Origin of the sequence: Amycolatopsis melonis, from assembly GCF_040064235.1 — a bacterium.
In the GTDB taxonomy this organism is placed as follows: Bacteria; Actinomycetota; Actinomycetes; order Mycobacteriales; family Pseudonocardiaceae; genus Amycolatopsis; species Amycolatopsis melonis.
In genome coordinates this window covers 1-225,192 of the sequence record NZ_JBDZYD010000013.1, presented here as the reverse complement: position 1 = coordinate 225,192, position 225,192 = coordinate 1, and the positions used below count along the sequence as shown (strand labels likewise).

Annotated in this window: 206 protein-coding genes, 1 rRNA gene, 1 other RNA gene and 2 pseudogenes (1 of these 210 only partly in view); 130 read left to right on the top strand and 80 right to left on the bottom strand. The window is 71.9% G+C overall.

Going from position 1 to position 225,192, the window contains the following annotated elements:
* A protein-coding gene (locus tag ABJI51_RS32425; RefSeq protein WP_348954860.1) for a DNA-3-methyladenine glycosylase family protein crosses the window boundary here: on the top strand, positions 1 to 231 show its end. The gene continues 666 nt to the left of window position 1, outside the view; only the last 231 of its 897 coding nucleotides appear in the window; its start codon lies off the left edge, out of view; the stop codon is at positions 229 to 231.
* Between the two features lie 31 nt (positions 232 to 262).
* On the opposite strand, the gene ABJI51_RS32420 is transcribed toward ABJI51_RS32425, so the two are convergent.
* The 7 genes from ABJI51_RS32420 to ABJI51_RS32390 are packed head-to-tail and all read right to left on the bottom strand — an operon-like array spanning position 263 to position 5,226.
* Positions 263 to 712, bottom strand: a complete 450-nt coding sequence (locus tag ABJI51_RS32420) for a hypothetical protein (RefSeq protein WP_348954859.1) — start codon at positions 710 to 712, stop codon at positions 263 to 265.
* Complete coding sequence (locus ABJI51_RS32415; protein WP_348954858.1) at positions 712 to 1,077, bottom strand: GntR family transcriptional regulator; 366 nt, start codon at positions 1,075 to 1,077, stop codon at positions 712 to 714. The genes ABJI51_RS32420 and ABJI51_RS32415 overlap by 1 nt, the downstream gene beginning before the upstream one ends.
* Positions 1,074 to 1,589, bottom strand: a complete 516-nt coding sequence (locus ABJI51_RS32410) for a hypothetical protein (RefSeq protein WP_348954857.1) — start codon at positions 1,587 to 1,589, stop codon at positions 1,074 to 1,076. Before ABJI51_RS32410 ends, ABJI51_RS32415 begins: the two co-directional genes overlap by 4 nt.
* A gap of 26 nt (positions 1,590 to 1,615) precedes the next feature.
* Positions 1,616 to 2,161 carry an NUDIX hydrolase gene (locus ABJI51_RS32405; RefSeq protein ID WP_348954856.1) on the bottom strand — a complete coding sequence of 182 codons (546 nt, stop codon included), beginning with the start codon at positions 2,159 to 2,161 and terminating at the stop codon, positions 1,616 to 1,618.
* Positions 2,158 to 3,552: a coenzyme F420-0:L-glutamate ligase gene (locus tag ABJI51_RS32400; RefSeq protein ID WP_348954855.1), complete on the bottom strand. Its 1,395-nt coding sequence runs from the start codon at positions 3,550 to 3,552 to the stop codon at positions 2,158 to 2,160. Before ABJI51_RS32400 ends, ABJI51_RS32405 begins: the two co-directional genes overlap by 4 nt.
* Positions 3,488 to 4,477 carry a 2-phospho-L-lactate transferase gene (gene cofD, locus ABJI51_RS32395; protein ID WP_348954854.1) on the bottom strand — a complete coding sequence of 330 codons (990 nt, stop codon included), beginning with the start codon at positions 4,475 to 4,477 and terminating at the stop codon, positions 3,488 to 3,490. Before cofD ends, ABJI51_RS32400 begins: the two co-directional genes overlap by 65 nt.
* Entirely contained in the window at positions 4,474 to 5,226 is a 753-nt protein-coding gene (locus ABJI51_RS32390; protein ID WP_348954853.1) for a GNAT family N-acetyltransferase, read from the bottom strand. Before ABJI51_RS32390 ends, cofD begins: the two co-directional genes overlap by 4 nt.
* Before the next feature lie 9 nt (positions 5,227 to 5,235).
* Here ABJI51_RS32390 and ABJI51_RS32385 point away from each other — a divergent pair, with 9 nt between their 5' ends.
* The 3 genes from ABJI51_RS32385 to dapC all read left to right on the top strand — a co-directional run bounded on the left by ABJI51_RS32385 (position 5,236) and on the right by dapC (position 6,978).
* The gene (locus ABJI51_RS32385) at positions 5,236 to 5,460 is read left to right on the top strand and encodes a hypothetical protein (protein ID WP_348955021.1); all 225 of its coding nucleotides are present in this window, start codon (positions 5,236 to 5,238) and stop codon (positions 5,458 to 5,460) included.
* A gap of 109 nt (positions 5,461 to 5,569) precedes the next feature.
* The gene (fdxA, locus tag ABJI51_RS32380) at positions 5,570 to 5,890 is read left to right on the top strand and encodes a ferredoxin (RefSeq protein WP_285455838.1); all 321 of its coding nucleotides are present in this window, start codon (positions 5,570 to 5,572) and stop codon (positions 5,888 to 5,890) included.
* On the top strand, positions 5,887 to 6,978 hold the full coding sequence (gene dapC / locus ABJI51_RS32375; RefSeq protein ID WP_348954852.1) for a succinyldiaminopimelate transaminase: 1,092 nt from the start codon (positions 5,887 to 5,889) through the stop codon (positions 6,976 to 6,978). Before fdxA ends, dapC begins: the two co-directional genes overlap by 4 nt.
* On the opposite strand, the gene ABJI51_RS32370 is transcribed toward dapC, so the two are convergent.
* Positions 6,972 to 7,580: a TetR/AcrR family transcriptional regulator gene (locus tag ABJI51_RS32370; protein WP_348954851.1), complete on the bottom strand. Its 609-nt coding sequence runs from the start codon at positions 7,578 to 7,580 to the stop codon at positions 6,972 to 6,974. The two genes, dapC and ABJI51_RS32370, sit on opposite strands and share 7 nt — an antisense overlap.
* A gap of 80 nt (positions 7,581 to 7,660) precedes the next feature.
* On the opposite strand from ABJI51_RS32370, the gene ABJI51_RS32365 reads away from it, so the two are divergent.
* Positions 7,661 to 9,067 carry an FAD-dependent monooxygenase gene (locus ABJI51_RS32365; RefSeq protein WP_348954850.1) on the top strand — a complete coding sequence of 469 codons (1,407 nt, stop codon included), beginning with the start codon at positions 7,661 to 7,663 and terminating at the stop codon, positions 9,065 to 9,067.
* A 15-nt stretch (positions 9,068 to 9,082) separates the two neighbouring features.
* Here ABJI51_RS32365 and ABJI51_RS32360 read toward each other — a convergent pair whose 3' ends face one another.
* From ABJI51_RS32360 to ABJI51_RS32350, 3 genes are read right to left on the bottom strand one after another with little or no spacing between them, the layout of a single operon-like run.
* On the bottom strand, positions 9,083 to 10,018 hold the full coding sequence (locus ABJI51_RS32360; RefSeq protein ID WP_348954849.1) for a CHAD domain-containing protein: 936 nt from the start codon (positions 10,016 to 10,018) through the stop codon (positions 9,083 to 9,085).
* Between the two features lie 17 nt (positions 10,019 to 10,035).
* Complete coding sequence (dapD, locus tag ABJI51_RS32355) at positions 10,036 to 11,019, bottom strand: 2,3,4,5-tetrahydropyridine-2,6-dicarboxylate N-succinyltransferase (RefSeq protein WP_348954848.1); 984 nt, start codon at positions 11,017 to 11,019, stop codon at positions 10,036 to 10,038.
* Positions 11,020 to 11,047: 28 nt separating this feature from the next.
* Positions 11,048 to 11,479 carry a hypothetical protein gene (locus ABJI51_RS32350; RefSeq protein WP_348954847.1) on the bottom strand — a complete coding sequence of 144 codons (432 nt, stop codon included), beginning with the start codon at positions 11,477 to 11,479 and terminating at the stop codon, positions 11,048 to 11,050.
* A 23-nt stretch (positions 11,480 to 11,502) separates the two neighbouring features.
* On the opposite strand from ABJI51_RS32350, the gene dapE reads away from it, so the two are divergent.
* Both dapE and ABJI51_RS32340 read left to right on the top strand, forming a co-directional pair.
* Entirely contained in the window at positions 11,503 to 12,573 is a 1,071-nt protein-coding gene (gene dapE, locus ABJI51_RS32345) for a succinyl-diaminopimelate desuccinylase (RefSeq protein ID WP_348954846.1), read from the top strand.
* A gap of 125 nt (positions 12,574 to 12,698) precedes the next feature.
* Positions 12,699 to 13,487 (top strand): DUF3152 domain-containing protein, encoded by a 789-nt coding sequence (locus ABJI51_RS32340; RefSeq protein ID WP_348954845.1) that lies wholly within the window; start codon positions 12,699 to 12,701, stop codon positions 13,485 to 13,487.
* A 110-nt stretch (positions 13,488 to 13,597) separates the two neighbouring features.
* Here ABJI51_RS32340 and ABJI51_RS32335 read toward each other — a convergent pair whose 3' ends face one another.
* The 6 genes from ABJI51_RS32335 to ABJI51_RS32310 all read right to left on the bottom strand — a co-directional run bounded on the left by ABJI51_RS32335 (position 13,598) and on the right by ABJI51_RS32310 (position 24,230).
* A complete protein-coding gene (locus ABJI51_RS32335) occupies positions 13,598 to 14,641 on the bottom strand; it encodes a chitinase (RefSeq protein ID WP_348954844.1) in 1,044 nt (347 codons plus the stop codon).
* A 201-nt stretch (positions 14,642 to 14,842) separates the two neighbouring features.
* On the bottom strand, positions 14,843 to 16,447 hold the full coding sequence (locus ABJI51_RS32330; RefSeq protein ID WP_348954843.1) for a M28 family peptidase: 1,605 nt from the start codon (positions 16,445 to 16,447) through the stop codon (positions 14,843 to 14,845).
* 78 nt (positions 16,448 to 16,525) lie between these two features.
* The gene (locus ABJI51_RS32325) at positions 16,526 to 18,790 is read right to left on the bottom strand and encodes a M4 family metallopeptidase (RefSeq protein ID WP_348954842.1); all 2,265 of its coding nucleotides are present in this window, start codon (positions 18,788 to 18,790) and stop codon (positions 16,526 to 16,528) included.
* A 304-nt stretch (positions 18,791 to 19,094) separates the two neighbouring features.
* Positions 19,095 to 20,360 carry a helix-turn-helix domain-containing protein gene (locus ABJI51_RS32320; RefSeq protein WP_348954841.1) on the bottom strand — a complete coding sequence of 422 codons (1,266 nt, stop codon included), beginning with the start codon at positions 20,358 to 20,360 and terminating at the stop codon, positions 19,095 to 19,097.
* 71 nt (positions 20,361 to 20,431) lie between these two features.
* Entirely contained in the window at positions 20,432 to 22,447 is a 2,016-nt protein-coding gene (locus tag ABJI51_RS32315; protein WP_348954840.1) for a M4 family metallopeptidase, read from the bottom strand.
* A 493-nt stretch (positions 22,448 to 22,940) separates the two neighbouring features.
* On the bottom strand, positions 22,941 to 24,230 hold the full coding sequence (locus ABJI51_RS32310) for a helix-turn-helix domain-containing protein (protein WP_431605682.1): 1,290 nt from the start codon (positions 24,228 to 24,230) through the stop codon (positions 22,941 to 22,943).
* A 96-nt stretch (positions 24,231 to 24,326) separates the two neighbouring features.
* Between ABJI51_RS32310 and ABJI51_RS32305 the strand changes: the two genes are divergently transcribed.
* The 4 genes from ABJI51_RS32305 to ABJI51_RS32290 all read left to right on the top strand — a co-directional run bounded on the left by ABJI51_RS32305 (position 24,327) and on the right by ABJI51_RS32290 (position 29,132).
* Positions 24,327 to 26,159, top strand: a complete 1,833-nt coding sequence (locus ABJI51_RS32305; RefSeq protein ID WP_348954838.1) for a glycoside hydrolase family 9 protein — start codon at positions 24,327 to 24,329, stop codon at positions 26,157 to 26,159.
* Positions 26,160 to 26,168: 9 nt separating this feature from the next.
* The gene (locus ABJI51_RS32300; protein WP_072474475.1) at positions 26,169 to 26,954 is read left to right on the top strand and encodes an LOG family protein; all 786 of its coding nucleotides are present in this window, start codon (positions 26,169 to 26,171) and stop codon (positions 26,952 to 26,954) included.
* Positions 26,954 to 27,532, top strand: coding sequence for an LOG family protein (locus ABJI51_RS32295; protein ID WP_348955013.1), 579 nt, complete (start codon positions 26,954 to 26,956; stop codon positions 27,530 to 27,532). The genes ABJI51_RS32300 and ABJI51_RS32295 overlap by 1 nt, the downstream gene beginning before the upstream one ends.
* Positions 27,533 to 28,055: 523 nt before the next feature.
* Complete coding sequence (locus ABJI51_RS32290) at positions 28,056 to 29,132, top strand: response regulator (protein ID WP_348954837.1); 1,077 nt, start codon at positions 28,056 to 28,058, stop codon at positions 29,130 to 29,132.
* On the opposite strand, the gene ABJI51_RS32285 is transcribed toward ABJI51_RS32290, so the two are convergent.
* Positions 29,129 to 29,803, bottom strand: coding sequence for a lysophospholipid acyltransferase family protein (locus ABJI51_RS32285; protein WP_348954836.1), 675 nt, complete (start codon positions 29,801 to 29,803; stop codon positions 29,129 to 29,131). The genes ABJI51_RS32290 and ABJI51_RS32285 overlap by 4 nt on opposite strands.
* Positions 29,804 to 29,854: 51 nt before the next feature.
* On the opposite strand from ABJI51_RS32285, the gene ABJI51_RS32280 reads away from it, so the two are divergent.
* Positions 29,855 to 30,757, top strand: coding sequence for a glucosyl-3-phosphoglycerate synthase (locus ABJI51_RS32280; RefSeq protein ID WP_348954835.1), 903 nt, complete (start codon positions 29,855 to 29,857; stop codon positions 30,755 to 30,757).
* Here the strand turns inward: ABJI51_RS32280 and cydC are convergent.
* From cydC to ABJI51_RS32260, 4 genes are all read right to left on the bottom strand, one after another.
* Positions 30,693 to 32,339, bottom strand: a complete 1,647-nt coding sequence (cydC, locus tag ABJI51_RS32275) for a thiol reductant ABC exporter subunit CydC (RefSeq protein WP_348954834.1) — start codon at positions 32,337 to 32,339, stop codon at positions 30,693 to 30,695. The two genes, ABJI51_RS32280 and cydC, sit on opposite strands and share 65 nt — an antisense overlap.
* A 714-nt stretch (positions 32,340 to 33,053) precedes the next feature.
* Positions 33,054 to 34,616, bottom strand: a complete 1,563-nt coding sequence (cydD, locus tag ABJI51_RS32270; protein ID WP_348954833.1) for a thiol reductant ABC exporter subunit CydD — start codon at positions 34,614 to 34,616, stop codon at positions 33,054 to 33,056.
* An 11-nt stretch (positions 34,617 to 34,627) separates the two neighbouring features.
* A complete protein-coding gene (gene cydB, locus ABJI51_RS32265; RefSeq protein WP_348954832.1) occupies positions 34,628 to 35,614 on the bottom strand; it encodes a cytochrome d ubiquinol oxidase subunit II in 987 nt (328 codons plus the stop codon).
* A gap of 3 nt (positions 35,615 to 35,617) precedes the next feature.
* Positions 35,618 to 36,778: a cytochrome ubiquinol oxidase subunit I gene (locus tag ABJI51_RS32260; RefSeq protein WP_348954831.1), complete on the bottom strand. Its 1,161-nt coding sequence runs from the start codon at positions 36,776 to 36,778 to the stop codon at positions 35,618 to 35,620.
* 141 nt (positions 36,779 to 36,919) lie between these two features.
* Between ABJI51_RS32260 and ABJI51_RS32255 the strand changes: the two genes are divergently transcribed.
* Genes ABJI51_RS32255 through ABJI51_RS32235 form a run of 5 tightly spaced genes read left to right on the top strand, consistent with a single transcriptional unit; the run spans position 36,920 to position 39,233 of the window.
* Complete coding sequence (locus ABJI51_RS32255; RefSeq protein WP_348954830.1) at positions 36,920 to 37,237, top strand: helix-turn-helix transcriptional regulator; 318 nt, start codon at positions 36,920 to 36,922, stop codon at positions 37,235 to 37,237.
* On the top strand, positions 37,234 to 37,902 hold the full coding sequence (locus ABJI51_RS32250; RefSeq protein ID WP_348954829.1) for a permease prefix domain 1-containing protein: 669 nt from the start codon (positions 37,234 to 37,236) through the stop codon (positions 37,900 to 37,902). The genes ABJI51_RS32255 and ABJI51_RS32250 overlap by 4 nt, the downstream gene beginning before the upstream one ends.
* Positions 37,899 to 38,222, top strand: a complete 324-nt coding sequence (locus ABJI51_RS32245) for a DivIVA domain-containing protein (protein ID WP_348954828.1) — start codon at positions 37,899 to 37,901, stop codon at positions 38,220 to 38,222. Before ABJI51_RS32250 ends, ABJI51_RS32245 begins: the two co-directional genes overlap by 4 nt.
* Entirely contained in the window at positions 38,219 to 38,677 is a 459-nt protein-coding gene (locus ABJI51_RS32240; RefSeq protein ID WP_348954827.1) for an SRPBCC family protein, read from the top strand. Before ABJI51_RS32245 ends, ABJI51_RS32240 begins: the two co-directional genes overlap by 4 nt.
* A complete protein-coding gene (locus tag ABJI51_RS32235) occupies positions 38,670 to 39,233 on the top strand; it encodes a DNA-3-methyladenine glycosylase I (protein ID WP_348954826.1) in 564 nt (187 codons plus the stop codon). The genes ABJI51_RS32240 and ABJI51_RS32235 overlap by 8 nt, the downstream gene beginning before the upstream one ends.
* A gap of 56 nt (positions 39,234 to 39,289) precedes the next feature.
* On the opposite strand, the gene ABJI51_RS32230 is transcribed toward ABJI51_RS32235, so the two are convergent.
* Positions 39,290 to 40,084, bottom strand: a complete 795-nt coding sequence (locus ABJI51_RS32230; protein ID WP_348954825.1) for an enoyl-CoA hydratase-related protein — start codon at positions 40,082 to 40,084, stop codon at positions 39,290 to 39,292.
* A 198-nt stretch (positions 40,085 to 40,282) separates the two neighbouring features.
* On the opposite strand from ABJI51_RS32230, the gene ABJI51_RS32225 reads away from it, so the two are divergent.
* Both ABJI51_RS32225 and ABJI51_RS32220 read left to right on the top strand, forming a co-directional pair.
* Positions 40,283 to 40,450, top strand: a complete 168-nt coding sequence (locus tag ABJI51_RS32225; RefSeq protein WP_013222969.1) for a DUF3117 domain-containing protein — start codon at positions 40,283 to 40,285, stop codon at positions 40,448 to 40,450.
* Between the two features lie 90 nt (positions 40,451 to 40,540).
* A complete protein-coding gene (locus ABJI51_RS32220; RefSeq protein WP_348954824.1) occupies positions 40,541 to 41,992 on the top strand; it encodes a leucyl aminopeptidase family protein in 1,452 nt (483 codons plus the stop codon).
* On the opposite strand, the gene ABJI51_RS32215 is transcribed toward ABJI51_RS32220, so the two are convergent.
* Positions 41,917 to 42,687 (bottom strand): alpha/beta fold hydrolase, encoded by a 771-nt coding sequence (locus tag ABJI51_RS32215; RefSeq protein WP_348954823.1) that lies wholly within the window; start codon positions 42,685 to 42,687, stop codon positions 41,917 to 41,919. The two genes, ABJI51_RS32220 and ABJI51_RS32215, sit on opposite strands and share 76 nt — an antisense overlap.
* 107 nt (positions 42,688 to 42,794) lie before the next feature.
* On the opposite strand from ABJI51_RS32215, the gene ABJI51_RS32210 reads away from it, so the two are divergent.
* Positions 42,795 to 43,136: a winged helix-turn-helix transcriptional regulator gene (locus tag ABJI51_RS32210; RefSeq protein ID WP_348954822.1), complete on the top strand. Its 342-nt coding sequence runs from the start codon at positions 42,795 to 42,797 to the stop codon at positions 43,134 to 43,136.
* Here ABJI51_RS32210 and ABJI51_RS32205 read toward each other — a convergent pair.
* Entirely contained in the window at positions 43,133 to 44,032 is a 900-nt protein-coding gene (locus ABJI51_RS32205; protein ID WP_348954821.1) for a LysR family transcriptional regulator, read from the bottom strand. The genes ABJI51_RS32210 and ABJI51_RS32205 overlap by 4 nt on opposite strands.
* Positions 44,033 to 44,094: 62 nt before the next feature.
* Here ABJI51_RS32205 and ABJI51_RS32200 point away from each other — a divergent pair, with 62 nt between their 5' ends.
* Complete coding sequence (locus ABJI51_RS32200; protein ID WP_348954820.1) at positions 44,095 to 45,270, top strand: MFS transporter; 1,176 nt, start codon at positions 44,095 to 44,097, stop codon at positions 45,268 to 45,270.
* Positions 45,271 to 45,695: 425 nt separating this feature from the next.
* Here the strand turns inward: ABJI51_RS32200 and ABJI51_RS32195 are convergent, their stop codons facing one another.
* Complete coding sequence (locus ABJI51_RS32195; protein ID WP_348954819.1) at positions 45,696 to 46,340, bottom strand: O-methyltransferase; 645 nt, start codon at positions 46,338 to 46,340, stop codon at positions 45,696 to 45,698.
* A 190-nt stretch (positions 46,341 to 46,530) separates the two neighbouring features.
* Here ABJI51_RS32195 and sigE point away from each other — a divergent pair, with 190 nt between their 5' ends.
* The 5 genes from sigE (at position 46,531) to ABJI51_RS32170 (ending at position 50,374) form a co-directional block, all read left to right on the top strand.
* Positions 46,531 to 47,142, top strand: coding sequence for an RNA polymerase sigma factor SigE (sigE, locus tag ABJI51_RS32190; protein WP_348954818.1), 612 nt, complete (start codon positions 46,531 to 46,533; stop codon positions 47,140 to 47,142).
* Positions 47,139 to 47,780, top strand: coding sequence for an anti-sigma factor family protein (locus ABJI51_RS32185; protein WP_348954817.1), 642 nt, complete (start codon positions 47,139 to 47,141; stop codon positions 47,778 to 47,780). Before sigE ends, ABJI51_RS32185 begins: the two co-directional genes overlap by 4 nt.
* Before the next feature lie 236 nt (positions 47,781 to 48,016).
* Entirely contained in the window at positions 48,017 to 49,534 is a 1,518-nt protein-coding gene (locus ABJI51_RS32180; protein WP_348954816.1) for a S1C family serine protease, read from the top strand.
* 78 nt (positions 49,535 to 49,612) lie between these two features.
* Complete coding sequence (gene tatB / locus ABJI51_RS32175) at positions 49,613 to 50,020, top strand: Sec-independent protein translocase protein TatB (protein WP_348954815.1); 408 nt, start codon at positions 49,613 to 49,615, stop codon at positions 50,018 to 50,020.
* A gap of 183 nt (positions 50,021 to 50,203) precedes the next feature.
* The gene (locus ABJI51_RS32170) at positions 50,204 to 50,374 is read left to right on the top strand and encodes a GNAT family N-acetyltransferase (protein WP_348954814.1); all 171 of its coding nucleotides are present in this window, start codon (positions 50,204 to 50,206) and stop codon (positions 50,372 to 50,374) included.
* Positions 50,375 to 50,517: 143 nt separating this feature from the next.
* Here ABJI51_RS32170 and ABJI51_RS32165 read toward each other — a convergent pair whose 3' ends face one another.
* From ABJI51_RS32165 to ABJI51_RS32150, 4 genes are read right to left on the bottom strand one after another with little or no spacing between them, the layout of a single operon-like run.
* Complete coding sequence (locus ABJI51_RS32165) at positions 50,518 to 51,663, bottom strand: Mrp/NBP35 family ATP-binding protein (protein ID WP_348954813.1); 1,146 nt, start codon at positions 51,661 to 51,663, stop codon at positions 50,518 to 50,520.
* Positions 51,664 to 51,673: 10 nt separating this feature from the next.
* Positions 51,674 to 52,174, bottom strand: a complete 501-nt coding sequence (locus tag ABJI51_RS32160; RefSeq protein WP_348954812.1) for a DUF1003 domain-containing protein — start codon at positions 52,172 to 52,174, stop codon at positions 51,674 to 51,676.
* Entirely contained in the window at positions 52,167 to 53,444 is a 1,278-nt protein-coding gene (locus ABJI51_RS32155) for a magnesium transporter MgtE N-terminal domain-containing protein (RefSeq protein ID WP_348954811.1), read from the bottom strand. The genes ABJI51_RS32160 and ABJI51_RS32155 overlap by 8 nt, the downstream gene beginning before the upstream one ends.
* A gap of 10 nt (positions 53,445 to 53,454) precedes the next feature.
* Complete coding sequence (locus ABJI51_RS32150; protein WP_348954810.1) at positions 53,455 to 54,366, bottom strand: aminoglycoside phosphotransferase family protein; 912 nt, start codon at positions 54,364 to 54,366, stop codon at positions 53,455 to 53,457.
* Between the two features lie 93 nt (positions 54,367 to 54,459).
* Between ABJI51_RS32150 and ABJI51_RS32145 the strand changes: the two genes are divergently transcribed.
* Positions 54,460 to 55,278 carry a slipin family protein gene (locus ABJI51_RS32145; protein ID WP_348954809.1) on the top strand — a complete coding sequence of 273 codons (819 nt, stop codon included), beginning with the start codon at positions 54,460 to 54,462 and terminating at the stop codon, positions 55,276 to 55,278.
* Here ABJI51_RS32145 and ABJI51_RS32140 read toward each other — a convergent pair.
* Together ABJI51_RS32140 and ABJI51_RS32135 are read right to left on the bottom strand one after the other, a co-directional pair.
* On the bottom strand, positions 55,275 to 56,012 hold the full coding sequence (locus ABJI51_RS32140; RefSeq protein ID WP_348954808.1) for a DUF4190 domain-containing protein: 738 nt from the start codon (positions 56,010 to 56,012) through the stop codon (positions 55,275 to 55,277). The two genes, ABJI51_RS32145 and ABJI51_RS32140, sit on opposite strands and share 4 nt — an antisense overlap.
* Before the next feature lie 34 nt (positions 56,013 to 56,046).
* Complete coding sequence (locus ABJI51_RS32135) at positions 56,047 to 56,403, bottom strand: DUF4190 domain-containing protein (RefSeq protein WP_348954807.1); 357 nt, start codon at positions 56,401 to 56,403, stop codon at positions 56,047 to 56,049.
* A 141-nt stretch (positions 56,404 to 56,544) separates the two neighbouring features.
* Here ABJI51_RS32135 and ABJI51_RS32130 point away from each other — a divergent pair, with 141 nt between their 5' ends.
* From ABJI51_RS32130 to ABJI51_RS32105, 6 genes are all read left to right on the top strand, one after another.
* The gene (locus tag ABJI51_RS32130; RefSeq protein ID WP_348954806.1) at positions 56,545 to 57,741 is read left to right on the top strand and encodes an acyl-CoA dehydrogenase family protein; all 1,197 of its coding nucleotides are present in this window, start codon (positions 56,545 to 56,547) and stop codon (positions 57,739 to 57,741) included.
* A 118-nt stretch (positions 57,742 to 57,859) separates the two neighbouring features.
* Positions 57,860 to 58,381 (top strand): YflT domain-containing protein, encoded by a 522-nt coding sequence (locus ABJI51_RS32125; protein ID WP_348955012.1) that lies wholly within the window; start codon positions 57,860 to 57,862, stop codon positions 58,379 to 58,381.
* Between the two features lie 243 nt (positions 58,382 to 58,624).
* Complete coding sequence (locus ABJI51_RS32120; protein WP_348954805.1) at positions 58,625 to 59,947, top strand: ABC transporter substrate-binding protein; 1,323 nt, start codon at positions 58,625 to 58,627, stop codon at positions 59,945 to 59,947.
* A complete protein-coding gene (locus tag ABJI51_RS32115; RefSeq protein ID WP_348954804.1) occupies positions 59,944 to 60,903 on the top strand; it encodes a carbohydrate ABC transporter permease in 960 nt (319 codons plus the stop codon). Before ABJI51_RS32120 ends, ABJI51_RS32115 begins: the two co-directional genes overlap by 4 nt.
* Positions 60,903 to 61,742 carry a carbohydrate ABC transporter permease gene (locus tag ABJI51_RS32110; protein ID WP_348954803.1) on the top strand — a complete coding sequence of 280 codons (840 nt, stop codon included), beginning with the start codon at positions 60,903 to 60,905 and terminating at the stop codon, positions 61,740 to 61,742. Before ABJI51_RS32115 ends, ABJI51_RS32110 begins: the two co-directional genes overlap by 1 nt.
* Before the next feature lie 4 nt (positions 61,743 to 61,746).
* Positions 61,747 to 62,922 carry an ABC transporter ATP-binding protein gene (locus ABJI51_RS32105; RefSeq protein WP_348954802.1) on the top strand — a complete coding sequence of 392 codons (1,176 nt, stop codon included), beginning with the start codon at positions 61,747 to 61,749 and terminating at the stop codon, positions 62,920 to 62,922.
* A 45-nt stretch (positions 62,923 to 62,967) separates the two neighbouring features.
* Here the strand turns inward: ABJI51_RS32105 and ABJI51_RS32100 are convergent, their stop codons facing one another.
* Positions 62,968 to 63,867: a hypothetical protein gene (locus ABJI51_RS32100; protein WP_431605681.1), complete on the bottom strand. Its 900-nt coding sequence runs from the start codon at positions 63,865 to 63,867 to the stop codon at positions 62,968 to 62,970.
* 221 nt (positions 63,868 to 64,088) lie between these two features.
* Between ABJI51_RS32100 and ABJI51_RS32095 the strand changes: the two genes are divergently transcribed.
* Together ABJI51_RS32095 and ABJI51_RS32090 are read left to right on the top strand one after the other, a co-directional pair.
* Positions 64,089 to 64,286, top strand: a complete 198-nt coding sequence (locus ABJI51_RS32095) for a PspC domain-containing protein (RefSeq protein WP_348954801.1) — start codon at positions 64,089 to 64,091, stop codon at positions 64,284 to 64,286.
* Positions 64,287 to 64,303: 17 nt separating this feature from the next.
* The gene (locus ABJI51_RS32090) at positions 64,304 to 66,082 is read left to right on the top strand and encodes a HEAT repeat domain-containing protein (RefSeq protein WP_348954800.1); all 1,779 of its coding nucleotides are present in this window, start codon (positions 64,304 to 64,306) and stop codon (positions 66,080 to 66,082) included.
* A gap of 4 nt (positions 66,083 to 66,086) precedes the next feature.
* On the opposite strand, the gene ABJI51_RS32085 is transcribed toward ABJI51_RS32090, so the two are convergent.
* Positions 66,087 to 66,752: a TetR/AcrR family transcriptional regulator gene (locus ABJI51_RS32085; RefSeq protein WP_348954799.1), complete on the bottom strand. Its 666-nt coding sequence runs from the start codon at positions 66,750 to 66,752 to the stop codon at positions 66,087 to 66,089.
* A 119-nt stretch (positions 66,753 to 66,871) separates the two neighbouring features.
* On the opposite strand from ABJI51_RS32085, the gene ABJI51_RS32080 reads away from it, so the two are divergent.
* The gene (locus tag ABJI51_RS32080; protein WP_348954798.1) at positions 66,872 to 68,371 is read left to right on the top strand and encodes an MFS transporter; all 1,500 of its coding nucleotides are present in this window, start codon (positions 66,872 to 66,874) and stop codon (positions 68,369 to 68,371) included.
* Positions 68,372 to 68,402: 31 nt separating this feature from the next.
* Here the strand turns inward: ABJI51_RS32080 and ABJI51_RS32075 are convergent, their stop codons facing one another.
* From ABJI51_RS32075 to ABJI51_RS32065, 3 genes are read right to left on the bottom strand one after another with little or no spacing between them, the layout of a single operon-like run.
* Positions 68,403 to 69,059, bottom strand: coding sequence for a response regulator (locus ABJI51_RS32075; protein WP_348954797.1), 657 nt, complete (start codon positions 69,057 to 69,059; stop codon positions 68,403 to 68,405).
* A complete protein-coding gene (locus ABJI51_RS32070) occupies positions 69,056 to 70,186 on the bottom strand; it encodes a sensor histidine kinase (RefSeq protein ID WP_348954796.1) in 1,131 nt (376 codons plus the stop codon). The genes ABJI51_RS32075 and ABJI51_RS32070 overlap by 4 nt, the downstream gene beginning before the upstream one ends.
* Positions 70,183 to 71,016 (bottom strand): CPBP family intramembrane glutamic endopeptidase, encoded by an 834-nt coding sequence (locus ABJI51_RS32065; RefSeq protein ID WP_348954795.1) that lies wholly within the window; start codon positions 71,014 to 71,016, stop codon positions 70,183 to 70,185. Before ABJI51_RS32065 ends, ABJI51_RS32070 begins: the two co-directional genes overlap by 4 nt.
* 188 nt (positions 71,017 to 71,204) lie before the next feature.
* Between ABJI51_RS32065 and ABJI51_RS32060 the strand changes: the two genes are divergently transcribed.
* Positions 71,205 to 71,690 (top strand): SigE family RNA polymerase sigma factor, encoded by a 486-nt coding sequence (locus tag ABJI51_RS32060; protein ID WP_348954794.1) that lies wholly within the window; start codon positions 71,205 to 71,207, stop codon positions 71,688 to 71,690.
* The gene (locus ABJI51_RS32055; RefSeq protein ID WP_348954793.1) at positions 71,690 to 72,424 is read left to right on the top strand and encodes a hypothetical protein; all 735 of its coding nucleotides are present in this window, start codon (positions 71,690 to 71,692) and stop codon (positions 72,422 to 72,424) included. Before ABJI51_RS32060 ends, ABJI51_RS32055 begins: the two co-directional genes overlap by 1 nt.
* A gap of 24 nt (positions 72,425 to 72,448) precedes the next feature.
* Here ABJI51_RS32055 and ABJI51_RS32050 read toward each other — a convergent pair whose 3' ends face one another.
* Positions 72,449 to 73,501: a zinc-binding dehydrogenase gene (locus ABJI51_RS32050; RefSeq protein ID WP_348954792.1), complete on the bottom strand. Its 1,053-nt coding sequence runs from the start codon at positions 73,499 to 73,501 to the stop codon at positions 72,449 to 72,451.
* 68 nt (positions 73,502 to 73,569) lie between these two features.
* Here ABJI51_RS32050 and ABJI51_RS32045 point away from each other — a divergent pair, with 68 nt between their 5' ends.
* Entirely contained in the window at positions 73,570 to 74,331 is a 762-nt protein-coding gene (locus ABJI51_RS32045) for a helix-turn-helix transcriptional regulator (RefSeq protein WP_348954791.1), read from the top strand.
* Here ABJI51_RS32045 and ABJI51_RS32040 read toward each other — a convergent pair.
* The 3 genes from ABJI51_RS32040 to corA all read right to left on the bottom strand — a co-directional run bounded on the left by ABJI51_RS32040 (position 74,328) and on the right by corA (position 77,075).
* Complete coding sequence (locus ABJI51_RS32040) at positions 74,328 to 75,167, bottom strand: chromosome partitioning protein ParB (RefSeq protein ID WP_348954790.1); 840 nt, start codon at positions 75,165 to 75,167, stop codon at positions 74,328 to 74,330. The genes ABJI51_RS32045 and ABJI51_RS32040 overlap by 4 nt on opposite strands.
* On the bottom strand, positions 75,167 to 75,814 hold the full coding sequence (locus tag ABJI51_RS32035; protein ID WP_348954789.1) for a metallophosphoesterase family protein: 648 nt from the start codon (positions 75,812 to 75,814) through the stop codon (positions 75,167 to 75,169). Before ABJI51_RS32035 ends, ABJI51_RS32040 begins: the two co-directional genes overlap by 1 nt.
* A gap of 178 nt (positions 75,815 to 75,992) precedes the next feature.
* Positions 75,993 to 77,075, bottom strand: coding sequence for a magnesium/cobalt transporter CorA (corA, locus tag ABJI51_RS32030; RefSeq protein WP_348954788.1), 1,083 nt, complete (start codon positions 77,073 to 77,075; stop codon positions 75,993 to 75,995).
* Positions 77,076 to 77,395: 320 nt separating this feature from the next.
* On the opposite strand from corA, the gene ABJI51_RS32025 reads away from it, so the two are divergent.
* The 3 genes and pseudogenes from ABJI51_RS32025 to ABJI51_RS32015 form a co-directional block, all read left to right on the top strand.
* A complete protein-coding gene (locus ABJI51_RS32025; RefSeq protein ID WP_285455763.1) occupies positions 77,396 to 77,899 on the top strand; it encodes a MaoC family dehydratase in 504 nt (167 codons plus the stop codon).
* Between the two features lie 7 nt (positions 77,900 to 77,906).
* Complete coding sequence (locus tag ABJI51_RS32020; protein WP_348954787.1) at positions 77,907 to 79,004, top strand: DUF2332 domain-containing protein; 1,098 nt, start codon at positions 77,907 to 77,909, stop codon at positions 79,002 to 79,004.
* A gap of 155 nt (positions 79,005 to 79,159) precedes the next feature.
* A pseudogene (locus tag ABJI51_RS32015) lies at positions 79,160 to 79,952 on the top strand (IS110 family RNA-guided transposase); the annotation flags it as partial.
* Between the two features lie 52 nt (positions 79,953 to 80,004).
* Here ABJI51_RS32015 and ABJI51_RS32010 read toward each other — a convergent pair.
* Positions 80,005 to 80,418: an NUDIX hydrolase gene (locus tag ABJI51_RS32010; RefSeq protein WP_348954786.1), complete on the bottom strand. Its 414-nt coding sequence runs from the start codon at positions 80,416 to 80,418 to the stop codon at positions 80,005 to 80,007.
* A 184-nt stretch (positions 80,419 to 80,602) separates the two neighbouring features.
* On the opposite strand from ABJI51_RS32010, the gene ABJI51_RS32005 reads away from it, so the two are divergent.
* From ABJI51_RS32005 to ABJI51_RS31975, 7 genes are all read left to right on the top strand, one after another.
* Positions 80,603 to 80,767 carry a hypothetical protein gene (locus tag ABJI51_RS32005; RefSeq protein WP_348954785.1) on the top strand — a complete coding sequence of 55 codons (165 nt, stop codon included), beginning with the start codon at positions 80,603 to 80,605 and terminating at the stop codon, positions 80,765 to 80,767.
* Between the two features lie 22 nt (positions 80,768 to 80,789).
* On the top strand, positions 80,790 to 81,350 hold the full coding sequence (locus ABJI51_RS32000) for a PH domain-containing protein (protein ID WP_348954784.1): 561 nt from the start codon (positions 80,790 to 80,792) through the stop codon (positions 81,348 to 81,350).
* A 44-nt stretch (positions 81,351 to 81,394) separates the two neighbouring features.
* On the top strand, positions 81,395 to 82,258 hold the full coding sequence (locus tag ABJI51_RS31995; RefSeq protein ID WP_431605680.1) for a PHP domain-containing protein: 864 nt from the start codon (positions 81,395 to 81,397) through the stop codon (positions 82,256 to 82,258).
* 1 nt (position 82,259) lies between these two features.
* Positions 82,260 to 82,889: a MarC family protein gene (locus ABJI51_RS31990; RefSeq protein ID WP_348954782.1), complete on the top strand. Its 630-nt coding sequence runs from the start codon at positions 82,260 to 82,262 to the stop codon at positions 82,887 to 82,889.
* 123 nt (positions 82,890 to 83,012) lie between these two features.
* Positions 83,013 to 85,475, top strand: a complete 2,463-nt coding sequence (locus ABJI51_RS31985; protein ID WP_348954781.1) for an alpha-L-rhamnosidase-related protein — start codon at positions 83,013 to 83,015, stop codon at positions 85,473 to 85,475.
* 61 nt (positions 85,476 to 85,536) lie between these two features.
* Positions 85,537 to 86,388: a RecB family exonuclease gene (locus tag ABJI51_RS31980; protein ID WP_348955010.1), complete on the top strand. Its 852-nt coding sequence runs from the start codon at positions 85,537 to 85,539 to the stop codon at positions 86,386 to 86,388.
* Positions 86,389 to 86,399: 11 nt separating this feature from the next.
* Entirely contained in the window at positions 86,400 to 87,029 is a 630-nt protein-coding gene (locus ABJI51_RS31975; protein WP_348954780.1) for a hypothetical protein, read from the top strand.
* Positions 87,030 to 87,251: 222 nt separating this feature from the next.
* On the opposite strand, the gene ABJI51_RS31970 is transcribed toward ABJI51_RS31975, so the two are convergent.
* Together ABJI51_RS31970 and ABJI51_RS31965 are read right to left on the bottom strand one after the other, a co-directional pair.
* Positions 87,252 to 88,562, bottom strand: a complete 1,311-nt coding sequence (locus ABJI51_RS31970; protein ID WP_348954779.1) for an Rv3212 family protein — start codon at positions 88,560 to 88,562, stop codon at positions 87,252 to 87,254.
* Between the two features lie 23 nt (positions 88,563 to 88,585).
* Positions 88,586 to 90,187 carry a DEAD/DEAH box helicase gene (locus ABJI51_RS31965; RefSeq protein ID WP_348955009.1) on the bottom strand — a complete coding sequence of 534 codons (1,602 nt, stop codon included), beginning with the start codon at positions 90,185 to 90,187 and terminating at the stop codon, positions 88,586 to 88,588.
* Between the two features lie 422 nt (positions 90,188 to 90,609).
* On the opposite strand from ABJI51_RS31965, the gene ABJI51_RS31960 reads away from it, so the two are divergent.
* Positions 90,610 to 91,263: a ferritin-like fold-containing protein gene (locus ABJI51_RS31960; protein WP_348954778.1), complete on the top strand. Its 654-nt coding sequence runs from the start codon at positions 90,610 to 90,612 to the stop codon at positions 91,261 to 91,263.
* Positions 91,264 to 91,382: 119 nt separating this feature from the next.
* Positions 91,383 to 91,613 (top strand): DUF3107 domain-containing protein, encoded by a 231-nt coding sequence (locus tag ABJI51_RS31955; protein ID WP_348954777.1) that lies wholly within the window; start codon positions 91,383 to 91,385, stop codon positions 91,611 to 91,613.
* A gap of 47 nt (positions 91,614 to 91,660) precedes the next feature.
* Here ABJI51_RS31955 and ABJI51_RS31950 read toward each other — a convergent pair whose 3' ends face one another.
* Positions 91,661 to 92,017, bottom strand: coding sequence for a YybH family protein (locus ABJI51_RS31950; RefSeq protein ID WP_348954776.1), 357 nt, complete (start codon positions 92,015 to 92,017; stop codon positions 91,661 to 91,663).
* A gap of 25 nt (positions 92,018 to 92,042) precedes the next feature.
* Here ABJI51_RS31950 and ABJI51_RS31945 point away from each other — a divergent pair, with 25 nt between their 5' ends.
* Positions 92,043 to 92,414, top strand: coding sequence for a winged helix-turn-helix transcriptional regulator (locus ABJI51_RS31945; protein WP_348954775.1), 372 nt, complete (start codon positions 92,043 to 92,045; stop codon positions 92,412 to 92,414).
* On the opposite strand, the gene ABJI51_RS31940 is transcribed toward ABJI51_RS31945, so the two are convergent.
* Positions 92,404 to 92,721 carry a DUF4873 domain-containing protein gene (locus tag ABJI51_RS31940; RefSeq protein ID WP_348954774.1) on the bottom strand — a complete coding sequence of 106 codons (318 nt, stop codon included), beginning with the start codon at positions 92,719 to 92,721 and terminating at the stop codon, positions 92,404 to 92,406. The two genes, ABJI51_RS31945 and ABJI51_RS31940, sit on opposite strands and share 11 nt — an antisense overlap.
* On the bottom strand, positions 92,718 to 93,485 hold the full coding sequence (locus ABJI51_RS31935) for a TetR/AcrR family transcriptional regulator (RefSeq protein WP_348954773.1): 768 nt from the start codon (positions 93,483 to 93,485) through the stop codon (positions 92,718 to 92,720). Before ABJI51_RS31935 ends, ABJI51_RS31940 begins: the two co-directional genes overlap by 4 nt.
* Before the next feature lie 54 nt (positions 93,486 to 93,539).
* Here ABJI51_RS31935 and ABJI51_RS31930 point away from each other — a divergent pair, with 54 nt between their 5' ends.
* Both ABJI51_RS31930 and ABJI51_RS31925 read left to right on the top strand, forming a co-directional pair.
* A complete protein-coding gene (locus ABJI51_RS31930; RefSeq protein ID WP_348954772.1) occupies positions 93,540 to 94,448 on the top strand; it encodes an AurF N-oxygenase family protein in 909 nt (302 codons plus the stop codon).
* Complete coding sequence (locus ABJI51_RS31925) at positions 94,445 to 95,335, top strand: alpha/beta fold hydrolase (RefSeq protein WP_348954771.1); 891 nt, start codon at positions 94,445 to 94,447, stop codon at positions 95,333 to 95,335. The genes ABJI51_RS31930 and ABJI51_RS31925 overlap by 4 nt, the downstream gene beginning before the upstream one ends.
* A 45-nt stretch (positions 95,336 to 95,380) precedes the next feature.
* Here the strand turns inward: ABJI51_RS31925 and ABJI51_RS31920 are convergent, their stop codons facing one another.
* Positions 95,381 to 96,007: a TetR/AcrR family transcriptional regulator gene (locus ABJI51_RS31920; protein WP_285999752.1), complete on the bottom strand. Its 627-nt coding sequence runs from the start codon at positions 96,005 to 96,007 to the stop codon at positions 95,381 to 95,383.
* A gap of 113 nt (positions 96,008 to 96,120) precedes the next feature.
* Here ABJI51_RS31920 and ABJI51_RS31915 point away from each other — a divergent pair, with 113 nt between their 5' ends.
* The 11 genes from ABJI51_RS31915 (at position 96,121) to ABJI51_RS31865 (ending at position 110,318) form a co-directional block, all read left to right on the top strand.
* Positions 96,121 to 97,098 (top strand): alpha/beta fold hydrolase, encoded by a 978-nt coding sequence (locus ABJI51_RS31915; protein WP_348954770.1) that lies wholly within the window; start codon positions 96,121 to 96,123, stop codon positions 97,096 to 97,098.
* 81 nt (positions 97,099 to 97,179) lie between these two features.
* The gene (locus ABJI51_RS31910) at positions 97,180 to 98,307 is read left to right on the top strand and encodes a DUF3152 domain-containing protein (RefSeq protein ID WP_348954769.1); all 1,128 of its coding nucleotides are present in this window, start codon (positions 97,180 to 97,182) and stop codon (positions 98,305 to 98,307) included.
* A 94-nt stretch (positions 98,308 to 98,401) separates the two neighbouring features.
* Entirely contained in the window at positions 98,402 to 99,577 is a 1,176-nt protein-coding gene (gene moeZ / locus ABJI51_RS31905) for an adenylyltransferase/sulfurtransferase MoeZ (RefSeq protein ID WP_348954768.1), read from the top strand.
* Between the two features lie 144 nt (positions 99,578 to 99,721).
* Entirely contained in the window at positions 99,722 to 100,522 is an 801-nt protein-coding gene (locus tag ABJI51_RS31900) for a TIGR02569 family protein (RefSeq protein ID WP_348954767.1), read from the top strand.
* 208 nt (positions 100,523 to 100,730) lie between these two features.
* A complete protein-coding gene (locus ABJI51_RS31895; RefSeq protein ID WP_348954766.1) occupies positions 100,731 to 102,779 on the top strand; it encodes a molybdopterin oxidoreductase family protein in 2,049 nt (682 codons plus the stop codon).
* The gene (locus ABJI51_RS31890; RefSeq protein WP_348954765.1) at positions 102,776 to 104,203 is read left to right on the top strand and encodes an FAD-dependent oxidoreductase; all 1,428 of its coding nucleotides are present in this window, start codon (positions 102,776 to 102,778) and stop codon (positions 104,201 to 104,203) included. The genes ABJI51_RS31895 and ABJI51_RS31890 overlap by 4 nt, the downstream gene beginning before the upstream one ends.
* Positions 104,200 to 105,591, top strand: coding sequence for a nitrate/nitrite transporter (locus ABJI51_RS31885; protein ID WP_348954764.1), 1,392 nt, complete (start codon positions 104,200 to 104,202; stop codon positions 105,589 to 105,591). The genes ABJI51_RS31890 and ABJI51_RS31885 overlap by 4 nt, the downstream gene beginning before the upstream one ends.
* 1 nt (position 105,592) lies before the next feature.
* On the top strand, positions 105,593 to 108,100 hold the full coding sequence (gene nirB, locus ABJI51_RS31880; protein WP_348954763.1) for a nitrite reductase large subunit NirB: 2,508 nt from the start codon (positions 105,593 to 105,595) through the stop codon (positions 108,098 to 108,100).
* Positions 108,097 to 108,441 (top strand): nitrite reductase small subunit NirD, encoded by a 345-nt coding sequence (gene nirD, locus ABJI51_RS31875; protein WP_348954762.1) that lies wholly within the window; start codon positions 108,097 to 108,099, stop codon positions 108,439 to 108,441. The genes nirB and nirD overlap by 4 nt, the downstream gene beginning before the upstream one ends.
* Positions 108,438 to 109,541: a uroporphyrinogen-III synthase gene (locus ABJI51_RS31870; RefSeq protein WP_348954761.1), complete on the top strand. Its 1,104-nt coding sequence runs from the start codon at positions 108,438 to 108,440 to the stop codon at positions 109,539 to 109,541. The genes nirD and ABJI51_RS31870 overlap by 4 nt, the downstream gene beginning before the upstream one ends.
* Before the next feature lie 111 nt (positions 109,542 to 109,652).
* Positions 109,653 to 110,318: a DUF4097 family beta strand repeat-containing protein gene (locus ABJI51_RS31865; protein ID WP_348954760.1), complete on the top strand. Its 666-nt coding sequence runs from the start codon at positions 109,653 to 109,655 to the stop codon at positions 110,316 to 110,318.
* Between the two features lie 270 nt (positions 110,319 to 110,588).
* On the opposite strand, the gene ABJI51_RS31860 is transcribed toward ABJI51_RS31865, so the two are convergent.
* Together ABJI51_RS31860 and ABJI51_RS31855 are read right to left on the bottom strand one after the other, a co-directional pair.
* Complete coding sequence (locus ABJI51_RS31860; protein WP_348954759.1) at positions 110,589 to 111,689, bottom strand: DNA glycosylase AlkZ-like family protein; 1,101 nt, start codon at positions 111,687 to 111,689, stop codon at positions 110,589 to 110,591.
* Between the two features lie 9 nt (positions 111,690 to 111,698).
* Positions 111,699 to 112,094, bottom strand: a complete 396-nt coding sequence (locus tag ABJI51_RS31855; protein WP_348954758.1) for a DUF3224 domain-containing protein — start codon at positions 112,092 to 112,094, stop codon at positions 111,699 to 111,701.
* Positions 112,095 to 112,156: 62 nt separating this feature from the next.
* On the opposite strand from ABJI51_RS31855, the gene ABJI51_RS31850 reads away from it, so the two are divergent.
* Both ABJI51_RS31850 and ABJI51_RS31845 read left to right on the top strand, forming a co-directional pair.
* Positions 112,157 to 113,125, top strand: coding sequence for a helix-turn-helix transcriptional regulator (locus ABJI51_RS31850; protein WP_348954757.1), 969 nt, complete (start codon positions 112,157 to 112,159; stop codon positions 113,123 to 113,125).
* On the top strand, positions 113,118 to 113,930 hold the full coding sequence (locus ABJI51_RS31845; protein ID WP_348954756.1) for a uroporphyrinogen-III synthase: 813 nt from the start codon (positions 113,118 to 113,120) through the stop codon (positions 113,928 to 113,930). Before ABJI51_RS31850 ends, ABJI51_RS31845 begins: the two co-directional genes overlap by 8 nt.
* Before the next feature lie 181 nt (positions 113,931 to 114,111).
* On the opposite strand, the gene ABJI51_RS31840 is transcribed toward ABJI51_RS31845, so the two are convergent.
* Positions 114,112 to 114,435 carry an MGMT family protein gene (locus tag ABJI51_RS31840; protein ID WP_348954755.1) on the bottom strand — a complete coding sequence of 108 codons (324 nt, stop codon included), beginning with the start codon at positions 114,433 to 114,435 and terminating at the stop codon, positions 114,112 to 114,114.
* A 172-nt stretch (positions 114,436 to 114,607) separates the two neighbouring features.
* Here ABJI51_RS31840 and ABJI51_RS31835 point away from each other — a divergent pair, with 172 nt between their 5' ends.
* Together ABJI51_RS31835 and ABJI51_RS31830 are read left to right on the top strand one after the other, a co-directional pair.
* Positions 114,608 to 117,781 carry an ATP-dependent helicase gene (locus ABJI51_RS31835; protein WP_348955008.1) on the top strand — a complete coding sequence of 1,058 codons (3,174 nt, stop codon included), beginning with the start codon at positions 114,608 to 114,610 and terminating at the stop codon, positions 117,779 to 117,781.
* 49 nt (positions 117,782 to 117,830) lie between these two features.
* Positions 117,831 to 121,073, top strand: a complete 3,243-nt coding sequence (locus tag ABJI51_RS31830; protein ID WP_348954754.1) for an ATP-dependent helicase — start codon at positions 117,831 to 117,833, stop codon at positions 121,071 to 121,073.
* A gap of 166 nt (positions 121,074 to 121,239) precedes the next feature.
* On the opposite strand, the gene ABJI51_RS31825 is transcribed toward ABJI51_RS31830, so the two are convergent.
* Positions 121,240 to 121,608, bottom strand: a complete 369-nt coding sequence (locus ABJI51_RS31825; RefSeq protein WP_348954753.1) for a DoxX family protein — start codon at positions 121,606 to 121,608, stop codon at positions 121,240 to 121,242.
* Positions 121,609 to 121,699: 91 nt separating this feature from the next.
* On the opposite strand from ABJI51_RS31825, the gene ABJI51_RS31820 reads away from it, so the two are divergent.
* Both ABJI51_RS31820 and ABJI51_RS31815 read left to right on the top strand, forming a co-directional pair.
* Positions 121,700 to 122,782, top strand: coding sequence for a potassium channel family protein (locus ABJI51_RS31820; protein WP_348954752.1), 1,083 nt, complete (start codon positions 121,700 to 121,702; stop codon positions 122,780 to 122,782).
* Positions 122,783 to 122,871: 89 nt separating this feature from the next.
* A complete protein-coding gene (locus ABJI51_RS31815; RefSeq protein WP_348955007.1) occupies positions 122,872 to 123,291 on the top strand; it encodes a hypothetical protein in 420 nt (139 codons plus the stop codon).
* Here the strand turns inward: ABJI51_RS31815 and ABJI51_RS31810 are convergent.
* Positions 123,284 to 124,303, bottom strand: coding sequence for a neutral zinc metallopeptidase (locus ABJI51_RS31810; protein WP_348955006.1), 1,020 nt, complete (start codon positions 124,301 to 124,303; stop codon positions 123,284 to 123,286). The genes ABJI51_RS31815 and ABJI51_RS31810 overlap by 8 nt on opposite strands.
* A 253-nt stretch (positions 124,304 to 124,556) precedes the next feature.
* On the opposite strand from ABJI51_RS31810, the gene ABJI51_RS31805 reads away from it, so the two are divergent.
* From ABJI51_RS31805 to ABJI51_RS31780, 6 genes are all read left to right on the top strand, one after another.
* The gene (locus tag ABJI51_RS31805) at positions 124,557 to 125,948 is read left to right on the top strand and encodes a hypothetical protein (RefSeq protein ID WP_348954751.1); all 1,392 of its coding nucleotides are present in this window, start codon (positions 124,557 to 124,559) and stop codon (positions 125,946 to 125,948) included.
* Complete coding sequence (locus ABJI51_RS31800; protein ID WP_348954750.1) at positions 125,942 to 126,583, top strand: DUF4129 domain-containing protein; 642 nt, start codon at positions 125,942 to 125,944, stop codon at positions 126,581 to 126,583. Before ABJI51_RS31805 ends, ABJI51_RS31800 begins: the two co-directional genes overlap by 7 nt.
* The gene (locus ABJI51_RS31795; protein ID WP_348954749.1) at positions 126,580 to 127,719 is read left to right on the top strand and encodes a DUF4350 domain-containing protein; all 1,140 of its coding nucleotides are present in this window, start codon (positions 126,580 to 126,582) and stop codon (positions 127,717 to 127,719) included. Before ABJI51_RS31800 ends, ABJI51_RS31795 begins: the two co-directional genes overlap by 4 nt.
* Positions 127,716 to 128,681 carry an AAA family ATPase gene (locus ABJI51_RS31790; protein ID WP_348954748.1) on the top strand — a complete coding sequence of 322 codons (966 nt, stop codon included), beginning with the start codon at positions 127,716 to 127,718 and terminating at the stop codon, positions 128,679 to 128,681. Before ABJI51_RS31795 ends, ABJI51_RS31790 begins: the two co-directional genes overlap by 4 nt.
* 1 nt (position 128,682) lies before the next feature.
* Positions 128,683 to 129,975, top strand: a complete 1,293-nt coding sequence (locus tag ABJI51_RS31785; protein ID WP_348954747.1) for a DUF58 domain-containing protein — start codon at positions 128,683 to 128,685, stop codon at positions 129,973 to 129,975.
* Between the two features lie 107 nt (positions 129,976 to 130,082).
* Entirely contained in the window at positions 130,083 to 130,847 is a 765-nt protein-coding gene (locus ABJI51_RS31780; protein WP_348954746.1) for a hypothetical protein, read from the top strand.
* Here the strand turns inward: ABJI51_RS31780 and ABJI51_RS31775 are convergent.
* Positions 130,839 to 131,846 (bottom strand): stage II sporulation protein M, encoded by a 1,008-nt coding sequence (locus ABJI51_RS31775; RefSeq protein WP_348954745.1) that lies wholly within the window; start codon positions 131,844 to 131,846, stop codon positions 130,839 to 130,841. The genes ABJI51_RS31780 and ABJI51_RS31775 overlap by 9 nt on opposite strands.
* 43 nt (positions 131,847 to 131,889) lie before the next feature.
* Between ABJI51_RS31775 and ABJI51_RS31770 the strand changes: the two genes are divergently transcribed.
* Positions 131,890 to 132,864 carry an RDD family protein gene (locus ABJI51_RS31770; RefSeq protein WP_348954744.1) on the top strand — a complete coding sequence of 325 codons (975 nt, stop codon included), beginning with the start codon at positions 131,890 to 131,892 and terminating at the stop codon, positions 132,862 to 132,864.
* A gap of 562 nt (positions 132,865 to 133,426) precedes the next feature.
* Positions 133,427 to 133,936 (top strand): annotated as a pseudogene (locus ABJI51_RS31765) (transposase family protein); the annotation flags it as partial.
* Between the two features lie 81 nt (positions 133,937 to 134,017).
* On the opposite strand, the gene ABJI51_RS31760 reads toward ABJI51_RS31765, so the two are convergent.
* Positions 134,018 to 135,088, bottom strand: coding sequence for a neutral zinc metallopeptidase (locus ABJI51_RS31760; protein WP_348954743.1), 1,071 nt, complete (start codon positions 135,086 to 135,088; stop codon positions 134,018 to 134,020).
* A 656-nt stretch (positions 135,089 to 135,744) separates the two neighbouring features.
* Here ABJI51_RS31760 and ABJI51_RS31755 point away from each other — a divergent pair.
* From ABJI51_RS31755 to nudC, 5 genes are all read left to right on the top strand, one after another.
* Entirely contained in the window at positions 135,745 to 137,475 is a 1,731-nt protein-coding gene (locus ABJI51_RS31755; protein ID WP_431605679.1) for a DUF2207 domain-containing protein, read from the top strand.
* Between the two features lie 2 nt (positions 137,476 to 137,477).
* Positions 137,478 to 139,034, top strand: a complete 1,557-nt coding sequence (locus ABJI51_RS31750) for a DUF2207 family protein (RefSeq protein ID WP_348954742.1) — start codon at positions 137,478 to 137,480, stop codon at positions 139,032 to 139,034.
* A 63-nt stretch (positions 139,035 to 139,097) separates the two neighbouring features.
* A complete protein-coding gene (locus ABJI51_RS31745) occupies positions 139,098 to 140,390 on the top strand; it encodes a M16 family metallopeptidase (protein ID WP_348954741.1) in 1,293 nt (430 codons plus the stop codon).
* The gene (locus ABJI51_RS31740) at positions 140,387 to 141,766 is read left to right on the top strand and encodes a M16 family metallopeptidase (RefSeq protein WP_348954740.1); all 1,380 of its coding nucleotides are present in this window, start codon (positions 140,387 to 140,389) and stop codon (positions 141,764 to 141,766) included. Before ABJI51_RS31745 ends, ABJI51_RS31740 begins: the two co-directional genes overlap by 4 nt.
* On the top strand, positions 141,766 to 142,782 hold the full coding sequence (gene nudC / locus ABJI51_RS31735; protein WP_348954739.1) for an NAD(+) diphosphatase: 1,017 nt from the start codon (positions 141,766 to 141,768) through the stop codon (positions 142,780 to 142,782). The genes ABJI51_RS31740 and nudC overlap by 1 nt, the downstream gene beginning before the upstream one ends.
* Before the next feature lies 1 nt (position 142,783).
* On the opposite strand, the gene ABJI51_RS31730 is transcribed toward nudC, so the two are convergent.
* Both ABJI51_RS31730 and ABJI51_RS31725 read right to left on the bottom strand, forming a co-directional pair.
* Positions 142,784 to 143,239 (bottom strand): hypothetical protein, encoded by a 456-nt coding sequence (locus ABJI51_RS31730; protein WP_348954738.1) that lies wholly within the window; start codon positions 143,237 to 143,239, stop codon positions 142,784 to 142,786.
* Complete coding sequence (locus ABJI51_RS31725) at positions 143,236 to 143,688, bottom strand: hypothetical protein (RefSeq protein WP_348954737.1); 453 nt, start codon at positions 143,686 to 143,688, stop codon at positions 143,236 to 143,238. The genes ABJI51_RS31730 and ABJI51_RS31725 overlap by 4 nt, the downstream gene beginning before the upstream one ends.
* 258 nt (positions 143,689 to 143,946) lie before the next feature.
* Here ABJI51_RS31725 and ABJI51_RS31720 point away from each other — a divergent pair, with 258 nt between their 5' ends.
* The 6 genes from ABJI51_RS31720 to ABJI51_RS31695 are packed head-to-tail and all read left to right on the top strand — an operon-like array spanning position 143,947 to position 150,625.
* Positions 143,947 to 145,146: an ROK family transcriptional regulator gene (locus ABJI51_RS31720; RefSeq protein WP_348955004.1), complete on the top strand. Its 1,200-nt coding sequence runs from the start codon at positions 143,947 to 143,949 to the stop codon at positions 145,144 to 145,146.
* Positions 145,147 to 145,157: 11 nt separating this feature from the next.
* Positions 145,158 to 146,516, top strand: a complete 1,359-nt coding sequence (locus ABJI51_RS31715; RefSeq protein ID WP_348954736.1) for an extracellular solute-binding protein — start codon at positions 145,158 to 145,160, stop codon at positions 146,514 to 146,516.
* Entirely contained in the window at positions 146,513 to 147,508 is a 996-nt protein-coding gene (locus tag ABJI51_RS31710; RefSeq protein WP_348954735.1) for a carbohydrate ABC transporter permease, read from the top strand. The genes ABJI51_RS31715 and ABJI51_RS31710 overlap by 4 nt, the downstream gene beginning before the upstream one ends.
* On the top strand, positions 147,505 to 148,398 hold the full coding sequence (locus ABJI51_RS31705) for a carbohydrate ABC transporter permease (protein WP_348954734.1): 894 nt from the start codon (positions 147,505 to 147,507) through the stop codon (positions 148,396 to 148,398). The genes ABJI51_RS31710 and ABJI51_RS31705 overlap by 4 nt, the downstream gene beginning before the upstream one ends.
* Entirely contained in the window at positions 148,395 to 149,660 is a 1,266-nt protein-coding gene (locus ABJI51_RS31700; RefSeq protein ID WP_348954733.1) for a 6-phospho-beta-glucosidase, read from the top strand. The genes ABJI51_RS31705 and ABJI51_RS31700 overlap by 4 nt, the downstream gene beginning before the upstream one ends.
* Complete coding sequence (locus ABJI51_RS31695) at positions 149,657 to 150,625, top strand: N-acetylglucosamine kinase (protein WP_348954732.1); 969 nt, start codon at positions 149,657 to 149,659, stop codon at positions 150,623 to 150,625. The genes ABJI51_RS31700 and ABJI51_RS31695 overlap by 4 nt, the downstream gene beginning before the upstream one ends.
* 55 nt (positions 150,626 to 150,680) lie before the next feature.
* Here ABJI51_RS31695 and ABJI51_RS31690 read toward each other — a convergent pair whose 3' ends face one another.
* The 4 genes from ABJI51_RS31690 to ABJI51_RS31675 form a co-directional block, all read right to left on the bottom strand.
* Positions 150,681 to 151,193, bottom strand: coding sequence for an SRPBCC domain-containing protein (locus ABJI51_RS31690; RefSeq protein ID WP_348954731.1), 513 nt, complete (start codon positions 151,191 to 151,193; stop codon positions 150,681 to 150,683).
* Complete coding sequence (locus ABJI51_RS31685; protein ID WP_348954730.1) at positions 151,190 to 151,513, bottom strand: ArsR/SmtB family transcription factor; 324 nt, start codon at positions 151,511 to 151,513, stop codon at positions 151,190 to 151,192. The genes ABJI51_RS31690 and ABJI51_RS31685 overlap by 4 nt, the downstream gene beginning before the upstream one ends.
* A gap of 80 nt (positions 151,514 to 151,593) precedes the next feature.
* Positions 151,594 to 152,961, bottom strand: a complete 1,368-nt coding sequence (locus ABJI51_RS31680) for a GntT/GntP/DsdX family permease (protein WP_348954729.1) — start codon at positions 152,959 to 152,961, stop codon at positions 151,594 to 151,596.
* Positions 152,958 to 153,452, bottom strand: coding sequence for a gluconokinase (locus tag ABJI51_RS31675; protein ID WP_348954728.1), 495 nt, complete (start codon positions 153,450 to 153,452; stop codon positions 152,958 to 152,960). The genes ABJI51_RS31680 and ABJI51_RS31675 overlap by 4 nt, the downstream gene beginning before the upstream one ends.
* 102 nt (positions 153,453 to 153,554) lie before the next feature.
* On the opposite strand from ABJI51_RS31675, the gene ABJI51_RS31670 reads away from it, so the two are divergent.
* Positions 153,555 to 154,259, top strand: a complete 705-nt coding sequence (locus tag ABJI51_RS31670) for a FadR/GntR family transcriptional regulator (RefSeq protein WP_348954727.1) — start codon at positions 153,555 to 153,557, stop codon at positions 154,257 to 154,259.
* Positions 154,260 to 154,300: 41 nt separating this feature from the next.
* Positions 154,301 to 155,188: a cobalamin biosynthesis protein CobD/CbiB gene (locus tag ABJI51_RS31665; RefSeq protein WP_348954726.1), complete on the top strand. Its 888-nt coding sequence runs from the start codon at positions 154,301 to 154,303 to the stop codon at positions 155,186 to 155,188.
* A 349-nt stretch (positions 155,189 to 155,537) separates the two neighbouring features.
* On the opposite strand, the gene ABJI51_RS31660 is transcribed toward ABJI51_RS31665, so the two are convergent.
* From ABJI51_RS31660 to ABJI51_RS31645, 4 genes are all read right to left on the bottom strand, one after another.
* On the bottom strand, positions 155,538 to 156,155 hold the full coding sequence (locus ABJI51_RS31660) for an FMN-binding negative transcriptional regulator (RefSeq protein ID WP_348954725.1): 618 nt from the start codon (positions 156,153 to 156,155) through the stop codon (positions 155,538 to 155,540).
* A gap of 50 nt (positions 156,156 to 156,205) precedes the next feature.
* Positions 156,206 to 157,054, bottom strand: a complete 849-nt coding sequence (locus tag ABJI51_RS31655) for an SURF1 family cytochrome oxidase biogenesis protein (RefSeq protein ID WP_348954724.1) — start codon at positions 157,052 to 157,054, stop codon at positions 156,206 to 156,208.
* Positions 157,055 to 157,126: 72 nt separating this feature from the next.
* The gene (locus ABJI51_RS31650) at positions 157,127 to 157,588 is read right to left on the bottom strand and encodes a low molecular weight protein-tyrosine-phosphatase (RefSeq protein ID WP_348954723.1); all 462 of its coding nucleotides are present in this window, start codon (positions 157,586 to 157,588) and stop codon (positions 157,127 to 157,129) included.
* A gap of 224 nt (positions 157,589 to 157,812) precedes the next feature.
* Positions 157,813 to 158,376 (bottom strand): chorismate mutase, encoded by a 564-nt coding sequence (locus tag ABJI51_RS31645; protein WP_348954722.1) that lies wholly within the window; start codon positions 158,374 to 158,376, stop codon positions 157,813 to 157,815.
* Between the two features lie 31 nt (positions 158,377 to 158,407).
* Here ABJI51_RS31645 and ABJI51_RS31640 point away from each other — a divergent pair, with 31 nt between their 5' ends.
* The 4 genes from ABJI51_RS31640 (at position 158,408) to ABJI51_RS31625 (ending at position 163,040) form a co-directional block, all read left to right on the top strand.
* Complete coding sequence (locus ABJI51_RS31640) at positions 158,408 to 159,238, top strand: Nif3-like dinuclear metal center hexameric protein (protein ID WP_348954721.1); 831 nt, start codon at positions 158,408 to 158,410, stop codon at positions 159,236 to 159,238.
* A 10-nt stretch (positions 159,239 to 159,248) separates the two neighbouring features.
* Positions 159,249 to 159,986, top strand: coding sequence for a zinc ribbon domain-containing protein (locus ABJI51_RS31635; RefSeq protein WP_348954720.1), 738 nt, complete (start codon positions 159,249 to 159,251; stop codon positions 159,984 to 159,986).
* Positions 159,983 to 161,113 carry a bifunctional RNase H/acid phosphatase gene (locus ABJI51_RS31630; protein ID WP_348954719.1) on the top strand — a complete coding sequence of 377 codons (1,131 nt, stop codon included), beginning with the start codon at positions 159,983 to 159,985 and terminating at the stop codon, positions 161,111 to 161,113. The genes ABJI51_RS31635 and ABJI51_RS31630 overlap by 4 nt, the downstream gene beginning before the upstream one ends.
* A gap of 184 nt (positions 161,114 to 161,297) precedes the next feature.
* Positions 161,298 to 163,040 carry a hypothetical protein gene (locus tag ABJI51_RS31625; RefSeq protein ID WP_348954718.1) on the top strand — a complete coding sequence of 581 codons (1,743 nt, stop codon included), beginning with the start codon at positions 161,298 to 161,300 and terminating at the stop codon, positions 163,038 to 163,040.
* A gap of 212 nt (positions 163,041 to 163,252) precedes the next feature.
* Here ABJI51_RS31625 and ABJI51_RS31620 read toward each other — a convergent pair whose 3' ends face one another.
* The 4 genes from ABJI51_RS31620 to ABJI51_RS31605 all read right to left on the bottom strand — a co-directional run bounded on the left by ABJI51_RS31620 (position 163,253) and on the right by ABJI51_RS31605 (position 168,722).
* Entirely contained in the window at positions 163,253 to 164,494 is a 1,242-nt protein-coding gene (locus ABJI51_RS31620; RefSeq protein ID WP_348954717.1) for an SLC13 family permease, read from the bottom strand.
* A gap of 368 nt (positions 164,495 to 164,862) precedes the next feature.
* The gene (locus ABJI51_RS31615; protein WP_348954716.1) at positions 164,863 to 167,652 is read right to left on the bottom strand and encodes an AAA family ATPase; all 2,790 of its coding nucleotides are present in this window, start codon (positions 167,650 to 167,652) and stop codon (positions 164,863 to 164,865) included.
* A gap of 234 nt (positions 167,653 to 167,886) precedes the next feature.
* Positions 167,887 to 168,147 carry a hypothetical protein gene (locus ABJI51_RS31610; RefSeq protein WP_348954715.1) on the bottom strand — a complete coding sequence of 87 codons (261 nt, stop codon included), beginning with the start codon at positions 168,145 to 168,147 and terminating at the stop codon, positions 167,887 to 167,889.
* Positions 168,144 to 168,722 carry a sigma-70 family RNA polymerase sigma factor gene (locus ABJI51_RS31605; protein WP_348954714.1) on the bottom strand — a complete coding sequence of 193 codons (579 nt, stop codon included), beginning with the start codon at positions 168,720 to 168,722 and terminating at the stop codon, positions 168,144 to 168,146. Before ABJI51_RS31605 ends, ABJI51_RS31610 begins: the two co-directional genes overlap by 4 nt.
* Before the next feature lie 248 nt (positions 168,723 to 168,970).
* On the opposite strand from ABJI51_RS31605, the gene ABJI51_RS31600 reads away from it, so the two are divergent.
* The 13 genes from ABJI51_RS31600 (at position 168,971) to ABJI51_RS31540 (ending at position 184,165) form a co-directional block, all read left to right on the top strand.
* Entirely contained in the window at positions 168,971 to 169,639 is a 669-nt protein-coding gene (locus ABJI51_RS31600) for a DUF4142 domain-containing protein (RefSeq protein WP_348954713.1), read from the top strand.
* A gap of 6 nt (positions 169,640 to 169,645) precedes the next feature.
* On the top strand, positions 169,646 to 170,464 hold the full coding sequence (locus ABJI51_RS31595; RefSeq protein ID WP_348954712.1) for a 4Fe-4S domain-containing protein: 819 nt from the start codon (positions 169,646 to 169,648) through the stop codon (positions 170,462 to 170,464).
* Positions 170,461 to 171,693, top strand: coding sequence for an NAD(P)/FAD-dependent oxidoreductase (locus ABJI51_RS31590; RefSeq protein WP_348954711.1), 1,233 nt, complete (start codon positions 170,461 to 170,463; stop codon positions 171,691 to 171,693). Before ABJI51_RS31595 ends, ABJI51_RS31590 begins: the two co-directional genes overlap by 4 nt.
* Positions 171,694 to 172,090: 397 nt before the next feature.
* Positions 172,091 to 172,489: RNase P RNA component class A (gene rnpB, locus ABJI51_RS31585), an RNA gene on the top strand.
* A 262-nt stretch (positions 172,490 to 172,751) separates the two neighbouring features.
* Complete coding sequence (locus ABJI51_RS31580; protein ID WP_348954710.1) at positions 172,752 to 173,606, top strand: SCO6745 family protein; 855 nt, start codon at positions 172,752 to 172,754, stop codon at positions 173,604 to 173,606.
* A gap of 455 nt (positions 173,607 to 174,061) precedes the next feature.
* Positions 174,062 to 174,331, top strand: a complete 270-nt coding sequence (locus ABJI51_RS31575; protein ID WP_348954709.1) for a hypothetical protein — start codon at positions 174,062 to 174,064, stop codon at positions 174,329 to 174,331.
* 12 nt (positions 174,332 to 174,343) lie between these two features.
* A complete protein-coding gene (locus ABJI51_RS31570; protein WP_348954708.1) occupies positions 174,344 to 174,823 on the top strand; it encodes a hypothetical protein in 480 nt (159 codons plus the stop codon).
* A gap of 3 nt (positions 174,824 to 174,826) precedes the next feature.
* Positions 174,827 to 177,769 (top strand): ATP-binding protein, encoded by a 2,943-nt coding sequence (locus tag ABJI51_RS31565; protein ID WP_348954707.1) that lies wholly within the window; start codon positions 174,827 to 174,829, stop codon positions 177,767 to 177,769.
* A gap of 70 nt (positions 177,770 to 177,839) precedes the next feature.
* A complete protein-coding gene (locus ABJI51_RS31560; RefSeq protein WP_348954706.1) occupies positions 177,840 to 179,918 on the top strand; it encodes a magnesium transporter in 2,079 nt (692 codons plus the stop codon).
* Between the two features lie 3 nt (positions 179,919 to 179,921).
* A complete protein-coding gene (locus ABJI51_RS31555) occupies positions 179,922 to 180,521 on the top strand; it encodes a hypothetical protein (protein ID WP_348954705.1) in 600 nt (199 codons plus the stop codon).
* Positions 180,522 to 180,538: 17 nt separating this feature from the next.
* Positions 180,539 to 181,525 carry a C40 family peptidase gene (locus ABJI51_RS31550; RefSeq protein WP_431605685.1) on the top strand — a complete coding sequence of 329 codons (987 nt, stop codon included), beginning with the start codon at positions 180,539 to 180,541 and terminating at the stop codon, positions 181,523 to 181,525.
* Between the two features lie 1,708 nt (positions 181,526 to 183,233).
* The gene (locus ABJI51_RS43620; protein WP_431605678.1) at positions 183,234 to 183,509 is read left to right on the top strand and encodes a hypothetical protein; all 276 of its coding nucleotides are present in this window, start codon (positions 183,234 to 183,236) and stop codon (positions 183,507 to 183,509) included.
* 458 nt (positions 183,510 to 183,967) lie between these two features.
* Positions 183,968 to 184,165: a hypothetical protein gene (locus ABJI51_RS31540; RefSeq protein ID WP_348954702.1), complete on the top strand. Its 198-nt coding sequence runs from the start codon at positions 183,968 to 183,970 to the stop codon at positions 184,163 to 184,165.
* Here the strand turns inward: ABJI51_RS31540 and ABJI51_RS31535 are convergent.
* Positions 184,162 to 185,106 (bottom strand): ATP-binding protein, encoded by a 945-nt coding sequence (locus ABJI51_RS31535; protein ID WP_348954701.1) that lies wholly within the window; start codon positions 185,104 to 185,106, stop codon positions 184,162 to 184,164. The two genes, ABJI51_RS31540 and ABJI51_RS31535, sit on opposite strands and share 4 nt — an antisense overlap.
* A gap of 129 nt (positions 185,107 to 185,235) precedes the next feature.
* Between ABJI51_RS31535 and ABJI51_RS31530 the strand changes: the two genes are divergently transcribed.
* Both ABJI51_RS31530 and ABJI51_RS31525 read left to right on the top strand, forming a co-directional pair.
* The gene (locus ABJI51_RS31530) at positions 185,236 to 186,642 is read left to right on the top strand and encodes an RNB domain-containing ribonuclease (protein ID WP_348954700.1); all 1,407 of its coding nucleotides are present in this window, start codon (positions 185,236 to 185,238) and stop codon (positions 186,640 to 186,642) included.
* On the top strand, positions 186,639 to 187,415 hold the full coding sequence (locus ABJI51_RS31525) for a helical backbone metal receptor (protein ID WP_348954699.1): 777 nt from the start codon (positions 186,639 to 186,641) through the stop codon (positions 187,413 to 187,415). Before ABJI51_RS31530 ends, ABJI51_RS31525 begins: the two co-directional genes overlap by 4 nt.
* Here ABJI51_RS31525 and ABJI51_RS31520 read toward each other — a convergent pair.
* Both ABJI51_RS31520 and gabT read right to left on the bottom strand, forming a co-directional pair.
* Complete coding sequence (locus ABJI51_RS31520; RefSeq protein ID WP_348954698.1) at positions 187,387 to 188,814, bottom strand: aldehyde dehydrogenase family protein; 1,428 nt, start codon at positions 188,812 to 188,814, stop codon at positions 187,387 to 187,389. The two genes, ABJI51_RS31525 and ABJI51_RS31520, sit on opposite strands and share 29 nt — an antisense overlap.
* Positions 188,811 to 190,166 carry a 4-aminobutyrate--2-oxoglutarate transaminase gene (gene gabT / locus ABJI51_RS31515; protein ID WP_348954697.1) on the bottom strand — a complete coding sequence of 452 codons (1,356 nt, stop codon included), beginning with the start codon at positions 190,164 to 190,166 and terminating at the stop codon, positions 188,811 to 188,813. Before gabT ends, ABJI51_RS31520 begins: the two co-directional genes overlap by 4 nt.
* A 100-nt stretch (positions 190,167 to 190,266) precedes the next feature.
* Between gabT and ABJI51_RS31510 the strand changes: the two genes are divergently transcribed.
* Positions 190,267 to 191,712 carry a PucR family transcriptional regulator gene (locus ABJI51_RS31510; RefSeq protein ID WP_348954696.1) on the top strand — a complete coding sequence of 482 codons (1,446 nt, stop codon included), beginning with the start codon at positions 190,267 to 190,269 and terminating at the stop codon, positions 191,710 to 191,712.
* 253 nt (positions 191,713 to 191,965) lie between these two features.
* On the opposite strand, the gene ABJI51_RS31505 is transcribed toward ABJI51_RS31510, so the two are convergent.
* Positions 191,966 to 192,673: a cache domain-containing protein gene (locus ABJI51_RS31505; protein WP_348954695.1), complete on the bottom strand. Its 708-nt coding sequence runs from the start codon at positions 192,671 to 192,673 to the stop codon at positions 191,966 to 191,968.
* A 35-nt stretch (positions 192,674 to 192,708) separates the two neighbouring features.
* Entirely contained in the window at positions 192,709 to 193,452 is a 744-nt protein-coding gene (locus ABJI51_RS31500) for a FadR/GntR family transcriptional regulator (protein WP_348954694.1), read from the bottom strand.
* A 111-nt stretch (positions 193,453 to 193,563) separates the two neighbouring features.
* Between ABJI51_RS31500 and ABJI51_RS31495 the strand changes: the two genes are divergently transcribed.
* The 5 genes from ABJI51_RS31495 to ABJI51_RS31475 all read left to right on the top strand — a co-directional run bounded on the left by ABJI51_RS31495 (position 193,564) and on the right by ABJI51_RS31475 (position 198,989).
* Positions 193,564 to 194,985, top strand: a complete 1,422-nt coding sequence (locus ABJI51_RS31495) for a gamma-aminobutyraldehyde dehydrogenase (RefSeq protein WP_348954693.1) — start codon at positions 193,564 to 193,566, stop codon at positions 194,983 to 194,985.
* Between the two features lie 8 nt (positions 194,986 to 194,993).
* Positions 194,994 to 196,055 carry an ABC transporter ATP-binding protein gene (locus ABJI51_RS31490; protein WP_348954692.1) on the top strand — a complete coding sequence of 354 codons (1,062 nt, stop codon included), beginning with the start codon at positions 194,994 to 194,996 and terminating at the stop codon, positions 196,053 to 196,055.
* A 16-nt stretch (positions 196,056 to 196,071) separates the two neighbouring features.
* Positions 196,072 to 197,274: an ABC transporter substrate-binding protein gene (locus ABJI51_RS31485; protein ID WP_348954691.1), complete on the top strand. Its 1,203-nt coding sequence runs from the start codon at positions 196,072 to 196,074 to the stop codon at positions 197,272 to 197,274.
* A gap of 77 nt (positions 197,275 to 197,351) precedes the next feature.
* Positions 197,352 to 198,191, top strand: coding sequence for an ABC transporter permease (locus ABJI51_RS31480; protein ID WP_348954690.1), 840 nt, complete (start codon positions 197,352 to 197,354; stop codon positions 198,189 to 198,191).
* Positions 198,192 to 198,200: 9 nt separating this feature from the next.
* Positions 198,201 to 198,989, top strand: coding sequence for an ABC transporter permease (locus ABJI51_RS31475; RefSeq protein ID WP_348954689.1), 789 nt, complete (start codon positions 198,201 to 198,203; stop codon positions 198,987 to 198,989).
* Between the two features lie 180 nt (positions 198,990 to 199,169).
* Here the strand turns inward: ABJI51_RS31475 and pip are convergent, their stop codons facing one another.
* Positions 199,170 to 200,165 carry a prolyl aminopeptidase gene (gene pip / locus ABJI51_RS31470; RefSeq protein WP_348954688.1) on the bottom strand — a complete coding sequence of 332 codons (996 nt, stop codon included), beginning with the start codon at positions 200,163 to 200,165 and terminating at the stop codon, positions 199,170 to 199,172.
* A gap of 374 nt (positions 200,166 to 200,539) precedes the next feature.
* Between pip and ABJI51_RS31465 the strand changes: the two genes are divergently transcribed.
* Both ABJI51_RS31465 and ABJI51_RS31460 read left to right on the top strand, forming a co-directional pair.
* On the top strand, positions 200,540 to 201,466 hold the full coding sequence (locus tag ABJI51_RS31465; RefSeq protein ID WP_348954687.1) for an undecaprenyl-diphosphate phosphatase: 927 nt from the start codon (positions 200,540 to 200,542) through the stop codon (positions 201,464 to 201,466).
* A 1-nt stretch (position 201,467) separates the two neighbouring features.
* Positions 201,468 to 202,325 carry a cytochrome c oxidase assembly protein gene (locus ABJI51_RS31460; protein ID WP_348954686.1) on the top strand — a complete coding sequence of 286 codons (858 nt, stop codon included), beginning with the start codon at positions 201,468 to 201,470 and terminating at the stop codon, positions 202,323 to 202,325.
* 17 nt (positions 202,326 to 202,342) lie between these two features.
* Here the strand turns inward: ABJI51_RS31460 and panB are convergent, their stop codons facing one another.
* On the bottom strand, positions 202,343 to 203,218 hold the full coding sequence (gene panB / locus ABJI51_RS31455; RefSeq protein WP_348954685.1) for a 3-methyl-2-oxobutanoate hydroxymethyltransferase: 876 nt from the start codon (positions 203,216 to 203,218) through the stop codon (positions 202,343 to 202,345).
* 238 nt (positions 203,219 to 203,456) lie between these two features.
* On the opposite strand from panB, the gene lysX reads away from it, so the two are divergent.
* Both lysX and ABJI51_RS31445 read left to right on the top strand, forming a co-directional pair.
* Positions 203,457 to 206,780, top strand: a complete 3,324-nt coding sequence (gene lysX, locus ABJI51_RS31450) for a bifunctional lysylphosphatidylglycerol synthetase/lysine--tRNA ligase LysX (RefSeq protein WP_348954684.1) — start codon at positions 203,457 to 203,459, stop codon at positions 206,778 to 206,780.
* 74 nt (positions 206,781 to 206,854) lie between these two features.
* Positions 206,855 to 207,433, top strand: a complete 579-nt coding sequence (locus ABJI51_RS31445; protein WP_348954683.1) for a DinB family protein — start codon at positions 206,855 to 206,857, stop codon at positions 207,431 to 207,433.
* Between the two features lie 137 nt (positions 207,434 to 207,570).
* On the opposite strand, the gene ABJI51_RS31440 is transcribed toward ABJI51_RS31445, so the two are convergent.
* Positions 207,571 to 208,104: a methylated-DNA--[protein]-cysteine S-methyltransferase gene (locus ABJI51_RS31440; protein ID WP_348954682.1), complete on the bottom strand. Its 534-nt coding sequence runs from the start codon at positions 208,102 to 208,104 to the stop codon at positions 207,571 to 207,573.
* Positions 208,105 to 208,187: 83 nt separating this feature from the next.
* Here ABJI51_RS31440 and ABJI51_RS31435 point away from each other — a divergent pair, with 83 nt between their 5' ends.
* Both ABJI51_RS31435 and ABJI51_RS31430 read left to right on the top strand, forming a co-directional pair.
* Entirely contained in the window at positions 208,188 to 209,546 is a 1,359-nt protein-coding gene (locus ABJI51_RS31435; protein WP_348954681.1) for a S8 family peptidase, read from the top strand.
* 7 nt (positions 209,547 to 209,553) lie between these two features.
* Positions 209,554 to 210,168: a VOC family protein gene (locus tag ABJI51_RS31430; protein WP_348954680.1), complete on the top strand. Its 615-nt coding sequence runs from the start codon at positions 209,554 to 209,556 to the stop codon at positions 210,166 to 210,168.
* A 6-nt stretch (positions 210,169 to 210,174) separates the two neighbouring features.
* Here the strand turns inward: ABJI51_RS31430 and ABJI51_RS31425 are convergent, their stop codons facing one another.
* Positions 210,175 to 211,896, bottom strand: coding sequence for an NAD+ synthase (locus ABJI51_RS31425; RefSeq protein ID WP_348954679.1), 1,722 nt, complete (start codon positions 211,894 to 211,896; stop codon positions 210,175 to 210,177).
* A gap of 117 nt (positions 211,897 to 212,013) precedes the next feature.
* On the opposite strand from ABJI51_RS31425, the gene ABJI51_RS31420 reads away from it, so the two are divergent.
* Positions 212,014 to 212,541 (top strand): hypothetical protein, encoded by a 528-nt coding sequence (locus tag ABJI51_RS31420; RefSeq protein WP_348954678.1) that lies wholly within the window; start codon positions 212,014 to 212,016, stop codon positions 212,539 to 212,541.
* A gap of 157 nt (positions 212,542 to 212,698) precedes the next feature.
* Here ABJI51_RS31420 and secA2 read toward each other — a convergent pair whose 3' ends face one another.
* Positions 212,699 to 215,038 carry an accessory Sec system translocase SecA2 gene (gene secA2 / locus ABJI51_RS31415; protein ID WP_348954677.1) on the bottom strand — a complete coding sequence of 780 codons (2,340 nt, stop codon included), beginning with the start codon at positions 215,036 to 215,038 and terminating at the stop codon, positions 212,699 to 212,701.
* A gap of 143 nt (positions 215,039 to 215,181) precedes the next feature.
* On the opposite strand from secA2, the gene ABJI51_RS31410 reads away from it, so the two are divergent.
* Positions 215,182 to 216,756, top strand: a complete 1,575-nt coding sequence (locus ABJI51_RS31410; RefSeq protein WP_348955003.1) for an alpha/beta hydrolase — start codon at positions 215,182 to 215,184, stop codon at positions 216,754 to 216,756.
* The gene (locus tag ABJI51_RS31405) at positions 216,741 to 218,231 is read left to right on the top strand and encodes an alpha/beta hydrolase (protein ID WP_348954676.1); all 1,491 of its coding nucleotides are present in this window, start codon (positions 216,741 to 216,743) and stop codon (positions 218,229 to 218,231) included. The genes ABJI51_RS31410 and ABJI51_RS31405 overlap by 16 nt, the downstream gene beginning before the upstream one ends.
* On the opposite strand, the gene ABJI51_RS31400 is transcribed toward ABJI51_RS31405, so the two are convergent.
* Positions 218,228 to 218,890, bottom strand: coding sequence for an LppX_LprAFG lipoprotein (locus tag ABJI51_RS31400; RefSeq protein ID WP_348954675.1), 663 nt, complete (start codon positions 218,888 to 218,890; stop codon positions 218,228 to 218,230). The genes ABJI51_RS31405 and ABJI51_RS31400 overlap by 4 nt on opposite strands.
* A gap of 98 nt (positions 218,891 to 218,988) precedes the next feature.
* Here ABJI51_RS31400 and ABJI51_RS31395 point away from each other — a divergent pair, with 98 nt between their 5' ends.
* From ABJI51_RS31395 to ABJI51_RS31380, 4 genes are all read left to right on the top strand, one after another.
* Complete coding sequence (locus ABJI51_RS31395) at positions 218,989 to 220,269, top strand: MFS transporter (protein ID WP_348954674.1); 1,281 nt, start codon at positions 218,989 to 218,991, stop codon at positions 220,267 to 220,269.
* Between the two features lie 61 nt (positions 220,270 to 220,330).
* The gene (gene glnA / locus ABJI51_RS31390) at positions 220,331 to 221,674 is read left to right on the top strand and encodes a type I glutamate--ammonia ligase (protein ID WP_348954673.1); all 1,344 of its coding nucleotides are present in this window, start codon (positions 220,331 to 220,333) and stop codon (positions 221,672 to 221,674) included.
* A complete protein-coding gene (locus ABJI51_RS31385) occupies positions 221,674 to 223,224 on the top strand; it encodes an amidase (RefSeq protein ID WP_348954672.1) in 1,551 nt (516 codons plus the stop codon). The genes glnA and ABJI51_RS31385 overlap by 1 nt, the downstream gene beginning before the upstream one ends.
* Positions 223,225 to 223,650: 426 nt before the next feature.
* A 16S ribosomal RNA gene (locus ABJI51_RS31380) occupies positions 223,651 to 225,172 on the top strand.
* Positions 225,173 to 225,192 lie beyond the last annotated feature (20 nt).

The window sequence follows — 225,192 nt, the reverse complement described above, 5'->3', positions numbered from 1 at the left end:
GCCCAGCGCGCCTGGGGCGACCCGGACGCGGTGAGTTTCGGCGACTACAACATCCCGTCGATGGTGGGAAACGCGTTGCTGGGCACGAAACTCGACGACGCGGGCATGGCCGAGCTGCTGGCACCGTACGCCCCGCAGCGGCAGCGGGCCGTGCGGTACCTGGAGGCGGCCGGGTATGCGCGGCCGCGGTTCGGGCCGCGGATCGGGCTGCGCGACTATCGCGCCATGTGAGGACCCCTGGAGCCTCGCTTTAGGGCTGGGCTTACTGCGGCGGGGGATAGCCGCCCTGCTGGGGCGGGAACGGGGGTTGGCCGGGGTTGCCCTGCTGGCCCGGTAAGTTCTGCTGCTGGCCGGGGTGGCCTGGCTGCTGCTGTTCCGGGAAGTTCTGCTGGGCTGGAAAGCCTTGCTGCTGGCCGGGGTAGCCCTGCTGTGGGGGCTGCTGGCCCGGGAAGGCCTGCTGCGGCGGGAAGTCCTGCTGGCCGGGAAAGGGCTGCTGGGCCGGGTACTGCTGCTGGGCCGGGTAGCCCGGGGGCTGCTGGCCCGGATAACCCTGCTGGCCGGGATAGCCCTGCTGGGGTGGGTAGCCCGGCTGCTGGTACCCCGGGTACGGCGGCTTCGGCTTGCTCGACTTCACGATCAGCAGCACCACGCCGACGATCACCGCCACGACCACCAGGCCGATCAGCAGCATCAGGACCGAAACTCCGAGCATCAGGCAGTTCCCTCGTCGAGTGCGGCGCGGACGATCGACAGCGCCTCGGCGTCGTCGAGGCCGAGCTTACGGGTCGTCCTCGCGTACTCGGCCGCCGCCTGCTGGGCCCGGCGGCGGCTCTGGTCGCCCGAGGCCGCCACGAAGCTGCCAGCCCGGCCTCGCGTCTCGATCAGGCCCGCTTCCTCCAGTTCGCGGTACGCGCGGGCCACCGTGTTCGGCGCTATGCCGAGGTCGGCCGCCAGCTGCCGGACCGTCGGGAGCTTCGTGCCCACCGCCAGGCTCCGGTCGTTGATCCGCGCCGCCAGCCCGGACCGCACCTGCTCGAACGGCGGGACCGGCGAACTGCTGTCGAACGGGACGATCACCAGCTCTGCGGACCCGCTCCCGGCCCCGGCAACGGCTGTTGCGGGAACGACTGCCCCTGCGGCGCATACTGCTGCGGCGCGGGCGGATACCCCGGCTGCTGCTGCGGGAACCCGGGTTGCGCGGGGAAGCCCGGTTGCGCCGGGAAGCCCTGCTGTGGCGAAGCCGGAAAGCCCTGCGGCGAAGCGGGGAACCCTTGCTGCGCCGGAAATCCCTGCGACGGCGAACCAGGCTGCTGCGCCGGAAAACCCTGCGACGGCGGCGGCGAACCCGGCTGCGCGAAGCCAGCCTGCTGAGCCGGGAAGCCACCCTGTGGGAAGCCACCCGCCGGCGGGAACTGCCCGCCGTTCTTCATCGCCTCCTCGCGGCGCATCTTCGTCACCCGGACGATCACCGCGATGATGAACACGATGATGCCCAGGACGATCAGGCCGAGCACGATGTAGCCGAACACGCCGGTGTCGCCGCCGCCTCCGGAGTGGTAGTGCACCCGCTCGGGGAACTGCGTTGCCATGTGGTCCTCCCTGTCCGCTGCCCAGGCTAGTGCCCGGCACCGACAGGAATGGCCGCTTTCACCGGATCGGCCAGATCTTCCGACCCCGCGGGCAGCGCGTCCACCGGCCACCACCGCAGGTCGTCGGACTCCTCGCTGCGCACCGGCGCCGCTCCCGGCGGGGCGTGCACCGCGAACCGGACGTCGAAGTGCCGCGTCGGCACGCCGAGCGAGCACGTGATCGGGTGGACGTCCAGGTGCACCGGCGCGGCGGAGATCCGCAGCCCGGACATCCCGGACTCCTCGGTGGCCTCCCGCAGCGCCGCGCCCGCCAGCGTCGTGTCCGACGGCTCGCAGTGCCCGCCGAGCTGCAGCCACCGGCCGACGCGCGGGTGCAGGGTCAGCAGCACCCGCGTGCCCGTGTGGTCCAGGACCACGGCCGACGCGGTCAGGTGCCCGGCCGCGCACGAACGCTGACAGGCATCCTCACGCGCGGCCAGGAACCCCAGGAACGCCTGCCGCAGCGATTCCTGCGCCGGGTCCGCGGGCCGCCACGACTCCAGTGTCGTGACGGCGTCCGCGTGCAGGCTCACAGCTCCAGCAGCCCGTCGCCGGGCGAAACGGGACCACGCGATCCCGGATCGGACGCCGGTACGCCGATCGCCACCGAACCCAGGGGCTGCCAGCGTTCGTCGAGGCCGAGGACGTCCCGGACGACGTCCGCGGCGAAGATCGTCGACCCGATCCAGCACGAGCCCAGCCCTTCGGCCGCCAGCGCGACCAGCAGGCCCTGCACCGCCGCGCCGCCGGCGACGGTGAACATCGTCTTCTCGCAGTCGTTGCGGCGGGCGTCGCGGTAGGTGTGCGCGCCGTCCGGGACCAGGAACGGCAGCACGACTTCCGGTGCCCGGTACAGGATGTCGCCGCGGCTGAGCCGCTTCGCGATCTGCTCCGGCGTGAACTCGTCGCCGGACAGGTCGGCCCGCCACGACTCGCGCATCGCGTCCAGCAGCTTCTGCCGCAGGCCCGGGTCGCGCAGCCAGACGAACCGCACCGGGTGCGTGTGGTGCGGCGCGGGCGCGGTCAGCGCCGAACCCACCGCGCGGCGCAGCGCCTCGGGGTCGACCGGCTCGTCGGAGAACTGCCGCACCGACCGCCGCGCCGGGACGGCTTCCCGGCGCCCCTGCGCGATCGCCTCGTTCGTGCCGAGCCGGAAGAGGTCCTCCTCCAGCGGGCGGACCAGGTCGCGCGCGGTCGAGCCGTCGTCATCGGGGAACAGCCCGCGGACGACCGCGACCGGCGTCCCGCCGAGCTTGCCCTTGACCAGGTCGGCGGCCGCGGCCAGCTCGTCGGCGACGGCGACCTCGGTGACGGCCAGCTCGTTGCCCTGGCCGTCGACCTGCCCGCGGTAGGCGTGCAGCACGCGCAGCCCGGACGCGCCGATCGCCGCGTCGGTCTGCCCGACCCGCCAGGCGCGGCCCATGGTGTCGGTGATCAGCACCGCCACCTCGACGCCGAGCCGTTCACGCAGGCCGTTGCGCAGCGCCAGCGCCGAGGCGTCCGGGTCGGCGGGCAGCAGCGCGACCTCGTCACCGGCCACATTGGACGCGTCGATCCCGGACGCCGCCTGCACGATGCCCAGGTGGTTCTCGGTGATCACCGTCCGCGCGATCCGCGCGACGACCCGCACCGCCTCTTGCTCGACGAGCTTGCGGCGCTCGGCGTCGCGGGCCTCGGGGTCGGCGGGGACGCGGACCAGCCTGCCCTCGGCCTTCGAGACGATCTTGCTGGTCACGACCAGGACGTCGCCCGAGCGCAGCCAGGGCGCGGCCGCCACGATCGCACCGGTCAGGTCGTCGCCGGGCCGGAACTCGGGCAGCCCGGTGACGGGCAGGATCTCCAGCTTCGGGGAAGCGTGGTCAGTCAACGGGGGCTCCAGCCAGGTCGAGGGCGGCGCGGGCCATCGCCGCGGTCGCGTCCACATCGGACATCAGCAGCGGCACGTCGCGGACGGTCACGCCCGGCACGTCGGCGGTCTCGCCCTCGGCGATCAGCCAGCCGTCGAGCACGCCGCCGTCCTTGCGCGAGCCGTAGTGGCGGCCGACGGCCTCGGCCGAGGTCTCGACGCCGATCGCGGTCAGGCACGCGTCGGCCATCCCGCGCAGCGCCTTGCCGCCGATGATCGGGGACACGCCGACGACACCGGCGGACGTCTTGCGCAGCGCGTCCCGCACGCCCGGCACCCCCAGCACGGTGCCCACCGAGACGACCGGGTTGGACGGCGCGAACAGCACCGCGTCCGCGCCCGAGATGGCCTCCAGGACACCCGGCGCGGGCTTGGCCTCGTCGTTGCCGACCGCGACGATCGAGTGCGCCTTCGGCTCGGCGCGGTAGCGCACCCACCACTCCTGGAAGTGGATGGCCTTCTGCTGCCCGTCCTGCTCGGGGTCGTCGATGACGACGTGCGTCTCGACGCGGTCGTCGGACATCGGCAGGAGCCGGACGCCGGGCTGCCAGCGGTCGCACAGGGCTTCGGTCACCGCCGAGAGCGGGTAGCCCGCCCGCAGCATCCGCGACCGGATCAGGTGGGTGGCGATGTCCTTGTCGCCGAGGCCGAACCAGGTCGGCTCGGCGCCGTAGGCGGCCAGCTCCTCCTTGACCACCCAGGTCTCGCCCGCGTGCCCCCAGCCGCGTTCTTTGTCGATCCCGCCGCCCAGGGTGTACATGCAGGTGTCCAGGTCGGGACAGATCCGCAGGCCGTGCATCCAGACGTCGTCGCCGGTGTTGACCAGCGCCGTCACCTCGTGCGGCGACTCGCCACTTCCCTCGGCGGGCATGCCCAGCGCCGCCTTGACACCCAGCAGGAAGCGGGCCCCGCCCACTCCGCCGACCACTACCACGATCTTCACGACGTCGAATCCTCGCACGAGCCGGGTGCGGGCACCCAGTACCGGTATCTGTGGTGCAGGGCGTAGCCGAGCCCCGCGTAGAGCGCGAGCGCGCCCGAATTGCCCTCCGCGACCTGCAACACCGCGCGGCCGGCTCCCTGTTCCGCGCCCCAGGCGTGCAGCGCGCCCATCAGCACCGACGCCAGCCCGCGCCGCCGGAACTCCGGCCGCACGGCGAGCCGTCCGACGTGCAGCCAGCCGTCCACCAGGGCACCCCGGACGGCGGCCGCGGTGACGTCGCCGTCCACGACCACGCCATAGCCGACCTTCCCGCCGGTCAGCACCTGCCGGGCCGCGGGCGAGTCCTCCCCGGACCCCAGCACCAGCTCCCACCAGCCCGTCGTCGGTTCGTCCAGCACCGCGGCGCCGGGACCGGCGGGCCCGCCGGTCAGGGCACCGGTGAGGACGGCGACCTCGTGCCCGGCGCCGTGGCCGGTCGCCGGGACCCAGCCCGCCGCCGCGATCGCGTGCTCGTTCGGGCTGTCCCGGACCACCTGGACCATCGGGGCGATCCCCCGATCGTGGGCGAAGTCACACACCGCGCGCAGGGCCTCCGGCACCGGACGGCCGGGGCCGCCCACGGCCAGCACGCTGTTCGCGCGGCCGGTGAACCCGTCCGCCCAGCGCAGCCGCCAGTCGCCGAGTGGCTCCTCGACCAGCGGCGGCCATGCTCTGCTGCAGGCGATTTCGAGCGTCTCGGGCGCGTTCACGGCTAGATTGTGACCGAGGCGGTGAACGCCGCGGGAACGGATTTCCTGGAGGAGGTGGCCGTGGGCATCCAGCGCAAGGACGAGCGGCACAGCGAGAAGCTCGTCGACGAGATCTCCGAAGGGTTCAACCGGGCCGTGGGGGAGAAGAAGACCGAGGACGAAGCGCCCAAGCCGCGGTTCGTCATCACCGGCGACGCGCGGGCGACCCCGCCCCCGCGCCGTCGGCAGAGGTGAGCGCCATACCCGGGGTATGGCTAAGGCTTGCCTCACCAACCGAACGGGTGCCCGAACCGCGTAGTGTCGGCACCGACTGGCTGTTTGCAGAGAAAAGCAGGAGTGCGCAGTGACCTACGTGATCGCCGAGCCCTGCGTCGACGTGCTCGACAAGGCGTGTATCGACGAGTGCCCCGTGGACTGCATCTACGAGGGCGAGCGGATGCTGTACATCCACCCGGACGAGTGCGTCGACTGCGGCGCCTGCGAGCCGGTCTGCCCGGTCGAAGCGATCTACTACGAGGACGACGTCCCGGACAACTGGTCGGACTACACCAAGGCCAACGTCGACTTCTTCGACGAGCTGGGCTCGCCCGGCGGCGCGTCCAAGGTGGGCAAGACCGCCAACGACCCGGCCTTCGTCAAGGCGCTGCCCCCGCAGGGCGAATGAGCCGCATCTCGCTGCCCGACTTCCCCTGGGATTCGCTCGCCGAGGTCAAGGCCACGGCGCAGGCGCATCCCGGCGGGGTCGTCGACCTGTCCATCGGCACCCCGGTCGACCCGGTCCCGGACCGCATCCGCGCCGCGCTCGCGTCGGTGTCGGAGATCCCCGGGTACCCGACCACGCACGGCATCCCGGCGCTGCGCGACGCCGCCCGCGCGGCGCTCGCGCGGCGGCACGGCGTCGAGGGCATCGACCCGGACGCCGTCCTGCCGACGATCGGGTCCAAGGAGGCCGTGGCCTGGCTGCCGCGGCTGCTCGGCTTCGGGCCGGGCGACCTCGTCGTCATCCCGGAGCTGTCCTACCCGACCTACGAGGTCGGGGCACTGCTGGCGGGCGCGTCGATCCTGCGGGCCGACGGCCTGACCGCGCTCGGCCCGCAGCGGCCGGCGATGATCTGGCTGAACTCGCCGTCCAACCCGACCGGCAAGGTGCTGCCGGCCGAGCACCTGCGCAAGGTCGTCGAATGGGCGCGCGAGCGCGACGTCGTCGTGGTCTCCGACGAGTGCTACCTGGCGCTGGGCTGGGAGACCGACCCGCTGTCGGTGCTGCACCCGGACGTCTGCGGCGGCCGCACGGACGGCCTGATCGCGGTCCACTCGCTGTCGAAGTCGGCGAACCTGGCCAGCTACCGCGCCGGGTTCCTGACCGGTGACCCGCGGCTGATCAAGCGGCTGCTGGAGGTCCGCAAGCACGCGGGCATGATCGTGCCGCGCCCGGTCCAGGAGGCGATGGTCGCCGCACTGGCCGACGACGACGCGCTGGCCGTCCAGCGCGAGCGGTACGCCCGCCGCCGGCTCGCCCTGCGGAAGGCGTTGCAGGACAACGGCTTCCGCATCGACCACTCCGAAGCGGGCCTGTACCTGTGGGCCACCCGCGACGAGGACGCCGCCGCGACGGTCGGCTGGCTGGCCGAGCGCGGGATCCTGGTGGCACCGGGCACGTTCTACGGCCCGAAGGGCGGCAGGCACGTCCGCGTCGCGCTGACCGCGACCGACGAGCGCGTCGACACCGCCGTGGAGCGGCTGACTCAGTAGTCCCGGCCGGTCAGTCCCCGGTAGACGAACCGGGTGAGCAGCTCGACCGCCTCCTCGTCCGTCGGCGGTGTCCAGTCCGGCGGGGAGCCGTGCAGCCAGGTCGCCGCGAACGAGTCGACGAGGTTGTACATCAGCATGCCGCAGCGGTCCGGTGTGGTCGGCAGCCGCAGGCCCGCGCGGGTGACGTGGGCGAGGTGGTCGTCGAGGTCGGCCGCCTGGGACGCGCCGAACTTCGCCAGCGTGCGCGCGAACGAGTCGCTGACCATTGCCGCCTGGCGCAGGGCGAGCATGGTCGCGGCGTTCTCGCGGTAGAAGTCCCAGTACTGCTTGACGTGCCAGCGCACCGCGGCCGGGTCGCTGAAGTCGGCGAGGTGGTCGGCCCGCTCGGCGTTCTCGTCGCCCGAGGCCGCGATGTCGGCCAGGAGCGCTTCGAGCAGCTCTTCCTTGCTCGCGAAGTGGTTGTAGAACGACCCCGCGGCCCGGCCCGCCTCGGCGGTGATGTCGGTGATCTTCGTGTTCAGGTAGCCCTTGCGGGCGAAGACGCGCTTGGCCGCGGCCTTGAGCGCCGCCTCGGTCTCCGCGGCCATCTCCCTGCGGCTCATCGGCACCTCCCTTGACACGGGACGCTAGCAGCGTCATTCTGAATCCAGATTCACTGAATCAGAATTCACTGGAGGATGGCATGGACGTGCGGGTGCTGATCGCGGGGGCGGGACCGACCGGGCTGACGCTGGCCATCGAGCTGGCGCGGCGCGACGTCGCCGTGCGGATCGTCGACCAGGCGCAGGCGTACTTCGCCGGCTCGCGCGGCGACGGGATCCAGCCGCGCACGCTGGAGGTGTTCGAGGACCTCGGCGTGCTCGACGCGGTGCTCGCCGCGGGCGGGCCGCCGGTGCCGATGAAGATCCACGTCGGCGGCGAGGTCGTCGGCGAGCGGATGATGGCCGACCCGGTCGAGCCGACGCCGTCGAAGCCGTACCCGAACGGCTGGTTCCTGGGGCAGTCGCAGACCGAGGGCATCCTGCGCGACCGGCTGGCCGAGTTCGGCGTGCGCGTCGAGCTGGGCACCGCGCTGACCGGCTTCGAGCAGGACGCCGACGGCGTCATGGCGAGACTGAGCACGGGCGAGACCGTCCGCGCGGAATACCTGGTCGGCGCCGACGGCGGGAAGAGCTTCGTGCGCAAGGCGCTGGGCATCCCGTTCGAGGGCAGCACGGACGAGTCGATCCGGATGCTGCTCGGCGACGTCCGGGCCGACGGCCTCGACCGCGGCTACGGCCACTGGTTCGGCGCGCCGGAGGATCCGATGCGCGGCATGATGTTCAGCCCGCTGCCGGGCACGCCGCACTTCCAGTTCGGCGCCCCGCTCGGCGACGGCGAAGTCGAGGTGGAGACGGCTTTGCCGGCGATCCAGGCGCGGCTCGACGCGCTCTCCGGCGGCGGGGTCACGCTGTCCGACCTGGCGTGGTCGACCGTGTGGCGGCCGAACGTCCGGCTGGCGGCGCGCTTCCGCGAAGGCCGGGTCTTCCTGGCAGGCGACGCGGCGCACGTCCACCCGCCGACCGGCGGCCAGGGCCTGAACACCGGCATCCAGGACGCCTACAACCTCGGCTGGAAGCTGGCGGACGGCGCACCGGAGCTGCTCGACAGCTACGAGGCCGAGCGGCGGACGGTCGCGGCCCGCGTGCTCGGCATCGCGACCGGGCTGCTGCAGAAGTACGTCGACGGCGACGAGGACGCCCACCGCCGCGGCGAGGAGACCCGGCAGCTGGACATCACCTACCGAGGCGGCCCGCTGTCCCCGGCCGGGACGGGAGCGCTGCGGCCGGGGGACCGGGCACCGGACGCGCCGCTGGTGGACGCCAACGGCAAGCGGGTCCGGCTGTTCGAGCTGTTCCGCGGGCCGCACGCGACGGAACTGCGCTTCGGCGACGTTCCCGGGTCCGGCGTCCGGATCCTGCCCGCGGGGAGCGTGGCGACGGGAACGGACCTGCTCGACGAGGGCGGCCACGCCTACGCGGCCTACGACGTGCGGCCGGGCACGCGGGTGCTGATCCGGCCGGACAACCACGTCTGGTCGATCTCCTGAAGGCCCGTTGGCCCTTCAGGCGTGGAGGGCCTTCGCGGCCGCGTCCACCGCTTCCCAGGCGTCCCGCCAGGCCGCGCGGGCTTCGGCGCGGCGGGCCAGTTCGCGCTCGGCGATGCGGCCGGCGACGAAGCCGACCGGGCCGTCCGCGGTGTCCAGGACCGTGCGCATCCGCTCGGCCGCGACCACCGCGTCCTGGTGGTCGCCCAGCACGGTCTGGAACTCCTTCGTCGCCTTGATCAGGGTCTTGAGCCGCGCGGCCTGCTTCTTCTTCGCCGCCGTCTGGGCCAGCTCGGCGGCGTAGCGCAGCTTCTTGCCGTGGATGCGCAGGGCGTGCAGGTCGTCGTCCGGCGGGTCGGCGGGCAGCGCCCGGACGGCCTTGGCCAGCTTGCGGTGCGGCTTCGCCAGCCCGGCGACCAGGTCGTGCGGCCGTCCGGGGTCCGGCGGCACCGCGCGGTCGCGGGTCAGGAGGCTGACCTCCCGCAGCAGCGTCGAATAGCGGGCGCTGGACAGCGCGCGGGTCAGCCGCCGCTTCGCCGTGGCGCGCTCGGCGACGAACCGGGACACCAGGCGGCGCCCGGCGGCCTGGTCGCGGACCTCGAAGCCGGCGATGACCTCGCGCAGGTGCCCGATGAGGACGTCGTAGTCGCGCACCTCGCCCAGCGACTGGCCGAGCCAGCCCAGTTCCGCGCGCACCGGCTCGGCGCCGTCCCCGACCAGCCGTCCGGACAGCTTGAGGATGCTGCGCATCCGCCGCAGTGCGACGCGCATCTGGTGCAGGTCCTCGGGATCGGCGCCGGAGCGCGTGCCGGGTTCGTACGCCAGCAGCGCGCGGATCTCCCGGTCGAGCTTGGCCCGCACGTGGTGGACCGCCGGATCGGCCGGGCCCGCTTCGACCGGCCGGTCCGGCAGGCCCAGCTCGGCCGGGGTACGCGGCAGCGATCCGATGGTCACGCCATGAATTCTAGGCTTCAGTCGTTGGCGTGCAGGGCCGCGTTCAGCTCGACGCCGGCGCCGGTCCGCGGCACGACCTCGACCGCGCCCGTCGCGGAGTTGCGGCGGAACACCGCGCCCGAGATGCCGTTCAGCTCGCGGGCCTTCACGACCTTGCCCTCGACGACGACCTTCGTGCCCGCCGTGACGTACAGCCCGGCCTCGACGACCGTGTCGTCGCCCAGCGAGATCCCGACGCCGCCGTTCGCGCCGATCAGGCAGCGCTCGCCCAGGGAGATCGTCTCCTTGCCGCCGCCGGAGAGCGTGCCCATGATCGACGCGCCGCCGCCGACGTCCGAGCCGTCGCCGACCACCACGCCCGCCGAAATCCGGCCTTCGACCATCGACGCGCCGAGCGTGCCGGCGTTGAAGTTGACGAAGCCCTCGTGCATCACCGTCGTGCCGGAGGCCAGGTGCGCGCCGAGCCGGACGCGGTCCGCGTCGCCGATCCGCACGCCCGAAGGCAGCACGTAGTCGACCATCCGCGGGAACTTGTCCACGCTGTACACGGTCACCGGGCCGCGCGAGCGCAGCCGCAGCCGGGTCGTCTCGAACCCTTCGACCGGGCACGGGCCGTGGTTGGTCCACACGACGTTGGCGAGCAGGCCGAAGATCCCGTCGAGGCTCTGCCCGTGCGGGCGGACCAGCCGGTGCGAGAGCAGGTGCAGCCGCAGGTAGACGTCGTGGGTGTCCGCGGGCGCGTCGGCGAGCCTGCCGATCGTGGTGCGGACGGCGACGACCTCGACCCCGCGGTCGGTGTCGGGGCCGAGCAGCGCCGCGGCGGCCTCGCCGAGCAGCTCGGTGGCCTCTTCCGCGCTCAGGCGCTCGGTGCCGGACGCGCCGGTCTCGGTCAGCTTGGGCTGCGGGTACCAGGTGTCGAGAACCGTCCCGTCGGCGGTGACGGTGGCCAGCCCGACGCCGCTGGCGCCGGTCGTTTCGGGGTTCGGGCTCTGCTCGCTCACGGCCCTCACCGTAGTCGAGTGACGCGGATCAACCACTCGTGGGCCGCGCGTCCACCTGCTTCTTCAGGTCCGAAAGCGCGCCCGCGATGTCGACGAGAGCCTGTGTGCAGGGACCGCCCGCGGCGGGCACGGTGGTGCAGCCCGCGCTGCGGAACGAGCCGACGGCCTTGTCGAGCGCGTCGGCACCCGCGGTCAGCAGCGGATCGCGGTCGCCCGCGCGCTTGCGGGCCGCGCCCGGCACGTTGCCGACCTCCGTGACGTACTTCTCACAGCCCTTCGGCAGCTGGGTGCGCGGGCTCGCGTAGCACTGGTCGACGGTCAGCGCGGCCAGCTTCGTCGGCAGGGCGTCCGGACCCGGCTCGCCGCCCTGGCGCGGGGGTGTCGGCCCGGCCTCGTTCCCGCAGGCGGACAGGGTCAGGACCAGCAACGCACCGCCGACGGCGACCGGGAACCTACGCACGTCCCCACGGTAGCGTGCGGGGTATGAGCCTCGACCTGCACGCCGACCCCGTAGACCTGACCGCGGCGCTGGTGGACACCTTCAGCGTGTCCGGCAGCGAAGCCGAACTCGCCACGGCCGTGCAGGAAGCGCTCGAGAAGCAGGCCCCGCACCTGGAGGTCGTCCGCAACGGCGACGCCGTCCTCGCGCGGACGAACCTCGGCCGCAATTCGCGGATCGTGCTCGCCGGGCACCTGGACACCGTGCCGGAGAACGCCAACTTCCCGTCACGGCGCGAGGGCACCGGCGACGACGAGGTCCTGCACGGCCTCGGCTCGGTCGACATGAAGGGCGGCGACGCGGTCTTCCTGCACCTGGCGGCGACGCTGCCGGAGCCCCGGCACGACGTCACCTTCGTCTTCTACGACAACGAAGAGGTCGAAGCGGTCAAGAACGGCCTCGGCCGGATCGAGCGCGAGCTGCCGGAGTGGCTGGCCGGGGACCTGGCGATCGTCGGGGAGCCGTCGAACGCGGTGATCGAGGCAGGCTGCCAGGGCACCATGCGCGTCGAGCTGCGGTTTTCCGGCAAGCGCGCGCACACCGCGCGGGCGTGGATGGGCGAGAACGCGATCCACGCGCTCGCCGAGCCGCTGCGGCGGCTGGCGGAGTACACGCCGCGGATCGTCGACATCGACGGCCTCACCTACCGCGAGGGCCTGCAGGCGACGGCGATCAGCGGCGGCGTCGCGGGCAACGTCGTCCCGGACGCGGCCGTGCTGACGGTCAACCACCGCTTCGCCCCGGACCGCGACCCGGCGGCCGCGGAACGGCACCTGCGCGAGGTGTTCGACGGTTTCGAGCTGTCCGTTGTGGACGTTTCGCCGGGCGCGCTGCCGGGCCTGTCGGCGCCGGCGGCGGCGGAACTGGTGGCCGCGGCGGGCGGCCGCGCGGCAGCGAAGCTGGGCTGGACGGACGTCGCGCGCTTCGCGGCACTGGGCATGCCGGCGGTGAACTTCGGCCCGGGCAACCCGACCCTGGCGCACACGCAGGAGGAGAACGTCCGGGTGGCGGAAATCCGCCAGGTGACCGAGGTGCTGCGCAAGTTCCTGGGCTGAACCGGGGTGTGGCCGTCGTCACAGACGCACGGCTGAGCTGCGGTGACGCACAGTCGTCGGGCGTCACCGCAACTTTTCGCCGCCGCCGCCCGTATCTCCCGGTGAAAGCGCATCCGGGAGGGACCATGCCGAAGACCGTCAGCCGGGCCGCGGCCGTCGCCGTGCTTGTCCTGGCGGTTGCCGGCTGTGAAAGACAGCCCGTCGCCGCGCCCGCGGCCGGGCCGGTCGTCACGGCGATCGGGGACGCCACCTCGATCCCGCCGCCGCCGGCCGAACGCGAGCCGGTGACGCAGCCCGCGCCCGTCGAGGTCGCCGTCACGTTCCCGCAGACCGGGTCCGGACAGTGGATGTTCACCCCGGGCAGCGACGAGGTGGCCGGTGCCCGGGGACGGCTGATGCGCTACCGGATTGCCATGGAGACCGACATCGACGGCGTCGGGCCTGCCGAGTTCGCCGCCCGGATCCGCGCCATCCTCGGCGACCCGCGCGGCTGGACGGCAGGCGGCCAGTGGCGGCTGCAGCACGTCGGTCCCGACGAGCCCGCCGACTTCACGATCTACCTGGCGACGCCGTCGAGCCGGAACAAGCTGTGCGGCGGCACCCCGGACGGCTACACCTCGTGCCGCAACGGCAGCAACGTCGTCCTGAACGTGGCCCGCTGGGCCAACGCGGTGCCGAACTACGGCGCCTCGCTGGAGGTCTACCGCCAGTACATGGTCACGCACGAGACCGGGCACCGGCTCGGCCGCGGCCACGAGCTGTGCCCCGGCCCTGGCCGTCCGGCGCCAGTGATGGAGCAGCAGACGCTCGGCCTGCACGGCTGCGTCCCGAACCCGTGGCCCTTCCCCGACGGCCGCGCCTACGCCGGCCCGCCGGGCGAGTACGACGACCCGATCCCGGCGGGCACTTCCTGAAGCTCAGCGGCCCTGCCCGGCCCTGGCGGTGGCCCGCTCGACGTCATGAACGACTCGTTCATGTCGTCGGACGAGGTGAACGACTCGTTCATGTCGTTTCGCCGCCCGGTTCAGCGGCCCTGCAGGGACTTGACGTTGTTCCCGAACGTCCAGCCCTTCGAGCCGTCCCAGTTGATCGACCAGTCCATCAGGCCCTTCAGGCCCGGAACCGACCGCCACGCCTGGGAAACCAGGCTCGGCGACATGTACCCGCCACCCGCGCCGGGCTGGGCGGGCAGGCCCGGGACCTGCTTGTCGTACGGCACGCGGATCGTCGTGCCCTGCACGACCAGGCCATTGTTGAGGCACTGCGTCTGGACGGTGAAGCCCTGCACGGTCCCGGCCTGGTAGGAATCGCCGCTGCAGCCGTACATGGATCCGTTGTAGTACTGCATGTTCAGCCACCACAGGCGGCCGTTGTCCGCGTACTTCTTGATGATCGGCAGGTACGCGCCCCAGATCGAGCCGTAGGTGATGCTGCCGCCGGTCACGTACGCCGTCTCCGGCGCCATCGTCAGCCCGAAGTTCGACGGCATCTGCGCGAGCACGCCGTCGATGATGCGGATCAGGTTGGCCTGTGACGCCGAAAGCGTCTTGATGTTGCCGCTGCCGGTGAGCCCGGTCTCGATGTCGATGTCGATCCCGTCGAAGTTGTACCGCTTGAGGATCGGCACGACCGTGGCGACGAACCGGTCCGCGACCGTCGCCGACGACAGGTCGATCCCCGCGGCCGCGCCGCCGATGGACAGCAGGATCGTCGCGCCCGCGGCCTTGGCCGCGCACATCTCGGCCGGGGTGGACACCTTGACCCCGGCGTCCATCCCGTCCTCCCACAGCACCGTGCCGTCGGAGCGGATCACCGGGAACGCGGCGTTGACGACGTTGTAGCCGTGCTGCGCGATGCGTGTGTCGGTGATCGGGATCCAGCCGAGGCCGGGGTGGACGCCGTTCGCGGCGCCGTCCCAGTTCTCCCAGTATCCCTGCAGGACCTTGCCGGCGGGCCGGGACTTCACCGGGCACGTGTCGGCCTGGACCGTCCCGTGCGCGGGGGCCGCCACGAGCAGGGGAACGGCGAGCAGTGCCGCCAGAATGCCGCCGAGCCAACGGGTTTTCATACCGGCTCCCATCGTCGTTGAGGGGCGTCCCCTCACGATAGAAGCCACCTCCCAAGCCGGCTACCGACGATCGGGTGGTCTAGACAAATCTCCGGGGCGGCCCCGTGCCGGGCAAGTTCCCCCCCCCGCGCGGGGTCGGGGGGGTATAAAAAAACCCGGGGGGGCGACAGACCCCGCAAACCGCCCCGCCCCCGGAGAGGGTCAGACGGTGAGCGTCCAGCTGGACAGGTAGCCGGTGTCGGCCGGGCCGACGTCGCGGATGCGGAGCCGCCAGGCCCCGTTCGCGGCTTCGGAGGAGGCGTCGACCGTGTAGGTGGTGTCGAGGTTCGGCGTCGAGTCGCTGCTGGAGTTCTTCAGCCGGTACGCCGTGCCGTCCGGGGCGACGAGGTCGATCACCAGGTCACCGCGGTAGGTGTGGGTGATGTGGACTTCGACCTTGGTGGTGCCGGACGCGTTGCGCGCGCAGCCCGCCACGTTCGCGGTGCTGCTGACCGCGGCACCCGGGTAGTCCGGGATGTCCAGCCGGGCCGCGTTCGTGACCGGGGCGCACGACGAGCTGCCGACGCCGAGGGAGAACGTCGCCGTGTGGTCGGCGTTCGCGCCGTCGGCGGTCACCGTGACCGGGAACGTGCCGGTCGGCGTCGACGACGACGTCGTGATGGTCAGGGTCGACGAGCCGCCCGAGGAGATGGTCGCCGGGCTGAAGGACGCCGTCGCCCCGGCGGGCAGGCCGGACGCGGACAGCGCAATCGACTGCGCGCTGCCGGACGTCGTCGCGGTGCTGACGGCCACCTGCAGCGACTGTCCCGGCTGGACAGTGCCGGACGCCGGGTTCAGCGAGACGGAGAAGTCGTTGCCCTGCGTCGGGGCGACTGCCAGCTTCCACAGCGCGTACGCGATCGCGTCGCTGTTCTTCTCCAGCGGCGCGTCCGGGATGTTCGACGTCGTGTCGCAGGCGCGGTGGTAGCAGTTGTCGAACGGCGCACCCGCGGTGCCGCCCCACTTCTGCGCCTGCGCCGAACTCTTGATGTCGCCCGCGCCGGTGGCCAGGCCGCCGACCGGGATGCCCGCGTTCTTGAACGACGCGTGGTCGGAGCGGCCGTCGCCTTCGCTGTCGCCCTCGGTCGGGATGCCGATCGAGGTGAAGTACTCGTCGAAGACCGCCTTGATCGACGCGACGTCGTCGTAGACGAAGTAGCCCCAGTTCTTGGAGCCGATCATGTCGAAGTTGAGGTAGGTCTTGATCTTCGTGCGTTCGGTGCTCGGCAGATTGTTGACGTAGTACTTGGAGCCGACCAGGCCGGACTCCTCGTCGGCCCACCAGCCGAAGCGGACGCGCTTGGCCATCGCCGGGTTGGTGCGGGCCAGCGTCAGCGCGACCTCGAGGATCGACGCGCTGCCCGAGCCGTTGTCGTTGATGCCCGGGCCGGCGCTCACGCTGTCCAGGTGCGCACCGAGCATGATGACCTGGCTCGCGTCGCCCTGCGGCCACTCGGCGATGAGGTTCTGCGACTGCCCGAGGCAGCTGGTGCACGTCTGCCGGGTCGTGGTGTACCCGGCCTGCTTGAGCAGGTTCTCCACATAGGACACCGACGCCGCGTACCCGCCACCGCGGGCCGAACGCGTGCCGCCGTTGTTGTTCGCGATGGCCTGCAGCTGGTTGAGGTGGGCCTTGACGTTGGCGAGCGAGATGTCGGGCGCGGCGAGCGTCGCGGCCGGAGCGGCGGTGGCCGCTGGTGCGGTGACGGCACCCAGCACGGCGGCGAGGGCGGTGACCCCGGCGCCGAGTCGTGTCTTCCACTTCATGGCGGTGATTTCCTTCGGTGGGGTGGGGAGAAAAACCCGGGGCGGCCCTTTCACGGGAAAGTGCCGCCCCGGGGTGGATCAGACGGTGAGGGTCCAGCTGGAGAGGTAACCGGTGTCGGCGGGGCCGGCGTCGCGGATGCGCAGCTGCCACGCGCCGTTGGCCGCCTCGGTGGCGGCGTTCACGGTGTAGGTGGTGTTGATGTCCGGAGTGGACGTGCTGCTGGAGTTCTTCATCCGGTACGCCGTGCCGTCCGGCGCGACGAGGTCGAGGACCAGGTCACCGCTGTAGGTGTGGGTGATGTGGACTTCGACCTTGGTGGTGCCGGACGCGTTGCGCGCGCAGCCGGACACGGTCACCGTGCTGCTGACCGCGGTACCCGGGTAGTCCGGGATGTCGAGCCGGGTCGAGTTGGTCACCGGCGCGCACGACGACGTGGTGCCGACGCTCAGCGTGTACTGCACGGTGTGGTCGGTGCTGGCGCCGTCGGCGGTGACGGTGACCGGGAAGGTGCCGGTCGGCGTCGACGACGACGTCGCGATGGTCAGCGTCGAGGAGCCGCCGGAGGAGATGGTTGCCGGGCTGAACGTCGCGGTGGCGCCGGCGGGCAGGCCGGAGGCGGACAGCGTGATCGACTGGGCCGCGCCGGAGGTGATCGCGGTGCTGACCGTGGTGGTCGCCGAGGCACCCGGCTGCACCGAGCCCGAGGCCGGGTTCAGCGCGACCGAGAAGTCCGGCCCGCCGCCGCTGCACGAGGCCGGCTCGCCGCTGACGGCCGGGACGGAGACGGCGTCCCATGCGGCCTTGGTGGCGGTGTACTCGGTGCAGCTGCCCGGGAAGAGCGCGATCGCGGCTTCCAGCGTCGCCTTGCGGGCGGCCTTGTGGTTCCACGACGAGGTCTTCTTCAGCAGGCCGTTGTAGAAGATCTTTCCGGCCTTCTGGATGCCGATGCCGGTGACCGACGAGTTGTTGCAGGTCGGGCTGGACGGCTTGCCGCCACCCGGGTTCGAGCCCTCGGCGAGCAGGTAGAACCAGTGGTTCTGCGGGCCGGCCGCGGCGTGCACCTCGGTGCTCGGGATCGACGACGAGTAGCAGTTCGGGTCGCCCACCTTGGACGGCTGGTACATGTAGCGGATCGGGCCCTGGCCGACCAGGTTGACGCCCTCGCCGACCTCGTAGTCCGGAGTGTCCTTGGCATTGCCGGCGTACGCCTCGGTGAGCGCACCGAAGATGTCGCCGGTGGACTCGTTCAGGCCGCCGTTTTCGTTGCCGGAACCGGCGCCACCCGGGGTGAACTGGAAGATGCCGTGCCCGAACTCGTGCCCGACGACGTCCATCGAAGTGGCCTGGCGCTTGTTGTCCTGCGAGTGCCCGAAGTGCGTCGACGAGCCGTTCCAGTAGGCGTTGACGTCGGACAGGCCCACCGAAGCCGGGTAGCCGGTGCCGCTGCCGTTGATGCCGTTGCGGCCCAGCCAGTCGGCGAGCATCTTCCACTCGGTCTGGACGCTGTAGAGGACGTCGACGCAGCCGGTCTCGAGGTCGGTGCCGGAGCCGTTGCCCCAGTCGTTGTCCGGTCCACTGTAGACGGAACCGCCCTCGCGGCCGCAGCTGATGCCGGTGCGGCCCGGGTCGCGCATCGTGTACGTGCTGCCGGACTGCGTCGTGTCGATCGAGACGTTGCCGACGTAGAAGCTGTTGCCGGTCCCCGCGACCTCCACGCTGTCCGGCCGGGCCTGGCCCTTGGCGCCGGAGGCGAACGTCCTGACGTCGTCGCGCTTGTCGAGCACCGCGCCGGTCGCGGCGTCGACGAAGACGTGCAGGTTGCTCGGGGCGGTGGCGGTGTGCCCGGAGACGACGACTTCGTAGGCCAGCTTCGGCGTGGCCCCGGCCAGGACCACCTTCTCCGGGGTGGACACACTGTCCACAGTGGGCAGCTGGGCGCGCGCGGTGGCGGCGGCCTTCGCGGCGTCGACCAGCGCCTGCGTCCCGACGGTGATCGGCGCGGTCTCCGCGGCGCTGGTGCCGCGGACCCGGCCCGCGCCGTCGGCGACGACGACCGCGTCCCCGCCGACGACCCGCAGGCCCGAGTAGGTCCGCTGGTAGGCGCCGTAGAACAGGCCACCGCCGCCGGCGGTCAGGGCGACCCGCTGGAACGCTTCGGCCGGGCCGCGCTTGAGCGCGTCGAGCCCGGCGACGGCGGCCTGGTCGGCGGCGCGCGCGGCGGCCACGTCCGGAGCGGCGGGTGGTGCCTGGGGAGCCGCGGTGGCCGGGGCCACCGGCACGGCGAGCGTCATGGCGAGCCCGGCGGCGGCCGCCAGGCCCGTCCTGAACCCACGATGGGTCATCGAGGTCTTCCTTCCATGAAGGCAGAATCGTGGACCGGTAAGGGAAAGAGGGGAGACGTGTCCGGCGGGACAACAGCAGGTATGCGTCCGGACGCATCCGAGTAAAGGATCAGCGGATCGGGGCGTCAATGCGCCGAACGGACCAACACCGCGTTCGTGATTATCGAATCAATTCGTACAAACCCCGCCGCAGCAGGGCATTCCCGTCGCGTTCCGCGCCGGAACGACTTTCGTAGGGTTTGTCGCCGACACCATCCGAACGCCGGACGATCTCGATCACCGGGATTCCCGCCCTGCCCCGGATTCAGCCGGTTTCCGCGCCGAGGGCGATCAGCCCGTTGCGCAGCACGTCCGCCGCCTCGGTCTGCTTTCCGGTTTCGGCGAGCAGTTCGCTCAACGGCCGCAGCGCGCGCACCAGCACCCCGCGGGCCCCGAGCCCGGTGGCCAGCTCGACCGCGGCGCGGAGGTCCTCGGCCGCGCCGCGGGCGTCACCGCGGGCCCTGGCCAGCGATCCGCGCTGCAGCCGCAGCTCCGCCGCCAGTGCCGTGCCCGCCACGACCGCCGGGCGGACCTGCTCCAGCAACGTCGCCGCCGTCTCCAGCCGTCCCGCCGCCAGGTACTCCCCGGCCAGCTCGACGGTGATCGCCGGGACGTCGTCCGGCCACGCCGTTTCCCGCGCCGCGGCGAGGTCGGCCAGCGCGCCCTCGCCGTCACCCGACCGGTCGCGGATCCGGGCCCTGGCCAGCAGGCAGTGGGCCATGGCCGGGTGCAGCGCCCGTTCCTGCATCAGGTCGTAGGCCGCGGCGACCGACGCGGCCGCGTCGGCGAACCGGTCCGCCGCCAGGTGACTGCGGCACACCTCGACGTGGCTGCGGGTCAGCTCCGCCAGCACCGCCGGGCCGCCGCGGGTCAGCCGCAGCGCCGACTCGGCGTACCCGGCCGCCCGCTCCAGGTCGCCCCGGCGCAGGTGCCGTTCGGCCATGCAGGCCCGCAACGTCAGCAGCATCGACGGCTGCGGGTAGCCGTCGCGCAGCAGCTCGGCGTGGCAGGTTTCCAGCAGGTGCAGCGAATACTGGACCTCGCCCCAGTCGCTGAGCACCTTCGCGCGCAGCGGGACGACCATCGCCCGCACCGGCGGCGGCTCGTCCGCCAGCGTCGTTTCGGCCTCGGCGACGTACTTCGTGCGCGTGTCGCCGGTCGAGTACCCGGCCAGCCACAGCAACGCGATCCCGGCCTGCCGCGGCCGCTCCAGACGTTCGGCACGGCGCCGGATCCGCTGCATCCGCGGGGTCGCGCGGCGGGCGTCGCCTGCCAGGAACCGTTCCGCCGTCTCGATCAGCTCGAGGTCGAGCTCGATCAGCTCGCGCGGTGAGCTGCCGCCGAGCAGCTCGCCCGGGTCGATGCCCAGCTGCTGGGCGAAGAACCGCAGCGCGTCCCCCGACGGCGTGCGCGCGCCGGTCTCGACCGAGGAGACGTAGGCCGCGGAGTACTGCGGCCCGGCGAGTTCACGCTGGGTGAGGCCGCGTGCGGTCCGCAGCTCACGCAGGCGTTCGCCGACGCTCTCGCTCACACGGGTGCCTTTCCTCCGGGACGTCCAGGGTAGGCCGCGCGGTGGCGTCGTCGGCCACCGCGCGGCCGGGTTCAGCAGGCGCCGCCGTCGCTCCACACGGCCCACGAGGTGGGCGCGCCGGGCTCGGCGCCGGTCGAGTACCACAGCGACGTCCACTTGTGACCGTTGTGGCTCACGACGTCGTCGGGCACGTACGCCTTCGCGGCGTCCCACTCGGCGAGGCCGCCGCAGCCGGTCGGCGGTGTGCCGGTGCCGACGGTCAGCGAGAACTGCGCGGTGTGGTCGGCGTCGGTGCCGTCACCGGTGACCGTCACCTGGCTGGTGCCCTGCGGCGTGGTTGCCGAGGTGGTGATGGTCAGCGTCGCGTTCCCGCCGGACTGGATGCTCGCCGGGCTGAAGGTCGCCTTCGCCCCTTCCGGCAGGCCGGTCGCCACCAGCTGGACGGTCTGGGCGTTGCCCGAGGTGATCCGCGTGGTCACCGTGGTGGTCGCCGTCTGTCCGGGTTGGACGGACGCCGACGTCGGCGACAGCGTCAGCGAGTAGTCGTTCCCGGCGGGCGGCTGGCCGCTGCAGGTGGGCTCGCCGCTGACGGCGGTGACGCTGACCGCGTCCCACGCGGCCTTGGTGGCGTTGAATTCCGTGCAGCTGCCCGGGAACAGCGCGATCGCGGCTTCCAGGGTGGCCTTGCGGGCGGCGCGGTGGTTCCAGGACGAGGTCTTCTTCAGCAGGCCGTTGTAGAAGATCTTGCCCGCCTTCTGGATGCCGATGCCGGTGACCGTCGAGTTGTTGCACGTCGGGCTGGCGGCGCTGCCCTGGGAAAGCAGGTAGAACCAGTGATTCTGCGGGCCCGCGGCGGCGTGCACCTCGGTGTTCGGGATCGACGACGAATAGCAGTTCGGGTCGCCGACCTTCGACGGGTTGTCCATGTAGCGGATCGGGCCCTGGCCGACGAGGTTCACGCCTTCGCCGACGGTGAAGTCCGGAGTGTCGACGGGGTTGTTGGCGTAGAACTCGGTGAGCGCGCCGAAGATGTCGCCGGTGGACTCGTTGAGCCCGCCGTTCTCGTTGCCGGACCCGGCGCCGCCGGGCGTGGTCTGGAAGACGGCGTGACCGAACTCGTGCCCGACGACGTCCATCGGCGTCGCCTGGCGGCGGTTGTCCTGGGAGTGCCCGAAGTGCGTCGAGGAGCCGTCCCAGTAGGCGTTGACGTCGTTGAGGCCGACGCTGGCGCGGAAGCCGCCGCCCGCGCCGTCGATGCCGGTGCGGCCCAGCCAGTCGCCGAGCATCTTCCACTCGGTCTGGACGCTGTAGAGCGCGTCGACGCAGGCGGTTTCCAGGTCGGTGCCGGAGCCGTTGCCCCAGGTGTTGCTGCTCTTGGTGAAGATCGAGCCGCCCTCGCGGCCGCAGGCGATCCCGCGGCGGCCGGGGTCGGTCATGGAGTAGGAGCTGCCGGAGCCGGACGTGTCGATCGAGACGGTGCCGGCGTAGTAGGAGTTGCCGGTGCCGGCTTCGCGGACGTCGTCGCGGGTGTCGAGGACGGCGCCGGTGGTGCCGTCGACGAAGACGTGCAGGCGGGTGGGTTTGCCGCCGGTGCGTCCGCTGACGACGACTTCGTAGGCGAGTTTCGGGGCGTCCCCGGCGAGGACGACCAGCTCCGGTTCGGTCGCGGTGTCTACTGTGGACACCTTGCTCCTGGCGATCGCCTTGGCCTGTTCGGCTTTGAGTGTCGCCTGGGTCTTGACGGTGATGGGCGCGGTGTGCGCGGCTTCGGTGCCGCGGACGCGACCGGCGCCGTCGGCGACGACGACCGCGTCCCCGCCGACGACCGGCAGGCCGTGGTAGGTGCGCCGGTAGGAGGCGTAGTAGAGCCCGCCGCCACCCGGGGTGACTCCGGTGCGGACGAAGGCCTCCCCAGCGCCCTTCGCGAGCCGGTCGGCGCCGGCAAGGGCGGCCTGGTCGGCAGCACGGGCGGCAAGCGCCTCGGGCGGGGTGGCGGCGGGAGGAACGGAGGCGGCGGCCGGGATCGCCGGCACCGCGAAGGCCAGGGACAGGCCGGCGAGCGTCGCCAGCCCTCGTGGGGATCTCATGGGGAACCTTTCCGGTGTGCCCGGGGAGATAACTCCTGTTACTGCGCTGGACGCGTCCGAGTAAAGGTTCCGCCCGGCCCCGTGGTCAATGGGCCGAACGGCCCAGCCGCGGGTTCCCAAGATCACGCGGTCCCCGGCAAAACCCCAGTTCAGCGGGTCCGTGCGGACTGGTCTGAACCAATTCACCGAACTTTCGTAGGAACTTCCCGCCGACCGGACCACCGCCCCGCCTGGTCCGCCCTGATGCCCGCCCAATCACGCGAGATGCCCGCCGGATCACGAGTGATGCCCGCCCAGTCACGCGAGTTCCGCCCCCAATCACGCGAGTTCCGGCCCGGATCACGCGAGTTCCGGCCCGGATCACGCCCGCGCCGCGGGCTGGAGGGCATCTCGCGTGATTAGCGGGGCATCACACGTGCTTGGGCAGGCATCTCGCGTGATTGGTGGGGCATGACGCGTGCTTGGGCGGGCATCTCGAGTGCTTGGCGGGGCATCACGTGTCGGTGGATGCCGAGTCGAGGCCGTGCTGGTAGGCCTCGATGGCCTCGGCGAGCCGGCCCTGTTCGCGTAGGACGTCGCCGAGGCGCAGGGCCGTCGAGAGGGCCGCGCCGTGCAGGGATGCTCTGGTCTGGATCTCGAACGCCTCGCGCAGCAGGCGGGTCGCCGCCGTCAGGTCGCCCTGGGCCTGGGCGATTTGGCCCCGCAGGCCCGTCGCCTCGCCCAGGGACTCGACGTCGCGGGAAAGCAGGTCCCGGACTCCGGCGACGAGCGACGCCGCTTCCCCGGGCGCCCCCTGGCGGAGCCGGACTTCGGCCAGTTCGAGCGTCGCTCCGGCGACGCCCTCCTCGGAGCCGATCGCCGCCAGCTGGTCGCGGGCCGCCGTCAGCTCGGCTCGCGCCTCGTCGAGACGGCCCAGGTGCCGCAGCAGGTAGCCGCGGGCCCAGCGGCAGCGGGCCGCGTCGCGGTCGAATCCGACCGACGCGAACAGCCGGGACGCCTCGATCAGGTCCTCGTCCGCCCGGTCCGCGCGCCCGATCGTCTGCCACACCTGGGCCGCCTGCCGGTGGAACCGCGCGACGAAGTCCGGGCGCGTCGCCGCCCGCGCCAGTCCGCGGCCCGCGACCGCCGCCTCCTGTGCCCGGCGCAGGCCGCCCGTCTCCATCAGCGGGTGGATCAACGCGCTGAGCAGGCACAACTCGGCATCCGGGTCGGCTGGCAGCATCCGCAGGGCCTCCTCGACCCGCGCGATCGCCGTGCCCGCGTCGCCGCTGAGGTACCGGCAGCCCGACCACCGGTGCACGATCATCGCCCGCAGCCACGGCGGCGCCGCCCCGGCCAGCTCCTCCGCGTGCTCCAGCGCCTTCTGCGCGCCCGAGACGTCGAACAGCTGCCACTTCACCTCGGCCAGGCAGAACCGCGCGTAGCACTCGACGTCGTCGAGGTGATAGCCCGCGGCCTGCTTGGCCACGGACGCGAACCGCGTCTCCGCGTCGGCGACGCGGCCCTGTGCCAGGTCGCGGTAGCCCTCGTCGAGAGCGGCGCGCAGCTCGCCGGCGACGCCCGGCGGGCGCCCGTACCGCAGCTCGTCGACGGTCAGCCCGAAGCGCTCGGCCAGGTAGGCCAGCATCTCCTCCGACGGCGGCCGGCTGCCGGTCTCGACCTTGGCCAGGAAGCCCCGGTCGTAGCCCGGCTCGGCCAGCTCGCGCTGGGTCCAGCCGCGGCCGGTGCGCAACCGCCGGATCCGCGCGCCGAGCGGTTCGGTCATCTCCCCACGGTAGGTCATCGGCCCGGCCACCGCGGAAACGGACATATTGACGCCCGCGGCCGCGTCCCGCTAGCGTTTAGATAGGAAAGTTTCCTAACAAAGTGGAGGCCGATCATGCGCCTGCTTCCCCTCGCGACGGCGGCCGCGCTCGCGGTCCCGCTCGCCGCCACCCCAGCCGTGGCCGCCACGCCGGCCGAGGTGCGTGTCGACCAGGTCGGCTACGCGCTGGGCGAGGCGAAGCACGCGTACCTGCTCGGCGGCGCACCCGGGAAGTTCACCGTCGTCGACGAGCACGGCCGCACCGTCCGCCAGGGCCGCACCGGCGCGAACCTCGGCGCCTGGAACGCCCGCTACCCGGCGGTGTTCGACCTCGATCTGTCCAGTGTGGACGAACCGGGCACCTATCGGATCAGGGTGGCGGGCGCGACTTCGCCGCCGTTCCGGATCGACACCGCCCGCCGCCTCTTCCGCCCGCTCGTGCGCGCCACGACCGAGTTCTTCCAGGCTCAGCGCGACGGCCACGACGTCGTCCCCGGCCGCCTTGACCGCAAGCCGTCGCACCTGGCCGACCGGACCGCGACCGTCTACGCCGAACCGAAGTTCAAGGGCGAAGGCGGCGACGAGATCGTCGAACCCCTGAAGCCCCAGGGCGGGCCGGTCGACGTCGAAGGCGGCTGGGTCGACGCGGGCGACTTCGTGAAGTTCACCTCCAACACCGCGTATGCGCTGGCCGAACTCGGCGTGGTCCTGCGCGACGACCCGGATCCCGTGCTGGCGCGGGAGGTCGGGTTCGGCCTCGCCTGGCTCGACAAGGTCTGGGACGGCACGACGAAGACGCTCTACGCCCAGGTCGGCATCGGCACCGGCAGCGAGCAGTTCGGCTTCCTCGGCGACCACGACGTGTGGCGCAACCCGCAGGACGACGACGCCCTCGACGTCAAGCCCGGCGATCCCGCGTACTTCGTCAAGTACCGGCCGGTGTTCCCGGCCGCCCCGGCGGGCGCGCCGCTGTCGCCGAACCTCGCCGGCCGCGTCGCCGCCGCCTTCGCGCTCGGCGCGCAGGTGCACGCCGGACGCGACCCGCAGCTGGCCCGGCACTACCTCGCCGAGGCCGCGGCGGTGTTCGCCCAGGCCCGGACCACCGGCGTCGGCGAGCTGGTCACCGCGTTCCCGCACGCCTACTACCCCGAGTCCAGCTGGCAGGACGACCTGGAGCTGGGCGCCACCCAGCTCGCACTGGCGGCCCGCGCCCTCCACGACCCGCGCGCCACCGGCTGGGCCCGCGAAGCGGCGAAGTGGGCGAAGGCGTACATCGGCAGCGGCGACACCAGCACGCTGAACCTCTACGACACGAGCGCGCTCGCCCACGCCGATCTCGCCGGGCTGCTGCGCACCGGCGTCCCCGGCGCCGCGCTCGGCGTCCGCGACCTCGCCGCGGACCTGCGCCGCCAGCTGGACACCGGCGTCGCGAACGCGCGGAAGAGTCCATTCCGGACGGCCGTCGACCTCACGGACTTCGACGCCGCCAGCAAGAGCTTCGGCTTCGCCGCGACTGCCCGGCTCTACCTGCGCGTCACCGGCGACACCCGCTATGCCGCGTTCGGGGTCCAGCAACGGAACTTCACCCTCGGGGCCAACGCGTGGGGCGTGTCCCTGGTGGTCGGCGCCGGCACGACGTTCCCGCAGTGCCCGCACCACCAGGCCGCGAACCTCGCCGGACCTTCGAAAGTGCTCTACGGCGCGGTCGTCAACGGCCCCAACGGCGCGGGCAACTTCGCGGATCTGCCGTTCCCGGCGGGCGCGAAGGAATGCACCCGTCCGTATGAATCGTTCGACGGCCAGGGAAGCCGCTACGCCGACGACCTGAGTTCATGGCCCAGTAACGAGCCCGCCATCGACTTCACCTCCACCGCGCTGCTCGCCTTCTCGCTGGCGTCGAGGCCGTAGCATGGCGTAGTGAGTGAACAGTCTGAATGGCCGGACGGCCAGTACCCCGAACGCCCGGTAGAGCGCCACAAGGGCCCGGTCGTGCTGCGCCGCGACCGCCGTGACCAGGGCAGCACCACCGACCAGCGGCTCCTGGACTCGCGCGGCCCGAGCGACTGGGTGCACACCGATCCGTGGCGGGTGCTGCGGATCCAGGCCGAGTTCGTCGAGGGCTTCGGCGCGCTCGCCGAGGTCCCGCGCGCGGTCACCGTGTTCGGCTCGGCGCGCACCAAGCGCGAGAACCCCGAGTACGAGCTGGGCCGCAAGATCGGCGGCGCGCTGGCCAACGCCGGGTTCGCGGTGATGACCGGCGGCGGGCCGGGCGCGATGGAGGCGGTCAACCGCGGCGCGGCCGAGGCGGGCGGCTTCTCCATCGGGCTGGGCATCGAGCTGCCGTTCGAGCAGGGCCTGAACCCGTGGGTCGACCTCGGCGTCAACTTCCGCTACTTCTTCGCCCGCAAGACGATGTTCATCAAGTATTCGCAGGCCTTCATCTGCCTGCCCGGCGGCTTCGGCACGCTCGACGAGCTGTTCGAGGCGCTGACGCTGGTGCAGACGAAGAAGGTCACGAAGTTCCCGGTGGTGCTGTTCGGCAGCGACTACTGGGGCGGGCTCTACGACTGGATCAAGAACTCGGTCATGGCCGAGGGCAAGATCAGCCCGCACGACCTGGACCTGCTGCACGTCACCGACGACATCGACGACGCCGTCCGCGTGGTCCAGGAGTCCTACCAGGCGTGGGAGGACACGCACTGATGCGCCGGATCTGCGTGTTCTGCGGCTCGTCAATGGGGTTCTCGCCGCGGTACGCCGAGCAGGCGGCGGCGCTGGGCAAGCTGCTGGCCCAGCGCGGCATCGGCCTGGTGTACGGCGGCGCGAGCGTCGGCACGATGGGCGTGGTCGCCGACGCGGCACTGGCCGCGGGCGGCGAGGTGATCGGCGTGATCCCGGAGGCGCTGTCGTCGGTCGAGATCGCCCACGCGGGCCTGTCCGAGCTGCACGTGGTGGCCGACATGCACCAGCGCAAGGCGAAGATGGCCGAGCTGTCCGACGGTTTCCTGGCCCTGCCCGGTGGCGCGGGCACGCTGGAGGAGCTGTTCGAGGTCTGGACGTGGGCCCAGCTCGGCCTGCACGGCAAGCCGATCGGCCTGGTCGACGTCGACGGCTACTACGCGCCGCTGATGACGTTCGCCGACCACATGGTGACCGAGGGCTTCCTCAAGGACGGCTACCGGAACCTGCTGCTGACCGACCCCGACCCGGCGGTGCTGCTGGACCGGTTCGAGACGTACGAGCCGCCCGCGCCGCCGAAGTGGGCGCCCCCGGGCCCGTAGGCGCTCGTTATCTTGTTTGCCTGATCTTGTGCGCGCCCGCCCGGGCGCGGCACGGTTGCTTCACCACACTCCGGTCCCTGGGAAAGAAGACCTCCTCCCGCAGCTTTCGGGCCGCGGGGCTCGTCGCGACAGCCCGCGATGGTCGCGCTGTCGAGAGGAGGTCGCGAAGTGGTCGTTCCCTCGGACCGGACGACCCGGTCGAAGCTGCGCCGGGCCGCGAAGTGGTGCCGCGGACGCAGCCGCCCGGCTTGGCGGGTGGTGCGCGTGTCCTCGTGCTGCTGGAGGCCGTCGTGGCGCCACTGAGAAAGGACGAGGCCCTCGCCGTCACGGCGAGGGCACTCATCGTGGTCGGAGACACGATCGTCGACGCCGGCAAGCACGGGCGGTCGTGACCCCGGGTCCGGCTGCCGCGAGGCGGCCGGGCCGTCCTTTCCCATGCAACAGCACCGGTGGACGCGAACCAAGCGCCGATATCCTGGGAGCGACACGAAAGTGGTTTCGTTGCGGCGGATCGGGGCGGCCGATGACTTCCTGCACGGTGTGCGGCGACCCGCTGCCCGAGGCGACCGAGACGGGCCGTCCCCGCAAGTTCTGCTCCGACCGGTGCCGGTCGAAGGCCCACCGCGAGCGCGAACGCGAAGCCGGGCGCGACCGGGAGCGGCTGGCCCGCCGGTGCGAGATCGAGGTCGGCGGCCTGCGCTGTGCGCGCGGCGCGGTCTTCGCCGTGGCCGTGGACGGCCGCGAGCTGAAGGTCTGCGCGGAGTGCCGCGAGGTCGCGCTGAAGTTCCTGGTCGGGCAGGGCGCCGCCGCGACCGCGATCGAAACCCGGCGCATCGCCGCACCGGACAGCGCACCCCCGCCGCGGCCGACCGAACGCGGCGACGTGCTGCTCGTCGAGGACCACGACATGGTGGCCTCCGCGCTGGCCGCCGCCCTGCGGTCCCGCGGCTACGACGTCAGGGTGGCCCCGGACGGCGCGACCGGCTTGCGCGAGGCGATGACGAAGCGTCCCAACCTGGTGCTGCTCGACCTCGGCCTGCCCGACTGCGACGGCCTCGCGCTGCTGCGCAAGCTCCGGGACATCAGCGACGTCCCGGTCATCATCACGACGGCACGCGGCACGAAGAGCGACAAGATCCGCGGTCTGGACAGCGGCGCCGACGACTACCTCGTCAAGCCGTTCGACATCCAGGAACTCCTGGCCCGCATGCGCAGCGTGCTGCGGCACCGCGCGCCCCGGCCGGACGCTAGCTACGACGACGGCGTGCTCCGCGTGGACTTCGCGCTGCAGCAGGTCCGGGCCGCCGGGAGCGACCTGACGCTGTCACCGCGCGAGTATCGGTTGCTCGAGTTCCTGGTCCGGAACGCGGGCACGGCCCGGCCGGCCGAGGCGATCATCGCGTACGTGTGGGGCGATGTCACCGCTACGGCGAAGCGGACTTTGGCGGTTCTCGTGGCGTTGGTGCGCCGCAAGCTCACCGCCGAGGGCCTCAGCCCGTCCGTGATCGTCGCCGCGAACGGGATCGGCTACTACTACCGGCCGCCGAGGCCACCATCGCGCACGATCGGGTACGGCCACGCGCCGAACATCGTGAACTAGGCGGCGCCTTCGTTCGGCCGCTTGTGGTAGGTGTCCACGTACTCCTGGCCGGAGAGCTCCAGGATCGCGTACATGACCTCGTCGGTGACCGACCGCCGGATCGCGGGCGAGTAGTCCTGGCCCTCGTAGCGCGAGAAGTCCAGCGGCTTGCCGAACGTGATGCCGATCTTCGCCAGTCGCGGGATCTTCGCGCCGTTCGGCTGGAGGTTCTCGGTGCCGGTCAGCGCGACCGGCACCACCTTCGCGCCGGTGGCCAGTGCCAGCGCCGCGACGCCGGTGTGGCCGCGGTGCAGCCTGCCGTCCAGGGACCGGGTGCCCTCCGGGTAGATCGCGAAGACGCCGCCCGCGTCGAGCACCTTGCGGGCCGCTTCCAGGGCCGCGAGCCCCGCCTGGGCGTTGCCGCGCTCGACCGGGACGTAGCCGAGGCCGCCGAGGAACCCGGCCAGCAGCTTGCCCTTGAGGCCCTTGCCGGTGAAGTACTCGGCCTTGCCGAGGAACTTGACCTGCCGCGGCGTCGCGAACGTGATCACGCCGGTGTCGAGCGCCGCCCGGTGGTTGGCCGCCAGCAGGACCGGGCCGCTGAGCGGCACGTTCTCCACGCCGTGCACCTCGGGCCGGTACAGCGCCCTGGCCAGCGGTCCCAGCACGAACCGGACAAGCTGCGCGATCAAGGGGTCCTCCTCCTCGGTGACGGTGACACCAGCATGGCACGATCGTTACTCGTGAGTTGGTTCGAGCGGCGGACGTGGCAGGAGCCCGGATGGACGCCCGGGGACATCCTGGCCGCGAAGGGTGACCGGACGGTTTCGGTCGTGCTACCGGCCCTGGACGAAGAGCGGACCGTGGGCGAGGTCGTCGCGTCGGTCCGGCCGCTGGTCGGTTCGGTTGTCGACGAGCTCGTCGTCGTGGACTCGGGTTCCACGGACGCCACCGCCGAAACCGCCGAAGCCGCCGGCGCGCGCGTCGTGCGCCGCGAAGACGTCCTGCCGGACCTGCCGCCGGTGCCCGGCAAGGGCGAGGTGCTGTGGCGCTCGCTGGCCGCGACCAGCGGCGACCTGATCGTCTTCCTCGACTCGGACCTGGTCGACCCGGACCCGGCGTTCGTGCCGTCACTGCTCGGCCCGCTGCTCACCGAACCGGGCGTGCACCTGGTCAAGGGCTTCTACCGCCGTCCGCTGCGGCTGGAGAGCACCGGCGGCGGCCGCGTCACCGAGCTGCTCGCCCGCCCGGTGCTCTCGGCGCTGCGCCCGGCCCTCGGCGGCCTGGTCCAGCCCCTCGGCGGCGAGTACGCGGGCACGCGCGAGTTCCTCGAGTCGGTGCCCTTCGCCGCCGGGTACGGCGTCGAGATCGGGTTGCTGCTCGACGCCGAGGCGCGGTACGGCCTCGACGGGCTCGCCCAGGTCAACCTCGGGGTCCGCAAGCACCGGAACCGCTCGCTGCGGCAGCTGGGCGTGATGTCCCGGCAGATCCTCGGCACCGCGCTGGCCCGCTGCGGCGTCCCCGCGGCGGACGCGCCGTTCACGCAGTTCGTGCAGGTCGACGAGGAGTGGCTGCCGGACGTCACGGACGTCCGGGTCGCCGACCGGCCGCCGATGCGGGAAGTGCTCGCCCGTCTTCGAGGGTGAGGACCTCGTCGAAGCCCGCGACGTGCTCGGGCCGGTGGGTGACCAGGAGCACGGTGCCTTTCGCCTTCGCGAGCACGCGCTCGAGGACGGCGTCGCCGTGGGCGGGGTCGAGGCCTTCGACGGGTTCGTCGAGCACCAGGACCGGCGGCGCGGCCAGCACCGCGCGGGCGAGGACCAGCCGTTGCCGTTGACCGCCGGACAGCGCCGCGCCGTCCGGGCCGGTGTCGCGGTCGAGGTCGAGGTCGAACCCGGCGGTTTCGCACGCTTCCCGCAGCTCGCCGTCGGTCGCGTCCGGCTTCGCGAGCAGGAGGTTCTCGCGGACGGTCGTGTGGAAGACGTGGGCGTCGGCCTCGGCGCCGGAGATGACCGACGGCAGGTCCGCGTACTCGGTGACCGGGTGGCCGTCGAGGGTCACGCGGCCAGACGTGGGGGTTTCGAGGCCGAGGAGCAGGCGCAGCAGCGTCGTCTTGCCCGCGCCGCTCGGGCCGAGGATGCCGACGCGCTTGCCGGGCGGCAGGTCGAGATCGACGTCCTGCAGCGCGGGCGCGCGGCCCGGGTACTTCCGGCTCGCCCGTTCGAGCCGGAAGTGCCCGTCACGCGCGATGCGGCTGCCCTTCTCCGGCACCGGCCGGTTCAGCACGGCCCGCACCCGCGCCGCGGAGGCCCGGATTTCGGGCACCCGCCGGGCGGCGCCGATCAGCGGAAGAACGACCTCGAAGCAGGTCAGCGCGGCCAGGGTCAGCGCGGCGGTCCACGGCACGGAGGCCCCGGCAAGCAGGGCGACGCCGACGGTGGTGCCGAGCTGGACGAGCACCCCGGCGGCACCGGCCAGCGACGTCTTCGCGGAGGCGAGCCGTTCGCTGCGGGCGAGCCTGCCGACAACGGCGGTGGCGCGGCCACGGTGTTCCTCAAGCGCACCGGCGGCAACGAGTTCCCGGTGCCCGGTGACGAGTTCGACGGCCCGTTCGGCAAGTTCGGCCCGCTGCGGGGCTTCGGCCCGGGCCGCTTCCCCGGTGACCCGCACGACCAGCCACGGCAGCAAAACCCCGGCGGTCACCAACCCGGCGGCGAGCACCCCGGCGGCGGCGAGAGACGCGGTGGCGGTGACCCCGACGGAGACGAGCCCGACAAGGAAGGCGACCCCGGCAGGCAGCAGGCACCGCAGGACGGCATCCTGCAGAGCGTCCACACCGGACACAACCCGGGTGACGAGATCCCCGCCGGAGAACCGGGAGCCGGGAGCGAGGGCCTGGTAGACGCGGGTACGAAGGGCACCGAGCCAGCGAAGGACGACTTCGTGCCCGGCAAGCCGTTCGGCATACCGGAGCCCGCCCCGGAGGAGGGCGAGCGTCCGGACGGCAACAATGGCAAGGGTGAGAGCGGCCAGCGGAGGCCGTTCGGCGGCCCGCAGGAGAAGCCAGGCAGCGGTGGCCATGAGACCGAGGGCGGCAAGTTCCGCTGCGGCGCCGAGGAAAGCGGCCCTCAGGAGCCGGAGAATGTCCCTGGGGGAGATGGCCCAGAGCCCCGAAGCGGCCCCCACCCTTCCCTGCAGGGTTCCGGCAAAGTCGTTTGTGCTGGTCATGGGTGATTCCGAAGAGTGTGAGTGGTTGAGCGGGGCTGCAGGGCCGGGTGGTCGCGCCGCTGCGGTGTCGTGAATGACTCATTCATGTCGGGGTCCGGCAAAGTCGCTGTGCCGTGGGGTGACCGGACGTCATGAACGAGTCGTTCACCTCGCCTGAGGACAGGAAAGAGTCGTTCATGTCGTCCGGATACCGCTCGAAGGTCGCCGTCAGATGACCGGGTGCAGATCGGCCGGCGCCGCCCAGAAGCCCACCAGACCAGCCCCCGCCGCTCCCAGGGGGGGCGTCCCCAGGCCCAGTCTACCCGCCGGCCCCGGGGAAAAAGGGCCGCTCGGCGATCTGTGGACAACTGCTCGCCTGTGGACAGGGAACTTGACATCACGCCGCCACCTCCGAAAGGACGCGGCGAACGCACCCAATGCCACGTTGGGGGCATCGCGCCGAGCCGCGCGCCGCCGGGAATCTGATCTCCGACGACGTGAATGAGTCATTCACAACATCCCGCGACCCCCGTCCCGGGGACGGAAACCGCACGTAAGGAGCCGGATCGGGGGCGGTGAACGGCTGCAGGGTCCCGGCCACGTCCCGGTCTCTCCGCCTGGGGGTGAGCTGCGGTCGTGGGCCGGGCGATGGTGCTGTCTTGAATGAGTCATTCAGGGCTTCGGAGGTCCTGAATGACTCATTCAAGACGCCGGTACCGGACGGAAAGCGCACGTTCACGCCGCCACCCCCGTCCGAACCCGGCCGTCCCGCAGCTCCACCACCCGGTCCGCCAGCGACACCATCGCGGGCCGATGCGCCACCAGCACCGCCGTCCGGTCCGGCAGCAGCCGCCGGGTGGCGGACAGCACCGCCGCCTCCGTGCGGGAATCCAGACGGGCCGTCGGCTCGTCGAGCAGCACCAACCCCGCCGAGGTCCGGGCCAGTGCCCGGGCCAGGCCGACCCGCTGCCGCTGCCCTGCCGACAACCCCTCGCCCAGCTCGCCCACCGGCGTGTCGAAACCCTGCGGCAGCCCCGCCGCCACCGAATCCAACGCTGCCGCGCGGGCCGCGGACGCGACGTCCGCCGACGGCAAGCCCAGCGCGATGTTCGAAGCCAGTGAACCCCGGAACAACGTCGGCCGCTGGGGGACCCAGGCGATGTCGGCCAGCCACGACTCCGGGTCCAGCGACCGCAGGTCCACCCCGTCCACCAGTACCCGCCCCGACGTCGGCGGCACGAACCCCAGCAGCACCGCCAGCAGCGTGCTCTTCCCCGATCCGCTCGGCCCCACCAACGCGATCCGCGACCCAGCAGGCACCGTCAAGTCCACTTCGGACAATGCGGGCACGCCGTCGTAGCAGACCGAAACCCGGTCCAGCACCAGCGAAGGCGCACCCCGGCGCCGGGTGAGCGTGGCCGCACGCGGGGAAACCACCGGCACCGACAAAGCCTCGTTCAACGCCGTCAGGCCTTCCGCCGCCGCGTGGAACTTCGCGCCCGCCGCCCGCAGCGGCAGGTATGCCTCCGGGGCCAGGACCAGGATCAGCAGTGCCGTCCGCGCGTCCAGGCCACCCGCCAGCAGGCGGAACCCGATCGGCACCGCCACCAGCGCCACCGACAGCGTCGCCACCAGCTCCAGCACCAGCGCCGACAGGAACGCCACCCGCAACGTCCTGAGCGTCGCGTCGGCGTGCGCGTCCGCCATCGCCCGGACCGTCCGTGCCTGCGCCTCCGCCCGGCCGAACACCTTCAGGGTGCCCAGACCGCGCACGACGTCGAGGAAGTGCCCGCCCAGCTTCGTGAGCAGGCCCCACTGCCGGGCCGTCCGCGCCGCCGTGTGCTTGCCGACGAGGATCGCGAACACCGGGATCAGCGGCAAGGTGAAAGTGACGACCAGCGCCGACGTCAGGTCCGTGGTGAACAGCCGCACGATCACCGCGACCGGCACCACCGCCGACACCACCAGCGACGGCAGGTACCCGGTCAGGTAGCTGTCGGCCGCGTCGACGCCGCGCGTCACCTGCGTCGCGACGACGCCCGCGCGGTCTGCCCGCGAGCCGAGCAGGCGGCGGCGCAGCGACGCCTTGACCTCGGCCGCGTACCGTCCACTCAGGACGGAATGGCCGAGGGAAAGTGCCACGCGGGAAGCGATCGCCAAGATCAGGAACAGCGATACGCCACCGCCGGTGAGCAGCGTCGCGAGACCCTCGGCTTGGAGCAGCACGGCGAGCGCGGACGCCACGGCCAGCAGCGTCAGGACCGCCAGGTACCGCCGGAGTCCGGGCAGAGCGGGCACGGCCTTCTCCCTCAGAAGTGCAACAGCGAGCGCTGGTCGACGGGACGGCGGTGGGTGCGCCAGGTCAGCCACTGGACCACCAGCAGCACCACCAGCGCCGGCGGCGCGAACCAGGCCAGCACCGCGAACGTGCCCGGCGCCGTCGCCGCCTGGCCGACGGTCAGCGTGTAGCCCGGCGAAACCAGCACGGCCGGGAATCGCAACGTGCCCGCGAACAGGGCCGGGCACGCCGACAGCACCATCGAGCCGACGAGCGCGACCCGGTACCGCCGGGCCGCCAGCGCCCAGCGGGCCACGCCGAAGGCGAGGAATGCCAGCGCCGCCGCGCCGAGCCCCAGCACGGAAACGTCGTCGAGGGCGAAGAAGCCCCACACCGCCGCGATCACGAGGAACGCGAGGACCGGCGTCGCGAACGCCCGCGCCAGCCGCACCGCGCGGCCGGTCAGCTCGGCCGGGGCCCGCACGGCCAGGAACGCCGCGCCCTGCAGGCAGAACAACGCGACGAACCCGAGTCCCCACAGCGCCGCGTACGGGTTGAACAGCGCGAGCACGTCCCCGGACGGCGTTCCGTCGGCGTTCAGCGGCAGCCCGACGACCAGGTTGCCGAGGAACAGGCCCCACGACAGCGCCGTCACCAGCGCGCCGCCGACGATGCCCGCGGTCCAGGCGCCGCGCCGGGCGTCCGGGCGGCGGCTGCGCAGCTGCATCGACGCCGTGAACGTGACCAGCCCGAGCAGCAGCGTCACGACCAGGACGTACGCGCCGGCGAACACCCTGCCCTCCAGGTGCGGGAACGCGCCGAACAGCACGCCGACCGCGGCCACCAGCCACACCTCGTTGGCCAGGAAGAACGGGCCGAGCGCGCCGAGCGTCTGACGTCGCCGCCGCTCGTCGGACTCCAGGCCGGGCAGCAGCATGCCCACGCCGTAGTCGTAGCCGGCCAGCGCGAAGTACCCGCAGGTCAGCAGGCCCAGCACGCACCACCAGAAGGTCACCATCGGTCAGACTCCGCTCAGGACAGGCAGTTCGGCGGGCTCTTCGGCCGGGTCCGGGCCGCGCTTGGCGACGCGCGCCATGAGCACCCAGTCGGCGATCGCGAGCGCGGCGAACAGCAGCGTGAAGGCGATGAAGGAGAACAGGATCTGGCCGGCGGGGACGGCCGCGACCGCGTCGGCCGTGCGCAGCTTCCCCCAGACCAGCCACGGCTGACGGCCGATCTCGCGCACCAGCCAGCCCATGATCGCCGCCGCGAACGGCAGCGGGATCGCCGCGACCATCAGGTAGTGCAGGAACCGCGCCCGGGTGATCCAGTTGCGGACGAGCAGGACCGCGCCGAGCACCGCGCAGAAGAACATGACGAAGCCGAGCATGATCATGATCCCGAGCGGCAGGCCGACGCCGCCGGTCTTCAGCTTGTCCGGCTGGTACTTCGCCAGCTCGCCGAACTGCGCGAAGCCCTGCTCGATCACCAGGAACGCGCCGATCAGCGCGGCGACCACGCCGAGGCGCATCGACCGGCGGAAGAACTCGACCTCGGTGGTGCGCTTGAGGAAGTGCCAGGCGCTGACGCCGACGACGAAGAACCCGCCGGTCACGATCGCGGCGCCGATGACGTGCGGCAGCGACGCGGCCAGCGCCGGGTTGCCGAACAGCGCGCCGAAGTCGTCCAGGTGCAGCGTGCCGTTCTCGACGTGGCTGCCGACCGGGTTCTGCAGGAACGAGTTGGCCAGCATGATGAACAGCGCCGACGCGTACGCGGTCAGCGTCACCAGCCAGATCAGCGTCAGGTGCAGCCACCTGTTCATCCGCCCGAAGCCGAAGATCCACAGGCCGAGGAACGTCGACTCCAGGAAGAACGCCACCAGCGTCTCGATGGCCAGCGGTGCGCCGAAGACGTCACCGGCGAATGCGGAAAGCCCGGTCCACGTCAGCCCGAACTGGAATTCCATCACGATTCCGGTGACGATCCCCAGTGCGTAGTTGATCACGTACAACCGGCCCCAGAAGCGGGTCATCCGCAGCAGCTCGGGCTTGCCGCCGACCGCCGCGCGCGTCTGCATCACGGCCACCAGCGTGACCAGCCCCAGTGTGAGCAGCACGAACAGGAAGTGGAACGAGGTCGTCGTCGCGAACTGGAGTCTCGCGACCGGGAGTGCGTCCATGGCGCCCGACTATATACGTAGGCTGGCTACATGTAGCCGTCAAATCCATGAGATCCGGGTCATCTCCGGGAAATCCCCGGGTGCCGCCAGGGGTGCCCGACCAATACCGTCTCCGGGGTGGGATGCGTAGACTGCTTACCTATGAAGGCGGACACCTTGCGCGGACACCTCGACGCGTTGCTGCTGGCCGTGCTCGACGGCCGGAAACTGCACGGCTACGCGATCATCGAGGCGCTCCAGCTGCGCAGCGACGGCGCGCTCGACCTGCCGACCGGCACGGTCTACCCGGCGCTGCGGCGGCTCGAGCGGGCAGGCTGGCTGGCCAGCGAGTGGGACGTCGTGTCCGGCCGCAAGCGGCGCACCTACCGGCTCACCCGCTCCGGCCAGCAGGCACTGGCCGCCGAGCGCGCGGAGTGGCGGGAGTTCACCACGGTCATCGGGGGAGTGCTGGAAGCATGATCGACGGGTACCTGGCCGAGCTCGACCGGCGGCTGCACGGCTGCGGCCGGTTCAAGGCCGACCTGCTGGCCGAGGCCCGTGACGGCCTGCACGACGCCGCCGACGCCTACCGCGCCGGCGGCTGGAGCACCGAGGAAGCCGAGCGCCGCGCCGTCGCCGACTTCGGCCCGGCCGCCGTCGTCGCCCGCGACTACCAGGCCGAGCTGGGCATGCTCAGCGGCGTCCGCACGCTGTGGAAGCTCGTGCTCGGCGTGCCCGCCATGCAGATCGCCTGGGACTACGCGCGGATCCTCACCTTCGGCGAATGGTCGCGGCTGTCGACGCCGACCCCGGAGTGGTACAAGGTCATCGCGCACGCCTCCCACGGCGCGGTCTTCCTCGTGCCGGTGGTCGGCCTGCTCGCGCTGCTCGGCACCCGCTGGCTCAGCCGCCGCCTCGACGGGCCCCGGCTGTCCCGCTTCTGCGGCGCGCTGATCGCCTTCGCCGTCGGCGTCAACCTGGCCTCGGTCGGCCTGCTGGTCGGCGCCACCGGCGTCGTCGACATCTCGCGGTTGTTCCTCAGCGTGCCGTGCGCGCTGCTGATGATCGCCTGGGTGCTGCTTTCGGTCCGGCTCGTCGTGCTCGCGCGACGATCCTGGGGCAGGTATGCCACGATCGTCGCGTGACGACCGCGCTGATCTACCTCGTAGTCATGCTGCTGGTGGCGGCCGTGGTGTTCCTGCTCGCCGCCGTGGTCTTCGGCCGGGGTGAGGAGCTCGCCCCGCTCCCGCCGGGCAGCTCGCCCACGCGGCTGCCCGCGGAGGACATCACCGGCGCCGACCTGCAGGACGTGCGCTTCCAGCTGGTGCTGCGCGGCTACAAGATGTCCGAAGTGGACTGGGTGCTGCGCCGCCTCGGCGTCGAGATCGACGAGCTGCGCGCCCGCGTCGCCGAGCTGGAGGAGCGCGAGCGGGCCCGGGAGAGCACGGCCGAGGGCACTCAGTGACGGACCTGGTGCTGTCGGTCGACGTCGGCGCCCCGGCCGGGACGACCTGGCTCGCGCTGACCGACTGGGAACGCCAGGGGGAGTGGATGCTCGGCACCGAGGTCGAGGTCGTCGCGGGCAACGGCCGCAGCGTCGGGTCGCGGCTGTCGGCGTTCACCGGGGTGGCAGGCATCGGCTTCACCGACACCATGGAGATCACCGGCTGGGAGCCGCCGGTGCGGTGCGCGGTCCGGCACCTCGGCAGTTTCGTGCAGGGCACCGGCGTGTTCCAGGTGGTGCCGAAGGGCGCGACGCGCTCGACGTTCGTCTGGGCGGAGCACCTGCGGCTGCCGTTCGGTCCGGTGGGCAGGCTCGGCTGGCCGGTCGTGCGGCCGGTGTTCGCGCTGGGGGTGCGCCAGTCGCTGCGGCGGTTCGCGCGGTTCGCGGAGAACTATTCGGTGGGTGGGGATGAGTGAGCTTCTCGGCGCCGACGGCGTCCCGCGGTGCAGCTGGGGCAATTCGGCCCCGGACTACGTGCGCTACCACGACGAGGAATGGGGCGTGCCGGTCCACGGGCAGGACGCGCTCTACGAACGGCTGTGCCTCGAGTCGTTCCAGTCGGGGCTGTCGTGGATCACGATCCTGCGCAAGCGGGAAGCGTTCCGGAAGGCGTTCAAGCAGTTCAAGCCCGCGAAGGTGGCGAAGTTCGGCGACGCCGACGTCGAACGGCTGATGCAGGACGCGTCGATCGTGCGGAACCGGGCCAAGATCCTCGCGGCGATCAAGAACGCGCAGGCGATCGCTTCGCTGGACACGCCGCTGGACGACCTGCTGTGGTCGTTCGCGCCGACGTCCCGCAAGCGGCCCGCGACGATGGCCGACGTCCCGGCGATCACCGCCGAGTCCAAGGCGATGGCGAAGGAACTGAAGAAGCGCGGCTTCGTCTTCCTCGGCCCGACGACCTGCTACGCGCTGATGCAGGCCACCGGCATGGTCGACGACCACGTCGAAGGCTGCTTCCGCGCCTCGTGAGTGAGTAACAGTGTTCTAACACTGTTACTCACTCACGACGAGCTGCGGCAGACCGGCTACTTGCCCTGGAAGTCCGGCTTGCGCTTGCCGACGAAGGCCTCGACGGCCTCGGTGTGGTCGGCCGTGGCGCCGAGCGCGGTCTGGGCGGCGTCCTCGGCCGCGAGGGCCTCGTCGAACGTCGACTGCGCGGCCAGGTTGAGCACGCTCTTGATCTTCGCGTAGGCGACGGTCGGCCCGGCCGCGAGCTTCGCCGCGACGGCCTGGGCGCGCGCCGGCAGCTCCTCGTCCGGCACGACCTCGCCGACCAGGCCGAGGCGCAGCGCCTCGGCCGCGTCGACGGTGCGGGCCAGCAGCATCAGCTCGGCGGCCCGGCCGTAGCCGACCAGCCGCTGCAGCGTCCAGGACGCGCCGCTGTCCGGGCCGAGCCCGACGTTGGCGAAGGCCATCAGGAACGACGACGACTCGGCGGCGATCCGCAGGTCGCTGGCGTAGGCGAAGGCCGCACCTGCCCCGGCCGCGGTGCCGTTGACCGCCGCGACGACCGGCTTCGGCATCTCCACGATCGCCTTGACGATCGGGTTGTAATGCTCCTTCACCGTGTGTAGCGGGGCGGGGTCACCCGCCTGGAGCAGTCCGACGTGCTCCTTGAGGTCCTGCCCGGCGCAGAACGCCTTGCCCGAACCGGTCAGCACGACCGCGCGGACTCCCGGGTCGTCCGCCGCCCCGCGCAGCGCCGCGAGCAGTGCTTCCTTCAGCTCGACGGTCAGCGAGTTGTACGCCTGCGGCCGGTTGAGGGTGAGGGTGCGCACCCCGTCGGCGTCGGCGGTCAGCAGGACGTCGGATGTGGTCACGTCTTCTCCTTGCGCGGAAAACTTCGGTCGGCCGAGAGTCTTCCACTTCGCGCGGGCCGCATACCAGCACCGATACGGCAGCAAAAGATCGGTCCGCTGATGCGCCCGGCCGCTGATGAGGGACAATGGACGGCAGACCCGGCTGGCTTTCACGCGAGCGCGACCCGGGCGCGCCGGTTGAGACGGAGGGAGCACGCTATGGCGGCCATGAAGCCCCGGACCGGAGATGGTCCCCTCGAAGTGACTAAGGAGGGGCGGGGCCTCGTGATGCGCGTACCGCTCGAGGGTGGTGGGCGACTCGTCGTCGAGCTCTCCGCGGAAGAAGCGAAGGACCTCGGCGCCGCACTGGCGGAGGTCACCGGCTGACCCGGCCCCCCGAACCGTCCTTCCGTCGCACCCCGGTCTCCCCTGCGGAGGCCGGGGTCGCGGTTCCTCTGCGCCTGAAGGTTGCTCACTGTGCGTAATCCGCTACCCCCCGTTCCGACTAGTCTCCCCGACATCGAGGTCGCGGCCGAGCTCCGCCGCGGCGTCCCGGCCGTCCGGCTCGTGGCCGCGCCCGACAACGATGACGTCGAGCCGCTGGAGATCGAGGGTGTCCGGATCAGCGGCAAGGCGGGCGACGTCCAGACGGTGCCCGGCGACGGTCCCCGCTGGATCGCGGGCCTCGGCGGCGGCGAGCCGAAGGAGTACCGCAGGACCGGCGCGGCGCTGGTCCGTGCGGTGAACGCGACCCTGGCCGACGACGTCGAGCGCGGCGGCAAGGCGTTCCGCGCGGTGCAGCTGGAGCTGCCGGAAGAGGCGTCCGGCGAGCACGTGACCGAGCTGGCGCTGGGCCTGCTGCTCGGCGGCTACCGGTTCAAGGTGACCGGCGAGGACCCCAAGCCGTCGGTGCGCACGCTGCGGCTGGTGTCGGCGGACCCGGCGCTGCCCGCGCTGGTCGCCCGCGCTTCGGCGCTGGCCGCGGCGACGGCGCTGACCCGCGACCTTGCGAACACGCCGTCCAACGTCAAGAACCCGGCCTGGCTGGCCGGCACCGCCGCGAAGGTGGCGGGCCCGCGCGTCGAGGTGACGATCCGGGACGAGAAGTGGCTGGCCACGCAGGGCTTCGGCGGCGTGCTGGCGGTCGGCGGCGGCTCGGCGAGCCCGCCGCGGCTGATCGAGATGGCTTACAAGCCGTCGGGCGCGTCCCGCCACCTGCTCCTGGTGGGCAAGGGCATCACGTTCGACACCGGCGGCCTGTCGATCAAGCCGGCCGACGGCATGCACCTGATGCGCACGGACATGGCAGGCGGCGCGGCGGTGATCGCGGCGGTCCGCGCGATCGCGGAGCTGGCGCTGCCGGTGCGGGTGACGGCACTGGTGCCGTCGGCGGAGAACCACGTCTCGGGCTCGTCCTACCGGCCCGGCGACATCGTCCGCCACTACGGCGGCCGGACGACCGAGGTCGGCAACACCGACGCGGAGGGCCGGATGGTCCTGGCGGACGCGCTGACGTACGGGATCAAGCGGTTCACCCCGGACTACGTGGTCGACGCGGCCACCCTGACCGGCGCGATGAAGGTGTCGCTCGGCGTGCGCACGGGTGGCCTGTTCGCCACCGACGACACGCTGGCGGAGCTGGTGACGGCGGCGGGCGAGCGGGTCGGCGAGGCCTGGTGGCGCATGCCGCTGGTGGAGGACTACGCGGAGAACGTCCGCGGCGAGATCGGCGACGTCCGCCAGGCCCCCGGCGGGCCGGGAGCCATCACGGCGGCGCTGTTCCTGCGCGAGTTCACCGAGGGCCTGCCGTGGGCCCACCTGGACATCGCCGGCCCGGCCCGCTCGGAGAAGAACTACGACGAGGTGGTCCCGGGCGCGACCGGCTTCGCGGCCCGGACGCTGGTGGAACTGGCGGCGTCGCTGAGCTGAGCCGCCTCGGTCAGCAGCCCGGCCAGCTCGGCGGGCATGGTGATCATGCAGTCGTGCCCGGTCGGCAGCTCCCGCACCGGTTCGCCGGCCGGAACGGGACGCCGGGTGATGTCCTTCGGCTGTTCGCCGACGCAGTGGATGTGCAGGCGCGGGACAGCGGGCAGCGCCGGGTTGTCCAGCCGCACTGGTTGCACGAAGCAGTTCACCGGCTGGTCCGACAGCAGCGTGCGCAGCCAGGCGGCGTCGGCGGGATCGGTGACCCCGAACAGGCCCACCGGCGCCGGCTGCTCCGGCAGCGGCGGCACCCGCCAGCCGTCCACGGCGAGGTCGATCAGGTTCTTCGTCATCGGATGGATGTCGACCGCGGTTTCGCCGTCTTCGGGGACCATCGCGTCGAGGAACACCAGCCGCGCGATCCGGTCCGGCAGCCGGTTGGCCACCGCCGAGATCACCAGCCCGCCGTAGCTGTGCCCGACGAGCACGACGTCGGTGAGCTGCCCGGCTTCGATCAGCCCGGCGACGTCGTCGACGTGGGTGTCCAGGCCGACTTCGGGGCCGAGCAGGTGTGCCTTGTCCCCGAAGCCGGTGAGGGACGGCGCGAGCACCCGGTGGCCGTCCGCTTCCAGCAGCGGGACCACCCGCTCCCAGCACTGCCCGCTGTGCCAGGCGCCGTGGACCAGCAGAAATGTCGTCATCTCGGTTCCGTTCCGTGCCTCGGTATCATTCGGTAACCACTGTGATCCACAAGGCCCGGACCGGGCAATACGGCACTTTCCGGTGCCCCGGTTCTCTGGAGGTAACCGTGCAGGACGTGTGCCGGACCCGGGCGGTCCTCGACATCGTCGGCGACAAGTGGGCGCTGCTGGTGGTCCGCATGCTCAAGGACGGGCCGCTGCGCTTCACCGAGCTGAAGCGGGCGATCGACGGCATCAGCCAGCGCATGCTCACGGTGACCCTGCGCGACCTCGAACGGGACGGGATCCTGACCCGCACGGTCCGCAACGTCATGCCGCCGCACGTGAGCTACGAGCTGACGCCGACGGGCCGGACGCTGCGCGAAGCCGCCGCGCCGCTGCTCGAGTGGAGTCTTGAGAACCTGCCGCACATCGAGGCGGCACGCGCGGCCTACGACAGCCGCGGCTAGTGCTGGGGCGTGGCCAGGACGTGCTCGCGGAACGCCGTCACCGCGGGCGTCATCGGCTCGCCGGCCCGCCACACCAGCCCGATCGTCCGGTACGGCCGGGGCGACAGCGGCACCTCCGCGACCCCCGCCGGCGGGCCCGGCCCGAAGCGTGGCAGCAACGCCACGCCCAGCCCGGCCGCCACCAGGCCGCGGACGGTGTCCGACTCCTGTCCCTCGAACGCGATCCGCGGCGTGAAGCCCGCCGCCGCGCATAGCTCGTCGGTCAGCGTGCGGACGCCGTAACCCTGTTCGAGCAGGACGAACTCCTCCCCGGCCAGCTCGCTCATCCGCACCGAGCGCCGTCCCGCCAGCGGGTGGCCCGCCGGGACGCACAGCAGGATCTCCTCGTCCACCAGCCCCGCCGACGCCAGTGACGGCACGGACGGCAGCGGCGCCACCAGCGCGAGGTCCAGCTCGCCGCCCGCCAGCCGGTCGACCATGTCCTGCCGCGAGCCCTGCACCAGCGTGAACCGCACGCCCGGATACCGCGCCCGGTAGTCGCGCAGCAGCGACGGCACCAGCGACCGCCCGAGCAGGTGCAGGAAGCCCAGCACCACGTGTCCCGACTCGGGCGAGACCTCCTCCCGCGCCAGCCGGACGCCCGCGTCGAGGGTCGCCAGGCCGCGTTCGGCCGCCTCGGCGAGGAGGTCCGCCGCACGCGTCAGCCGGATGCCGCGGCCGTCCGGCACGGTCAGGGGCGCACCCAGCACGTCGGCGAGCGCGGCGATCCGCCGGCTCACGGTGGGCTGCGGGACACCGAGCAGCTCGGCCGCGCGTGTGACGTTCCCCGTCTTCCGCAGGGCGGCCAGCAGCGGCAGGTGCGGCGCGACCTGCGCGGTCAGCGAGTCATACGTCATCGCATGAATCATGACAGACGAACGCATTGGACGTATTGGTTAGCACTTCTTAGTTTCGGTGGGTGACTTCCACGCGCCGAGTCAAGACCGCCGTCGCCGCGGCCGGCATCTCCTCCTTCGCGCTGCTCTACGCGCCGCAGCCGGTGTTGCCGCAGCTCGCCGCCCAGTACCACCTGGACCCCGGCGGCGCGGCGCTGGCGATCAGCGTCGCGACCGGCGCGCTGGCCGTGGCCGTCCTGCCGATCGCGGCACTGTCCGAAGTGGTCGGCCGCCGCCCGGTGATCCTGACGTCGGTGACCGCGTCGGTGGTGTTCGGGCTGCTGGTGCCGCTGATGCCGACGTACCCGGCGCTGCTGGTGGTACGCGCACTGCAGGGCGTCGCAATCGCCGGCTTCCCAGGGGTGGCGGCGGCCTACCTGGCCGAGCGGCTCGGCCGAGCGGGCGTCGCGGCGGCGGTCGGAGCGATGATCGCGGGCAACACGATCGGAGGCATGCTGGGCAGGCTGGCCAGCGGCTTCACCGAAGGCCCCTTCGGCTGGCGCGGAGCGCTGTTCGTGGTGGCGGGCGTGGGAGCGGCGTGTTCGGCGGTCACGGTGGCAACCCTGCCGCCGAGCCCGCGGCCTCGTGGGAGCTCGGTCACCAGAGGCCTGCTGACGGCGTTGAGCCGCCCGGTCCTCCTGGCCCAGTACGCGGTGGCGCTGCTGGCAATGGGTTCGTTCGTGGCGCTGTACAACGCGGCGGGCTTCCGCCTGACGGGAAGCCCGCTGAACCTGTCCCCGGCAATCGCATCGTTGGTGTTCCTGGCGTACGCAACAGGCTCGGTATCTTCGGCGGCGGCGGGCCGCCTGGTCGCCCGCCTGGGCCGCCGCCGCGCGCTGACCGGAGCCCTGGTCCTGACAGCGGCAGGCGCGGCACTGACCCTCCCGGACGCACTACCGCTGGTGATAGCGGGCTTCCTGCTGCTGACCTGCGCATTTTTCGCAGCCCACGCGGTGGCCAACGGCTGGGCGGCAGCGGAGGCACCCGAGGAAGCCCGGGGTCAGGTGGGTGGCACGTACACGGCGTCGTACTACCTGGGAAGCAGCATCGGCGGCGCGGCCGGGGCGTGGGTGTACGGCCACGCGGGATGGCCCTGGCTGGTGGCGGCGGTGGCACTGTGGCTCCTGCTGGCGATCGCGGCGGTGGGAGCCGGAACGCGGGCGAGGGTGGGCCGTCAGGAGCTGGTGAGTGCTGGTTGAGCCGGGTTTTGCGGTGGGCCGGAAAGAGCGTCCCGCCGCGACTCCAGGCCCCACCCGTCCCTGGGGGCTGACCCCGGTCCAGTCTACCGGTGGCCACCGACGAAACCGGCTGGCGACCGGGAGTTGTCCACAGTCTGGGGGACTTGTGGATAACTGTGGATTCGGGTGGGTTCCTGGGTGACGATCAGCAGGTGGGCGGCCGCAGCGCCGGGTTGGATTTGCCGCAGAGTTCCGAGCCGACGGTGCCGGGATGAGGGTTGAGGTTGCTGCTCGGCCGACTCGCGAGAGGCTGGGGACGATGCGCAACGAATGTGGCGTTCGGTCCGTGGGATGCACCGAACGCCACATTGGGTGCATAAGCCGGGCCCCGACAGCCAACAGGACCCACGCCGACCAGCCGCCAGAAAGCCCACCCCGGACCCGCGTCAGACCGCGGCAGCAACCAGCAACCCGCCCCCCACCGGAAGCAGCGCCGGAACCAGCCGAGGATCCTCCCGGAACGCACGCGCCACCTCGCGCAGCGCAAGGGTCTCCGGGTCACGATGAGCAGGGTCGATCACCCGCCCACCCGCCAGCACGTTGTGGAACGCGATGATCCCGCCGCTGCGCAGCAGCGACACCCCCAGCTCGTAGCAGCCGGGGTACTCGATATGCGCCGAGTCGACGAACACCAGGTCGTACCCACCCGGCGTGAGCCGCTGCAGGACGTCCAGAGCCCGGCCGATGATCAGCCGCGTCCGGCCCGGTGGGTAGCCGGCCTCGCGGAACGTCGCGCGGGCCGCCCGCTGGTACTCCGGCTCGACGTCGATCGAGGTCAGGACGCCGTCGGGGGCCATGCCGCGCAGCAGGCTGAGCCCGCTCACCCCCGCGCCCGTGCCGACCTCGACCACGGCCTTCGCGCGCAGCGTCGCCGCCAGGAAGCGCAGCGTCGCGCCCGCGCCCGCGCTGAGCGGCGGGCACCCCAGGTCCTCGGCCCGTGCGCGCGCCGAAGACAGCACCTCGTCGTCGGGCAGGTACCCGTCGACGAACCCGGAATCGACCGGTGCGGCCGCAGGGGTGGGCGTGTTCACGCACGGAGGTTAGCGCTGGTTGTCGATAAATCCGCGCAGGCTCCCTGGTAAGCACCCGGCGAGAAGTTCTCAGCCTGCTCTCAGTCCAGTCTCACTAGAACCATAAGGAACCCGGACAGACTGAATTCCGAACACACGGGAACACCGTGCCGACGACCCGCGTTGGGTGGAGCAGACAGGAGAAACACAGATGGAGGTGCCTGCTCCCGCGATGCAGAACGCCGTTGCCGACGCCGGGGCTCAGCCGGTGACCCTGGACGAAGCGGCCTGGACGCCGCCGTCCTGGGACGAGGTCGTGCGCGAGCACGGCGACCGGGTCTACCGGCTCGCCTACCGCCTGACCGGCAACACCCACGACGCCGAGGACCTGACGCAGGAGACCTTCATCCGGGTCTTCCGCTCGCTGGCGTCGTACAAGCCCGGCACGTTCGAGGGCTGGCTGCACCGGATCACCACTAACCTGTTCCTGGACATGGCCCGCCGCCGCTCCCGCGTGCGGATGGAGGGCCTGCCCGACGACACCGACCGCATCGTGGGCGACGACCCGAGCCCCGAGCAGGTCTACTCGGACACGCACCTGGACCCGGACCTGCAGGCGGCCCTCGACGAGCTGCCGCCGGAGTTCCGCGCCGCCGTGGTGCTGTGCGACGTCGAAGGGCTGTCGTACGAGGAAATCGGCGCCACGCTGGGTGTCAAGCTGGGCACTGTCCGCAGCCGGATCCACCGTGGGCGCCAGGCGTTGCGCGCTTCGCTGGAGCGTCGGCGCGCTTACGCACCGGAATCTGCGAAGGTGTCGGTATGACCTCTCCGCGAGGGTGGGGACTCCCCGAGTCGCACCTGTTGCCGGACGTCGTGGTGGCGTTCGTCGACGGTGAGCTTTCGCACGGCGCCCGCGACCGCGCGGCGTCGCACATCACGCGCTGCCCGGCCTGCGCGGCCGAGGTCCGCGCCCAGCGCCAGGCGATGGAAGCGGTCCGCCGCGCGTCGGCGCCGTCGATGTCGGCGGGCTTCCTGGCGAGCCTGCAGTCCATCCCCCAGCACACGGAGCTGCCGAGCAGCCCCGACAATCTGGCGATCACCGCGGACGGCCAGCTGGTCGCGGTCCAGCGCCCCGACCGGGTGGCGGGCCTGCGCGACGCGGGCGTCCTGGGCGGGGTGGCGCCGTTGGGAAGATCGGCCCCGCTGGGCCAGTCGCCGAACGTCCTGGGCGGCGGCCGGTTCAAGCGCCGCGCGGCGCAAGGGGCGGGCGTGGTGGTGTCGGGGCTGGTGCTGAGCGCCCTGGCCCTGGTGGGCACCTCCGCCGACGGCGACGGTCCTGAGGGCGGCACCCCGCAGCCGGCGAACCTGCTCCCGGCCCAGCTGGCGGTACCGCCGCAGCCGACGCCGACTTCGGCGTCCCCGAGCCCGACGCCGGTCGCGGTGCCGGCCGGCATTCGCTGAACCGTCTTCCCGGAGGCCGCCGCGAGGATCCCTCGCGGCGGCCTCCGGCATTTGGTTGCCCAGGCGGCCGGCGGCAAGGGCCGTGAATGTGCCATTCACGGCCCCTCTGGAAGTCCGGAGCCGCGCGCCCTCGCCGACCCGCCGGAGCAACAGCCACTTCACCGGCCGACCGGCAGACTCGGAGCACCGGGCTTGGGTATCGTCACGCCCAGCCACCTGACCTTCCGCACCGGGGAATGATGACCGAGCCGAACGTGAATCCCGAGCAGTCCGGCGCCCGTGATGCCGACCGGCTGGGTCCGCGGCCGCTCGCGCGGCCCGCCGTCGATCCGGCGCAGGCCGCCGTGTTCGGCAGGCCGCAGGGCGTCGACGGGGCGTTCGACAAGCTCTACACCCCGCAGAAGACCAACGGCGTCAACCTCGCGCCGCCCGCGCCCGAGTCGCTGGCCGAAGCCTTCCGGCGGCCGCCAGGCGCCGAAGGTGTGCTGCTCGAACGGCCGCGCGAAGCCACCGGTGAGCCGGCACAGGCCGATCCGCCGCTGTGGCACAGCACCAGCGACCCCTGGCGCGACCCCGGCGCCGGGGCCGTCCTCGCCGGACCCGCCGTGCCCGCCGACGACGAGGAAAAACCCGCCCGCCGTCCGCCCGGGGCCCTGCTCAGCCTGCCCGAGGTGCTCTTCGGCCGTCGCGTGCAGCCCAAGGCGCTCGTCCTGCTCGGCGTCGTCGCGCTGCTCATCGGCGCCGCCGGCGGCTTCGTCGGGTGGTGGGTCGGCGACACCGGCTCCGCGCTCACCGGGTCCGCCACCATCTCCGAAGCCGAGGTCGGCAAGGAACGTCCCGCGGGCTCGGTCGCCGCCATCGCCAAGCGCGTCGCCCCGGCCGTCGTCTCGCTCGAGGTCTTCAAGCCCGGCGCCGAGTCCGGCGAGCAGGGCTCCGGCGTGATGATCGACCCGCAGGGCTACATCCTCACCAACGAGCACGTCATCGCGTCGGCCGCCGCGGACCCGGGCGTCAAGGTCACCGCCGTCTTCATCGACGGCACCCGCACCGAAGCCAAGCTGGTCGGCGCCGACCAGAAGACCGACCTCGCCGTCGTGAAGGTGAACGTCACCAACCCGACCGTGCTGCAGATCGGCAAGTCGGCGGACCTGCAGGTCGGCGACACCGTGATGGCGATCGGCTCGCCGCTGGCGCTGCAGAACTCGGTGACCGCCGGCATCGTCAGCGCGCTGAACCGGCCGATCACCGCGGGCGGCGACAACGGTGCGCCGCCGGTCACCTACGAGGCCATCCAGACCGACGCGGCGATCAACCACGGCAACTCGGGCGGCGCGCTCGTCGACTCGACCGGCGCGCTGGTCGGGATCAACTCGTCGATCCGCTCGTCCGGCGCGGACGGCGGCAGCATCGGCATCGGCTTCGCCATCCCGAGCGACTACGCGGTCAAGATCGCGAAGGCGCTGATCAAGGACGGCAAGGTCCAGCACGCCGACATCGGCATCAACGCGTCCTCGACGGTCGCGGGCTCGTCCACGATGGGCGCCCAGGTGAAGAACGTCGCACCCGGCGGCCCGGCCGCGAACGCGGGCATCAAGGAGGGCGACGTGATCACCAAGGTCGGCAACCGGCTCGTCCGCGACTCGGCGGAACTGACGGTCGCGGTCCGCGCGCACGACGTCGGCGAAGTGGTCCCGGTCCAGCTGGCCCGCGACGGCGCGAGTTTCGTCGTGGACGTAACCCTGGCTTCCGACTGAGTTCCCGCGTTCGGCCTGCCGGAGCGCGGCGGGTGGCGAGTACCCTGGGCGGGTAGGTTCAGCTTCGGAGGTTGACTGGTGTTCGACAGCGTCGGATGGGGCGAAATCCTCGTCCTCATCATCGCCGGTCTCTTCATCCTCGGCCCGGAACGGCTGCCGGAGGCGGCGTCCTGGCTCGCGAAGAGCGTCCGCAAGGTCCGCGAGTTCGCGACGGGCGCGCGCGAGCAGCTCCGCGAGGAGATGGGCCCGGAGTTCGACCAGCTGCGCAAGCCGCTGGAGGACCTCCGCGGGCTGCGCAATTTCGACCCGAAGCGCGTGGTGACCCAGCACCTGTTCGACGGCGACGCGGACCCGCTCGGCCTGAAGGGCATCACGAACGGCAGCAGCACCCCGGCGAACGGCTCCAACGGGTACACGGTGAGCCAGCCGGCACCGGAGCCGCTCAAGCCGGGCGAGCGCCCGCCGATCGACCCGGACGCCACATAAGGTGCTGTCGATCGGCTTCCTGACCGAATCCGACCGGGAACGTTGGGAAGAACTGGCCCGCGGCAAGGACGCCTGCGAACGCACCTGGCGGCGCCTGCTCGACGACGACCGCCTCCACGGAATCGCGGCCCGCATGGTGGGGACCTGTTCCAGGCGAGCGTCCGGTACCTGGCGGACCTGTTCGTGGACCCCCAGGTCCGCCGCCGCGGAGTGGCGACGGCGCTGATCGAGTGGGTGGCGCGGGACGCGGAGCGCAACGGCCCTCGGGTGACTGGATCCCGGCAAAGTGCCGATGCACTGAAGGGCCCCTTCCTTGCATCTGACGTCAGCAAGGTGCCCTTCAGCTCGGCGTGAGCCAGCCGCCCGAACTGATCCGGCGAGCGTCCACCCCTCACGACATGAACGACTCTTTCCTGTCGTCAGACGTCATGAACGACTCTTTCATGACGTCCGGTCACCCCGCGGCACAGCGACTTTGCCAGGGGAGCGGCCGGGGTTCAGCGTCCCGCAGGGGTTACGTTCAGCATCATCCCGGCCAGCCCGCGCGCCCGCACGGTCAGTTTCTTCGCCGCCTCCTGCAGCACCACCGAAGCCGGTGCCTCCGGGGCCGCCAGGACCAACGGCTCTCCCGCGTCGCCCTGGGAGACCATCCGCGGGTCCATCGGCACCTGGCCCAGCAGCGGCACCTCCGACCCGATCGACTTCGACAGCGATGCCGCCACCGCCTGGCCGCCACCGGAACCGAACAGCTCCAGGCGGGAGCCGTCCGGCTGCTCCAGCCACGACATGTTCTCGATCACCCCGGCCACCCGCTGGCGCGTCTGCAGGGCGATCGCGCCCGCGCGCTCGGCCACCTCGGCTGCCGCCTGCTGGGGGGTGGTCACCACCAGGATCTCTGCGTTGGGGATCAGCTGGGCCACCGAAATCGCGATGTCGCCCGTGCCCGGGGGGAGGTCCAGCAGCAGGATGTCCAGGTCGCCCCAGAACACGTCGGCCAGGAACTGCTGCAGGGCCCGGTGCAGCATCGGGCCTCGCCACACCACCGGGGTGTTGCCCGGGGTGAACATGCCGATCGAGATCACCTTCACGCCGTGGGACTGGGGCGGCATGATCATCGTGTCGACCTTGGTCGGCTTCTCGCGGGCGCCCAGCATCCGCGGGATCGAGTGGCCGTAGATGTCCGCGTCCACCACGCCCACCGACAGCCCGCGCGCGGCCATCGCCGCCGCCAGGTTCACCGTCACCGACGACTTGCCCACGCCGCCCTTGCCCGATGCCACGCAGTACACCCGCGTCATCGAGCCCGGCTGCGCGAACGGGATCACCGGCTCCGCCGCGTCGCCGCGCAGGGACTTGCGCAGCTCGGTGCGCTGCTCGTCGCTCATCACGTCCAGCTCGACCCGCACGTCCGTCACGCCCGGCAGCTTCGAGACCGCCGCCTGGGTGTCCGACGTCAACGTCGCCTTCAGCGGGCAGCCCGCCACCGTCAGGTAGATCCCGACGGTCACCACACCGTCGGGCGCAACCGAAACGTCCTTGACCATCCCCAGGTCCGTGATGGGTTTCCGGATCTCGGGATCGTGCACGCTCTTCAGCGCGCTGCGGACGTCCTCGACGCTGGGGAGCTGCTGGGTGCTGGTCACCCCACCCATGTTACGTACCGGTAGGGGTGCGGGACTTCCTGGGCTGAACGTCCAGGTCCTCCCGCAGCCGGTCCAGCTCGCTGCGCAGGTAGTCGCGCGTGGCCACCTCGCCGATCGCCAGCCGCAGCGCCGCCAGCTCACGGGCCAGGTACTCGGTGTCCGCCTTCGTCTGGGCCGCCCGGTTGCGGTCCTCCTCCAGCGAGACGCGGTCGCGGTCGTCCTGGCGGTTCTGGGCCAGCAGGATCAGCGGCGCCGCATACGCCGCCTGCGTCGAAAACGCCAGGTTGAGCAGGATGAACGGGTACGGGTCCCACTGCAGCGACAGCGCCGTGAGGTTCAGCACGATCCAGACGACCACGATCAGCGTCTGCCAGAACAGGTACTTCCCGGTGCCGAGGAACCGGGCGACGCGCTCGGTGAACCGGCCGAACGAGTCCGGGTCGATGTTCAGCCTGAACCGGTTCTGGCCGCGGGGCTGGTCGAGCCGCCGTCCCGAAGTCAGCTCAGGCACGGTCTTCCTCCAAGGTGTCGTGCAGGCCGGTCTCGCGCCAGTCCTCCGGCAGCAGGTGGTCGAGGACGTCGTCGACGGTCACCGCGCCGATCAGGTGGTCCTCGGTGTCGACGACCGGCCCGCAGGTCAGGTTGTAGGCCGCGAAGTACCGCGTGACCTCGGCCAGCGACGCGCCCGGCTTGAGCGGCGGCAGCCCGGTGTCCACCGCGCCCGCCACCAGCTCGGCGGGCGGCTCCCGCAGCAGCCGCTGGAAGTGCACCACGCCGACGTAGCGCCCGGTCGGCGTCGCCGTCGGCGGGCGGCAGACGAACACCATGCTCGCCAGCGCCGGCGGCAGCTCCGCGTTGCGGATGTGCGCCAGCGCCTCGGCGATCGTCGTGTCCGGGGTCAGCACCACCGGCTCCGGCGTCATCAGGCCGCCCGCGGTGTCCGAGGAGTACTCCAGCAGCCGCCGGACCGGCGCCGACTCCTCCGGCTCCATCAGCTCCAGCAGCCTGCTCTGGTCGGCCGGGGCCAGCTCGGCCAGCAGGTCGGCCGCGTCGTCGGGGTTCATCGCCTCGAGGACGTCGGCGGCGCGCTCCTCGGCCAGGTAGGCCAGCAGCTCCTTCTGGTCGTCGTCCGGCAGCTCCTCGATGACGTCGGCGAGGCGCTCGTCGTCCATCGCGTCGGCGACCTCGTGCCGCCGCTTGAGCGGCAGGTCGCGGACGGTCGCGGCGATGTCGGCGGGCCGCATGGTGTCGAACAGCATGAGCAGCTGGCCCGCGCCCTGCGGCTGGCCGGTGAGGTCGGTGAGGCCGAGCCCGGCCACCTCCGACCACGGCAGCACCTGCATCGCCGAACGGCGGCGCCCCAGCCCCAGCCGCCGTTCGCGGATGGCGAGCTTGGCCAGCACCCAGTCACGGGTGCGGGTCGGCTCCATCCCGGCGTCGACGACGGTGATCCGGGCCCCGGAGGAGGCCAGCGTCGCGTGCGCGTCGAGCAGCTGGCCGAGCACCAGTACCTCGTTGGGGCGCTGGTTGAACTGCCGCATGTTGACCGAGCCGGTGGCAAGGGTGACGGCGGTCGGCTCGATCGACGTCACGCGCAGCATCGGCACGAAGACGCGCCGCCGGGTCGACAGCTCGACGACCAGCCCGAGGATTCGCGGCGGCTGCGCGTCCAGGCGCAGCCCGGCGACCAGGTCGCGGACGCGGCCGATGGACTCGCCGTCCGGGCCGAAAACCGGCAACCCGGACAGCTGAGCTGCGAAAACCCTGTTGACCGCGGCCATGCCGCTGACACTATCGGCTGGCCGCCCAGGGAGCGATTTCCGCCACTGTGACGAAGGCCGGGTCGTCGCTCTGCTCGCCGTTCTCCTGGAACTCCTCGATCATCCAGATCCAGTTCTGCACCGCGCGCACGAGCGTCCAGGCTCGGGCCTTCTCGGCGTCCAGCTCCTGCGACGCGACGATCAGCGCCATCCGATCGTCCAGTGTGGACTCGGTGAAGCGGTTCCAGAACAGCGGGATGACGCCCCATTCGAGGTCGCCCGCGATCGGCTTCGGGTCGATGACCAGCCACGGCTCGCGCGTGCCCGCCAGGACGTTCTCGAAGTGCAGGTCCTCGTTCACCAGCACCTCGTCCGCCGAGGGACCCAGCTCGCGGCAGATCGCGACGGCGTCGCCGACCAGCCGCCGGTCGAACGGCTCGCCCAGCTCGGCCCAGCGGCGGGGGAGTTCTTCGGCGAGGGACCCGGCTTCGGTGCGCAGGCGCCGGGTCAGCGACGGCGGCGCGGGGACGGCGAGGCGCCGCGCCAGTCCGCCGATGACCGGGATCGCCTCGCGCAGCGGGAGGTCGTCGAGCGTCCGGCTCGCGTCGAGCCGTTCCAGCAGCAGGACGCCGTCCTCGGGCGCGGACTCCAGCAGCAGCACCGCACCCCGGCCGGCCCATGTGGACAGTGCGAGCGGCTCGTCCGCGGATTCCTCGTCCCGCCAGCCCAGTTTCAGCACCACGGGCGTGCCGTCGGCCAGGCGCGCGGGCTGCACGACGCCGACGTAGCCGTGCATCGCCTCGCCCTCGAACGTCAGGCCCCACTTCCGGGCGTAGGCGGCGGCGAGGTCCGGGAGGGCGGCCAGCCACGGCACGGCCTCGGGCCCGAGCACCTGGGGCGCCCTGGCGGCGAACAGCGGGGGCACGCGAAGATCGTCCACCACCCCAGTCTGCCGGGCTCGTCCAGTGCATTTCGTCGTGGTCGGCACGGGCGTACGCTGGGATTTCCGGGGAAACCGTAACCACGGGGAGCAGCCATGGTGGTGGAGATCCTCAGCGCCGTCGTCGTCGCGGGCGGAGCCTGGCTCGCGTCGAGCGTGCGCGTCGTGAAGCAGTACGAACGCGGGCTGATCTACCGGTTCGGCCGGGTGCGGGCGAAGGTGCGGGAGCCCGGCCTGGCGATGCTCGTGCCGTTCGTGGACCGGCTCCAGAAGGTCAACATGCAGATCGTGACCATGCCGATCCCCGCACAGGACGGCATCACGCGCGACAACGTCACCGTCCGCGTCGACGCGGTCGTCTACTTCAAGGTCATCGACCCGGTCGTCGCGGCGGTCAACGTGCAGGACTACCGGTCGGCGGTCGGGCAGGTCGCGCAGACGTCGCTGCGCTCGATCATCGGCAAGAGCGACCTCGACGACCTGCTCTCCAACCGCGAACGCCTCAACGAGGGCCTGGAGCTGATGATCGACAGCCCGGCACTGGACTGGGGCATCCACATCGACCGCGTCGAGATCAAGGACGTCGCGCTGCCGGAGGCGATGAAGCGCTCGATGTCGCGCCAGGCCGAGGCGGAGCGGGAACGCCGCGCGCGCGTCATCTCCGCCGACGGCGAGCTGCAGGCGTCGCACAAGCTCGCACAGGCCGCGGCGACGATGGCCGACACGCCGTCGGCCCTGCAGCTGCGGCTGCTGGAGACGGTCGTGCAGGTGTCGTCGGAGAAGAACTCGACGCTGGTGCTGCCGTTCCCGGTGGAGCTGCTGCGGTTCCTCGACGCGCAGACGCCGAAACCGGAGGGCAACGGCCACGCGGCCCCTTCCCCGCGCACCCCGGGCGACGCGGTGCTGCCGGACTAGGCCAGGTGACCGGTCGCGCCGAGGATGATCAGGGTGGTGAAGAAGCCGACCCACAGCGCGATGACGACATAGCCGACGATCACGGCGGCCGTGGCGAGCCCGCGGCCGCCGCCTTCGCCACGGTTGGTCCGGCTCAGCGCGATGTGACCCATGACCAGCCCGGCGATCGCGGTGACGCCGGAGCAGAAGCCGAGGATCGAGCAGACGAGCGCCCCGATGGCCAGCGCGTTGTCCTGCCGGGATGCGGCGGCGGGATAGGACGGCGGGGTGACGTAGGACTGGCCGTACGCGGGTGGGTACTGCGGCGGGTAGGGAGGCACCGCCTGCGGCTGACCCGGGGCGACGTACGGGGTGCCGGGGATGTGGGCCGCGGGGGTTTCGAACGAGCCGGGTGGGAGGAAGCCGGGCTGGTCGGTGGTGGTGCCGGAGTACGCGGTGTCGGAGAACGGGCTGCCGGGCTGGTCGGCCGAGCCGGTGCCGGGGAACGGGCTGCCGGAGGAGCCGGGCTGCTCGGCGGCGGCATCGGCGGCCGCGCTACCGGGCTGTTCGGCCGAGACCGTGTCCGCCGAGCCGGTGCCGGAGAACGCCGTGTCGGCCTGAGCGGCCGTGTCCGGGAGGGTGGGGTCCGCCGCCGGCGGGTCGTAGTTCTCCGGTGCGTACGGTGCCGGGTCCGCGGTCGGCGGGGGCTCGTACCCGGCGGCCGGACGGTCCTTCTCCCCGGACGGGTCGGTCATGGCAGGTCCCCTCGGTGCGTGCAGGAAGCCGACATCAGCGCCAGGACCCGATCACACCGAGCGCGATTCCGAGGGCGACGAAAGCGATGTTGAGCGCGATCCCGACGTAGCCGATGATGACCGCCGCCAGTGCGATGCCCTGGCCCTCGGCCTCGCCGCGCTTGGCCTTGCCCAGGGCGATGTGGCCCATGATGATCCCGGCGATGCCCACGAACAGGCACAGGAACGTGCCGAGGATCGAGCAGACCAGCCCGCCGATCGCGAGGCCGGGGCCCGCCATGCCGGGGTACGGCGGCTGCGGCGGGAACTGCGGGTAGCCGCCGGAGGGATACTGCTGGCCGTAGCCGGGCTGCTGGCCGTAGGGATTGTTCGGGTCCTGCGGATAAGTCATGGTTCCTCCCCTTCGCCCAGCACTTTACGGCGCCGATCCCGGCCGGCGTGAGCGCCCTCATAGCAGGGTGGCGGGATTCCGGTCATACTCACCGGTAACCCAGCGCCGGGAGCGGCGTCGTACTCCGGAAAGGGAGCCGTGATGGCCCGTCTCGCCCAGACCGCCGGCCTGACCGACGTGCAGTCGGAGATCCTCGCGACCGTCCGCCAGTTCGTGGACAAGGAGGTCATCCCGCACGCGCAGGAGCTCGAGCACGCCGACACCTACCCCGCCGACATCGTCGAGGGCATGAAGGAGATGGGCCTGTTCGGGATCACCATCCCGGAGGAGTACGGCGGGCTCGGCGAGTCGCTGCTGACCTACGCGCTGGTCGTCGAGGAGATCGCGCGCGGCTGGATGAGCGTCTCCGGCGTCATCAACACCCACTTCATCGTGGCGCACATGATCTCCCGCCACGGCACCGAAGCGCAGAAGCGGCACTTCCTGCCGCGGATGGCCACCGGCGAGGTCCGCGGCTCGTTCTCGATGTCGGAACCGGACCTCGGCTCGGACGTCGCGGCGATCAAGACGAAGGCCAGGCGCGAGGGCGACGGCTACGTCATCGACGGCTCGAAGATGTGGCTGACCAACGGCGGCTCGTCCAACCTGATCGCGCTGCTCGTGCGCACCGACGAAGGCGCCGAGAAGGCCCACCAGAACCTGACGACGTTCCTCGTCGAGAAGCCGGAGGGCTTCGGCGAGGTGGCGCCCGGGCTGACCATCCCCGGCAAGATCGACAAGATGGGCTACAAGGGCGTCGACACGACCGAGGCGGTCTTCGACGGCTTCAGGATCGGCGCGGACATGGTGCTCGGCGAGGCGCCGGGCAAGGGCTTCGCGTACATGATGGACGGTGTCGAGGTCGGCCGCGTGAACGTCGCGGCGCGGGCGTGCGGCATCGCGATCCGCGCGTTCGAGCTGGCCGTGGAGTACGCCCAGCAGCGGAAGACGTTCGGCAAGCCGATCGCCGAGCACCAGGCGATCGCGTTCAAGCTGGCGGAGATGGCGACCAAGGTCGAGGCCGCGCACCTGATGATGGTGAACGCGGCCCGCCTCAAGGACTCGGGCGCGCGCAACGACGTCGAGGCGGGCATGGCGAAGCTGATCGCGTCGGAGTACTGCGCGGAGGTCACGCAGGACGCGTTCCGCATCCACGGCGGCTACGGCTACTCGAAGGAGTACGAGATCGAGCGCCTGATGCGCGAGGCGCCGTTCCTGCTCATCGGCGAGGGCACCAGCGAGATCCAGAAGACGATCATCAGCCGCGGCCTGCTGCGGGAATACAAGTCGCGATCCTGACCCGCGCCCGCGATTGTCGATACGGCGACAAATCGCGCCCGGCCTTTCGGGGTAAGCGGCTCGCACGGTACGGGCGTTCTTGACAAGATGGACGCCCAGACCCACGAGTGCGCAGGTGATGATGGTGAGTAGTCCCTTTGGCGGGGGCCGGGCGCCCGGTGGGCTGCCGCGGCTGCCGACCCCGCCGACCGGCTGGCCGATCGGGTCGTACGCGACCTACGGCGAGGCGCAGCAGGCGGTCGACTTCCTCGCGGACAGCGAGTTCTCCGTCTCCGACGTCACGATCGTCGGGGTCGACCTGATGCTCGTCGAACGCGTCATCGGGAAGCTGTCCTGGGGCCGGGTGCTCGGCACCGGCGCCGTGTCCGGCGCCTGGTTCGGCCTCTTCGCCGGGCTGCTGCTCGGGTTGTTCGTCAACCAGGGCTTCGCGCTGCAGCTGCTGACCGGGCTCGTGCTCGGCGTGCTGTCCGGGCTGATGTTCGCCGCGATCGGGTACAGCATGTCGCGCGGGCGGCGGGACTTCTCCTCGGCGAGCCAGCTGGTCGCCGGCCGCTACGACGTCCTGTGCCAGCCGCGCTCGGCCGAGCGCGGCCGCGAGCTGCTCGCGAAGCTGGCGCTGAAGCCGCCCGCGAACCCCTGAAAAAGACCGGCATTATCGGGGAGAATTCACCGTACGGGATGCACGGGGCTGAATCGTTACCGATACTGCTTGCGGGGTGTGATCGCCCGGCATAGGTTGTCCGACACCAGTCGGGCGGCCTCGCCCAACCAGCGCGGCGGCCCGAGCACTAGCACGTCGGGGTGCTGGCGCGGTTCGCCTCATCGCGTCGTGGTGCCCACCGGGTACCGCGGTAACCGGCGTGCACGCGGGTGAGGAGGCCTGATGGGGAAGAGGATCGGTGCGGGCAAACGGGGACGTTCGCCCGGCCGTACCGCCGTCCTGCTGGGGGCAGGGGCATTGGTGACCGGCCTGCTGGCCGGCTGCGGGTCCGGTGGCGGCCTGAAGATCAACGTCTACTACGCGCCGGAGGACACGTTCCAGAAAGTCGTCGACAACTGCACCAAGGCCGCGGGCGGCCGCTACGAAATCGTCTACAACAAGCTGCAGCGCGGCTCCGACGACCAGCGGCTGCAGATGGCCAGGCGGCTCGCCGCGGGCGACACCGCGATGGACGTCCTCGGGCTCGACGTGACCTGGGTGCCGGAGTTCGCCGAAGCCGGGTGGATCGACGAATGGACCGGGGAGAACAAGGCCACGGCGTCGGAGGGCGTCCTGCAGGGGCCGCTGGAAACGGCGACCTACAACGGGAAGCTCTACGCGGCCCCGAAGAACACGAACGTCCAGCTGCTCTGGTACGACGACCGGATCACGCCGACGCCGCCGAAGACGTGGCAGGAGATGATCGCCAAGTCCAAGGAGCTGAAGGCGCAGGGCAAGCCCTCCAGCATCGTGTTCACCGGCGCGCAGTACGAAGGCCTCGTCGTCTTCTACAACACGCTGGTGGAGTCGATGGGCGGGCACATCCTGTCCGAGGACGGCAAGTCCGTGGTGATGGACGACGGCGCGGTGCAGGCGCTCGCGCTGCTGAAGGAGATCACCTCCTCGGGAATCACCGACCCGTCGCTGACCAACTCGAAGGAGGACGACGTCCGGCAGACGTTCCAGCGCGGTGACGCCGCGTTCGAGCTGAACTGGCCGTTCGTCTACGCCTCCTACGCCAAGGAAAAGCCGCAGGACGTGTCGCACTTCAAGTGGGCCGTCTATCCCGAGGCGAAGCCCGGCACGCCGGCGAAGACCACGATCGGCGGGTACGACCTCGGCGTCAGCTCGCTGTCGAAGCACAAGGCCGAGGCGTTCGAAGCGGCGCTGTGCCTGCGCAACGCGGAGAACCAGAAGTTCTCCGCGATCAACGACGGCGTGCCGCCGACCATCGAATCGGTGTACCACAACGACACCCCGCTCGACCCGGCGAAGCCGGCGAGCGCGGACAACCCGAACATGGCGATCAAGTACCCGATGCGCGACTCGATCATCGACGCCATCAAGGACGCCGCCGTGCGGCCGCTGACCCCGGCCTACCAGAACATGTCGACGGTGATGTCGAAGGTCCTGTCGCCGCCGTCCGCCATCGATCCGCAGGCCACCGCGGCCCAGCTGCGCGAGCAGCTCGGCAACGCGCTCCAGTCGAAGGGAGTGATCCCGTGACCGTCCAGGACTCGACACCGGCCGGGGCCACCGTCGCCGAGACGGCACCGGCACGGAAGGGCAAACCCGCGCTCTCCGAAGGGAAGAAGGCCGAGAGACGGCTCGGGCTCTGGCTGTGCGCGCCCGCGTTCCTCGTGATGCTGGCGGTCACCGGCTACCCGATCCTCTACTCGATCTGGCTGTCCCTGCAGCGGTACGACCTGCGGTTCCCGGCACAGCAGGAGTTCGTCGGCTTCGACAACTACGCGGCCGTACTGTCCAATTCGTACTGGTGGACCGCCTTCGGCACCACGATGTTCCTCACCGTGGTGTCGGTGGCGATCGAGTTCGTCCTCGGCATGGCGCTGGCGCTGGTGATGCACCGGACGCTGGTCGGGCGCGGCCTGGTCCGCACGGTGGCGCTGATCCCGTACGGCATCGTCACCGTCGTCGCGGCGTTCTCCTGGTACTACGCGTGGACGCCGAAGACCGGCTACCTGGCGAACTTCCTCGCCGAGGGCTCGGCACCGCTGACCCAGCAGTGGCCGTCGCTGTTCATCATCATCGGCGCCGAGGTGTGGAAGACCACGCCGTTCATGGCGCTGCTGCTGATGGCGGGCCTGGCGCTGGTGCCGGACGACCTGCTCAAGGCCGCGGCGATGGACGGCGCGAGCGCGTGGCAGCGGTTCACGAAGGTGATGCTGCCGGTGATGAAGCCGGCGATCCTGGTGGCGCTGCTGTTCCGCACGCTGGACGCGTTCCGGATCTTCGACAACATCTACGTCCTCACCGGCGGCGCGCAGGACACCGGCTCGGTGTCCATGCAGACCTACAACAACCTGGTCAAGGGGCTGAACCTCGGGATCGGGTCGACGATGGCGGTGCTGATCTTCCTCACCGTGGCGATCATCGCGTTCATCTTCATCAAGGTGTTCGGCACGGCCGCACCGGGCTCGGACAACGGGGGTAAGCGCTGATGGCGATGGGAACCGTCACGACGGGCCGCAAGGTGCGCTGGGGCCTGGTCGACATCCTCGTGCTGGTGTTCGCGCTGGTGCCGGTGCTGTGGGTGGTGTCGCTGTCGTTCAAGACCAAGGACACGCTGACCGACGGGAACTTCATCCCGCGGTCGTGGACCTGGCAGAACTACGCGGACATCTTCCAGACCTCGGAGTTCCTGCGGGCGCTGGTCAACTCGATCGGCATCGCGATCATCTCGACCGTGATCGCGGTGGTGCTGGGCACGATGGCGGCGTACGCGATCGCGCGGCTGGACTTCCCCGGCAAGCAGCTGCTGGTCGGGCTCTCGCTGCTGATCGCGATGTTCCCGCAGGTGTCGCTGGTGACGCCGCTGTTCAACATCGAGCGCAACCTGGCGCTGTTCGACACGTGGCCGGGGTTGATCCTGCCCTACATCACGTTCGCGCTGCCGCTGTCGATCTACACGCTGTCGGCGTTCTTCCGGGAAATCCCGTGGGAGCTGGAAAAGGCGGCGAAGATGGACGGCGCGACGCCGGCACAGGCGTTCCGGAAGGTGATCGCGCCGCTGGCCGCGCCGGGGGTGTTCACCACCGCGATCCTGGTGTTCATCTTCTGCTGGAACGACTTCCTGTTCGCCATCTCGCTGACGTCGACCACGGCGTCGCGCACGGTGCCTGCGGCGCTGTCGTTCTTCACCGGGTCCTCGCAGTTCGAGGACCCGACCGGGCAGGTGAGCGCGGCCGCGGTCGTGATCACCATCCCGATCATTGTGTTCGTGTTGTTCTTCCAGCGTCGCATCGTGGCGGGGCTGACCTCCGGTGCGGTGAAGGGGTAGCGCAATGGCAGAAATCGTGCTCGACAAGGTGTCGAAGAAGTACCCCGACGGCGCCCTCGCCGTGTCCGAAGTGGACCTCACCGTCGCCGACGGCGAGTTCATCATCCTGGTCGGCCCGTCCGGCTGCGGGAAGTCGACGACGCTGAACATGGTGGCGGGCCTGGAGGACATCTCCTCCGGCGAGCTGCGCATCGACGGCGTGCGGGTCAACGAGAAGGCGCCGAAGGACCGCGACATCGCGATGGTGTTCCAGTCCTACGCGCTGTACCCGCACATGAGCGTCCGGGAGAACATGGCCTTCCCGCTGCGGCTGGCCAAAGTGGACGACAAGACCGTGCGGGCGAAGGTCGAGGAGGCCGCGAAGATCCTCGACCTGACCGCGCACCTGGACCGCAAGCCCGCCAACCTCTCCGGTGGCCAGCGGCAGCGCGTCGCGATGGGCCGGGCGATCGTCCGCAGCCCCAAGGCGTTCCTCATGGACGAGCCACTGTCCAACCTGGACGCCAAGCTGCGCGGCCAGATGCGGACGTCGGTGTCGAAGATCCAGAAGCAGCTCGGCACGACGACGCTGTACGTGACGCACGACCAGACCGAGGCCATGACGCTGGGCGACCGGGTCGTGGTGCTGCGGGCCGGGTACGTCCAGCAGATCGGCTCGCCGCAGTTCCTCTACGACAACCCGGCGAACCTGTTCGTGGCCGGGTTCATCGGCTCGCCGTCGATGAACTTCGTCCCGGCGACGCTGGAGAACAACGAGCTGCGCAGTGCACTGGGCACGACCCCGCTGACCGGCCGCGTCCGGCAGCTGGTGGAGAAGGCGAACGCGCCCCGCGACGTGATCGTCGGCATCCGCCCGGAGCACTTCGAGGACGCGGCATTGGTCGCCGACAAGAGCGGCGGCGGCACGTTCACCGCGCACATCGACGTGCTGGAGTCGATGGGCTCGGAGAAGTTCGCCCACTTCACGGTGGAGGGCGAGACCGCCACCACCGAGGAGCTGGCCGAGCTGGCCGCGGACAGCGGGTCCGCGGACGTGCCGGGCGCGGAGTCCCAGATCGTCGCGCGCCTGTCGGCGGAGTCGTCGGCGAAGGAGAACGCCGGCCTCGAGGTCTGGTACGACGCGGACAAGATCAAGCTGTTCGACCCGTCGAACGGCCGGAACCTCACCTACGAGGACTGACTCGCGGTTCGTGAAGGCCACCTTGGGAAGTTCCCAGGGTGGCCTTCACGGCTTTCCGGGGGCCGGGAGCCGGGGGAAGAGCACGCTCGCGGCGCCGCGGGCGACGGCGCACGTGGCGTCGTTCGCCGTGCCCGCCGTCTCGACGACGCTGATTTCGGCCAGTTCGCGGCGGCCCGGCGTCTGCTGGGTGGTGTCGACCAGGCAGAAGGCGCCCGCCGTGCGGACCCGTGCCTCGCGGCCGCCGAGCGGTTCGGCCGGGCCGGTCGGTTCGGCGGTTTCGACGGTCAGCTTGAGACTGATCTTGCCGCGGATGCAGCTGTGCCCGGACAGCCCGGTCGCCGGGCGGCTGCCGGGGCCGGCGGCGGCGTCGAGGCCGTGGTCCTCGAGCAGCACGCAGGGCGCGACCAGGCCCCAGGAGCGATCCGGGAAGGTGAGCCTGCGGACCTTGCCGGTGGTGATCGCGGTGAGCGCCGAGCCGACGGCGGCGTCCGCGACGCCGCAGCGGGCGGCCTGGTCGTCCCCGGTGTCGGTGACCGAGAGGTCCAGCCGGTTGCCGTCGGCGAAGGTGATCGCGCGGGTGCAGGCGCTGTGGTCGTTGAACATCGACTGCTGGACGGCCACGCCGTCGGGCACCGGCCCGGGATAGGCGTAGGGCTTGATGTTCGGGTCGGAGTCGAAGGCCAGCGGCCCGACGAGGATCGTCCGCGGCCCGGCGGCGGCCCGGCAGTCTTCGAACGTCGCCACGGCGACGGCGCCGGGCGCCACCTCGGGCACGTTCAGCAGGCTGCAGTAGTCGACGGTCCCGAAGTCGCCGAGCGCGGCGGAGGAGGTCAGCGGCGTGGGCCCGTCCCCCGGCGGCCCGGCCGCGGGCGGTGCTGCGGCACACCCGGCGGAGAGCAGGGCACAGAGCATCGCGACGGCCAAGCGTTTCGGACGCGGGTACACGGGGTGCAAGTATCACCACATCGCGCCGGAAAACCAGCCCTGACGGGGACATCTCTCAGTTTTTCCGTGCTGCCGCACGGAACGGCGCAGGTCCCGCGGTTCCCGAAGCATTTTCGGTTTTGCCGTCCCCTAAGGGAGCGATCCATCCCGCGAGCGATGCGGAAGCGGGTACTCCGGTGGTGAAGTGGAGATATCGGAACTTCGAGGAAAGGCAACCGACGATGAGCGCACCGGTCACCCGCAGGTCCCTGTTCCGCCCCCGCCACGGCCGCATGATCGGCGGAGTGTGCGCGGGCCTTGCCCAGCGCTACGGCCTCAAGCCCGGCACGGTCCGGCTGCTGGCCGTGCTGTCCTGCCTGCTGCCGGGGCCGCAGTTCGTGGCATACCTGATCATGTGGGCGGTCATCCCGTCCGAGTAGACCGCTACGCTGCGCGGATGCGGTGGGGGGACTGGCGCTTCGCGTTGCGTGAGCTGGCCGGCGGGGATCCGGACGAAGGCTACGAGATCCTGGCCGGCGCACTCGTGCCGCCGCCGGGCGAGTGGAACCCCGCGGCCTCCGACGCCGCGCCCGAACTGCTGCGGCACGCCGAGGACCGGACGGCCACCGGACGATCCAGCGTGCTGGACGTCGTCGACCGCGTGGCCCACGCCGCCCGCGAGGCGGCCGATCGGTCCTGGCCGCCGGCGTGGGCGGCCGCGGTCCCGCGCCTGACCGCCCTGCTCGGCGATCCGGACGACGCGGTCCGGCAGGCCGCCGCCCTGGCGCTGGGTGCCGGTCCGGATCCCGGGGGCGCCGTGCTCCGCACGCTGCTCGGTCACTTCGCCACGGAACGGTCCGAGGCCGTCCGCGCCGGGCTTGTGGTGGCCGTCGCCGAACTGGGCGGCGAAAGCGTCGTGCCGTGGCTGGCCGAGCGTGCCGCGGACACCGCGCTCGCCGTCGCGGTCCTGGCTTCACTCGCCCGGATCACCGGCGAGATCCCGGTGACGCGGTTCGCCGACGCGTTCTGTGAAGACCTGTCCGCTTACGACGGGATGCGCGGGTGGCACCTGCCCCACCACGTCCTGGAATGGGCGGTGGAAGGCCTGGCGCCGCCGGTGCAGGCCGAAATCCTGCTGGAGGTGGCGGCCCGGCCACTGCGGCAGGCCGCGGCGCGCGAGGTCGCCGTCACGCTCGTCGCCGAGCGGCCGTCGACGACCGAAGCCTTGCTTCCGGTGTTCGGCCGCTTGCTGGAGACACCCGAGTGCGGCCCGGCCGCCGCGGTGCTCGGGTGCCTGGCCCCGGAGTCGGCCGGGTACGCCGATCGCCTGGCGGCCCTGCTGGACGACGCTGCCGGTCAGGACCGCGACCTGGCGATGTGGGCTCTGCTGCGGCTGCGGGATCGCCGTGCCGTCGGCCCGCAGCTGGCCCGGCTGACCGGAGCCGGACCCGGGGACCTGAGCCTGCGTGACCTGTTCGGCCACGCCCCGGAGTTCGCCGACGAGGTCGTGCCGTGGGCCTGCGACCTTCTGCGGCACCCGGTGCGTCCCCGGACCGTGTCCCAGCTGGCCCGGCTGCTGGCCGCCTGGGGGCCGGTGGCTGCCCCGGCGGTCCCGCTCCTCGCCGGGCACCTCGGCTCGGAGGAGCCGTTCGTCGTGCAGAGCTGCGCCGGCTGCCTGGCGGCGATCGGCGTGGCCGGCGAGCCGGTGCTGTCCGCGCTCGCCGAGGCCGTTCACCGCACCCGGCTGCCGTGGGCAGCCCGCTGTGCCGCCGCGACCGCCTTCGCCGTCCTCGGCGGCGATCCGTCGTCCGCCGATGCTCTCCTGGCCGAAGGCCTCGTCCGCGGCGACGGGACGGTGGCCGGCCTGCTCGCGGTCCTCGGCCCGGCCGCGGCGCACCACGCTCCGGCTTTGCGGGCGTTCGAATGCCCCGGGCCTTCGGCGGAGGTGGCGGTCGCCCGGGCACTGGCGCGGCTTACCGGGGACACCGCGGAGGCCGTCCCGGTGCTGCTGCGCGTGCTCGCCGGAGCCGGGCCGGACCAGCCCGGTCCGGCGGCCGCCGAAGCCGCGCGGGCGCTGGCGGAACTCGGGCCGTTGCCCGCCGGCGCGGCACCGGTGCTGCGTGAGCTGCTGGCCAGGGACGAACGGCTGTCGTCGGTGATCGGCTGGAAGGGCATCCTCGAAGACCGGGAGCTACGCCGGAACGCCGCCCTGGCCCTGGAGAACTGCGTCGCCTGAGAAGTCAGGGCCGCCAGCAGGACATCGCTTCGTCGACTTCCTCCGCTTCGAGTGGCGGATGGGGCAGCTCGGTCGCCTTGCCCGGCTCGGCGCGCAGGCCGTCGAGGAGCATGGCCAGGCAGCGGCGCCACAGCTGGGGGTCCACCGCCTCCGTGAACTCGACCACCGAGCCGACCATCATGTGCAGTAGCGGGATGTCCGTGGGGGCGAAGTCGCCGCGCAGGCCGCCCGCGGCCTTGGCGCGCTCGACCAGGCGTGTGATCAACGGCACCATGCGGGCCTTCTCCTCGGCGACGTGCTCGTGGCCGAAGCGGTTGGACAGCATGATCTCGCGCAGGCCGCGGTCGGCGGAGTGCAGCTCGGCCGCCTGCCAGGTGAAGTCGACGAACGCCTGCCAGGCGTCATCGGCCTTCAGTGCCTCCTCGGCGAGTTTGCCGATTTCCTCCATCCGCTCGGCGAACATCGCCTCGACCAGGTGTTCCTTGCTGGGGAACCGGCGGTAGACCGTGCCGACGCCGAGGCCGGCGTGGTGGGCGATGTCGTCCAGCGTGGCCTCGAGCCCGCGCCGGCCGAACACCTCGCGGGCCGACGCGAGGATGCGACGGCGGTTGAGTTCAGCGTCACGCCGCAGCGGCCGCGCCGGTGCGGCGGGACCAGCGTCCCGTGCCATGACGCCCAGTCTAGCTCCTCAAGTAGAGGCACTATCTCCGCTTCTTGTGTACCTTGGGCGAAGTAAGGGGAGATACCTACTCCACATAGTGCTTCGATCACTTTCTGTGAGGACGCTCCATGACCGAGTCCACACTCGCCGTCGCGCCGCCGGGGGACATGCGCGCCGTCGAGAATCCCCACCACGCCAGACGCTGGCTGATCCTCGTGATGATCGGCATCGCGCAGCTGATGGTCGTGCTGGACGCGACCGTCGTGAACATCGCGCTGCCCTCGGCCCAGGTCGACCTGGGCTTTTCCAACGACGCCCGGCAGTGGGTCGTCACCGCGTACGCGCTCGCGTTCGGCAGCCTGCTGCTGCTCGGCGGGCGGTTGGCCGACCTCTTCGGCCGCAAGAACGCCTTCCTCGTCGGGCTCGCCGGCTTCGCCGCGGTGTCCGCGCTCGGCGGCGCGGCCGCCAACATCGAGATGCTGCTGGTCGCCCGTGCGGCACAGGGCGTGTTCGGCGCGCTGCTTGCGCCCGCCGCGCTTTCGCTGCTGACCACGACGTTCACCGACCCGAAGGAACGCGGCCGCGCGTTCGGCGTCTTCGGTGCCATCGGCGGTGGCGGCGCCGCGATCGGCCTGCTGCTCGGCGGGGTGCTGACCGAGTACCTCGACTGGCGCTGGTGCATGTTCGTCAACATCGTCTTCGCCGTGGTCGCGTTCGTGGGCGGGGCGATCCTGCTGCGCCGCCAGGAGGCCGAAGGCCCGCGGCCGAAGCTCGACCTGCCGGGCACGGTGACGGCGTCGGCCGGGCTGTTCGCGCTGGTCTACGGCTTCGCGAACGCCGAGTCGGACTCGTGGTCGGCGGTGTCGGTCTGGGGCTTCCTGGCCGCCGGCGTCGTGCTGCTGGGCGTGTTCACGTGGCTGCAGCAGCGCGTCGAGCACCCGCTGCTGCCGCTGCGCGTGCTGCTCGACCGCAACCGCGGCGGCTCGTACCTGGCGATGTTCCTGCTCGCCATCGGGATGTTCGCGATCTTCCTGTTCCTGACGTTCTACGTGCAGCAGAACCTGCACTTCACGCCGATCGAAAGCGGCGTCGGCTTCCTGCCGATGGTGGCGACGCTGATGTTGTCGGCGACGACGGCGACCAGCGTCCTGCTGCCGCGCTTCGGACCGCGGCCGCTGGTGCCGACGGGCATGGCGATCGCGGCGGCCGGGCTGTTCTGGCTGAGCGGAATCGGCCTCGACAGCACCTACACCTCGGGTGTGCTGGGCCCGCTCCTGGTGATGGGCTTCGGGATCGGCCTGGCGATGGCCCCGGCGATGAGCGTCGCGACGTTCGGCGTCGAGGCGCACGACGCGGGCGTGGCCTCGGCGGCGGTCAACACGATGCAGCAGGTCGGCGGTTCGATCGGCACGGCGCTGCTGTCGACGCTGGCGGGCAACGCGGCCACGGCGTACCTGGCGGGCAAGGTCCCGACCCCGCAGCTGGCGGCCGAGGCCTCGATCGAGAGCTACACGACGGCGTTCACCTGGGCGGGCGTGATCTTCGTGGCGGGCGCGGTGCTCAGCGGCCTGCTGCTGCGCCCGGGCGTCCCGAAGGGCGAAGCGGCGCCGGGCGCGGTGCACATGTAGTGCGTGAGCGGGCCTCCTGCCGGGGGCCCGCTCACGTCACCAGGCCGTGCCGGTAGGCGTAGACGACGGCCTGGACGCGGTCGCGCAGGTCCAGCTTGGTGAGGATGCGCGAGACGAACGTCTTGACGGTTTCCGGGCTGAGCACCAGGGTCGCGGCGATCTCGCTGTTGGACAGGCCCTCGGCGAGCAGGCGGAGGACCTCCAGCTCGCGGGCGGTCAGCCGCTGCTCGGCCGGGGGAGCGGCGGGCCGGATCCGGGCGGCGTGGCGGCCGACCAGCCGGAGCGTCACCTCGGGATCCAGCAGCGCGGCGCCCGCGGCGACGGTCCGGATGCCGTGCAGCAGCCGGTCCGGCGGCGCGTCCTTGAGCAGGAACCCGCTCGCTCCCGCGCGCAGCGCCTCGTAGACGTACTCGTCGAGGTTGAACGTGGTCAGCACGAGCACCTTGACCGGGTCGGGCACACCGGGCCCGGCCAGCAGCCGGGTGGCCTCGATGCCGTCGAGCACCGGCATGCGCACGTCCATGACGGCGACATCGGGACGCAGCCGCCGCGCGAGATCCACGGCGGTCCGCCCGTCCCCGCACTCACCGGCCACCTCGAAGTCCGGTTGCGCGTCGATGATGGTGACCAGGCCGGTGCGGACGAGCATCTGGTCGTCGCAGACGAGGACGCGGATGGGCGCGGTCATGCCGGAATCCTTGCGCGGACGACGAATCCCGTTCCGCCCTGCCGTCCGGCGGTGAACTCGCCGCCCAGGACTCGGACGCGGTCGCGGAGGCCGTCGAGGCCGCGGCCGCTGCCTTCGGGGACCGCGCTCGGCGAGCCGGTGCCGTCCGTGCCGACCAGCACCTCGATTTCCCGTGCCCCGTGGCGGATCCGGACCGTCGTGCGGCTGCCGTGGGCGTGCTTGAGGGCGTTCGTCAGCGCCTCCTGCACCACCCGGTAGGCCACCAGGTCGGCGCTGCCCGCCGACTCCGCCGGGGTGCCCTCCTCGGCGAACTCCACCGGCTGCCCGGCCTCGCGTGCCTGCTCCACCAGCGTGCGCAGCCCGCCCGGCGGCGGCGTCACCTCGGGGCCGTGGTCCGGGTTGAGCAGGTCGAGCAGGTGCCGCAGGTCGGCGATGGCCCGGCGGCCGGTGCCGGTGATCGCGGTCAGCGTCTCGTCGAGGCGGGTCGGCGCGGCGGTGAGGTACCGGGCCGCTTCGGCCTGCACGACCATGGCCGTCACGTGGTGGGTGACGACGTCGTGGAGTTCGCGGGCGATGCGGGTGCGTTCCGCCGCAACGGTTTCTTCGGCGACGCGGCGGCGGCGTTCGGCCTCCGCGCTGCGCGTCGCGCGCAGCCACGCCCCGATGCCCCACGCGAACACCAGCAGCAGGAAGAACGTCACGAACTCCGGCACCGGTTCCGTCCCGAGCCGGAAGAGGACGGCCGCCAGCACCCCATACGCCACGGAGAACAGCAGCGCGACGACCCGCCGGTGGTGCGCCAGGTGGGCTCCGGCGCTCATCAGCGCGACGGCCAGCGCGGCGCCGGAAACCGAGTGGTAGCCGCGGAGCTGGTCGACGGCGAAGCCGAGCGACACCAGCGTGAGGCAGACCGCGGGCCACCGCCGCCGCACCGCCAGCGGAAGGCATTCGAGACCGACGGCCACGAACGCCAGTGCGTCGAAGGGACGCGTGGGCAGCCCGCCGAGCTGCGTCCCGTGGCTCTGCAGGACCGGCAGGAACGCGGTGGCCAGGAACAGCAGCGCGAGCGGGAGGTCCCGGACCGCGACGTCGAACCGGCGCCACCGCGCCAGTGCCCGTTCGATCACCGGGAAAGTGTAGTGACGCTGTCGACCCGCGCGGCCCGCTTGCGGCGGGGCACCAGGGTGCCGCGCCGGCGCGCCAGCCACAGGAACGCGGCCGTCCCCAGGACACAGAACACCACGGAGTACAGGCTTCCCTCGGGACCGAAGTCGCCGCCGGTGAGCGCGGCCGGGCCCGACGTCACGGCGTCCAGCAGGCCCTGCGGCGTGCCGTTGCCCGACACCTCCGTGCCGAACACGCCGCCCGCGGCGAAGTTCCAGCCGAAGTGCAGGCCGATCGGCAGCCACAGCCGTCGCGTGGCGACGTACGCGGCGGTCAGCAGGCCACCGGCCTCGATCCCGACGGCGAGAGCGCCCCACAGGCTCGCGTGCGGGTTGAACAGATGCGCCAGCCCGAACAGCACCCCGGTCAGCACCAGGGCGATGCCCGTGCCCGTGCGTTCCTCGACGATCCGGAACAGGACGCCGCGGAACAGCAGTTCCTCGGTCACCGCGGCGGCGGCCATGAAGCCGAGCAGACCCGCCGCACCGGGAATCGAACCCCAGCCGCGGACCTCGTAGCCGCCGACGAAGGCGATGTTCAGGATGACCAGCCCGAACAGTGCGACCCCGAGCAGCGCGCCCCGGCCGAGCGCGAGCCCGGCGCCCGGCCCGCCCAGTTCCGTGACCGGCCGGTGCTCGGTCCGCCGCACCACCCACCGGTAGACGAGCACCGCGAGCACGGCGGTCACCGTGCCCAGCACCAAGGTCAGCCAGGGATTTCCCACCGCGCCGACGGCCTGGCCGCCGAGGAACGCGACCGCCGCGACGGCCAGCAGCTGCCAGACGAGCCTCATGAAGAACTCCTTCGCTTCCGATCCCGCGAGCCGGTGTGCCGCGGCTGCGACGAACGCTAGGGATCCGGCGGACGGCAATCGTCACCTCGCGGTGGACACCTGCGTGTAGCTCGCGCGGGGGACAACTCGCTTGAACCTTTCCGGCCCTCCGCGCACTAGTGACACTGAGAGCGGGGGAAGGAGGGCCGGTGGCGTCGAGAGACCTCGATTTCAGCGAGTACTTCGCCGCGCGGGTCCAGCGGTTCCGCCGGGTCGCGTTCGCGTTGTGCGGTGACTGGCACGCGGCCGAGGATCTGGTCCAGACCATGTTCGTCCAGCTGTACCGGCGCTGGCGGCGCGTCCGGCCGGACACCGTCGACGCGTACGCGCGCCGCATCCTGCTCAACCTCTTCCTCGCCGGGCAGCGGCGGTCCGGCCGGGAGTACGTGACGTCTTCGGTGCCGGAACCGGCGTCGCCTGCCGGCCGGGACACGCCGTTGCGGCTCGACGTCGAGCGCGCGCTCGCCGGGCTGACGCCGCGGCAGCGCGCGATGGTCATACTGCGGTTCCTCGAAGACCTCCCGGTGACCGAGGTGGCGGCGCTGCTCGGCGTCGCGGAAGGAACGGTCAAGTCCCAGACGGCCCGCGGCGTCGAGGCGCTGCGGGCCGCCCTGCCGGCCACGGAGGAGTCGTGATGGAAGACGTCCGGTCCGCGCTGACGGCGTACGTGACCGAAGCCGAGCCGCCGCTCGGCCTCACCGGCGACGCGGTCCTCGCGGCGGCCCGCCGGTCCCGGCGGCGGCACCTGCTCACCGGGGCGGTGGCCGCGGCCGTGGTGGTGCTCGCGCTGGGACTGGCGGTGGTGGTGCTGCCGCACCGCGACCCGGTGGCGAGCCGGCCGTGCCCCACGGCGTCGGACACGCGCGCGGCACTGACCGACCGGCTGAGCTGCGTCATCGGCAACGCGGTGCGTGCGCTGCTCGCCCCGGACGCGCGGATCACCCGGCTGACACCCCCGGGCGAGACGGACCCGTTCCGCCTGGTCGCCGACCCCGCCGGGGACGCGCCGCGGGACGCGTTGTTCCACATGGGAGTCCGGGTGACCGACGCGCGGGGGTCGGGATCGGTGTACGTCCTGCTCGTACCGAGCGGCAACGCGGGCGGCCCGCCGTGCGAAGAGGAGGGCGAGATCGTCTGCCGCATGGAGCGGACGCCCCGCGGCGTGCTGTGGCTGTCGACGCTGCAGTCCGGCGACGTGGTGACCCACCGCGTGTCGCTGGCGGCACCGGACGTGATGGTCCAGTTCTGGTCGAACAACAGCGGCGTCCTGGAGCGCGCCGGTGCCCGGTTGCCGAAGCAGCGCCCGGAGCCGCCGTTGACCCTGGACCAGGTGCGCCAGCTGGCCCTGACGCCGGGTCTGGGCTTCTAGCCCTCGCGTCCCGCCCGGGACCGGTCAGGGGACCAAGGCGACGAAGTCGAGGCCGGTCGTCCGTTCCGCCAGGTCGAGGGCGGCCGCCGGGTCGTCGAGGCCGACCTTCAGTGGCTCGGCCGCCGTCAGGTCCAGCACTCCCGAACGGACCAGGTGCCACACCGTGGTGACCGTCTCCGGGTCGCTCATCCAGGAGCCGCGCAGGGTGAGCCTGCGGTGCATCAGGTCGCCGTACGGGATCGGGAGGTCCTGGCGGACCCCGCCGACGAGCACCAGCGTGCCGCGCACCCGCAGGCTGTCGTAGGCCGCCAGGGTCGCGTCCGCCGTCGGGGTGGCGCCGAGCGTGTCGAGGGCCACGTCCACCGGGCCGATGCCCGCCGCGTCGGTGGCGCGGTCGCCGGTCAGCCGGTGGACGCGCACGCGCGGATCGAGCCCGGCCAGCCGGTCGAGTGCCTCGGGGTTGCGGCCCGCCGCCGTCACCGTCGCCGCGCCTGCCGCCAGCGCCGTCAGCACCGCCGCGCCGCCCAGCTGGCCCGTCGCCCCGATCACCGCGACGTCGCGGCCGGTCAGCGGTCCCGCCGCGCGCAGGCCCGCGGCGGCGATGCCGAGCCACGGCAGGAACGCCAGGCGGACCGGGTCCGGGTAGGTCTCCGCGCCGGGCAGCTTGACCAGGGTTTCCTTGGCACAGAGCGCTTTCTCCGCGAAGACGCCGTTGCGCCACACCGCCCGCATGCGCTCCGTGCGCTCGCTGCCGGCGCCGGAACCGCCCAGGCCGACCCAGCCGACCAGGACCTCGTCGCCGCCGCCCGCGTCGAGCAACGCCGTGTCCAGCACGATGTCGCCCGGGACGACGTGGAACACGTCGGGCGCGACGGCGGCCACGCGCCCGACGCAGGACGGCCCCAGCACCAGGGGAACCGGCAGGCCGCCGCGGTTTCCCCGCACCACCGCCTTCGTGTACGCGGGAACGTGCGCGGCCAGCACGTCCACGAGCACGCCACCGCCCTGGAGGGTGGGTGGCGGCACCTCCGAGAGGCGTACTTCGTCGGCGGGGGAAGCAACAGTCCAAGCTCGCATGACTCCAGCGTCGCGCGGAGTTAAGCTGGTATCCAGAATCGGCTTATTCTGGTACTGGAGGTTCCAGGGTGCACGGCGAGCTGGGCACGTTCCTGCGCAGCCGCCGCGAGCGGCTGTCTCCGGCCGACGCGGGCCTGCCGGTCACCGGCCGCCGCCGCACGCCGGGGCTGCGCCGCGAGGAGCTGGCCCTGCTGGCCGGCATCAGCGCCACCTGGCTCACCTACCTCGAACAGGGCCGCGACGTGCGTCCCTCCGGCCAGGTGCTCGACGCGCTCGCCGGGGCCCTGCGCCTGACCGGCGCCGAGAAGGAGCATCTGCACCGCCTCGCCGGCGGGGCGTCACCGTCCGAAGAGGACGTTCCCGAGGAGGTCGCGCCCGAGGTCGCGGAGGTTCCCGCGCTGCTGGGCGCCAATCCCGCGTACGTCACCGGCATCTGCTACGACGTCCTCGCCCACAACGCCGCCGCCGCGGAACTGTTCGGCGGCATCGGGCCGGGCCACAACGTCGTGCGCTGGACGTTCACCGAGCCCGCCGCCCGCGAAGTGCTCCTCGACTGGGAGCGGGAGGCCCGCACCATCCTGGCCCGGCTGCGCGCGATCGCCGGACGGCACCCCGGCCACCCGCGCGTGACGCGGCTCGTCGCCGAACTGACCGAGGCCAGCCCCGAGGTCCGGGAATGGTGGCCGCAGTACGACATCCAGTTCAGCCAGGCCGGGCACAAGCGCATCCGGCATCCCCGGCTGGGCGTGCTCACCGTGCCGCACACCGCGTTCCACGTCGCCGAGCGGCCCGAGCAGACGCTGGTCGTCTACCACCTGCCCGGCGCCTAGTGCCGCCGCGACCGCAGTTTCTCGATGACGTCGTCGTCCCAGCGGTGGGTCCGGATCAGCCGGTAGCGTTCGGCCGCGACCCACATGTACGCCTCGGCTTCGGTCCGGTCCCCGATCAGGTCCGCCTGCCGCAGCATGGCCACCACCGGCACGAACTCCTCGTCGAACCAGCGCTGCGCCACGCTCGCGCGGTCGCAGAACTTGCCCTCGTCCTGCATGAGCCGGAAGCCCCACGCTTCCACGTGCTCGCCCAGCTTCGCGTAGTCCCACGGGTCCGTCACGATCACCGACGCCCGCGCGTGGCCGGTCAGCGGGACGCGTTCCAGGAACAGCCGCCGGTAGTCCTTGACGATCAGGTCGCCGCGGTGGCGGATCCCGCCCGGGTCCAGTTTGGTCCGCACGACCGTCACCGAAGCCTCTATTGTGGACAGTCCCTGCGCGATCGCCACCGACACCCGGTGGTGGCCGTCGATGATGAAGTGCAGCTCGCCGACCCGGTACACCTCGATCGGCGGGATTTCCTCGCCCCGGCGCGCCGCCAGCGCCAGCCGCTCCCAGCGTTCGCGGACGCGGCCGGACGTCGGGCGGAAGCGGCGGTCGAAGTCGCGGCTGCGGTCGACCGTGCCGGCAATCGAGTCCAGCTTGATCACCCGCAGCCCGATCCGGTGCTCGCCGAGGTAGCCGAGTGCCTCCACCACCTCGTGGAACGGCAGCATGATGTTGACGTCGTCGGGTTCGCGGCGCAGCCAGGCCGACAGCCGCGAGAGCACCTGGCCCCGGCGCGCGCGGAGGAAGTCGTTCTCCGCGTCGGCGCGGGGGAAGCCCGTCTCCTTCATCAGAACTCCATGATCCGGTGGCCGACCACGTTGCGGACGCGGGTGTTCCCGACGACGCGGTCGGGCACCGGCTCGCCGTGGGGGTGGATGTGGCCGTGCAGCAGCCACTTCGGGCGCAGCGCCGCGATCGTGCGGTGCAGGCACGCGAACCCGCGGTGCGGCGGGTCCGCCCGGTCGCCGAGGTCCAGCGGCGGCGAGTGCGTCAGCAGGATGTCGACGTCACGGCCGTCGCGCCAGTGCCGCAGCCGCGCGCGCCGGACCAGCCCGCGGGCCCGCCGCGCCTGCTGGCGCTGCGTCCACTGGTTCGGCCCGTCGTTGTAGCGGATCGAGCCGCCGAGCCCGGCGAACCGCAGGCCGGCGACGTCGACGATCCGGCCGTCGGCGTTGATGCCGCCCGCCGGCCCCGGCCAGACGGTCGGGAAACCGTCCTTCATGGACAGCCCGCCATAGCGGGTGTACCCGCTCAGATCAGGGTCGTGGTTCCCGGGCACGAACACGCACGGCGCGTCGAGCGCGCTGGCCAGGAACGCGAGGTAGTCGTAGGGCAGGTCACCGGCGCCGATGACGAGGTCGACGGAGCAGGAGCGGACCGCGTCGGTCCACAACCGCTCGTCGACCTCGTCGGAGACGACCAGTGCTTTCGGCATGCGCCCAGGGTACGACCCGGGGGCGTCATTTCATGCCGTGCGCGAACCCGGGGTCGGCGACGATGACGGAAGTGATGACGACGATCCACAGCACGCTGAGCGCGAGCGCCCAGAACTTCAGGTTGGACAGCATCTTGGACATGACGGTTCTCCGAAGGAATCCGGTGGGGAAAGGGACCTAGAGCCAGCCGTTCTTCCGGAATATTCGGTACAGCAACAGGCAGATGCCGAGAATCAGGGTGATCACCAGCGGATACCCGAACTGCCAGTGCAGCTCGGGCATGTAGTCGAAGTTCATCCCGTAGATACCGGCGATCATCGTCGGCACCGTGATGATCGCCGCCCAGGACGTGATCTTGCGCATATCGGTGTTCTGCTGCAGCGAAATCTTCGCCACGGTCGCGTCGACCAGGGTGGACAGCAGTTCGTCGAACGCCGCCACCCGCTCCGACACGGTCGTGAGGTGGTCGGCGACGTCGCGGAAGTAGGAGCGGACCTCGTCCGGCACCAGCCGCGTGTAGCCCTCGGCCAGGCGCTGGATCGGCGTCGCCAGCGGCATCACCGCGCGGCGCAGCTCCAGCACCTCCCGCTTCATCAGGTAGATCTGCTCGGCGCTGACCTGCGAGCGGGGCGCGAAGACCTGCGCCTCCATCTCGTCGATGTCGGTCTCGATCCGGCCGGTGACGTCGAGATAGTGGTCGACGACGTGGTCGGTGATCGCGTGCACCACCGCGGACGGGCCCAGCTGCAGGCGCTCGGGGTCCTCGTCCAGCTCGCGGCGCAGCCGCGCCAGCCCGGAGTGGTTCCCGTGCCGCACGGTGATGACGAAGTCGCGGCCGAGGAACACCATCAGCTCGCCGGTCTCGACGATCTCGTTCGCCGTGGTCGGCGACTCGTGCTCGACGTACCGGACGGTCTTGACGACCAGGAACAGCGTGTCGTCGTAGCGCTCCAGCTTGGGCCGCTGGTGCGCTTCGAGCGCGTCCTCGACCGCCAGCTCGTGCAGCCCGAACGTGTCCGCGACACCCTGGATCTGCTGGGCGTCCGGCTCGTGCAGGCCGATCCAGACGAACCCCTCGTGCCGCTTCCGGACCTCCTTGATGGCCTCGGCGTGGGTCCAGCGGCCGGGCAGGCGCTCACCGCCGACGTAGACCGCGCAGTCGACGACGTAGGCCGACAGCGGCACCGGAACCGGACGGACCGGGACGGTGCCCTTGTTGCCGCGGCCGCGAAGGCCGCCGAGCGAGGGAAGGGCAGGCATGGGATCTCCTGGGCGTCGTGCGTGGGTCGTGCGAGACGACTGACCAGGGGCGGGGAAAAGCGTCCGCCCGGCGACACACCAGCGTTCCCGGGAAGAGCGGGCCTACCGGAATTCGGTCCGGACGGCCGGTGAGGTGGGAACGCTGGGACTACTAGGGAGCGGACTATCGCCACTACTCATCGAGTTCCTCACCTCCTTCGGGCCGGGTGCAGAGTGGTGGGGCTCGCGTTGACGCGCGAACACCGATGGTTGAGGGTACTCCTCACTACGGATGCGTGTCGTACCAGCCTCACGCGGTGTTACGCGACAGGAGATGACGAGTGCAGTTCGGTCGGTACTACGAGGAGTTCGAGGTCGGTGCGGTCTACAAGCACTGGCCGGGCAAAACGGTCACCGAATACGACGACCACCTGTTCTGCCTGATCACGATGAACCACCACCCGCTGCACCTGGACGCGCACTACGCCGGCGAGACGACCGACTTCGGCAAGAACGTCGTCGTCGGCAACTACGTCTACTCGCTCCTGCTGGGCATGTCGGTGCCGGACGTCTCGGGCAAGGCCATCGCGAACCTCGAGGTCGAGTCGCTCAAGCACGTCAAGCCGACCTTCCACGGCGACACCATCTACGGCGAGACCGAGGTGCTCGACAAGACGCCGTCGAAGTCGAAGGACGACCGCGGCGTGGTGTACGTCGAAACCCGCGGCTACAAGCAGGACGGCACGATCGTGTGCACCTTCCGGCGCAAGGTGATGGTGCCGAAGCGCTCGTACGGGGAGACTCGGGGCGGGGAGCAGCCGGGCCGGCCGGTGCCGCACGAATGAGGCTCTGATGGATCTGGACCGGATCAAGGGGATTCTCCGCACGTTCGCGGAGGTCGAGGCCCGCGGCGTCTCGCCGCTGTACGAGCACCTGGCGCTGCAGGCCGCGGAGGACGACGACGTCGCTGGCCTGCTGTCGGTGGCCCGCGACGGCGAGGTGCGGGCGACGCTGCTGATGGCGGCCGCGCACCGGCTGGTCCAGGCGGACCCGATCCACCCGCTGTCGCGCTACTACCCGTCGCTGGGCGGTTTCGACGGCGTCGACTCCGACACGTGGCCGCTGTTCCGGTCGTTCCTGCTGGAGCGGGCTTCGAAGGCGCGTGAGCTGATTTCGTCGCGGTACACGCAGACGAACGAGGTCCGCCGGGCGGCGCTGCTGTACCCGGGTGTCGCGCGGGCGGCGCGCGAGGCGGGCGGGAAGGTCTCGCTGCTGGAGGTCGGCTGCAGCGCGGGGCTGCTGCTCGGCCTCGACCGGTTCGGCTACCGCTACCAGTGCGACGGCGGCGACCAGCTGACGGCAGGCCCGGCGAAGGCGGCGGTCGGCCTGCACTGCGCGCTCGACCTGGCCCCGGGAGCGGTGGCCCCGAAGCTGCCGAAGAAGCTGGCGCTGCTGGACCGGGCGGGCCTGGACCGCGCACCGGTGGACCTGTCGGACGAGGACGAGCTGGCCTGGCTGGAGGCGTGCGTCTGGGCCGACCAGCCGGACCGCATCAGGCTCCTGCGCACGGCGGCGGCCGAGCAGTCCCGCCACCGCCCCCGCCTGATCACTGGCGACGGAGTGGACGACCTCCCCGCGGCGGCGGCGTCGCTGGAGGGACCGCTGGTGGTGGTGACGAGCCACGCACTGGCGTACTTCGGTGCCTCGCGGCGTGCGGAGTTCGTGGACGCGCTGGCTTCGCTGGCGGAGTCCCGGCCGGTGTGGTGGGTCTCGGAGGAGTTCTACGGGGCCGGACTGGAGGCCGTGCTGCCCGGGCGGGCCGACCTGTCCGGCGCCGCCGACGGGCTGGCGGTGCTGGGCGTGGTCCGGTGGGAGGACGGGAAGCCGGAGGCCCACGCCCTGGCCCGGACCGCTCCGCACGGGCAGCGGATGACCTGGTTGCCGCTTTAGCCTTCGTCTTTCACCCTGGGCGCGGCGGCCGGAGTGGCGTCTTGAATGAGTCATTCAGGACATCCGAAGACCTGAATGAGTCATTCAAGACACCAGCGAGCCTTGTCCACAACCGAGGGCGGGCTGTGGACAACCCACCGGACTGTCCAGGTTTGTCGGAGGTGCTGGTCGGGTTCGACGACGACCTGGCCGGCGAAGCCACCCGGATCAGCAACCGCATCCGCCTGCTCACCGGCATCCACCGCGCGCTGGAACACGCGATCGCCCGCGGATCAGTGACCCGGCAGTGCTGGAAATCCTCTCGCGTTGCGGAGGCCCGGCCGGTATCGCCAAGGCCGGCCGCCGCAAACTCACTGCGATCGCCAAGGTCCACGCGCCTCGCATGGGCGAGCGGCTGGTCGAAGCGATCATGACCGCGCTGGCCGAGCAGACCGTCACCGTCCCAGGCACCGCCGCCGCGGACACCGTCCTGCCCAGGCTGGCCGACACCTTGAAAACTGTGCTGCAGCAGCGGAAACAAGTTGCTGAGCAGGTGGAGGGGATACTTGATGCGCACCCTCTTGCCGGGGTCCTGACCTCGATGCCCGGCATCGGAGTCAGGACCGCAGCCCGCATCCTGCTCGAAGTCGGCGACGCCTGCCACTTCGCCAGCTCCGGGCACCTGGCCGCCTACGCGGGCATCGCCCCGGTCACCCGCAGCTCCGGCACCCGCATCAAGGCGAGCACCCCGCACGGACCGGCAACCGCCAGCTCAAACGCGCCTTCTTCCTCGCCGCCTTCGCCTCGCTGTCCGACCCGACCAGCCGCGCCTACTACGACCGCAAACGCGCCGAGGGCAAGAAGCACAACGCCGCCCTCATCTGCCTGGCCCGCCGCCGCTGCGACGTCCTCTACGCGATGCTCCGCAACGGCACTCACTACCGCCAACCTGCCCCCGCCGCGGCTTGACAACCAGATAGGGACACCCCCGGGAAGGGTGGGGGCTGCTGACCGCCCACCCTCACCCCCACGGCAACACGCCCCAGTCACGCAAGGTGACATAAAGCAGGTCCACAACCTCCCCGGCGGCCTCCAGGGCGGCGAGGTCTGCCGCATCGGACCAACGCGCCGCCGAGGCGTCGTCACCCGGCGTGAGAACCCCTCCGGACACCGTGCAGGCGTAGTCGTGGATCTCGTACGGCCCTCGAGTCACCGTTCCCACGAGTGTGCCCGGAATCACGTCGAGCCCCGTTTCCTCCCGAAGCTCCCTGATCACGGCCGTTTCGTCGGATTCGCCCGGTTCGACTCGGCCACCCGGCAGCGACCATTGACCCGAACCGGGGTCATTTGCGCGCCGGATGAGCAGCAAACGGCCCTGGTCGTCGTGCACGATGCCGCCGACGCAGCGGACCGTGGCGTCCCGCAAGCCCTTCATGTCCCGAAGGGTAGACGTGACCGAACTGAAAACGGATGTCCTGTACACGGAGAGTAGCCGTGCGGTACACTTCGGACCGGCGTGCTGACCCGGGCGCGGGACTTACCTCCCGTGCGCTTGTCGAGTGCGGTACAAGTTAAAAGTCTGTTGTCCGGTGTCACCGTAAGAGACGGGATTGATCGCGGTGAACGTGAAGAAGATTGCGGGCCTCGCCGGTATCGCGTTGGTGCTGTTCTTCGTCATTGCGCAGCCGGGGCAGGCCGCGGGCCTCGTCGGCAACATCATCGACTTCCTCCGTGACTCGGCCGAATCGGTGATCACCTTCGTCAGCAACGTGTTCAAGGGCTGACCGCGGGGCTACCCTCGAACCCATGTTCGCGCCACGCGACCCCGACGAGTACCTCCTCGACACCGAGCGGCGGGTCATCCGGATCCGCCGCCACTGGGCGGTGCTGCTGTGGGACACCTTCGAGGCGGCCGCGCTCCTGGCCGTCTGCGTCCTGGTGTCCTACCTGCTGCCACCGGCGCTGTACATCGGCCAGAACATCCTCTGGTACGTCGCGCTGCTCGTCGTGCTGCGGTTCGCCTACATCGTGGTCGAGTGGTGGGTCGAACGGCTGGTCGTCACGGACAAGCGGTTCGTGATGACCACCGGGGTGTTCACCACCAAGGTGCTGATGATGCCCATCAGCAAGGTCACCGACCTCAGCTACGTCCGCACGGCCAACGGCCGCATGATGGGCTACGGCACGATGGTGGTCGAGTCCGCCGGTCAGATCCAGGCGCTGAACCGGATCGACTACATCCCGCGGCCCGAAGAGTTCTACGACACGATCTCGGAGCTGGTCTTCGGCGACAAGCAGAAGCAGGCCGAACGCTTCTCCATGATCAAGGCACAGCGGGCCGCACGCGGCAAGAAGCCGGTGGGCTGAGCCCGCGGCACGTGTGACCCAGCGCATCGTCGACAATGGACACGATGCGCATCGACCTGCACGCCCACTCCACCGCCTCCGACGGCACCGACACGCCGGCCGGGCTCGTCGCCGCGGCCGCGAAAGCCGGGCTCGACGTCGTGGCGATCACCGACCACGACACCACCGCCGGCTGGGCACCCGCCGCCGAGGCGGTGCCCCCTGGCCTGACGCTGGTGCCCGGCGCCGAGCTGTCCACGGTGTCGACCGACCCCGAGACGGGCAGGCAGATCAGCGTCCACCTGCTCGCCTACCTCTTCGACCCGACCTCCGAGGCCGTCGTCACCGAGCAGACGCGGCTGCGGCTCGAGCGCCGCACGCGGCTGCGCCGGATGGCCGAGCGGATGGCCGCCGACGGCCTCCCCATCGACATCGACGAGATCTTCGGCCTGCTGCCCGAGGACTCGCCGCCGGGACGTCCCCACCTGGCTCAGGCGCTGGTCCGGGCCGGGCTGGTCGCGTCCGTCGACGAGGCCTTCGCCGACTACCTCAGCCCCCGCCGCGGCTACTACGTCGCCCGGCGCGACACGCCGGTCGAGGAGGCCATCGACATGATCGCCGCGGCAGGCGGCGTCACGGTCATCGCGCACCCCTTCGCCTTCAGCCGCGGCGCCACCATCAGCGAGGACACCCTCGCCGGGCTGGCCGCGCGCGGGCTCACCGGCGTCGAGGCCGACCACCCCAACCACGACGCGCCGACGCGGGCCCGCACCCGCGAGCTGGCCGGCGAGCTCGGCCTGCTCGTCACCGGATCCAGCGACTACCACGGCACGAACAAGACGATCAAACTCGGCGAATGCACCACCGATCCCGGGCAGTTCGAGGAACTCGCCTCGCGCGCGACGGGGTACCAGGTCGTGAAGGGCTGACATGGCGTTCGCCGACGTCTTCGACGCGAAGCTCTTCATGAGCGCGACGATCACCCTGATCGTCATCATGGACCCGCCCGGCACCGTGCCGGTGTTCCTCAGCCTCGTCGGCCGCAAGCCGATGGCGACGCGGGCACGCGCCGCCCGGCAGGCCGTCCTGGTGTCGCTGCTGGTCATCAGCCTGTTCGCGGTGGCGGGCCAGGCGATCCTGGCCTACCTCGGCATCGGCATCCCCGCGCTGCAGGGCGCGGGCGGGCTGCTGCTCCTGCTGATCGCGCTGCAGCTGCTCACCAGCAACGGCCACGAGACCGAGGCGGCCGCGGAGGACGTCAACGTCGCGCTCGTCCCGCTCGGCACACCGCTGCTGGCCGGGCCCGGCGCGATCGCCGCGACGATCGTGTTCGTCCGGCAGGCCGACGGTCACGTCGGCGCGTACATCGCGCTCGCGCTGGCCATCGTCACCGTCCACTTCGTGATCTACCTCTGCATGCGCTACTCCGGCGTCGTCATCCGGCTGATCAAGGAAAGCGGCATCACGCTGCTGGCCAAGGTGGCCGGGCTGCTGCTCGCGGCGATCGCCGTCGAGCTCGTCGCGAACTCCGTGCGCGGGTTCATCTCCGGCGCGGGCTGACGCCGCCACCCGGGTTGTCCTGCCGGACAGGATCCGCCCGGCGCGTTGACATCGTTGGCAGCTCTCGCGCAGCCTGAACTTCAGCTCAGCGCTTGAAACGATTCAATGCCTGCGGAGGCCCCGATGAAGTGGCTCAGAGCTTTCCTGCCGGTGACGGTCCTGGTGGCGAGCGGGGTGGCCGCCGCGCCCGCCACCGCGGCACCGGGCTGGCAGCAGTACGTGGTGGCGCCGTCGAGCCGGGACGTCCGGCCGGTGCGCGTGCTGTCCGCCGACGGCGACGTCACCAACCCGGACGGCCTGCTCGGCCGCGGCGTCGCGGTGCTCAGGCGGCAGGCGCCGCCGCCGAAGCCCGCGTGGCCCGCGGGGACGACGGCGGCCGCGTCGTCGTTCCACGCGCCGAACAACGGCGGCAACGGCCAGCCACGGACCTACGACCCGGGCAACGCCGTTGACGGCAACCCCGAGACCTTCTGGAACGACGACACGATCGGCGCCTATCCGGACGTGCTGACCGTCACCTCCGCCACGCCGGTCGCGCTGCCCGGCGTCACCGTCCTGTCCAACGTGGACGGTGTGCCGCAGGACTTCACGGTCGAGGTGCTGGACGCGGGCGCGTGGCGCGTCGCCGCTTCGGTGAGCGGCAACACCGCCGTGCAGCGCGCGGTCGCCTTCGACCGGCCGGTGACCACCACGCAGGTCCGGATCACCGTCACGAAGGACCAGAACACGCCGTCGGGCGAGTTCAGCCGGGTTGCCGAGGTGTGGCCGGGCCTGGTGGCCGACCCGCCGGTGCCGTCGGTGGTCGTCGACTTCGGCAAGGTCGTCGCCGGCTACCCGAAGATCGCCTTCGCGGGCGCGTCGCCGAACCGGCCGGGCGTCCGGCTCGCGTTCTCGGAAACCCGCCAGTACCTGGGCGAACGCTCCGACTTCACGCGCTCGGACTTCGCCGGCGGGCCGGGCACCGACCAGTACGTCGTGCCGACGGCGCCGACGGTCTGGCGGGACACCAAGGGCTGCCTGAGCGGCAACCAGGTGTGCGCCGACGGCCTCCACGGCTTCCGCTACCTGCGGATCAGCCTCGACGCGCTGGCCTCGGACGCGCCCCTGGCCCAGCCGTCCGGCGAGGTGCGCATCAGCGGCGTCTCGCTCGACTTCACGCCGTTCCTCGGCACCCCGTCGACCTACCGCGGCTGGTTCGAGTCCTCCGACGAGCAGCTCAACCAGTACTGGTACGCGGCGTCCTACACCAACGAGCTGGGCATGGACACCTTCCGCGAGTCCGATGTGGACCCCCGCGGCGCGTTTTCGCCGTCCCTGGACGGAAAGCTCGTGCTGCACGACGGCGCGAAGCGCGACCGGGACCCGTACGTCGGCGACGTCGCGGTCTCCGGCCTGACCCAGTACCTGACCCACCAGGACGGCACGGCGGCGCGGAACGTGCTGGCCGACCTGGCCGACCACCAGCGCGCGGACGGCTGGATCCCGCCCGCGTCGATCAACGGCTACACGCTGCCGCTGTTCGACTATCCGCTCTGGTGGGTGACGTCGAGCTGGGACTACGTGCTCTACACGGGCGACACCGCGTACGCGGCTTCGTACTACTCGCACCTCGTGAAGACGCTCGACACGTGGTACCCGTCGGTCACCGATTCGCGCGGGTTGCTCGCGAAGGGGCTCAACGGCACAGGCGGCTACGGCGACTACGCGTTCCTTCCGCGTACGGGCGAAGTGACCTACTACAACGCGTTGTACGTCCGGGCGCTTCAGGCCGCAGCGGGCCTGGCGCGGGCGACGGGACACGCGCCCGACGCGGACCGGTGGCTTTCGCGTGCTTCGGGCGTCGCGGCGGCAGTGAACGCGTACCTGTGGGACCCGGCGGCGGGCGCGTACCTCGACTCCGCGACGGGCGCGGTGCGGCACGGCCAGGACGGCAACAGCCACGCCGTGCTGGCAGGCATCGCTTCGCCGGCGCAGGCGTCTTCGGCGCTGGCGCGGCTCGCGGCGGGCGCGTTGCCGTACGGGAACCCCTTCATGGACAACGACACTCTCGTCTCCGACGGGACGAAGCGCGTGTACGCGTTCACGTCGTTCCCGGAGCTGCAGGCGCGGTTCCGGACCGGGCAGGCGGCGTCGGCGATCGACCAGATCAAGCGGATGTACGGCTGGATGGCCACGCACGACCCGGGCATCACGGCATGGGAGGGCATCGGCGAAGGCGGCTCGCACTACGAGCAGGGCTACACGTCGGCGGCACACGGCTGGTCGACCGGCGTCGTGCCAGCGCTGACGAACGAGCTGCTGGGCGTTTCGCCGACGTCGCCCGGGTTCGCGACGTGGAAGGTCGCGCCCAACCCGGGTGGCGTGGCGTGGGCGCGCGGAGCGGTGCCGACGCCGAAGGGCGCGTTGTCGGCTTCGTGGTCGCAGCGTGGCTCGGTGTTCTCGTTGACTGTCACGGCTCCGCAGGGGACGTCCGGCTCCCTGGTCGTCCCGTCCGGCCGCCTGGTGCTGCTGGACGGGAGGGCAGTGCGCGCCGCCGGTCCGCTGACCGTGTCCGGCGGTACTCACACGGTCCTGGTGGTCGGGTAGGCGCGTCCCGCGGCGGAAAGTGTCGGTGGTGGTGCGTAGCGTGGGGATCGTGAAGGAGCAGATGGGCTTCGATTTCGGCGTGGCGCAACCGGTGCGGCTGACGAAGGTGTCCCCGGCGCGGCTGGCGACCTTCGACGACTGCCCGCGCCGGTACCGGCTCGCGTACCTGCAGCGGCCGACACCGCAGCGCACCGGGCCGTGGGCGCACAGCACGCTGGGCGCGGTGGTGCACAACGCGCTGCGGGCGTTGTTCGACCTGCCGGTGCTCAAGCGGGTGCCGCAGCGTGCCGTGGCGCTCGTGGCCGAGCACTGGAAGGACGCGGGCTTCGAGAGCGACGAGCAGGCGGCGCGGTACCGGGCGCGGGCGAAGGGCTGGGTGGCGGAGTACGTCGAGGACAACGACGTCACCCACGACCCGGTCGGGCTGGAGCGCTGGGTGTCGGCGCCGGTGAGCCCGACACCGGGGGAGCGGCCCTCGATGATCATCGAGGGCCGCGCGGACCGCATCGACGCCCGCGACGGCGAGCTGGTGATCGTGGACTACAAGACGGGAAGGCGGCCGCCGGACGAGTACGAGGCGAGGGCGTCGCAGGCACTGGCGTTGTACGCGGTGGCGGCGGCACGGACGTTGCGGATGCCGTGCACGACGGTCGAGCTGCACCATTTGCCGAGCGGCACGATCGCGGCGGCGGAGCACACCCCGGAGAGCCTGCAGCGCCATCTGCAGCGAGCGGAAGAGACCGCCGAAGACCTCCGCCTGGCCACGGATACCCTGGAGGCGGGCGGCGACGGCGACGTGCTGTTCCCGGCCCGCCCGGACCGCCGCTGCGCCTGGTGCGACTTCAGGCCCAGCTGCGCGGCGGGCCAGGAAGCAGCCCCGCAGGCGCAGCCATGGGACCTGCTCGCGCCCTGAGAGGGAGGAACGTGGCTTCACCGGACACCGACGAACTGGCAACGGTCCCTCTGCCCGCCGGCCCCGAAAACCCACCGGGTCGCGGCGTCGAGCCGGGCGCCGGATCAGGCGGGGAGGCCGCGGGCTGGGGGCGGGCCGACTCAGGCCGGGAGGCCGCGGGGCGGGCTGAGGGGGCCGAGCCAGGGCTGGAAGCCGCGGGCCGGGGACGGGCTAAGCGAGCCGACTTAGGTCCGGAGACCGAGCCCCTGGAACGGGCCGAGCCTGCCATCGAGCAAGCCGAGTCCGGTCCGGAGACCGTGCCGCAGGAGCGCGTCGAACCCGAGCGCATCTCGCCTGAGGCCGCCGAGGAGCCACCCCCACCGGCCAAGGATGGCGGGCGCTGGTGGCGTGGCTTCACCAGCTCGGTGGCTGCCGGGCTCGTGATCCTGGCTGTCGGGGTCCTCGCCGTGGGCGGGATCTGCCTGTACACCGGTGCGCCCGGCCCCGGTGCGACCTTGCTGATCGGTCACCCGATCGCCGCCGTCCTCGGGGTGGTGGCTCAGCGAGTTGCCGATCGGCGCAACGGGCTTCCCGCTGCCGGTGCCGGTGTTGCCGTGATGCTGTTCGCGATCTCGGCCCTGACCCTCTTCTGGCTCACCTGATCCCGGGTTCCGTCGCCAATCACGCGAGTCCCGCGCCCAATCACACGTGATGCCCGCTCAATCACGCGAGATTCCCTGCCCATCACGGGAGATGCCCGGAACCCGCGTGATCAAGGCCGGAACTCGCGTGATTAAAGCCGGAACTCGCGTGATCAGGCGGGCATCTCGCGTGTCTGGCGGGGCATCTCGCGTGACCAGGCGGGCATCACTCGGGACGTCGGGTCACTTCAACGCCGTCAGCGTCGTTCCGCGTTCCTCCAGCAGGACCGGCCCCGCCACACCCAGCCGGACCGTGCCGGGGTAGCCGCGGCGGTCGACGCCTACCGTTCGGATTGTCGAACCGTCGTTTTCGTTCAGGACCGCCAAGCCGCCCTTGATCGGGACCACCAGCTGGCTCGCGAACGTGATGCCCGGGCCCACCGCGCTGCTCAGCGTCCAGCGGGGTGACAGGTCGTCGCGGGACAGGGCCAGGACCTTCGATCCGCTGAACCAGTACACGTTCGCCGTTGTCTGGGTCGTGGCCTCCACGCCCGATGGCGGGTCCTGGGCCAGGTCGGACGGGGGGACGTCCAGCGGGTACGCCGCGCGCTGGGTGCCGTCGCCGTTGTACGTCACCAGGAGCTTCTGGTCCGGGAGGACCACCGCCGCGAGGTCGCCCGACATCGCGATCAGGCGCGCCCTCTTGCCCGCCAGGACGCTGCTGAACGACACCTGGGGCTCGTCGTCCTTCTCCGGTGTTGCCTTGTACACCGTCAGGCGGTCGGCCGGGTCGCCCGGGCAGCGCTCGATCACGCCCACCTTGCCCGCCGCCGCCGACACCGTGCCGTACGTGCAGCCCGTGCGCGGTTGCTTGCCCGCGTTCACCAGTGCCGGGACCTGGCCGTACTCCGCGCTCTTCACCAGGTCGTCGCGCCAGGTGTCGAGGAGCTTCTTGCCCGTCGCCGTCACGTGGGAGCCGTCGCTCACCAGCTGCGTGCCCAGCTCCGCGTTGCCGTTGCGCTGGGCCGTGATCCGGCCCGTGCCCGGGTCGAGCTGCGTCACCTCGCTGCAGTTCGACGTCTTGTGGTAGACGGCGTTGACCCGCCCCCACGTCTCGTTCACCGTGCACAACGGCAGGTCACGCGTGTAGTGCCAGCGGATCTGCCCGGTCAGCGGGTCGCGGGCGGCGACCTCGCCGCCGTCCGCGGTCACGACCGTGTCGCCCGCCGTCACCGGGACCGGCGTCGCCGCGCTGGGTGCGCTCCACAGCTCGGCCAGCGACCCCGGCACCTTGTCCGGGGCCGCGGGCAACGGCGGGGGCGGTGCCGCGGTGGTCCGGTCGGTGGCCGCGCTGTCGCTCGTCACGCCGATCACCAGCGCGACGGCCACCACGGCCACCGCGATCAGCGCGGCGATCACCCGGTCCCGCCCGCGGTTCCAGGGTGACCGGCGCGCCTTGACCCGCGGGGCGGGCGGCGGAGGCGGAGGAAGCTCAAGGACCTCTTCGGCGCCGTACGCGGACGCCTCTTCGGACGCCTTCTCCTCGTCGCTCACCCCACCGACCCCCGCTGTAGGCCTCAGTCTGCCGACGCAGGTGTATCAGACGTGGCCGCCGGACGGCGACGGCGGCGCCGCCGGGCCGGACGCTCGGCGTTCTCGCCGTCCTCCTTCTCGGTGGCCGGGCCGGCCGCCTCCGGGGCGTTGCCACCACGGGTGCGGCGACGCGACCGGGTGCGACCCTCCGACGCGGGGGCCGGAGCGTCGTCCGAAGAAGCGGCAGCGGCGTTGTCCGCCGCCTCGATCGCCTCGGCCGCGCGCGCCCCGCCGCGGGTCCGCTTGCGCGGGGCCCGGGTGCGCTTGCGCGGCGCGTCTTCCGAGGCGGCCTCGCCACGACGGCGGCCGCGCTTCTTGCCGCCCAGGTCCTCTTCCTCCTCGGCGGCCAGGCCCGCGCGGGTCCGCTTCGCCAGCGGCAGCCGCCCGGTCGTGCCCTCCGGGATGCCGAGGTCCTCGTACAGGTGCTTCGACGACGAGTACGTCTCCACCGGCTCCGGGATGTCCAGGCCGAGGGTGTCGGAGATCAGCTTCCAGCGCGGCTCTTCGTCCCAGTCGACGAGGGTGACCGCGACGCCGGTGCGCCCGGCGCGGCCGGTGCGCCCGATCCGGTGGACGTAGGTCTTCTCGTCCTCCGGGCACTGGTAGTTGATGACGTGCGTGACGTCGTCGATGTCGATGCCGCGGGCGGCGACGTCGGTCGCGACCAGGACGTCGACCTTGCCCGAGCGGAACGCGCGCAGTGCCTGCTCGCGGGCGCCCTGGCCGAGGTCGCCGTGCACGGCGGCGGCCGCGAAGCCGCGCTCGACCAGGTCGTCGGCCACCTTCTGGGCGGTGCGCTTGGTGCGGCTGAAGATCATCGTCAGGCCGCGGTCGGCCGCCTGCAGGATCCGGGCGACGACCTCCGGCTTGTCCATCGAGTGCGCCCGGTAGACGAACTGGGTGGTGCGCTCGTGTACCGCGCCGGCGTCGTTCTCCTCGGCGCGGATGTGCGTCGGCTGCTTGAGGAACGTGCGGGCCAGCGTGATGATCGGGCCGGGCATGGTGGCCGAGAACAGCATGGTCTGCCGCTCGTCCGGCACCATCCGCAGGATGCGCTCGATGTCGGGCAGGAAGCCGAGGTCGAGCATCTCGTCGGCCTCGTCGAGCACCAGGCCGCGGACCTTGCCCAGCACCAGGTGCTGCTGCTCGGCCAGGTCGAGCAGGCGGCCCGGGGTGCCGATCACGACGTCGACGCCCTTGCGCAGCGCCTCGATCTGCGGCTCGTACGGGCGGCCGCCGTAGATGGCCAGGGTGCGGATGCCCAGGTGCTTGCCCGCGCCCTTGAGGTCGTTGGCGACCTGGATGCACAGCTCGCGGGTCGGGACCACGACCAGCACCTGCGGGGTGCCGTCGCCGGGGACCTGCACGCGGTGCAGCAGCGGGACGCCGAAGCCCAGCGTCTTGCCCATGCCGGTGCGGGCCTGGCCGATGAGGTCGTCGCCTGCCATGGCCAGCGGCAGCGTCAGCGCCTGGATCGCGAAGGTGCGCTCGATGCCTGCCTCGGCCAGCGCCTTGACGATCTCGGGCTTGACGCCGAAGGACGCGAACGTCGGGGCCTCCGGCTCGACCGGGGCGCCCGCCTGCAGCGGGTGCGAGGTGTCGAGCGCGGCCGGGCCGGTCTCGCTGTGTTCCAGCGCGACGGCGGGACTGGTCTCTTCGGTTGTGGGGTTTTCTGCGGTCAGGGTGATCGCCTCTCTCGTGACCAGCGCGCACAGCCGTGGGTCCGCTCGACACTCGACCGGGAGTAAACCCTGGTCCCTGGCGCTGTTCTCGAAGCGCGGAACCGGTCCGTCCCGGGATTGCCGGAAGAGGCGTGCACGCACATTGCAGTACGTCCGGCAGGCCACGTGACCTGCCTGTTTCCCGACGCCGGTATGGCGTACGGAAGCTTGATGTCGATCGCCAGTGTACCTGGTCAGCAGTTTTTCGACAGTACCCGCCGCGCCGGAGCCAGTGGGATGGGTCTCGTCCCGCCACGTCCGGGTGCTTCGGCGATACCCTGGCCGCCGTGACCGAGCCGAAAGAGATCAGCGAAGGCGTCGTCGACCTGCTGGGTGTGATCGCCTATCTCGAACTGTCCGCGTTCGACCGCCTGGCCGAGGACGCGCGCAGCGCCCCGACCCTGGCCGGGCGCGCCGCGCTGGCGCAGATGGCCGCCGCGGAGATCGGTCACTACGGCCTGCTCGAGCAGCACCTGGCCGGGCACGGCGTCAAGATCGCCGACGCCATGGCGCCGTTCGTGAACCAGGTCGACGCCTGGCACGCCTCGACGCCGCCGAAGTCGTGGCTGGAGTCGCTGGTCAAGGCCTACGTCGGGGACGGGCTGGCCGCCGACCTCTACCGCGAGATCGCCAGCTGGCTCGACCCGGAGACCAAGGACCTCGTGCTGACCGTGCTGGCCGACACCGGCCACTCGGCGTTCGCCGAGCGCGAGGTGGCGGCCGGCATCGAAGCCGACCCCAAGACCCGCGACAAGCTCGCCCTGTGGGGGCGCCGCCTGCTCGGCGAGGCGCTGACGCAGGCCCAGTACGTCGTCGCCGAGCGCGACGGGCTGGCTGAGTTGATCATCAGCGGCTCGGGCGACCTCTCCGGAATTGCGGCGCTGTTCCGGCGGTTGCAACAGGGGCACACGAAGCGCATGCAGGCGCTCGGCCTGGGCTGAACCCGATGGAGTACCCGGAAGTGACGACGCGGTTGGGCGCGGTCATGCGCCACCGGAACGAGCCGGTTCGGTTAGCCTTGGCCGGCACATCCCTTACGAATTTCCAGCGGAGGTCCCACGTGGAGGTCAAGATCGGCATCAAGGACACGCCGCGCGAGCTGGTGGTGTCCAGTGGCCAGTCTCCCGAAGAGGTGGAGAAGCTGGTCGCCGAGGCCCTGACGGCCGGTGACGGGCTCTTCCGCATCAACGACGAGAAGGGGCGCAAGTACATCGTCCCTTCCGATCGCATCGCGTACGTCGAGATCGCCCCGTCCGACGTCCGGAAGGTCGGCTTCGGCGTCGGCAGCTGATTCGGTGAACCCGTGAAGGCCACCTCGCGAGGTGGCCTTCACCGGTTTCAGGCGACCCCGAAGGGGTTGTCGATCACGTACCGCCACTTCCCGTCCGCGCCGCGGCGGGCGACGTCGGTGGCGGTGCCGCGGACGTCCTCGCCGATGGTCCAGTCGACGATGAGCAGGGCGAGGTCCCCGGCGACGTAGACGTGCCGCGGCCGGACGTCGATCGGGCGGCCGAGGCCCTGGAAGGCGCGGTTCGCCGCTCGCCGGTCCGCGCCGGTCACCGGACGGCCCGGCTCGGGCACCAGTACCCCGCGGGTTTCGTAGACGGCCTCGACGAGATCGGGGTCGCCGCTGTTGAAGGCACGGGCGAACACGGCCGGGTGCCGCCCGGCCTCGGTGGTCAGTGCGATGTCCATGGCGGCCAGCGAACCGGAGGCGTGCGTGGCTCACCAAACGGTAAGGACGTGGGACGAGTCCCTGGTGCCGTCGGCGGCGGGCCGCACGGACCGGCCGTCGCCGGACTGCCCGGTGGAGACGGCGCTGGCCGCGATCGCCGGCCGCTGGACGACGCTGGTGCTGCGCGACCTGATGGCGGGCCCGCAGTCCTACAGCGCGCTGCGGGCGGCGTTGCCGCAGATCAGCGACAAGGTGCTGACCGAGCGCCTGGCGGTGCTGCGTGCCCGCGGGCTGGTGCACCGCTCGGCGGAACCGGGCTTCCCGACGAGGGTCACCTACGAACTCACGGACGCCGGCCGTGCGCTGCGGCCGCTCCTGGTGGAGCTGTACCGCACCGGCGAACGTCTCAGGCGTTGAGTTCCTCGAGCGTCGTCGGCACGTGGAACGGCGGGGTGCTCGTGCCGGTGATCCGGTAGCGGCCCCACGGGTCCGGGTCCGACAGCTCGCCCGTCGCCGTGTGCGCGCCCGCGTGGATGGTGACCGGCTTCTTCTTGCCGCCCGCCAGCTTCGTCAGCTCGTCGTTCACCGCCACCCGGCCGTACCAGCGGTAGTAGCCGTCGATCGGCTGGAAGTAGCCGCGCAGCTCGACCGTCGCCGTCAGGGAAACGCCGTCGACGACCAGGGTCGCCTCGCCGCTGTAGCCGTCTTCGTCGTGCTCGCTCATGACGTTTCCTCCACCGGGTCCGAAGCGCGGCCCAGCTGGACCACCTTGTTGGCTTCCAGGGGCAGGTTCGGGTCGATGACCACGCCGTTCTGGCGGGTCAGCCCGTCGATCGCCGCCCAGATGATCTGCGTCAGGTACTCCACGACCGCGTCGCGGCTCATCGAGCGGCGGTCCAGCCACCACTCGCCGGTGTTCTGGACCATGCCGACGATGCCGTGCGCCCACGGCTCGGCCGCGCCCGAGTCCATGTTGAACATCCGCATGTAGTCGCCGAGCAGCGCGGTCAGCGCCGTCGCGATCAGCTCCTTGTCCTCGGCCACGACGTCCGAGGACACCGGCTTCTCCGGACGGCCGTGCGCGAGCAGGCGGTACAGGTTCGGGTGCTCCTCGATCACCGTGAAGAACGCGTCGAGCGCCATCCGGATCCGCGGGACCGGCGCCAGCTCGGCGTTGATCGCCGGGATCAGCCGCTCGAACAGGATCTCCGTGCCGCGCTGGCCCAGCGCCACGTAGAGGTCGGCCTTGTCGTCGAAGTGCCGGTACAGCACCGGCTTCGTGACGCCTGCCTCCGCGGCGACGTCCTCCATGCCGAGGTCGGGGCCGTGCTTGTCGAGCGCGCGCAGCGCCGCCTCGACGAACTCCTTGCGGCGCGCGATCCGGTGCTTGCGCCAGCGGTCGCGGCGGGCGTCGCCGGTCGCCTCCCCGTCGCGGGAGGACTTGCCGGCCTGCTTGGTGCGCTTGACACGTTCGATCACGAGAGTCATGCTACGCACAGGTAACTGTTACCTCAAGTTACACATGCGGAAGGGGTGTCGGCAATGACGCGGACGCTGAAGGAACCGGACCGCGAGAAGACCGCGGACCGCCTGCTGAAGTCGTCGGCGAACAAGTTCTACGACCCCGACGTCGACATCGACTGGACCGCGCCGCTGGTCGAGGGCAAGCGCTACATCCTCGAAGAGCGCTCCTCGCTGTACGGCACCGAACTCTGGGAGAAGCTGACTCCGGAACAGCGCATCGAGCTGGGCAAACACGAGGTCGCCAGCGTCGCGACCACCGGGCTGTGGTTCGAGATCCTGCTGATGCAGATGCTGCTCAAGGAGGTCTACGAAGAGGACCCGACGTCCGCGCACGCCCAGTTCGCGCTCACCGAGATCGCCGACGAGTGCCGCCACTCGACGATGTTCGCGCGGATGGCCGCGCGGATCGGCTGCCCCGCCTACGGCCCGGTGCCGTGGCTGCGGAAGCTCGCGAAGCTGATGCCCACGATCTCCTACGGCCCGGCGCGCTACGGCGCGATCCTGGTCGCCGAGGAGGTCCTCGACCGGCTGCAGCGTGAGCAGATGAACGACGAAGGCGTCCAGCCGCTGGTCCGGATGGTCAACCGGATCCACGTCCTGGAGGAGGCGCGGCACGTCACCTTCGCCCGTGAAGAGGTCACGCGCGGCATGGCGAAGCTGTCGAAGGCCGAGATCGCCTACCAGCAGTTCGTCATCGCGCTGATCTCGTACTTCGTGACGCGGGCGTTCATCAACCCGGACGTCTACAAGGCGGTCGGCATCCGGCCGCGCGACGGCGTCCAAGCGGCGCTGAACAACCCGCACTGGCAGGGCACGATCGCCTGGGCCGGGGAGAAGATCATGCCGTTCCTGCAGGAGTCCGGGCTGGTCGGGCTGCCGGGGAAGTACTTCTGGCGCAAGTCGTTCCTGCTCCCGGCGGGCCGATGACCACCGTTCTCGCGCCCGGCCGGTTCGTCACCAGCGACGGCGCCACGCTCCACGTCACGCAGTCGGGCCCGGCCGATTCCGCCGTCACGCTGGTGCTGGTGCACGGGTGGACGCAGGACCACCGGACGTGGGACTTCGTGCTCCCGCACCTCGACCCGGGACTGCGCGTGCTGCGCTACGACCTGCGCGGCCACGGCGGCTCGGCACCCGCCCGCCCCGGCTCGGCGACGATCGCCCGGCTGGCCGACGACCTCGCCGAGCTGATCGCCGGCCGCGCCCCGGCCGGGCCGCTGGTCCTCGCCGGGCACTCCATGGGCGGGATGACGCTGATGGTGCTCGCCGAACGGCACCCGGCGCTGGTGGCTTCCCGTTTGGCGGGCGCGGCGTTCGTCGCGACGTCGTCGGGGGACATGGACCGGCTGACGCTCGGGTTCCCGGGCGTCGTGGGCCGGAGCGTGACGCGGTTCGAGCCGCGGGTCGCGCGGCTGCTGGCCCGCCTGCGGAGCGACACGCTGCGGCTGCGGCCGGGCATGGTCCGCTCGGTGGCCCGCGGGCTCGTCTTCGGCGACCGGCCGGGGCGGGCGCAGGTGGACAGCGTCGTCGAGCAGCTGCTGTGCGCGCACCCGGCGAGCGCGGGCCTGTTCCTGGACGCGATCGCGGCCCACCGCGGCGTCGGCGGGCTGGGCGCGCTGTGCGACGTCCCGTCGGTGGTGCTGGCGGGGGAGAAGGACCGGCTCTGCCCGCTGGCCCACGCGAAGGTGATCGCCGACGAGCTGCCGCACGCGGAGTTCGTCCGGTTTCCGGGCGCCGGGCACATGCTGCCGCAGGAACGGCCCTTCGAGGTCGCCCGCCAGATCTCCGCGCTGGTCCGGGTGGCGGCTCGCTGAACCGCGGCACTTTCACGTGAAAGTGCCGCTTTGCGCCGCGAAGCGTCAGGCGTCCTTGAGGGGGAAGCCGCCGCCGATGCCGCGCCAGGCCAGGTTGGCCGTCAGGGCCACCGCCTCCTCGCGGCTCATCGACTGGTGGTGCTGCAGCCAGAACCGGGCGCTGACCTGGCTCATCCCGACCAGGCCGACCGCCAGCAGGCGTGCCTTGTCCTCGTCGAGGCCCGCGTCCGCGGTGATCGTCTCGGTGATCGCGTCCACGCTCGCCGACGTCGCGCGGTCGACCGCTTCCTGGACCGCCGGCTCGCCGCGCAGGTCGGACTCGAACACCATGCGGAACGCGCCCGCGTCGTTGCTGACGAAGTCGAAGAACGCGCCGACCGTCGCCGGCACGCGCTGGCGGTTCTCCGTCGTGGAGTCCAGTGCCGTCTGCACGCGCTTGACCAGCTCGTCGACGTGGCTTTCCAGCAGCGCGATGTAGAGGTCGAGCTTGCCGGGGAAGTGCTGGTACAGCACCGGCTTGGAGACGCCCGCGACCTCGGCGATCTCGTCCATCGCGGCGGCGTGGTAGCCGTTCTCGGCGAAGACCCGCTGCGCCGCGGCGAGGAGCTGGGCCCGGCGCTCGGTCCGGGGCAGCCGCACCCCGCGTTGCTGCAGCCGCGTCATCTCCGTCATGCTCTTCCTCCCGTCTCAACCCCTTCGACGGGCGGGGTCGCCACCGCGTGAAGTCGCCCTGAAGATTACTCGCCGGTACGCGTGCCGTGCCAAGGGTCGGGCATTCTGGACCCGTGAACACCCCCGTGCCGTCGCGGGCGCCGCTGACCCACGTGCCCCTGTCGACCAGGGCCCTGCCCTCGCTCGACCCCGTCCCGCCGCCGTGGCCCGCCGCCTTCGAGGAGGCAGGCACCGCCCGGCTGCACGTCCGCCGCACGCCGGGCCCGGACGGCGTGCCCGCGGTGTACGTCCACGGCCTCGGCGGTTCGTCGACGAACTGGACCGACCTGGCCGCGCTGCTCGCGCCGGTCGCTGCCGGCACCGCGCCCGACCTGCCCGGCTTCGGCTACTCCGAGCCCGAGGAGGGCTTCGACTTCACTCTCCAGGCCCACGCCGACGTCGTCGCGCGGCACATCGAGAACGCCGGCGCGCCGGTGCACCTGTTCGGCAACTCCATGGGCGGGGCGATCTCGCTGCTGGTCGCCGCGCAGCGGCCGGAGCTGGTCGAGACGCTGACGCTCATCTCGCCGGCAGTCCCCGACCTGCGGCCCGACCCGCGGCGGCTGTCCGACCCGCGGATGGCGCTGGCCTACCTCCCGCTGGTCGGCGCGCGCGTGCGGGCCCAGCTGGCCGCGCTCGGGCCGCGGGAACGCGCCGCGCAGGTCATCAAGCTGTGCTTCGCGGACCCGTCGCGGTTCCCCGAGAGCCGGCTCGACGAGCTGACCGAGGAACACGGCGCCCGGGCGGGCTTCGAGTGGGCTGCGCCCGCGCTGGCCCGCAGTACCTTCGCGATCTTCCGGGCCTGGTCGACGCTGGGGAAGGCGTCGCTCTGGTCGGTCGCGCCGCGGGTCAAGGCACCGACGCTGGTCGTCTGGGGCCGCGACGACCGCGTCATCTCCGTGAAACGCGCCGTGCGGACCGCGCGGGCCATCCCGCGGGCCCGGCTGCTGGTGCTGCCGCGCACCGGGCACGTCGCGCAGATGGAGCGCCCGGTCGTCGTCGCCAGGGCCGTGCTGGGCATGTGGGAGCACGTCGAGGCCGGTGACTGGTAGGCCGATCGGGTGACGGCGAGTTCACTCGATGATCCGCCAGTCGCCGCGGGCGGCGGCCCGGCGCTGTGGCACCCTGGTGCGGTGGACCGGGTGAAGCAGGACGCGCGAGGCGAAGATCGGCGGGCACCCCGCCGCACGCCCGGCGCCCCGGAATCCGGGCAGTACCGCCCGTCGAAGACCCCGGCCCAGCGCCTCGGCGAAGACCGCTACCGCCCGGGCGGGCGGCGCACCAGCGCCGAGCCGCTGAGCGCCTCCTGGAAGCCGGAGGTGCCGGCCACCCGCGAGAAGAAGGACCCGCCGCCGAAGTCCGGCCTGGCGAAGCTCACCAAGACCTACGGCTGGCGCGTCTACGCCCTGCCGATCCTGGTCGTGCTGACCGTGCTCGTCGTGGTCAACACCGCCACCAGCCCGGCCCAGCCGATCGCCGAGCCGGGCACCTCCGCGTCCGGCAGCGTCGAGTCGGCGGGCGGCGACACCTCCGGCGGCGCCATCGACGGCAACGGCGACCAGGGCATCCCCGAGAACCCGGCCACGCCGGTCGACCTCAAGGTGCCGACGGCCGACCTGCCCAACGGCAGCCCGTACACCCAGGCGGGCAAGGGCACCTGGCACGTCGTGCCGGGCAGCGGCCCGAAGATCGGCACCGGGACGCTGTACACCTACACCGTCGAGGTCGAGGACGGGATCGACCCGTCGAGCTACGCCGGCGACGACGCCTTCGCGACGGCCGTGCAGGGCACCCTGTCCGATCCCAAGAGCTGGACGTGGGACGGCAAGGTCGCCTTCCAGCGCGTCGACGCGAACTTCCCGAACCCGTCGTTCCGGGTGAGCCTCACCACGCCGGAGACCACGCACCGCGCGGACGCCTGCGGCTTCCAGATCAAGTTCGAGGCGTCCTGCTACCGCAAGAGCATGGGCCGCGTGCTGATCAACCTGGCCCGCTGGGTGCGCGGCGCGAAGGCGTACGGCGCGGACATGACCGGGTACCGGCAGTACGCCATCAACCACGAGGTCGGGCACGCGCTGGGCAACAAGCACGTCGGCTGCGGCGGCAACGACCAGCCGGCGCCGGTGATGATGCAGCAGTCCTTCGGGGTGGCCGACGACTACGTCGCGATGCTCAACGACATCCCCGGCGGCGACAAGGGCAAGGTGGCCAAGGACGGCCGCGTCTGCAAGACCAACGCCTGGCCGAACCCCACGCCCTGACCGCGTCCCACCATCCGGACGCGGGAAGGCTTATTTGCCTGCGGGCGTTGTGCATAGTGGGATGGACGCGATCCGCGCGCGAGATGGAGGACCCATGTCAGCACTGCCGCCGCTCGTCGAGCCGGCTGCCGAGCTCACCAAGGAAGAGGTGGCCCGGTACAGCCGTCACCTGATCATCCCGGACGTCGGGGTGACCGGGCAGAAGCGGCTGAAGAACGCGAAGGTCCTGGTCATCGGCGCCGGCGGCCTCGGCAGCCCCGCGCTGCTCTACCTGGCCGCGGCAGGCGTCGGCACGCTCGGCATCGTCGACTTCGACGTCGTCGACGAGTCGAACCTGCAGCGCCAGGTCATCCACGGCCAGTCCGACGTCGGCAAGCTCAAGGCCGCGTCGGCGCAGGAGTCGATCGCCGAGGTCAACCCGTTCGTCAAGGTCCACCTGCACACCGACCGGCTGGACTCGTCGAACGCGCTGGAGATCTTCGAGCAGTACGACCTGATCGTCGACGGCACCGACAACTTCGCGACGCGTTACCTGGTCAACGACGCCGCGGTGATCCTCGGCAAGCCGTACGTGTGGGGCTCGATCTTCCGGTTCGAGGGCCAGGTCAGCGTGTTCTGGGAGGACGCGCCGAACGGCAAGGGCCTCAACTACCGCGACCTCTACCCGGAGCCGCCGCCCCCGGGCATGGTGCCCTCCTGCGCCGAGGGTGGCGTGCTGGGCGTGCTGTGCGCGTCCATCGGCTCGATCATGGTGACCGAGGCGATCAAGCTCATCACCGGCATCGGCGAGCCGCTGCTCGGCCGCCTGATCAGCTACGACGCGCTGGAGATGAAGTACCGCGAGGTCAAGATCCGCAAGGACCCGGACACGCCGAAGATCACCGAGCTGATCGACTACGAGGCGTTCTGCGGTGTCGTGTCGGACGAGGCGGCCCAGGCGGCGTCGGGCAGCACCATCACCCCGGCGGAGCTGAAGGCCAAGTTCGACAGCGGCGAGAACTTCGCGCTGATCGACGTCCGCGAGCCGCACGAGTACGAGATCGTCAACATCAAGGGCGCGACGCTGATCCCGAAGGACCGCATCCTCTCGGGCGAGGCGCTGGCGGAGCTGCCGCAGGACAAGCCGATCGTCCTGCACTGCAAGTCGGGCGCCCGGTCCGCCGAAGCCCTCGCCGCCCTGCACGCGGCCGGGTTCAAGGACGCGACGCACCTCGGTGGCGGCGTCCTGGCCTGGGCCCGGCAGATCGACCCGAGCCTGCCGACCTACTGAGAGTGGCCCGATCGCCCCAAGGTGGCCTTCGGTGCGTTGAACACACCCAAGGCCACCTTGGGGCGTTTGCCTGAGTTGTAAAACACTGCGTGACCAGCGCGTCTTCTCGATCGTGGAACACCCGGCCGGGTAACGTCACGGCTCGTGCGGTCAACCCTCGAACGCCCTCCGGCGCACGTCTGCGCGGCCTTCGGCGCCAGTGGCGAGCCTGCCGCCGAGCCGTTGCCGGACTCGGCCGTGTGGCGCTGCGGTGACCTCGTCTTCAAGCCGGTCACCGACAAGGCCAGGACGTTGTGGACCGCCCGCGCGCTGGACTACGCCGACGAGCCGGGGCTGCGGGTCGCCAAGCCGGTCCGCTCGACCGACGGCCGCTGGATCGTCGGGGGCTGGACGGCGTCCAGGTTCCTCAGCGGCACCCCCGAGCACCGCGGCGACGAGTCGGTGCTGGCGGCGGTGAAGCTGCACCGCGCCACCTTCGGCCTGCCCCGGCCGGACTTCCTGGCCACCCGCCGTGACATCGACGCGATCGCCGACCGTGTCGCGTGGGAGGAACTCGAGGTTCCCCTGGAGGAAACCAAGGGCGGCCGCTGGTTCGAGGTACTGGCCGGTGCCCGCCGCCCGATCCGCCTCCCGCACCAAGTGGCCCACGGCGAGCTGCTGGCCGGCCTGCTGTTCGACGGCGACGCCGCGCCCGGCGTGGTCGACTTCGTGCCGTACTACCGCCCGGGCGAGTACGGCGCGGCGATCGTGGCGGTGGACGCCCTCGCGTGGGGCGGCGCGACCCGCGAGCTGCTCGAACGCTGGGCGCACCTGCCGGAGTGGCCGCAGCTGCTGCTGCGTGCCGTGCTGTTCCGGCTGGCGGCCAACGCGCTGAACCCGAAGTCGACGCAGGCGTCGCTGGACGGCCTGCGCGTCGCGGCGCGGGAGGTCTCCGGCGTCCTGTAGCCCGTCCCTTGTGACCGACTTCGCACGTTCATGTGAACGGCGCGTTTCGGGCCACTGACCTCCCGACTCCCGGTGAGTGGACGCGGATCTCACCGAACGGGCGTCGAACATACCGCCGTAATGTCAACTGCCTGAAACATTCGGTCGATTCCGAGTAACACGGCCTCCTTAGCGTCATGGCCAGTCCAAGACGCCGAGGAGGTGCCCCGTGCCGCAGGTCGACACCCACTGCCCGTACTGCGCCCTGCAGTGCGGGATGAGCCTCGACGGCGCCCGCGTCACGCCGCGGGACTTCCCGGTCAACGCCGGGGGCCTGTGCCAGAAGGGCTGGACCTCCGGCAGCCTCCTGACCAGCCCGAAGCGGCTGACCACGCCGCTGCTGCGCGTCAACGGCGTGCTCGAGCCGGTCAGCTGGGACTTCGCCCTCGACCACGTCGCCCGCAAGCTCGCCGAGATCCGCGAAGCCCACGGTCCGGACGCGACCGCGATCTTCGGCGGCGGGGGACTGACCAACGAGAAGGCCTACCTGCTCGGCAAGTTCGCCCGCGTCGCGCTCGGCACCTCGCAGATCGACTACAACGGCCGGTTCTGCATGTCCTCGGCCGCCGCCGCGGGGATCAAGGCCTTCGGGGCCGACCGCGGGATGCCGTTCCCCGTCACCGACCTCAAGCAGGCCGACGTCGTGCTGCTCGCCGGGGCGAACCCCGCCGAGACCATGCCGCCGTTCACCCAGCACCTGCGGGGCGTCGACCTGATCGTCGTCGACCCGCGGCGCACCCCGACCGCCGAGCTGGCCAGCCTGCACCTCGCCCCCGCACCGGGCACGGACCTCGCGCTGGCGCTGGGCATCCTGCACGCCGTCGTCGCCGACGGCCACCTCGACAAGTCCTATGTGGACGACCGGACCAGCGGGTTCGGCGAGATGTGGCGGATCGTCGCGGGGTGGTGGCCCGAGCGCGCCGAGCGCGTCACCGGGGTCTCGGCCGCCGACATGCGCTTCGCCGCCGAAAAGCTCGCCAACGCCCGCAACGCCTACATCCTCACCGCGCGCGGCACCGAGCAGCACGCCACCGGCACCGCCACGGTCGGCGCCTGGATCAACCTCGCCCTCGCGCTCGGCCTGCCGGGCCGCCAGGGGTCCGGCTACGGCTGCCTCACCGGCCAGGGCAACGGCCAGGGCGGGCGCGAGCACGGTCAGAAGGCCGACCAGCTCCCCGGCTACCGCAAGCTCGACGACCCGGCCGCCCGCGAGTACGTCGCCGGCGTGTGGGGCGTCGACGCCGGCAGCTTGCCCGGGCCCGGCCGCTCGGCCACCGAACTGCTCGAAGCACTCGGCCAGGAAGACGGCCCGAAGGCCCTGATGGTCTTCGGCAGCAACGTCGTCGTCTCGGCGCCGCGCTCGCAGCGCGTCCAGGACCGGCTGGCCGCACTGGACTTCCTCGTCGTCGCGGACTTCGTGCTCTCGGAGACCGCGGCGCTCGCCGACGTCGTCCTGCCGGTCACCCAGTGGGCCGAGGAGGACGGCACGCTCACCAACCTCGAAGGCCGCATCCTGCTGCGCCGCAAGGCCTTGGACGCCCCGCAGGGCGTCCGATCCGATCTGGACGTCCTCAATGGACTCGCGCGGCGGCTGGGACAGCCGGAAAACCGGTTCCCCACCGACGCCGAGACGGTGTTCGAGGAGCTGCGGATCGCGTCCAAGGGCGGGATCGCCGACTACTCCGGTGTCAGCTACGACCGGCTGCGCGCTGGCGAGGCCCTGCACTGGCCCGTCCCGGCCGACGACCACCCCGGCACGCCGCGGATGTTCCTCGACCGCTTCGCCCACCCGGACGGCCGCGCACGGTTCGTCCCGGTCGACCACACCGGCCCGGCCGAAGTGCCGGACGAGGAGTTCCCCTTGCAGGCCACCACCGGCCGCGTGCTCCAGCACTACCAGTCGGGCGCGCAGACGCGGCTGATCGGGGAGCTGAACGAGGTCGTGCCGGAGGCGTTCGTCGAGGTGCACCCGGACACCGCCAAGCGCGCCGGGCTCGAAGAGGGCGACCGGGCGCTGGTCCGGTCGCGGCGTGGCGAGACCATCGCCAAGGTGCGGTTCGCCCAGTCGCTCAGGCCTGATCTGGTCTTCCTGCCGTTCCACTTCCCCGGCGAGCAGCGCGCCAATCTGCTCACCAACCCGGCGCTCGATCCGGTTTCCCGGATGCCGGAGTTCAAGGTGTGTGCCGTTTCCCTGTCTACTGTGGATGGTGCCGCGTGAAGCCTCGTGAAGTCGTCATCGTCGGCTACGGCATGGCCGGAGCCCGGCTCGCCGACGAGATCCGCCGCCGGGACCCGATCGCCGAGCGCGTCCGGCTGACCGTCCTCGGTGCCGAGAAGCACGCGGCCTACAACCGGGTGCTGCTGTCGGCCGTCGTCGCGGGCGGGATGAGCGCTGAGAGCGTCCGCCTCCACGACGACGAATGGGCGCAGCGGCACAACATCGACCTGCGGCTCGGCGTCGACGTCGAACGCATCGACCGCGAGAAGCGCTGCGTCGAGCTGCTCGACGGATCCACTGTGGACTACGACGCCCTCGTGCTGGCCACCGGCGCGAACCCGTGGATCCCGCCGGTCGAAGGCCTCGAATCCGGGCCGGGCGTGGTCGCCTTCCGCAGCCTCGACGACTGCGCCAAGATCCTCGACGCCGCCCGCTTCGGCGCGCCGGTCGCGGTGCTCGGCGGCGGCCTGCTCGGCCTCGAAGCCGCCCGCGGCCTGGCCGGGCGCGGCAACCAGGTCACCGTCGTGCACCCGCTGGGGCACGTCATGGAACGCCAGCTCGACCCGGCCGCCGGGCACGTGCTGGCCCGCCAGCTCACCGACATGGGCGTGACGTTCAAGTTCGGTGCCACCGCCGCCCGCTACCTGCCCGGCGACGGCCTCAAGCTCGACGACGGCAGCCTCGTCCCCGCCGACCTGGTGGTCGTCGCCGCAGGCGTCCGCCCCGAGACCCGCCTGGCCGCCGAGGCCGGGCTCGACGTCGACCGGGGCATCCTGGTCGACGACACGCTGCGCACCAGTGACGGCCGCATCCACGCCCTCGGCGACTGCGCCCGCCACCCCGGCGCCCCCGCCGGGCTGATCCAGCCCGCGTGGGAACAGGCCGAAGTCCTCGCCGACGTCCTGACCGGGACGAACGCGGCGGCCCGCTACCGCGGCACCACGGCCGTCACCCGGCTCAAGGCCCGCGGCATCGACCTCGCCGCGCTCGGCGAGACCCAGCTGGAAGCATCCGACAACGGCGCCGAGGTGCTCACCTTCAACGACCCCACCGGTGGCCGGTACGGCAAGCTCGTCGTCCGGGAAAACCGGGTGACCGGCGCGATCCTGCTCGGCCTGCCCGACGCGGCCGCGACCATCACCCAGTTCCACGACCGCGGGACGCCGCTGCCGGAAGACCGGCTCGCCGTCCTGCTCGGCCGGGCGCTGCCCAGCGGCAGCACCCCGGCGGCCAGTCCGGCCGACCTGCCCGCGGCGGCGGTCATCTGCCGCTGCAACAACGTCACCAAGGGCCGGCTCATCGAGGCCTGGAAGGCCGGGGCCACCGACACTCCCGCACTGGCGCGGGCCACGCGAGCGACGACGGGATGCGGCGGGTGCTCCGACACCGTCGGCGGCATCGCCAACTGGCTCGCGGCGCAATGACCGACCCGACCCGCACTGAGGAGAACTCCGTGGCGCACCAAGGAAAGCACTGGATCGAGCACTGGGAACCGGAGAACGAGGAGTTCTGGGAGTCCACCGGTAAGAAGATCGCCCGCCGCAACCTCTGGTTCTCGGTCTTCGCCGAGCACATCGGCTTCTCGATCTGGACACTGTGGTCGGTCATCGTCCTGTTCATGGGCAAGGACTACGGCTTCTCGCCCGCCGACAAGTTCCTGCTCGTCTCGACGCCGACGCTGATCGGCGGCCTGATGCGGCTGCCCTACACCTTCGCCGTGGCGAAGTTCGGCGGTCGCAACTGGACGGTCGTGTCCGCGGTCCTGCTGCTGATCCCGACCACGCTGGCCGCGATCGTGCTGCACCCCGGCACGTCGCTCGGCACCTTCCTGATCGTCGCCGCCCTCGGCGGGGTGGGCGGCGGCAACTTCGCGTCGTCGATGACGAACATCAACACCTTCTACCCCGAAAAGCACAAGGGCTGGGCCCTGGGCCTCAACGCCGGTGGCGGCAACCTCGGCGTGGCGGCGATCCAGCTGGTCGGGCTGCTGGTGATCGGCACGGCGGGCGCGACCGCGCCGCGGCTGGTGCTCTACATCTACCTCCCGCTGATCGTCATCGCCGCGGTGTGCGCGTACTTCTACATGGACAACCTCGCCACCGTGAAGGGTGACACCAAGGCGATGCGCGAGGTCGTCAAGGACCCGCACACCTGGGTGATGTCGTTCCTGTACATCGGCACCTTCGGCTCGTTCATCGGCTACAGCTTCGCCTTCGGCCTGGTGCTGCAGAACCAGTTCGGCCGCACCCCGCTGCAGGCGGCCGCGGTGACGTTCCTCGGCCCGCTGCTCGGCTCGCTCTCGCGGCCCACCGGTGGCTGGCTGGCCGACCGCATCGGCGGCGGCAAGGTCACCTTCGCCACCTTCATCGGGATGGCGCTGGCGACGGTCGTGCTGATCCTGGCTTCGACGTCGAAGTCGCTGGTGCTGTTCACGATCGCGTTCATCGTGCTGTTCGTGCTCACCGGCATCGGCAACGGCTCGACGTACAAGATGATCCCGGCGATCTTCCGCGCCAAGGCGAAGGTCGCGATCGCCAACGGTGCCGGGGAAACGGCCGAGCTGCTCAAGGCGCGGCGCCTGTCCGGCGCGCTGATCGGCCTGGCAGGCGCGATCGGTGCCGAGGGTGGCCTGTTCATCAACCTCGCCTTCCGGCAGTCGTTCGCCGACACGAAGAGCGGTGTCCCCGCCTTCATCGGCTTCCTGGTCTTCTACGGGCTGTGCTTCGCCGTCACCTGGGCGGTGTACCTGCGCAAGCCCGCCGTACAACCGACGAGCGAGCGCGGTCTCGCGCTCGCGGGAGCGGAGGTCTGACATGCCCACCTTGGTCGTCGCCGGACACGGCATGGTCGCGCATCGGCTGGTGGAGGCGGTGCGCGCGGAAGACCCACAGGGAACCTGGCACATCGTCGTCCTGGCCGAGGAGCTGCGCCCGGCGTACGACCGGGTGGCCCTCACGTCCTATGTGGACACGTGGGACCCGGCTTCGCTGGCACTGCCCGGCGCGGACTACGCCGGCGACCCGCACGTCGAGCTGCGGCTCGGCGAGCTGGTCACCGAGGTGGACCGCGCCGCGAAGACGGTCACCACGGCCTCCGGTGCGGTGCAGCCGTACGACGCCCTGGTGCTGGCGACCGGCTCGCGGCCGTTCGTGCCGCCGGTCCCGGGGCACGACCTGCCCGGCTGCTTCGTCTACCGGACCATCGAGGACCTCGACGCCATCCGCGAGGCCGCGGTCGAGAAGCCGGGCCGCGGCCGCCGCTCGGCCGTCGTCATCGGCGGTGGCCTGCTCGGCCTGGAGGCCGCGAAGGCGTTGCGGGACATGGGTTTGTCCCCGCACGTCGTCGAGATGGCGCCGCGGCTGATGCCGCTGCAGGTCGACGAGGGCGGCGGTTCGCTGCTGCGGCGGCTGATCACCAACCTCGACGTCACCGTCCACACGGGAACGTCGACCGACGCGATCGAGGCCGACGGCACGCGGCTGCTGGCCAAGCTGGGCAACGGCACCGAGCTGGACGTCGACCTGGTCGTGTTCTCCGCAGGCGTCCGGCCGCGTGACGACCTCGCCCGGCAGTCCGGCCTGGAGCTGGGCCCCCGCGGCGGTGTCCTCACCGACGCGTCCTGCCGCACCAGCGACCCGGCGATCTACGCGATCGGCGAATGCGCCGCGGTCGAGGGCAAGGTGTACGGCATCGTCGCCCCCGGCTACGCGATGGCGGAGATCGTCGCCGCGCAGCTCACGGGTGGTTCGGGGACGTTCCCGGAGCCGGACACCTCCACGAAGCTCAAGCTGATGGGCGTCGACGTCGCCTCCTTCGGCGACGCCCACGCGACGACCGAGGGCGCGCTGGAAGTCGCCGTCAACGACGCGGTCGCCGGGACGTACAAGAAGCTCGTCGTCACCGACGACGGCAAGACGCTGCTCGGCGGCGTGCTCGTCGGCGACGCGACCGAGTACAACACGCTGCGGGCGCTGGTCGGCCGTCCGCTGCCTGCCGAGCCGGGCGCGATCCTCGCCCCGGCGGGCGGCGGCGCCGCGGTCGGCGTCGACGCGCTGCCGGACGCGGCGCAGATCTGCTCGTGCAACGCGGTGTCCAAGGGCGCGATCAACCAGGCCATCCACGAGGACGGCTGCGACACCGTCCCGAAGCTCAAGGCCTGCACCCGGGCGGGCACGGCCTGCGGCTCGTGCGTCCCGCTGCTGGGCAAGCTGCTCAGCGCGGCCGGGGTCGAGCAGTCGAAGGCGCTCTGCGAGCACTTCCCACAGTCGCGCGCCGAGCTGTTCGAGATCGTCCAGGCTACGCAGATCACGACGTTCAGCGAGCTGATCGCCCGCTACGGCTCGGGCAGCGGCTGCGCGATCTGCAAGCCGGCCGTGGCGTCCATCCTGGCCACGCTCGGCAACGGGCACGTGCTCGGCGGCGAGCAGATGACGTTGCAGGACACCAACGACCGCTACCTGGCCAACCTGCAGCGCAACGGCACCTACTCGGTCGTGCCGCGGATCCCCGGCGGCGAGATCACGCCCGAGAAGCTGATCGTGATCGGTGAGGTGGCCAAGGAGTTCGGGCTCTACACCAAGATCACCGGCGGCCAGCGGATCGACCTGTTCGGGGCCACTGTGGACCAGCTGCCGCTGATCTGGCGCAAGCTCGTCGACGCCGGGTTCGAGTCCGGCCACGCCTACGGCAAGGCACTGCGCACGGTGAAGTCGTGCGTCGGGTCGACGTGGTGCCGCTACGGCGTCCAGGACAGCGTCGGGCTCGCGATCGAGCTGGAGCTGCGCTACCGCGGCCTGCGCTCGCCGCACAAGCTCAAGTCCGCGGTCTCCGGCTGCGCGCGGGAGTGCGCGGAGGCGCGGGGCAAGGACTTCGGCGTCATCGCCACGGAGAAGGGCTGGAACCTCTACGTCGGCGGCAACGGCGGCACCACCCCGCGGCACGCGGACCTGCTGGTGTCCGATGTGGACACCGAGACGCTGATCCGCACCATCGACCGGTTCCTCATGTTCTACGTGCGCACGGCCGACCGGCTGCAGCGGACCGCGCCGTGGATCGAGGAGATGGAGGGTGGTCTCGACCACCTGCGCGCGGTGATCGTCGACGACTCGCTCGGCATCTGCGAGGACCTCGACGCGGCGATGGCCAAGCACGTCGACAACTACGCCGACGAGTGGAAGGGCGTGCTGGAGGACCCGGAGAAGCTGGCCCGCTTCACCTCGTTCGTCAACGCGCCGGGCACGCCGGACCCGGCCATCTCGTTCCGCGAGGAGCGCAACCAGAAAGTGCCCGTCATGCTGGGAGTTCCGGAGGTGCGCCGATGACGACGTCCATCGAACGAACCTGGACGGCGGTCTGCCCCGCCGTCGCGGTCCCCGAGTACGCCGGGGTGGCGGCGCTGCTCGACGGCGGCGTGCAGGTGGCGATCTTCCGCCTGCCGGGCGACCGGTTCTACGCACTGTCCAACTGGGACCCGTGCAGTGGCGCGGCGGTCCTTTCGCGCGGCATCGTCGGGGACGCGGGCGGTGTCCCGGTGGTCGCGTCGCCGGTCTACAAGGAACGGTTCGCCCTCGACAGCGGCGAGTGCCTGGACGCCGAAGGCGTTTCGGTCCCGGTGTTCGGGGTGCGTGTGCGGGAAGGCGTGGTCGAAGTGGAGTCTGCGTGACCGATGTCCTCCCGCTTGCCGGTTTCGTCATCGGCATCACCGCGGCGCGCCGGGCCGACGAGCTCGGCGCGCTGCTGGTGCGCAAGGGGGCGAGCGTCCGCTACGGGCCGGCGATCCGGATCGTCCCGCTGACGGACGACACCGAACTGCACGAAGCCACCACGCGGCTGCTGGACTCGCCGGTCGACGCGGTGGTGGCCACGACCGGCATCGGCTTCCGTGGCTGGCTGGAAGCGGCCGAAGGCTGGGGGCTGGGGGATTCGCTGCTCGCGCGGCTGTCGTCGGCTTCGCTGCTGGCCCGCGGGCCGAAGGTGACCGGCGCCCTGCGGGCGGCCGGGCTCTCGGAGGCGTACTCGCCCGCGTCGGAGAGCAACGCGGAACTGCTGCAGCACCTGCTCTCCTCGGGGGTCGAGGGCATGCGGATCGCGGTGCAGCTGCACGGCGAGCCACTGCCGTACTTTGTGGACACGTTGCGCGCGGCGGGTGCGGAGGTCATCGAGATCTCGGTGTACCGCTGGGTGGCCCCGGCGGACCCGGGCCCGGTGGACCGGCTCCTGGACGGCGTCCTGGACGGCGCGATCCACGCGCTGCCGTTCACCAGCGCCCCGGCGGCGGCGTCCCTGATCGCGCTGGCCCGCCGCACCGGACGGCTGCCGGGGCTGGTCTCGGCCCTGTCGGGCCCGGTGGTGGCGGCGTGCGTCGGCCCGATCACGGCGGGCCCGCTGGCGGCCATGGGAATCCCGACGGTCCAGCCGCAGCGAGCACGCATCGGCGCGCTGGCCCGCACGGTGGCGGAGACACTGGTGACGCGCTCCCCGCGCCTGCGCGCGGGCGGCCACTCGATCGAGCTACGCGGCCAGGCGGCCATCGTCGACGGCGAGTGGCGCGAGGTGGCCCCGGCCCCGATGGCGCTGCTGCGCGCACTGGCGGCGTCCCCGGGAAGGGTGGTGTCCCGCCGCGAGCTGATCGCGGCCCTCCCGGGCGGCGGCGAGGAGCACGCGGTGGAGACGGCAATCGGACGGCTCCGGACGTCACTGGGCGGCGGCAAGGTGGTCCAGACGGTGGTGAAGCGCGGCTACCGGCTGGCGGTGGACGCCTGACGACTCGTTCATGCCGCCGGCGTCGCTCAGTGTCAGCGCCATGGCTGCGGGGTGTCAGCCTGCCCGGCGAAGGTGGTTTCACACCAGGAAACAACCTTCAGGAGAAACATCATGCAGAAGTTCACCACCCCCGCCCCGATCACCACCGTCCTCGACATCCCGGCGGGCCGCATCCGGTTCACGGGCTCCGAGCGCGCCGAGACCACTGTGTCCGTCCGCCCCGCCGACCCGGCTCTCCGCCGGGACGTCAAGCTGGCGGAGCAGGCCGAGATCGACTTCCGCGACGGCGTCCTGCGGATCACGGCTTCGGCTTCGAAGCAGTACTTCGGGCCGTCCGGCGCAATCGAGGTCGTCGTCGAGCTGCCCGCGGGTTCCAGCGTCTCGGCCAAGGCGGCGAGCACGGAGCTGCACAGCACCGGACGGCTCGGCGAGGTGACCGTGGAGAGTGCGCAGGGGGACATCACGCTGGAGGAGGCGTCGGGCCTCCGGCTGACCACACAGGCCGGCGACATTTCGGTCGGCCGTCTCACGGGCTCGGCCGGGATCACCACGAGCAAGGGCGACATCCGGATTACGGAGGCGGCGACCGGCATGCTGGTGCTGAGCACCCAGGCCGGTTCGGTGTCGGTGGGCGTGGCGGCGGGGGTGTCGGCGTCCCTCGACGCGGGGACCAGCCACGGCCGGATCCGCAACGCCCTGCAGAACGCCTCGGGTACGCCGAAGGTGGTGATCCAGGCGACGACGGCTTACGGGGACATCGAGGCTCGCAGCCTGTGACGGCCTTGGGCGGTGACCTCCCGGCCGGGCCAGAGCGCGCGGGTGCGGCTGGGAGTGGCTCACTTCAGCGTCTTGAATGACTCATTCAGGACCTCCGAGGACCTGAATGAGTCATTCAAGACACCGCACCGGGAGACGCAGGTCGGCCACGGTGCTGCGCCAAGGCCGCCTTGGGGCGCTTGAGGAAACCCGAAACTGTCGGTGCCAGCCGGTAGAGTGGAAAACGGGGGGCGCCCCCGCGGGCCCGCCCCGGAAAGTCGAGCAGGGAAATCAGCCCACCCAGGTGACCGCGTGCTTCTCGAATCCGCGCGCCGCCGCCACGCGGGCCGCCTCGGCTTCGGCCTCCTCGCGGGCCGCCGGGCGCAGTGGGTCGAAGGCCGTCACTGTGATCGTCAGCTTCGCTCCGCTCGCCTTCGCTCGCCAGACGCCCGCGATGTCGCCGTCCGCCAGCAGGACTCCCGGGTTGCCCAGCATCTTCCAGACCTCCTTGCGGCGCGCGGGATCCGGGACCAGCAGCTCCTTGTCTCGCGCCTGGACGAACGGGTCCCACGGGGGCAGCAGCCGCACCACGTCCGGCTCCGGTGGGCTCTCCAGCGCCGCCAGGCTGGATGCCGGCAGGTACCTTCGGCGGCCCTCCACCGTCACCTCCGCCAGGTCCGGCGGCCACGTGCGGTCGACCACCGCGCGGGCCGTGCCGACGTACTCCGCCGCGTCGCCCGGGGCGGCCGGGCCGTTGAGGCGCAGGTAGTCCGCGATCACCTTCGCCGCCGCCGTGGGGTCCGGGGTGCGGCGCATGCGGCCGCGGCCCTCCAGCGGGGCCAGCGTCGCCGGGGAGGCCCCCGCGACCAGGCGGACGCCCGCGTGCGGCGTCGCGATGCGCATCAGCTGCTCGTGGATGTGCGTCGCGTTGCAGCCGCGGCACCAGCGCGAGAACCCCGGCGGCAGGCGCTTGGTCACCGCGGCCGAGACCGCGCCCTTCGTCATCGGCGCGGTGACGACCTTGCGGATGGCGGCCGCCGCGGTGAACACCACCTCGGCCGCCGCCAGGCCGGTCGCCGCCAGTTCCTTGCGCTGCCACGTCATGCGGGCCAGCGCGTCCGCGTCGTCCAGCGGGACCAGCGCGCGGATCACTTCCGGCAGGTCCTCACGGAGGTGGTAGTGCGGCGCGCCGCGCAACGTCCACGCCAGGACCAGCCGCTCGTCGGTCAGGGACACCTCGCCGCCGAGCCGGGCCACCAGTGCCAGCAGCGCGGTATCGCGCATGCTGTCCTGCAGCCCGGCCCGGACGACACCCAGGCCGGCCACGTCCCGCGCGGTGCGGTGCAGCCCGTGCTCGGCGATGCGGTAGGCGAGTACCTGGCGACGGTCCATCGGTGGCTCCTAGAGCGCGTACTCGAACGTGTAGCCCAGCTTGTCCTCGCCCAGCGCGCCGCCGGACGTGCCGCTGCCGGTCAGCCCGGCCAGCTCGCCGGTCCCCGAGCCGGGGACGACGGTGAACGTCGAGGCGATGCCCTTCGCGTCGAACGTGTACTCGTGGCGCACGATGAACGTCCCTTCGCGACCGTCCACCTTGCCCTCGAAACGCTCGAAGCTCGGCGAAGTGGTCTGGCCGCTGTCGTAGCCTTCGCCCGCGTAGTACAGCAGAAGGTCGCAGCTCGACTCGCCCTCGAGGACGCCGCTGTAGACCATCGTGGCGCGTGCGTGCGCCACCCGCGGGCCGCCTTCGGTGCCGCTGACCAGCTTTTCTTCCCAGCTCTTCGTGGTGAATGCGTTCATGGGACGTACTCTGCCGGGCATACCTGTCAGCTTGTGTCAGGATTTTCTGCCAGAATCCGGGGATGCGCGCGAGCCGTCTGCTGTCCGTCCTCCTGCTGCTGCAGAACCGCGGCCGGATGACGGCCGAGGAGCTGGCCGGAGAGCTGGAGGTCTCGGTGCGGACGGTCTACCGGGACATCGACGCGCTGTCGGCGTCCGGTGTGCCGGTCTACGCCGACCGGGGCCGGACCGGCGGCTACCGGCTGGTCGACGGCTACCGCACCCGGCTGACCGGGATGACCGAGGAAGAGGCCCAGTCGCTGTCGCTGGCCGGGCTGCCCGTCGCCGCGGCCGAGCTGGGGCTCGGCACGGTCCTCGCGGCGGCGCAGCTCAAGCTCTACGCCGCGCTGCCCGCCGAGCTGCGCGACCGCGCCGGCCGCGTCGCCGAGCGCTTCTACCTGGACGTCCCGGGCTGGCACCGCGGCATCGAGAGCCTGCCGACGCTGTCGGCGGTCGCCGACGCCGTGTGGTCGTCGCGCCGCATCCGGATCCGCTACGAACGGTGGGGGCAGCGCGTCGTCGAGCGGGAGATCGAGCCGCTCGGGCTGATCCTCAAGGCGGGTAACTGGTACCTCGCCGGCCGCTGCGACGGCACCGACCGCACCTACCGGATTTCGCGGGTGCTGGAGCTGACCGACCTGGGTGAGGTGTTCGAGCGGCCGGCGGGGTTCGACCTCGCGAAGTACTGGCAGGAGTGGTCCGAGCAGTTCGAACGCCGGATGTTCCCGCGCGTGGCCGTGGTGCGGCTGTCGCCCCGGGCGCAGGCTCTCGTACCGTTCTACGCAGGTTCCGTGGGGGCCCGCGCACTGCGAGAGTGTCCCCACGAGCCCGACGCGGACGGCTGGCTCACCGTCGAGCTGCCGGTGGAACCGGGCGAACCGGCCATCGGCGAGCTGCTGCGTTTCGGGCCGCACCTGGAGGTTCTCGCCCCGGCGGACCTGCGTGCGGAACTGGCGGAAGCGATCGAGGAGATGGGCGCGTTCTATGGGTGAGCTGAGCGGGATCGCCATCGGCGTCACGGCCGAACGCCGGGCGGGCGAGTTCATCGCGGCCCTCGAGCGCTCCGGCGCCCAGGTCCGGCACGCGCCGACGATCACGATCGTCCCGCTGGACGCCGACCCGCAGCTGCGCACGGGCACGGAGGCGGTATTGGCGGCGCCGGTGGGCTGCACGGTGGTCACGACGGGCGCGGGCTTCCGCGGCTGGCTCGACGCGGCCGAAGGCTGGGGACTCCGCGAGCGCCTGCTGGACCACCTGGGGGAGTCGCGGATCTTCGCCCGCGGCCCGAAGGCGGTCGGCGCGGTCCGCGGAGCCGGGCTCCGGGAGGCGTTTTCGGCGGAGTCCGAATCGAACGCGGAGCTGTTCGGCGCGGTGGCGGCGGCCGGGGTCGCCGGGGAGCGGGTGGCCGTCCAGCTGCACGGGACGCCGCTGCCGGAGCACACGGCCCTGCTCGTCGAGGCCGGGGCTTCCCTGGTGGAGGTGCAGCCGTACCGCTGGTACACACCGCCGGACGTCCGGCCGGTCCACGACCTGATCGACGCGGCGGTCGCGGGCGAGCTGGACGCGCTGGCCTTCACCAGCGCCCCGGCGGCGGCCAACTTCCTGACGCTGGCGAGGTCGTACAGCCGATACGACGAGCTGCTGGCCGCAATGCAGGGGCCGCTGGTGGTGGCGTGCGTGGGCCCGGTGACGGCGGCGCCGCTCGAGGAGGCCGGGGTGAAGACGCTGCAGCCGGAGCGCCAGCGGCTGGGGGCGCTGGTCAAGCTGCTGGTCACCACCCTGTCGGCGCGGCAGTAGCGCCCCAAGGCGGCCTTGGGTGCGCTGGACGCACCGAGGGCCACCTTGGGGCGCTTGGGGTGCGCCGAGGGCCGCCTTTGGGGCGCTTGGGGTGCGGCGAGGGCCGCTTTGGGGCGCTCGGGCAGCTCGGAAGCCTGCCGCGAAACCACGATCACCCGGCCGGAACCCGCGGGACCCTCCCTCAAAACAGCCCTGGCGGACCCGTGTCCTCCTCTCCGTCCGGCTTCCACCGGTACTTCCGCAGGTCGACGCGCTGGCCGTCGGCCAGGACGCCCTCCGCGCGCAGTCGCTCGAGCTGGTCGTGCACCAGGTGGGGTGCCGGGGTTCCGTTCGCGCGCAGGATCCGGTGCCACGGGAGGTCGTGCCCGTCCTCGGCCAGGATGGCGCCGACCATCCGTGGCGAGGGCGCCCCGGCGAGCGCCGCGATGTCGCCGTACGTCGCGACCGTGCCTGCCGGCACGGACTCGATGATCTCCCGCACCCGCTCGTGCAGAACGTCGTCCATACCGACACTGTGCCGCACACCACCGACACTTTTCGTGCCCGCCCGGCGCACGCAGCGGCACCTTCACCGAACGCACCCGCGCTAAGCCGTGCCGGTGCGACACCCGGGGGACCCGGCGTGGTTCCATCGCGGGGTGAACGCGAGGCGAACGGCCCAGGCGGACGCGCGGCTGGTGCGCCCGCCGGTCACCGGCACACCCACGTTCACCTGGGACGAAGGCGCGCGGCGGGTGCTCTCCGCGCCCGGCGGATTCCTCCGGGTGCTCGGCGGGCCCGGCACCGGCAAGACCGCCCTGCTCGCCTCGGCCGCCACCCGCCGCATCGCCGAGGGCGCGGATCCCGAGAGCGTGCTCGTGCTCACCACCTCCCGCAGGTCCGCCGACGCGCTGCGGGCCGACATCACCCGCCGCCTCACCGGCGACCCCGGACAGGCACGGGCGCTGCCGCGGACGGTCCGCGAACCGCTCGTGCGCACCGTGCACTCCTACGCCTATTCGCTGCTGCGGCTGGAGGCGATGGCCGAAGAACTGCCGCCGCCGCGGCTGCTGGCCGGTGCCGAGCAGGACGTCGTCGTCCGCGAGCTGCTGGCCGGTGACCTCGACGAAGGCGCCGAGTACTGGCCGGAGCAGCTGCGGCCCGCCCTGATGGTCCCCGGGTTCGCCGAAGAGCTGCGCGACCTGCTGATGCGGGCGGCCGAGCGCGGGCTCGGGCCGGAGGACCTCGCCGAGCTGGGCCGCCGCCGCGGCCGGGAGGAGTGGGTGGCCGCCGGCCGGTTCTGGGCGCAGTACGAAGAGGTCACGCAGCTGCAGGGCGCGGGCGGCAACGCGCTCGGCGTCGCGAGCGCGCCCGCGCTGGACGCCGCCGAGCTGGTCACCTCCGCGCTGCTCGCCCTCGAGGACGACGACGAGCTGCGCGAACGCGAACGCACCCGCGTCCGGCACCTGTTCGTCGACGACGCCCACCACCTCGACCCGCTGCAGACCAGCCTGGTCCGGACGATCGGGCACACCGCGGCCGAGTTCGTCGTCGCAGGCGATCCCGACCAGAACGTGTACTCCTTCCGTGGCGCCGACGCGAGCCTGTTCGCCGACGCCGACCCGGACGGCAGCCGGACCGTCACGCTCACGACGTCGCACCGGCTGTCCCCGGCCGTGCGCCTGGCCGTGGCGAAGATCGGCGCGACGCTGCCGGGCGCGTCGCCGCACCGCAGGATCGTCCCGCCGAAGGGCGCCACCGGCGGCACCGTCCGCGTCCGCGTGATGCCGACGCCCGCGGCCGAGGCGAGCTGGATCGCCGACCAGCTGCGCCGCGCCCACCTCGTCGACGGCGTGCCGTGGTCGGAGATCGCGGTCCTCGTCCGGTCGCCCGCCCGGACTTTCCTGGTGCTGCAACGTGCTTTGCGGGCCGCCGGGGTCCCGATCGGCTCGGCCACCGAGGAACTGCCGCTGGCCAAGCAGCCCGCGGTGCGGCCGCTGCTGGCCGTGCTCAAGCTCGCGCCGTCGCCGGAACTGCTCGACGTCGACCTCGCCGAAATGCTGCTGTCGTCCGCGCTCGGCGGCGCGGACCCGCTGGCGCTGCGCCGGCTGCGCCGCGGGCTGCGGCGGCTCGAACTGGCCGGCGGCGGGCAGCGGTCGAGCGACGAACTGCTCGTGGAAGCGTTGCGCGGCGGGGACGTTCTCGCCGGGCTCGCCGACGCCGAGGCCGAGCCGGTGCGGCGCGTCGGCGCGCTCTTGCGCGTCACGCACCAGGCCGTGGCCCGCGGCGACGGCGTCGAGCAGGTGCTGTGGCAGCTGTGGCGGGAAAGCGGCCTGGAAGAGAAGCTGCTCAAGCAGGTCGAGCGCGGTGGATCGCTGGGCGCGCAGGCCGACCGGGACCTCGACGCCGTCGTCGCGCTGTTCGACGCGGCGGGCCGGTACGTCGACCGGCTGCCGCGGGCCAGCGTTGCTTCGTTCGCGGATTACCTTGGTGCGCAACGGATCGCGGGTGACACGCTGGCGCCGGCGGCCGTCCCGTCCGAGGGCGTCTCACTGCTCACGGCGCACGCTGCCGCGGGTCGCGAATGGACAGTCGTCGCCGTCGCCGGGGTCCAGGAGGGCGCGTGGCCGGACCTGCGGCTGCGCGGGTCCGTGCTGGGTGTCGAGCGGCTCAAGGACCTGATGGCCGGGGTCGACGACGACGCCGTCTCCCAGACCGCGCCGATCCTCGCCGAGGAGCGGCGGCTGTTCTACCTCGCGATGAGCCGGGCGAAGCGGACGCTGCTGGTCACGGCGGTGTCGGGCGAGGACGAGCAGCCGTCGCGGTTCCTCGACGACCTGGAGGAGAACGGCGCCGACGACGGCGGCCTCGACTCGCGGATGAAGCCGCCTGGCCGGTCGCTGGTGCTCGCCGAGCTGGTGGGGGAGCTGCGCGAGGTCGTCTGCGACGACAAGGCCGACCCCGTCCGCCGCCGCCGGGCGGCGAAGCAGCTCGCGCGCCTGGCCGAGGCGAAGGTGCCCGGCGCGCACCCCTCGACGTGGTACGGCCTGCTGCCGGCGTCCACCGACGAGCCGGTGCACCCGCCGGGCGACCTCATCCGGATCTCACCGTCCACAGTGGAAATCCTGACGAAGTGCCCGCTGCGCTGGATGATCGAGCGCCACGGCGGCAGCGACCCGGCGCAGCTCGCGGCGGTGACCGGGACGCTGGTGCACGGGCTGGCGCAGGCGGTCGCGTCCGGCCGGACGCCCGCCGAGCTGCAGGCCGCGCTGGACGAGGCCTGGGTCCGCGTCGACGCGGGCGCGCCGTGGTTCTCGCGGCGCGAGCGGCGGCGGGTCGAGCAGATGCTGCAGAACTTCGTCACGTGGCTGGAACGCAGCCGTGCGGAACTGAAGGAAGCGGGCGTCGAGCAGGACATCGAGGTCGAGCTGCCCGCGGGCGGCGCGGACGAGGTCCGCGTGCTGCTGCGCGGGCGGGTCGACCGCGTCGAGCTGGACGCCGACGGGCGCCCGGTGGTCGTGGACATCAAGACGGGCAAGGTCCCGGTGTCCTCGGCGGACGCCGAGGCGCACCCGCAGCTGGCGGCCTACCAGCTGGCGGTGCTGCTGGGCGCGATCAAGGGCACCAACGAGCCCGGCGGCGCGCGGCTGGTGTACGTCGCGAAGGCGAACAACAAGACCGGCGCGACCGAACGGTCCCAGCCGCCGCTGGACGAGGTCGGCGGCAAGCAGTGGCTGGACCTGGTGAAGGACGCGGCGGCGTCGGCGGCCGGGCCGGACTACCAGGCCCAGGAGAACCCGGACTGCGACCGCTGCCCGGCCCGCGGCTGCTGCCCGCTGCGGCCTGAGGGCAGGCAGGTGCCGGGCCCGTGACCGCACTGACCCCGGCACTTTCACGTGAAAGTGCGTGCGAGGGGGGCGCATGAGCCCGCTCGTTATCGCCAATCCCGTTGAGCCCGCGGAACTCGCCGATGCCCTCGGGCTGCACCGTCCGACGCCGGAGCAGGCCACCGTCATCGCCGCGCCCGTCGAGCCTTCGCTCGTCGTCGCCGGGGCCGGGGCGGGCAAGACCGAGACCATGGCCGCGCGCGTGGTCTGGCTGGTCGCCAACGGGATCGTCAGCCCCGACCGCGTCCTCGGCCTCACCTTCACCCGCAAGGCCGCGCGCCAGCTCGGCGAGCGCGTCCGCGCGCGGCTGCGGCGGCTGGCCGGATCCGGGCTGCTCGACCGGCTCGACCCGACCGGCGGTCTACGGTCCACTGTGGTCGCCGGCGAACCGACGGTCCTCACCTACCACGCCTACGCCGGCCGCCTGCTGTCCGAACACGGCCTGCGGCTGCCCGTGCAGCCCGGCGTCCGGCTGCTGTCGGAGACGTCGTCGTGGCAGATCGCCCACCGCGTAGTGTCCACTTGGGACAACGAACTCGACACCGACCGCGTCCCGCCGACGGTGACCGCGGATCTCCTTGCCCTAGCCGGAGAACTGGGCGAGCACCTCGTCTCGACCGAACAGCTAGCCGAGTACACGACGTGGCTGTGCCGCGTCATCGAAAACGCCCCGCGCGCCAAGGGACAACGTGCCGCGCTGCCGCAGAAACTCACCGAAATCATGGCCGCGCAGCACTTCCGGCTCGCGCTGCTGCCGCTCGTCGAGGAGTACCACCGGCGCAAGCGCAACGAGGGCGCGCTCGACTTCGCCGACCAGATGTCGCTGGCCGCCCAGCTCGCCAGCGGGTATCCGTCGGTCGTGCGCGGTGAGCGGGAACGCTTCGGCGCGGTGCTGCTCGACGAGTACCAGGACACCGGGCACGCCCAGCGCGTGCTGCTGCGGGCGCTGTTCGGCGGCGTCGAAAACCCGCCGATGCCGGTCACCGCCGTCGGCGACCCGGCGCAGGCCATCTACGGCTGGCGTGGCGCCAGCGCGGCCAACCTGCCGCGGTTCACCACGGACTTCCCGCGCTTCGACGGCGAACGCCGGGTGCCCGCGCACGAATTCGGGCTGCTGACCAGTTTCCGCAACCCGCCGGAGATCCTCGACCTGGCGAACGCCATCGCCGAGCTGCTGCGCGCCCGCGGTCTCGGCGTCGAACGGCTGCGGGCCCGCGAAGGTGCCGGGCCCGCGGACGTCGCGTGCGCGCTGCTGCCGGACATCCGCGCCGAACGCGAGTGGGTGGCCGACGCGCTCGCCCGCCGCTGGCACGCGGCCAGGGAGGAGACCGGCAAGCCGCCGACCGCGGCGGTGCTCGTGCGCCGCCGCGCCGACATGGCCCCGATCGCCGCCGAGCTGCGGGCACGCGGCCTGCCGGTCGAGGTCGTCGGGCTCGGCGGGCTGCTCGACGAGCCGGAGGTCGCCGACCTCGTCGCGACGCTGAAGGTGCTCGCCGATCCGCTGTCCGGCAGCGCCGCGGCCCGGCTGCTGACCGGCGCGCGCTGGCGGCTGGCCGCCGCCGACGTCGCCGCGCTGTGGCGGCGTGCCGGTGAGCTGTCCACTCCGGACAAGTCCGCTTCGGACAGTCCGGAACTGGTCGCCGAACGGGTCGAGCAGGCCGGGCTGATCGACGCGATCGACGAACCCGGTTCGCCGGAGCGCTATTCCGAAGAGGGGTACAAGCGCATCCGGCGGATCGGCTGGGAGCTGGCCGCGCTGCGCCGCCGTCTCGACCAGTCGCTGCCGGAACTGGTCGCCGACGTCGAGCGGACGATGCTCCTGGACGTGGAATCCCTGGCGCGTCCAGGATCCGCGGGACGGGCGCACCTGGACGCGTTCGCCGAAGTCGTCACCGACTACGCCGAGACGGCGCCGACCGCGACCCTGTTGTCCTTTGTGGACTACCTGAACACCGCCGCGCACGCCGAAGACGGGCTGACGCCGGGCGAGGTCGAGGTCGTCCCGGACCGGGTCCAGGTGCTCACCGTGCACTCGGCGAAGGGGCTGGAATGGGAGGTCGTCGCCGTCCCGCACCTGGTGCACGAGGTGTTCCCCGGACGGCGGCGGTCGTCGTCGTGGCTGCGGACCGCGACGTCGCTGCCCGCCGCGCTGCGCGGCGACGCGGAAGACCTGCCGACGCTGGAGATCGCCGAGGGGTACGACCGCAAGGAAGTCCAAGAAGGACTGGAACTGCACGAAGCCGGGTTCGTCGAGCGGGAACAGGCGGAGGAGCGGCGGCTGTGCTACGTCGCCCTGACACGGTCCGAGCACGCGCTGATCGTGTCCGGGCACTGGTGGAACGAAAGCAGCAGCCGGGCCAAGGGGCCGTCGGAGTTCCTGACGGAGATCGCCGACGTCATGCGGGAAACCGGCGTCGGGCAGATCGACGGCTGGGCGCCGGAGCCTGCCGTCGACGACGAGAACCCGCTGGTGTCGGACTCGCGGACGTCCCGGTGGCCGGTGGACCCGCTGGCCGACCGCCGCACCGGCGTGCAGACCGGGGTCGAGCTGGTGTCCGAAGCCTTGGCCGCGTCCGAACCGTCCGAAGAGGACGAAGACGATCCCGACGGCTGGATCACCGACACCGACGTCCTGCTGGAGGAGTGGGCACGCAAGGACGACCACGTCAAGCGCGTCCCGCTGCCGTCGCGGCTGACGGTGAGCCAGCTGGTCGCGCTGGCCGACGACAGCGCCCGGCTGGCGAGCGACCTGCGCCGTCCGCTTCCGGTGGAGCCCAACAGCTTCGCCCGCCGCGGCACGGAGTTCCACGGCTGGCTGGAACGCCGGTTCGCGGGCGACCAGCTGATCGAGATCGACGACCTCCCGGGCGCGGCCGACTTCGGCGAAGCTCCTGACGCGGACTTCGAGGAACTGCGGGCGGAGTTCGAGAAGAGCGAGTGGGCCACGCGCGTCCCGGAGGCGGTGGAGGTCTCGTTCACCGCCGACGTCGAGGGCATCACCCTGCGCGGCCGCATGGACGCGGTGTTCCGCAACCCGGACGGCACCTGGGAAGTGGTGGACTGGAAGACGGGGGCGGTCCCGCCGGAGTCCCGCATCCCGGCACTGTCGGTCCAGCTGGCGGCGTACCGGATGGCGTGGGCGGCACTGAAGAACGTCCCGGTGGACCAGGTCCGCGCGGCCTTCCACTACGTCCGCGCGAACCGCACGATCCGCCCGGCCGACCTCTTGGCCCCGGAAGACCTCCTCGGCCTCCTCCGCAACATCCCCGAGGCGTGACCTCCGGGGCATCACTCGTGATTGGCGGGGCATCAGCCGTGATTGGCGGGGCATCGGCGTGATGCCCGCTCAATCACGCGTGATGCCTGCTCAATCACGCGTGATGCCCCTTAGCACACGAGTGATGCCGCTTTGATCACGCGAGTTGACCCTCTGATCACGCGGGTTAGGCGTTGTCGCGGACCTTCAGGGCCCACGTGATCAGGGGCCACTGCAGGGGCAGGCGGGCGAAGGCGATGGCACGGCGGGGTGCCGGGGCGTGGCGGGCGTCCAGCGCCATCTTGACGTTGCCCGGGAAGACGCCCAGGAACAGCAGGGCTGCGGCCAGGCCGCCCAGCCGGCGGGTGCGCGGGGCCGCCACCGCGGCCGCGACCGCCAGTTCCGCGACGCCCGAGCCGTACGTCCACGCCCGGCGGGAACCCGGCAGCGACGCGGGGATCAGGCCGTCGAACGGCTTGGGGACCGCGAAGTGCAGGACGCCCATCGTGCCCAGCACGCCGGCCAGGACGTGCGCGGGCCGTTGCGAGGTTGCCATGAACTCATCGTTTCACGCGGCGGGCCGGTGTCCGGTTCGGCTATCCTCCGGGCGTGAGTGACGCTCGACACCTGCCGCTGGGAGCAGGTGCATGAAGGCCCTGAAGCGGTTGCCGCTGGGCAGTCTCACCGATCGGCCGGACCACGAGCTCGTCGGCGTCCTGCGGATGCCCGAGCTCACGGTCAGCCCGCTGCGCTCGATCGTCAAGCGGATCATCGGCGCGATGCTCGCGCTGCTGGCCACGGTGGTCATCGTCTACGTCGACCGCGACGGCTACCGCGACGCGAACGGCGACGGCCTGTCCCTGCTCGACAGCCTGTACTACGCCACGGTTTCGCTGTCGACGACCGGCTACGGCGACATCGCGCCCGCCACGTCGTCGGCGCGGCTGGTGAACGTGCTGGTGATCACCCCGCTGCGGGTGCTCTTCCTCATCGTCCTGGTCGGCACCACCCTGGAAGTGCTCACCGAGCGCTCCCGCCAGGCGTTCAAGATCCAGAAGTGGAGGACGAAGGTGCGCGACCACACGGTCGTCGTCGGGTTCGGCACCAAGGGCCGGTCCGCGGTCAACGCGCTGCTCGGTGACGAAAACGCCGAACCGGGCCAGATCGTCGTCGTCGACACCGACCAGCAGGCCCTCGACCAGGCGAGCGCGCTCGGCCTGGTCGCCGTGCACGGTTCGGCCACCCGCGCCGACGTCCTGCGCGTCGCCGCGGTGCAGCACGCGCGGGCGGTCGTGGTCGCCCCCAACCGCGACGACACGGCGGTGCTCGTCACGCTCACCGCCCGCGAGCTGGCACCCAAGGCGCACATCGTCGCCTCGGTGCGGGAGGCGGAGAACGTCCACCTGCTCAAGCAGTCGGGCGCCAACCAGGTCGTGGTGTCCAGCGAGACGGCCGGGCGGCTGCTCGGCATGGCGACGTCGACGCCGCTGGTCGTGGACATCATGGAGGACCTGCTGACCCCCGAATCCGGGCTGGCGATCGCCGAGCGGCCGGTTGAACCGTCGGAGGAGGGCGGGTCGCCGCGGCACCTGCCGGACATCGTGCTCGGCGTGGTCCGCGACGGTGTCCTGTACCGCGTGGACGCCCCGCAGGCCGACGCCATCGAGCCCGGCGACAAGCTGCTGTACGTCAAGAAGGTGACCCCGGCGGAGAAGATCGAGCAGCGCTAGGCCTGCAGCCAGGCTGCCTGGGTTTTGCCCGCGGGATCTGGAACCATGGCGAGGTGCCCCCGCGATCCCTCGCCCTGAAGTGGCCCACGGTGGCGATCCCCGCCGCGGCGGGCGTGCTCGTCGTGCTGCTCGCCTGGCTGGCCGGGCCGGGGCTGCTGGGCATCACCAGCGGCGACCGCGGGGCCCCGGTGCAGGCCCAGGTCACCAGGCCGGCGTCGTGCGAGAAGCCGGACGCCGTCGAAACCGTGCGGTTCACCGTCGCCGGGAAGGTCCGCGAGGGCACGCTCAACGGCTGCGGGCACGGCCAGGACGAACGCATCGACGTCGACGTGCCGGACGTGCTGCCGGACCAGGGCCCGGTCGCCGTGCACGCCGCCGACACCTCGCCCGGCGCGTCGGACGCCCGGCGGCCGCTCGGGCTCGCGCTGCTCGTGTTCGCCTGCTTCTCCGGCGGGATGTACGTCTACCTCGTGCTGCGGACGCAGCCGCGGCCGAAACCCGCTAGCTGACCTCGGCCGCCGGCGCCGCGAACGTGTTGCAGTCGGCGATCCGGTTGCTCGTCGCGCCCGCCCGCCACCAGGCCGCGTAGTGCGCGTTCGTGCCGTGGTCGTGGCTGCGGGAGGTGTTGTCGCCGCGGGTTTCCTGGTCGTTCCAGGCCTTGTTGTACATGTCGCGGGTGATCGTGCCGCCCTGGTCGACGTGCGCGCCGAGGAACATCCCCGAGAAGCACTGGGCCTGCAGTTCCTTGCGCCGCGACATCTCCAGCCCCGCCGGGCTGTTCTGGCCCGCCTCGTAGATCTTCTGCCAGGCCGCGTCCATCAGCCCGGCGACCTCCTGCACGTGGTGGCCGTACTCGTGGGCGAACAGGGCGAGGTAGACGCCGGGGTTGTTGCCGTACTGGTCGGTCTGCAGGCCGCGGAACGGGACGTACAGGTTGTTTTCGCAGTAGTACGCGGCGGTCGCGATGCCGACCTGGATGGTGCCGCACTCGGTCTCGAAGCTCGCGCCGGTCGGGAAGTGCAGGGCAGGCGGCGTGAACGGCAGGTGGTAGGCCTCCAGGAACGGGCCCCACGCCGCGTCGAGGCACTTGCTCGCCGCGGTGAAGAACGCCTCCGCGCCCTCCTGCGTGCTCTGCCACGCGGGCAGCGTGCAGACGCGGTTCTGCAGACCGGCGTTCGGGTCCTGCAGGATCGGGTGGTCGGCCAGCTTGAGGATCTTCTGCGGGCCGGTCTCGGTGGGGGTCGGGAAGTCCGCCGACGGGCTGGGCAGCACGGAAGCCGGCGCACCGGCACCGCCGGGCAGCTGCGAAGGGACGTCTGCGGACGTCGGCACGTCGCGGAAGTTCGCGTTGGCCAGCGGGGTTTCGCCGCGGTTGAGCGCGACGATCGCGACCAGGCCCAGCACCAGCACGGCCACCGCGCCGAGGCACACGCCGATCACCGCCGCCGGCGACCGGCGCTTCGGGGCGGACACGGTGTGCGGGCGGCCGAGCCACGGGAGATCCGGCTGCGCATCCGGCACCGGCGGCGGCTGGACGGTTCCGCGGGGCGGCGGTACCTGGCCGGGGGGCGGTTGCGTCACTGGGCAGTCCCGAAAGGTCTCGGTACGGACCGGGGGTACCCGATCCCGCCGTTCAGCATATCGGGGGAACGGGCCGTCCCGCACCCGTCCGTGCGCGCGGCGTCACGACGCGCGGACGTCACCCCAGGTCTGGCCGGGTGCGGCGGGCTCTGAGAGAGTGTCGTCAAGCAGGTACTGCAGGCGAGGGGCTTCGATGACAGACACCGGTGGCACGCCCGGCGGAGAGGGCGACGGCACGCCGACACCGAGCCAGGGGATTCCCTCGGCTTCCATCCCTGGATCAGGTGAACCGAAGCCGCCGCAGGATCACGCGGCGTCACCGGCGACGCCGCCTCCCGGGTGGCAGGCGCCGGACTCCCCGGGGGCGGGGGATTCTGCGGGGTCGCAGGGTGCGCAGGCCGCTCCGGGCACGCCGGGCTCGCAGGATGCCCCGGCTGCTCCGGGTGCGCAGGCCCCTTCAGGCACGCCGGGCACGCAGGATGCCGCGGCCGCTCCAGGCTCGCACAGCGACTCGGGCTCCCAGCCCGCTCCGCCGTCCTACGGCTCGCAGCCCCCGCCGTCGTACGGCTCCCAGGTCGCCCCGCCGCCCAGCTGGCAGGCGCCCGGCCCGACCGCGCCGTCGTGGCAGCCGCCGGGCACCTACGGCGCCCCTCAGTACGGCCAGCCCGACCCGCGCTGGAACCCGCAGGGCTTCGGCAAGCCCGGCGTGATCGCGCTGCGGCCGCTCAACATCGGCGACATCCTGGACGGCGCGATCACCGCCATCCGGCGTCACCCGCTGCTCATCCTCGGCATCGGCGCGGTGCTGGCGGTGATCACCGCCGGTCTCGACTTCCTCGTCCAGAAGCTCCTCTTCAGCGACCTGCAGGAGCTGGCCACCGCCACCAACCTCGGCCCCGGCGCGACCGACGAGGAGATCAGCAACGCCCTGTTCGGCCTGCTCGGGACGGCCCTCCTCGCGACGCTGCCGACGGCCCTGCTCACGACCTTGCTGGCCGCGGTGGCGAACGGCCTGCTGGCCGCCGTCATGGGACGGGCCGTGCTCGGCCGTGAAGTGACGTTCTCGATCGCCTGGGCCGAGGTCTGGCCGCGGATGCTGCCGCTGCTGGGCGTCGGGCTCGCGTACTCGGTCCTCACCACCATCGGCGCGATGCTGTGCCTGATCCCCGGCGTCGTCGTCTACGTCTTCTGGGCGCTGGCCAGCCCGGCGCTCGTGCTGGAGCGCGGCACCTTCAAGCAGGCGTTCTCGCGCTCGGTCAAGCTGGTCAGCGGCTCGTTCTGGCGGGTGCTCGGCATCCTGCTGCTGGCCTGGCTGATCGGCTACCTCTTCAGCATGATCATCAACCTGCCGTTCAACGTCGGCACCGGCATGTTCCGGCAGCTGTTCAACCCGGCGCAGGTGGCCCTGCCGACCACCGGCGACCTGCTGCTGCAGTCGGCCGGGCAGATCATCGCCGGCACCATCGCGATGCCGTTCGTCGCGCTGGTCACCGTGATCGTCTACCTCGACCAGCGGATGCGCCGCGAGGGCATGGACATCGAGCTGGCGCGCGCGGCAGGCGTGCAGCCGCCGCAGGCATGGTGACGCTGGTGCTCTCGGACGTCCCGGTCGGCATCGACCGGGACGACGCGCGGCGCGCGGCCGCACAGGAGCTGGCGGACCCGAAGTACCGGGACGCGCAGCCGGGCCCGCTGCAGGAACTCAAGCAGTGGCTCGGCGAGCAGGTCGCCCGGCTGATCAAGGGCCTGTCGACCGTCGTCCCCGGCGGCCCGTTCGGCTTGCTGCTGGCCCTGGTGCTGCTGATCGTGCTCGTCGTCGTCATCCGGCTGCGCACGGGCAAGGTCGCCCGGACCGCCCGCGCCGGCGGCGAGGTCTTCAGCGAGAAGCGGCGCAGCGCCGACGACTACCGCCGCTCGGCCGCCGAAGCCGCCGCCGCGGGCCGGTACGACGACGCCGTCCGCGACCGCTTCCGCGCCGTCGTGCGGGCGCTGGAGGAACGCGCCCTGCTCGACGCGCGGTCCGGCCGGACCGCGGACGAGGCCGCCGCCGAAGCGGGCGTGCTGCTGCCGAACGTCGCGGCCGAGCTGCGCCACGGCGCGCGGCTCTTCGACGACGTCCACTACGGCGGCCGCGAAGGCACCGAAACGGCGTACCACGCGCTGACCGAGCTGGACGAGCGCTGCCGCCGGGAACGGCCGGTCGCCTTGGCGGACGCGTGAGCACCTCCGTTTCGCCGGACCTGCGCCGGATCTGGCGTGGCGTCCGCGCCCCGCTCGCCATCGTCGTCCTCATCTTCGCCGCCGGGGCGCTGCTGCTGCTCGACCGCGGCGACCAGACCTACGGCGTGCTCGAACCCGGCTCCTACGAACCCGGCGGCGCGCACGCGCTGGTCAAGCTCCTGCAGGACCAGGGCGTCGACGTCCGGACGGCGCACACGGCGGCCGAAGCGGGCGACGCGCTCGGCAAGGACGCGACCCTGCTGGTCACCGAGCCGGACCTGGTCCCGCGCGAGCGGCTCGACGCACTGCGCGAACGCGCCGCCGACGTCGTACTGGTGACGCCCGGCCCGGCGACGCTGGAGGAATCGCTGCCGCTGGTGAGCGCCGTCGGCGAGAGCGAAGTCGGGACGCTGGGGCCGCGGTGCACGGTGGCCGCGGCGGTCGCGGCAGGCGACGTCACGCTGGGCGGGATCGGCTATTCGTCGCCGGGCGCGCGCTCCTGTTACCCCGGCGAGGACGGCGGCGGCACGCTGCTGCAGCTCGCCGGCCCCGGCGGCACGACGACGCTGCTCGGCGCGGCCGCGCCGCTGACCAACGGGCGGCTCGCCGACGAGGGCAACGCGGCACTCGGCCTGCACCTGCTCGGGGCGCACCCGAAGCTCGTCTGGTACCTGCCGTCCACCACGGACCCGGCGCTGGACGGCGGCCGCAAGTCGATCTTCACGCTGATCCCGGACGGCTGGTACTACGGGGCCGCGCAGGCGCTGATCGCCGTCGCGCTGCTGGCGTTGTGGCGGGCGCGGCGGCTGGGCCCGGTGGTGACCGAGCCGCTGCCGATCGTGGTCCGCGCGGCGGAAACCGCCGAGGGTCGCGCGCGGCTGTACCGGCGGGCGAAGGCGGCCGGGCACGCGGGCGAGACACTGCGGGAAGCGGCGCGGACGCGGCTGCGGACCACGCTGGGCCTGCCGCGCGACGCCGACGCGCAGGCGCTGGTGGCCGCGGTGAGCGCGCGGACCGGACGGCAGGGCAACGACGTCGGTGCGGTCCTTTTCGGACCGCCGGTGCCGGACGACCCCGCGCTGGTCCGGCTGGCCGGCGAACTGGACAGGGTGGAACGAGAGGTGGGGCGAACTTGACCAGCGAGAACGCGACGGGGGCCCGGGACGCGCTGATCGCGTTGCGCGGCGAGGTCGCCAAGGCCGTCGTCGGCAACGACGCCGCGGTCACCGGGCTGATCCTGGCGTTGCTCTGCCGGGGGCACGTGCTGCTCGAAGGCGTCCCCGGCGTGGCGAAGACGCTGCTGGTGCGGGCGCTGGCCGCGGCGCTGGACCTGGAGACCACGCGCGTGCAGTTCACGCCGGACCTGATGCCCGGCGACGTCACCGGCTCGATCGTCTACGACGCGCACAGCGGCGAGTTCTCCTTCCGCGAGGGGCCGGTGTTCACGAACCTGCTGCTCGCCGACGAGATCAACCGGACGCCGCCGAAGACGCAGTCGTCGCTGCTGGAGGCGATGGAGGAACGGCAGGTCTCGCTCGACGGCAAGTCGCGGCCGCTGCCGGACCCGTTCATCGTGATCGCCACGCAGAACCCGGTGGAGTACGAGGGCACCTACCCGCTGCCGGAGGCGCAGCTGGACCGGTTCCTGCTCAAGCTGACCATGCCGGCCCCCTCGCGCGAGGACGAGATCGGCATCCTCTGGCGCCACGCACAGGGCTTCGACCCGCGCAACCTCGCGGCGGCGGGCCTGCGCGCGGTCGCCGGCGCGGCCGAACTCGCGGCCGCGCGGGACGCGGTCGCGAAGGTGACCGTCGGGCCCGAGGTGATCGGGTACGTCGTCGACCTGTGCCGGGCGACGCGGCAGCTGCCTTCGGTGCGCATCGGTGTCTCGCCGCGTGGCGCGACGGCCCTGCTCGCGGTGGCGCGGGCCTGGGCCTGGCTCGCCGGACGCGACTACGCGACGCCCGACGACGTCAAGGCGCTGGCGCGGCCCGCGCTGCGGCACCGCCTGGACGTGCGGCCCGAGGCCGAGCTGGAGGGTGTCACCGCGGACGGCGTGCTGGACCGGGTGCTCGCGTCCGTGCCCGTGCCGCGCTGACATGGCCGTCACCGGAAGGCTCGGGCTGCTCGCGCTGTTCGGCGCGCTGGTGGTCGGGCTGCTGCTGCCGTCGGACACCGGCCTGCTCGCGGTCGGCGGGGTGCTGCTGGTGCTGGTCGCCGCCGACCTCCTGCTCGCGGGCAGCGTCCGGGCACTGCGGTTTTCGCGCTCCGGCGACACGTCGGTGCGGCTGGGCGAGCCGTGCGAGGTGACGCTGGTCGTGGCGAACCCGGGCCGCCGTCCGGTGCGCGGGCAGCTGCGCGACGCGTGGCCGCCGAGCGCCGGCGCCGCCGACCGGCACGCGCTGCGCCTCCCGGCGGGGGAGCGGCGGGCGCTGGTGACCGCACTGCGTCCCACGCGGCGCGGTGACCGGGCCGCGGCGCGGGTGACCGTCCGCTCGGTCGGACCGCTGGGCCTGGCCGCGCGGCAGGGCTCGCACGTGGTGCCGTGGACGGTGCGCGTGCTGCCGCCGTTCCACAGCCGCAAGCACCTGCCGTCGCGGCTGGCGCGGCTGCAGCAGCTCGACGGCCGCAACGCGGTGCTGATCCGCGGGCAGGGCACGGAGTTCGACTCGCTGCGCGAGTACGTGATCGGCGACGACGTCCGCTCGATCGACTGGCGCGCGACGGCAAGGGCGGCGGACGTGATGGTCCGGACCTGGCGCCCGGAACGCGACCGGCACGTGGTGCTGGTGCTGGACACCGGCCGCGTCTCGGCGGGCCGGGTGGGCGACGCCCCGCGTCTCGACGCGGCGATGGATGCGGCGCTGCTGCTGGCGGCACTGGCGTCCCGCGCGGGCGATCGCGTCGACCTGCTGGCCTACGACCGGCGGCTGCGCGCGGCGGTGCAGGGCTCCACGGGCCCGGCGTTGCTGACGTCGCTGGTCAACGCGATGGCGCCGCTGGAGCCGTCGCTGGTGGAGACCGACGCGCGCGGGATGGTCGCCGAAGTGCTCCAGCGGACGCGGCGCCGGGCACTGGTGGTGCTGCTGACCGGCCTGGACGCGGCGCCGCTGGAGGAGGGCCTGTTCCCGGTGCTGGGCACGCTGACGGCCCGGCACGAGCTGGTGATCGCCTCGGTGGCGGACCCGCGGGTGGCGGAGATGCTGTCCGGCCGCGGCGACGCGGAAGCGGTCTACGACGCGGCCGCGGCGTCCCGCACGGTGGCGGAGCGCCTCCGCGTGACCGAACGCCTGGCCCGGCACGGCGTGGGCGTGGTGGACGCGACCCCGGAGGAACTCCCGCCGGCCCTCGCGGACCGCTACCTGGCCCTGAAGGCCGCAGGCCGCCTGTAGGTGGTCTGCCGCGGCTTGTCGTGAGTGGTATTTAGGGTTAGAACCCGAATTACCACTCACGAGTGGCTGCGGTGGTGAGCGTCCGTTCGGCCTGTTAATCCCGAAGCATGCGGATGCTTCTGGCGGTGGTCCTGGCGGTGGGTTCGGTGAGCCCGGCGGCGGACGGCACACCCGTCTACCTGGCCGACGGCGGTGGCAAGCTGTCCCTCGCCGCCGTGGACGGGAAGCCCGTGCTGGCCGACGCCGGTGACCCGAACGCGAAGTGGACCTACGACAAGGCGTCCCAGCACTACGTGAGTGTCCCGGGTGGACAGTGCCTCACCGCCGTCAGCCCGGTCGACGGCGTCGCCGTGAAGCTCGCCGCCTGCGACGACAAGGACAAGCACCAGGCCTGGCGGCGGGTGGCCGGGCTGCCCGGGCTGGTCGAGATCGCCAACGTCGCCACCGCGCGCTGCCTCACCGCGGAAGCCGCCGTCGCGGGCGCGCGGCTCTACCAGGAAGTCTGCTCGCTGACCGGGATCGCGAACACGTGGGCGGCGGGCGGGCGCACCCTCGCGATCCTGTCGGGCAACGGCCAGCGGCTCGCGTCGAAGGACCCCGGCGCGCCGTTCGTCGTCCGCGTGATCGGCGAGAACGGCCAGCCCGCGCCCGACGTCCCGGTGACCTTCTTCGTCCGCGCGGCGCGGCCCAAGAACGCCCTGGTCTTCGAGGGCGGCAGCGAGACGGCGACGGCCAAGACCGGCGCGGACGGTTCCGCGTCGAGCCCGAAGCTGACGCTCACCGAACCGGGCGAGTTCGAGGCCCGGTTCGTCGGGACGGCGGGGCTCGACGACGGTTCGTCGATCGCCTTCGAAGGCTCGTGCCTATGCTGACTCGGGGAGCACGTCGCCGGCGTCGCGCGCCTCGATGTCGCCGACCTCGCCCTCGCGGGCCGCGCGACGGCCGAGCGTGAAGACGTAGACCAGGAACGCCACTTCGGCCAGCATGCCGATGCCCACGCGCAGCCACGTCGGCCAGCCCGACGGCGTCACGAACGCCTCGATGATCCCGGTGACGAACAGCACGCACGCCAGCCCGAGCGCCATGATCACCACCGACCGGCCCTGCTCGGCCAGCGCCACGGTCCGGGAGCGGCGGCCGGGGTCGATCACCGTCCAGCCGAGCCGCAGGCCGGTGCCCGCCGCGACGAACACCGCCGTCAGCTCCAGCAGGCCGTGCGGCAGGAGCAGGCCGATCATCACGTCGCCGCGGCCCGCCGCGCTCATCGCGCCGATGATCACCCCCGCGTTGAGGGCGTTCATCCACAGCATGCCGATCACCGGCAGGCCCAGCGCGACACCGAGGAACAGGCAGGTCGCCGCCACCCACGCGTTGTTCGTCCACACGTGCGCCGCGAACGACGACGCCGGGCCGGTCGAGTAGTAGCTCTCGGCCTCGCCGCCGGGCCGGGTCAGCTCGTTGAGCCCCTCCGGCGTGTCGATCGCCGCGCGGACCTGCGGGTCGCCCGCCACCCAGACGGCGATCAGCGTGATCACCGCGATCGACGCCAGCGCGGCCGGGATCCACCAGCGCCGCGACAGGTACACCGCGGCGGGGAACCGGCGCGTGAAGAACAGCGCGACCTCGCGCCACGCGGGGTTGTGCGACCCGGAGATCGCCGACCGCGCCCGCGCGACCAGTCCCGACAGCCGGGCGACCAGCGCCGGGTCGGGCGCGACCGACCGCACGATCGACAGGTGCGTCGCGGTGCGCTGGTAGAGCGTCACCAGCTCGTCGGCCTCGGCGCCGGTCAGCTTGCCGCCGCGACCGGTCAGCTCGCCGAGCCGGTGCCACTCCGCCGCGTGCGCCGCGACGAAGACGTCCACATCCACCAACCCAGCCTATCCGGCCGCCGCCGTCGCTAGGCTGGGCTTCGTGCACGAGGAATCCGAGCTGGTCACCGGCGAAGCCGTCGTACTGGACCTGCGCGTGGCCAAGCTCGCCAGCCGCGCGCTGGCGATGGTGCTGGACGTGCTCGTGCAGTTCGCGCTGCTGGCGGTGGCGCTGATGCTGGTCGGGATCGCGTCGTCGGTCCTCGACGAGGGGCTCCTGGTCGCCGTCGGGCTGGTGTTCCTCGTGCTGATCCTGGTCGGCTACCCGGTGCTGTTCGAGACGCTCTCGCGCGGCCGGTCGCTGGGCAAGATGGCGCTGGGCCTGCGCGTGGTGCGCGTCGACGGCGGCCCGATCCGCTTCCGGCACGCGCTGGTCCGCGGGCTCGCCGGGGTCGTCGTCGACTTCTGGCTGCTCGGGCTGTTCGGCGCGGTGGCGGTGATCGTGTCGCTGTGCTCGTCCGACGGCCGCCGCGTCGGCGACTTCCTGGCCGGAACGCTGGTGATCCGCGAGCGCACCCCGGAGGGCGGCGGTTACCCGGCGCTGGGCATGCCGCCGGGCCTGGAGGGCTGGGCTGCCCAGCTGGACCTGACGCGCCTGCCGGACGACCTCGCGCTGGCCAGCCGCCAGTTCCTGGCGCGGTTCAGCCAGCTGAGCCCGGAGGCGTCCCACGCACTCGGCTGGGGGCTCGCGCAGCAGGTGGGCAACGCGCTGGGCACGCCGGTCCCGCCGGGCGTGCCGCCATGGGCGTTCCTGGCGGCGGTGCTGGCGGAGCGCCGCAACCGCGATCACGCGCGGGCGTTCCCGGGGATGACGGCGGTGCAGGTGGAGAACCAGGAACGCGCGCGGAAGTTCGAGGCGTACGCGGCCCGGATGAAGGCGGAGCGGACCGAGGCCCGGCCGTCCTCGCCGGTCCCGTCCCCGTCCCTTGAACCGGAGCCGCCGACGCCGCCGTCCGGGACTCCGGCTGTGCCGCCCGGCACCCCGGCGCCGCCGAACCCGTTCACCCCGCCGAGCTGAGCGGGTCCCGAACGCCCCAATGGGCATTTTTCATCCTGACTGTGCTGGTCAGGGGGGCTTGACGGTGGCGGTTGTGGTTGTGCGGTAACAGGGTCGCTGGTTTGTCTGCCGGTGGCAGGGAGCACGGCGGAGCCCCCGGATGTTGATCAAGTCGTGACTCAAGATAAAACGTCCGGGGGCTCCGCTCCCACTGTCTCACAGCCCGCCGCCATGATCACCTACCGCAGTGCGGTGCCGGTGTCGGTCGCCACCATCACCTGGCTGACCAGCCTGATCACCGCGCACCGGACCCGGATCGGGTCCCGCTGGCGCAAGGTCACCCCCGGACAGCAGGCGATCCTGGTACTGGCGATGCTGCGCAAGGACGAACGCCTGCTGGACCTGGCCGGCCCGAACGGGATCTCCGCCTCCACCCTGCGCCGCTACCTGCTGGAAGTGATCGGGCTGCTCGCCGGCCGGGCCCACAGGCTCAACCGCGTGCTGCGCCGCCACGCCGCCCGCGGGCAGGTCGTTGTGCTGGTGGACGGCACCCTGATCCGCACCCGCCGCCGCACCGGCAAGCACAACCGGGGCCCACTACAACGGCAAACACAAACACCACGGCCTGGTCGTGCTCGCCCTGACCGACGAACACGGCCGGCTGCTCTGGATCTCCCCGGCCCTGCCGGGCCGCACCGCCGACATCACCGCCGCCCGCCGGCTACGGATTCGCCAGCACCTGCACACCCACGGCCTGACCCCGGCCGCAGACAAAGGGTTCCACGGCTGGCACAAAGACGTCCGCACCACCCGCGACTGCACCATCTGCGGCGGAGCGTGTGAACAGGTCGTGCTCACCCCCTACAAAGCCGAGGCCAACCGGCCCCTCACCGACGCCCAGCAGACCGCGAACACAGTGTTCAGCGCCCTGCGCTGCGCGGTTGAGGGCGGCTTCGCCGCCCTCAAAACCTGGCGCATCCTCAACACACTCCGCCTCCACCCCCGCCACGCCACCACCCTGATCCGCGCCCTGCTCGTGCTCACCCAACACGAACAACACGCCCGCGACACCGCCCAACCAAGCCCGGCCTGACCACTACCACACCCCGTCAACCCCACCCCACCAGCACAAACCAAGATGAAAAATGCCCATTGGGGCGCTGGGGGGCTGGCGCTAGGAGACGTCCGCCGAGGCGGAGAGCCAGGTGTTGCACTGCTGGTTGCGGTTCGTCGTCGCGCCGTGCTGCCACCAGGCGATGTTGTGCTGGGCGGTGCCGTGGTCGCGTTTGCCGTTGCGGGCGTAGTCGTCGCCGCGGTCCTGGGCGTTCCAGGCTTCGTTGTAGATGTTCTTGTCGACCGAGCCGCCGGAGACCGACGCCGAGCCGAGGAACATGCCGGAGAAGCACTGCGCTTCCAGTTCCATCCGCCGCGACAGTTCCAGGCCTGCCGCCGAGTCGGCGCCCGCGTCGTAGCGCTGGTTGCCGTAGGCCTCGGAGATGCCGGACAGGTTCTGCACGTGGTGGCCGTACTCGTGGGCCAGGATCGACAGGTACGGGCCGGGATGGTTGCCCCACACGTCCAGTTCGATGCGGTCCATCGGCATGTAGATCGTGTTGTTGGTCGGGCAGTAGAACGGCGTGACGCCGGTGGTCGTGCCACCGCTGCCGCACGGGGTCGACGATTCCGACAGCGACCGCGGCACCGCCAGCTTCGGCGTCTCGAACGGCAGGTCGACGGCGCCGAGCATGCGTGACCACATGGCGTCGAGGCAGCCGATGCCGGACCGGAAGAACCGTTCGACGCTCGCCTGGTCGCTCGCCCACCGGCTCAGCGAGCAGGGAATGTTCTCCAAGCCGTAGTTCGGCCGGGCGAAGAGCGGGTTGTTCCCGGTGGCGGCGACCGAGCGCGGCCCGGACGGGGTCTGCGACGCCGGGGTTTCGCGCTCGGTGGTGCGAGCCGGGCGGGTGGTGGTGGGTTCTTCCGTCGAGGACGTGGTTTCGGTGGTGCTCGTGGTGGTTTCGGTGGCGTAGGTGCTGGTGGGATAGGTGCTGGAGTAACCGGCGTCGGCGACGTGCCGCGAGCTGCCCCCGATGAGCGCAACGGCGGCGACGAGCCCACCGGTGAGGGCGACGATCGCGAAGATGGCCACGGCGACGATCACGCCGGTGTTGGACTTCTTGGCGACATAGGGGGAGAAGCGAGGACCGAAAGGGGCGCCGGGCGGCGGCCCGGCGTAGTTCGGCACGAAGACGGGCGGAGCGGCGGCGGGCGGCGGCAGCGGGGCCCCGGCCGGAGGCGGGGCGGGGTAGCCGAAGGGCGGGGTGCCTACGGCGGGCGCCTGCGGAAACGGCGGACGGCCCGGTGCGCCGAAGGGAGCCTGGGGCGGACGGCCGGGGCCTTGCGGATGGCCTGGTGCGCCCGGTGGTGGTTGCGTGGGCGTGCCGGTGGGGCCGTGCGGCGGCGTGCCTGCTGGTCGTTGTGCGGGCGCGCCGCTGGGGCCTTGCGGGCTTGATGGTCCGTTGCCTGGGGCGGGGTTATGTGGCGGCGCGCTCGGCGGTGGTGGCGCGGGCGTGCCGGTCGGGCTTTGCGGCGGCTGGCCCGGCGTGCCTGCCGGTCGTTGCACGGGCGCACCACCAGGCCCTCGCGGCGGCAGTCCCGCCGGTCCTCGCCCCGGCGCACCAGCCGGCCCCGGCCCGTACGGCGGCAACGGCCGCACCCCCGGTGGCGGCAGCGGCCGGGCCCCCGGCGGTGGCCGTCGTGGGTCGTTGGGACCCGGACCCTGCGGGCCTTGCGTCATCTGGTGGAACCCCCCGTGTGCTTTCCCCGTCGGAACCTGCGTACCTGCGGTGATCTCGCCGTTCCGGGCGTCAGCATAGATCGGGTGCTCTAGGGTGTGGTGCTGTGTTGAGGAAATGGGGGACCGTGGCCGCGATCGTCGTTGCGGCCGGGGTGACGACCGCCGGGATTGCCGTGGCCGATGACGGTCCCTCGGCCGGGCCCAGCCTGCTCAACCCGCCCGCCGACCAGGTCAAGAAGCCGCAGCTGCTCACCGGTCAAGGCGTCCAGCCGCCCGAGGGACCCACCGCCGACGTTGCCCTCAAGGTCCTGCGGGACGGCACCCTCTCCGTCACCGAACACGTCACCGTCCCGGGTGGACGGCAGCTCGTCTCGCGCGTGCCGCTGCGGGTTCCCGCGAGTGACGACCAGGACCGCGTCTTCTCCGTCCGGGACGTCAAAACCGAAGGCGCCGCCCAGAGCCAGCTGACCGGTGACCAGCTTGTCCTCACCTTCGCCGCCGGCACCGGCAGTGTCACCTACACCGTCGACGGTGCCGTCGCCGACCAGAACGGCCGTCAGCAGGCGCGGTGGCAGGTTGCCAGCGGCTTCGACACCCCGCTGGCCAAGCTCACCGCCTCCTTCCTCGCCCCGTCGCCCGAACTGTCCCCTGTGGACTGCTTTGCCGGGCCCGTCGGCTCCAGCCAGCGCTGCACCCTCGCCGAACTCGACCACACCGGGGTCGTGCGCCTGGAACAGAACGACGTCCGGCCCGGCGACCGCGTCGACCTCCTCGTCGGACTGCCGCCCGGCACCGTCCCGGCCACCGCGAAGTTCGCCGACATCGGCCTGTTCGCCAACGCCTTCGCGCTGACCCCGCTGACCGGGATCGTCTTCGCCGTCCTGCTCGCCCTGCTCGCCGCCGCGGCCGTTTTCGTGTGGCGGCGCCGCAGGCAGGACGCCGGTGCGCTCGCCACCGCCACCGGGCCCGTCGAGGTCCTGCTGCGGGACGGCGACCGCGTCTTCTTCGCCAGTCCCGACGGCGTGCTGCCCGGCCAGGTCGGCACCGTCGTCGACGAGACCGTCGACGTCGTCGACATCAGCGCCACCGTCGTCGACCTCGCCGTGCGCAACTACCTGTGGCTCGCCGAAGTTCACGGGCCCGACTGGCAGATCGCCCGCCGCAACCCGCCGGACGAGCACCTGCACGACTTCGAACGCGCCGTCTACGAAACCCTCCTGCCCGACGGCACCGATGCCGTCCTCGTGTCGCAGCTGCGCGCCCGCGGCGGGCTGGACCTGCGGAAGATCAGCGACGCCATGTACGCCGACGTCGTCACCAAGCGCTGGTTCTCCCGCCGCCCGGACACCGCGCGCGGCCGGCTGACCGGGCTCGGCGCCGGCATCTTCGCCCTCGGCCTTGCCGCCACCGCCGTCCTCACCTTCACCGTCGGGTACGCGCTGCTCGGCGTCGCGGTCGCGCTGGCCGGGCTCGCCGTGATCGCGGTCGCCGCGCTGCTGCCGTCGCGGACCGCCCGCGGCCGGGCGCTGGCCGGACAGGTCCGCGGCCTGCTCGACTACCTGCACACCGCACGGGCCGAGGACATCCCGCCCGGCGACCGCGAACTCGTCTTCTCCCGGTCGCTGCCGTACGCGGTGGTGCTCGGCGACACCGAACGCTGGCTCGGCACCTTCGCCGGGATCGACCCGTCGGCCGACGGGTCGGCCGGGCTGTACTGGTACGGCGGCCTGGAAGCCGACCGCGACCTGCGCCGCTTCGGCGCGCACTTCCCGTCGTTCCTGACCGCGCTCGACGGGGTGCTCACCGCGTCCGGCCGCGCCGCCGCGGCCCGCTGACCGTGCTCGCGGGCGCGGCACTGGCGCTCCTGCTGGCCACGGCGCCGGTCGACCAGCCGCCACTACCCGCCCTGCCGCAGAGCGCCGAAATCCAGCTCAAGGTCGAGCGCGACGGCGCGCTGTCGGTCGCCGAGGCGATCTCCGTCCCCACCGGCCTCACGATGGACCGCCGGGTCGCGCTGCGCGTCCCGGCGCCGCACCACCGCGACCGCGTCTACAACGTCCGCGACGTCGTCCTGGAGGGCAGCGGGACGGCGACCGTGGACCAGGACGCCTTCACCGTCCACCTCACCTCCGGCACCTCGATCGTCCGGTACACAGTGGACGGTGCGGTCGACGGCGACCGCGTCACCTGGGAGCTGGCCGGCGGCTGGAGTGCCGACCTGAAGTTCCTCCGCGCGTCCTTCGCCGCGCCGAAGATCCCGGCCGCCGTCGACTGCCTCGCCGGGCCGCCCGGCTCCGACTTCCCGTGCGCGGCCGCGCAGATCGACCACGCCGGGCTGACCCGGTTCAGCCAGCAGAACCTGCTCGCCGGCCAGCGGATGACCGCGACCGTCGAGCTGCCTCCGGGCACCGTCCCCGCCAACGCCGTCCTGGTCCCCGCGAAGACCCTCGCGGGCGCGTTCGTGCTCACCGCCCCGGTCGGCTGGGCCTGGGCGGCCTTCGCGCTGTTCCTGCTGGTCACCGCGGTCCTGGTGGGGCTGGCGCGCCGCCGTGACGCCGACCCGGGGGAGCCGCCGAAGGCCGAGCTGGTCACCGGCGGTGGCGAGTTCGCGTCGCCCGAAGGTGTCCTGCCCGGCCACGTGGGTCCGCTGCTGCACGGCCGGGCCGGGCCCGCCGACCTGGCCGCGACCGTGCTCGACCTCGCCGTCCGCAACTACCTGTGGGTCAGCGCCGCGGACGGCGGCTGGCGGCTCGCCCGCCGCAACCCGCCCGACGAGCACCTGACCGCCTTCGAACGTGCGGTTTTCGAGGCCGTCGTGCCGGACGAGCCGGTGACGCTCGCCGAGCTGCGGCGGCGGCACGTCGACGTCGACCCGGCGGCGCTGCGGGCGGACGCCGTCCGCCGCGGCTGGCTCGCGGGACGGCCCCGCAGGCTCGGCCGCGCGGGCGTCCGGGTCGTCCTCTACGGCGTATTCCTGACCGTCCTGCTCGCGCTGACCGTCGGCTACGCCCAGCTTGGCGTCATCGTGGTGCTGGCCGGGGCCGTCGCCGCCGTGGCGTCGGCCGCGCTGCCCGCGCGGCGGCGGGCCGGGACCGACGTCGCGCGGCGCCTGCGTGGCGTCGCCGGGCAGCTGGCGTCGGTCAAGCCGAAGGAGCTGACCAAGCCGCAGCGGGAGCTGGTGTTCTCCCGCGGCCTGCCGTACGCGCTCGCTCTGGGCGAACTGGCGCCGTGGGTGGCCGCGTTCGACGCGCTCCCGCACCCGCCGCCGGTGTACTGGCACGACGGCGAAGTGACCCCTGACCAGGCCGGATCCTTCGCGACGGCGCTCGCGGGCACCTTCGCGGGCGCCCACCGCGGCCACCTGCTCGACCTCGTGAGTGAGAAACAGCGTTAGAACACTGTTTCTCACTCACGAGCCGGGACGCGGGGAACGGCCGCGCCGTCGTAGGGTGGGGCCATGGCCGATCCCCAGCTCGTCCGATACACCCTCGACAACGGTCTGCGCGTGGTTCTCGCCCCCGACGCGACCGCGCCGGTGGTCGGCGTCAGCGTGCACTACGACGTGGGTTTCCGCTCCGAACCGGAGGGGCGCACCGGTTTCGCGCACCTCTTCGAGCACCTGATGTTCCAGGGCTCCGAGAGCCTGGAGAAACTCGCCCATTTCCGGCACGTGCAGTCCAGCGGCGGGACCTTCAACGGGTCCACCCACCCCGACTACACCGACTACTTCGAGGTGCTGCCGAGCGCCGCGCTCGAGCGCGCCCTGTTCCTCGAAGCCGACCGGATGCGCGCGCCCAAGCTGACCGCGGAGAACCTGGCGAACCAGATCGACGTCGTCAAGGAGGAGATCCGGCTCAACGTGCTGAACCGGCCGTACGGCGGGTTCCCGTGGATCACCCTGCCGCCGGTGCTGTACTCGACGTTCCCCAACGCGCACAACGGGTACGGCGGCTTCGAGGACCTCGAGAGCGCCACGGTCGACGACTGTGCGGCGTTCTTCGACACCTACTACTCGCCGGCCAACGCCGTGCTCACGGTGGCGGGCGACTTCGAGGTCGGCACGGCCAAGGAGCTGATCGAGAAGCACTTCGGCGACGTCCCGCACCGGCCCGCGCCGCAGCGGCCGTCGTTCGCCGAGCCGGTGCCGACCACCGAGCTGCGTGGCGAGGTCGAGGACCCGCACGCGCCGCTGCCCGCGCTCGGCATCGGCTACCGGATGCCGGACCCGGTCAACGACCTCGACGCCTACCTGGCCTACCTGGTGCTGGCCGGCGTCCTCACCGACGGCGACGGCTCCCGCCTGCAGCAGCGGCTGGTGCACCGCGAGCCGCTGGTCGTCGACATCGGCGCGGGCGCCGGGCTGTTCGGCCCGTTCGAGGCCCGCGACCCCGACACGTTCACCATCACCCTGATCCACCCGCACGAGGTGCCCCGCGAGCGCGTCCTCGCGGCGCTGGACGACGAGCTGGAGAAGCTCGCCGAGACGCCGCCGGACGAGCAGGAGCTGCGCAAGGTCACCGCCCGCTGGACGGCGAGCCTGCACTCCGAGCACGACCGGCTGGTGTCCCGGACACTGGCGCTGGGGTCGTTCGAGCTGCTCCACGGCGACGCGTCGCTGGTGTACCGGCTGGCGGACCGCATGTCCGCCGTCACCGCGGAGGCCGTGTCGGCGGCGGCGAAGGCGCTGCGCCCGGACGCGCGCGCCGTGCTGGTGGTCAAGCCCGCTTCGGAAGGGAACAACGAGCAGTGACTTCGGCAACGCACCGCAGCGCGGAGGAGATCGGCCGCACCGCGCTGGGCCCCCGCCCGCTGCCCCTGCTCGGCGAGCAGCGCGCCGCCGCCGATCTGTCCCATGTGGACACCCAGCTGTCGAACGGCCTGCGCGTGCTGGCCGTGCGCAAGGCGACCGTCCCGCTGGTCGAGGCGCGGCTGTGGATCCCGTTCGCGGGCGACGACGCCCTGCACCCGGCCACGGCCGAGGTGCTCGCCGAGACGATCCTGACCGGCACCGCGCGCCGCAACCGCATCGAGATCGACGCCGAGCTGGCGCTGATCGGCGGCGACATCGGCGCGGGCGTCGACCCGGAACGCCTGGTGCTGACCGGATCCGCGCTGGCGGACAAGCTGCCGACGTTCCTCGACGTGCTCGGCGACGTCCTCACCGGCGCGACCTACACCGACGGCGAGATCGCGCGGGAGAAGGAGCGGCTGGTCGAGCGGATCGCCGTCTCGCGGACGCAGCCGCGCACGATCGCGCGCGAGGCACTGCAGAAGCACCGCTACGGCGACCACCCGGCCACCCGCGAGGTCCCGCGTGCCGAGGACGTCGCCGTCGTGACGCCCGAGCAGGTGCGGGCGCTGCACCAGGCGTCGGTGCTGCCGCGCGGCTCGGTGCTGGTGCTGGTCGGCGACCTCGACCCCGAAGGCGTGCTCGGCGAGCTGGAGAAGGTGCTCGGCGGCTGGACGTCGGACCGCTCGGCCGTCCGGCTGCCGCCGCTGCCGGAGCTGACCGGCCCGGACGTGCTGCTGGTGCCGCGCGCGGGTGCGGTGCAGTCGCAGATCCGGCTCTCGGCGCAGACCGTGCCGCGGACCGACCCGGGCTACGCGGCACTGCAGCTGGCGAACCTGGCCTACGGCGGGTACTTCTCGTCGCGGCTGGTGGAGAACATCCGCGAGAACAAGGGGTACACGTACTCGGCGCACTCCGGGTTCGAGTTCACCGACGGCACCGCGGTCGTCAACGTCGACGCGGACACCGCGACCGACGCGACGGCACCGGCGCTGCTGGAGACCCGCTACGAGCTGGGCCGCCTCGGCCAGGTCCCGCCCTCGGGCGAGGAACTGGAATCGGTGCGGCAGTACGCGATCGGCTCGCTGCTGACCTCGACGTCGTCGCAGGCCGGGCTGGCCGGGCAGGTGCTGGCGCTGGCCTCGACCGGGCTGGGCCTGGAGTGGCTCAACGAGCACCCGGCGCGGGTGGCCGCGGTGACGGCCGAGGACGTGGCCGAGGCGGCGCTGAAGTACTTCGCGCCCAAGCGGTTCACCGGCGTGGTGGTCGGGGACGCCCAGGTGCTGGAGCGCAAGCTGCTGGCGCTCGGCGACGTCGTCGTGGGCGAGCCTGCCTGATGTCGGTTCCGTTCACCCTGGGGGATCTGCCCACCCTGTCCAGGTCCACAGTGGACCGTCAGGAGGGCTTGCGCACCAACCCTTCGCGGCTGCTCGCGAAGTGGCCGGACGCCCGGGTCGTCCTGCTGGACGACACCGGGCGCACCCCGGTGGCCGAGGGGGCCGCGACGCTGGCGTTCCGCAAGGCGGTCGACTTCGGCCCGGAACCGCCGCCGGACGCGGTGTTCCTCGGCGAGTGGCAGGACGTCGACTTCTGGTCGCTGCCGGGCGGCCCGTCGGGCGAAGCCGACACGGTGAAGATGGCGGGCAGCTGGGGTTTCGTGGAGGAGGTCCCGCGCGCCGGCGGCGAGGTCTGGGTCGACCTGCGCGGCTACGGCGACCTGCTGGACGACACGTCGGCGGGCCTGTTCACCACGGCGCAGGCACTGCGGTTCTGGCGCCGCCAGGCGAAGTTCTGCACCCGCTGCGGCCAGCCGACGGAGCTGGTCCAGTTCGGCTGGGCGAGCAAGTGCACCGGCTGTGGTCGCGAGGAGTACCCGCGCACGGACCCGGCGGTGATCTGCCTGGTGCATTCGCAGGAGGGCGTGAACGGCTCGCACGTACTGCTGGCGCGGCAGCCGATCTGGCCCGCCGGGCGGTACTCGGTGCTGGCCGGGTTCGTCGAGGCGGGGGAGGCCCTGGAGAGCTGCGTGGTCCGCGAGATCCGCGAAGAGGTCGGTGCCTCGGTTTCGGACGTGCGGTATCTCGGGAGCCAGCCGTGGCCGTTCCCGCGCTCGATCATGCTGGGCTTCACGGCACGCGCGGACCGCTCCCTGCCCCTGGTGCCGGCGGACGGCGAGATCGAAGAGGCGCTGTGGGTATCGCGCGAGGAAGTCCGCGAGGCGTTCGCGAACAGCTCGTCCCGCGAGGGCGCCCGCCCGACCCCGATCGCCGGCGGCGCGGCGGAGATCATCCTGCCGGGCAACTCGTCCATTGCCCGCGTGATGCTGAAGGCCTGGGCGGACGCGGAGGAGTGAGTCACGGCCAGTACGGCTGTGCCCGCTTCCCCGCCTCGGCGATGGCCTGGCCGTCGAGGGTGACGGTGGTGCGGTCGAGGCCGACCCGTCGCCACTCGACGGTGAACTCCAGCGGCCCCCGCGGCAGCGGGGTCAGCCAGAGTCGCAGGTCGCCCCGGTAGTGCCGGTCGCTGCCGCTCGTGCTCGCCCCGAGCTGCACCAGGGCGCCCTGACCGGCCCGGAACTGCAGGCCCGCGTCAGCCGGGCCGGGGAAGCCGCCCGCGTGGCTGCTGTCGATGCGTTCCCAGGTCGCGTCGTCCAGCGCCCCGCGGCGGACCGCCACGTGCACCGTGAGCAGGCAGCCCACCGGGTAGGCGATGACGTGCTGCAACGCGACCACGGCCAGCTCGGTGCGGGCGACGAACCTCGCGATCGGGACCGGGCAGCCGAGCACGTCGTCGGGAGGAAGCGTGTTCATCGCAGGTCACCCCGCTCGACCACGGTGCGGGCCGGCGTCCCGGTGAAGTCCGTGCCGTAGGCGACGTTCAGCGTCTCCAGCCGGTAGCGCCACGCGCCGCCGCACTCGCACGTCGAGCCGAAGCGGTAGTTGATCTGCCAGCGCAGCCACTCACCCGGCCGCAGGCAGACCGGCTCCGGCCGCCATTCGCGCCTCGGCCAGCTCATCGGGGCCAGGCCGAGCCACACCGTCAGCTCGCCGCCGGCTTCCCGGAGCGTGACGCCGTCCAGCTCGTCCGGCAGCCGGAACCGCGGGACGAAGCCGGTCGATTCGTCGACATCCACCTCGTGGACCACCGCGCCCTCCGGCAGCGGGAAGGCCGCCGGCACGCGGTTGCGCACCGCTGCCGCCGGGCCACCGCGGGACCGCTTGCTCCAGGTGGTCCGCACCCGCTGCGCCACGACGTCCATGCCTCCAGCATCCTCGCCCGGGCAACCGGAAAAGTCCCTCGATGTGGCATTCACGGCCTTCGTTCCCGGGCCGCGAGCGGGTGGCGCAACTCGTTCACCGGTCCGCGTCCGGGTGGACCAGCGGGACGCCAAGCGTTACCCGGCCGTTTCACCGGGACCGTTGACGGCTGTGCCGCGGCTCACTACAGTCCTGCGAAACCGTCTGTAAAGTATCCTAATTAAGTCCGGAGGACACGAGTGCGAGCCGGTAGCCCGCGGATGCTGCGCGAGATCAACGATCGCGCCGCCATCGAGGTCCTCCTCCGGGAAGGCCCGCTGACCCGTGCCGAACTCGAACTCGCCATCGGGCTGTCCAAGCCCGCCACCGCGCAGCTGCTCACCCGGCTGGAGGAGGACCGCCTCGTCGTGAAGGCAGGCGTCCGGGGTGGGAGCCGGGGCCCGCGGGCGCAGCTGTGGGCCGCCAACGGCGGGCTCGCCTTCGTCGCCGCCGTCGATCTCACCCCGCACGTCGCCGACTTCGTCGTCGCCGACGTCGCCGGGGCCGTGCTCGCCGAGTACCAGACCCCGCTGCCCGTCCACGAAGGCGCCGACGTCGTGGGCGCCTTCGGCGAGGCACTCAGCCACGTCGCCCGGACAGCCGGGATCGAACGGACCGACCTCGCCCACGTCGTGATCGGCGCGCAGGGCGCCTTCGACCCGCGGACCGGCCTGCTCTCCTCGGCGCCGCACATCCCCGGCTGGCTCGGCTTCGACGTCCCGCAGAAGCTGTCCGACGAACTCGGCGTCGACGTCCTCATCGAAAACGACGTCAACCTCGTCGCCGTCGAGGAGATGACCGTCGGGATGGCCCAGGACGTCGACGACTTCGTCATGGTCTGGCTTTCCGAAGGCGTCGGGGGCGCCGTCGTCATCGGACGGCGGCTGCTGCGCGGGGCCACCGGCGGGGGCGGCGAGATCGACTGGATGCGCGTGCCCGATCCGGCCACTGTGGACACCGGCGACGTCTGGCCCGAGGCCGGTGCCCGGTTCGGCAACCTCGTCGACTCGCCCGCCGTCTGCCGGCTCGCCGCCGCGCACGGCATCCGGGCCGCGACGGCGTGGGAGGCCGTCGGGAAAGCGCCGGAGGGACACCCCTTCCTCGACGACCTCGCCAAGCGCGTCGCCGGCGGAATCGCCAACCTCGTCGCGGTCGCCGACCCGCAGCTGGTGCTCCTCTGCGGCGACACCAGCCGCGCCGGCGGCGAGGAATTCGCCGCGCTGGTGCAGGAAAAACTGCACGAACTCGTCCTGCCGCGCACGCCGGTCGGCTGCGCTTCGGTGCAGGGCAACGCCGTTCGCGCGGGCGCGCTGCAGTCCGCGCTCGCCACCACCCGTGAGGACGTCTTCGGCGTCGTCACCCCCACGCTCCTCGGGTCACGCCGGACCGAGGACAAGCACCCGAGTAGCCCCAACCGATGAGGAGGAGGGCCATGCCCCCGACCACCCGGATCCGCCGTGGCGCGCTGTTGGCGGCCGCCGCCGCGGCGTCCGTCCTGTTGACCAGCGCCTGTTCCGGTGCCGCCGCGCCGAGCGGCGGGGACGCGGCGGCCGCGCCCGGCAAGGACGACAAGCTCACCCTCACCGTGTACTCGAAGTTCACCGACCGCGAATACGGCGTGGTCACCGCGGGCCTGAACAAGCTCAAGGCGAAGTTCCCGAACATCGAGATCAAGCACGAGGGCAACCAGGACGACGACAAGCTCACCCAGTCGATCCGCGGCGGCAACCCGCCCGACGTCGCGATCTCCTTCTACACCGACAACCTCGGTGCCTGGTGCTCCACCGGCAGCTTCCAGGACCTCAAGCCGTACATCGAGCGCGACAAGATCGACCTGAACCAGATCCCGGACGCCGTCCGCAACTACACCGAGTACCAGGGCAAGCGGTGCGCGATGCCGATGCTCGCCGACGTCTACGGGATGTACTACAACACCGGCATGTTCGCGGCGAAGGGCATCACCTCGCCGCCGAAGACGATGTCGGAACTGTTCGAGGACACCAAGAAGCTCACCGAGTTCAACCCGGACGGCTCGATCAAGGTCGCCGGCTTCCTGCCCTCGATGCCGTTCTACGCCAACCAGGCCCAGTACTGGGCGCAGTACTTCGGCGCGCCCTTCCTCGGTGCCGACGGCAAGTCCGACCTCGCCACCAACCCCGGCTGGAAGGCGATGTTCGAGTTCCAGAAGAAGCTGATCGACTTCTACGGCGGCCACGAGAAGGTCGAGAAGTTCAAGGCCGGTCTCGGCGACGAGTACTCCGCCGACCACGGCTTCCAGAAGGGCAAGCTCGCCATGATCATCGACGGCGAGTTCCGCACCGCGTTCCTCAAGGACCAGGCGCCGGACGTCAAGTACCAGACCGCGCCGTTCCCGGTGCTCGACAGCATGGCCGACCACTACGGCGGTGGCTTCACCACCGGCACGATCATCGCGATCCCCAAGGGCGCCAAGAACCCCGGTGCGGCGTGGGAGCTGATCAAGCAGGTCACCCTCGACACCGACACGCTCGTGGAGATGGCCAACGGCCTCAAGAACGTGCCCAGCACCAAGGCGTCGCTGACCTCGCCGAAGCTGGACCTGCAGCCGCAGTTCAAGACGTTCCTCGACATCTACGACAGCGGCAAGCTGGTCGCCAACCAGACCACCCCGATCGGCGACGCGCACCTCAAGGCGGTCAACGACTTCGCCGAGAAGTGGCAGGCCGGTTCGGTGCCGGACCTGACCGCGGGCCTCAAGCAGGTCGACGCGCAGATCGACGACGAGCTGAAGCAGAAGGGCGCGGGCGGATGACGTCCACGGCTCTGCCAGTCAAGACCGAGGGTTCCCCGGCCGCACCCGCGAAGGTGCGGGCGGGGGCCCGCCGGGCCAAGCGCCGCCGGACCGTCCTGTTCTTCATGGCCCCGGCCTTCCTCGGGTTCCTCATCTTCTTCGGCTACCCGCTGATCGCCACGGTCTACTACTCCTTCACCCGCTACGACCTGATCAACCCGCCCGAGTTCATCGGGTTCGGCAACTACGTCCGGATGTTCACGTCCGAACCGCTGGTCGGCACGGCGGCCTACAACACGCTGTGGCTGGTGGTCGTCCTGACGGTCTGCCGGGTGGTGTTCGCCCTCGGCATCGCGTCGGTGATCTCGCGGCTGAAGTCGGGCGTCGGCCTGGTCCGGACGCTGTGCTACCTGCCGACGCTCGCCCCGCCCGCGGCGGCGACGCTGGCGTTCGTCTTCGTGTTCAACCCGGAGTTCGGGCCGGTCAACCGGTTCCTGCGGCTCGTCGGCATCGACGGCGGGCTGTGGTTCAACAGTCCCGAGATGTCGAAGCCCGCGCTGACGCTGCTGGCGCTGTGGGGATCCGGCGAGCTGATGATCATTATCCTGGCCGCTCTGCTGGACGTCCCGGCCGAGCAGTACGAGGCGGCGGAACTGGACGGCGCGGGCCCGATCCGCCGGTTCTGGCACGTGACGCTGCCGTCGATCTCGCCGGTGCTGCTGTTCGGCGTGGTCAACTCGATCATCTACGCACTGCAGTTCTTCACGCAGGCGATCGTGGCCGCCTCCGCGTCGGCGGGGACGGCGGACGTCGCGGGCAACTCGAAACTCATCGGCGCACCGCAGAACTCGACGCTGACGTATCCGATCTGGCTGTACGTCCAGGGTTTCCGCTACTTCAACATGGGTTACGCGGCGGCGATGGCCGTGCTGCTGTTCATCGTGAGCGCCGGGTTCACCTGGATTCTCGTGCGGCAGCTGCGGAAGTCCCAGCACCAGGAGGAGGGGGCATGATCACGCTGTCCGGCACCGCGCGCAAGCCGCCGGTGTCCGTGCCGCCCCGCGTGCAGTTCAAGCGCACCTGGGACAAGCGGCTGTCCTACATCGCGACGCACGCGGTCGGGATCGCGCTCGGCGTGATCTTCATGCTGCCGATCCTGTTCGTCTTCCTCACCGCGGTGATGAAGAGCGACCAGGCGATGACCGCGAGCCTGTGGCCGAGCGAATGGCACTTCGAAAACTTCATCAAGGTGTTCGAGAAGGCGCCGCTGCTGGAGTACTTCGGCAACAGCCTGCTGTATTCGGCGGTGGCGACGGCGGGCGCGCTGCTTTCGGCGATCCCGGCGGCGTACGCGCTGGCGAAACTGCGCTGGCGCGGGCAGAACCTGTTCTTCATGCTGACGGTGGCGGCGATGCTGCTGCCGCCGCAGGTCACCGTCGTGCCGCTGTACGACCTGTGGGTGCGGCTGGGCTTCACCGGCACGCTGGTGCCGCTGATCGTGCCGTACTTCTTCTTCGACGCGTTCTCGATCTTCCTGCTCCGCCAGTTCTTCCTCACCATTCCGAAGGACTACCTCGAAGCGGCGAAGATCGACGGCTGCAACGAGTTCCAGGCGATGTACCGGGTGCTGATCCCGATGGCCAAGCCGGGAATCGCGGCCACCGCGATGTTCTGCTTCCTGTTCACCTGGAACGACTATTTCGGGCCGCTGCTCTACACCGGCGAGAACCGCGACCACTGGCCGCTGTCGCTGGCGATCGCGTCCTTCCGCGGCATGCACCACGTCGAGTGGAACATGACGATGGCGGCGACCGCGCTGATCATGGCGCCGGTGATCGTGCTGTTCGTGTTCGCGCAGAAGTCGTTCGTCAAGGGCATCACATTCACGGGAGTCAAGGGATGAAGCTGGCAGTCGTCGGTGGCGGGTCCACCTACACGCCGGAGCTGATCGACGGGATCGCCGGTCGCCGGTCCACTTTGGACGTCGACGAGATCGTGCTGGTCGACCCGGACGCCTACCGCGTCGAGGCCGTCGGCGGGTTCAGCCAGCGGCTGCTCGACCACGCCGGGCACCCCGCGCGGGTCCGCACGACACAGTCGCTGGAGGAAGGTGTCGACGGCGCTTCGGCGGTGCTGATCCAGCTGCGCGTCGGCGGGCAGCGGGCGCGGCGCTCGGACGAGACGTTCCCGCACGCCTGCGGCTGCGTCGGCCAGGAAACCACCGGCGCGGGCGGTCTCGCGAAGGCGCTGCGCACGGTGCCGGTGGTGCTGGACATCGCCGACCGCGTCCGCAAGATCGCCGGCGACGACACGTGGATCGTCAACTTCACGAACCCGGTCGGCATCGTCACCCGCGCGCTGCTCAACGAAGGCCACCGCGCGGTCGGGCTGTGCAACGTCGCGATCAACCTCCAGCGGCAGTTCGGGTGGCTGCTCGGCGTCGGCGCGGACGACGTCAAGCTCGTCCACACCGGACTGAACCACCTGAGCTGGGAACGCGGCGCGCTCGTCGACGGCGTCGACCGGCTGCCGGAGCTGCTGGACCGGCACCTGGAGTATCTGTCCACTGAGGTCAGTGTGCCGGAGGACTGGCTGCGGCGGATGAACGTCGTGCCGTCGTACTACCTGAAGTACTTCTACGCGCACGACGAGCAGGTGACCAAGCAGCGTACCGAGCGGCCGCGCGCGGACGTCGTCTCCGACGTCGAGGAGGAACTGCTGAAGCTCTACCTCGACCCGGAGCAGGTGACCAAGCCGGAGTCGCTGGAGAAGCGCGGCGGGGCGTACTACTCGGAGGCCGCCGTGCAGCTGGTGCACGCGCTGACCGCGGGCGGCCCGGCCGAGGAGCACGTGGTGAACGTCCGCAACGACGGCACCTTCCCGTTCCTTCCCGACGACGCCGTCATCGAGGCACGCTCCACTGTGGACGTATCCGGCGCCAAGCCGATTCCGCAACCGCCGGTGGAGCAACGCTTCGCCGGGCTGATCGCGGCGACGACGTCGTACGAGTTCCTGGCGCTGGAGGCGGCCCTCAAGGGCGGCCGCGACCGCGTGGCCGACGCCCTGCTCGCGCACCCGCTGGTCGGCCAGTACACGAAGGCCGACACGCTCGCCGACTCGCTGGTGCGGATCAACCGCGAGTACCTGCCCTGGGCCCGCGGATGAGGCCTGCGGTCGTCGCCATCGACGGCGGCAACAGCAAGACCGAGGTCCTCGTGGTCTCGGAAGACGGCGTCGTGCTGGGAGCCTCCCGCGGCCCCGGCGCGTCGCCGCAGAACATCGGCGTCGACGGCTGCGTCGCCGCCTTGGAGGACTTGGTCCTGCAGGCCTACCCGGGTTTCGGGGAGCGGCCGTTCGCGGTCCACACCTCCGCGTACCTGGCGGGACTGGACTTCCCGCGGGAAGAGGAAGCGCTGCACGCGGCCCTCGCGGCCCGCGGCTGGAGCGACACGCTGACCGTCGGCAACGACACCCTCGCGCTGCTTCGGGCGGGCAGCGCGGGGGTCGGGGTCGCGGTCGTGTGCGGTGCCGGGATCAACGGCGCCGGCGTCGGCCCGGACGGCCGCGTGCACCGCTTTCCCGCGCTGGGCAAGATCTCCGGCGACTGGGGCGGCGGCTACCGGCTCGGCGAGGAGGCACTGTGGTGGGCCGTCCGCGCCGAGGACGGCCGCGGCCCGGGCACCGAACTCATGACGGCGGTCGCGGCGTACTTCGGGAAGCCGACGCTGCTGGACGTGGTGCAGGGCCTGCACTTCGAGGAGATCGACCCGGCGTCGATCCACGGGCTGTGCCCGCTGCTGTTCGACGTCGCCGCGGCGGGCGACGAGGTCGCCTCGGACATCGTCACGCGGTTCGTCGAGGAGGTCAGCGTCTTCGCGGCGGTGATCCTGCGGAAGCTCGACCTCACCGAGGACGCCCCGGAAATCGTCCTCGGCGGCGGCGTGCTGACCGGCGTCGGCGCGCCGGTGATCGCGGAAATCGAGCGCCGGTGCCTGAAGGTCGCGCCGCGGGCGGTGGTCCGCGTCGTCGACGTGAACCCGGTGGTCGGCGCGGCTCTGTTCGGATTGGACACACTGGGCGCCTCGGAAACCGCGAAGGCGGCACTGAAGGCGGCGACCCAGCGCGTCTGAAGACCCTGGCGGGACCGGCCCCGAAGCGGCGCGGGGCCGGTCCCGCCAGACCCCCTCACGGCGCCGGGACGATGGTTTCGCCGGTCTCCAGCAGGGACTTGAGGTCCGAGAGGATCCAGGCCCAGCCGCCTCCGGCGTTCTCGTTCGGCGGTGCGTCCAGCCGCTCCATCGCACCGCTGACCATCGCGGCCGTGGTGGGCGCGCCGGTGAGGTCGTGGGTCACGGTCAGCCGGGTCCCGGCGGTCTTGGACTCCTCGATCTCGTAGGTGAGCGTCGTGTACGGCTCGGCGGCGATGTCCTCGGGCGCCATCAGCAGCTTCCAGGTGAGCACCAGCTTGCGCGGCGGGTCGACCTCGAGGACCTCGCCGTCGACGAGGTCACCGGTCATGCCCGCGTCGATGAACGCCTGAGTCGGGCGCGTCCGGTGCTTGCCGCCGGGCTTGAGATCGAAGTCGACGAGCCCGGTGTAGCCGTATCTCTGCGTCCATTCGGGCTTGGTGATGGCGTCCCAGACGGCCTGCGGGGTTGCCTTGATGTAGACGCGGTAGACCTGCACGGTGTTCGTCATGGTTCGTGGCCTTCCAGTTCGTTCTTGAGGTCGAGCAGCGCGGTGACCCGGCGTTCGGTGTACTTGTCGATCCACCGGTCGTGGATCTGCCGGATCGGGACGGGATTGAGGAAGTGCCGCTTCTCGCGGCCTTCCTTGCGGGCGACGACGAGCCCGGCCTCTTCGAGGAGCTTCAGGTGCTTCATGACGCCGAAGCGGGTCATCTCCACCTGGGTCTCCAGCTCGGTGAGCGTGCGGCCGTCACGCTCGAAGAGCAGGTCGAGCAGGAACCGGCGGGTGGGATCCGCCAGCGCCTTGAACACCAGGTCGTCGTCGGGCACTGCCCGAGGATAGGTGACCAAAAGGTCACATGTCAACGCGCGCTTCCCGAGGCGCCACTTTCCCGTGAAAGTGGCGTGGTTCAGACCAGCAGGGAGAGGGGCAGGATCAGCGCGATGGCGACCACCGAGATCAGCGTCTCCATCACCGACCAGCTCTTCAGCGTCTGGCCGACCGAGAGCCCGAAGTACTCCTTGACCATCCAGAACCCGGCGTCGTTGACGTGCGAGAAGAACAGCGAACCGGCGCCGATCGCGAGTACCAGCAGCGCGCTCTGGGCCGGGTCCATGCCCGCCGCCAGCGGGGCGACGATGCCCGCCGCCGAGACCGTCGCGACCGTGGCCGATCCCGTTGCCAGGCGGATCGCCACCGCGACCAGCCAGCCGAGCAGCAGCGGGGACAGGTGCGCGTCCTTGGCCAGCCCGGTGATGACGTCGCCGACGCCGGCGTCGACCAGTGTCTGCTTGAACCCGCCGCCCGCGCCGACGATGAGCATGATCCCGGCGATCGGGCCGAGCGCGTCACCGACCACAGTGGACAGTTTGGCCCGGCCGAGGCCCGCCGGGCGGCCGAGCAGCACCATGCCTGCCAGCACCGCCGCGAGCAGCGCGATCAGCGGGTCGCCGACGAAGTCGAAGATCTTGCGGGCCTGGTTGTCCTTGGCCAGCAGGATGTCCGACAACGCCTTCGCGAGCATCAGGACGACCGGGAGCAGCACCGTCGTGAGCGTGGCGGCGAAGCTGGGCCGCGGCTTGTCCGTGTCGGCGCGCTCCGGCACCAGCCGTTCGGGCGCCACGGCGTCCGGCACCAGCCGCGCGGCCAGCCTGCCGAACAGCGGGCCCGCGACGACCACCGTCGGCAGGCCGACGAGCAGGCCGAACGCCAGCGTGAGGCCGACGTTCGCGTTCAGCGCGCCCGCGGCGGCGAGCGGGCCCGGGTGCGGCGGGACCAGCCCGTGCAGCACCGACAGCCCGGCCACGGCCGGAATCCCCAGCAGCATCAACGGTTTCCCGGTGCGCTTGACCGCGAGCAGCACCACCGGGATGAGCATGACGAGACCGATCTCGAAGAACATCGGCAGCCCGATCAGCGCCGCGACGAGCGCCATCGCCCACGGCAGGCTCCGGTCGCGGGCCCGGCCCAGCACGGTGTCGACGATCTGGTCGGCGCCGCCGGAGTCGGCCAGCAGCTTGCCGAGCATCGCGCCGAGGGCGATGAGGATGCCGACGGACGCGACCGTGCTGCCGACGCCCTTGGTGAAGGTCGAGAGCAGCTTGTCGACCGGCATCCCGGCGATCAGGCCGAGCGCGAGCGAGCCGAGCACCAGCGACAGGAACGGGTGCAGCTTCACCTTCGTGATCAGCACGACGATGACGGCGATCGCGACGACGGTCGCGCCGATCAGGCGGGTGTCGTGGCCGGTCCAGCCGGCGGCGAGGACGGTGTTCACGCGTGCTCCCGGAAGGCGGTCAGCGCGGCCCGGGTGATCTCCTCCGGGGTGCGGGCGATGTCGAAGACGGCGCCGGGCTCGTCCGGCTCGAGGGGCTGCAGGTCGGCGAGCTGCGAGTCCAGCAGCGACACCGGCATGAAGTGGCCCGTGCGGCTCTTCATCCGCTCGGCCAGCAGCGCGCGGTCGCCGTGCAGGTGGGCGAACCAGACGTCGCCGCCGCCGCGCAGCACGTCGCGGTAGCGGCGCTTGAGCGCGGACGACGTCACGACGCCGCCGGAGGCCTGGTGCTCGCGGATCCAGCCGGCGATGGCTTCGAGCCAGGGGGCGCGGTCCGCGTCGGTCAGCGGCGTGCCCGCGGTCATCTTGTCGATGTTGGCCTTCGGATGGAACGTGTCCGCTTCCGCGTATTCGACGTCCAGTGCGCGCGCGAGCGCCGTGCCGATCGTCGTCTTCCCGGAGCCTGACACCCCCATCACCACGATGACGGTCATCCGCACCTCCCACTTCGTTGTGCCCAGGTGAGTCAAACTCAAAAGTACTACTTATTCAAGATGAAGTACTACTTAATCGAATCAGACGGCTAGGTTGATCAGGTGAGGCACGAACAGGTCCTGGACGCGCTCGGCGCGCAGATCGCGAACGGAGCGCTGGCGCCGGGCACCGTGCTGCGCTCCGAGGAGCTTCAGGAGCGCTTCGGCGCTTCGCGGACGGTGGCGCGCGAAGTCGTCCGGGTCCTCGAGACGATGCAGCTGACCAGCAGCAAGCGGCGCGTCGGGGTGATCGTCCGGGAGCCGTCGGCGTGGAACCACTACGACCCGCGGCTGATCCGCTGGCAGCTCGACGGCCCGGCCCGCCCGGCGGCGCTCGCGACGCTGAACGAGCTGCGCTCGGCAATCGAGCCGTGCGCGGCCCGGTTCGCGGCCCTGCGCGCGACGCCGGAGGAACGCGGCAGGCTGGGCGCGCTGGGAGAGCGGCTGGCGCGCACGGCCCGGGCGCGCGACCTCTCGACGTTCCTCGAGTTCGACATCGCCTTCCACGACCTGCTGCTGTCCGCGTCGCGCAACCCGATGTTCGCGCAGCTGTCCGAGGTCGTCGCGGAGGTGCTCACCGGCCGGACCGGGCACGGCCTGATGCCGCCGGAGCCGCAGCCCGAGGCCGTGGCGCTGCACCTGGAGGTGGCCGCCGCGGTGGCAGATGGTGACCCGGACCGGGCCGAGCGGGCGATGCGCGACATCGTCGTCCAGGCCCGCGAGGAGATCGCCGCCCTGGTGGCGGACGGGGGTGCCGAGGGCGAGTAGCCTCGTCGCGAACTGGAGTTTTCTTCCGCCGGGGGGCACGGGTGAGCGCGGCGCGCGCAATCGGACTGGTGTTGGGTGTGGCGGCCGACGGCGCCCTCGGCGACGCCCGCCGCCGTCCGCCGGTGACGGCATTCCGCAAGCTGGCACACCGCCCGGGCCCGGGCGCGCTCGTGGCCGGCGCGGTGGTCGCGGGCGGGGTGTTGCTGGAGCGGGCAGGCCGCACCCGCCCGCTGGTCCAGGCAACGGCAACGGCGGTGTCGACGTGGGCGGTCCTCGGCGCGGCGGGGCTGGCCCTGCAGGGCACGGAACTGGCCCGCGACCTGGAGGAATGCCGCTTCGAGCCGGCCCGCACGACACTGTCCGAACTGGACCCCCGCGTGGCCGACGGACTGGGCGCGATCGCGCTGTCCCGCGCGTCGGTGGAGACGCTGGCGGAGAACACGTCGGACACGGTGGTGGCCCCGCTGGTGTGGGGCGCACTGGCGGGCGTCCCGGGCCTGCTGGGGGCGCGCGCGGTGAGCCTGCTGCGCCGGGCCCGCCACGGCCATTGGGCAATCGACCGCCTCGACGAGCTGGTCCACCTGATCCCCACCCGGGTGGCGGCGGCCCTGACGGTCCTGGCGGCCCCGGTGGTGGGCGGCTCGGCGGGAGGGGCTTGGCGCGCATGGCGCCGCGACACGATCGCCCACCCGAGCCCCAACGCGGGCCGCGTGGAGGCGGCCTTCGCGGGAGCCCTGGAGATCCGCGTCGGCGGGCGGACGGTGTATCCGCACGGGGTGGTCGAGCTGCCGGTCCTGGGCGTGGGGCGTAACCCCGATGCGGGGCATGTGACGCGGGCGGTCGAGCTGTCCCGTGTGGTGGGCTGGCTGGCTGGGGTGACGTCGGTGGTCCTGGCGGTGGCGACGGGATTCCGGCGCCGCTCCCGCTGACTTGTCCCCAGGGGGCGGGGGATGTGGACAACTCGGGCTGGCGTGCGGCTTTCCGGCTGTTTTGCCGGTGGGCGGCGGTAGACTGGGCCTGGGACGCCCCCCTGGGAGCGGCGGGGGCCGCTTCAGGGCCGGGTTGGGCCTCAGCCCCTGCGGCGCAGCTGCGCCAGCGCCGCCTCGTCCAATGGACCGCCCCGCTCCGCAGACCCGGCAAACCTGCACCCCCACGACATGAACGACTCTTTCATGTCGCCAGACGTCATGAACGACTCGTTCATGACGTCCGGTCACCCCGCGGCACAGCGACTTTGCCGGAACCCTGCCTGGGAGCGGCGGGGGCCGGGCTGGGCCCTCAACCCCTGCGGCGCAGCTGCGCCAGCGCCGCCTCGTCCAACGGACCGCCCCGCTCAGCCAACCGGGTTCCGATCCGCTCCCGCTCCTCCGCCGTCCGGTTTCCGCCGAACTTGAACTTCGCCCGGACTCCCGTGACCGTGAACTCGATTCCGCGAATACCCGGCAGCAGCCGCCGGTCCGGGGCATCAGGCGCTGCGCTCACCGGGGCGCGGCTCCCGTCCGGCTCGAAGTGGCGCAGCTGCTTGTCCAGCAGTTCCGCCTTCTCCGCCGGGTCGTCGACCAGCCGGACGTCGCCCTCCAGCTGGACCGTCGCGTAGTACGACGTCGGCACGCCGTACGCCGGGTCCGCCGTCGCGTTCCAGTCCGCTCGGATGTACGTGTAGTCGTCGACCACCGTCAGCAGGGCCCGGGGGTTTTCCTCCAGCAGCGGCCAGATCGGGTTCGGGCGGGCCAGGTGCGTGACGATCGTGCGGTCACCGTCGAAGGCGAAGTGGGCCGGGGTCACCGTCGGCAGGTCGCGGTTGTGGCCGCTCGCGATCAGCTGGCCGAAGTCGTGGTGGGACAGCCACTCGCGCCACTCCGCGTCCTCGGCGGCGTCCCAGGGGTGGATCAACATACCCGCAGTGTCACCGGCGCAAGTGGCCTCACCAAAGGGCCATTTCCGCCCTATTGTCGAGGGCCACTTTCGGCGTACTCGTCTTCCGCCAGGATTTCCGCGACCGACTTCCGACGCGCCGGAGCGGCCGAGCCAGCCGAGCCTGCCGGGGTGGCCAGCGCTCCGCCCGGCTTCAGCTCACGGACCGTGAAGTACAGCCAGCCCAGCAACGCCATCGCCCCGAAGGCGATCCACTGCAGCGCGTACGACAGGAACGGCCCCGAGTCGGTCTGCGGCAACGGGAGCGCGCCGAGCACTCCGGGCTGGCCGACGTCGAGCTGGAAGTACCCGGGCCGGATGTCGAGCTTGCCCGCCCGCGCGACGACCCGCGAGTCGACGACGTAGCTCTGCAACTTCCCGCCGGTCGACACGTCGGCGAAGGCGTCGCGGTTCTTCGGGTCGGTCTCGTCGGCACGCACCCGCGCGGTCACCTGCACGATCCCCTCCGGGGGCGGCGCGTACGGCAGCACCCCGGACTTGCTGTCCAGCCGGACGTACCCGCGGTCGATCAGGACGACCGTGCCGTCCGTGGTCCGCATCGGCGTCAGCACCTCGTAGGCGCCTTCGCCCTGGACCGTCCGCAGCCGCGCGACGACTTCCTTGTCCGGCAGGTACCGGCCGGTGATCGAGACGAGGTGCCATTCGGTGCCCTGGCCGGGCACGGTCCCCGGCGGCAGCAGCCGCGCCAGCGGCACCGGCGCCGCGGTGAAGGACGTCTCCAGCGCGGCGTTCTGCTGCTCGCGTTCGGTGTTGCGGCTGAACTGCCACGGCGCGAGAAGCGTGAAGCAGCAGATGGCGAAGGTGAACACCACCGCCGTCAGAGCCAGCCACCCGGGCCGGAGCAGGAACCGCAACCGCACCCCACCACGGTAGGCCGTGTCCCGCCGGGCGCGCCCGCCGACCTCCGTTGCCGGTGATTTCCGCCCGGCTCGTCAGCCGCGCGACCGCACCCAGTCCAGCACGCCCGGCACCGCCCGTTCGATCATCCCGAGGACGTCCTCGAAGCCGTCGTCGCCGCCGTAGTACGGGTCCGGGACCTCGGCGCCCTCGGGGGCCGACGGGTCGAACGACCGCAGCAGCCGCACCTTCGCCGGGTCCTCGACACGCGCACGCAGGAACTCGGCGTGCCCCTCGTCGGCAGCCAGCAGCAGGTCCGCGGCGAGGTCCTCCTCGGAGACCTCCGACGCGACGTGCGCGGTGGGGTACCCGTGGGCCTTGAGCGTCGCGCGGGCGCGCTTGTCGGCGGGCTCCCCGACATGCCACGGCCCGGTGCCGGCGCTCGTCACGCGGACCGCGTCGCCGAGACCGGCCTCTTCGAGCCGGGCGCGGAACACCAGCTCGGCCATCGGGGAACGGCAGATGTTGCCGGAGCAGACGAAGACGATGTGCGTCACACCCCGAGCGTAATCAGCCGGTTCACCCGGTCACCCGCCCGCTCGGCGGTACCTGCCCCCGCGGCCGCCACTTAGCGTCGGTTTCGCGAGGACGCCGGCCGGAAGGAGAGCGATCATGCACGGGTGCTGCTCGAAGTGCACCGGACAGGGTTGCGGCTGCTGCGGCAACTGCAACTGACCGGCCCGGCGTCCGCGGCGGCCCGGAGCCGCCGCGGCGCCCCAGCTCAGTCCGTGCAGGTCGCCGACGTCGCTTCGGCGAGAGCTTGCGCGTGGAGTCCGTCGAACCGGTGCACCACGTCCGCGAAGCCCGCCGCCACCAGCTGGCGGACGGGGCACGAGCGCGCCTCGCGCAGTGACGTCGTTGCCGCCAGCTCGGTCAGCAGGTCCGTGTTGAGGCGGTCGATCACCGGGCGGATCTGCCCGAGGTCCGGGCGGGTCGTCGGCGCCTCCGCCGGGTGGGCCGTCCAGCGCGCGTAGAGGCCGCGCTGCACCAGCTTGTTCGCCTCGATCTGGGCGTGGAAGAAGCGGACCGCCTCCGCCGGGTCGAGGCCCAGCTGCGGCGCCCGCGCCGCCACCGAGTCGTAGATCGCCTGCTCGCGGACCGGGTCGTCGATCGGGGACGGCGTGCCGTACTTGGCCGCCGCCACCTGGTCGGCGATCGCGACCCGCTGGGCGGCCAGGTCGGTGAGGTGCCACAGCGACGTGCTCGACGCCGACGCGGGCACCGAAGACACCAGGGACGCGGCGACGACTGCCGTCACCGTGACGAGCAAGGACCGAAGGCGCATGGCCGGAGACGGTACATGCGAAAATCCCCGCGTGTCCGCGCCTTCCGCCATCTCCGAAGTCGTTTCCGCGCTGGAACGGGCCTACCCGCCCGCGCTCGCCGAGTCGTGGGACGCCGTCGGCTTCGTCTGCGGCGATCCCGCCGAACCGGTGAGCCGCGTGCTGTTCTGCGTCGACCCCGTCGCCGAGACCGTCGACGAAGCCGTCGAGCTGGGCGCGCAGCTGATCGTCGCGCACCACCCGCTGCTGCTGCGCGGCGTCCACGGCGTGCCCGCCGACACCGCCAAGGGCGCGCTCGTGCACCGGATGATCCGCGAAGGCGTCGCCCTCTACTGCGCCCACACCAACGCCGACTCCGCCGACCCCGGCGTCTCCGACGCCCTCGCACAGGCCATCGGGCTGCGCGTCACCGGCCCGCTGGCGCCGAACGACGACGGCGTCACCGGCATCGGCCGCATCGGCGAGCTGCCCGAGCCGGAGCCCTTCGCGGTGTTCGTCCAGCGCGTCGCCGACGCCCTGCCCGCGACCGTGCCCGGCGTGCTCGGGGCCGGGGACGCCGACCGCCCGATCCGCACCGTCGCCGTCTCCGGCGGTGCCGGCGACTCCTATCTCAAGCAGGCCACCGCGGCCGGTGTCGACGCCTTCGTCACCGCCGACCTGCGGCATCACCCCGCCGGTGAGCACCTCGCGGGCTCGGCCGCGGCGCCCGCGCTGGTCGGGCTGACCCACTGGGCCAGCGAATGGCCCTGGTGCGCGCAAGCCTCGGCGGTCGTGGCCGAGGCGTTTGCGGGTAACGTCGACGTTCACGTCTCCACGCGGTGCACCGACCCGTGGAACGTCCGCGCCGAGCGCACATCGATCTAAGAGGAGCATCGTGAAGGCCGAACCCGCCGTGCAGCGCCAGTTGCTCGAGCTCGCCAAGGTGGACGCCGAGCTCTCGCGCACCGCACACCGCCGCCGCACCCTGCCCGAGCTGGCCGAGATCGACGCGGGGGAGAAGACCGTCCGCGAGCGCCGCGACGCGCTGGTGTCGGTGCAGACCGCCGCCTCCGACCTCGACCGCGAGATCGCCCGGCAGGAGAAGGAGATCGAGTCGGTGCGCGCCCGCGAGGACCGCGACCGCAAGCTCCTGGCGTCCGGCTCGGTCAACTCCAAGCAGATGACCGACATCGAGCACGAGCTGCAGTCGCTGGAACGCCGCCAGCGCGCGCTCGAGGACGACCTGCTGGAGCTGATGGAGCAGCGCGAGGCCCTCGGCATGGACGCGCAGCGCACCGGCGCCGAGGTCGACAAGGCCGAGGCCGAGGTCGCCGCCGCCGTCGCCCGCCGCGACGAGGCGTTCAAGGACCTCGACGTCACCCGCGCGCGCCGCGAGGAAGACCGCGCGAAGCTGGTGCCGCGCTTCCCGGAGCCGCTGCTCAAGCTGTACGAGCGGGTCCGCGAGCACAAGGGCATCGGCGCGGCGCTGCTGCGGGCCCGCCGCTGCGGCGCCTGCCAGCTGGAGCTGGACCGCAACACGGTCAACGAGATCAAGGGCGCGCCCGAGGACTCGGTCATCCAGTGCGAGAACTGCGGCGCGATCCTGGTCCGGACCCTGGAGTCGGGTCTGTGACCTCGCACGTCATCGTCGAAGCCGACGGCGGCTCCCGGGGCAACCCGGGACCGGCGGGCTACGGCGCGGTGGTCAAGGACGCCGACGGCAGGATCCTCGCCGAGCACAAGGAAAGCCTCGGCGTCGTCACCAACAACGTCGCCGAGTACCGCGGCCTGATCGCCGGGCTGACCGCCGCCGCCGAGCTTGGTGCGTCCACTGTGGACGTCCGGATGGACTCGAAGCTCGTGGTCGAGCAGATGTCCGGGCGCTGGAAGATCAAGCACCCCGACATGCAGCCGCTCGCCGAGCAGGCGAAGGAGCTGGCCGCGGGCTTCTCGCGCGTCCGCTACGAGTGGATCCCGCGCGCGCAGAACTCCCACGCCGACCGCCTGGCCAACGAGGCCATGGACGCGGCAGGCGGGGCCACCCGGCGGACCGCCGGCGCTGCTCCGGAGGCCAAGCCCCCGGCCCGCAAACCGGACCGCGCGGCCGTGGCCTGGACCGGCGCCACGGGCACCCCGACCCGGCTGCTCCTGCTCCGGCACGGCCAGACCGAGATGTCGGCCGGGCGCCGGTACTCCGGCCGCGGCGACGTCCCGCTGACCGAGCTGGGCCGCGCGCAGGCCGCCGCGGCGGCGAAGCGGCTGGCCGCGACCGAGGGCCTGGTCGTCGACGGCGAGGCCGTCCCGATCATCTCCTCGCCGCTGACCCGCACGAAGCAGACCGCGCAGGCCGTCGCCGACGCGCTCGGCGGCCGCGTCGAGACCCACCCCGGGCTCATCGAGACCGACTTCGGCGAGTGGGAGGGCCTGACGTTCGCCGAAGCCGCCGAGCGCGACCCCGAGCTGCACCGCTCCTGGCTCGGCGACAGCTCGGTGCCGCCGCCCGGCGGGGAGAGCTTCGACGTCGTGCACCGGCGCGTCCGCCGCGCGCGTGACGAGCTGATCGCCGAGCACGGCGGCCGGACGCTGATCCTGGTCAGCCACGTGACGCCGATCAAGGCGCTGCTGCGGATGGGCCTCGACGCCGGGCCGCAGCTGCTGTTCCGGCTGCACCTGGACCTGGCGTCGCTGTCGATCACCGAGTTCTACCCGGACGGGAACGCGTCGGTGCGGCTCGTCAACGACACCTCGCACCTGGCCTGACCGGCGAGAATGTGGGGTGGATCACGCTCGACCCCGACGCGTCGCCGACCCCGGATGGGGTATTGGCTACAGTGTCTCGACCGCGTCGCCGCGGTGGCGGACCCGACGTCCGGGTCCACTCAGGGGGCGCCAGCTCGCGCGTATCCCACCGGCAGAGGCCTGCGGGCGGAACAGTGACGAGGACATGACGGCTAGCGCACTCACCGAGACTTCCCCGAGCGACGTCCCCGAAGACCCGGCACCCGCGGCCGCGGCACGGGGCTGGGGCGCACGGCTGGCCCCGGTGCTGGCCGTGCTCGCCGGGGTCGCGGCGGTCGCCGTGCACGCCACGCGCTACGGCCACTGGATCGTCGACGACGCCGCCATCACCTTCTCCTACGCCCGCAGCTTCGCCGACGGCCTCGGCCCGGTGCTGCAGCCGGGCGCCCCGCCGGTCGAGGGCTTCTCCGACCCGACCTGGATGGTGCTGCTCGGCCTCGGCAAGCTCGCCGGCCTCTTCGACCACGGCGCGATCTTCGGCATCCCGGACTACGTGCTGTTCCCGAAGGCACTCGGCCTGCTGTTCACCGGCGGCATCCTGACCGCCTGCCACATCGCGGCGAAGCAGGTCTTCACGCGCTTCGCCTGGCTGGCCACCCTGGTCGTCGGCCTGACGCTGGCGACGATCCCGTCGTTCGTCATCTGGGTCGTGTCCGGCCTGGAGAACTCGCTGTTCGCGTTCGCGGTGGTCACGCTGGCCGTGACGCTGTTCGTCTCGGTCAAGCGCGACGTCCTGCTGACGCCGAAGGTGGCGCTCTGGTCCGGGGTCATGGTGGCGTTCGCCGCGCTGACCCGGCCGGAAGGCCTGATCTACGCGGGCGCGTACCCCCTGGCGGCGCTGTTCCTGCTGCGCTCCGGCCTGTTCTGGAAGAGCTTCCGGCTGGCGCTGTTGTCGGTGGCGGCGTTCGCCGTCCCGTTCGGCGCGTACGTCGTCTGGCGGCACGCGGAGTTCGGGCGGCTGCTGGCCAACCCGTCGGTCGCCAAGCAGCAGGGCCTGCCCGGCTTCGACGCGGTGAAGCGGCCGTTCGAGCTGGTCGGCTACGCGGGCTGGGCCGGCGTGATCGTGCTGGCGCTGGTGATCGCGTTCGCGCTGGCCAAGGCGCCGTGGCGGCGGTCGCTGATCGCGCTGCTCGTGCCGCTCGGGCTGGGCATCGTCGCCTACGGCGTGATGGTCGCCGACTGGATGTACCAGCACCGGTTCGCCAGCCCGGTCTGGCCGCTGGCGGTGATCGCGGGCACGTTGTCGGCCGGTGAGCTGCTGCGCCACCGCCGGGCGCTGCTGCGGGTCGGCATCGTCGTGGTGCTGGTCGGTGCGTTCGTGCCGTCGGCGGTCGGGTTCGCGGCGGCGGCGGACAAGTTCGCGAAGAACCCCAACATCACGGCGTGCCTGGTGGCCGACCGCTTCGGCCGCGGCTTCAACACCTACGCCGACATCCTCGGCCTGCAGAAGGCGTCGCTGCTGCTGCCGGACCTCGGCGGTTCGTCGATGACGAGCAGGCTGGAGCTGGTCGACATGGCCGGGCTGGTCAACAAGCCGATCGCCGACCTGGTCCACGACAACGACCTGCAGGGCCTGCGCGACTACGTGTTCGACACGGTGAAGCCGACGTTCATCCACTCGTGGGGCCCGTGGGCGGCGGGCAACGGCATCGCGCTGGACCCGCGCCTGGACCGCGACTACGTGCTGATCTACAGCTCCCCGATCGAGGGTCTCCGCAACGGCGACTGGGTCCGTAGGGACGCGGTCACCGACCCGGCCAAGCTCAAGGCGGCCCAGGACTACGCGGCGAAGACTATCCCCGAGGTGGCAGCAGACCGCTTCGGCGGCCCGCTCGACGACTGCGGCCCGACGATGAAGCCCGGCCAGACGATCCGGATGCCCGGCTGAGTCCGTAACTCGCGTGATCAGACCCGTATCTCGCGTGATCAGACCCGTAACTCGTGTGATCAGACCCGGAACTCGCGTGATCAGACCCGGAACTCGCGAGTTCCGTCTTGGATCACGCGAGTTCCGGCTTGGATCACGCGAGTCCCGCCTTGGATCACGCGTGATGCCCGCCTGATCACGTGTGATGCCCCGCCAGTCACGCGTTATGCCCGTCAGCCCGCGACGCTGAGGCCGAGCCAGAGGGCGACCGTCGCCGCGGCGAGGCAGACCGGGGTGGTGAGCGCGCCCAAGGCGTGGAACGTCTTCGGCGACGGGTGCTCCGGGAGCGTCCGTCGCCACAGCAGCGTCGCCAGCGAGCCGAGGTAGCTCGCGTTCGGGCCGATGTTGACGCCCAGCAGCACCGCCAGCAGCACGCCCGGCGCCGGGTGCGGGCCGAGGACCGACAGCAGGATCAGCGTCGCCGGGAGGTTGTTGACCAGGTTGGCCAGCAGTGCCGCGACCCCGGCGGCCACCAGGAGGTCCAGCAGGCCGGTCGAGGTCGGCAGCACGGAACCGAGCAGGCCGCCGAGGACGTGTTCCGACACCGCCTCGACCACGACCGCGAGCCCGAGCACGAACAGGCACAGCTGCGGCGACATCTCGGTGACCAGCTGCCACGGCCGGATCCTGCCCTGCGCCAGCGCCCGGACGCCGAGGATCAGCGCGGCCAGCGCCGCGATCCACACCGGTTCGACGTGCCCGAGCTGGCCGACCCCGAAGCCGGCGAGGGTGAGCGCGAGGACGACCAGCGCGAACACCGGCGTCTCCAGGTGCTGCCGCGGCTCGGCGGTCTCGCGCGGCCGCAGGTCGGCGGCGAAGAACCGGAGGAACACCAGCAGTTCGATGCCGATCGTCACCAGCCACGGCAGCGCCATCAGCGCGGTGAACCCGGCGAACGTCAGCCCCGAGGCGGCGAAGGCGAGCAGGTTCGTCAGGTTGGACACCGGCAGCAGCGTCGACGCCGAGTTCGCCAGGTGCGCGCAGGCGTAGACGTGCGGCCGCGCGGGCAGGCCGAGACCGGCCGCGGTTGCGAGGACGACCGGGGTGAGCAGGACGACGGTGGCGTCCAGGCTGAGGACCGCGGTGACCCCGGCCGCCGCGGCGAAGGTGAGGACCAGCAGCCGCTTCGGCCTGCCGTGGCAGGCTTCGGCGAGCCGGTTGCCGAGCCAGGTGAACACGCCGTCCACACTGGCCAAAAAGGACAAAAGCAGGATCGCGGCCAGAAAGCCCAGTGTGGGCAGGATTTCCACGGCCCGCTGCCCGGCTTCGGCCGGATGCACCAGGCCCAGCAGCAGCGCGAGCCCGGCCGCGGGCACGGCGGCGACCGCCTCGGGCCAGCCGCGCGGCCGGACGATGGCGAAGACGAGTACCGCGGCCAGGAGTGCCAGGCTTCCGGCAGCCGCCCAGAAATTCACCTGTTCACGCTAACCGACGGCCTTTCGCCGCCCCGGACCCGCCGGGGGCGCCCCCCGTCTTCCACACTACCGGCAGGCACCGACAGTTTTGCCGGACTGCCCGGCCTCGGCTCGCGGCGGAGCAGCGGCGGAGCCGATGGCGGAGGGCGCCGCCGGGGGCTCCGGCCGCGGGATCCACGTGCCAGTGTCCTGAATGACTCATTCAGGGCTTGCGAGGTCCTGAATGACTCATTCAAGACGCCGCCGAGCCTGGCCAGGCAGCTTGGCCGGCGGTTTTGTCGGTGCTCTCCGGTAACGTGGAAACCGGGGGGCGCCCCCGCGCCCCCTGCGTCCTCAATGGACACAACCGGACACAGCCGGGGGAGAGATCAGCTGCCGCGCTGGGACTTCGCCAGTGCGCCCCCGAGTTCCGCGCGGCCCGGGATGCCCAGCTTCCGGTACGCCCCCGACAGGTGCAGCTCCACCGTCCGCCGCGTCAGGTGCAGCGCCGTCGCGATCTCGCGGTTGGTCAGGCCCTGGGCCGCCATCACCGCGATGCGGTTCTCCTGGCGGGTCAGGCCGTGCTCGTTGTCCTTTGCCGGGGTCAGTGCCCGGCGGGCCGAGCGCAGCTCCTCCGCCGCGCGGCGGGCCAGCGGGCGGGCGCCGCAGTGCTCGCTCAGCTCGACCGCCTGGCGCAGCGTCTCGATGGCCTTTTCGGACTGGCCGTGCCGGGCCTGCAGCGAGCCCAGCTCGGTCAGCGCCGTCGCCAGCTGCAGGCGGGCCGGGGACGACTTCAGCGTCGTGATCGCCTTGTTCAGCGCCCGCTCCGCTTCGTCGTCCTCGCGTACGAGACCCAGTGTCGTCAGCGCTGTGCCCAGCGGGCGCGCCGCGCCCCAGCGGGCCGATGCGTTCATGTCCTCTTCGGCCAGGCGGGCCGCGTCGTCGGCCTGGCCGAGGGCCAGCGCCGCGCGGGCCGCGTGCGCGCGCCACGGCACGAACCCCGGGAAGCGCATGCCGTGGTGGGCCAGCCGGCGTCCGCAGCTGAGCAGGTCCTCGAACCCGAAGCGCGTGTACCCGGTCGCCACGCGCAGGCGGCCGCGCGCGTACAGCAGGTACGTGTGCGTGAACAGGCCCTGGCTCGCGACGAAGTCCATCCGGTCCAGCAGCGACGTCGCCGCCTCGAACCGGCCGAGGTCCACCCAGCACTCGACCAGCTTCGCCGCGCACAGCACCCCGACCGGGCACGTCGTCGTGCCGCCGCGCTCGTCGAAGCGGCGCAGCAGCGATTCGAAGTGGACACTCGCGCGCTGCAGGTCGCCGCTGGCCTGCAGGGCGATCCCGCGGGCCAGGGTGGGCAGCGCGCCGTGCGGCACGTGCACGTCCCACGGCTCGCGCTCGACGTCCAGCACCCGGCACAGCCGGTCGACGTGCAGCGGCTCGTCCGCGAGCACCGCGGTGGCCAGCGTGAAGAAGTAGTGCTGCTCGAACAGCTCGCTGTCGTCGCCGCTCAGCGCGTCCGCGAAGTGCGACACCGCCTCCTGCGCGGAGTCGCCGCTGCGGACGGCGTCGAGCGCCAGCAGCGCCGACCGGCTCCGCTGCGCCGCCGGGTCGGTCAGCGGCGCCCACTGCTCCTCGAAGTCGCGGAACTCCGGCGGCGGCCCCAGCCTGCTGCCCGCCTCGGCCAGGTAGGTCATGCACAGCAGCGGCCACACCGCGTCCGGCCCGCCCGCGTCGAGGCGTGCCGCGATCTGGCCCGCCGCGCTGATCGCCAGCCGCGCGTCCTGGCCGCCGCACAGCGACAGCAGCATCGCCATGGCGATGTGCGCGGCCGTCTCGCGGTTGCCGACGGTGTCGACGGCCTCCCGCACCCGCTTCGCCGCGGCGGGCGGGTCGAACTGGAACTCCGCGTGGGCCAGCTGCAGCAGCACGGCCATCCGGCGCCCGGACGACAGCCGCTCGTCCAGCGCCCGCCGCAGGTGCCGCGCGGCCAGCTCGGCCCGGCCGGTGAACACGGCGTCGCGCGCGCTCAGCCGCAGCACGTCCACCGCCCACGGGATCCGGATCGACGTCGCTTCCAGCAGGTGGGCGGCGACCCGCTCGGGCGGCGCCCCGGTCTCGGTCAGCAGCTTCGCCGCGCGGGCGTGGTTGACCGCCCGGGTGGTCTGCGGCATGTCCTTCAGCAGCGAGTTGCGGAGGAAGGAGTAGGTCAGCGTCGGCTTGCTGCTGTTGTTGAGCACGTGCAGCCGGACCATGGTGTCGATGGCCTGCAGCGCGCCGAGCTCGTCGACCCCGGCGAGCCGGGCCAGCAGGTCGAAGTCCGCGTCCTCGCCGAGGATGGCCGCGGCGTCCAGGATGGCCGGCGCGTGCGGGAACTCCTGCATCCGGGTGTGGAGCACCTGCCCGATCAGCGCCGAGCCGAGCTCGTGCGGGTCCGCGCCGGGCAGCAGCCGCGGCCGCAGCGCCTGCAGCAGCACCGGGTTGCCGCCGGTCGCCTCCCGGCAGGCGGAGACGAGCTCGCCGGGGGCGAGGCCGAGCAGCTCCGCCGTGGCCGCGTCGCCGAGGCCGTTCAGCGCGATCGTGGCCGGCGTGCTCCCCACGATGTCCAGCAGCGCGACCTCGCGGTGCGGGGGATGCCCGGGCAGCGCCGTCAGGACGAGCAGCACCGGCAGGTCCAGGACGCGGTTGCGGAGGTAGGCCAGGCACCGCATCGACCAGACGTCGGCCAGGTGCACGTTGTCGATGCCGAGGAACAGCGGCCGCTGCCCGGCCGCGTCGCGGACGATGCGGGAGAAGCGCTCCAGCGCCTCGCTCTCCCCGGCAGGCCCGCACTGCTCGGTGACGTGCGGTTCCCGCGGCCGCGGCGAGCCGGGGCCCTCCAGCGCGGTGAGCAGCTGGCGGACGACGCCCGCGGGCAGGTGACTCTCCAACCGCGACCCGGTGGCGACCGCGGCGGCGAAGCCCGCCTCCTCGGCGAGCGCCGCGGCGGCGTGCAGGGTGGCGCTCTTGCCCATGCCGAACTCGCCGGACACCACCGCACTCGCGGCCCGGCCGCCCAGCACGACCGGGAACAGGCCGGTCAGGCGGCTGAGCTCGGGTTCGCGGCCGGGGAGCCGCGGGGCGGGACGCTTCGGTACCGAAGCCCCGCCGAGGGGGTGCTCGGGATTTACTTCGGTATCCACCGTAAGGACTTTCATGTTGGGTTGGGGCAGACTACTGGAAACCGGCCCACCACGGGGAGTGAGTGGCGGGGATCTGGGAAAACCTCCCGGAAGCCCGCCCCGGCCGACCGGACGCCCCACCACGGCACCGCGCCGCGGTCAGGGAGCGCCCCGGCGACACGGCTTCACCCACAGACACCGAGCAGGGGAGACGATGTACGCAGCCGATGCGAACCGGATCCTCCCGGCGGCCGGTCAGGTCGCGCACAGGGCCGTCACGGTCACCCCGAGCGCGAGCAGCAGGAGCGGGCCGGGCGGCTTCCCCCGCCGCGGTGCGCCGCCCTCCGCGGGCAGGTAGCTCAGCCGGACGGCCTCCGCCAGCGCCCCGGTCACCGGGATGAACCCGGCGACCCGGTCCCGGCAGCGGGCGCAGCCACGCAGGTGCGTTTCGAACTCCGCCGGATCGTCCAGGACGCCGAGCCCGTAGGCCGCGGCGTCGGCGTGCCGCCCCCTCATCGCACCGTCACTTCCCCGAGCGCCTTACGCAATTGCCGCATCGCGGTGTAGAGCCGCGATTTCACGGTTCCCTCCGGAATTCCCAGAATTTCGGCCGCCTGGCGAACGGTGTTTCCGGCGAGATACGTCTCGTAGATGACGGACTGGTATTTCGCGTCCAATTCACTCAATGCCCGCGTAATCGTTAGCGCGGCTAACGAACTGTCGGCACGGTCGGCGGACTCGGCGTTTTCCGGGATGTCCAGAGCGACCTCCTGGGGGCGGACCCGGCGATTTCTCCAGCCGTCGATGACGATCCGGCGAGCCACCGTCAGCAGCCAGCCACGCAGCATTCCGGGCTCGCGTTCGAGGGTGTCCGAGTGCTGCCACGCGCGGATCATGGTCTCCTGCACCACGTCCTCCGTCCACTGCCGGTCATGGTTGGTCAGGGCCAGTACCTGGGAAAACAGGGTGGCGCGGAAGTCCTTGTACAGCAGTGGGACGAGGTCTTCCCGGCGGTCGGGGCCGGGGTCGACCGCCGTTGCGGACGACCCGCTGCCGACCTGGCCGCGACTTTCTCTGCCCGGTGCTTCCATAAAGCTCGCAACCTCACCTGACTGGTGGACCGTGGGGTCATCGGAGCGTAGCGCAAAAACACTTAATAGACCATATGTATCAGTTTCCGTGCCCAATTAGGCAGTCGATCGGCGAAGGGGGCCGCCGATCGGTTCACAATCTGTCTTGTGATGCACGTCACAGGTCACTAAAAGGTGACGGTGAGAACCGGATCACACCTTCTCACCGTAGCTGGGGGTGAGGACTCCTTCGCGAAGGGACAACGGGGATGCCGCTCCGATTCGTGGCGCTGCTTGCCGCCGCGACCGCGCTCGTGCTCGGCTGTGCCGTCCCGGCTTCGGCCGGGGAGCTGCAGCAGGCCGACCGCACGCTCCTGACCCGCCTGAAACAGCACACGCTGTGGGCCGTGCCGTCGAGCAGGCTCGCCGCCGACCGGGCCACCAACCGGCGCGTGCGGGCCGTCGCCGTCCGCATCGCCGACGACCAGGCCCGCCTCGACGTCGCCCTGCGCGCGGTCGCCGACCGGCTCGCGATCACCCTGCCGGGAGAGCCGACGGAGACCGAACGCACCTGGGCGGACGAGATCGCCGGCGACTCCGGCGACCAGTTCGACCACGCCTACGTCAATCGGCTCCGCGCCGAATACGGCACCCTCTTCGCGCTCGCCTCCGACGTCCGCGCCGGCACCCGCGACGACGACGTCCGCGCGTTCGCCCAGACCGCCGTCGACACCGCGCTCGGGCACCTGACGCTCCTGGAGAGCACCGGGCTCGCCGAAACCACGTCCCTGCTCGTCTCCGCAACCGAGACCGACACCCTCGACGGCGGCGCCGTCGCACTCGGCGCCGCCGCGGTGGCCGTCGCCGCCCTCGTCACGTTCGGCCTGCTCCGCCTGCTCGGGACCCCCGGCAGGACCTCGCCGCGCACCCGGAGGTAAGCCGCCATGTCCCCCTCAGCCGCGCTGGTCCCGGTGTCACCGCACGACACCGGCATCGCCGAGGCCGCCGCGCTCTCCGGCCGCCTCACCTACGTCTGCCTGTGCCTGGCCCTGTGCTGGGGCGTCCTCGCCGCCACCGGGTGGGTCCGCCGGTTCAGCGGCCAGGACGCGCTGCGCACCGGGCACGTCGTGCTCGCCGCGTTCACCCTCGCCCTCGGCACCCTGCACGGGCTGACGTTTCTCTTCCTCGAAGACGACGAGTTCGGCCTCGCCGAGCTGCTCCTGCCCTTCTACGACGGCACCCCGCGGCACGCGCTGGGCATCGTCGGCCTCGAAGTGCTCGTCGCGGTCTCGGTGACCGCGGGCGTGCGCCACGGTGCCCGCGAAGGCCGCTGGCTGCGGTTCCACCAGGCCGGCTACCTGGCCGCCGGGCTGCTCGTCGCGCACGCCTGGCTCGGCGCGATCGCCAGCGGGCACCTCGCCGTCGTCTGGCTCGCCGGCCTGACGGTGACCGTCCCGCCGGTGCTGCTGGCCGCGCTGCGGGTGCTGCCCGCCACGCTGCTCGCCCGCGCCGGCCTGGTCACCGCCCCGGCCGCCGAACCGGAACCCGGGCCGGTGGCGCCCGACCTCCGCATCGACGTCGACAGCCACCGCTGTCACGCCTACGGCGTCTGCCAGTCCGAAGCGCCGCAGGTCTTCCAGCTCGGCCAGGACGGGCGGCTCGAGTACGAGAAGCGCCCGGACGCCCAGCACGCCCCGCACGTCCAAGCCGCCGCCCGCGCGTGTCCCATGCGCGCCATCCACCTGCTGGGAGCCACCCGATGAGCGAACGCATCGTCATCGCCGGAGCCGGACTGGCCGGCCTGCGTGCCGCCGAACGGCTGCGCGAGCTGGGCTTCGACGGCGAGGTCGTCGTCCTCGGCGCCGAGCCCGACATCGCCTACCACCGCCCGGCGCTGTCCAAGGAGCTGCTCACCGGCGCGGTCAGCCGCGCCGACACGCTGCTGGCCGACCCGCTGGAGGTCGACGCCGAATGGCGGTTCGGCACGCCGGTCACCGCGCTGTCGCCGAACCGGCAGGTCGTCCACCTGCGCGACGAGGAACTGCGCTACGACGGCCTGATCATCGCCACCGGCGTCGAACCGCGGCGGATGCCGGGCGCGCCGCACGGGCACCAGCGGGTCGTGGTCGTCCGGACCCTCGCCGACACGGTGGCCCTGCAGCGCGCGCTGAACACGAGCGCCGGCCCGGTCGCGGTCGTCGGCGACGGGTTCATCGGCCTCGAGGTCGCCTCCAGCCTGCGCGAGATGGGCCGCGACGTCGTCCTGCTGGGCCGGGCGATGCCGTTGCTGAGCGACGTGCTCGGCCCGGACATCGGCGACTGGCTGACCGCACTGCACCACGCACACGGCGTCCGGCTGGAACTCGGCACGACGGTCCGGCGCTGGCGGCCGTCGCCGTCCTCGGTCGGGCTGGAGTTCGCCGACGGACGGGCCGTCGAGGTCGCGTGCGTGGTGGTCGCGGTGGGCAGCGTCCCGGCGGTCTCGTGGCTGCGCGGCGCGAAGCTGCCCCTCGACGACGGCGTCCTGTGCGGGCCGACGTGCCACGTGGTGGGCTCGGACACGATCGTGGCCGCGGGCGACGTCGCCCGCTGGCCGAACCTGCGCTTCGACCCGGCACCCCAGCGCGACGAGCACTGGCTCAACGCGGTCGAGATGAGCCGCGCGGCGGCGGAGAATTTGCTGACCGGCCCGCAGGGCGCGGTGCCGTACGCGCCGGTGCCGCGGTTCTGGTCCGAGCAGCACGGGGTGCGGATCCAGGTGGCAGGCCGCCCCGACCTCGGCACGGACACGGTGCTTTTGGAAAGCCCGGTCCCGGGCACCCGCCCGATCACCGGCTTCGTCCGCGGCGGACGGCTGATCGGGCTCATCGGTCTCGACAGCCCGGCCGCGGTCCTGCACTGGACCGCGGAGCTGGCCCGCCAGCACCCGGCACCGGCCGCGGTGCCACGGTGGCGGTCGAGGCATACGCCGGACGCGATTGCGGGATTCTGAGGCCTGGGTGGTCGTGGTGGGCGCGGTGGCTGGGCGCCGGATGTGGTCGCGGGCCTCGGTGGCCATGGCGCCCGTGCCGGGTTCGGCCGCGGGGCGGGTGCTGGTTGCGCTCGGCTGCGGGACCGGTTCGGGAGCATCCCGTGCCGGTCGCGGTCGCGGGCTTCCGGCGGCCGCCCTCGGCTGCGGAGCTGGCTCGTGAGACCCGCGCCGGTTGCGGTCGCGGGTTTCCGGCGGTCGCACCCGTGCGTGCGCTCGGCGGCGGGGGCTGGGTGCGGGAGAGGTGGTCGCGGGCCTCGGTGGCCGTCGCGCCCGCACTGCGCTCGGCCGCGGCGCCGGTCCGTCGGCACCCGGCGCCGGAGGTGATCGCGGGCCGCTGGGCTACCATCCAGCCTGCGGACGAGCCGGCAGGGCGGCCGCGAGCCGGGGTGACCCGGCCCGAGGAAAGTCCGGACTCCACAGGGCAGGGTGGTTGCTAACGGCAACCCGGGGCGACCCGCGGGAAAGTGCCACAGAAAACAGACCGCCCCGGTCCCTCGCGGACCGGGGTAAGGGTGAAACGGTGGTGTAAGAGACCACCAGCGTCCCGGGTGACCGGGACGGCTAGGTAAACCCCACCCGGAGCAAGGCCAAGAGGGAGCCTCCGGGCTCCTGCGCAGGCGTTCGAGGACGGCCCGTCCGAGCCTGCGGGTAGGCCGCTGGAGCCTGCCGGCGACGGCAGGCCGAGATGGATGGCCGCCGCCCCGGAAGCCGCAAGGCGACCGGGGAACAGGATCCGGCTTACATGCCGGCTCGTCCGCCTCCGCCGTGCGCCGAAGGGCATCACGCGTGACTGCAGAGGCATCACACGTGACTGGAGAGGCATCACGCGTGATTCACGGGGCATCACGCCGATGCCCCGCCAAACACGCGCGATGCCCCTCCAAACACGTGTGATGCCCCTCCAAACACAGGTGATGCCCGCTGGATCACGGGTGATGCCCCGCCACGCACGGCGAGGCCCGGCCGGATGGCCTCTTTCGTGGTTCCACGCCGGGGTTACCCGGTAGTAGGGTGCCGCCATGGCGGGTGACGAGAAGCGGTTCAAGCGGGCCTTCGATTCCTTGCATGCCTTCGTCTACTTCGTGCCCGAAGTCGAGGCCGCGCTGACCGGCGCGGGCCTGCGGCCGGGGCGGATGCCCTACTTCGCCGGGCGGAGCGCGGCCATGGGGGCCGTCGGGCCCGAGGTCGTCGCCGCCACCTTCTACAACTTCAACCCCGAGGTCGTCGCCCGGGTCATTCCGCGGGCCTGGACCCTCGCCACGCCCGAGCAGGTCCTCGAAGCCCGGCTCGCCGGGGCCGGCCAGGCGCTGACCCGGCTGCTCGGCGACCACGTCAAGAGCGACGAGGTCGCCGAAGCCGCCGAACTGGCCCGCGAGGCCACGGCAGGCTGCCGCGCCGAAGGGCGTCCGCTCTACGCCGCCCACGCCGGGCTGGACTGGCCGGGGGAGCCGCACCTCGTGCTCTGGCACGCCGTCACCCTGCTGCGCGAGCACCGCGGGGACGGCCACATCGCCGCGCTCGTGCTCGAAGGACTCAGCGGGATCGAAGCGCTGGTCACCCACGTCGCCACCGGGCGGGGCTTCCTCACCCAGGCCGTCAAGCTGACCCGGGGCTGGAGCGACGACGAGTGGACCGCGGCCGAGTCCGCACTGAAGGACCGCGGCCTCCTGGACGGCGACGGCGCGCTCACCGACGCGGGCACCGCCCTGCGCGACCGCCTCGAGATCGCCACCGAAGCCGCCGCGCGTGGCCCGTGGGACCACCTGGGCCCGGAGAAGACCGCCCGGCTCGAAGAGCTGTGCCGGGGGCTCAGCACCCGCGTCATCGACGCCGGCGCCTTTCCCGCGGGCGTCTTCGCCCAGGGCCGCCCCTGACCGGCTCAAGATCACGCTATGTAGTGAAAACCGTGTGAAGCCTGGAACACCCCGTGACGGACAGCGCGGGCGCCCAAGATCGACATGGGTGCCGACCGGCCGGAGGGGCCGTCACTGAGCGGCTCGCGCGACGCCGCCGTTCGGGTCATGTCACACTGTTCGTGGCCGCACAACGGCGCGAGTACCAGTACCCACAGTGAGCAAATCCCGGGCATTGGGGTGAGTTCGTCAGCACACTGAGAAGTATGGGTGGCCGGGGTTTAACCCGAGGACCCTTGCCGCGATGATGGTGGGCGTGGAGTTTTCGTGTGCCATGCGCACCAGCCCGGTTGACGAAGCAGCCGGTCTCTACGCAGCGCGCTTTGACCACTACCCCTCGTAGCCTCCATGATGTTGTTCGAAGCACCGCCCGAGCCAGAACCGCGCGGCCCCCACCGCGCACCGGGAGTATCACGATGATGACCTTGACCACCCTCGACACGCTGGCCGCAGGCGGCGAGCTGGGCACCGGAAACGTGCGCCAGTGGCTGCTCGACAACATCATCCCCCTGGTGCTGCTGGCGGTCGCCCTCCTGCTCCTGTGGCTGGGCGGCGGCAAGGGCGACAACGCCGGTGTCATGCGCCGGCTCGCCGGCGTGGTCATCGCGCTCGCCGTCATCGGGCTCGCGGTCAGCGGCGCCGGCGTCAACGTGGGCCAGTGGATCGCCGGCCTGTTCACCGGCTGAGGCGGGGCCCGCGTGCGCATCAGGACGGATGACGAGGTCTACCGGGTCGACGCCGTGTGGCTCGGCCCCCCGAAAGCGACTTTTCCCTGGAGAGCCCGGTACGTCGCCTGGCTCATCGGCATCCCGACGTTCTTCGTCGTCCTCGGCGTCGAACGCTGGGCGGGGTGGGGCTTCGGGTTCTTCTCGACGGCGTGGGCGTTCGTCGCCACCATCGTGATCACCCGGCTGCTGACGGCCAAGATCAGCCACGAGCGCCCGCTCGGCGCCGTGGTCGCGATGGCAGGGCGCGAGCTGAACACCCCGAGAGAACGGACCACGGGCACGGGTGGCGCGGTGAGCGCCAGCCGGATCCGGGTGCGGGCGGAGCGCCCGCTGCCGAAGCACCGCCGCAGGCGGCAGTACCAGCACCACGGCGGGCCGCCGGGTGTGGCAGTCCAGGGAGCACCACGAGCGCGCCGGAGCCGTGGCACCACGGCTCGGGCCGGGAGGTAGTCGTTGTTCGGTCGCGGCGGTAGCCGAGGTAAGCAGGGACGGGACACGCACTCGGGCGCATGGCAACCGCCCGAGCAGGTCCGCGCGTCGCGGAACGGTTCGGGTGGCAAGGGGCGGCGCCTGCCGGGTGAGCAGGCGATACCCGCATATACCCCGTCGATCGCGGTGCGAAGCATCGACGGGCACCTGGTCCGCACCGGGTTCGAGGTCTACGCCTGGTACCGGCTGGCGCCGCAGCGCTGGTCGTTCCGCTCGGACTCGCAGCGCCGCGACCTCATCGCGGCCATCGCGGGCCAGTACGCCGAGCTGCAGGGCCGCTGGCTGCACCTGCGCGTGACGAACCGGCCGTACCCGATCCGGATGTGGGCCGAGGCGCACGTCTACAACGCGCACGGCCGCCCGCAGGACGTGCCGGGCGCGCTGTCGTTCGACGACTACCTGATCGGCGAGCAGCAGCAGCTGATGGGCCGCTCGATGGCCGAAAAAGAGGTCTACCTGGGGGTCCAGGTGCAGACCCGGCGCATGGTCGACCGCGCGGTCGAGCGGGCCGCGCCGGTGCTGCGCAAGATCCTGCCCGAGGCCGTCGACGCCGAGCTGACCGCGCTGGACTCCGAGGTCGAGCACCTCGACCAGGTGATCGGCAGCGCCGGGCTGGAGGGCCGCCCGGTGCACGCCGAGGAGATGTCCTGGCTGATGCACCGCTCGTGCTCGCTGGGCCTGCCCGCGCCGCGGAACATGCCCGCGGTGCCGGGCGCGGCGTGGGAGCCGGAGGACCTGGCCAGCTTCACCGACGCCGCCGACTTCTACGCCGAGCCGTACGCGCCGACGGTGACCGTCCGCGGCCGCACCGGCTCCAACGCCGGCGTCTCGCGGCACCTGGCGGTCCTCACCGTCGGGCAGATGCACGGCCTGCAGATCCCCGAGGTCGACGACCCGTGGATCCAGCACGCCGACCGCCTGCCCGCCGCGGTCGAGGTGTCCGCGCGCATCTACGTCCGGCGGCCCGAAGAGGTCGCCGGTGAGCTGCAGCGGCAGATGAACAAGGTCCGCTCGCAGGTCAAGCACTACACCGACGAGCACGAGCTGGAGCCCCCGCAGTCGCTGTCGCGGCAGGCCGGGCGGGTGCTGGAGATCGACGACGAGATGACGTCGGGCTTCACCGCGCTGGCCACCCGAGTGCGCTCCTGGTGGCGGCTGGCGGTGTCCGGCCCGACCGAGCGCGACGCGCTGCGCCTGGCCCAGCAGCTGCTCGACCTGTACAAGCCGAAGATCGCCATCGAGCACCCGGAAGCGCAGTACGCGATGGCACGGGAGTTCATCCCGGGCGAGCCGCTGGCCTCGGCGGCGTACATGCGCCGCGGCTCGGTGGTCTGGGCGGCCTCGGCGGTCCCGACGGCGACGGCGGAGGTCGGCGACCGCCGCGGCATCCTGCTCGGCGAGACGTGCACGGCCACGCGGCGCCCGGTGGCCTGGGACCCGTGGATGGCCCAGGAGATCCGCGACGGCTCCGGCCTGACCGCGATGGTCGCGGGCCTGGGTGGCGGCAAGTCGTTCCTCGGCGGCGGCATCGTCTACAAGACGCTGCGCGCGGGGGCGAACTGGACGATCCTCGACCCTTCGGGCCCGCTGTCGCGGCTGTGCGACCTGCCGGAGCTGCGGCCGTACGCGCGGCCGATCAACCTGCTCAACGCGCAGCCCGGGATCCTGAACCCGTACCGGGTGGTCGCCGAGCCGCTCATCGAGCACTTCATGGACGAGGACGACCCGGAGCGGTCGTGGCGCCGGGAGAAGGCACTGGCGGGCGCGACGCGGCGGCGTCTCGTGCTGGACGTCCTGACGGGTGTCCTGCCGTACGAGGTGTCGCGGATGGCGCAGACGCGGATCGTGCTGCTGCGCGCGGTCCGCGCGGTCGGCGGCCGGTTCGACGCCGACCCCGGCCAGGTGATCGACGCGCTGCGCCGGGATTCGTCGGAGCACCACGAGCACGCGGTGGTCGTGGCGGACTTCCTCGACGAGATGCGCGAGCGCATGGCGCTGCTGATCCCGGAGACGGACGCGGACCCGTACTCGGAGTCGCGCGACGACCGCCTGACGGTCCTGACGATGGCGGGCCTGACCCTGCCGAAGGACGGCGTGCCGCGCGAGTACTGGACGGACGCGGAGTCCCTCGGCGTCGAGATGCTGAACCTGGCGGCGTGGCTGACCCAGCGGTCGGTGTACGAGAAGCCGAAGGAGCTGCGCAAGGGCGTCTGGATCGACGAGGCGTTCTTCCTGTCGGAGGTCCCGACCGGGCGCGTGCTGATGAACCGCTTCGCGCGTGACTCGCGCAAGTGGAACGTCCGCGTGCTGCTGTCGTCCCAGATCCCGGCGGACTTCCTGAAGATCCAGGGTTTCGTGGCCCTGCTGGACTCGGTGTTCGTCGGCCGCCTCGACGACGACGACGCCCAGGCCGACGCCCTGCGGCTGCTGAAGGTCCCGGTGGGCGTCGGCTACGAGCAGGTGGTGGCGGCTCTGGGCCGCCGTCCGGGTGCCCAGCGGGGTCTCGAGCGGGATGTCGAGCCGCGCCAGTTCATCTTCGGCGACGGCGCCGGAGGGGTGGAACGCATCCGCGTCGACTTCTCCGGCCCGCACCTGGACCACCTGCGCGCGGTCATGGACACGACCCCGGGCTCGAAGGACGCGGCCCCATCCCGCCGCCCGGGCAACGAGCTGGCGCTGCCGGCGGAGGAGAAGAAGCCGTACGTCGCGGTCCCGCCGGAGGACGACATCGAGCTGGAGCAGGACTTCGAGCTGGCGGCGGAACTGGAGGTCGGCCTGGCCGACGAGAACCTCCTGGGCGCCCCGGACCCCCTGGCCTCGGAAACCGGCGAAGTGGAGGGCGGCGTCGAGCAGCAGCAACCCGCCCGAACGGGCGGAAAGGGCGGCACCGGCCGGGACGCCGCATGAGCGCCGCCCCGACTGGCAGTAGCCGAACCGCCGCCGGCTGCCGTCCCGCCGTGCCCGCGGAGCGTGGCGAATGAACACCCTGCTGACGCTGGCGGCCCTGCTGACGTTGGCCGCGGCCTGGCACGCGCTGAAGCGCCGGATCAAGGAGGGCCCGCGCGCCCGGCGTGTGCCGAGCCGCAAGGCCACCATGTTCGCGGTCATGCTGGTGCTGGGGTTGCAGGCGATCGCCACGGCGCCGGCAGCAAGCGCGGCGGCGTGCGGTGAGGCACCGAACCCGGAACGCCCGGGCGCGGGCATGGTCGGCGCGATCGACCCGCCGGAAGGCCACGGCGAACCGAACAGCGCCTACATCGACTACGGCTACGCCGGCATGGTCTGGAACACCTTCGAGACCAACTGCTCCGGGCTCAACCTGACCCCGCCCGGGTCCACTTTGGACACCTGGGGTGGGAACCAGTTGTTCAACCTGGGCAAGAACATCGTCGGCGCGACGAACTCGCTGCACTACACCGTGCTCGAGGGCGGTCTGCTGAACCCGCTCTACAACGCGGTGAAGTCCGGTGCCGAAAAGGTCTACAACAACATCTACGCCCAGTTGTTCGGCCTGGTGGCGCTGATCCTGTCGATCATGATGTTCCGCAACATCTGGCGGGGCGACCTGGCCGCGGTCAGCAAACGGGCGCTCTACGCGCTGGCCGGGGTGTGGCTGGCGGCGTCGTCGCTGGCGATGCTGCGGTACTTCGACCCGATCGACAAGGCGATCGTCCAGACCACCACCAACATCCAGGCGGGGTTCGTCGACGAGAGCGGCGACCGGATCATCCGCGACATCCTGCCGACCCAGCTTCACACGCAGATCGTCTACAACAACTGGCTGCGCGGGGAGTTCGGCACGCCGACGGCACCGCAGGCCGAGCAGTACGGCAAGCCGCTGCTCGACGCCCAGGCGTTCACCCGCAACCAGCTGGTCAACGGCGACGACGGCAACCAGGCCGTCATCGACGGCAAGAAGAACGCCTACAAGGACATCTCCACCAAGCTCGGCCCCGCGACCGGCTACTTCACCGGCGAAGCCGGCGGCCGCACCGGCGCCGGGTTCCTCTCGCTCGGCCAGGCTCTCGTCTACTCGCTCTTCCAGCTCCTGGCGAAGGCGAGCGTCCTCCTCGCGCAGGTGCTCATCCGGCTCTTCGCGCTCACTGCGCCGCTGATCGGGCTCATCGCCCTGCTGCACCCGGAGATTCTGCGCCGGGTGCTCAAGGTGGCCGGCGGGGTTGCCTTCAACCTCGTCGTCCTCTCGGTGCTCGCCGGGGTGCACGCCCTGCTGCTGCAGGCCATCTTCGATGCCGGCAACTCGCTGAACATGCTCACGCAGATGGTTCTCGCCGGGCTCATCACCGTGCTGCTGTTCATGGTCGGACGGCCCGTGCGGCGGCTCTGGCAGATGGTCGAAATGTCCGTCAGCATGGTCGGGGCCGCCGTTCCGTCGCCGGGGGGCGGGATCTTCTCGCGGTTCCGGCGCCACCGGAACGGGCCCACTCCGCAGGACGAGTTCTGGCAGCACGTCCGCGAGACCGACGACGTCGTCGACGGCGAGCAGCGTGGGCCGCTCGGGGCCACTGCCGGGGGTGGGCGGTTCCGGCCGGAGGCCACGATCTTCGCCAACGCCCAGCGGCTCGACAACGGCTCCGGGGCCGCCCGGCCTGCCGCTGCCTGGTCCGGGGCTCCCTGGCCCGGGGCCATTCACGGCGGCCCGGCCGGGGCGCTGCCCGCAGGCGGTGGTGGCGCTCCCGTGTTCGGGCAGTACAACCCGGTCAACGGGGGTTCCGGTGACTACGTCGTCGTCGGGGCCGGGGGCCGTCCGGTCATGCGGGAGGAGAGCCGGCGCGTCGACACCTCGCCGGTGGCCGACCGGCGCTGGAGTGACGAGCCCGAGCCCGTCGTCGTGCCCTCCGATCTGCGGGCGCCCGAGTCCGGCTTCAGTGACTTCCCGGCGCAGGACGCGCCGCGGACGCCGGGCATGCGGGCGCAGCCCCGGCGGGTCGATCCCGAAGTCGTCGCCGGGAAGCCGGTCTTCGTGCTCTACCGGCCGTCGCGGGGCATCGAGGTCCGGGAAGAACCGCGTGACACCGACCAAGTGATGGGGCGGTGACCGATGCCGATCCGCACCAACCGCGGCCGCGCCGCGGTCTATCGCCGCCTGTGGGGGTGGCCGCTGCGCTCGCCGCGGCACCTCGTCGGCGCGCTCGTGCTGCTGGCCGTCCTCATCACCGCGCTCGGCATCGTGCTGCCGAAGATGGTCGGGAAGACGCAGGCCAAGGCGGCGCCGCCCACCGGCACCACCACCTCCGCCCACTCGACGGCGCCGGGTGTCGCCGCTCCGGTGCCGACGTCGAACCTGCCGACGCGGCTGTCCACGCCGCTGGAGACCCCGACCCCCGCGCCGCCCAACGCCGACGCCATCCGCATCGCCAAGGAATGGGCCGCGGCCTGGGTGAACCACCCGCAGGGCATGACCGCCGAGCAGTGGCTCGCGCAGCTGAAGCCGCTGACCACCGACGAGTACCTGCCGGTGATGGCGACCGTGGACCCGGCGAACATCCCGGCGAAGCAGGTCACCGGTGAGCCGGTCGTCACGACGTCGTATCCGAAGTCGGTGCAGCTGACCATCCCGACCGACGGGCCCAAGCTGGCCATCACGGTGATCAGCACCAACGCCGGCTGGCGCGTCGCCGACTACGACCAGGCGAGCTGACCGTGCGGCGCCTGGGGCTGTGGCTGGGGCTGATCGTGTTCGTCGCGATCGGCGCACTGGTCGTGACCGCGGTCGCCGCGAAGGTCGTCCTCGACAACCAGCAGGCGCAGGCCGGCGGCGTGTCGCTGATGAGCTGCGACGCCTCGGTCGGGCCGACCCAGCCCGGCCAGGGCGACCGCGGCGCGGCGGACGCGTCGAAGCTGAACGACGAGCAACGCGGGATCGTCGCGCTGATCATCTCGATCGGCAAGCAGCGCTCGCTGGCCCCGCGCGCCTGGCAGGTCGCGATCCAGGCAGGCATGACCGAGTCCGGGCTGCGCAACCTGACCTACGGTGACCGCGACTCCCAGGGCATCTTCCAGATGCGGCCCTCGATGGGCTGGGGGTCGGTCGCCGAGGTCACCAACCCGACGTACGCGATCAACAAGTTCTACGACGTGCTGGTCGCGGTGCCGGACTGGGAGAACAAGCGTCCCGGCGAGGCGGCACAGGCGGTCGAGCGTTCGGGCTTCCCGCTGGCCTACCACAAGTGGGAGCCGATGGCGGCGACGCTGGTGGAGAAGGTCGGCCAGGTCACCGACGTCGTCGGCTGCGGCACCGGCCTCGGCAACCTGCTGCCGCCGAGCCAGGCGGCCGCGCAGGCGATCAAGTTCGCGCTGGGCGAGCAGGGCAAGCCGTACCTGTGGGGCGCCACGGGCCCGAACTCCTACGACTGCTCCGGGCTGATGCTGCGGGCGTACGAGTCGGCCGGGATCATCCTGCCGCGCACGTCGCGCGAGCAGTACCACGCGGGCGCGTGGCTGCCGGTCCGCGAGGCGCAACCGGGTGACCTGCTGTTCCTGGCCACGGACCCGTCGGACCCGACGAGCATTCACCACGTGATGATGTACCTGGGCGACGGCAAGATCGTCGAGGCGCAGCAGGACGGCGTGCCGGTGCACATCCGGGACTTCTCGTTCGACGAGCACGAAGTGGTGCCGCAGGCGGTCCGCCCCGGCGTTTAGCATGGGTCGCGAGGGCCTTGACACGAATCGGCCGATTCACCGACGTCGCGGCGCTTCCACGAGCAGGCGGCCGCGCACTGGCAGAGGATGAGCACGTGGGACGGAAATTCGGCAGGCGAGGCAAGTCCGCCGCGGGCGAGCCCCGCGACCCGGCGGAGCTGTTCGGCGCGCCCCAGCCGCCGAGGCAGTCGGCTCGCCCCGCGTCCAGCACACCGCTCGCCGACCAGCTGGGCCAGGGCTACCCGGGGGTGGACGCGGGGTACGTGGTGCTGCCGCGTTCGCTGGCCGAGGGCATGTCGCTGCCGTGGCAGCACCAGATGGCGGCGCTGCTGGCCCAGTTCCACGCGGAGCACGCGGGACTGGCGTGGCCGATCTACCGGGTGGTGCCGTCCCGCTACGAGAGGCTGGCGGACCTCGACGAGGAACAGCTCGCGGAGGCGGGCTACCTGGTGGAGATGGACGCGGACGGCGAGATGGTGTACCGCGAGCGCAGCGGCCGCAAGGTGGAGGACCCGGAGAACACATCGGTGCTGGTGTCCTGCCTGGACCCGATCCCCAAGCCGGCGGCCCGCCCAGCCCCACCGGCGGCCGCCCCGGGAGCCGGCCAGGCCCCGGCGCCGGCGCCGATGAACATCGGCCCGGCCCCGGTGTGGCGGACGGTGCCCCATCCGGCTCCGGCCCAGTCGGTACCGGGCACTCCGGAGCAGCAGGCACCCCCGGGCTGGGGACGGGCCGTTGCTCCTGGGCCTGCGGCTTCGGGCGCTTCGGCTGCTTCGGGGGCTCCGGGTGCTTCGGGTGCTTCGCCCGCTTCGCCGGTGGATCCGGAGTGGTCGGTGACGGCCGAGGCGGAGTTGCCGGGGCCGGTGAAGGCACCGTCTCCACGGCATGCGGGGCCGTCAGCGGATCGGCCGGAGGGGGCGCCGGTTCATTCTGTTGCGCCTGATTTCCAGCCTGGGCCGCCTACTGTGCCGCAGCCTGTCGTGCCGCAGGCTGCTCTTGGGGCGCAGCCGGAGGCGCCTGCTGAGCCGCAGTCGGCTGCCGCGGGAGAGCCGGGACCGCGGGCGTTTGCGGAGCCGGAGGTGGCTGCCGAAGCGGAGGTGCGGTCGGAGTCGCCTGCTGCGGGGACGGTGGAGTCGCGGCCGGTTGCTGCGGGTGAGCCGGGGCCCGAGGTGGGGTCGGAGTTGCCGGCTGCGGGGGCGGCGGAGTCGCGGCCAGTTGTTGCGGGTGAGCCGGGGCCTGAGGTGCGGCCACAGGCGCCTGCTCCGGAGGCGGCGGAATCCCAGCCGGTCGCTGCGGGAGAGCCAGAGTCTGAGGTGCGGTCGGAGGCGAGTGCTGCGGGGGTGGCGGAGCCGCAACCGGTCGCTGCCGGACCGTCGGAGTCGCAGGCGTCTGCCGAGCCGGAGTCGGCGGTGGTGGGCCAACCGGAGCCGTCCGCTGCGCGGGTGGTGGAGCCGGAGCCGCAATCGGCCGTTGTGCCTGAACCTGAGCGTTCCGTTGAGCAGGAGCAGTTCGCTGCGAAGGAGCCTGAACCGAGGGCCTTTGCCGAGCCGGAGCACTCCGTCGAGCAGGAACCGGCCGCCAAGGCGGAATCGTCGGTTGCCCAGCAGGCGTCGCCGCCGGTGGAGTCGTCTGTTTCGCCGGAGCCCGCCACGGTGTCGCAGCAGGACTCTTCGCCTGCCGTTACCGGTGCTCATCTGCCTCAGCCGCCGTGGGGGTCGGCTCCCGCGGCCGGTCCCGTTCCCGGCTTCAACCCCGCTGTTCGCTCGGAGGCCGTTCCCGGCCCGGCTCCCGCACCGAACCTCAACGCGGCCCAAGCCACGAACCCGATTCCGGAAGCCACCCCGGCCACAACTCTCCCAGCCCCGCGCCCCATCCCGACCCCAGGCACCAGCCCGGCCTCGAACCTCGACGTTCCGGTGACCGCCCCCGAACCGGTCCCGGGCACCACGCCGTCCCCGGGCGCCAATCCGGCCGCAGGTGCTAGCCCGGCCTCGAATCCCAACGCGCCGGTCCCAGGCGCCACCCCGGCCGCAGGCCCCAACCCGGCCGCGCACCCCAACGCCCCGGTCACCGGCGCCAACCCGGCCCCAGGCGTCAGCCCCACCACGAACCCCAAGCCCGTCTTCCCAGGCCCGGAGTCCACCCCCCAGCCCTTCCCGGCCCGCCACGCCGCCCCGGCGCGGCCGGTCTTCCCGGGCCCCGGCACCATGTCCCCCGTCCCGCCCGCTCCCAGCGCGCGGCCCGTCTTCCCCGGCCCGGACACCCCCCTGCCGCAACCGTCGCGGCCCGACCCCACCACCTCCCCCCGGGGCTGGTTCGACGAGTTCACCGAACAGCCCCCGGAGGAAGAACCGCAGGATTTCGGCCCCACCGGGGCGCCGACCGAGATCCCGTACCGGTACAAGCGCTGACAGGTGGGCCGCCGGGTGCGAACCTGGACTCATGGCCAATGACCCGAACCCGGACCAGGGGTGGTACTACAACACCCGGACGCACCAGGTCGAGCATCTCGAACGCAGCCGCAGCGTCGACCTGCTCGGCCCCTACCCGGACGAAGCCACCGCGCGGCGTGCGCTCGACATCGCCCGGGAACGGACGCGGCAGGCCGATGCCGCCGATGCCGCCTGGAACGACGACTAGACCGGCAGCCGCGGGCTGAGCACGAAGTCGGGGTCCACCTGCGTGGCTAGGTCGGCGCCTGCCCAGGCCCGCGCGTTGCGCAGGTGGAACTCCACCGCCTGGCGCTGGTAACGCGCCCAGTCGCGCTGTTCGGCATCCACCGCCGCACGCATCGCGCCCAGCGTCGACAGGTTGGCGGGCTCCAGCTCGCCGATCGGCCTCGCCGCGCCGCGCTCGGCCGCCCTGACGTGCTTCGACGCCGACAGCCAGCCCAGCAGGGCCGGGCCCACCTGCTCGCGCAGGAACTCGACGTCGTCGGAGTCCGTCACCTTGTTGCCCACCACCACGAGCCGCACGCCGTAGTCGCGGGCGTAGTCCGCGTACTGGCGGTACACGCCCACGCTGCGGACCGTCGGCTCGCACACCAGGAACGTCACGTCGAACCGCGTGAACAGCCCCGAGGCGAACGCGTCCGCCCCCGCGGTCATGTCCATCACCACGTACTCGCCCTCGACGTCCACCATGTGGTTGAGCAGCAGCTCCGCCGCTCCCACCTTCGAGTGGTAGCACTTGACGCCGAGGTCGTCCTCGTCGAACTGCCCGGTGACGCCCAGCCGCACCCCGCCCAGCTGCCGGAAGCACGCCGCGAACACCGGGTTGTCCTCGAACGGGCGGACCAGCCGGGACCCGCGGCCCGGCGGGGTCGTCTTCACCATCGACGCCGCGTCCGGGATGCGCGGGTTGTCGCCGCGCAGATACTCCTTGATCAGCGCCATGTTGTCGCCGAGCGTCGGCCAGGCGAGGGCTTCCTCCTCGGTCGCGCCGAGCGCCACCGCCAGGTGCTGGTTGATGTCGGCGTCGATGGCCAGCACCGGCGCGCCGGCGTCGGCGAGGTACGCGACGAACAGCGACGACAGCGTGGTCTTGCCGCTGCCGCCCTTGCCGACGAACGCGATCTTCACTCCGCGGACCCCTTCCTGGTAACGAAGACGGTTTTCATTATTGTGCGTCAACGTACACCCGACCGGCCCGCGCCCGATCGGGCGATCATCGGCCCCGTCCGGGGTTAGGGTTGAGGGGTGCCTCCCCTCGTGATCAGGACACACTCGGCGGGCGGGGACTTCGGCCCCCTGCGTGCCGAGTTCTCGCTGCCGGAGTCGTTCGGGCCGGAGGTACTGGCCGAGGCCGAGGCCGCGGTGCTGGATCCGCTGGCGAGCGCCGGCCCCCGCGAGGACGCCACCGACCTGCCGCTGGTCACCATCGACCCGCCCGGCGCCAAGGACCTCGACCAGGCGATGGTCGTCGAGAAGACCGCACACGGCTTCCGCGTGCACTACGCGATCGCCGACCTCGCCGCGTTCGTCCCGCCCGGTGGCGCGCTCGACCGGGAGGCGCGCCTGCGCGGCCAGACGCTCTATCTGCCCGACGGCAACGTCCCGCTGCACCCGCCGGTGCTGTCCGAGGGGGCGGCGAGCCTGCTGCCCGGCGAGACCCGGCCCGCGGTGCTCTGGACCATCGAGACGGACGACGCCGGCGAGCCGACGGCCACCCGGGTGCGCCGCGCGCTGGTCCGGTCGACCGAGCAGTTCGACTACGAGACCGTGCAGGCCGCGCTCGAGGCCGGGAACCCGCACCCGTCGGTGGCCGCGCTGCCCGAGCTGGGACGGCGGCGGCGCGAGCTGGCCGTCCGCCGCGGCGCGGTCGAGCTGCAGCTGCCGGAGCAGGAGATCAGCGGCGACCCGGACGGCGGCTGGGTGCTCGCCCGCCGCCCGCGGACCGCCGTCGACGCGTGGAACGCCGAGATCTCGCTGCTCACCGGGATGGCCGCGGCGCGGATGATGCTCGACGCGCGGATCGGCGTCCTGCGCACGCTGCCCGACCCGGAGCCCGAGGCCGTCGACTGGCTGCGCCGCTCGGCCGAGGCGCTGGGCATCGCGTGGGCGCCGGAGACGACCGTCTCGGAGTTCCTGTCCTCTTTGGACCCCGGACAGCCGGCGTCGATGGCGCTCTACGCCGACACGACGCGGCTGCTGCGCGGCGCGGGCTACACGGCGTTCGACGGCGAGCTGCCGTCGCTGACGACGCACGCGGGCATCGGCGGCGCGTATGCGCACGTCACGGCGCCGATCCGGCGGCTGGTCGACCGCTTCGCCACGGAGATCTGCCTCGCCGTCTCGGCAGGCCGCGAGGTGCCGGAGTGGGTGCGGGCGGCGCTGGCGGACGTCCCGGAGCGGATGAGCGCGTCGGACACGCTCGCGGCGAAGGTCGAGCGGGCGTGCATCGACCAGGTCGAGGCGTGGGTGCTGGCCGAGCACATCGGCGGCGAGTTCAGCGCGGTGGTGCTGCGTGCCGACGAGAACAAGGCCGAGATCCTCGTCGAGGACCCGACGGTGATGGCGAAGTGCGCGGGGGAGAAGCTGACCGCGGGGGAGCGGATCGCGGTCCGGCTGACCGCGGTCGACGTCGAGAAGCGGAAGGTGTCGTTCGAACGCGCATGACCTACCTCGTCGACGATCTCGGCGAGCCGGTGCCGCTGTCCGGGCCGGCCTCGCGCGTGGTGTCGCTCGTGCCGTCGCTGACGGAAGCGGTGGCGGTGAGCGCGCCGGGTCGGCTCGCCGGCGCCACGGACTACTGCACGCACCCGTCCACTTTGGACGTCCCGCGCGTCGGCGGCTCGAAGTACCCGAAGCTGGACCGCGTGCTGGACCTGGCACCCGACCTGGTGCTGGCCAACGCGGAGGAGAACCGCCCGGAGGACGTGGAACGCCTGCGCGCCAACGGGATCCCGGTGTGGGTGATGGCCGCGGCCGCGTCCGTCCCGGCCGCGCTGGGCTCGCTGCGGCGGATCCTCACGCAGGCGTACGAACTGGACGAGCCGGAGTGGCTGGTCGAGGCGGAGGAGGTCTGGCGCGAGGTCCGGCCGGTGCGGTTCCACGCGGTGGTCCCGGTGTGGCGCAAGCCGTGGATCGTCCTGGGCCGCGACACGTTCGCCGGCGACGTCCTGCGCCGCGTCGGCGTGGCGAACGTCTACGCGACGGCGGAAGAGCGCTACCCGCGGCCGGACATCGAAGAGCTGCGGGCGCGGTTCAAGGCGGACGCGGACCTGCTGGTGCTGCCGGACGAGCCGTACCTGTTCACCGAGGAGGACGGCCCGGACCACTTCCCGGACGCGCGGTACGTCCTGGTCTCGGGCCGTCACCTCACCTGGTACGGGCCTTCGCTGGTCGAGGCCCACGCCGCGCTTACAGCGTCAGTCCCGTCAGGACCGTGACCCGCTCCTCGGTGAAGTCCGCCATCGCCGCCGCCGGGCCCTCGCGGCCGACGCCGGAGTCCTTGACCCCGCCGTAAGGCATCTGGTCGGCCCGGAAGCTCGGCACGTCGCCGACGATCACGCCGCCGACCTTCAGTGCCGCCGACACCTCGAACGCCGTCGGGACGTCGCGGGTGAACACCCCCGCCTGCAACCCGAAGCGGGACGCGTTGATGCGGGAAACCCCTTCCGCCACCGAAGAAACCCGGACCAGCGACACCACCGGGCCGAACACCTCCTCGGCCATCACCGCCGCGTCCTCGGGGACGTCCGCCAGCACCGTCGGCTCCACGGTCGCCCCGGAGCGCCCGCCGCCGGTCAGGACCCGGCCGCCTGCCGACACCGCCGACGAGATCCACGACGCGACGCGGTCCGCCGCGGCGTCGTTGATCAGCGGCCCGACGTCGACGCCGTCCGCGCGCGGGTCGCCGGTCCCCAGCGCCTGCACCTGCGCGAGCACCTTCTCGGCCAAGGCGTCATACACGGACGAGTGCGCATAGACCCGCTGCACCGAGATGCAGGACTGGCCCGCCTGGTACATCGCGAACGTCGCGATCCGCTGCGCGGCGAAGTCGAGGTCCGTCCAATCCGGACAGACGAGGACCGCGGCGTTGCCGCCCAGTTCCAGTGCCACGTGCTTGCGTGGCACGCGGTCGCGGATGCCCCAGCCCACCGGGACCGAGCCGGTGAACGACACCACCGGCAGCCGCGGGTCCTCGACCAGCGTCGCCGACGTCTCGTTGTCCACCGGCAGGATCGACCACGACCCCGCAGGCAGGTCCGCCGAGGCCAGGATCTCGCCGAGCAGCAACGCCGTCAGCGGCGTCGCGGGCGCGGGCTTGAGCACGATGGGCGCGCCCACGGCGATGGCCGGGGCCACCTTGTGCGCCACCAGGTTCAGCGGGAAGTTGAACGGCGTGATGCCGAGCACCGGGCCGCGCGGCACCCGCCGGACCAGGGCGAGACGGCCGGTGCCGCCCGGGTCGGTGTCGAGCCGCTGCAGCTCGCCGGAGAAGCGCCGCGCCTCCTCGGCGGCCCAGCGGAACGTCGAGACCGCGCGCCCGACCTCGCCGCGCGCCCACTTCAGCGGCTTGCCCGACTCCGCCGTGATCAGCTGCGCGATTTCCTCGGACCGCTCACCCAGCGAACGGGACACGTGGTCCAGCGCCCCGGCGCGGACGTGCGCGGGCAGCGTCGCGAACTCGCCGGCGACGTCGTGCGCGGCCTGCACCGCGGCTTCGACGTCCGGCGGCGACGGGACGAAGTGCGACCCGGCGGCGGAACCGTCGAATGGGTGACGAATCTCGGCCGTCGCCCCGCCGGTCACCGGCTTTCCGGCCACCCAGAAGGGGAAAGTCATGCGCGGGCCTCCGTGCGGACAGCGTGTTCCAGGACCGACAGGCCCTCGTCGAGCAGGTCGTCGGCCAGCGACAGCGGCGGCAGCAGCCGCACGACGTTGCCGTAGGTGCCGCAGGTCAGCACCACCACGCCCGCCCGGTGGCAGGCCGCGGCGACGCGCTTGGTCAGTGCGGCGTCGGGTTCGGTGGTGCCGGGGCGGACGAACTCCGCCGCGAGCATCGCGCCGCGCCCGCGGACGTCGCCGATCACGCCGGTTTCCGCGGCCAGCGCGCGCAGCCGCGGCAGGACGGCGTCTTCGATGCGCTTCGCCGACGCGGCCAGGTTTTCGGCCTTCATCGTCTCGATCGAACCGAGCGCGGCCGCGCAGGCGATCGGGTTGCCGCCGTAGGTGCCGCCGAGCCCGCCCGGCGGCACCGCGTCCAGCAGCTCCGCGCGGCCGGTGACCGCGGACAGCGGCAGGCCGCCCGCGATGCCCTTCGCGGTCGCGATCAGGTCCGGGACCACGTCCTCGTCGGACGAGGCGAACCAGGACCCGGTGCGGCAGAAGCCCGTCTGGACCTCGTCGGCGACGAACACGACACCGTTGTCGCGGCACCACGCCGCGATCGCGGGCAGGAAGCCGCGCGCGGGCTCGATGAACCCGCCCTCGCCCTGGATCGGCTCCAGCACGACGGCCGCGACCTGGTCGCCGCCGATCTGCTTCTCGATCCGGTCGATGGCCAGCGCGGCGGCTTCGGGGCCGTCCAGCCCGTCGCGGAACGGGTACGAGCCCGGCACGCGGTAGACCTCCGGCGCGAACGGGCCGAAGCCGTGCTTGTAGGGCACCGACTTCGCGGTCATGCCCATGGTGAGGTTGGTGCGGCCGTGGTAGGCGTGGTCGAACACGACGACGGCCTGGCGCCCGGTCGCCACGCGCGCGATCTTCACGGCGTTCTCGACGGCTTCGGCGCCGGAGTTGAACAGCACGGACTTCTTGGCGTGGTCGCCCGGCGTCAGCTCGGCCAGTGCTTCGCAGACCTCGACGTAGCCCTCGTACGGCGTGACCATGAAGCACGTGTGGGTGAACCAGCACGCCTGCTTGCGGACGCGGTCGACCACCGCAGGCGCGGAGTGCCCGACGTTGGTCACCGCGATGCCGGAGCCGAAGTCGATCAGGACGTTGCCGTCGGCGTCGGTCAGCAGGCCGCCGCTGGCGGAGGTGACGTAGACGGGCAGCACCGAGCTGACCCCGGCGGCGACGGCGTTCCCGCGCCGTTCCTGCAGCTCGCGCGAGACGGGGCCGGGGATCTCGGTGCGCAGCCTGCGCTGCCGGGGCGCCGGCGCCTGCGGCTCGGTGGTGGTGCTTGCGGTCACGGCGTGCTCCTGGGAAGTCGGGGACGTCCTCAGAATGGGACCCGCACCGCCCGGCGTCAGCTGTCCGGTTTGGCGAATTCGGGGCGTAGAATTGGCCGTTATGGCACTGACGCTGGCGGCGCTGGCCGCCGACCGCCCGCTGGGGCTGCGGGTGCTGACCGGCGACGGCCTCCTGGACCGCCCGATCGGCTGGGTGCACCCGACCGAGCTGACCGACCCGCAGGCGTTCCTCGAAGGGGGCGAGCTGCTGCTCACCACCGGACTGGCCCTGGACGAGGAGACGTCGCCGTCCTACGTGCGACGGCTGGTCGAGGCCGGAGTGGCGGGGCTCGGCTTCGGCGTCGGGCTGAGCCACGACGCGGTCCCGCAGGCCCTCGTGGCGACGGCGGCCGAGGTGGGGCTGCCGGTGCTGGAGGTGCCGCGGAAGACGCCGTTCATCGCGATCACGCGGGCGGTCTCGCGTGCGGTGGCGGCGGACGAGTACGCGACGACGGTCCGGATCGGCCGCGCCCAGCAGGAGCTGACCCGCACGGCGGTCGGCCAGGGCGGCCCGGCGGGCGTGCTGCGCAAGCTGGCGAAGCTGGTCGGCGGCTGGGTGCTGCTCTTCGACCGCACGACGGTCACCGAAGCCGCTCCGGCGAGCGCCCGCGCGTACGGCGCTTCGCTGCGCGAAGAACTGGAGCGGCTTCGCACCGGCACGCGGGTTGTGTCGCTGGACGGGCAGGAGGTCGTGCTGCAGACCCTGGACACGAGCGCCCGCCGGGTGCTCGCGGTCGGGGCATCGCTCGACACCGCGGGACGGCACATCGTCAACACGGCGGTCTCGGTGCTTTCCCTGGCGCTGGAACAGGATCGCGCCCAGGCGGCGGCGCGGCAGGCACTGCGGTCCGGGATCGTGGACCTGCTGGCGGGCGGCCAGGCGGAGCTGGCCCTGCGGGTCCTGACCACGGCGGGCGGCGAGGTCCCGGAGCCGCCGTGGTCGGTGCTGGTCTTCCTCGGGCCGCCGGCGTCCCGCCGCAAGCTGCTGGACGCCCTGGAGGGCGACGTCTTCGCGGCACGTTCGGGCGCATCGGTGGTCGCCTTCGGCCCGGACGCGGTGATCGACACGGTCGCCGCCGCTGCCCTGCGGATCGGTGGCCTCCACGGCGGCGTCGCAGGCCCGGTCTCGGCAGGGGACTTCGCGGCCGGGCTGGAGCAGGCGGAACTGGCGGCACGCGCCGCGGAGGCCGAGGACAAGATCCTGGTCTCGGCGGCCGAGCACACCGGCCGCGGACTGCTGTCCCTCATCGACCCGGGCGTGGCGCAAGCGTTTGCGACCGGCCTGCTGGCCCCGCTGCGCCGCCACGACGAGACGGGCCGCGGCAACCTGGTGGAGTCCCTGCGCTGCTGGCTCGAACACCACGGCCACTGGGACACGGCAGCGGCCCGGCTGGGCGTCCACCGGCACACGCTGCGGAACCGGATCCGCAAGGTGGCGGAGCTGCTGGGCCGCGACCTGGACTCACCGGGCGTCCGCGCGGAACTCTGGGTGGCGCTGCAGACCTGACCCAAGCGCCCCGCACTGAAGGGCACTTTCGGTGCATCTGACGCACGGAAGGTGCCCTTCACTGCACCAGACGCAAGCAAGGTGCCCTTCAGCGCACGTCCCGCCCCACCCGGCAAAGTGCCCGGATCGGCCCGGTCCGCGGTCGTGAGTGAGAAACCGGGTTAGAACACTGTTTCTCACTCACGACAAGCCGCGGCAGACCACCAAACCGGCGACCTGGCCGCGCTGTTGAGAAACCTCATTGGGCACTTCGCTAAGCCCCGGTCGCCAGCACGATCGGCGAGTCCCCGCAGCGCCGCAGTCCCGGCCCGGACTCCGCGCCCGCCGACCACCACGCCGGGACGTCGGCCTCCCGGACCAGCGATCCCGTCGGCTGCCGGACGCTGTTGGACACGATCACCCGCCCCTGCGCGTTCAGCAGTGCCGCTTCGCGGCCCAGCGACCGCAGCCGCGGCCGGACCGCCCGCTCGAACTCGCGCACGTACACGTCCGCGCCCACCACGCCTGCGAAGGCACCCGCCCGGAACACCGGGATCGTGAACGTCAGCGTGTACTCGTCGGTGCACAGGTAGTCCACGTACGGGCCGTTGATGTGCCGCCGTCCGGTGTCGCGCGGGACCGTGAACCACGACTGGCGCGTGTAGTCCAGGAAGTTCTCCGCCGCCGGGTCCAGGCTGATGAACAGCTGGGACGGCGGCGACCCCGCCGTCCACCACTCGAAACCGAACTCCGAGTCGGCGAGCACGCCCGGGGCGCTGACGAAGCCCGCGCCGATGACCAGGCCGCCCAGTGCCTCGGTGACCTGGGGGCGGATCCGGTGCAGGGCCGCGGCGGCGGGGTCGTCCGCCAGCACCGATTCCGCGGCCGCCAGCACGGGCTCGAGCCGCCCGAACACCCCTTCCACCAACGCGGAAACCTGCTCGGCGACCTCGTCGACGGCATGCGTGCGGGTGTCGTTCACGGTGCTCACCTCGGATGCGCGGAGTGTGCGGAAGTTTACGGGGCGAGCAGGTCCAGGAGCACGTCCGCGAGGCGGTCGAGCGCGGCAAGGACGTGTTCCTCGGTGAGCTTGCGGGCCAGTTCGCCGTCCGCCTCGGCGATGGCCGCGGTGATCGACGCGTGTTCGGCGCACGAGGCGGCCGAAGCGGCCGGTGGCCCGAGCGGCAGCCACAGCAGCCCGCCCAGCTCGCTCTGCAGGTGGACCTCTTCGTGCGTCAGCCGCGGCGACTGCGCGGCCGCCGCGACCTCCAGGTGGAACTGCCGCTCCGCCCGCGTGAAGTCGATGCCCTGCGCCGTGCGGAGGTCGTCGGTCGCCAGCCGCAGCCGGGCGACGTCTTCGGGGGAGCTGCGCTCGGCGGCGAGCTTCGCGGCCGCCCCGGCGATCGCCAGGTAGTGGTCGCCGACGTCGCGAAGGTCCGACAGCGACACCTCGCGCAGCCGCTCGCGCCAGGCGTCCGGCGGCGGGTTGGCCGGCGCCCGGACGAAGCTGCCGCCGCTGCGCCCGCGCCGCGTCTCGACCAGCCCCTGCTGCCGCAACGCGACCAGCGCCTCCCGGACCGTCACGGTCGAGACGCCGAACTGCGCGGCCAGGTCCGCTTCGCTCGGGAGCTGCTCCTCGTCGGCGAGCAGGCCCAGCGTGATGGCGTCGACCAGCCGCGCCGCCACCGCCTCCGCCCGCCCGACCTGGCCGAGCGGGGCGAACATGGCGGATCGCGCGCTGTGCGACAGGCCCTTGCGCATCGTGACCCTTCGGCCGTCGGATTCCCCGTTCGCACCAATCTTGCCTCATCCCCTTGTCCTATTACATATGGACTTATATGTTTTAGCTCCCGTCAGCACCGAGGAGACACCGTGCAGGAGCTGAAGCACTACGTCGGCGGCGCCTACGTCGAGTCGAAGTCGGGCCGGACCGCCGAGATCGTCGACCCGGTCACCGGACGCCCCTACTGCACCGCCCCGATCGCCGGACCCGAAGACGTCGACAACGCGCTGCAGGTCGCCGCGACCGCGTTCGAGACCTGGCGCGAGACGACACCCGCCCAGCGCCAGCGCGCGCTGCTCAAGCTCGCCGACGCCCTCGAAGCCCGCGCCGAGGAGCTGGTACGCGTCGAATCCGCGAACACCGGCAAGCCGATCGCGCTGACCATGGCCGAGGAAATCCCGATGGTGCTGGACCAGGTCCGCTTCTTCGCGGGCGCCGCGCGCGTGCTCGAAGGCCGCTCCGCGGGCGAGTACCTGGAAGGCCACACGTCGTTCGTCCGCCGCGAGCCCGTCGGCGTCTGCGCCCAGGTCACGCCGTGGAACTACCCGCTGCTGATGGCCATCTGGAAGATCGCGCCGGCACTCGCCGCGGGCAACACCGTCGTGCTCAAGCCGTCCGACACCACTCCGGCGTCGACGCTGCTGCTCGCCGAGATCGCCGGGGAGTTCTTCCCGCCGGGGGTGTTCAACGTACTCTGCGGCGACCGCGACACCGGCCGCGCGCTGGTCGAGCACGAGATCCCGGCGATGGTGTCGATCACCGGCTCGGTCCGGGCGGGCATCGAGGTCGCGCGCAGTGCCGCCCACGACGTCAAACGCGTACACCTGGAGCTCGGCGGCAAGGCGCCGGTCATCGTCTTCCCCGACGCCGACCTGGAGGCCGCCGCCGAGGCCATCGCCGTCGCGGGCTACTTCAACGCGGGCCAGGACTGCACCGCCGCCACCCGGGTGCTGGTCGCCGACGACGTGCACGACACCTTCGTCGCCGCGCTCACCCGGCAGGCCGAGAACACGAGGACCGGCAGGCCCGACGACGAAGACGTCGCGTACGGCCCGCTCAACAACGCCGCCCAGCTGGAGAAGGTGGCCGGGTTCGTCGACCGGCTGCCGGACCACGCGACCGTCCACTGTGGAGGACACCGGTCCGGCGCGGAGGGCTACTTCTACGAGGCCACCGTCGTTTCCGGCGTCCGCCAGGACGACGAGATCAGCCAGAACGAGATCTTCGGCCCGGTCATCACCGTCCAGCGGTTCTCCGACGAGGCCGAGGCACTGAAGGCCGCGAACGCCGTGCAGTACGGCCTCGCGTCGTCGGTCTGGACCCGCGACCACCAGCGCGCGATGCGGGTCTCGGCGAAGCTCGACTTCGGCTGCGTCTGGATCAACACGCACATCCCCCTGGTCGCCGAGATGCCGCACGGCGGGTTCAAGAAGTCCGGCTACGGCAAGGACCTCTCGCTCTACGGCCTCGAGGACTACACCCGCGTCAAGCACGTGATGAGCGCACTGTGAGGGTCGCGATGCCCAACCAAGCACCGTCCGCCACCCGCGACGAACCCGCGGCGCGCGAGGACACCCGCCCGGCGATCCGGCTTTCCGGGCTGCGCAAGCACTTCGGGGACGTCCACGCGGTCGACGGCGTCGACCTCGACATCCCGCCGGGCGAGTTCTTCTCCATGCTCGGCCCGTCCGGCTCCGGCAAGACGACGGTGCTGCGCATGATCGCCGGCTTCGAGCTGCCCACCGAGGGCACGATCGAACTGGACGGCCGGGACGTGAGCCGGCTCCCGCCGTTCGAGCGGGACGTCAACACCGTGTTCCAGGACTACGCGCTGTTCCCGCACATGACCGTGCAGCAGAACGTCGAGTACGGCCTGCGCGTCAAGCGCGTCCCGAAGGCGCAACGCCGGGAGCGTGCCCTCGAAGCGCTGAAGAGCGTGCGGCTGGAGGGCTACGGCTCGCGCAAGCCCGCGCAGCTGTCCGGCGGGCAGCGCCAGCGCGTCGCGCTCGCCCGAGCACTGGTCAACCGGCCCAAGGTGCTGCTGCTCGACGAGCCACTCGGCGCGCTCGACCTCAAGCTCCGGCAGGCGATGCAGGTCGAGCTCAAGCAGATCCAGCGCGACGTCGGCATCACGTTCGTCTTCGTCACCCACGACCAGGACGAGGCGCTCACCATGAGCGACCGGATCGCGGTGTTCAACGACGGGCGGATCGAGCAGGCCGGCCCGCCGCAGGAGATCTACGAACGCCCGGCCAGCGCGTTCGTCGCGGGCTTCGTCGGGACGTCGAACCTGCTGGGCGGCCGCGGCGCCGAAGCCGTCGTCGGCAGGCCGGGGCTGTTCAGCATCCGGCCGGAGAAGATCCGCCTCGACGGCGACCTGGCCGAACCCGCCGCGCCGGGGGAGACGAGCGCGACCGGCACGGTCACCGACGTCGTCTACGCCGGGGCGACCGTGCGCTACTCGGTCGCGCTCGACGCCGGCGGACGGCTTGCGGTCGTCCGGCCGGACACCGACGGCGTACCGGCGGACGGGCGTGTCCGGCTGAGCTGGCGCGACGAACACAGCTTCCAGGTCCAGTAGTCCCAGAAGGGTTGCCATGAAGAACAGGAAGAAGCGGCTTGCCGGGATCCTCGGCGCCAGCCTGCTGTTGGCTGCATGTGGCACGTCGGGTTCGAACTCCGCCGCACCGCCCGGCGCGCAGGGCTTCACCCCGCCGAAGCTGGAAGCACTGCAGGCACTCGGGCAGCCGGAGGGCACGCTGAACGTCCTCGCCTGGCCGGGATACGCGGAGAACGGCTCCAACGACCCGAAGGTCGACTGGGTGACGCCGTTCGAGCAGCAGACCGGCTGCAAGGTCAGCGTCAAGCCGTTCGGCACCTCCGACGAAGCCGTCACACTCATGAAGACCGGGCAGTACGACGTCGTTTCCGCGTCGGGTGACGCGTCGCTGCGGCTGGTCGCCTCGGGCGACGCCGAGCCGGTGAACACCGCGCTGGTCCCGAACTACGCCGACGTCCAGCCGTTCCTCAAGAACAAGTCCTGGAACAGCGTCGGCGGCGTCGCCTACGGCATCCCGCACGGCTGGGGCGCGAACCTGCTGACCTGGCGCACCGACAAGGTGACGCCGGCGCCGACGTCGTGGTCGGTGATGTTCGACGCGAACTCGCCGTACAAGGGCAAGGTGATCGCCTACGACTCGCCGATCTACCTCGCCGACGCCGCCCTGTACCTCATGGCGCACCAGCCGGACCTGGGCATCAAGAACCCGTACGCCCTGGACGACAAGCAGTTCGCCGCCGCGGTGAACCTGCTCAAGCAGCAGCGGCCGCTGGTGAGCGAGTACTGGTCGGACTACCTCAAGGAGTCGCAGGCGCTGAAGAACGCCGACGCCGTCGTCGGCACCGCCTGGCAGGTCACGGTCAACCTGACCAAGGGCGAAGGCGCGCCGCTGGAGTCGGCCGTGCCGAGCGAAGGCGCGACCGGCTGGTCGGACACCTGGATGGTCGCGGCGAAGTCGCCGCACAAGACGTGTGCGTACAAGTGGCTGGACTACATCGTCAGCCCGAAGGTCAACGCCCAGGTCGCCGAGTACTTCGGCGAGGCGCCGGCGAACACGAAGGCGTGCGCGGAGATGTCGGACAAGACGCTCTGCGACACCTACCACGCCGGCGACGCGGCGTACGCGGCGAAGATCGCGTACTGGACCACGCCGATCCCGCAGTGCCTCGACGGCCGCACGGACGTCAAGTGCACGGACTACGGCGAGTGGACCCGCGCCTGGACCGAGATCAAGGGCTGACCCCTCAGACTCCGGGAGCGGCGGGCTGTGTCCCCCCACTCCGCCCGCCGCTCCCGGACCTTTTCCTGCGAGGCACGATGACCGCCGTTTCCGCCTTCTTCTACCGGAAACCCAAGCTGCGACTGGGTTTCCTGCTCTCGGCACCGCTGCTCTGGCTCGGCCTGGCCTACCTGGGTGCGCTGGCCGCGCTGTTCGTCACGGCGTTCTGGCGCACCGACACGTTCACCGGGCAGGTCGTCGTCGACTGGTCGCTGGACAACTTCACGACCCTGTTCACCGACGCGGTGTACCGCACGATCACCTTCCGCACGGCCGGGATCGCGGTGCTGGTGACGGTGATCGACGCGGTCGTCGCGTTCCCGATGGCGTACGCGATGGCCAAGCTGGCTTCCCCGCGGGCGCAACGGATTCTCGTGATCGCGGTGATGACGCCGTTGTGGGCGAGCTATCTGGTGAAGGCGTACGCGTGGCGCTCGATGCTGTCCGGAAACGGCGCGCTGGGCTGGCTCTCGCCCGGCTACGGCGTCACGGCCACCATCATGACGCTGGCGTACCTGTGGCTGCCATACATGATCCTGCCGATCTACGCGGGCCTCGACCGGCTCCCGGACTCCCTTGTGGACGCTTCGGGCGACCTCGGCGCGCGTCCTTTCCGGACGTTCCGGTCGGTGATCCTCCCGCTGACGTTCCCGGCGATCGTGGCGGGCTCGATCTTCACGTTCTCGCTGTCCCTTGGCGACTACATCGCGGTGAAGATCGTGGGCGGCACGTCCCAGATGCTCGGCAACGTCGTCTACGACAACATCGGCGCGGCGGGCAACCTGCCGTTCGCGGCGACGGTGGCGACGGTGCCGGTCGTGATCATGCTCGCGTACCTGGCCGCGGTGCGCCGCACCGGCGCGCTCGACAACCTCTAGGAGCTTCTCGTGCGGACGCTGCTGTGGACGGCGCTGGGACTCGGCCTGGCGGTGATCTACTTCCCGCTGGTGGTGGTGCTGCTCAACTCCGTCAACGCGGACACGACGTTCGGCTTCCCGCCGTCCCGGCTCACCCTGGAGTGGTGGAGCCGGGCGGCGTCGAACCAGGGCGCGCTGCACGCGCTGTGGACGAGCGTCGAGGCGGGCCTGGCGGCCACGGCGATCGCGCTGGTGCTCGGCACGATGGCGGCGTTCGCGTTGCAGCGCTACCGGTTCTTCGGCCGCAACCCGGTGTCGCTGCTGATCATCCTGCCGATCGCGCTGCCGGGAATCGTGACGGGCATCGCGCTGAACAACGCGTTCCGGACGATTCTGGGCCTCGACCTCGGCCTGCTGACGGCGATCATCGCGCACGCGACGTTCTGCATCGTGGTGGTGTTCAACAACGTCGTGGCGCGTCTGCGCCGGATGGGCGGCAACCTCGAGGAAGCATCGATGGACCTGGGCACGACGGGGTTCACGACGTTCCGCCTGGTGACGTTCCCGATGCTGCGCTCGGCCCTGCTGGCCGGCGGGCTGCTGGCGTTCGCGCTGTCGTTCGACGAGATCATCGTGACGACGTTCACCCTGGGCACGGGCATGGAGACGCTGCCGATCTGGATCTACGACAACCTGTTCCGCCCCAACCAGGCCCCGATCGTGAACGTGGTGGCGGCGGTCCTGATCCTGGCCTCGACGATCCCGGTGTACCTGGCCCAGCGCCTGTCCGGCGACACGTCCTCGGGCGGCCGGCTCTAGGGTCTGTATCGAAGTGGGAGTGGCCTGGACACACCGAGGCCGAGTGCGGGAAGAGGCGCGGTGGGGTGGCCTGCCGCGGCGATCCGCCGGGGTGGGGGCCAGGTGAACCGAAAGGCGCTTTCGGCACATCTGGTGCAGCGAACGGACCTTTCGTCTCACCGGATGCGAGGAAAGTCCCTTTCAGCCCGCTCCCTCGCGACCACCGAACGACTTCGATACAGACCCTAGTGCGCCGGGCCGGAATGAATCCGTCGCCGCCCGCAGGGCCGCCAGCACGCCCGGGTCGGTCACCGCGTGCCCGGCTCCTTCGAGGAGCTTCAGCTCCGATCCCGGCCACGCGCGGTGCAGCTCGTACGCCGTGATCGGCGGGCACACCGCGTCGAACCGGCCCTGCACGATCACGCCGGGGATGCCCGCGAGCTTGCCCGCGTCGCGGATCAGCTGGCCGTCGTCGAGCCAGGCGCCGTGGCGGAAGTAGTGGACCGCGAGCCGCGCGAAGGTCAGTGCGAACGCCGGTTGCGCGTACTGGCGGACGAACGACTCCTGCGGCTGCACCGAAACCGTCGCGCCCTCCCAGGTGCTCCACGCGATCGCGGCGCGGTGGCGGACCTCCTCGGCCGGGTCGTCCAGCAGCATCGCGTACGCCGCCAGCGGGTCGTCGCGCAGCGCCGCCGGGATGGGGGCGAGGAAGTCCTCCCACTCGCGCGGGAACAGGTTGGCCGCGCCGCCGCGGTAGATCCAGTCCAGCTCGCTCTGCCGGACGGTGAACACGCCCCGCAGCACCAGCTCGCTGACCCGGGAGGGGTGCGTCTCGGCGTACGCGAGGGCCAGCGTCGTGCCCCACGAGCCGCCGAAGAGCTGCCAGCGGTCGATGCCGAGCCGCTCGCGCAGCAGTTCCATGTCGGCGACCAGGTGCCACAGCGTGTTGGCGGTGAGGTCGCCGGCGTCCGGGGTGGACCGGCCGGAACCACGCTGGTCGAACAGGACGATCCGGTACGCCGCGGGGTCGAAGTGCCGCCGCGCCATCGGCGCGATCCCGCTGCCCGGCCCGCCGTGCAGCACCACCACCGGCTTGCCGTCCGCGTTGCCCGCCTCCTGGCAGTAGATCCGGTGGCCGTCGCCGGCGTCGAGGAACCCTTCGGCACGCGGTGGGATCGGCGGGTACAGCTCGTCCATGCCCGACACTTTGCCGGAGTGGCCTGGCCGCCGTCCCGTTACCCCGCCGCCGGGTACGGGACGGCGGCCAAGCTGGGTGGGAGCCCGCCCCCGCCGCCGGGCTGAGCGGGCTCCCGGTCTTCGGGAGCGTCAGGCGGGGTCAGTCCGCTCACGCATTCCGGTCCTCCTCGTCGAGGGTGCGAAGTTCGTCGTGGCGACGGGCTAAACGCTAAGCCACGAGTCGAACAGCAGTCAAGAACATGACTTGCGTTCATGGATGTGAACAAGTCTGAGAGAGCGCTGAGTGCGCCCGTCCCCCTTGCCCGGTGCTTGCCAATAGCCCGGTACTTTCGAGTGCCGGGTTTTCGACAGCGTTCTCGAAAAGAGGGTACGGAATGTCCGCGGTGACCTATGTCGAGGCGATTGTCGTCGGTGTACTGCAAGGGGTGTCGGAATTGTTTCCGGTGTCCAGTCTCGGGCACAGCATCCTGCTGCCCGCGTGGCTCGGCGGCTCGTGGCAGCGCGACCTGAGCATCGGGAAGGACTCGCCGTACCTCGCGGTGCTCGTCGCGATGCACGTCGCCACCGCGCTCGCCCTCGTGCTGTTCTTCCGGAAGGACTGGATACGGATCGCCGGCGGCCTGTGGACGTCGATCCGCCACCGCGAGGTCCGCACCCCCGACCAGCGGCTCGCCTGGCTGCTCGTGCTCGCCACCATCCCGGTCGGGCTGGCCGGCCTGCTGCTGGAGGGCCTGCTGCGCGACCACCTCGGCAAGCCGGTGCCGTCGGCGATCTTCCTCGTGCTCAACGGCGGAGTCCTTTACGCCGCCGAGAAGTTCTCGCGGCGCAAGCCTGCGGCGGAAGCGGACACAGTGGACTTCTCGGCCGAGGACACCCTGGTCATGCGGGCGGTCTCGGTCGAGGAGAAGGCCGACGTCCGGCTCGCGAAGCTGCGGGCCGGCGAGGCGGTGCTGATCGGCGCGGCGCAGATCTTCGCGCTGCTGCCGGGCATCAGCCGCTCGGGCAGCACGATGGTCGCCGGCCTGCGCCGCGGTCTGGACCACGAGGACGCCGCCCGGTTCGCGTTCCTGCTCGCCACGCCGGTGATCCTGGCCGCGGGCGTGCTGAAGATGCCGTCGCTGTTCGCCCCGGAAAACCACGCTTCGCTCGGTCCCGCCCTCGTCGGCAGCGCCGTCGCGGGGGTCGCTTCGTACATTTCTGTCCGGTTCCTGACCGGATACTTCGAAACGCGCACTCTGACCCCGTTCGCCATTTACTGCGTGGTCGCCGGAATCGGCAGCCTGGTCTGGTTCGCGGTGTGACATGCCACTGACGTTCGACGTTCCCGCCGTCTGCTGCGTGCTCGTCCTGGGCACGCTGTACGTCCGCGCGGCCCGCCGCCGCGAGTGGCCGCCGGGCCGCACGGCGGCGTTCCTCGCCGGCCTCGCGACGATCCTCGTCGTCACCTGCTCGCCGCTGGCGGTCTACGACCGGACGTTCTTCTGGGTCCGCGCGGTCCAGACCATCACGCTGCTGATGATCACGCCGCTGCTGCTCGCCCTCGGCGCCCCCATCCGGCTCCTGCTGGACGCCTGCCCGCGCGCCGCATGGCTGCGGCGGCACGGCCGTGGCCCGCTCGCCCGCGCGCTCACGTTCCCGCCGGTCGTCACGGTCGTGCTGGTCGCGCCGGTGCTGGTGCTGTACCTGACGCCGCTGTACGACCTCGTGCTGCGCTCGTCACTCGTAGACGGCCTGGTCCGCGTGGTCCTCGTGCTGGCCGGATTCGGCTACTTCTGGACGCGGCTGGGCCTCGACCCGACGCCGCGGGAGGACCCGCACCTGGTGTCGGTGTGGATCGCGTTCACCGAGGTGATCTTCGACGGCGCGCTCGGCCTGGTGCTGTGGCTCGGCCCGCTGCTGGCCCCGGCGCACTACGCGGCCGCGCACCCCGGCTGGGGCCCGGACCCGCGCACCGACCAGATCATCGGCGCGGGCGTGCTGTGGATCGGCGGCGACGTCGCGGGCCTGCCGTTCATCGCGGCGCTGTTCGTCCGCTGGGCCCGCGACGACGCCCGCCGCGCGAAGGAGATCGACGTCCGCCTGGACGAAGAGGCCGCCCCGGCGACATCCCTCTGGTGGGAGTCGGACCCGGCCCTCGCGGAACGGTTCCGCCGCCGATGAGCCAGGTCCGCTTGAACTCAGTCGTGGAAGGAGTGTTCCGGCGCCGGGAACTCGCCGCGGCGGACGTCCTCGGCGAACGCCGTCGCCGCGTCCTGCAGCACCGTCGCGACGTCGGCGTAGCGCTTGACGAACCGCGGTGCCTTGCCGCGCCGCAGCCCGGCCATGTCCTGCCAGACCAGCACCTGCGCGTCACAGTCCGGGCCTGCGCCGATACCGACCGTGGGGATCTGCAGCTCGTGCGTGACGCGCTTGGCGGCTTCGGCGGGCACCATCTCCATCACCACCGCGAACGCCCCGGCCTCCTGCAGGGCCAGCGCGTCGGCGAGCAGCGCGTCCGCCGCTTCGCCGCGCCCCTGCACGCGGTAGCCACCGAGGTGGTGTTCACTCTGCGGGGTGAATCCGATGTGGCCCATCACCGGGATGCCCGCCGAGGTCAGCGCCTCGACGTGCGCGGCGAACCGCCGTCCGCCTTCGAGCTTCACGGCGTGCGCGAGACCCTCCTTCATGAACCGGATCGACGTCTCCAGCGCCTGCTGTGGCGACAGCTGGTAGGAGCCGAACGGCAGGTCGGCGACCACGAGGGCGCGCTTGACCGACCGGGTGACCGACCGGACGAGCGGCAGCAGCTCGTCGACCGTGACCGGCACCGTGGTGTCGTAGCCGAACACGTTGTTGGCCGCGGAGTCGCCGACGAGCAGCACGGGGATCCCGGCCTCGTCGAACAGGGCGGCGGTATACATGTCGTACGCGGTGAGCATGGGCCACGGTTCGCCGCGGTCCTTCAGCTCACGCAGGTGGTGGACACGGACCTTCCGGCCGGACGCCGGTTTGGCGGCCGGTCCGGTTCCGTAAGGGGCCGCTTCTTCAGCGGACCCGTTCGCGGTGGCAGACATCGTCGTCGACCGTCCTTCCCTCGGGGCCCTGGTGGGGTCCCCGGGTCGTGGAGCAGGGGCGTCCCAAAGCGTGACACGCTCCGGGACCGGCCCCAACCACCTGGGACCAGCTTCACACCCTCGAGGAGGACCGGCCGTCAGCCTTCAGGTTGATGACCGGGGACAACCAACCTGGGTCTACTTACGTCAAGAAGAGGGCATGAGCACCGATCGGCCGCGAAAGGCGACGAAACCAACGATGGGAAACCTCGCGAGCACACGTCCGCGGCTGCCCGCCTGGAAGGCGAAGGCCGGCGGCATCGTCGCGACCGTGGTCCAGCTGGCCGCGGTGTTCTCGGTGGTCCTGCTCTTCACGAACGGGCCGCACGGGCGCCTGCTCAACGGCATCGACATGGCCTTCTCCGGCCTGAGCGTCCCGACCAGCTCCAGCCTGGTCATGGTGCTGCTGCTGGTCGTGCTCGGCGGTGCGCTGCGCCGCCGCAAGAAGGCGGCGCTGTACACGCTGGTGCTGTTCCAGGTCGGAGGCCTGCTGCTCACCCTGGCCCTGCAGGCGACGCTGCTGTGGTCACCCGAGCTGCTGACGCTGGGCCCGAAGCAGATCCGGCACATCCCCGCCCAGCTGTGGGCGCTGACCGTGGCCGACGTCGTGTCGGTCGCGCTGATCGTGTTCCTGCTCGCGCTGCGGCCCGCCTTCCCGGCCCGGCTCGCGCCGAGCGCCTGGCGCGACGGCCTGACCATGCTGCTGGGCGGCTTCGCCGTGGTCATCCTGGTCGGCTGGGGGCTGGCGGAAGCGTTTCCCGGCCACCTCGGCGACTCGTGGGAGCGCTTCGCCTGGGTGGTCAACCACGCGACCGGCGAGAACCTGCAGCTGCGCCGGATCGGCGTCGGCGAGGGGCCCGCCTGGCTGGACGTCTTCCTCGACCTCAGCGCGACCGCGGTCGCCACCGCCGCGCTGTACCTGCTCTTCCGCGGCGTGCGCAGCCGGGCGCTGCGGACCGACGAGGACGAGCTGCACCTGCGCAAGCTGCTCGCCGAGCACGGCGAAGACGACTCCCTCGGCTACTTCGCCACCCGGCGCGACAAGAGCGTCGTGTTCGCGCCCAGCGGCCGCGCGGCGGTCACCTACCGCGTGCTCGGCGGCACGAGTGTCGCCAGCGCCGACCCGGTCGGCGACCCCGAGGCGTGGCCCGACGCAGTCCGCGCGTGGCTGGACGAGACCCGCACCTACGGCTGGACCCCCGGCGTGCTCGGGGCGAGCGAGCGCGGCGCGAAGGTCTACACCGACGCGGGCCTGCGTGCGCTGGAAATCGGCGACGAAGCGGTGCTCGACGTCCGCGAGTTCAGCCTCGCCGGCCCGGAGCGGCGCTCGGTGCGCCAGGCCGTCAAGCGCATCGAGCGGGCCGGCTACACCTCGCGGGTCCGCCGCCACGGCGAGATCCCCGAAGCGGAGATGACCGAGCTGCTCGCCCGCGCCCAGGCGTGGCGCGGCGCGGAGACCGAGCGCGGGTTCTCGATGGCGCTGGGCAGGCTCGGCGACCCCAGCGACGGCCGCAGCGTGATGGTCGAGGCCTACGACGCCCGCGGCGAGCTGCGCGGGCTGCTGTCGTTCGTCCCCTGGGGACGGCGTGGCCTGTCGCTGGACCTCATGCGCCGCGACCGCGACGCCGAAAACGGTCTCAACGAGTACATGATCGCCGAGACCGTCGCGGCGGCGCAGCACCTCGGCGCGCAGCGGATCTCGCTCAACTTCGCGATGTTCCGCGCGGTCTTCTCCGAGGGCGAGCGGATCGGCGCGGGCCCGGTGCTGCGGGCCTGGCGCGGCATCCTCAGCGTGTTCTCGCGGTTCTTCCAGCTGGAGTCGCTGTACCGGTCCAACGCCAAGTACGGCCCGGAATGGGAACCGCGGTTCCTCTGCTACTCCTCGGCCCGGCGGCTGCCGCGCGTCGGCATCGTCGCGGGCGCGCTCGAAGGGTTCGTCCCGACCGGACGGTCGCGGTCGTTGCGGCTGGAGACGGTCAGCGACGACTTCGTCGCCCGCGTCCGGGAAATCGAGGAGTCGGCGGCGGCACCGGCGCCGAAGCCGCTGCGGCGGCCCGAGCAGGTCCGCGTCCGCATCGCCAAGCTGGCCAAGCTGCGCGAGGCGGGCGTCGACCCGTACCCGGTCGGGTTCCGCCGCGACGACCACATCGGCGACGTCGTGGCGAAGTACGGCGGCCTCGCCCCGGACACCGCCACCGGGCACCGCGTCCGGATCGCCGGGCGCGTGCTGAACCTGCGTGTCCTCGGCGGCCTGTGCTTCGCCCGCGTCAAGGACTTCAGCGGCGAGATCCAGCTGATGCTCGAAGCGGGCGAGCTGGACCTCGCCGGCTGGCGGACCGGCGTCGACCTCGGCGACCACGTCGGCGTCAGCGGCCAGGTCGTGACGTCGAAGCGGGGCGAGCTGTCGGTGCTCGTCGACGAGTGGACGGTCACCGCGAAGTGCCTGCACCCGTTGCCGGACAAGCGGAAGGGCCTCACCGACCCGGAGACCCGGGTGCGGCAGCGCTACCTCGACCTCGCGGTCAACCCGGACTCGACGAACATGCTGCGGCTGCGGTCCACTGTGGTCCGTGCGGTCCGCGAGCGGCTGCACCACGCCGACTACCTCGAAGTCGAGACGCCGATGCTGCAGACGGTGCACGGCGGCGCCAACGCCCGGCCGTTCGTCACCCACATCAACGCCTACGACATGCGGATGTACCTGCGGATCGCGCCCGAGCTGTACCTCAAGCGGCTGTGCGTGGCCGGTGTCGAGCGCGTCTTCGAGCTGAACCGCAACTTCCGCAACGAAGGCGTCGACGCGACACACAACCCCGAGTTCACGATGCTCGAGGCCTACCAGGCGTACGCGGACTACGACACGATGAGGACGCTGACGCGCGAGCTGGTCCAGCACGCGGCCGAAGCGGCGTACGGCGCGCAGGTCGTGCGAAGGCCCGACGCCGGCGGCAAGCTCGTCGAGTACGACATCTCCGGCGACTGGCCGGTCGTCCCGGTCCACGAAGCCGTCTCCGCGGTCTTCGGCGAGCAGATCGACTCCGGGACGCCGGTGAGCGAGCTGCGCCGCCTGTGCGTCGCGGCGGGCGTGCCGGTGGGCGAGGACCCGAGTCACGGCGACCTCGTGCTCAAGGCGTTCGAGCACCTCGTCGAGGGCGCGACCGTGCTGCCGACCTTCTACACCGACTACCCGACCGACGTCTCGCCGCTCACCCGCCAGCACCGCGTGGACCCGCGGCTGGCCGAGCGCTGGGACCTCATCGCGTTCGGCTCCGAGGTCGGCACGGCCTACACCGAGCTGACCGACCCGATCGAGCAGCGGCGGCGGCTGGAGGCCCAGTCGCTGCGCGCGGCCAGCGGCGACGTCGAGGCGATGGAGCTGGACGAGGACTTCCTGCTGGCCCTGGAGCACGGCATGCCGCCCACCGGCGGGCTCGGCCTCGGCATCGACCGGCTGCTCATGATGCTCACCGGCGCGTCGATCCGGCAGACGGTCCTGTTCCCGTTCGTGCGTCCGCAGACCTGACCGGCGGATTTCGCCCCGGAATGTCGGTGCCGGGTGGGACGATCGCGGCGAACGTCCCCGAGGAGAGGATCGACATGGCGGGAAACGTGCCCCCGGTGGCCGACGAGCGTGACGGGCTGCTGAAGTTCCTGGCCCAGCAGCGGTACGTGCTCAAGCTGGCGGCCCACGGGCTGACCGACGACCAGGCGAGACGCACGCCGACGCAGAGCACGCTGTCGGTGGGCGGGCTGATCAAGCACGTCGCGAGCACGGAAAGCGGCTGGATCGACACGGTCCTGCAGCTGCCGCAGAAGCCGTTCGACGAGGCGATGGCGGAGTACGCGACGGGATACGCGCTGGGCTCGGACGAGACCCTGGAGGGCACGATCGCGCGCTACGACGAGGTGGCGGCCCGCACGGAGGAGGTGATCGCCGGCATCGACGACCTCGGCCAGGCGGTGCCGGTCCCGAAGGGCGTGCCGTGGTTCCCGCAGGACGTCGAGGCCTGGTCGGTCCGCTGGGTGCTGCTCCACCTGATCCAGGAGACGGCCCGCCACGCGGGCCACGCGGACATCATCCGCGAGCACATCGACGGCGGCACGGCAATGCCCCTGATGGCCGCGGCCGAAGGCTGGCCCGAGACCCCGTTCATCAAGCCCTGGCAACCCGCCTGACAACCCCGCGGCCTTGGGGGACCCGCGTCGTCCCCCCAGGCACGCGTGTCGACTCTCCAATCACGCGTGTCGACCCTCCAATCACGAGTGATGCCCCTCCAATCACACGCGATTCCCCTAGCGACACCCAAGGAGGCTCAGAACAACGTCGGTTCGTCCGCCAGCGCGCCCTCGATCACCAGCATCCGGCGTTTCGTCCCGACGCCGCCGCGGGCCGAAAACCCGCCGTCCTTCCCGCCCGCCGCGAGTACCCGGTGGCACGGGACGATGATCGGGAACGGGTTGTGTCCCATGGCCTGCCCGACGGCCTGCGCGGAGCCCGGCTGCCCGAGCCGTTGCGCGATGTCGCCGTAGGTGAGCGTCTTGCCGGGCGGGATCGTCCGCGCCACTTCGTACGCGCGGCGGTTGAACTCCGGCACGCCCGAAAAGTCCAGTTCCACCGACGTCAGGTCCGGACGCGCACCGCCGAGCAACGCCACGATCCCCTCCACCACGGCCTGGACCGGCGCGGGCGGCGTCCCCTCGACGGCGTCCGGGAACCGCCGGGCCAGCCACGCCCGGGTCCGCGCCGCGCTGCCCTCGGGCAGGGACGTCCCGATCACGACGTCGTCGCGCCACGCCAGCCCGCACACCCCGATCGCGGTGTCGAACACCGTGAACCCCGTCGTCATGCCGCCAGCCTACGACTGAAGAGGGGTACCGCCGCCGCGAATGATCGCTAAGTTCGGTTTGGGCGATTTCCGGAGGAGGACGGGTGCGGCGAGTATTCCTGGTGACGGCACTGCTGCTCGGTTTGGCGGCCACCCCGGCCACCTCGGCGGCGGCGGACCCGCTGGTCATGCCGCACGTCGTCGTGACGCACGCCGGCCATGGCCACACGTGGTGGGCCGAGCTGGCGGTCCGGCGGGCCGGCGGCACGGTCGTCGCGAGTTACCCGCAGATCGGTGTCGTCGTCGCGTACACGGCGAAGGACGACTTCGCCGCGAAGGTGCGCAACACCCCGGGCATCGACGCCGTCGGCGCGACGCGCACCGCGAAGATCCCGAAGGAGTTCTTCGCGCCCCGCAAGGACCTCCGCTACACCGGCCCGAACTCGCCGAACTCCGGCCAGGTCCCGCCGGAAGGCACCGCGTGGGACGTCCCGGCCCTGCACCTGCCCGAAGCGCACCAGGTCACCGAGGGCAGCAGGCGCACGCTCGTCGGCGTCCTCGACGTCGGCGTCGACGACACCCACCCGGACCTGAAGGCGGCGTTCGACGAGAAGAACTCCGTGTCCTGCCTGTCCGGCTGGGCCGACCGCGGTCCCGGCGCCTGGCGGCCCACGCTCGACGGCCACGGCACGCACGTCGCGGGCACGATCGCCGCGGCCCGCAACGGCGTCGGCGTCGTCGGGGTCGCGCCCGGTGTCCGCATCGCCGCGGTGAAGCTGGCCGAGCGGGACGACACCGAGACGGCCGAGAGCATGGTCTGCGGGTTCGTCTGGTCGGCCGAGCACGGCTTCGCCGTCACCAACAACAGCTACCGGTCGATCCCGTGGCGCTACAACTGCGACGACCAGCCCGACCAGGCCGCGGCGAAGCTGGCCGTCGGCCGGGCGGTCGCCTACGCGCAGCGCCGCAACGTCCTCGTCGTCGCCTCCGCCGGCAACGCCGGGATCGACCTCGACGCCCGCTCGGTGGACCGCGAAAGCCCGGCGGACAGCACGCCGGTGGAACGCCGGATCGACCCGACCTGCACGCGGCTGCCGCACGAGCTGCCCGGCGTCGTCGGCACCGCCGCGCTCGACGAGAAGCTGCTCAAGGCGAGCTTCTCCAACTACTCGGCGTCGCGGATCAGCGTCGCGGCGCCCGGCGTGCGCGTCTGGTCGACGTGGCCGAACGGCGAATACCGGGCGGCGAGCGGGACGTCGATGGCCGCGCCGCACGCGAGCGGGGTCGCCGCGCTGATCGCGAGCGAGCATCCACACTGGAGCGCCGAACGCGTCAAGCGCGCGCTGTACGAGACGGCCACGCCGATGCCGTGCCCGGACGCGGTCTGCCGGGACACCCGGTCCGGTACGACCTACTTCGGGCACGGCAAGGTGGATGCGGCGAGCGCCGTCGGCGCGGGATGATGGCGCGGTGCTGGATCACCTCGTCTACGCCGGGCCGGACCTCGCCGAGGCCGTCGCCCGGGTCACCGCGCTCACCGGGGTCACGCCCGCGCCCGGCGGCAGCCATGCCGGCTGGGGTACCGCCAACCACCTCGCCGACCTCGGCGCGGGCATGTACCTGGAGGTCATCGGCCCGGACCCGGCCCAGCCGGACCCGCCGCGGCCGCGGCCGTTCGGCATCGACGAGCTGACCGAGCCCGCCCTGGTCGCCTGGGCGGTCCGCACGACCGACCTCGACGCGACGATCGCGGCGGCCCGCACCCACGGCTTCGACCCGGGCGACGCGATCGAGATGTCCCGCGAAACCGCCGACGGCGAGACCCTGCGCTGGCGGCTGACCCCGCCGAGCGCCCCGGGCACGCTGCACCCGTTCCTCATCGACTGGGGCTCGACGCCGCACCCGACCACCCGCGGCCTGCCGTCGCTGCCGCTGCTGATGGTCACCGGCACCCACCCCGACCCGGATTCGGTGCTCGCGGTGACCGACGCGCTGGGCCTGGAGCTGCTGGTCCGCCGCGCCGACCGGGCGGGCCTGACCGCCGCCCTGCGCACCCCGGAAGGCCGCCAGGTCGCGCTCAGCTGAAAGCAACTAAGCCTTGCCCTCCCGCCAGGCGTTGGTGATGGGGAGACGGCGGTCCCGCCCGAAGGCCTTGAACGTGATCTTCGTGCCCGGCGGGTACTGGCGCCGCTTGTACTCGGCCTTGTCGACCATCCGCACCACGCGGTCGATGGTCTCCGGGTCGAAGCCCGCCTCGATCAGGTCGGCGTAGCCGCGGTCGCCCTCGACGTAGTCGTCGAGGATGTCGTCGAGCAGCGCGTAGTCGGGCAGCGAGTCGGAGTCCATCTGGCCCGGCCGCAGCTCGGCCGACGGCGGCTTCGAGATGGAGTTCTCCGGGATCGGCGGGGTTTCCCCGCGCTTGACGGCTTCGGCGTTGCGCCAGCGCGCCAGCTGCCAGACGTGGGTCTTGAAGACGTCCTTGATCGGGGCGAACGCGCCGACCGCGTCGCCGTAGATCGTCGAGTACCCGACGGCCAGCTCGGTCTTGTTGCCCGTGGCCAGCACGAGGTGACCGTCCAGGTTGGACAGTGCCATGAGGAGCATGCCGCGGGTCCGCGCCTGGATGTTCTCCTCGGCCAGGCCGGTCAACGCGAGCTGGTCGACGTACACGCGGACCATGTCCTCGACCGGCTCGACGCGGTAGTGCGCCCCGATCCGCCGCGCGAGGTCGGCGGCGTCGTCCTTCGAGTGGGCCGAGGAGTACTTCGAGGGCATCGAGACGCCGTAGACGTTGTCGCCGCCCAGCGCGTCCGCGGCCAGCGCCGCGCAGACCGCCGAGTCGATGCCGCCGGAGAACCCGAACGTGACCGACGAGAACCCGTTCTTGTGGACGTAGTCGCGCAGCCCGACGACCAGCGCGTGCCACACCTCGGCCTCGTCCGACAGCGGTTCGCTGATCACCGGCTCGGCGGTCGGCTCGTACGCCGGCAGCGGCTCCGAACTCAGCACGCGCCGCCGGACGTGCAGGCCCTCCAGCTCGCCGTCGGTGGCGTGCCCGCCCGCGGCGAGGTCCATGTCCAAAACCATCAGGTGCTCGACGAACTGCGGCGCCCGGGCCACGACCGTGCCGTCCGCGGCGACGACCAGCGAGTCGCCGTCGAAGACCAGGTCGTCCTGGCCGCCGATCTGGTTGGTGTAGACCAGCGGCGCGCCCGCTTCGGCGGCGCGGCGCGCGATGAGCGGCAGCCGCTGCTCGTCCTTGGACCGCTCGTACGGCGACGCGTTCGGCGCCACGACGAGGTCGACCCCCGCGCGGCCCAGTGCCGAGATCGGCCCGCCGTCCTGCCAGATGTCCTCGCAGATCACCATGCCGATGTCGATCCCGTGGTAGCGGACGACGTCGAGCGTGGTGCCCGGCTTGAACCAGCGGTGCTCGTCGAACACGCCGTAGTTGGGCAGGTGGTGCTTGAACTGCCGCGCAACGACCTCGCCTCGGTAGAGCGCCGCCGCCGCGTCGCGCGGGCCGGCCTCGTCGAGGTCGAGGTAGCCGATGTAGGTGAGGACCTCGCCGCAGCCTGCCTCGTCGAGGCGGCGCGCCAGCGACTCGACGCCCTGCCGGGAGGCCTCGGCGAAGGTGCGGCGCAGGGAAAGGTCCTCGACCGGATAGCCGGTCAGGGACATCTCGGGGAAGACGACCACGTGGGCGCCGGCTTCGGCGGCCCGCCGGGTCCATTCGACGTGCAGGTCGGCGTTGCCGTCGAGGTCGCCGACGGTGGGGTTGACCTGGGCGAGCGCGATGCGCAGTTGCGGCATGCCGCCATTCTGGCTCACCGCCACCCACCTGGCCGAGCGAATGTGGGGGAAACGCCACGCCGGCCGCGGACCGTGCCGGTACGGTGCGCCTGACGAACCGGACCGGGGGAGCGAACGATGACTTATCCGCAGCAGCAGCCGTACGGCCAGTACCCGCCCCAGCAGTACCCGCCGCCGCAGTACCCGGGCTACCCGCAGCCGCCGAAGAAGGGCAACGGCCTGCTCATCGGCCTGCTCGCCGGCGGTGCCGGCCTGCTGCTGGTGGTGGTCTTCGTGATCACCGCGTTCGTGGCGCCCGGCTTCCTGGTCTCGCACCGGTCGAAGGGGCCGAGCACGCCGCCGCTGGACCTGAACTCGGGCAGTGTCGCCGCGGGGAAGTTCATGCTCGCCGTCATGGGCAGCCCGGACGACGCGGGCCGGGCCGCGTGCGCGGCCGACCGGAGCCAGATCGTCGGTATCGCGCGGAGGGCGTCCGAGGCCGGCGCGAACCTCACCGCGGGCGAGCCGGTCAAGACCCTCGACGACCAGATGACGGTGCACCTGACCGGCACGGCCGACGGCGGCCGTCCGGTGACCATCGACCTGACCGTCAAGCGCGAAACCGACGGGTCCTACTGCATTTCCTCGGCGACTTCGTCGTTCTGAACCGCGCCGGGGGCCTCCGCGAACGGAGGCCCCCGGCCGGGTCACTTGCGCGTTTTCAAGCTCCGGCCCATCATGTTGGTCCACATCGCCATCCCCGCCCCTAAGACTCGGTACCCCCCCGGGGGGGGCCCCCCCCCCCCCCCCCCCCCCGGCCGGGTCACTTGCGCTTGATCATGCTCCGGACCTTCTTGATGGTCTGCTCGAAGTCGGAGTCGAACGGGTTGTCGTGCACCAGGTAGGTCCACGTCGTGTTGGCCCGCCGGACACCGGCGTCGCCGAGGTCGATGCCCTCGTCGGTCAGCTCGGCCTCTTCGAGGGTCTTCGCCGCCCGTGAGTCGGCCTCGCCGATGATCTTGTGGAACTCGGGGATGGCCGCGCGGTGGAACTCGTCCAGCGGCGTCTCCCGGGCCAGCGCCCGCAGGTGGATGCTCTCGCGGACGTCGGTCAGGTACGCCAGGTGGTCCGACCACAGCTGGTCGATGTGGAACAGCAGCACCTCGCGGCACATCTGCTCCAGCTTCTCCTGGTCGTCCAGCTTCTCCTTCAGCTCGGCGAACTTCTCCGGGTGCGCCTTCTCCAGCACCTCCGCCGCGTACGCGGTGCGAAGCACCTTGTCGCGGTGCACCAGCAGGTCGCGCCGCTGCCGCTCGATCAGCCGCGTGTAGCGCCAGGTGTTGCGGTGGATCTCCAGGTCGACGCCTTCGGCGACGCGCTGGGCGTGGTTGAGCTGCCGCAGCGCCGCCGGGTCGGTGATCTCGCCGGTCTCCTCGTCGGCGGCGATGCCCTCGGGCACGTCCGGCGCGTTCGACAGCACCAGTTCGTCGTTCAGGCTCGCGAAGAAGATCGCGCTGCCCGGGTCGCCCTGGCGGCCGGAGCGGCCGCGCAGCTGCCCGTCGAGGCGGCTCGACGGGTACCGCGCGGTGCCGATGACGTGCAGCCCGCCCAGCTCGACGACCTCGTCGCGGCTCTCGCCGTCGGTGCCGCCCAGCCGGATGTCGGTGCCGCGGCCGGCCATCTGGGTGGACACGGTGACCGCGCCCTTCTTGCCTGCCTCGGCGATGATCGCGGCCTCTTCGGCGTCGTTGCGCGCGTTGAGCACGACGCACTCGAGGTCGACCTTCGCCAGCTTCTCGGCCAGCTCTTCGGACTCGGCGACGTCCTGGGTGCCGACGAGGATCGGCCGCCCGGTCTCGTGCACCCGCCGGATCTCCTCCTCGATCGCCCGCAGCTTCTGCGACGGCGAGGCGAAGATCCGGTCGGGGAGGTCCTCGCGGATGTTCGGGGTGTTCGGCGGGATGACCGCGACTTCCAGCTCGTAGAACTCGCGCAGCTGCTCGGCGACGGCCACCGCGGTCCCGGTCATGCCCGCGACCTCGGGGTAGCGCGCGAGCAGCGCCTGGACGGTGATGGAGTCGAGGATCTCGCCGCGGTCGGTGGCGGTGACCTGCTCCTTCGCCTCGACGGCCGCCTGGAGGCCGTCCGGCCAGCGCTGCAGCTCGGCGACGCGGCCGCGGGCGGCGTTGATGAGCTGCACCTTGCCGTCGCGGACGAGGTAGTCGACGTCGCGGGTGAGCAGCGCGTGGGCGTGCAGGGCGACGTTGACCGCGGCGAGCCGGTCGGAGGCCTGGTCGTTGAACAGGTCGTCGACGTCGATGCCGAGGGACTTGGCGACCACCGAGGAACCGGCGTCGGTCAGCCAGGCGTTGCGGCCTTCGCTGTCGGTCTCGTAGTGGAGGTTGAGCCGCAGCCGCCGGACGATCTTCGCGACCTCTTCGTCGGCGTCGCTGCGGTCGATCGAGCCCGCCATCACCAGCGGCACGCGGGCCTCGTCGACCAGCACCGAGTCCGCCTCGTCGACGATCGCGACCTCGGGCTCGGGCTGGACCAGGTCGTCCACGCGGGTGACCAGCCGGTCGCGCAGCACGTCGAAGCCGATCTCGGCGACCGCGCCGTAGGTGACGTCCTTGGCGTAGGCCTCCTTGCGCTGCTCCTGCGAGTGCGACGGCTCGACCCAGCCGACCGACACGCCGAGCAGGGCGTACACCGGGGCCATCCACTCCGCGTCGCGGCGGGCCAGGTAGTCGTTGACGGTGACGACGTGAACGCGCTTTCCGCGCAGCGCGTACCCGGCGGCGGCCAGCGCACCGGCGAGCGTCTTACCCTCACCGGTCTCCATCTGGACGACGTGCTTGGTGAGGATGCCCATCGTGCCCAGCACCTGGACGTCGAACGCGCGCTCGCCGAGCGCCCGCTTGGCGGCCTCGCGGCCGAGCGCGCAGACCTCGATCAGCTGCTCGTCGCCGAAGGCGGTGTCCTTCAGGTCTTCGCGAAGCTTCTTCGCCCGCTCGGTCAGCTCCTCGTCGGAGAGCTTCTCCAGCTCGGGTTCGAGCTTCTCGACCGCGGGCAGCAGTGCTTCGTAGCGGGTCAGCTCGACGCTGCCCGGCCGCTGGATGATCCGGCGGAGCTTCTTGCCCATCCGGCTGATCAGTGCTGCCACCCCTGGTCTCCCGTTCTCTCTCGCTCGGCCGGCCTCCACCACCCAACGCGACGGTGGTGCGTTCGAGTTCCGCGGCCGGATGGGACGATCCAACCGTGTTCCCTCATCCCAGCGCCAGGTCCCATCGTCGCCGGATCACCGCGATCGCGACGTCCGCGCTGCTCGTGGCCTCGCTGGCCGCGTGCACGACGACCGGCAAGGCCACCCCGCCCGCCCCGACGACCGAGTCGCACCCGCCGTCCGGGCCGGTGCCCGCCGGGCTGGAGCGGTTCTACGGCCAGAGCCTGACCTGGGCCGATTGCGCACCTTACGCGACATCGGAAGACGCGCGGTCGGCGTTCCAGGCGAAGGACATCCAGTGCGCGCGGCTGACCGTGCCGCTGGACTACGCGAAACCGGCGGGGGACACCGTCACGCTGGGCCTGCTCCGGCACAAGGCCACCGACGCGGGTGCCCGGATCGGGTCGCTGGTGGTCAACCCGGGCGGCCCCGGCGCCTCCGGCATGGTCGCGGCCGCCGGGCTGATCAAGCCCGCGACCGGCACCGGCCTGGCCAAGCGCTTCGACCTGGTCGGCTTCGACCCGCGTGGCATCGGCGCCAGCCGGCCTGCCATCCACTGCCTCACCGACGCCGAACGCGACGCCGACCGCGCGGACGACAGCGAGACCGACGGCTCGCCGGCGGGTGTGCAGAAGCAGGAAGCGCAGGAGAAGGACTTCGCCGCGAAGTGCGCCCAGCGCACCGAGGACGGCACCGCGATGCTGGCCAACGTCGGCACCCGGGACGTCGTGAAGGACCTCGACGTCCTGCGCTCGGTCCTCGGCGACGAAAAGCTCACCTATCTGGGCTACTCCTACGGCACCCGGATCGGCTCGGCCTACGCCGAGGCCTTCCCGAAGAACGTCCGCGCGATGATCCTCGACGGCGCCGTGGACCCCGACCAGGACGCGGTCGAGTCGCTGGTCGCGCAGGGCCAGGGCTTCGGGACGGCGTTCACGCAGTTCGCGCAGTGGTGTGCCGCCCAGCAGGACTGCGCGCTGGGCCGGGACGCGGCCGGCGCGGTCAAGGCGTTCCAGGACCTGGTCCGGCCGCTGATCGACTTCCCGGTCCCGGTCGGCGACGGCCGCAAGCTCTCCTACGAGGACGCGACGACCGGCGTCATCCAGGCGCTTTACCAGGAGAGTCTCTGGGACACCCTGAACACCGGCCTCAACGAGCTGAAGCGGCAGCGCGGCGCGACGCTGGAGAAGCTGGCCGACATCTACAACGAGCGCGACTCCGACGGCCGCTACGGCACCACCCAGGACGCGTTCACGGCGATCCGCTGCGTCGACGACCCGCGCGTCACCGACCCGGCCGTCATCCTCAAGGCGCAGCAGGAGTACGTGAAGGTGGCGCCGTTCCTCGACGACGGCCGCCCGGCTTCGGCGGCACGCGACGCGTGCGCGTTCTGGCCGGTGCCGAACACCTCCGAGCCGCACGTGCCGAACGTCGAAGGCCTGGCGAAGACCCTGGTCATCTCGACGACCAACGACCCGGCGACGCCGTACCAGGCCGGGGTCAACCTGGCGAAGGGCCTGAAGGGCGCGCTGCTCACCTTCGAGGGGACCCAGCACACGGTGTTCCTGCAGGGCGTGAAGTGCGTGGACCAGGCGGGCGTGGACTACCTCGTGGACGGCACGGTGCCGCCGGAGGGGACCCGGTGCTCCGGGCAGTAGCCGCGCTCGCGCCGGTCCTGCTGCTGGCGGCGTGCACGAGTGCGCCCGTGTCGCCGCCCGCCCCGCCCGACCTGCGGAAGTTCACCACCCAGCAGCTGAACTGGCAGCCGTGCGCAGGGGAGCGGACCCTCGACTGCGCGCGGCTGACCGTGCCGCTGGACTACGCCGCCCCGGACGGCCGGACCGTCACGGTCGGCCTGCTGCGGCACAAGGCGGCGAAGCAGCGGATCGGCTCGCTGGTGGTCAATCCGGGCGGTCCCGGCGGCTCGGGCACGGCCACGGCCGCGTCGCTGGCGAAGTCGGCCGCTGCCGCGCCGCTGCTGGACCGCTTCGACCTGGTCGGGTTCGACCCGCGGGGCGTCGGCACCAGCGAGCCGCGGATCACCTGCCGCACCGACGCCGAGGTCGACGCGGACCGCGCCACCGACGTCGAGAGCGATTTTTCGCCCGAAGGAGTGAAGAAGCAGCTCGCCGAAACGACCGCGTACGGCGCGAAGTGCGCCGAAGCGACGAAGTACGGCAAGGAGTTCCTCGCGAACGCCGGCACCCGGGACGTCGTCCGCGACCTCGACGTCCTGCGGGCCGCCCTCGGCGACGAGAAGCTGACCTACCTGGGCTATTCGTACGGCACGCAGATCGGCGCGGCCTACGCCGAGGCGTACCCGGACCGTGTCCGCGCGCTGCTGCTCGACGGCGCGATCGACCCCGCGCAGAGCCTGGTGGACTCGCTGGTCACGCAGGCCGCGGGCTTCCAGGACGCGCTGACCGAGTTCGGCCGGTGGTGCGCGGCCCGCCGCGACTGCGCACTCGGCCACGACCCCGCCCGCACGACCGAGGCGTTCCAGCGGCTCGCGCGCCCGCTGATCACCCGCCCGGTCCCGGCCGGGACGCGGCACCTGTCGTTCGAGGACACCGTCACCGGCACGTTCGCGGGCCTGTACTCCCGCGGCGACTGGCCGGCGCTGAACGGCGCACTGACCCGGCTGGCCGAGGGCGACGGCCGGACGTTGCTGGCCTTCGCCGACGGCTACTACGAGCGGGACCACGACGGCCACTACAGCGGCGCGCTCGACGCGTACTTCGCCGTCCGCTGCGTCGACCACACCCGCGTCACCGACCGGGCCGCGATCGACCGCGCCCACGAGAAGATGCTGGCCGGGGCGCCGTTCCTGGACGGCGGCACGCCCGACACGAGCGAGCTGGACATCTGCTCGACCTGGCCGGTGCCGCCGACGTCGGCCGAGCACCCGCCGCACGCGCCCGGCCTGCCGAAGACCCTGGTCGTCTCGACCACGCACGACCCCGCGACGCCGTACCGGCAGGGCGAGGAGCTGGCGAAGGACCTCGGCGGCGTCCTGCTGACCTTCGAAGGCGTGCAGCACACGGTGTTCCTGCAGGGCAACGCGTGCGTGGACCGCACGGGCATCGCCTACCTGACCGACGGCACGCTCCCGGCCGCCGGAACCCGCTGCTAGCCGACCCGGACCGGGGCGTTCTGCCTGGTCAGCGACAGTTCGATCATCACGGGGCTGAGGTGGTCACCCGCCGGCGGGACCTGCACCCACAGCCGCGCGAACCGCCGCGCGGCATCCGCGGAGACCCACACCTTGACGGTGAGGTCCGCGGTGATCTGCGGCAGCACCCCGTGCGCGACGGCCCCGGGCACCACACCGCCGACCCGCAGGGCGGCAGCGCCGTCGACGTTCTCCTGGCCCTCGGTCTTCGCACCGGTCACGCCGTCCAGCAGCCGTTTCAGCCCGGCGGACGGCCCGAGGAACGTGCTCACCGCGTACATCTCCGGCACACGGCCGCGGGCGACATCGGGGTCCGTCGTGACTTCGCCGTCCCGGACGGTGAAGCGGAACTTCGTGTGCCCCTCGCCGTCCTGGACGTCGGCCGTGCCGGTCGCCGCGCCGCCGTCGTCGAGCGTGGCGTCGCCCTCGATCTGCCGCAGCGGGAAGCCCGGCAGCACGCCGTTGACCCCCGCGGCGAAGTGCACGCTGCGCACCGACGCGAACGACGTCGCCGCGTCGCGGACCAGCTCGGCGCCGGGCGGGAACGGCCCGCGCGTGTCGGGTGATCCGGTGCAGCCGGCCAGCAGCAGGAGCACGAGCAGCGGGGCGAGGCGGGACATGGCGTGAGCCTACTGAGCACGCGGCGTTGGCCCGATCCTTGCGGATGATGTCCTCCCGGCCACTTTCGGCCCTTCGCGCGCGCGGTGAGACTGCGTCAGTGACCATTGAGACCCGTCCCGCCCCGAAGCTGCACCGCGCCTGGCTGATCGCCGGTGCCGCGTTCGTCGCGCTGCTCGCCTCCGCCGGCTTCCGCGCCGCCCCCGGCGTCCTCATCGACCCGCTGCACGAGGAGTTCGGCTGGTCGACCGCCACGATCAGTTCCGCCGTGTCGGTGAACCTCGTCCTCTTCGGCCTCTTCGCGCCGTTCGCGGCCGCGCTGATGGAGCGCTTCGGCATCCGCCGCGTCTCGGCGACGGCGCTGTTCGTCATCGCCATGGGGGCGGGCGGCACGGTCTTCATGACCGCGAGCTGGCAGCTGGTGCTGTGCTGGGGCGTCCTGGTCGGCCTCGGCACCGGCTCGATGGCCATGGGTTTCGCCGCGATGGTCGCCACCCGCTGGTTCGTCCGCAGCCGCGGCGTCGTCACCGGCGTCCTGACCGCCGCGGGTGCCACCGGCCAGCTGATCTTCCTGCCGCTCATCGCGAACCTGGCGGTGAACTCCGGCTGGCGGACGGCGTCGCTGGTGATCTCGATCGCCGCGCTCGCCGTCGTCCCGGTCGTCCTGCTGGTGATCCGCGACCACCCGGCCGACGTCGGCACCACGGCCTACGGCGCGCCCGCCGACGCCGAAATCACCCGACCGGTGGCGAAGACCGGCTCGGTCCGCCGCGCGCTGTCGGTGCTGGGGCAGGCCGCCCGGACCCGGACGTTCTGGCTGCTCGCCGTCGGGTTCGCGATCTGCGGCGCGACGACGAACGGCCTGGTCGGCACCCACTTCGTGCCGGCCGCGCACGACCACGGCATGCCGCAGACGACCGCGGCGAGCCTGCTCGCCCTGGTCGGTGTCTTCGACGTCGTCGGCACGATCTTCTCCGGCTGGCTCACCGACCGGGTCGACCCGCGGATCCTGCTCGGCGTCTACTACGCCCTGCGCGGGCTCTCGCTGGCGCTGCTGCCGCAGCTGTTCACCGACAGCGTGCAGCCGAGCATGTGGGCGTTCATCCTGTTCTACGGCCTCGACTGGGTGGCAACGGTCCCGCCGACCGTCGCGCTCTGTGTCCGCGCGTTCGGCGACGCCGGCCCGATCGTGTTCGGCTGGGTCTTCGCCTCCCACCAGCTCGGCGCCGCGTTCGCCGCGTCGGCCGCCGGCCTGGTCCGCGACCACCTCGGCAACTACACCCTGGCCTGGTATTCCGCGGCCGTACTGGCGATCATCGCGTCGGCCGCGTCGCTGGCCATCTCGCGGGCGAGGAAGCCGGTCGCGGTGCTCGCGAGCTGACTTCGTCACCCTCGGCGCGTCGTGAAACATCCCGTTAACACGCTGTGGTTAGGGTGCGGCCATGGATCGCCAGCAGGAATTCGTGCTCCGCACGCTCGAGGAGCGCGACATCCGTTTCGTCCGACTCTGGTTCACCGATGTGCTGGGGTTCCTCAAGTCCGTCGCCGTCGCGCCGGCCGAGCTCGAGGGTGCGTTCAACGACGGGATCGGCTTCGACGGCTCGGCCATCGAGGGCTTCGCGCGCGTCTACGAATCGGACATGGTCGCCAAGCCGGACCCGTCGACGTTCCAGGTACTGCCCTGGGAAACCCCGGAAGGCGGCCCGTACTCGGCCCGCATGTTCTGCGACATCGCGATGCCCGACGGGTCGCCGTCCTGGGCGGACCCGCGGCACGTGCTGCGCCGTCAGCTGTCGAAGGCCGCCGAAGCGGGCTTCACGTGCTACGTCCACCCCGAGATCGAGTTCTTCCTGCTCTCGAACATGCCCGACGACGGCAGTGAGCCGGAGCCCGCGGACAACGGCGGCTACTTCGACCAGGCCAGCCACGCCACGGCGACGCACTTCCGCCGTCACGCCATCGAGACGCTCGAGGCGATGGGCATCTCCGTCGAGTTCAGCCACCACGAAGGCGCACCCGGCCAGCAGGAGATCGACCTCCGCTACGCCGACGCGCTGACCATGGCCGACAACGTGATGACGTTCCGCTACGTCGTCAAGGAGGTCGCGCTGACCCAGGGCGTGCGCGCGACGTTCATGCCCAAGCCGTTCACCGACCAGCCCGGCTCGGGCATGCACACCCACGTCAGCCTGTTCGAAGGCGACCGCAACGCGTTCTACGACGCCGAGGACCCGCACGAGCTGTCGGAGACCGGGAAGGCCTTCGTCGCCGGCGTGCTCCACCACGCCAAGGAGATCTCGGCGGTCACCAACCAGTGGGTGAACTCCTACAAGCGCCTGATCAGCGGCAGCGAGGCGCCGACGACGGTCTCGTGGGGCCGCGCGAACCGGTCCGCGCTGGTCCGCGTCCCGATGTATTCACCCGGAAAGGCGTCATCCCGCCGGGTGGAAATCCGTACGCTGGACTCGGCGTGCAACCCGTACCTGGCGTACTCGGTCATCCTCGCCGCCGGGCTCAAGGGGATCGAGAAGGGCTACGAGCTGCCGCCGCCCGCCGAGGACAACATCTGGCAGCTGAGCGACGCCGAGCGGCGCGCCGCCGGGTACGCGCAGCTGCCGCAGAACCTGGGAGAGGCACTGGCCGAGATGGAGAAGTCCGAGCTGCTGCCGGAGGCCCTCGGCGAGCACGTCTACGACTTCTTCCTGCGGAACAAGCGCGTGGAGTGGGACAACTACCGCAGCGCGGTCACCCCGTACGAACTCCGCACGCTGCTGCCGGTGCTCTGATGAGGCGGCGGCCGGCGTTCCTCACGGTGCTGGCCGCCGTTCTCGCGTTCCTCACCGCCGCGCCCGTTCCCGCGTCGGCCGCGCCGTTCGACCTCGACTCCGCCGACATCCCGGCACTGCAGGCGCGGATGGCGTCCGGCAGGCTCAGCGCGGCCGCACTGACCAGGAAGTACCTCGACCGGATTCACCGGATCGACGGAAAGGTCAACGCCGTCCTGGCGGTCAACCCGGCGGCGATGAGCCAGGCCCGGGAGAGCGACGCCCGGCGTCGCGCCCACCGCCTGCGCGGCCCGCTCGACGGCATCCCGGTGCTGGTCAAGGACAACGTCGACACCCGCGACCAGTGGACGACGGCGGGCTCGCGGGCGCTGCGGAGCTACCCGGCGAAGGACGCGACGCTGATCACCCGGTTGCGGGACGCGGGCGCGGTCATCCTCGGCAAGGCCAACCTCTCCGAATGGGCGAACTTCCGCGCCGCGAAGCCGACGTCGGGCTGGTCGGGCGTCGGCGGGCAGACGAACAACCCGTACGTGCTGGACCGCAACCCGTGCGGGTCGTCCGCCGGATCGGCGGCCGGCGTGGCCGCGTCGCTGGCCCAGGTGGCGATCGGCAGCGAGACGGACGGCTCGATCGTGTGCCCGGCGGGGATGACGGCGACGGTGGGTCACAAACCCAGCCTCGGCCTGGTCAGCCGCACCGGCGTGGTGCCGATCTCCGCCGAGCAGGACACCGCCGGGCCGATCGCCCGCAACGTCGTCGACGTGGCCCTGACGCTGTCGGTCCTGCAGGGCCGCGACCCCGCGGACCCGGCGACCGCGACGTATCCGCGCACCCAGCCGTCGGACTACGCGAAGTTCCTCCGTCCGGGTGTCCTGCACGGCGCCCGTATCGGACTGTGGCGGCTGCCGGTCCTCGGCCCGCAGACCGACGCGATCATGACCGCGGCGCGGAACTCCCTGGTCAGGGCCGGTGCGACGGTGGTCGAGGTGACCCCGCCGTACCAGCCGCGGCTGCTGGAGCTGGAGTTCCCGGCGCTGCTCACGGAGTTCCACCGCGACATCGACGCCTACCTGGCGACCCGCCCGGTGGGCCCGCGGAACCTGGCCGGGCTGATCGCCTACAACCGGGCGGACCCGCTGGAGCGGACGTGCTTCGCCGGCCAGGAGCTGTTCGAGCAGGCACTGGCCGCGCCGCCGCCGTCCGACCCTGGCTACCGGGCGACGCGCGCGGAGCTGACGGACCTCGCCCGCCGTTCGCTCGACGAAACGCTGGCGAAGTACCACCTGGACGCGATCGCGTCGCCGACCAACCCGCCGGCGTGGAAGACCGACTGCGCGGTGGGCGACAACGACGTGATCCCGTCCTCGACCCCGGCGGCGGTCGCGGGCTATCCGGACGTGACGGTGCCTGCCGGGTTCGCCGGACCACTCCCGGTGGGGATCTCGTTCATGGGGGCGCGGTGGTCTGACGCCCGGATGCTCGCCCTCGCGGCGGACTTCGAGCGCGTGGCCCCGGCCAGGGTCCCGCCGCGGTACCTGCCGTCGTCGTAGCCCTCCGTGCACGTTCTGACCTGCGGCAATGGCGTTAAGTGACCCCCCTGTCGGAGGGGGGTTCGAGGGCATGTAATCTTCTCTTCGTCGCCAGGAACACCGGGTCGCCCCGGGGCCGCAAGCCCCGAAGATCCGGCCGGGACGAGCGGGTTGACACCGCGGATCGGACCGGGTAATGTTCAGCGTCGGCCCACGAGCGGCCGCCGACCCCCTACGACTAAGCCCGTAGGATTCGGCATGCTCGACCAAAAGCTTGGAACAAACGCCGAGGACAAAACCACCGATAAGGTGGCGAGTCCGAAGTGTGTTGCTTGAGAACTCAACAGTGTGCTAGTGAACTAAGCCAGTAGAGCTTATTTATGGTAAACCCCCTCGTCGGGGTTTCCTTTGAGAGCAAGTATTTTGCCTCGATTGAATTCGAAGACATTGTTGGAGAGTTTGATCCTGGCTCAGGACGAACGCTGGCGGCGTGCTTAACACATGCAAGTCGAACGCTGAAGCATCTTCGGGTGTGGATGAGTGGCGAACGGGTGAGTAACACGTGGGTAATCTGCCCTGCACTCTGGGATAAGCCTTGGAAACGGGGTCTAATACCGGATATCACCTTCGGGGGCATCCTCGGGGGTTGAAAGTTCTGGCGGTGCAGGATGAACCCGCGGCCTATCAGCTTGTTGGTGGGGTAGTGGCCTACCAAGGCGACGACGGGTAGCCGGCCTGAGAGGGTGACCGGCCACACTGGGACTGAGACACGGCCCAGACTCCTACGGGAGGCAGCAGTGGGGAATATTGCACAATGGGCGCAAGCCTGATGCAGCGACGCCGCGTGAGGGATGACGGCCTTCGGGTTGTAAACCTCTTTCGCCAGGGACGAAGCGCAAGTGACGGTACCTGGATAAGAAGCACCGGCTAACTACGTGCCAGCAGCCGCGGTAATACGTAGGGTGCGAGCGTTGTCCGGATTTATTGGGCGTAAAGAGCTCGTAGGCGGTTTGTCGCGTCGGCCGTGAAATCTCCACGCTTAACGTGGAGCGTGCGGTCGATACGGGCAGACTTGAGTTCGGTAGGGGAGACTGGAATTCCTGGTGTAGCGGTGAAATGCGCAGATATCAGGAGGAACACCGGTGGCGAAGGCGGGTCTCTGGGCCGATACTGACGCTGAGGAGCGAAAGCGTGGGGAGCGAACAGGATTAGATACCCTGGTAGTCCACGCTGTAAACGTTGGGCGCTAGGTGTGGGTGACATTCCACGTTGTCCGTGCCGTAGCTAACGCATTAAGCGCCCCGCCTGGGGAGTACGGCCGCAAGGCTAAAACTCAAAGGAATTGACGGGGGCCCGCACAAGCGGCGGAGCATGTGGATTAATTCGATGCAACGCGAAGAACCTTACCTGGGCTTGACATGCATCAGACATCCCCAGAGATGGGGCTTCCCTTGTGGTTGGTGTACAGGTGGTGCATGGCTGTCGTCAGCTCGTGTCGTGAGATGTTGGGTTAAGTCCCGCAACGAGCGCAACCCTTATCCTACGTTGCCAGCGCGTGATGGCGGGGACTCGTGGGAGACTGCCGGGGTCAACTCGGAGGAAGGTGGGGATGACGTCAAGTCATCATGCCCCTTATGTCCAGGGCTTCACACATGCTACAATGGCTGGTACAGAGGGCTGCGATATCGTGAGGTGGAGCGAATCCCTTAAAGCCGGTCTCAGTTCGGATCGCAGTCTGCAACTCGACTGCGTGAAGTCGGAGTCGCTAGTAATCGCAGATCAGCAACGCTGCGGTGAATACGTTCCCGGGCCTTGTACACACCGCCCGTCACGTCATGAAAGTCGGTAACACCCGAAGCCCATGGCCCAACCCCGTAAGGGGAGGGAGTGGTCGAAGGTGGGACTGGCGATTGGGACGAAGTCGTAACAAGGTAGCCGTACCGGAAGGTGCGGCTGGATCACCTCCTTTCTAAGGAGCACAACACATCC

What these genes read in the sequence shown, in the direction of transcription:
- ABJI51_RS31885 (WP_348954764.1), top strand. Translation starts at nt 104,200, where the DNA reads ATGACCGACCCGACCCGCACTGAGGAGAACTCCGTGGCGCACCAAGGA.
- ABJI51_RS32225 (WP_013222969.1), top strand. Translation starts at nt 40,283, where the DNA reads ATGGCGGCCATGAAGCCCCGGACCGGAGATGGTCCCCTCGAAGTGACT.
- ABJI51_RS31510 (WP_348954696.1), top strand. Translation starts at nt 190,267, where the DNA reads ATGGCACTGACGCTGGCGGCGCTGGCCGCCGACCGCCCGCTGGGGCTG.
- ABJI51_RS31400 (WP_348954675.1), bottom strand. Translation starts at nt 218,890, where the DNA reads ATGTCCCGCCTCGCCCCGCTGCTCGTGCTCCTGCTGCTGGCCGGCTGC.
- ABJI51_RS31950 (WP_348954776.1), bottom strand. Translation starts at nt 92,017, where the DNA reads ATGGACATCGCACTGACCACCGAGGCCGGGCGGCACCCGGCCGTGTTC.
- ABJI51_RS32330 (WP_348954843.1), bottom strand. Translation starts at nt 16,447, where the DNA reads ATGAAGTGGAAGACACGACTCGGCGCCGGGGTCACCGCCCTCGCCGCC.
- ABJI51_RS32250 (WP_348954829.1), top strand. Translation starts at nt 37,234, where the DNA reads ATGATCGACGGGTACCTGGCCGAGCTCGACCGGCGGCTGCACGGCTGC.
- ABJI51_RS31840 (WP_348954755.1), bottom strand. Translation starts at nt 114,435, where the DNA reads ATGGACGACGTTCTGCACGAGCGGGTGCGGGAGATCATCGAGTCCGTG.
- ABJI51_RS31460 (WP_348954686.1), top strand. Translation starts at nt 201,468, where the DNA reads ATGCCACTGACGTTCGACGTTCCCGCCGTCTGCTGCGTGCTCGTCCTG.
- ABJI51_RS31555 (WP_348954705.1), top strand. Translation starts at nt 179,922, where the DNA reads ATGCCGATCCGCACCAACCGCGGCCGCGCCGCGGTCTATCGCCGCCTG.
- ABJI51_RS31785 (WP_348954747.1), top strand. Translation starts at nt 128,683, where the DNA reads ATGGCCGTCACCGGAAGGCTCGGGCTGCTCGCGCTGTTCGGCGCGCTG.
- ABJI51_RS32180 (WP_348954816.1), top strand. Translation starts at nt 48,017, where the DNA reads ATGATGACCGAGCCGAACGTGAATCCCGAGCAGTCCGGCGCCCGTGAT.
- panB (WP_348954685.1), bottom strand. Translation starts at nt 203,218, where the DNA reads ATGTCTGCCACCGCGAACGGGTCCGCTGAAGAAGCGGCCCCTTACGGA.
- ABJI51_RS31865 (WP_348954760.1), top strand. Translation starts at nt 109,653, where the DNA reads ATGCAGAAGTTCACCACCCCCGCCCCGATCACCACCGTCCTCGACATC.
- ABJI51_RS31610 (WP_348954715.1), bottom strand. Translation starts at nt 168,147, where the DNA reads ATGAGGGGGCGGCACGCCGACGCCGCGGCCTACGGGCTCGGCGTCCTG.
- ABJI51_RS31440 (WP_348954682.1), bottom strand. Translation starts at nt 208,104, where the DNA reads ATGACGACGGGGTTCACGGTGTTCGACACCGCGATCGGGGTGTGCGGG.
- ABJI51_RS32400 (WP_348954855.1), bottom strand. Translation starts at nt 3,552, where the DNA reads ATGTGGACGCGACCGCGGCGATGGCCCGCGCCGCCCTCGACCTGGCTG.
- ABJI51_RS31485 (WP_348954691.1), top strand. Translation starts at nt 196,072, where the DNA reads ATGAAGAACAGGAAGAAGCGGCTTGCCGGGATCCTCGGCGCCAGCCTG.
- ABJI51_RS32125 (WP_348955012.1), top strand. Translation starts at nt 57,860, where the DNA reads ATGATGGTGAGTAGTCCCTTTGGCGGGGGCCGGGCGCCCGGTGGGCTG.
- ABJI51_RS32370 (WP_348954851.1), bottom strand. Translation starts at nt 7,580, where the DNA reads ATGAGCCGCAGGGAGATGGCCGCGGAGACCGAGGCGGCGCTCAAGGCC.
- ABJI51_RS31745 (WP_348954741.1), top strand. Translation starts at nt 139,098, where the DNA reads ATGGCCGATCCCCAGCTCGTCCGATACACCCTCGACAACGGTCTGCGC.
- ABJI51_RS32255 (WP_348954830.1), top strand. Translation starts at nt 36,920, where the DNA reads ATGAAGGCGGACACCTTGCGCGGACACCTCGACGCGTTGCTGCTGGCC.
- ABJI51_RS31940 (WP_348954774.1), bottom strand. Translation starts at nt 92,721, where the DNA reads ATGAGCGAGCACGACGAAGACGGCTACAGCGGCGAGGCGACCCTGGTC.
- ABJI51_RS31445 (WP_348954683.1), top strand. Translation starts at nt 206,855, where the DNA reads ATGGCGGGAAACGTGCCCCCGGTGGCCGACGAGCGTGACGGGCTGCTG.
- ABJI51_RS31575 (WP_348954709.1), top strand. Translation starts at nt 174,062, where the DNA reads ATGATGACCTTGACCACCCTCGACACGCTGGCCGCAGGCGGCGAGCTG.
- ABJI51_RS31920 (WP_285999752.1), bottom strand. Translation starts at nt 96,007, where the DNA reads ATGACGGAGATGACGCGGCTGCAGCAACGCGGGGTGCGGCTGCCCCGG.
- ABJI51_RS31500 (WP_348954694.1), bottom strand. Translation starts at nt 193,452, where the DNA reads ATGCGCAAGGGCCTGTCGCACAGCGCGCGATCCGCCATGTTCGCCCCG.
- lysX (WP_348954684.1), top strand. Translation starts at nt 203,457, where the DNA reads ATGGGAAACCTCGCGAGCACACGTCCGCGGCTGCCCGCCTGGAAGGCG.
- ABJI51_RS32055 (WP_348954793.1), top strand. Translation starts at nt 71,690, where the DNA reads ATGGAAGACGTCCGGTCCGCGCTGACGGCGTACGTGACCGAAGCCGAG.
- ABJI51_RS31995 (WP_431605680.1), top strand. Translation starts at nt 81,395, where the DNA reads ATGCGCATCGACCTGCACGCCCACTCCACCGCCTCCGACGGCACCGAC.
- ABJI51_RS31605 (WP_348954714.1), bottom strand. Translation starts at nt 168,722, where the DNA reads ATGGAAGCACCGGGCAGAGAAAGTCGCGGCCAGGTCGGCAGCGGGTCG.
- pip (WP_348954688.1), bottom strand. Translation starts at nt 200,165, where the DNA reads ATGGACGAGCTGTACCCGCCGATCCCACCGCGTGCCGAAGGGTTCCTC.
- ABJI51_RS32075 (WP_348954797.1), bottom strand. Translation starts at nt 69,059, where the DNA reads ATGACCGCGCCCATCCGCGTCCTCGTCTGCGACGACCAGATGCTCGTC.
- ABJI51_RS31820 (WP_348954752.1), top strand. Translation starts at nt 121,700, where the DNA reads ATGAAGGCCCTGAAGCGGTTGCCGCTGGGCAGTCTCACCGATCGGCCG.
- ABJI51_RS32035 (WP_348954789.1), bottom strand. Translation starts at nt 75,814, where the DNA reads ATGCCGAAAGCACTGGTCGTCTCCGACGAGGTCGACGAGCGGTTGTGG.
- ABJI51_RS32120 (WP_348954805.1), top strand. Translation starts at nt 58,625, where the DNA reads ATGGGGAAGAGGATCGGTGCGGGCAAACGGGGACGTTCGCCCGGCCGT.
- ABJI51_RS31625 (WP_348954718.1), top strand. Translation starts at nt 161,298, where the DNA reads ATGACGGCTAGCGCACTCACCGAGACTTCCCCGAGCGACGTCCCCGAA.
- ABJI51_RS32260 (WP_348954831.1), bottom strand. Translation starts at nt 36,778, where the DNA reads ATGGACGCACTCCCGGTCGCGAGACTCCAGTTCGCGACGACGACCTCG.
- corA (WP_348954788.1), bottom strand. Translation starts at nt 77,075, where the DNA reads ATGCCTGCCCTTCCCTCGCTCGGCGGCCTTCGCGGCCGCGGCAACAAG.
- ABJI51_RS31855 (WP_348954758.1), bottom strand. Translation starts at nt 112,094, where the DNA reads ATGAACGCATTCACCACGAAGAGCTGGGAAGAAAAGCTGGTCAGCGGC.
- ABJI51_RS32325 (WP_348954842.1), bottom strand. Translation starts at nt 18,790, where the DNA reads ATGACCCATCGTGGGTTCAGGACGGGCCTGGCGGCCGCCGCCGGGCTC.
- ABJI51_RS31925 (WP_348954771.1), top strand. Translation starts at nt 94,445, where the DNA reads ATGACCACCGTTCTCGCGCCCGGCCGGTTCGTCACCAGCGACGGCGCC.
- sigE (WP_348954818.1), top strand. Translation starts at nt 46,531, where the DNA reads ATGGAGGTGCCTGCTCCCGCGATGCAGAACGCCGTTGCCGACGCCGGG.
- ABJI51_RS32215 (WP_348954823.1), bottom strand. Translation starts at nt 42,687, where the DNA reads ATGACGACATTTCTGCTGGTCCACGGCGCCTGGCACAGCGGGCAGTGC.
- ABJI51_RS32295 (WP_348955013.1), top strand. Translation starts at nt 26,954, where the DNA reads ATGCGCCGGATCTGCGTGTTCTGCGGCTCGTCAATGGGGTTCTCGCCG.
- ABJI51_RS32340 (WP_348954845.1), top strand. Translation starts at nt 12,699, where the DNA reads ATGCCGAAGACCGTCAGCCGGGCCGCGGCCGTCGCCGTGCTTGTCCTG.
- nirB (WP_348954763.1), top strand. Translation starts at nt 105,593, where the DNA reads ATGCCCACCTTGGTCGTCGCCGGACACGGCATGGTCGCGCATCGGCTG.
- ABJI51_RS32110 (WP_348954803.1), top strand. Translation starts at nt 60,903, where the DNA reads ATGGCGATGGGAACCGTCACGACGGGCCGCAAGGTGCGCTGGGGCCTG.
- ABJI51_RS32020 (WP_348954787.1), top strand. Translation starts at nt 77,907, where the DNA reads ATGGATCTGGACCGGATCAAGGGGATTCTCCGCACGTTCGCGGAGGTC.
- nirD (WP_348954762.1), top strand. Translation starts at nt 108,097, where the DNA reads ATGACGACGTCCATCGAACGAACCTGGACGGCGGTCTGCCCCGCCGTC.
- ABJI51_RS31715 (WP_348954736.1), top strand. Translation starts at nt 145,158, where the DNA reads ATGCCCCCGACCACCCGGATCCGCCGTGGCGCGCTGTTGGCGGCCGCC.
- ABJI51_RS31520 (WP_348954698.1), bottom strand. Translation starts at nt 188,814, where the DNA reads ATGACTTTCCCCTTCTGGGTGGCCGGAAAGCCGGTGACCGGCGGGGCG.
- ABJI51_RS31800 (WP_348954750.1), top strand. Translation starts at nt 125,942, where the DNA reads ATGGTGACGCTGGTGCTCTCGGACGTCCCGGTCGGCATCGACCGGGAC.
- ABJI51_RS32130 (WP_348954806.1), top strand. Translation starts at nt 56,545, where the DNA reads ATGGCCCGTCTCGCCCAGACCGCCGGCCTGACCGACGTGCAGTCGGAG.
- ABJI51_RS31850 (WP_348954757.1), top strand. Translation starts at nt 112,157, where the DNA reads ATGCGCGCGAGCCGTCTGCTGTCCGTCCTCCTGCTGCTGCAGAACCGC.
- ABJI51_RS32095 (WP_348954801.1), top strand. Translation starts at nt 64,089, where the DNA reads ATGAGCGCACCGGTCACCCGCAGGTCCCTGTTCCGCCCCCGCCACGGC.
- ABJI51_RS31860 (WP_348954759.1), bottom strand. Translation starts at nt 111,689, where the DNA reads ATGGACCGTCGCCAGGTACTCGCCTACCGCATCGCCGAGCACGGGCTG.
- ABJI51_RS31930 (WP_348954772.1), top strand. Translation starts at nt 93,540, where the DNA reads ATGACGCGGACGCTGAAGGAACCGGACCGCGAGAAGACCGCGGACCGC.
- ABJI51_RS32135 (WP_348954807.1), bottom strand. Translation starts at nt 56,403, where the DNA reads ATGACTTATCCGCAGGACCCGAACAATCCCTACGGCCAGCAGCCCGGC.
- ABJI51_RS32050 (WP_348954792.1), bottom strand. Translation starts at nt 73,501, where the DNA reads ATGCGAGCTTGGACTGTTGCTTCCCCCGCCGACGAAGTACGCCTCTCG.
- dapC (WP_348954852.1), top strand. Translation starts at nt 5,887, where the DNA reads ATGAGCCGCATCTCGCTGCCCGACTTCCCCTGGGATTCGCTCGCCGAG.
- ABJI51_RS32155 (WP_348954811.1), bottom strand. Translation starts at nt 53,444, where the DNA reads ATGGCCGCGGTCAACAGGGTTTTCGCAGCTCAGCTGTCCGGGTTGCCG.
- ABJI51_RS31985 (WP_348954781.1), top strand. Translation starts at nt 83,013, where the DNA reads ATGAAGTGGCTCAGAGCTTTCCTGCCGGTGACGGTCCTGGTGGCGAGC.
- cydC (WP_348954834.1), bottom strand. Translation starts at nt 32,339, where the DNA reads ATGACCAGCACAAACGACTTTGCCGGAACCCTGCAGGGAAGGGTGGGG.
- ABJI51_RS31935 (WP_348954773.1), bottom strand. Translation starts at nt 93,485, where the DNA reads ATGACTCTCGTGATCGAACGTGTCAAGCGCACCAAGCAGGCCGGCAAG.
- dapE (WP_348954846.1), top strand. Translation starts at nt 11,503, where the DNA reads ATGAGCCTCGACCTGCACGCCGACCCCGTAGACCTGACCGCGGCGCTG.
- ABJI51_RS31385 (WP_348954672.1), top strand. Translation starts at nt 221,674, where the DNA reads ATGAGGCGGCGGCCGGCGTTCCTCACGGTGCTGGCCGCCGTTCTCGCG.
- ABJI51_RS32310 (WP_431605682.1), bottom strand. Translation starts at nt 24,230, where the DNA reads ATGACCTACCGTGGGGAGATGACCGAACCGCTCGGCGCGCGGATCCGG.
- ABJI51_RS32000 (WP_348954784.1), top strand. Translation starts at nt 80,790, where the DNA reads ATGTTCGCGCCACGCGACCCCGACGAGTACCTCCTCGACACCGAGCGG.
- ABJI51_RS31595 (WP_348954712.1), top strand. Translation starts at nt 169,646, where the DNA reads ATGTCCCCCTCAGCCGCGCTGGTCCCGGTGTCACCGCACGACACCGGC.
- ABJI51_RS31425 (WP_348954679.1), bottom strand. Translation starts at nt 211,896, where the DNA reads ATGCCGCAACTGCGCATCGCGCTCGCCCAGGTCAACCCCACCGTCGGC.
- ABJI51_RS31660 (WP_348954725.1), bottom strand. Translation starts at nt 156,155, where the DNA reads ATGTTGATCCACCCCTGGGACGCCGCCGAGGACGCGGAGTGGCGCGAG.
- ABJI51_RS31420 (WP_348954678.1), top strand. Translation starts at nt 212,014, where the DNA reads ATGACTTATCCGCAGCAGCAGCCGTACGGCCAGTACCCGCCCCAGCAG.
- ABJI51_RS31845 (WP_348954756.1), top strand. Translation starts at nt 113,118, where the DNA reads ATGGGTGAGCTGAGCGGGATCGCCATCGGCGTCACGGCCGAACGCCGG.
- ABJI51_RS31700 (WP_348954733.1), top strand. Translation starts at nt 148,395, where the DNA reads ATGAAGCTGGCAGTCGTCGGTGGCGGGTCCACCTACACGCCGGAGCTG.
- ABJI51_RS32105 (WP_348954802.1), top strand. Translation starts at nt 61,747, where the DNA reads ATGGCAGAAATCGTGCTCGACAAGGTGTCGAAGAAGTACCCCGACGGC.
- ABJI51_RS31805 (WP_348954751.1), top strand. Translation starts at nt 124,557, where the DNA reads ATGACAGACACCGGTGGCACGCCCGGCGGAGAGGGCGACGGCACGCCG.
- ABJI51_RS32410 (WP_348954857.1), bottom strand. Translation starts at nt 1,589, where the DNA reads ATGGCAACGCAGTTCCCCGAGCGGGTGCACTACCACTCCGGAGGCGGC.
- ABJI51_RS32065 (WP_348954795.1), bottom strand. Translation starts at nt 71,016, where the DNA reads ATGAGGCTCGTCTGGCAGCTGCTGGCCGTCGCGGCGGTCGCGTTCCTC.
- ABJI51_RS32085 (WP_348954799.1), bottom strand. Translation starts at nt 66,752, where the DNA reads ATGGCACGGGACGCTGGTCCCGCCGCACCGGCGCGGCCGCTGCGGCGT.
- ABJI51_RS31990 (WP_348954782.1), top strand. Translation starts at nt 82,260, where the DNA reads ATGGCGTTCGCCGACGTCTTCGACGCGAAGCTCTTCATGAGCGCGACG.
- ABJI51_RS31725 (WP_348954737.1), bottom strand. Translation starts at nt 143,688, where the DNA reads ATGGACGTCGTGGCGCAGCGGGTGCGGACCACCTGGAGCAAGCGGTCC.
- ABJI51_RS31465 (WP_348954687.1), top strand. Translation starts at nt 200,540, where the DNA reads ATGTCCGCGGTGACCTATGTCGAGGCGATTGTCGTCGGTGTACTGCAA.
- ABJI51_RS32145 (WP_348954809.1), top strand. Translation starts at nt 54,460, where the DNA reads ATGGTGGTGGAGATCCTCAGCGCCGTCGTCGTCGCGGGCGGAGCCTGG.
- ABJI51_RS31560 (WP_348954706.1), top strand. Translation starts at nt 177,840, where the DNA reads ATGAACACCCTGCTGACGCTGGCGGCCCTGCTGACGTTGGCCGCGGCC.
- ABJI51_RS32290 (WP_348954837.1), top strand. Translation starts at nt 28,056, where the DNA reads ATGACTTCCTGCACGGTGTGCGGCGACCCGCTGCCCGAGGCGACCGAG.
- ABJI51_RS32140 (WP_348954808.1), bottom strand. Translation starts at nt 56,012, where the DNA reads ATGACCGACCCGTCCGGGGAGAAGGACCGTCCGGCCGCCGGGTACGAG.
- ABJI51_RS32040 (WP_348954790.1), bottom strand. Translation starts at nt 75,167, where the DNA reads ATGAAGGAGACGGGCTTCCCCCGCGCCGACGCGGAGAACGACTTCCTC.
- ABJI51_RS31695 (WP_348954732.1), top strand. Translation starts at nt 149,657, where the DNA reads ATGAGGCCTGCGGTCGTCGCCATCGACGGCGGCAACAGCAAGACCGAG.
- ABJI51_RS31690 (WP_348954731.1), bottom strand. Translation starts at nt 151,193, where the DNA reads ATGACGAACACCGTGCAGGTCTACCGCGTCTACATCAAGGCAACCCCG.
- ABJI51_RS31645 (WP_348954722.1), bottom strand. Translation starts at nt 158,376, where the DNA reads ATGCGCCTTCGGTCCTTGCTCGTCACGGTGACGGCAGTCGTCGCCGCG.
- ABJI51_RS31480 (WP_348954690.1), top strand. Translation starts at nt 197,352, where the DNA reads ATGACCGCCGTTTCCGCCTTCTTCTACCGGAAACCCAAGCTGCGACTG.
- cydB (WP_348954832.1), bottom strand. Translation starts at nt 35,614, where the DNA reads ATGGTGACCTTCTGGTGGTGCGTGCTGGGCCTGCTGACCTGCGGGTAC.
- ABJI51_RS31490 (WP_348954692.1), top strand. Translation starts at nt 194,994, where the DNA reads ATGCCCAACCAAGCACCGTCCGCCACCCGCGACGAACCCGCGGCGCGC.
- ABJI51_RS32420 (WP_348954859.1), bottom strand. Translation starts at nt 712, where the DNA reads ATGCTCGGAGTTTCGGTCCTGATGCTGCTGATCGGCCTGGTGGTCGTG.
- nudC (WP_348954739.1), top strand. Translation starts at nt 141,766, where the DNA reads ATGTCGGTTCCGTTCACCCTGGGGGATCTGCCCACCCTGTCCAGGTCC.
- ABJI51_RS31825 (WP_348954753.1), bottom strand. Translation starts at nt 121,608, where the DNA reads ATGGCAACCTCGCAACGGCCCGCGCACGTCCTGGCCGGCGTGCTGGGC.
- ABJI51_RS31980 (WP_348955010.1), top strand. Translation starts at nt 85,537, where the DNA reads ATGGGCTTCGATTTCGGCGTGGCGCAACCGGTGCGGCTGACGAAGGTG.
- ABJI51_RS32365 (WP_348954850.1), top strand. Translation starts at nt 7,661, where the DNA reads ATGGACGTGCGGGTGCTGATCGCGGGGGCGGGACCGACCGGGCTGACG.
- ABJI51_RS32235 (WP_348954826.1), top strand. Translation starts at nt 38,670, where the DNA reads ATGAGTGAGCTTCTCGGCGCCGACGGCGTCCCGCGGTGCAGCTGGGGC.
- ABJI51_RS32185 (WP_348954817.1), top strand. Translation starts at nt 47,139, where the DNA reads ATGACCTCTCCGCGAGGGTGGGGACTCCCCGAGTCGCACCTGTTGCCG.
- ABJI51_RS32010 (WP_348954786.1), bottom strand. Translation starts at nt 80,418, where the DNA reads ATGAAGGGCTTGCGGGACGCCACGGTCCGCTGCGTCGGCGGCATCGTG.
- ABJI51_RS32335 (WP_348954844.1), bottom strand. Translation starts at nt 14,641, where the DNA reads ATGAAAACCCGTTGGCTCGGCGGCATTCTGGCGGCACTGCTCGCCGTT.
- ABJI51_RS31830 (WP_348954754.1), top strand. Translation starts at nt 117,831, where the DNA reads ATGAGCCCGCTCGTTATCGCCAATCCCGTTGAGCCCGCGGAACTCGCC.
- ABJI51_RS31590 (WP_348954711.1), top strand. Translation starts at nt 170,461, where the DNA reads ATGAGCGAACGCATCGTCATCGCCGGAGCCGGACTGGCCGGCCTGCGT.
- ABJI51_RS32090 (WP_348954800.1), top strand. Translation starts at nt 64,304, where the DNA reads ATGCGGTGGGGGGACTGGCGCTTCGCGTTGCGTGAGCTGGCCGGCGGG.
- ABJI51_RS32080 (WP_348954798.1), top strand. Translation starts at nt 66,872, where the DNA reads ATGACCGAGTCCACACTCGCCGTCGCGCCGCCGGGGGACATGCGCGCC.
- ABJI51_RS31580 (WP_348954710.1), top strand. Translation starts at nt 172,752, where the DNA reads ATGGCGGGTGACGAGAAGCGGTTCAAGCGGGCCTTCGATTCCTTGCAT.
- ABJI51_RS32205 (WP_348954821.1), bottom strand. Translation starts at nt 44,032, where the DNA reads ATGACGTATGACTCGCTGACCGCGCAGGTCGCGCCGCACCTGCCGCTG.
- ABJI51_RS31525 (WP_348954699.1), top strand. Translation starts at nt 186,639, where the DNA reads ATGACCTACCTCGTCGACGATCTCGGCGAGCCGGTGCCGCTGTCCGGG.
- ABJI51_RS31710 (WP_348954735.1), top strand. Translation starts at nt 146,513, where the DNA reads ATGACGTCCACGGCTCTGCCAGTCAAGACCGAGGGTTCCCCGGCCGCA.
- glnA (WP_348954673.1), top strand. Translation starts at nt 220,331, where the DNA reads ATGGATCGCCAGCAGGAATTCGTGCTCCGCACGCTCGAGGAGCGCGAC.
- ABJI51_RS32305 (WP_348954838.1), top strand. Translation starts at nt 24,327, where the DNA reads ATGCGCCTGCTTCCCCTCGCGACGGCGGCCGCGCTCGCGGTCCCGCTC.
- ABJI51_RS32315 (WP_348954840.1), bottom strand. Translation starts at nt 22,447, where the DNA reads ATGAGATCCCCACGAGGGCTGGCGACGCTCGCCGGCCTGTCCCTGGCC.
- ABJI51_RS31705 (WP_348954734.1), top strand. Translation starts at nt 147,505, where the DNA reads ATGATCACGCTGTCCGGCACCGCGCGCAAGCCGCCGGTGTCCGTGCCG.
- ABJI51_RS31600 (WP_348954713.1), top strand. Translation starts at nt 168,971, where the DNA reads ATGCCGCTCCGATTCGTGGCGCTGCTTGCCGCCGCGACCGCGCTCGTG.
- ABJI51_RS31730 (WP_348954738.1), bottom strand. Translation starts at nt 143,239, where the DNA reads ATGAACACGCTTCCTCCCGACGACGTGCTCGGCTGCCCGGTCCCGATC.
- ABJI51_RS31780 (WP_348954746.1), top strand. Translation starts at nt 130,083, where the DNA reads ATGCGGATGCTTCTGGCGGTGGTCCTGGCGGTGGGTTCGGTGAGCCCG.
- ABJI51_RS31540 (WP_348954702.1), top strand. Translation starts at nt 183,968, where the DNA reads ATGGCCAATGACCCGAACCCGGACCAGGGGTGGTACTACAACACCCGG.
- moeZ (WP_348954768.1), top strand. Translation starts at nt 98,402, where the DNA reads ATGTCAGCACTGCCGCCGCTCGTCGAGCCGGCTGCCGAGCTCACCAAG.
- ABJI51_RS31720 (WP_348955004.1), top strand. Translation starts at nt 143,947, where the DNA reads ATGCTGCGCGAGATCAACGATCGCGCCGCCATCGAGGTCCTCCTCCGG.
- ABJI51_RS31675 (WP_348954728.1), bottom strand. Translation starts at nt 153,452, where the DNA reads ATGACCGTCATCGTGGTGATGGGGGTGTCAGGCTCCGGGAAGACGACG.